General features: G+C 60.7%; 204 protein-coding genes and 3 pseudogenes (2 of these 207 cut by a window edge). 114 read left to right on the forward strand and 93 right to left on the reverse strand.

What is annotated here, in order from left to right; genetic code table 11:
* The 7 genes from KKQ10_RS08780 to KKQ10_RS08810 form a co-directional block, all read left to right on the forward strand.
* Window positions 1-282 carry the 3' portion of a tautomerase family protein gene (locus tag KKQ10_RS08780; RefSeq protein WP_215500847.1) on the forward strand. Its footprint begins 102 nt before the window's first position, so the window shows 282 of its 384 coding nt (coding positions 103-384); its start codon lies beyond the left edge, outside the window; its stop codon occupies window positions 280-282.
* 206 nt (window positions 283-488) lie between these two features.
* On the forward strand, window positions 489-1,013 hold the full coding sequence (locus KKQ10_RS08785) for a cysteine hydrolase family protein (RefSeq protein ID WP_215500848.1): 525 nt from the start codon (window positions 489-491) through the stop codon (window positions 1,011-1,013).
* A gap of 369 nt (window positions 1,014-1,382) precedes the next feature.
* Window positions 1,383-1,877 carry a DUF4822 domain-containing protein gene (locus KKQ10_RS08790; RefSeq protein ID WP_215500849.1) on the forward strand — a complete coding sequence of 165 codons (495 nt, stop codon included), beginning with the start codon at window positions 1,383-1,385 and terminating at the stop codon, window positions 1,875-1,877.
* Window positions 1,878-1,898: 21 nt separating this feature from the next.
* Window positions 1,899-2,327 (forward strand): hypothetical protein, encoded by a 429-nt coding sequence (locus KKQ10_RS08795; RefSeq protein ID WP_215500850.1) that lies wholly within the window; start codon window positions 1,899-1,901, stop codon window positions 2,325-2,327.
* A gap of 148 nt (window positions 2,328-2,475) precedes the next feature.
* On the forward strand, window positions 2,476-3,444 hold the full coding sequence (locus KKQ10_RS08800; protein WP_215500851.1) for a 2-hydroxyacid dehydrogenase: 969 nt from the start codon (window positions 2,476-2,478) through the stop codon (window positions 3,442-3,444).
* A 156-nt stretch (window positions 3,445-3,600) separates the two neighbouring features.
* Window positions 3,601-4,668 (forward strand): phosphotransferase family protein, encoded by a 1,068-nt coding sequence (locus tag KKQ10_RS08805; RefSeq protein WP_215500852.1) that lies wholly within the window; start codon window positions 3,601-3,603, stop codon window positions 4,666-4,668.
* A gap of 22 nt (window positions 4,669-4,690) precedes the next feature.
* Complete coding sequence (locus KKQ10_RS08810; protein WP_007965755.1) at window positions 4,691-5,458, forward strand: SDR family oxidoreductase; 768 nt, start codon at window positions 4,691-4,693, stop codon at window positions 5,456-5,458.
* A gap of 708 nt (window positions 5,459-6,166) precedes the next feature.
* Here KKQ10_RS08810 and KKQ10_RS08815 read toward each other — a convergent pair.
* Window positions 6,167-6,424: a DUF1652 domain-containing protein gene (locus tag KKQ10_RS08815; protein ID WP_127650905.1), complete on the reverse strand. Its 258-nt coding sequence runs from the start codon at window positions 6,422-6,424 to the stop codon at window positions 6,167-6,169.
* A 134-nt stretch (window positions 6,425-6,558) separates the two neighbouring features.
* On the reverse strand, window positions 6,559-8,055 hold the full coding sequence (locus KKQ10_RS08820; RefSeq protein WP_215500853.1) for a helix-turn-helix transcriptional regulator: 1,497 nt from the start codon (window positions 8,053-8,055) through the stop codon (window positions 6,559-6,561).
* Window positions 8,056-8,336: 281 nt separating this feature from the next.
* Between KKQ10_RS08820 and KKQ10_RS08825 the strand changes: the two genes are divergently transcribed.
* Window positions 8,337-8,546 carry a hypothetical protein gene (locus KKQ10_RS08825; RefSeq protein ID WP_102357207.1) on the forward strand — a complete coding sequence of 70 codons (210 nt, stop codon included), beginning with the start codon at window positions 8,337-8,339 and terminating at the stop codon, window positions 8,544-8,546.
* Window positions 8,547-8,554: 8 nt separating this feature from the next.
* Here the strand turns inward: KKQ10_RS08825 and KKQ10_RS08830 are convergent, their stop codons facing one another.
* The 3 genes from KKQ10_RS08830 to KKQ10_RS08840 form a co-directional block, all read right to left on the reverse strand.
* Window positions 8,555-9,472 (reverse strand): DHH family phosphoesterase, encoded by a 918-nt coding sequence (locus tag KKQ10_RS08830; protein WP_215500854.1) that lies wholly within the window; start codon window positions 9,470-9,472, stop codon window positions 8,555-8,557.
* Window positions 9,473-9,621: 149 nt separating this feature from the next.
* Window positions 9,622-10,905 carry a Zn-dependent hydrolase gene (locus KKQ10_RS08835; protein WP_215500855.1) on the reverse strand — a complete coding sequence of 428 codons (1,284 nt, stop codon included), beginning with the start codon at window positions 10,903-10,905 and terminating at the stop codon, window positions 9,622-9,624.
* Window positions 10,906-11,033: 128 nt separating this feature from the next.
* On the reverse strand, window positions 11,034-12,518 hold the full coding sequence (locus tag KKQ10_RS08840; protein WP_127650911.1) for an NCS1 family nucleobase:cation symporter-1: 1,485 nt from the start codon (window positions 12,516-12,518) through the stop codon (window positions 11,034-11,036).
* 624 nt (window positions 12,519-13,142) lie between these two features.
* Here KKQ10_RS08840 and hydA point away from each other — a divergent pair.
* The 3 genes from hydA to preA all read left to right on the forward strand — a co-directional run bounded on the left by hydA (window position 13,143) and on the right by preA (window position 17,423).
* The gene (gene hydA, locus KKQ10_RS08845; protein ID WP_127650912.1) at window positions 13,143-14,582 is read left to right on the forward strand and encodes a dihydropyrimidinase; all 1,440 of its coding nucleotides are present in this window, start codon (window positions 13,143-13,145) and stop codon (window positions 14,580-14,582) included.
* A gap of 198 nt (window positions 14,583-14,780) precedes the next feature.
* On the forward strand, window positions 14,781-16,148 hold the full coding sequence (locus tag KKQ10_RS08850; RefSeq protein ID WP_127650913.1) for an NAD(P)-dependent oxidoreductase: 1,368 nt from the start codon (window positions 14,781-14,783) through the stop codon (window positions 16,146-16,148).
* Window positions 16,149-17,423, forward strand: coding sequence for an NAD-dependent dihydropyrimidine dehydrogenase subunit PreA (gene preA, locus KKQ10_RS08855; protein ID WP_215500856.1), 1,275 nt, complete (start codon window positions 16,149-16,151; stop codon window positions 17,421-17,423).
* Window positions 17,424-17,505: 82 nt separating this feature from the next.
* Here the strand turns inward: preA and KKQ10_RS08860 are convergent, their stop codons facing one another.
* Entirely contained in the window at window positions 17,506-18,126 is a 621-nt protein-coding gene (locus KKQ10_RS08860; RefSeq protein ID WP_027613201.1) for a TetR/AcrR family transcriptional regulator, read from the reverse strand.
* 138 nt (window positions 18,127-18,264) lie between these two features.
* Between KKQ10_RS08860 and copC the strand changes: the two genes are divergently transcribed.
* Together copC and copD are read left to right on the forward strand one after the other, a co-directional pair.
* Window positions 18,265-18,627, forward strand: a complete 363-nt coding sequence (copC, locus tag KKQ10_RS08865) for a copper homeostasis periplasmic binding protein CopC (protein ID WP_215500857.1) — start codon at window positions 18,265-18,267, stop codon at window positions 18,625-18,627.
* A 3-nt stretch (window positions 18,628-18,630) separates the two neighbouring features.
* Complete coding sequence (gene copD, locus KKQ10_RS08870) at window positions 18,631-19,488, forward strand: copper homeostasis membrane protein CopD (RefSeq protein WP_215500858.1); 858 nt, start codon at window positions 18,631-18,633, stop codon at window positions 19,486-19,488.
* A gap of 85 nt (window positions 19,489-19,573) precedes the next feature.
* On the opposite strand, the gene KKQ10_RS08875 is transcribed toward copD, so the two are convergent.
* Together KKQ10_RS08875 and KKQ10_RS08880 are read right to left on the reverse strand one after the other, a co-directional pair.
* Window positions 19,574-20,716 (reverse strand): HlyD family secretion protein, encoded by a 1,143-nt coding sequence (locus KKQ10_RS08875; protein WP_215500859.1) that lies wholly within the window; start codon window positions 20,714-20,716, stop codon window positions 19,574-19,576.
* Window positions 20,713-22,368 (reverse strand): MFS transporter, encoded by a 1,656-nt coding sequence (locus KKQ10_RS08880; protein WP_215500860.1) that lies wholly within the window; start codon window positions 22,366-22,368, stop codon window positions 20,713-20,715. Before KKQ10_RS08880 ends, KKQ10_RS08875 begins: the two co-directional genes overlap by 4 nt.
* 311 nt (window positions 22,369-22,679) lie before the next feature.
* Here KKQ10_RS08880 and KKQ10_RS08885 point away from each other — a divergent pair, with 311 nt between their 5' ends.
* The 6 genes from KKQ10_RS08885 (at window position 22,680) to KKQ10_RS08910 (ending at window position 28,926) form a co-directional block, all read left to right on the forward strand.
* Window positions 22,680-23,975 (forward strand): OprD family porin, encoded by a 1,296-nt coding sequence (locus KKQ10_RS08885; protein ID WP_215500861.1) that lies wholly within the window; start codon window positions 22,680-22,682, stop codon window positions 23,973-23,975.
* A 279-nt stretch (window positions 23,976-24,254) separates the two neighbouring features.
* Window positions 24,255-25,079 carry an NAD-dependent epimerase/dehydratase family protein gene (locus tag KKQ10_RS08890; RefSeq protein WP_127650921.1) on the forward strand — a complete coding sequence of 275 codons (825 nt, stop codon included), beginning with the start codon at window positions 24,255-24,257 and terminating at the stop codon, window positions 25,077-25,079.
* A 30-nt stretch (window positions 25,080-25,109) separates the two neighbouring features.
* On the forward strand, window positions 25,110-26,003 hold the full coding sequence (locus KKQ10_RS08895) for an SMP-30/gluconolactonase/LRE family protein (protein ID WP_215500862.1): 894 nt from the start codon (window positions 25,110-25,112) through the stop codon (window positions 26,001-26,003).
* Between the two features lie 64 nt (window positions 26,004-26,067).
* Window positions 26,068-27,039 (forward strand): TRAP transporter substrate-binding protein, encoded by a 972-nt coding sequence (locus KKQ10_RS08900; protein ID WP_127650923.1) that lies wholly within the window; start codon window positions 26,068-26,070, stop codon window positions 27,037-27,039.
* A 79-nt stretch (window positions 27,040-27,118) separates the two neighbouring features.
* Window positions 27,119-27,646 (forward strand): TRAP transporter small permease, encoded by a 528-nt coding sequence (locus KKQ10_RS08905; RefSeq protein WP_127650924.1) that lies wholly within the window; start codon window positions 27,119-27,121, stop codon window positions 27,644-27,646.
* On the forward strand, window positions 27,646-28,926 hold the full coding sequence (locus KKQ10_RS08910; RefSeq protein ID WP_215500863.1) for a TRAP transporter large permease: 1,281 nt from the start codon (window positions 27,646-27,648) through the stop codon (window positions 28,924-28,926). Before KKQ10_RS08905 ends, KKQ10_RS08910 begins: the two co-directional genes overlap by 1 nt.
* Window positions 28,927-28,997: 71 nt before the next feature.
* On the opposite strand, the gene KKQ10_RS08915 is transcribed toward KKQ10_RS08910, so the two are convergent.
* From KKQ10_RS08915 to KKQ10_RS08925, 3 genes are all read right to left on the reverse strand, one after another.
* Window positions 28,998-29,798: a sulfite exporter TauE/SafE family protein gene (locus tag KKQ10_RS08915; RefSeq protein ID WP_215500864.1), complete on the reverse strand. Its 801-nt coding sequence runs from the start codon at window positions 29,796-29,798 to the stop codon at window positions 28,998-29,000.
* Window positions 29,799-29,807: 9 nt separating this feature from the next.
* On the reverse strand, window positions 29,808-31,052 hold the full coding sequence (locus tag KKQ10_RS08920; protein ID WP_215500865.1) for an NAD(P)/FAD-dependent oxidoreductase: 1,245 nt from the start codon (window positions 31,050-31,052) through the stop codon (window positions 29,808-29,810).
* A gap of 165 nt (window positions 31,053-31,217) precedes the next feature.
* Window positions 31,218-31,559 carry an ArsR/SmtB family transcription factor gene (locus tag KKQ10_RS08925; RefSeq protein ID WP_007965280.1) on the reverse strand — a complete coding sequence of 114 codons (342 nt, stop codon included), beginning with the start codon at window positions 31,557-31,559 and terminating at the stop codon, window positions 31,218-31,220.
* A 91-nt stretch (window positions 31,560-31,650) separates the two neighbouring features.
* On the opposite strand from KKQ10_RS08925, the gene KKQ10_RS08930 reads away from it, so the two are divergent.
* On the forward strand, window positions 31,651-32,514 hold the full coding sequence (locus KKQ10_RS08930) for an MBL fold metallo-hydrolase (RefSeq protein ID WP_127650928.1): 864 nt from the start codon (window positions 31,651-31,653) through the stop codon (window positions 32,512-32,514).
* A 108-nt stretch (window positions 32,515-32,622) separates the two neighbouring features.
* Here the strand turns inward: KKQ10_RS08930 and bkdR are convergent, their stop codons facing one another.
* On the reverse strand, window positions 32,623-33,111 hold the full coding sequence (gene bkdR / locus KKQ10_RS08935) for a Bkd operon transcriptional regulator BkdR (RefSeq protein WP_027613216.1): 489 nt from the start codon (window positions 33,109-33,111) through the stop codon (window positions 32,623-32,625).
* 185 nt (window positions 33,112-33,296) lie between these two features.
* On the opposite strand from bkdR, the gene KKQ10_RS08940 reads away from it, so the two are divergent.
* From KKQ10_RS08940 to KKQ10_RS08960, 5 genes are all read left to right on the forward strand, one after another.
* Entirely contained in the window at window positions 33,297-34,532 is a 1,236-nt protein-coding gene (locus KKQ10_RS08940) for a 3-methyl-2-oxobutanoate dehydrogenase (2-methylpropanoyl-transferring) subunit alpha (protein ID WP_003224001.1), read from the forward strand.
* 1 nt (window position 34,533) lies between these two features.
* Window positions 34,534-35,592: an alpha-ketoacid dehydrogenase subunit beta gene (locus KKQ10_RS08945; protein WP_123462612.1), complete on the forward strand. Its 1,059-nt coding sequence runs from the start codon at window positions 34,534-34,536 to the stop codon at window positions 35,590-35,592.
* On the forward strand, window positions 35,593-36,864 hold the full coding sequence (locus tag KKQ10_RS08950; protein ID WP_215500866.1) for a dihydrolipoamide acetyltransferase family protein: 1,272 nt from the start codon (window positions 35,593-35,595) through the stop codon (window positions 36,862-36,864).
* A gap of 4 nt (window positions 36,865-36,868) precedes the next feature.
* Window positions 36,869-38,242, forward strand: a complete 1,374-nt coding sequence (lpdA, locus tag KKQ10_RS08955) for a dihydrolipoyl dehydrogenase (protein ID WP_215500867.1) — start codon at window positions 36,869-36,871, stop codon at window positions 38,240-38,242.
* A gap of 242 nt (window positions 38,243-38,484) precedes the next feature.
* Window positions 38,485-39,504 (forward strand): branched-chain amino acid aminotransferase, encoded by a 1,020-nt coding sequence (locus KKQ10_RS08960; RefSeq protein WP_127650931.1) that lies wholly within the window; start codon window positions 38,485-38,487, stop codon window positions 39,502-39,504.
* 166 nt (window positions 39,505-39,670) lie between these two features.
* Here KKQ10_RS08960 and KKQ10_RS08965 read toward each other — a convergent pair whose 3' ends face one another.
* The 3 genes from KKQ10_RS08965 to KKQ10_RS08975 all read right to left on the reverse strand — a co-directional run bounded on the left by KKQ10_RS08965 (window position 39,671) and on the right by KKQ10_RS08975 (window position 42,591).
* Entirely contained in the window at window positions 39,671-40,492 is an 822-nt protein-coding gene (locus tag KKQ10_RS08965; RefSeq protein WP_215500868.1) for a TIGR03915 family putative DNA repair protein, read from the reverse strand.
* Window positions 40,489-41,709: a putative DNA modification/repair radical SAM protein gene (locus KKQ10_RS08970; RefSeq protein ID WP_127650933.1), complete on the reverse strand. Its 1,221-nt coding sequence runs from the start codon at window positions 41,707-41,709 to the stop codon at window positions 40,489-40,491. Before KKQ10_RS08970 ends, KKQ10_RS08965 begins: the two co-directional genes overlap by 4 nt.
* 126 nt (window positions 41,710-41,835) lie before the next feature.
* Window positions 41,836-42,591: an ArsR/SmtB family transcription factor gene (locus KKQ10_RS08975; RefSeq protein ID WP_215500869.1), complete on the reverse strand. Its 756-nt coding sequence runs from the start codon at window positions 42,589-42,591 to the stop codon at window positions 41,836-41,838.
* 78 nt (window positions 42,592-42,669) lie between these two features.
* Between KKQ10_RS08975 and KKQ10_RS08980 the strand changes: the two genes are divergently transcribed.
* Window positions 42,670-43,773, forward strand: coding sequence for a cytochrome P450 (locus tag KKQ10_RS08980; protein WP_215500870.1), 1,104 nt, complete (start codon window positions 42,670-42,672; stop codon window positions 43,771-43,773).
* Here KKQ10_RS08980 and dmeF read toward each other — a convergent pair.
* Window positions 43,770-44,705, reverse strand: a complete 936-nt coding sequence (gene dmeF, locus KKQ10_RS08985) for a CDF family Co(II)/Ni(II) efflux transporter DmeF (protein ID WP_215500871.1) — start codon at window positions 44,703-44,705, stop codon at window positions 43,770-43,772. The two genes, KKQ10_RS08980 and dmeF, sit on opposite strands and share 4 nt — an antisense overlap.
* Before the next feature lie 12 nt (window positions 44,706-44,717).
* Window positions 44,718-44,993 carry a metal/formaldehyde-sensitive transcriptional repressor gene (locus tag KKQ10_RS08990; protein ID WP_102357456.1) on the reverse strand — a complete coding sequence of 92 codons (276 nt, stop codon included), beginning with the start codon at window positions 44,991-44,993 and terminating at the stop codon, window positions 44,718-44,720.
* A 521-nt stretch (window positions 44,994-45,514) separates the two neighbouring features.
* Here KKQ10_RS08990 and KKQ10_RS08995 point away from each other — a divergent pair.
* On the forward strand, window positions 45,515-45,784 hold the full coding sequence (locus KKQ10_RS08995) for a hypothetical protein (protein ID WP_215500872.1): 270 nt from the start codon (window positions 45,515-45,517) through the stop codon (window positions 45,782-45,784).
* A gap of 126 nt (window positions 45,785-45,910) precedes the next feature.
* On the opposite strand, the gene KKQ10_RS09000 is transcribed toward KKQ10_RS08995, so the two are convergent.
* Window positions 45,911-46,249 (reverse strand): FKBP-type peptidyl-prolyl cis-trans isomerase, encoded by a 339-nt coding sequence (locus KKQ10_RS09000; protein WP_215500873.1) that lies wholly within the window; start codon window positions 46,247-46,249, stop codon window positions 45,911-45,913.
* Between the two features lie 163 nt (window positions 46,250-46,412).
* Between KKQ10_RS09000 and KKQ10_RS09005 the strand changes: the two genes are divergently transcribed.
* On the forward strand, window positions 46,413-47,525 hold the full coding sequence (locus tag KKQ10_RS09005; RefSeq protein ID WP_127650939.1) for a sensor domain-containing diguanylate cyclase: 1,113 nt from the start codon (window positions 46,413-46,415) through the stop codon (window positions 47,523-47,525).
* Here the strand turns inward: KKQ10_RS09005 and KKQ10_RS09010 are convergent.
* Both KKQ10_RS09010 and KKQ10_RS09015 read right to left on the reverse strand, forming a co-directional pair.
* Window positions 47,491-47,955, reverse strand: a complete 465-nt coding sequence (locus tag KKQ10_RS09010; protein WP_215500874.1) for a hypothetical protein — start codon at window positions 47,953-47,955, stop codon at window positions 47,491-47,493. The two genes, KKQ10_RS09005 and KKQ10_RS09010, sit on opposite strands and share 35 nt — an antisense overlap.
* A 102-nt stretch (window positions 47,956-48,057) precedes the next feature.
* Window positions 48,058-48,366, reverse strand: coding sequence for an RcnB family protein (locus tag KKQ10_RS09015; RefSeq protein ID WP_127650941.1), 309 nt, complete (start codon window positions 48,364-48,366; stop codon window positions 48,058-48,060).
* 209 nt (window positions 48,367-48,575) lie between these two features.
* Between KKQ10_RS09015 and KKQ10_RS09020 the strand changes: the two genes are divergently transcribed.
* From KKQ10_RS09020 to KKQ10_RS09040, 5 genes are all read left to right on the forward strand, one after another.
* A complete protein-coding gene (locus KKQ10_RS09020; protein ID WP_425518793.1) occupies window positions 48,576-49,172 on the forward strand; it encodes a LemA family protein in 597 nt (198 codons plus the stop codon).
* Window positions 49,173-49,196: 24 nt separating this feature from the next.
* A complete protein-coding gene (locus KKQ10_RS09025; protein WP_215500875.1) occupies window positions 49,197-50,198 on the forward strand; it encodes a M48 family metalloprotease in 1,002 nt (333 codons plus the stop codon).
* A gap of 58 nt (window positions 50,199-50,256) precedes the next feature.
* Complete coding sequence (locus KKQ10_RS09030; protein ID WP_215500876.1) at window positions 50,257-52,197, forward strand: M48 family metallopeptidase; 1,941 nt, start codon at window positions 50,257-50,259, stop codon at window positions 52,195-52,197.
* 222 nt (window positions 52,198-52,419) lie between these two features.
* A complete protein-coding gene (locus KKQ10_RS09035) occupies window positions 52,420-53,712 on the forward strand; it encodes an MFS transporter (protein WP_215500877.1) in 1,293 nt (430 codons plus the stop codon).
* A 12-nt stretch (window positions 53,713-53,724) separates the two neighbouring features.
* The gene (locus tag KKQ10_RS09040) at window positions 53,725-54,492 is read left to right on the forward strand and encodes a substrate-binding domain-containing protein (protein ID WP_215500878.1); all 768 of its coding nucleotides are present in this window, start codon (window positions 53,725-53,727) and stop codon (window positions 54,490-54,492) included.
* Here the strand turns inward: KKQ10_RS09040 and KKQ10_RS09045 are convergent.
* From KKQ10_RS09045 to KKQ10_RS09095, 11 genes are all read right to left on the reverse strand, one after another.
* A complete protein-coding gene (locus KKQ10_RS09045; protein ID WP_215500879.1) occupies window positions 54,482-55,396 on the reverse strand; it encodes a LysR family transcriptional regulator in 915 nt (304 codons plus the stop codon). The two genes, KKQ10_RS09040 and KKQ10_RS09045, sit on opposite strands and share 11 nt — an antisense overlap.
* 60 nt (window positions 55,397-55,456) lie before the next feature.
* On the reverse strand, window positions 55,457-56,080 hold the full coding sequence (locus KKQ10_RS09050) for a hypothetical protein (protein WP_215500880.1): 624 nt from the start codon (window positions 56,078-56,080) through the stop codon (window positions 55,457-55,459).
* Window positions 56,081-56,187: 107 nt separating this feature from the next.
* On the reverse strand, window positions 56,188-57,261 hold the full coding sequence (locus tag KKQ10_RS09055) for a 3-oxoacyl-ACP synthase III family protein (protein ID WP_215500881.1): 1,074 nt from the start codon (window positions 57,259-57,261) through the stop codon (window positions 56,188-56,190).
* Window positions 57,258-57,500, reverse strand: a complete 243-nt coding sequence (locus KKQ10_RS09060; RefSeq protein WP_215500882.1) for an acyl carrier protein — start codon at window positions 57,498-57,500, stop codon at window positions 57,258-57,260. The genes KKQ10_RS09055 and KKQ10_RS09060 overlap by 4 nt, the downstream gene beginning before the upstream one ends.
* Before the next feature lie 36 nt (window positions 57,501-57,536).
* The gene (locus KKQ10_RS09065) at window positions 57,537-58,874 is read right to left on the reverse strand and encodes a class I adenylate-forming enzyme family protein (RefSeq protein WP_252191549.1); all 1,338 of its coding nucleotides are present in this window, start codon (window positions 58,872-58,874) and stop codon (window positions 57,537-57,539) included.
* A 38-nt stretch (window positions 58,875-58,912) separates the two neighbouring features.
* Window positions 58,913-59,227: a hypothetical protein gene (locus tag KKQ10_RS09070; RefSeq protein WP_215500884.1), complete on the reverse strand. Its 315-nt coding sequence runs from the start codon at window positions 59,225-59,227 to the stop codon at window positions 58,913-58,915.
* Between the two features lie 41 nt (window positions 59,228-59,268).
* Window positions 59,269-60,087: an SDR family oxidoreductase gene (locus KKQ10_RS09075; RefSeq protein ID WP_127650952.1), complete on the reverse strand. Its 819-nt coding sequence runs from the start codon at window positions 60,085-60,087 to the stop codon at window positions 59,269-59,271.
* Window positions 60,087-60,860 carry an SDR family NAD(P)-dependent oxidoreductase gene (locus KKQ10_RS09080; protein WP_215500885.1) on the reverse strand — a complete coding sequence of 258 codons (774 nt, stop codon included), beginning with the start codon at window positions 60,858-60,860 and terminating at the stop codon, window positions 60,087-60,089. The genes KKQ10_RS09075 and KKQ10_RS09080 overlap by 1 nt, the downstream gene beginning before the upstream one ends.
* Window positions 60,857-62,038 (reverse strand): oxidoreductase, encoded by a 1,182-nt coding sequence (locus KKQ10_RS09085; protein WP_215500886.1) that lies wholly within the window; start codon window positions 62,036-62,038, stop codon window positions 60,857-60,859. The genes KKQ10_RS09080 and KKQ10_RS09085 overlap by 4 nt, the downstream gene beginning before the upstream one ends.
* On the reverse strand, window positions 62,035-63,108 hold the full coding sequence (locus KKQ10_RS09090) for an AfsA-related hotdog domain-containing protein (RefSeq protein WP_215500887.1): 1,074 nt from the start codon (window positions 63,106-63,108) through the stop codon (window positions 62,035-62,037). Before KKQ10_RS09090 ends, KKQ10_RS09085 begins: the two co-directional genes overlap by 4 nt.
* 64 nt (window positions 63,109-63,172) lie before the next feature.
* The gene (locus KKQ10_RS09095) at window positions 63,173-66,817 is read right to left on the reverse strand and encodes an indolepyruvate ferredoxin oxidoreductase family protein (protein WP_215500888.1); all 3,645 of its coding nucleotides are present in this window, start codon (window positions 66,815-66,817) and stop codon (window positions 63,173-63,175) included.
* A 1,129-nt stretch (window positions 66,818-67,946) separates the two neighbouring features.
* Between KKQ10_RS09095 and KKQ10_RS09100 the strand changes: the two genes are divergently transcribed.
* Window positions 67,947-69,755, forward strand: a complete 1,809-nt coding sequence (locus tag KKQ10_RS09100) for a monovalent cation:proton antiporter-2 (CPA2) family protein (RefSeq protein WP_127650957.1) — start codon at window positions 67,947-67,949, stop codon at window positions 69,753-69,755.
* Between the two features lie 909 nt (window positions 69,756-70,664).
* On the opposite strand, the gene hcnC is transcribed toward KKQ10_RS09100, so the two are convergent.
* The 5 genes from hcnC to KKQ10_RS09125 form a co-directional block, all read right to left on the reverse strand.
* Window positions 70,665-71,924, reverse strand: coding sequence for a cyanide-forming glycine dehydrogenase subunit HcnC (hcnC, locus tag KKQ10_RS09105; RefSeq protein WP_215500889.1), 1,260 nt, complete (start codon window positions 71,922-71,924; stop codon window positions 70,665-70,667).
* Window positions 71,917-73,326 (reverse strand): cyanide-forming glycine dehydrogenase subunit HcnB, encoded by a 1,410-nt coding sequence (gene hcnB, locus KKQ10_RS09110; RefSeq protein WP_127650959.1) that lies wholly within the window; start codon window positions 73,324-73,326, stop codon window positions 71,917-71,919. Before hcnB ends, hcnC begins: the two co-directional genes overlap by 8 nt.
* Complete coding sequence (gene hcnA / locus KKQ10_RS09115) at window positions 73,323-73,637, reverse strand: cyanide-forming glycine dehydrogenase subunit HcnA (RefSeq protein ID WP_215500890.1); 315 nt, start codon at window positions 73,635-73,637, stop codon at window positions 73,323-73,325. The genes hcnB and hcnA overlap by 4 nt, the downstream gene beginning before the upstream one ends.
* 242 nt (window positions 73,638-73,879) lie before the next feature.
* Entirely contained in the window at window positions 73,880-74,419 is a 540-nt protein-coding gene (locus KKQ10_RS09120) for a hypothetical protein (RefSeq protein ID WP_215500891.1), read from the reverse strand.
* A gap of 259 nt (window positions 74,420-74,678) precedes the next feature.
* Window positions 74,679-75,611, reverse strand: a complete 933-nt coding sequence (locus KKQ10_RS09125; RefSeq protein ID WP_215500892.1) for a hypothetical protein — start codon at window positions 75,609-75,611, stop codon at window positions 74,679-74,681.
* Between the two features lie 307 nt (window positions 75,612-75,918).
* Here KKQ10_RS09125 and KKQ10_RS09130 point away from each other — a divergent pair, with 307 nt between their 5' ends.
* Together KKQ10_RS09130 and KKQ10_RS09135 are read left to right on the forward strand one after the other, a co-directional pair.
* Entirely contained in the window at window positions 75,919-76,602 is a 684-nt protein-coding gene (locus KKQ10_RS09130) for a response regulator transcription factor (protein WP_127650964.1), read from the forward strand.
* A complete protein-coding gene (locus tag KKQ10_RS09135) occupies window positions 76,580-77,974 on the forward strand; it encodes a sensor histidine kinase (RefSeq protein WP_127650965.1) in 1,395 nt (464 codons plus the stop codon). The genes KKQ10_RS09130 and KKQ10_RS09135 overlap by 23 nt, the downstream gene beginning before the upstream one ends.
* Window positions 77,975-78,097: 123 nt before the next feature.
* Here KKQ10_RS09135 and KKQ10_RS09140 read toward each other — a convergent pair whose 3' ends face one another.
* Together KKQ10_RS09140 and KKQ10_RS09145 are read right to left on the reverse strand one after the other, a co-directional pair.
* Complete coding sequence (locus tag KKQ10_RS09140; RefSeq protein WP_127650966.1) at window positions 78,098-78,508, reverse strand: SRPBCC family protein; 411 nt, start codon at window positions 78,506-78,508, stop codon at window positions 78,098-78,100.
* A gap of 30 nt (window positions 78,509-78,538) precedes the next feature.
* Window positions 78,539-79,336: an SDR family NAD(P)-dependent oxidoreductase gene (locus tag KKQ10_RS09145; RefSeq protein ID WP_127650967.1), complete on the reverse strand. Its 798-nt coding sequence runs from the start codon at window positions 79,334-79,336 to the stop codon at window positions 78,539-78,541.
* A 331-nt stretch (window positions 79,337-79,667) separates the two neighbouring features.
* On the opposite strand from KKQ10_RS09145, the gene KKQ10_RS09150 reads away from it, so the two are divergent.
* On the forward strand, window positions 79,668-80,327 hold the full coding sequence (locus KKQ10_RS09150; RefSeq protein WP_215500893.1) for a methyltransferase family protein: 660 nt from the start codon (window positions 79,668-79,670) through the stop codon (window positions 80,325-80,327).
* Window positions 80,328-80,419: 92 nt separating this feature from the next.
* On the opposite strand, the gene KKQ10_RS09155 is transcribed toward KKQ10_RS09150, so the two are convergent.
* Window positions 80,420-81,088: an HAD-IA family hydrolase gene (locus KKQ10_RS09155; protein WP_215500894.1), complete on the reverse strand. Its 669-nt coding sequence runs from the start codon at window positions 81,086-81,088 to the stop codon at window positions 80,420-80,422.
* 78 nt (window positions 81,089-81,166) lie between these two features.
* Complete coding sequence (locus KKQ10_RS09160) at window positions 81,167-81,580, reverse strand: response regulator (RefSeq protein WP_127650970.1); 414 nt, start codon at window positions 81,578-81,580, stop codon at window positions 81,167-81,169.
* Between the two features lie 199 nt (window positions 81,581-81,779).
* On the opposite strand from KKQ10_RS09160, the gene KKQ10_RS09165 reads away from it, so the two are divergent.
* A complete protein-coding gene (locus tag KKQ10_RS09165; RefSeq protein ID WP_215500895.1) occupies window positions 81,780-82,721 on the forward strand; it encodes a class I SAM-dependent methyltransferase in 942 nt (313 codons plus the stop codon).
* 123 nt (window positions 82,722-82,844) lie between these two features.
* Here KKQ10_RS09165 and KKQ10_RS09170 read toward each other — a convergent pair whose 3' ends face one another.
* Complete coding sequence (locus KKQ10_RS09170) at window positions 82,845-83,624, reverse strand: helix-turn-helix transcriptional regulator (protein WP_127650972.1); 780 nt, start codon at window positions 83,622-83,624, stop codon at window positions 82,845-82,847.
* Between the two features lie 111 nt (window positions 83,625-83,735).
* On the opposite strand from KKQ10_RS09170, the gene KKQ10_RS09175 reads away from it, so the two are divergent.
* Together KKQ10_RS09175 and KKQ10_RS09180 are read left to right on the forward strand one after the other, a co-directional pair.
* Complete coding sequence (locus KKQ10_RS09175; protein WP_215500896.1) at window positions 83,736-84,848, forward strand: polyamine ABC transporter substrate-binding protein; 1,113 nt, start codon at window positions 83,736-83,738, stop codon at window positions 84,846-84,848.
* Between the two features lie 144 nt (window positions 84,849-84,992).
* Window positions 84,993-86,111, forward strand: coding sequence for a DmpA family aminopeptidase (locus KKQ10_RS09180; protein WP_215500897.1), 1,119 nt, complete (start codon window positions 84,993-84,995; stop codon window positions 86,109-86,111).
* 97 nt (window positions 86,112-86,208) lie between these two features.
* On the opposite strand, the gene KKQ10_RS09185 is transcribed toward KKQ10_RS09180, so the two are convergent.
* Window positions 86,209-86,796 carry an NAD(P)H-dependent oxidoreductase gene (locus KKQ10_RS09185; RefSeq protein ID WP_215500898.1) on the reverse strand — a complete coding sequence of 196 codons (588 nt, stop codon included), beginning with the start codon at window positions 86,794-86,796 and terminating at the stop codon, window positions 86,209-86,211.
* An 85-nt stretch (window positions 86,797-86,881) separates the two neighbouring features.
* Between KKQ10_RS09185 and KKQ10_RS09190 the strand changes: the two genes are divergently transcribed.
* Window positions 86,882-87,520: a TetR/AcrR family transcriptional regulator gene (locus KKQ10_RS09190; RefSeq protein ID WP_215500899.1), complete on the forward strand. Its 639-nt coding sequence runs from the start codon at window positions 86,882-86,884 to the stop codon at window positions 87,518-87,520.
* Window positions 87,521-87,702: 182 nt separating this feature from the next.
* Here KKQ10_RS09190 and KKQ10_RS09195 read toward each other — a convergent pair whose 3' ends face one another.
* Entirely contained in the window at window positions 87,703-88,335 is a 633-nt protein-coding gene (locus KKQ10_RS09195) for a TetR/AcrR family transcriptional regulator (RefSeq protein WP_127650977.1), read from the reverse strand.
* A gap of 159 nt (window positions 88,336-88,494) precedes the next feature.
* Here KKQ10_RS09195 and KKQ10_RS09200 point away from each other — a divergent pair, with 159 nt between their 5' ends.
* On the forward strand, window positions 88,495-88,935 hold the full coding sequence (locus tag KKQ10_RS09200; RefSeq protein WP_127650978.1) for a hotdog fold domain-containing protein: 441 nt from the start codon (window positions 88,495-88,497) through the stop codon (window positions 88,933-88,935).
* A 66-nt stretch (window positions 88,936-89,001) separates the two neighbouring features.
* Here KKQ10_RS09200 and KKQ10_RS09205 read toward each other — a convergent pair whose 3' ends face one another.
* Window positions 89,002-89,688, reverse strand: a complete 687-nt coding sequence (locus KKQ10_RS09205; RefSeq protein ID WP_215500900.1) for a GNAT family N-acetyltransferase — start codon at window positions 89,686-89,688, stop codon at window positions 89,002-89,004.
* Window positions 89,689-89,844: 156 nt separating this feature from the next.
* Here KKQ10_RS09205 and KKQ10_RS09210 point away from each other — a divergent pair, with 156 nt between their 5' ends.
* The 4 genes from KKQ10_RS09210 (at window position 89,845) to KKQ10_RS09225 (ending at window position 92,047) form a co-directional block, all read left to right on the forward strand.
* Entirely contained in the window at window positions 89,845-90,330 is a 486-nt protein-coding gene (locus KKQ10_RS09210) for a DUF3592 domain-containing protein (RefSeq protein ID WP_127650980.1), read from the forward strand.
* A gap of 130 nt (window positions 90,331-90,460) precedes the next feature.
* Entirely contained in the window at window positions 90,461-91,336 is an 876-nt protein-coding gene (locus tag KKQ10_RS09215; RefSeq protein ID WP_215500901.1) for a hypothetical protein, read from the forward strand.
* A 133-nt stretch (window positions 91,337-91,469) separates the two neighbouring features.
* Entirely contained in the window at window positions 91,470-91,793 is a 324-nt protein-coding gene (locus KKQ10_RS09220; RefSeq protein WP_215500902.1) for a YXWGXW repeat-containing protein, read from the forward strand.
* Window positions 91,794-91,834: 41 nt separating this feature from the next.
* Window positions 91,835-92,047, forward strand: a complete 213-nt coding sequence (locus tag KKQ10_RS09225; protein ID WP_127650983.1) for a YXWGXW repeat-containing protein — start codon at window positions 91,835-91,837, stop codon at window positions 92,045-92,047.
* Between the two features lie 29 nt (window positions 92,048-92,076).
* Here the strand turns inward: KKQ10_RS09225 and KKQ10_RS09230 are convergent, their stop codons facing one another.
* Both KKQ10_RS09230 and KKQ10_RS09235 read right to left on the reverse strand, forming a co-directional pair.
* Window positions 92,077-92,643, reverse strand: coding sequence for a YceI family protein (locus KKQ10_RS09230; RefSeq protein ID WP_215500903.1), 567 nt, complete (start codon window positions 92,641-92,643; stop codon window positions 92,077-92,079).
* 116 nt (window positions 92,644-92,759) lie between these two features.
* Window positions 92,760-94,118, reverse strand: coding sequence for an MATE family efflux transporter (locus tag KKQ10_RS09235; RefSeq protein WP_215500904.1), 1,359 nt, complete (start codon window positions 94,116-94,118; stop codon window positions 92,760-92,762).
* Window positions 94,119-94,244: 126 nt separating this feature from the next.
* Here KKQ10_RS09235 and KKQ10_RS09240 point away from each other — a divergent pair, with 126 nt between their 5' ends.
* Window positions 94,245-94,814, forward strand: coding sequence for a chorismate mutase (locus KKQ10_RS09240; protein ID WP_215500905.1), 570 nt, complete (start codon window positions 94,245-94,247; stop codon window positions 94,812-94,814).
* Window positions 94,815-94,938: 124 nt separating this feature from the next.
* On the forward strand, window positions 94,939-95,301 hold the full coding sequence (locus KKQ10_RS09245; protein WP_215500906.1) for a hypothetical protein: 363 nt from the start codon (window positions 94,939-94,941) through the stop codon (window positions 95,299-95,301).
* Window positions 95,302-95,372: 71 nt separating this feature from the next.
* Here KKQ10_RS09245 and KKQ10_RS09250 read toward each other — a convergent pair whose 3' ends face one another.
* From KKQ10_RS09250 to KKQ10_RS09260, 3 genes are all read right to left on the reverse strand, one after another.
* Window positions 95,373-95,708: a hypothetical protein gene (locus KKQ10_RS09250; RefSeq protein ID WP_127650988.1), complete on the reverse strand. Its 336-nt coding sequence runs from the start codon at window positions 95,706-95,708 to the stop codon at window positions 95,373-95,375.
* 130 nt (window positions 95,709-95,838) lie between these two features.
* Window positions 95,839-96,225, reverse strand: coding sequence for a c-type cytochrome (locus KKQ10_RS09255; protein ID WP_215500907.1), 387 nt, complete (start codon window positions 96,223-96,225; stop codon window positions 95,839-95,841).
* A gap of 145 nt (window positions 96,226-96,370) precedes the next feature.
* Window positions 96,371-97,702, reverse strand: a complete 1,332-nt coding sequence (locus KKQ10_RS09260; RefSeq protein ID WP_215500908.1) for an aminotransferase-like domain-containing protein — start codon at window positions 97,700-97,702, stop codon at window positions 96,371-96,373.
* A 91-nt stretch (window positions 97,703-97,793) separates the two neighbouring features.
* Between KKQ10_RS09260 and KKQ10_RS09265 the strand changes: the two genes are divergently transcribed.
* Window positions 97,794-98,687 carry a DMT family transporter gene (locus tag KKQ10_RS09265; RefSeq protein WP_215500909.1) on the forward strand — a complete coding sequence of 298 codons (894 nt, stop codon included), beginning with the start codon at window positions 97,794-97,796 and terminating at the stop codon, window positions 98,685-98,687.
* A 3-nt stretch (window positions 98,688-98,690) separates the two neighbouring features.
* Here KKQ10_RS09265 and KKQ10_RS09270 read toward each other — a convergent pair whose 3' ends face one another.
* The gene (locus tag KKQ10_RS09270; RefSeq protein WP_215500910.1) at window positions 98,691-99,506 is read right to left on the reverse strand and encodes an AraC family transcriptional regulator; all 816 of its coding nucleotides are present in this window, start codon (window positions 99,504-99,506) and stop codon (window positions 98,691-98,693) included.
* A 131-nt stretch (window positions 99,507-99,637) separates the two neighbouring features.
* Between KKQ10_RS09270 and KKQ10_RS09275 the strand changes: the two genes are divergently transcribed.
* Entirely contained in the window at window positions 99,638-100,153 is a 516-nt protein-coding gene (locus KKQ10_RS09275; RefSeq protein ID WP_215500911.1) for a carboxymuconolactone decarboxylase family protein, read from the forward strand.
* A gap of 106 nt (window positions 100,154-100,259) precedes the next feature.
* Here the strand turns inward: KKQ10_RS09275 and KKQ10_RS09280 are convergent, their stop codons facing one another.
* Entirely contained in the window at window positions 100,260-101,705 is a 1,446-nt protein-coding gene (locus KKQ10_RS09280) for a SulP family inorganic anion transporter (RefSeq protein WP_215500912.1), read from the reverse strand.
* A 162-nt stretch (window positions 101,706-101,867) separates the two neighbouring features.
* Between KKQ10_RS09280 and KKQ10_RS09285 the strand changes: the two genes are divergently transcribed.
* Entirely contained in the window at window positions 101,868-102,185 is a 318-nt protein-coding gene (locus tag KKQ10_RS09285; protein ID WP_215501096.1) for a DUF7693 family protein, read from the forward strand.
* 14 nt (window positions 102,186-102,199) lie between these two features.
* Here the strand turns inward: KKQ10_RS09285 and KKQ10_RS09290 are convergent, their stop codons facing one another.
* The 3 genes from KKQ10_RS09290 to ggt form a co-directional block, all read right to left on the reverse strand.
* A complete protein-coding gene (locus KKQ10_RS09290; RefSeq protein ID WP_215500913.1) occupies window positions 102,200-103,219 on the reverse strand; it encodes a lysozyme inhibitor LprI family protein in 1,020 nt (339 codons plus the stop codon).
* Window positions 103,220-103,439: 220 nt separating this feature from the next.
* Window positions 103,440-103,973 carry a cysteine hydrolase family protein gene (locus KKQ10_RS09295; protein WP_215500914.1) on the reverse strand — a complete coding sequence of 178 codons (534 nt, stop codon included), beginning with the start codon at window positions 103,971-103,973 and terminating at the stop codon, window positions 103,440-103,442.
* Window positions 103,974-104,040: 67 nt separating this feature from the next.
* Complete coding sequence (gene ggt / locus KKQ10_RS09300) at window positions 104,041-105,768, reverse strand: gamma-glutamyltransferase (RefSeq protein WP_215500915.1); 1,728 nt, start codon at window positions 105,766-105,768, stop codon at window positions 104,041-104,043.
* A gap of 153 nt (window positions 105,769-105,921) precedes the next feature.
* Between ggt and KKQ10_RS09305 the strand changes: the two genes are divergently transcribed.
* The gene (locus KKQ10_RS09305) at window positions 105,922-106,437 is read left to right on the forward strand and encodes a methylated-DNA--[protein]-cysteine S-methyltransferase (protein ID WP_215500916.1); all 516 of its coding nucleotides are present in this window, start codon (window positions 105,922-105,924) and stop codon (window positions 106,435-106,437) included.
* Between the two features lie 83 nt (window positions 106,438-106,520).
* On the opposite strand, the gene KKQ10_RS09310 is transcribed toward KKQ10_RS09305, so the two are convergent.
* The 4 genes and pseudogenes from KKQ10_RS09310 to KKQ10_RS09325 form a co-directional block, all read right to left on the reverse strand.
* A complete protein-coding gene (locus KKQ10_RS09310; protein WP_127651000.1) occupies window positions 106,521-107,111 on the reverse strand; it encodes an NUDIX domain-containing protein in 591 nt (196 codons plus the stop codon).
* Window positions 107,112-107,264: 153 nt separating this feature from the next.
* Window positions 107,265-108,266 (reverse strand): annotated as a pseudogene (locus KKQ10_RS09315) (chitinase); the annotation flags it as partial.
* 40 nt (window positions 108,267-108,306) lie between these two features.
* Window positions 108,307-108,942: a lytic polysaccharide monooxygenase auxiliary activity family 9 protein gene (locus tag KKQ10_RS09320; protein WP_127651002.1), complete on the reverse strand. Its 636-nt coding sequence runs from the start codon at window positions 108,940-108,942 to the stop codon at window positions 108,307-108,309.
* Window positions 108,943-109,164: 222 nt separating this feature from the next.
* Window positions 109,165-109,602, reverse strand: coding sequence for a hemerythrin domain-containing protein (locus KKQ10_RS09325; protein WP_215500918.1), 438 nt, complete (start codon window positions 109,600-109,602; stop codon window positions 109,165-109,167).
* A gap of 146 nt (window positions 109,603-109,748) precedes the next feature.
* Between KKQ10_RS09325 and KKQ10_RS09330 the strand changes: the two genes are divergently transcribed.
* Complete coding sequence (locus KKQ10_RS09330) at window positions 109,749-110,174, forward strand: GNAT family N-acetyltransferase (protein WP_127651004.1); 426 nt, start codon at window positions 109,749-109,751, stop codon at window positions 110,172-110,174.
* Window positions 110,175-110,284: 110 nt separating this feature from the next.
* On the opposite strand, the gene KKQ10_RS09335 is transcribed toward KKQ10_RS09330, so the two are convergent.
* On the reverse strand, window positions 110,285-110,635 hold the full coding sequence (locus KKQ10_RS09335; protein ID WP_127651005.1) for a hypothetical protein: 351 nt from the start codon (window positions 110,633-110,635) through the stop codon (window positions 110,285-110,287).
* A gap of 135 nt (window positions 110,636-110,770) precedes the next feature.
* Between KKQ10_RS09335 and KKQ10_RS09340 the strand changes: the two genes are divergently transcribed.
* The 8 genes from KKQ10_RS09340 to KKQ10_RS09375 all read left to right on the forward strand — a co-directional run bounded on the left by KKQ10_RS09340 (window position 110,771) and on the right by KKQ10_RS09375 (window position 115,489).
* Window positions 110,771-111,100, forward strand: a complete 330-nt coding sequence (locus KKQ10_RS09340) for a DUF6388 family protein (protein WP_215500919.1) — start codon at window positions 110,771-110,773, stop codon at window positions 111,098-111,100.
* A 25-nt stretch (window positions 111,101-111,125) separates the two neighbouring features.
* On the forward strand, window positions 111,126-111,830 hold the full coding sequence (locus tag KKQ10_RS09345; RefSeq protein ID WP_127651007.1) for a YoaK family protein: 705 nt from the start codon (window positions 111,126-111,128) through the stop codon (window positions 111,828-111,830).
* 192 nt (window positions 111,831-112,022) lie between these two features.
* Window positions 112,023-112,415 (forward strand): sulfurtransferase complex subunit TusD, encoded by a 393-nt coding sequence (gene tusD, locus KKQ10_RS09350; protein ID WP_215501097.1) that lies wholly within the window; start codon window positions 112,023-112,025, stop codon window positions 112,413-112,415.
* A 1-nt stretch (window position 112,416) separates the two neighbouring features.
* On the forward strand, window positions 112,417-112,773 hold the full coding sequence (gene tusC / locus KKQ10_RS09355; RefSeq protein WP_215500920.1) for a sulfurtransferase complex subunit TusC: 357 nt from the start codon (window positions 112,417-112,419) through the stop codon (window positions 112,771-112,773).
* On the forward strand, window positions 112,773-113,066 hold the full coding sequence (tusB, locus tag KKQ10_RS09360; protein ID WP_215500921.1) for a sulfurtransferase complex subunit TusB: 294 nt from the start codon (window positions 112,773-112,775) through the stop codon (window positions 113,064-113,066). Before tusC ends, tusB begins: the two co-directional genes overlap by 1 nt.
* On the forward strand, window positions 113,063-113,398 hold the full coding sequence (locus KKQ10_RS09365) for a TusE/DsrC/DsvC family sulfur relay protein (protein WP_127651010.1): 336 nt from the start codon (window positions 113,063-113,065) through the stop codon (window positions 113,396-113,398). Before tusB ends, KKQ10_RS09365 begins: the two co-directional genes overlap by 4 nt.
* On the forward strand, window positions 113,395-114,396 hold the full coding sequence (locus tag KKQ10_RS09370; RefSeq protein ID WP_215500922.1) for a glycosyl transferase family protein: 1,002 nt from the start codon (window positions 113,395-113,397) through the stop codon (window positions 114,394-114,396). The genes KKQ10_RS09365 and KKQ10_RS09370 overlap by 4 nt, the downstream gene beginning before the upstream one ends.
* Before the next feature lie 91 nt (window positions 114,397-114,487).
* Window positions 114,488-115,489 (forward strand): glutathione S-transferase family protein, encoded by a 1,002-nt coding sequence (locus tag KKQ10_RS09375; protein ID WP_215500923.1) that lies wholly within the window; start codon window positions 114,488-114,490, stop codon window positions 115,487-115,489.
* A 94-nt stretch (window positions 115,490-115,583) separates the two neighbouring features.
* Here the strand turns inward: KKQ10_RS09375 and cysG are convergent, their stop codons facing one another.
* The 6 genes from cysG to KKQ10_RS09405 form a co-directional block, all read right to left on the reverse strand.
* On the reverse strand, window positions 115,584-116,978 hold the full coding sequence (cysG, locus tag KKQ10_RS09380; protein WP_215500924.1) for a siroheme synthase CysG: 1,395 nt from the start codon (window positions 116,976-116,978) through the stop codon (window positions 115,584-115,586).
* Window positions 116,979-118,259 carry a serine--tRNA ligase gene (serS, locus tag KKQ10_RS09385; RefSeq protein ID WP_215500925.1) on the reverse strand — a complete coding sequence of 427 codons (1,281 nt, stop codon included), beginning with the start codon at window positions 118,257-118,259 and terminating at the stop codon, window positions 116,979-116,981. It abuts the gene before it with no gap.
* Between the two features lie 15 nt (window positions 118,260-118,274).
* A complete protein-coding gene (crcB, locus tag KKQ10_RS09390) occupies window positions 118,275-118,649 on the reverse strand; it encodes a fluoride efflux transporter CrcB (RefSeq protein ID WP_127651015.1) in 375 nt (124 codons plus the stop codon).
* Window positions 118,649-119,971 (reverse strand): replication-associated recombination protein A, encoded by a 1,323-nt coding sequence (locus KKQ10_RS09395; protein WP_064587012.1) that lies wholly within the window; start codon window positions 119,969-119,971, stop codon window positions 118,649-118,651. Before KKQ10_RS09395 ends, crcB begins: the two co-directional genes overlap by 1 nt.
* A gap of 190 nt (window positions 119,972-120,161) precedes the next feature.
* The gene (gene lolA / locus KKQ10_RS09400) at window positions 120,162-120,782 is read right to left on the reverse strand and encodes an outer membrane lipoprotein periplasmic chaperone LolA (protein WP_127651016.1); all 621 of its coding nucleotides are present in this window, start codon (window positions 120,780-120,782) and stop codon (window positions 120,162-120,164) included.
* Window positions 120,783-120,849: 67 nt separating this feature from the next.
* Complete coding sequence (locus KKQ10_RS09405) at window positions 120,850-123,258, reverse strand: DNA translocase FtsK (protein ID WP_127651017.1); 2,409 nt, start codon at window positions 123,256-123,258, stop codon at window positions 120,850-120,852.
* Between the two features lie 309 nt (window positions 123,259-123,567).
* Between KKQ10_RS09405 and trxB the strand changes: the two genes are divergently transcribed.
* From trxB to infA, 4 genes are all read left to right on the forward strand, one after another.
* A complete protein-coding gene (trxB, locus tag KKQ10_RS09410) occupies window positions 123,568-124,527 on the forward strand; it encodes a thioredoxin-disulfide reductase (protein ID WP_215500926.1) in 960 nt (319 codons plus the stop codon).
* A 64-nt stretch (window positions 124,528-124,591) separates the two neighbouring features.
* A complete protein-coding gene (gene aat / locus KKQ10_RS09415; protein ID WP_215500927.1) occupies window positions 124,592-125,272 on the forward strand; it encodes a leucyl/phenylalanyl-tRNA--protein transferase in 681 nt (226 codons plus the stop codon).
* 57 nt (window positions 125,273-125,329) lie between these two features.
* Window positions 125,330-126,037, forward strand: a complete 708-nt coding sequence (locus KKQ10_RS09420) for an arginyltransferase (RefSeq protein ID WP_025109006.1) — start codon at window positions 125,330-125,332, stop codon at window positions 126,035-126,037.
* 112 nt (window positions 126,038-126,149) lie between these two features.
* Window positions 126,150-126,368: a translation initiation factor IF-1 gene (gene infA / locus KKQ10_RS09425; protein ID WP_002553999.1), complete on the forward strand. Its 219-nt coding sequence runs from the start codon at window positions 126,150-126,152 to the stop codon at window positions 126,366-126,368.
* A gap of 896 nt (window positions 126,369-127,264) precedes the next feature.
* Here infA and clpA read toward each other — a convergent pair.
* Both clpA and clpS read right to left on the reverse strand, forming a co-directional pair.
* Window positions 127,265-129,535: an ATP-dependent Clp protease ATP-binding subunit ClpA gene (clpA, locus tag KKQ10_RS09430; protein ID WP_127651020.1), complete on the reverse strand. Its 2,271-nt coding sequence runs from the start codon at window positions 129,533-129,535 to the stop codon at window positions 127,265-127,267.
* A 30-nt stretch (window positions 129,536-129,565) separates the two neighbouring features.
* Window positions 129,566-129,949, reverse strand: coding sequence for an ATP-dependent Clp protease adapter ClpS (clpS, locus tag KKQ10_RS09435; protein ID WP_011334948.1), 384 nt, complete (start codon window positions 129,947-129,949; stop codon window positions 129,566-129,568).
* Window positions 129,950-130,174: 225 nt separating this feature from the next.
* Between clpS and KKQ10_RS09440 the strand changes: the two genes are divergently transcribed.
* Window positions 130,175-130,456: a cold shock domain-containing protein gene (locus KKQ10_RS09440; protein ID WP_215500928.1), complete on the forward strand. Its 282-nt coding sequence runs from the start codon at window positions 130,175-130,177 to the stop codon at window positions 130,454-130,456.
* A 62-nt stretch (window positions 130,457-130,518) separates the two neighbouring features.
* Here KKQ10_RS09440 and icd read toward each other — a convergent pair whose 3' ends face one another.
* Entirely contained in the window at window positions 130,519-131,775 is a 1,257-nt protein-coding gene (gene icd / locus KKQ10_RS09445) for an NADP-dependent isocitrate dehydrogenase (protein ID WP_127651022.1), read from the reverse strand.
* Between the two features lie 481 nt (window positions 131,776-132,256).
* Here icd and KKQ10_RS09450 point away from each other — a divergent pair, with 481 nt between their 5' ends.
* From KKQ10_RS09450 to nuoN, 22 genes are all read left to right on the forward strand, one after another.
* Window positions 132,257-134,482 (forward strand): NADP-dependent isocitrate dehydrogenase, encoded by a 2,226-nt coding sequence (locus tag KKQ10_RS09450; protein ID WP_127651023.1) that lies wholly within the window; start codon window positions 132,257-132,259, stop codon window positions 134,480-134,482.
* A gap of 199 nt (window positions 134,483-134,681) precedes the next feature.
* Window positions 134,682-135,128: an NUDIX hydrolase gene (locus tag KKQ10_RS09455; protein WP_127651024.1), complete on the forward strand. Its 447-nt coding sequence runs from the start codon at window positions 134,682-134,684 to the stop codon at window positions 135,126-135,128.
* Window positions 135,129-135,187: 59 nt separating this feature from the next.
* Window positions 135,188-136,312, forward strand: a complete 1,125-nt coding sequence (gene mnmA, locus KKQ10_RS09460; protein ID WP_127651025.1) for a tRNA 2-thiouridine(34) synthase MnmA — start codon at window positions 135,188-135,190, stop codon at window positions 136,310-136,312.
* Window positions 136,309-136,932 (forward strand): high frequency lysogenization protein HflD, encoded by a 624-nt coding sequence (gene hflD / locus KKQ10_RS09465; RefSeq protein WP_127651026.1) that lies wholly within the window; start codon window positions 136,309-136,311, stop codon window positions 136,930-136,932. Before mnmA ends, hflD begins: the two co-directional genes overlap by 4 nt.
* Window positions 136,933-137,059: 127 nt before the next feature.
* Window positions 137,060-138,430, forward strand: coding sequence for an adenylosuccinate lyase (gene purB / locus KKQ10_RS09470; RefSeq protein ID WP_003223822.1), 1,371 nt, complete (start codon window positions 137,060-137,062; stop codon window positions 138,428-138,430).
* Window positions 138,431-138,516: 86 nt separating this feature from the next.
* Window positions 138,517-139,686, forward strand: coding sequence for a ribosomal protein uL16 3-hydroxylase (locus tag KKQ10_RS09475; protein WP_127651027.1), 1,170 nt, complete (start codon window positions 138,517-138,519; stop codon window positions 139,684-139,686).
* Window positions 139,679-140,104, forward strand: a complete 426-nt coding sequence (locus KKQ10_RS09480; RefSeq protein ID WP_003223818.1) for a GNAT family N-acetyltransferase — start codon at window positions 139,679-139,681, stop codon at window positions 140,102-140,104. The genes KKQ10_RS09475 and KKQ10_RS09480 overlap by 8 nt, the downstream gene beginning before the upstream one ends.
* Before the next feature lie 264 nt (window positions 140,105-140,368).
* On the forward strand, window positions 140,369-141,130 hold the full coding sequence (locus KKQ10_RS09485) for a secretin N-terminal domain-containing protein (RefSeq protein ID WP_215500929.1): 762 nt from the start codon (window positions 140,369-140,371) through the stop codon (window positions 141,128-141,130).
* 474 nt (window positions 141,131-141,604) lie between these two features.
* Window positions 141,605-142,930: an isocitrate lyase gene (aceA, locus tag KKQ10_RS09490; RefSeq protein WP_127651030.1), complete on the forward strand. Its 1,326-nt coding sequence runs from the start codon at window positions 141,605-141,607 to the stop codon at window positions 142,928-142,930.
* Between the two features lie 764 nt (window positions 142,931-143,694).
* Complete coding sequence (locus tag KKQ10_RS09495) at window positions 143,695-144,108, forward strand: NADH-quinone oxidoreductase subunit A (RefSeq protein WP_003223812.1); 414 nt, start codon at window positions 143,695-143,697, stop codon at window positions 144,106-144,108.
* A 10-nt stretch (window positions 144,109-144,118) separates the two neighbouring features.
* Window positions 144,119-144,793 (forward strand): NuoB/complex I 20 kDa subunit family protein, encoded by a 675-nt coding sequence (locus KKQ10_RS09500; RefSeq protein WP_003223809.1) that lies wholly within the window; start codon window positions 144,119-144,121, stop codon window positions 144,791-144,793.
* Between the two features lie 74 nt (window positions 144,794-144,867).
* On the forward strand, window positions 144,868-146,652 hold the full coding sequence (nuoC, locus tag KKQ10_RS09505) for an NADH-quinone oxidoreductase subunit C/D (protein WP_127651031.1): 1,785 nt from the start codon (window positions 144,868-144,870) through the stop codon (window positions 146,650-146,652).
* Window positions 146,653-146,654: 2 nt separating this feature from the next.
* On the forward strand, window positions 146,655-147,152 hold the full coding sequence (gene nuoE, locus KKQ10_RS09510) for an NADH-quinone oxidoreductase subunit NuoE (RefSeq protein ID WP_003223804.1): 498 nt from the start codon (window positions 146,655-146,657) through the stop codon (window positions 147,150-147,152).
* Window positions 147,149-148,504, forward strand: a complete 1,356-nt coding sequence (gene nuoF / locus KKQ10_RS09515; protein ID WP_027614663.1) for an NADH-quinone oxidoreductase subunit NuoF — start codon at window positions 147,149-147,151, stop codon at window positions 148,502-148,504. Before nuoE ends, nuoF begins: the two co-directional genes overlap by 4 nt.
* A 136-nt stretch (window positions 148,505-148,640) precedes the next feature.
* On the forward strand, window positions 148,641-151,355 hold the full coding sequence (nuoG, locus tag KKQ10_RS09520; protein WP_215500930.1) for an NADH-quinone oxidoreductase subunit NuoG: 2,715 nt from the start codon (window positions 148,641-148,643) through the stop codon (window positions 151,353-151,355).
* The gene (gene nuoH / locus KKQ10_RS09525) at window positions 151,352-152,359 is read left to right on the forward strand and encodes an NADH-quinone oxidoreductase subunit NuoH (RefSeq protein ID WP_007964859.1); all 1,008 of its coding nucleotides are present in this window, start codon (window positions 151,352-151,354) and stop codon (window positions 152,357-152,359) included. Before nuoG ends, nuoH begins: the two co-directional genes overlap by 4 nt.
* 11 nt (window positions 152,360-152,370) lie before the next feature.
* Window positions 152,371-152,919 (forward strand): NADH-quinone oxidoreductase subunit NuoI, encoded by a 549-nt coding sequence (gene nuoI / locus KKQ10_RS09530; protein WP_003223795.1) that lies wholly within the window; start codon window positions 152,371-152,373, stop codon window positions 152,917-152,919.
* A 9-nt stretch (window positions 152,920-152,928) separates the two neighbouring features.
* The gene (nuoJ, locus tag KKQ10_RS09535) at window positions 152,929-153,429 is read left to right on the forward strand and encodes an NADH-quinone oxidoreductase subunit J (RefSeq protein WP_003223793.1); all 501 of its coding nucleotides are present in this window, start codon (window positions 152,929-152,931) and stop codon (window positions 153,427-153,429) included.
* 3 nt (window positions 153,430-153,432) lie between these two features.
* Entirely contained in the window at window positions 153,433-153,741 is a 309-nt protein-coding gene (nuoK, locus tag KKQ10_RS09540) for an NADH-quinone oxidoreductase subunit NuoK (RefSeq protein WP_003180046.1), read from the forward strand.
* Complete coding sequence (gene nuoL, locus KKQ10_RS09545; protein WP_127651034.1) at window positions 153,738-155,591, forward strand: NADH-quinone oxidoreductase subunit L; 1,854 nt, start codon at window positions 153,738-153,740, stop codon at window positions 155,589-155,591. Before nuoK ends, nuoL begins: the two co-directional genes overlap by 4 nt.
* Window positions 155,592-155,630: 39 nt before the next feature.
* Complete coding sequence (nuoM, locus tag KKQ10_RS09550) at window positions 155,631-157,163, forward strand: NADH-quinone oxidoreductase subunit M (protein WP_003223785.1); 1,533 nt, start codon at window positions 155,631-155,633, stop codon at window positions 157,161-157,163.
* A gap of 7 nt (window positions 157,164-157,170) precedes the next feature.
* The gene (gene nuoN / locus KKQ10_RS09555) at window positions 157,171-158,634 is read left to right on the forward strand and encodes an NADH-quinone oxidoreductase subunit NuoN (RefSeq protein ID WP_127651035.1); all 1,464 of its coding nucleotides are present in this window, start codon (window positions 157,171-157,173) and stop codon (window positions 158,632-158,634) included.
* 193 nt (window positions 158,635-158,827) lie between these two features.
* Here the strand turns inward: nuoN and KKQ10_RS09560 are convergent, their stop codons facing one another.
* A complete protein-coding gene (locus tag KKQ10_RS09560; protein ID WP_215500931.1) occupies window positions 158,828-159,292 on the reverse strand; it encodes a GNAT family N-acetyltransferase in 465 nt (154 codons plus the stop codon).
* 325 nt (window positions 159,293-159,617) lie between these two features.
* On the opposite strand from KKQ10_RS09560, the pseudogene KKQ10_RS28375 reads away from it, so the two are divergent.
* Together KKQ10_RS28375 and KKQ10_RS09565 are read left to right on the forward strand one after the other, a co-directional pair.
* Window positions 159,618-159,722, forward strand: a pseudogene (locus KKQ10_RS28375) (transcriptional regulator); the annotation flags it as partial.
* A 213-nt stretch (window positions 159,723-159,935) separates the two neighbouring features.
* Window positions 159,936-161,261 carry an OprD family porin gene (locus tag KKQ10_RS09565; protein ID WP_215500932.1) on the forward strand — a complete coding sequence of 442 codons (1,326 nt, stop codon included), beginning with the start codon at window positions 159,936-159,938 and terminating at the stop codon, window positions 161,259-161,261.
* Between the two features lie 119 nt (window positions 161,262-161,380).
* Here KKQ10_RS09565 and KKQ10_RS28380 read toward each other — a convergent pair.
* From KKQ10_RS28380 to KKQ10_RS09590, 6 genes and pseudogenes are all read right to left on the reverse strand, one after another.
* A pseudogene (locus KKQ10_RS28380) lies at window positions 161,381-161,641 on the reverse strand (DUF6124 family protein); the annotation flags it as partial.
* Window positions 161,642-162,122: 481 nt separating this feature from the next.
* Entirely contained in the window at window positions 162,123-162,455 is a 333-nt protein-coding gene (locus KKQ10_RS09570; RefSeq protein ID WP_215500933.1) for a DUF2790 domain-containing protein, read from the reverse strand.
* Between the two features lie 66 nt (window positions 162,456-162,521).
* Window positions 162,522-162,722, reverse strand: coding sequence for a co-regulatory protein PtrA N-terminal domain-containing protein (locus KKQ10_RS09575; protein ID WP_215500934.1), 201 nt, complete (start codon window positions 162,720-162,722; stop codon window positions 162,522-162,524).
* Window positions 162,723-162,936: 214 nt separating this feature from the next.
* Entirely contained in the window at window positions 162,937-166,092 is a 3,156-nt protein-coding gene (locus KKQ10_RS09580; protein WP_215500935.1) for a CusA/CzcA family heavy metal efflux RND transporter, read from the reverse strand.
* A gap of 15 nt (window positions 166,093-166,107) precedes the next feature.
* Window positions 166,108-167,301, reverse strand: a complete 1,194-nt coding sequence (locus tag KKQ10_RS09585; RefSeq protein ID WP_215500936.1) for an efflux RND transporter periplasmic adaptor subunit — start codon at window positions 167,299-167,301, stop codon at window positions 166,108-166,110.
* 49 nt (window positions 167,302-167,350) lie between these two features.
* Entirely contained in the window at window positions 167,351-168,598 is a 1,248-nt protein-coding gene (locus KKQ10_RS09590; RefSeq protein WP_215500937.1) for a TolC family protein, read from the reverse strand.
* A gap of 409 nt (window positions 168,599-169,007) precedes the next feature.
* On the opposite strand from KKQ10_RS09590, the gene KKQ10_RS09595 reads away from it, so the two are divergent.
* Window positions 169,008-169,682, forward strand: a complete 675-nt coding sequence (locus tag KKQ10_RS09595) for a heavy metal response regulator transcription factor (RefSeq protein WP_127651043.1) — start codon at window positions 169,008-169,010, stop codon at window positions 169,680-169,682.
* The gene (locus tag KKQ10_RS09600; RefSeq protein WP_215500938.1) at window positions 169,679-171,136 is read left to right on the forward strand and encodes a heavy metal sensor histidine kinase; all 1,458 of its coding nucleotides are present in this window, start codon (window positions 169,679-169,681) and stop codon (window positions 171,134-171,136) included. The genes KKQ10_RS09595 and KKQ10_RS09600 overlap by 4 nt, the downstream gene beginning before the upstream one ends.
* A gap of 212 nt (window positions 171,137-171,348) precedes the next feature.
* On the opposite strand, the gene KKQ10_RS09605 is transcribed toward KKQ10_RS09600, so the two are convergent.
* Genes KKQ10_RS09605 through KKQ10_RS09630 form a run of 6 tightly spaced genes read right to left on the reverse strand, consistent with a single transcriptional unit; the run spans window position 171,349 to window position 177,305 of the window.
* A complete protein-coding gene (locus tag KKQ10_RS09605; protein WP_127651045.1) occupies window positions 171,349-173,091 on the reverse strand; it encodes an ABC transporter substrate-binding protein in 1,743 nt (580 codons plus the stop codon).
* A 47-nt stretch (window positions 173,092-173,138) separates the two neighbouring features.
* Window positions 173,139-173,411, reverse strand: a complete 273-nt coding sequence (locus tag KKQ10_RS09610) for a DUF2160 domain-containing protein (RefSeq protein WP_027614647.1) — start codon at window positions 173,409-173,411, stop codon at window positions 173,139-173,141.
* 10 nt (window positions 173,412-173,421) lie between these two features.
* Window positions 173,422-174,222, reverse strand: a complete 801-nt coding sequence (locus KKQ10_RS09615; RefSeq protein WP_127651046.1) for a carbohydrate ABC transporter permease — start codon at window positions 174,220-174,222, stop codon at window positions 173,422-173,424.
* A gap of 10 nt (window positions 174,223-174,232) precedes the next feature.
* Window positions 174,233-175,099 (reverse strand): carbohydrate ABC transporter permease, encoded by an 867-nt coding sequence (locus KKQ10_RS09620; RefSeq protein WP_102357787.1) that lies wholly within the window; start codon window positions 175,097-175,099, stop codon window positions 174,233-174,235.
* Window positions 175,096-176,211 carry an ABC transporter ATP-binding protein gene (locus tag KKQ10_RS09625; RefSeq protein WP_215500939.1) on the reverse strand — a complete coding sequence of 372 codons (1,116 nt, stop codon included), beginning with the start codon at window positions 176,209-176,211 and terminating at the stop codon, window positions 175,096-175,098. Before KKQ10_RS09625 ends, KKQ10_RS09620 begins: the two co-directional genes overlap by 4 nt.
* A complete protein-coding gene (locus KKQ10_RS09630; RefSeq protein WP_127651048.1) occupies window positions 176,211-177,305 on the reverse strand; it encodes an ABC transporter ATP-binding protein in 1,095 nt (364 codons plus the stop codon). The genes KKQ10_RS09625 and KKQ10_RS09630 overlap by 1 nt, the downstream gene beginning before the upstream one ends.
* Before the next feature lie 338 nt (window positions 177,306-177,643).
* On the opposite strand from KKQ10_RS09630, the gene KKQ10_RS09635 reads away from it, so the two are divergent.
* Window positions 177,644-179,491, forward strand: coding sequence for a sigma-54-dependent Fis family transcriptional regulator (locus KKQ10_RS09635; RefSeq protein WP_215500940.1), 1,848 nt, complete (start codon window positions 177,644-177,646; stop codon window positions 179,489-179,491).
* A 202-nt stretch (window positions 179,492-179,693) separates the two neighbouring features.
* Here the strand turns inward: KKQ10_RS09635 and cysS are convergent, their stop codons facing one another.
* Window positions 179,694-181,076: a cysteine--tRNA ligase gene (cysS, locus tag KKQ10_RS09640; RefSeq protein ID WP_047291685.1), complete on the reverse strand. Its 1,383-nt coding sequence runs from the start codon at window positions 181,074-181,076 to the stop codon at window positions 179,694-179,696.
* Between the two features lie 21 nt (window positions 181,077-181,097).
* Window positions 181,098-182,795 carry a glutamine--tRNA ligase/YqeY domain fusion protein gene (locus KKQ10_RS09645; RefSeq protein ID WP_215500941.1) on the reverse strand — a complete coding sequence of 566 codons (1,698 nt, stop codon included), beginning with the start codon at window positions 182,793-182,795 and terminating at the stop codon, window positions 181,098-181,100.
* A gap of 250 nt (window positions 182,796-183,045) precedes the next feature.
* On the opposite strand from KKQ10_RS09645, the gene KKQ10_RS09650 reads away from it, so the two are divergent.
* Together KKQ10_RS09650 and lpxH are read left to right on the forward strand one after the other, a co-directional pair.
* Complete coding sequence (locus KKQ10_RS09650) at window positions 183,046-183,552, forward strand: peptidylprolyl isomerase (RefSeq protein WP_127651051.1); 507 nt, start codon at window positions 183,046-183,048, stop codon at window positions 183,550-183,552.
* A complete protein-coding gene (lpxH, locus tag KKQ10_RS09655; RefSeq protein ID WP_215500942.1) occupies window positions 183,549-184,301 on the forward strand; it encodes a UDP-2,3-diacylglucosamine diphosphatase in 753 nt (250 codons plus the stop codon). The genes KKQ10_RS09650 and lpxH overlap by 4 nt, the downstream gene beginning before the upstream one ends.
* Before the next feature lie 189 nt (window positions 184,302-184,490).
* Here lpxH and KKQ10_RS09660 read toward each other — a convergent pair whose 3' ends face one another.
* The 4 genes from KKQ10_RS09660 to KKQ10_RS09675 form a co-directional block, all read right to left on the reverse strand.
* A complete protein-coding gene (locus tag KKQ10_RS09660) occupies window positions 184,491-186,020 on the reverse strand; it encodes a DHA2 family efflux MFS transporter permease subunit (protein WP_127651053.1) in 1,530 nt (509 codons plus the stop codon).
* 163 nt (window positions 186,021-186,183) lie between these two features.
* Window positions 186,184-187,386, reverse strand: a complete 1,203-nt coding sequence (locus KKQ10_RS09665) for an HlyD family secretion protein (protein WP_215500943.1) — start codon at window positions 187,384-187,386, stop codon at window positions 186,184-186,186.
* A gap of 14 nt (window positions 187,387-187,400) precedes the next feature.
* Window positions 187,401-188,870, reverse strand: a complete 1,470-nt coding sequence (locus KKQ10_RS09670) for an efflux transporter outer membrane subunit (protein WP_215500944.1) — start codon at window positions 188,868-188,870, stop codon at window positions 187,401-187,403.
* Window positions 188,860-189,342, reverse strand: coding sequence for a MarR family winged helix-turn-helix transcriptional regulator (locus tag KKQ10_RS09675; RefSeq protein ID WP_127651056.1), 483 nt, complete (start codon window positions 189,340-189,342; stop codon window positions 188,860-188,862). The genes KKQ10_RS09670 and KKQ10_RS09675 overlap by 11 nt, the downstream gene beginning before the upstream one ends.
* Window positions 189,343-189,659: 317 nt before the next feature.
* On the opposite strand from KKQ10_RS09675, the gene KKQ10_RS09680 reads away from it, so the two are divergent.
* The 8 genes from KKQ10_RS09680 to KKQ10_RS09715 all read left to right on the forward strand — a co-directional run bounded on the left by KKQ10_RS09680 (window position 189,660) and on the right by KKQ10_RS09715 (window position 202,775).
* The gene (locus KKQ10_RS09680) at window positions 189,660-190,664 is read left to right on the forward strand and encodes a fimbrial protein (protein WP_215500945.1); all 1,005 of its coding nucleotides are present in this window, start codon (window positions 189,660-189,662) and stop codon (window positions 190,662-190,664) included.
* Between the two features lie 94 nt (window positions 190,665-190,758).
* Complete coding sequence (locus KKQ10_RS09685; protein WP_215500946.1) at window positions 190,759-193,572, forward strand: ATP-binding protein; 2,814 nt, start codon at window positions 190,759-190,761, stop codon at window positions 193,570-193,572.
* The gene (pvrR, locus tag KKQ10_RS09690) at window positions 193,559-194,746 is read left to right on the forward strand and encodes a response regulator cyclic di-GMP phosphodiesterase PvrR (protein ID WP_215500947.1); all 1,188 of its coding nucleotides are present in this window, start codon (window positions 193,559-193,561) and stop codon (window positions 194,744-194,746) included. Before KKQ10_RS09685 ends, pvrR begins: the two co-directional genes overlap by 14 nt.
* An 84-nt stretch (window positions 194,747-194,830) precedes the next feature.
* Window positions 194,831-197,992, forward strand: a complete 3,162-nt coding sequence (locus KKQ10_RS09695) for a hybrid sensor histidine kinase/response regulator (RefSeq protein WP_215500948.1) — start codon at window positions 194,831-194,833, stop codon at window positions 197,990-197,992.
* 22 nt (window positions 197,993-198,014) lie between these two features.
* Window positions 198,015-198,662 (forward strand): response regulator, encoded by a 648-nt coding sequence (locus KKQ10_RS09700; protein ID WP_127652064.1) that lies wholly within the window; start codon window positions 198,015-198,017, stop codon window positions 198,660-198,662.
* A 110-nt stretch (window positions 198,663-198,772) separates the two neighbouring features.
* Window positions 198,773-199,369 carry a fimbrial protein gene (locus tag KKQ10_RS09705; RefSeq protein ID WP_099756666.1) on the forward strand — a complete coding sequence of 199 codons (597 nt, stop codon included), beginning with the start codon at window positions 198,773-198,775 and terminating at the stop codon, window positions 199,367-199,369.
* A 72-nt stretch (window positions 199,370-199,441) separates the two neighbouring features.
* On the forward strand, window positions 199,442-200,191 hold the full coding sequence (locus KKQ10_RS09710; protein WP_127652065.1) for a fimbrial biogenesis chaperone: 750 nt from the start codon (window positions 199,442-199,444) through the stop codon (window positions 200,189-200,191).
* Between the two features lie 85 nt (window positions 200,192-200,276).
* Complete coding sequence (locus tag KKQ10_RS09715) at window positions 200,277-202,775, forward strand: fimbria/pilus outer membrane usher protein (protein WP_215500949.1); 2,499 nt, start codon at window positions 200,277-200,279, stop codon at window positions 202,773-202,775.
* Window positions 202,776-202,966: 191 nt separating this feature from the next.
* Here KKQ10_RS09715 and KKQ10_RS09720 read toward each other — a convergent pair whose 3' ends face one another.
* From KKQ10_RS09720 to KKQ10_RS09730, 3 genes are all read right to left on the reverse strand, one after another.
* Window positions 202,967-206,641, reverse strand: a complete 3,675-nt coding sequence (locus KKQ10_RS09720; RefSeq protein WP_215500950.1) for a translocation/assembly module TamB domain-containing protein — start codon at window positions 206,639-206,641, stop codon at window positions 202,967-202,969.
* Window positions 206,638-208,365 (reverse strand): autotransporter assembly complex protein TamA, encoded by a 1,728-nt coding sequence (locus tag KKQ10_RS09725; protein ID WP_215500951.1) that lies wholly within the window; start codon window positions 208,363-208,365, stop codon window positions 206,638-206,640. The genes KKQ10_RS09720 and KKQ10_RS09725 overlap by 4 nt, the downstream gene beginning before the upstream one ends.
* Window positions 208,366-208,431: 66 nt before the next feature.
* Window positions 208,432-209,082: a GNAT family N-acetyltransferase gene (locus KKQ10_RS09730; protein ID WP_215500952.1), complete on the reverse strand. Its 651-nt coding sequence runs from the start codon at window positions 209,080-209,082 to the stop codon at window positions 208,432-208,434.
* Between the two features lie 302 nt (window positions 209,083-209,384).
* Here KKQ10_RS09730 and xthA point away from each other — a divergent pair, with 302 nt between their 5' ends.
* The gene (xthA, locus tag KKQ10_RS09735; RefSeq protein ID WP_127652070.1) at window positions 209,385-210,197 is read left to right on the forward strand and encodes an exodeoxyribonuclease III; all 813 of its coding nucleotides are present in this window, start codon (window positions 209,385-209,387) and stop codon (window positions 210,195-210,197) included.
* Between the two features lie 162 nt (window positions 210,198-210,359).
* Window positions 210,360-211,694, forward strand: a complete 1,335-nt coding sequence (locus KKQ10_RS09740) for a phosphate ABC transporter substrate-binding/OmpA family protein (RefSeq protein WP_215500953.1) — start codon at window positions 210,360-210,362, stop codon at window positions 211,692-211,694.
* A gap of 126 nt (window positions 211,695-211,820) precedes the next feature.
* Here KKQ10_RS09740 and KKQ10_RS09745 read toward each other — a convergent pair whose 3' ends face one another.
* Complete coding sequence (locus tag KKQ10_RS09745) at window positions 211,821-213,050, reverse strand: acyl-CoA dehydrogenase (RefSeq protein ID WP_003223710.1); 1,230 nt, start codon at window positions 213,048-213,050, stop codon at window positions 211,821-211,823.
* Window positions 213,051-213,221: 171 nt separating this feature from the next.
* Between KKQ10_RS09745 and KKQ10_RS09750 the strand changes: the two genes are divergently transcribed.
* From KKQ10_RS09750 to KKQ10_RS09760, 3 genes are all read left to right on the forward strand, one after another.
* Window positions 213,222-214,157 (forward strand): LysR family transcriptional regulator, encoded by a 936-nt coding sequence (locus tag KKQ10_RS09750; RefSeq protein WP_127652072.1) that lies wholly within the window; start codon window positions 213,222-213,224, stop codon window positions 214,155-214,157.
* Window positions 214,158-214,307: 150 nt separating this feature from the next.
* Window positions 214,308-214,709 (forward strand): MerR family transcriptional regulator, encoded by a 402-nt coding sequence (locus KKQ10_RS09755; protein WP_127652073.1) that lies wholly within the window; start codon window positions 214,308-214,310, stop codon window positions 214,707-214,709.
* A 143-nt stretch (window positions 214,710-214,852) separates the two neighbouring features.
* Complete coding sequence (locus KKQ10_RS09760; protein WP_215500954.1) at window positions 214,853-215,752, forward strand: hydroxymethylglutaryl-CoA lyase; 900 nt, start codon at window positions 214,853-214,855, stop codon at window positions 215,750-215,752.
* Between the two features lie 628 nt (window positions 215,753-216,380).
* Here KKQ10_RS09760 and KKQ10_RS09765 read toward each other — a convergent pair.
* Entirely contained in the window at window positions 216,381-218,075 is a 1,695-nt protein-coding gene (locus tag KKQ10_RS09765) for an AMP-binding protein (RefSeq protein ID WP_215500955.1), read from the reverse strand.
* A gap of 330 nt (window positions 218,076-218,405) precedes the next feature.
* Between KKQ10_RS09765 and KKQ10_RS09770 the strand changes: the two genes are divergently transcribed.
* The 4 genes from KKQ10_RS09770 (at window position 218,406) to KKQ10_RS09785 (ending at window position 224,056) form a co-directional block, all read left to right on the forward strand.
* Window positions 218,406-219,569 (forward strand): isovaleryl-CoA dehydrogenase, encoded by a 1,164-nt coding sequence (locus KKQ10_RS09770; RefSeq protein ID WP_127652077.1) that lies wholly within the window; start codon window positions 218,406-218,408, stop codon window positions 219,567-219,569.
* Window positions 219,570-219,673: 104 nt separating this feature from the next.
* A complete protein-coding gene (locus tag KKQ10_RS09775) occupies window positions 219,674-221,278 on the forward strand; it encodes a carboxyl transferase domain-containing protein (protein WP_127652078.1) in 1,605 nt (534 codons plus the stop codon).
* Window positions 221,279-221,291: 13 nt separating this feature from the next.
* A complete protein-coding gene (locus KKQ10_RS09780) occupies window positions 221,292-222,107 on the forward strand; it encodes a gamma-carboxygeranoyl-CoA hydratase (protein WP_215500956.1) in 816 nt (271 codons plus the stop codon).
* Window positions 222,107-224,056, forward strand: coding sequence for an acetyl/propionyl/methylcrotonyl-CoA carboxylase subunit alpha (locus tag KKQ10_RS09785; RefSeq protein WP_215500957.1), 1,950 nt, complete (start codon window positions 222,107-222,109; stop codon window positions 224,054-224,056). Before KKQ10_RS09780 ends, KKQ10_RS09785 begins: the two co-directional genes overlap by 1 nt.
* A gap of 40 nt (window positions 224,057-224,096) precedes the next feature.
* On the opposite strand, the gene KKQ10_RS09790 is transcribed toward KKQ10_RS09785, so the two are convergent.
* Window positions 224,097-224,756 (reverse strand): LexA family protein, encoded by a 660-nt coding sequence (locus KKQ10_RS09790; RefSeq protein ID WP_215500958.1) that lies wholly within the window; start codon window positions 224,754-224,756, stop codon window positions 224,097-224,099.
* Window positions 224,757-224,886: 130 nt separating this feature from the next.
* On the opposite strand from KKQ10_RS09790, the gene KKQ10_RS09795 reads away from it, so the two are divergent.
* Together KKQ10_RS09795 and KKQ10_RS09800 are read left to right on the forward strand one after the other, a co-directional pair.
* Window positions 224,887-225,225, forward strand: coding sequence for a DUF6124 family protein (locus KKQ10_RS09795; RefSeq protein ID WP_127652082.1), 339 nt, complete (start codon window positions 224,887-224,889; stop codon window positions 225,223-225,225).
* Between the two features lie 481 nt (window positions 225,226-225,706).
* Window positions 225,707-226,459, forward strand: the 5' portion of a protein-coding gene (locus KKQ10_RS09800) for a M14 family metallopeptidase (RefSeq protein ID WP_215500959.1). It continues 399 nt past the right edge of the window; only the first 753 of its 1,152 coding nucleotides appear in the window; the start codon lies at window positions 225,707-225,709; its stop codon lies beyond the right edge, outside the window.

The following is a 226,459-nucleotide window of genomic DNA, read 5'->3' on the forward strand; positions in this document are numbered from 1 at the left end:
CCGGAGCACGACAATTTCCAGATCCTCAACGAGCGCGACGGCGAGCATTTCATCTTCGACCCGCAGTATCTGGGCATCCAGCGCAGCGATCAGTTGGTGATCATCCAGATCACCCTCAATGAAGGCCGGACGTTGGAGCAGAAAAAAGTCCTGTATCAGACCATCGCGCAGAACCTGAACGCACAACTGGGCATTCGCCTGGAAGACGTGTTCATCAATCTGGTGGAAGTCAAAAAGGAGAACTGGTCGTTCGGTAACGGCATCGCTCAATACGCCAGTTGACAGCCCTTCGCTGCCGCCAGCATGATCGGCGCATGAACCTTCGCCCGCTGCACCTCACCCGTACCACCACGACCGCCACCGGCGGGTCGTGGTGTTGCTGCCTGAGGTGAATCCAGCGCAGTGAACCCAAGGCCCCGCCAGCAATGGACGGGGCCTTGTTGTTTCTCCCGTCCGTGCGGCACTTGCAGCCCCCAAGGAGAAACACCATGTCCGCAGCACTGTTGATCATCGATATGCAGGTCGGTCTGTTCCATGGCCCGGAAAAACCCCACGACGGCGAACGTGTGCTTGCCAACATCCAGCACCTCATCAACCAGGCACACCAGCAACACGTGCCGATCTACGCCGTGCGCCACACCGGCCCCGCAGGCTCGCCAATTGCAGCTGGAAGCCCCTTCTGGCAATTGTTGCCGGAACTCGAACTGGACGCTGACACCGACCACCTGTTTGACAAATCCAGACCCAACGCCTTCCACGGCACGGACCTGGCGCAGCAGCTCGAAGCGGCAAAGATTGAAGACTTGTACCTCGTCGGCATGAAGACTCAGTTCTGCATCGACGCCACCTGCCGCGCCGCTGCCGATCTGGGCTTCAAACCGTGGCTGGTGGCCGACGCGCACACTTGCATGGACACCCCGACGCTATCCGCCCAAGCCATCATCGAGCACCACAACGCCACCCTCGGCGGCGCCTTCGCGCGGCGGATCAACAGTGCCGATGTGACTTTCTGAATCGAATCTACGCCGTCGCACCAAAGTGCGGCGGCGTCAATGCGCAATCTGCAACTGCATTTGTTTTCCTACAAGGTTGTTTAAATCTTTACTGTTACCAATGATGTTTATCAACAGCAACAACCGACTCTTCGTGCAGACAACCACTCTTAACACCTAAAACAACCCGACACTTCAGATTAATCCTACGAATCAAAGCAACTTAAAAAACAGCAACAAAACATTACCCAATGACAAATACAGCCAATGTGTTACAAGCAACTACCTCGCCATTGAAAACCGCTGTAAGTCGGGCCTATATTTTTCACGCTTGAAGTTAGCGCACTTGATCCGTGCATAACCTGAAAATTCTGATAACGAGGATGGCGTATGCAAAAGAGTATTCTGACCTGCCTGTTGCTGGCAGGAGCGCTGCTTCCTTTCGCCGCTGTGGCGCAACAAGCCCCGGCGAGTACCGACGTTCGCGAACTAGCCTCCTCAGCCCGCTGGCTGACTACCCGGGTTTATATCGAAGGCGCTGCCGAAACCGATGTGAAAGCCAATTATCCCGGCGTCGTTGGCATATCGACCTGGGATCCCGAACGCAATCGATATGAGTTCTTTCATGTCGATACTGGAAATTCAAAATACAACAATGGCGGCGGTGGTTATTTCTTTGTCACCGGCGACCACAAGCAACATGTTCTTGTACCGGATATCGGCACCACCAAAACCATTGTCCGACGCATGGAAACACTGAGTAAAAACGAATTCACTTACTCCCGGGAAGTGCCACGCGACATGGTGGAAGGTAACCCGCCTGTGCGCATCTACGTGGTTCACGCACCTTACACCGGAACAGTCGAAACGAAATCAGCCCTCTGACAATAAAACAGGAAGTTCACCATGCAAAAAACACTTAAAACATTACTGATGTCGTCACTGCTGATCTCTGCGGCCTGCTGCACGGCAGCCCACGCGCAATCCGCCACTCCACCGGCGAAAATTGCCGTCGCCACCCCGGACAACGCGATGATGCTCACCGTGTTCCTGAAACATGACCAGTCGCGCCCGTTGAGTGAAATAAAAGCCCAGCTCGCGCGGCAAGGCTTCTATAAAACCTTTCCACCGGCCGGCGTCGAAGTGGTGAGCTGGAACATCATGATGGGCATCGGCCAGGTGGTCACCGTGCGTTTTCCGGCTTCGCGCCTGGCGGAAGTCAACCTTGCCCTGGAAAACACCGCGTGGGGCAGTTACCGGACCGAGTTCTATCCAACCTATGATTTCAAAACAATTGCCCTGGCCGAGCAGACCAAAGCCCAGGCAGCCCAATGATCGAGCCGGCGCCCTTGCTTCTTGCGCGAAGGCGTCCAGAATCAAGTCAGCGCCGCACGAATGACGACGATTGCCAGGCCGCTGCGCAATCAGCACTCTGCAACGACTTTCGCGAACCAACCCCGCCGACGATCACAGGAGCCGTGCAATGCCCGCCACCGTTCTGGTACTGGTTGAAACCATCAATGACTATCTACCGATTCTCGAGCATCAGGGCTTTCATCTGATCCTCGCGCCGACTCCTGCCGAACGGGCGCAAGCCATCGCCACCCATGGTTCGCGGATCGACGCCGTGCTGACCCGTGGCCCGCTGGGCCTGACCGCGGACGAAATCGACGCCTTGCCGGCCCTTAAAATCATCACCGTGATCGGCGCCGGTTACGAACACGTCGACCTGCAGGCCGCCAGCGACCGCGGGATTACCGTAACCAACGGCGCCGGGGTCAACGCCTCGTCGGTGGCCGACCATGCCATGGCCATGCTGCTGGCACTGGTGCGCGACATTCCGCGCTGCGACGCGGCGGTGCGCCGGGGTGAATGGCCGAAGATCATGCGCCCGTCGCTGGCCAACAAACATCTGGGCATTCTCGGCCTGGGCGCGGTGGGCATGGCGATCGCCAAGCGCGCCCACCTCGGTTTTGACATGCACATTCATTACCACAATCGGCAGGTGCGCAGCGATGTGCCGTACGCGTTCTGCTCGACACCCACTGAACTGGCGCGGGCCTCGGATTACCTGATCGTTGCGACGCCTGGCGGTATCGGCACCCAGCATCTGGTGACCCGCCCGGTGCTCGATGCGCTGGGCCCGAAAGGCTTCATCGTCAATATCGCCAGGGCCAGCGTGATCGCCACCGCCGACCTGGTCACCGCCCTTGAGCAACGGCGGATTGCCGGTGCTGCGCTGGATGTGTTCGATCACGAACCGCAGGTGCCGGATGCGCTGAAAACCTTGAGCAACGTGATTCTCACGCCGCACGTCGCCGGCCTGTCACCGGAAGCCACCCAAGGCACAGTTGAGCTGGTCGGCAAAAACCTCGTAGCGTTTTTCTCCGGGCAACCGGTGCTGACGCCGATCACCCTGCCCCCAAGGCTCAACAACCAGCGCGTGCATTGAAAAGAGCCGGCAGCGCCCTGCTGTCGGGCCTATTCGAAACGTTGATTATCCTGCAACACGCTAACCTATAAGACCGTTGCGCGCTTGTAGCTGTCTTGGCGCGCCATTAGATTAGCCAATGATGTCTGGCCTCCAAAATAAGCAGAAGGGATAAGCATGGCGCTTACTGACCAGTCCACCCGTATCCGCTCTGGCGAAGAACTCGATGCCAGCCTGATCGATCCGTACCTCAAGGCACACATTCCGGGCCTGACCGGCACGCCGCAGATCAGCCAGTTTCCCGGTGGTGCGTCGAACCTGACTTACCTTCTGGAATACCCGCAGCAGGAGTTCGTACTGCGCCGGCCGCCGTTCGGCCACAAGGCCAAGTCCGCCCACGACATGGGCCGCGAATTTCGCATCCTCAATCAGCTGCGTGACGGTTTTCCGTACTGCCCCAAGGCCTACGTGCACTGCACCGATGAGTCGGTGATCGGCGCCGAGTTCTACGTGATGGAACGGGTCAAGGGCATCATCCTGCGCTCCGACCTGCCACCGGAACTGGGCCTCGATGCAGCTAAAACCGAAGCGCTGTGCAAGAGCTTCATCGACCGCTTCGTCGAGCTGCACCAGGTCGACTACAACGCTTGCGGCCTCGGCGATCTGGGCAAACCGGAAGGCTACGTCGCCCGCCAGATCAAAGGCTGGAGCGAACGCTACGAAAAAGCCCTGACCCCGGATGCGCCGCACTGGGAGAAGGTCAAAGCCTGGCTCAACGACAAGATGCCGGCCGACCACCCGACCTCGAGCATCGTGCACAACGACTACCGCTTCGACAACGTGATCCTCGACCCGGACAACCCGATGCAAATCATCGGCGTGCTCGACTGGGAACTGACCACTCTCGGCGATCCGCTGATGGATCTGGGCAACACCCTCGCGTATTGGATTGAGGCTGATGACCCGGCGCCGGTGCAACTGATGCGCCGCCAGCCGAGCCACGCCCCGGGCATGCTGACCCGCCGCGAGTTCGTCGATTACTACGCCGAGCGTTCGGGCATCCGGATCGACAATTTCGACTTCTACTATACCTACGGCCTGTTCCGCCTGGCCGGCATCGTGCAGCAGATCTACTACCGCTTCTACCACGGCCAGACCCAGGACAAACGCTTCGCGCAGTTCATTCACATGAACAAACTGCTGGAGCAGATGAGCCTGCAGGTCATTGCGAAATCGAGCCTCTGACGGCCCACACCAAGGAACCCTTATGTCCAAGACTCAGTTGTTCGACCTCGACGGCAAAATCGCATTCGTCTCCGGCGCCAGCCGTGGCATCGGTGAAGCCATCGCCAAACTGCTGGCCCAGCAAGGCGCCCACGTGATCGTTTCGAGCCGCAAGCTCGAAGGCTGCCAGCACGTGGCAGACGCGATCATTGCCGCCGGCGGCAAAGCCACCGCCGTGGCTTGCCACATCGGTGAAATGGAACAGATCAGCCAGGTGTTCGCCGGGATCAAGGAGCAGTTCGGCCGTCTGGATATTCTGGTCAACAACGCCGCGACCAATCCGCAGTTCTGCAACGTACTGGACACCGATCTGGGCGCGTTCCAGAAGACCGTCGACGTGAACATTCGCGGCTACTTCTTCATGTCGGTGGAAGCCGGCAAGCTGATGCGTGAAAACGGTGGCGGCAGCATCATCAACGTCGCGTCGATCAACGGTATTTCACCGGGCGTGTTCCAAGGCATCTATTCGGTGACCAAAGCCGCCGTGATCAACATGACCAAGGTCTTCGCCAAGGAATGCGCGCAGTTCGGCATTCGCTGCAACGCCCTGCTGCCGGGCCTGACCGACACCAAGTTCGCTTCGGCACTGGTGAAAAATGACGCGATCCTCAAGCAGGCGCTGACGCAGATTCCGCTCAAGCGCGTGGCCGATCCGAGTGAAATGGCCGGCGCGGTGTTGTATCTGGCGAGCGATGCGTCGAGCTACACCACCGGGGTTTCGCTGAATGTGGACGGTGGGTTCCTGTCCTGATACTGATCATCGGGTAACCGCAATCCCTGTAGGAGCGAGCCTGCTCGCGATAGCGCCAGTACAGTCAATATTTGCACCGACTGACCGACCGCTTTCGCGAGCAGGCTCACTCCTACAGTTTTCGAACAGGCGCCCATCACCGTCGGCATCAGCCAACCACAGTGCACCGACAACCATCGCAACACCAGGCAAGCAGCCCGCGCCGACCAGATCGGCCACAACCCAATCCGCTCGACCCGAGCCCTCGACTCAAACGCCGCCCACGCTACTGCGTGACACAACGAGTGGTGGTGGTATGCCGAGTGACCTGCTCGTCAACGTACATATCGCCAGACACCTGAGTGTTTTCCAGGGTCTGACAAGTGCGAACCGGCGGTGGTGGTGGAGCAGCAGGAGGCGGTGGCGGAGGACTGGCGCAGCCGCTGAGCAGCGCGACAGAGAATGCCAGCGACAAGGGTAGAAACACGCGTTTCCCAGGATTATTCATAGGACGACCCGCGATGAATGGAAGAGCCACTTCCACCATCGCGCACTACTGCAGCGGATGACAGAAGACCTGACCACTCATTCTTTATAGCCGACCACCCTGTAAGCGCCAGTGAAATGGAGGCGGATGGGGGAATGAGCTGTCGATTTTGTGGGAGATGGATAGCGCCATCGCCAGCAGGCTGGTGCCCACGGGGCAGATGAAGGGATCAACCCCTGCCCCTAAACCAAATCCGGATCCCGCGAGGACCGCAACGAATTACTCTCCAACTCATACCGCAACTCTTCAATCAACGCCTCGACCGCCTCAGCCGTACGCAACGCATTGAGCTTCAACCCACTGATCACCAGATCCACCTGCCCGGACCCCGGGTGATACAGCTTCACCGTCAGCGAATGATCCCCATCCACTGAACACTCACACGCCAGCGGCGAAAAACTCTGCTCAAGGCGGGCGCGCAACTGCGCAAGATTCATCATGGAGCCTGTTCCTTTAGCTGTTTCGAAGGGAGACGATCCCAAGCCAACAGGCTCGTATCGCACTCCACCAGACTAAGAACTGCCCCACCGCACCAGAACCTGCATTTGCACCGCATCGACTAGTGCATTTGCACCTATCGCTGCCCCTTCGTGCCGCGCTCGCCAGAAAACAAACCACGCTCCCGCGCCCAGACAATCGCCTCGCTGCGACTGTGCACATCGAGCTTGGAATACACCGTCGCCACATGATTGCGCACAGTATTGGGCGCCAGTTTCAGCCGCGCGGCGATCTCCTTGTCGGCCAGACCTTCACAGATCAACCCCAGCACATCACGCTCACGCGCCGTCAGGTCGGTGAACGACACGCTGGGCAGTTGCGGCGAGTTGACCTTCTTCACGTTGGCCAGTTTTTCGATCAGCGTCCGGCTGAACCACGAAGCGTCTTTCATCACCTCTTCAATCGCCGCCACCAATTCCAGCTCGGTGCGTTTGCGCTCGGTGATGTCCATCAGCACCAGCAGATAGCACGGCGTGTCCTGAATATTCACGGTGTCGGCGGACACCGCGCACTCCAGCAGATCCGCGTCCTTCTTGCGCACCCGCACATCGACCCGGTCCACCCGCCCGCTTTTCGCCAGTGCGCTCAGCAGCCGCGCCCGGGCGCCATCGTCGTCGATGAAATTCAGCTGCGTCACGGTATTGCCGACTACGTCGTCGCTGTCGTACGCCAGGGTATCGAGGAACGCCTGATTGACATCGATCACCTGCTGCTCATCGGCGCTGCAGATCAGAATCGGCACCGGGGTCAGACGGAAGGCCTTGGCAAAGCGCTCCTCGCTCTGACGCAGCGCCACTTCGGCCTTGTGTCGCAGTTCCATGTCGACGAAGGAAAACAGCATGCAATCCTCATCGTTGAGCAGCAACGGCTGCCCGGCGACGATCACTTGTTTGCTGCCGCCATCGGGCAGGCGCAGTTCGGCCTGCATCTGCGGAATGGTCGCCACGTCGCGCAGGCGCTGGATCGCCAGGTCCTTGCGTTCGGCCTGTTCGAAGATGTCGATTTCATAGGCCGAAGTGCCGATTACCTGATCGCGGGTGTAGCCGGTCATCTCCAGAAACCCGGGATTGACCTTGATGTAACGCAAATCGCTGAGGCGGCAGATCACCGCCGGCGCCGGGTTGGCATTGAAGGTTTTTTCGAAGCGCTGCTCGGCGTTGGCCCAGTCGGTGACGTCGCTCATGATCAGCACCAGTGACTCCGGCTGCCCCTCGCGATCCGTCAGCACCATGCTGCGCACGTTGTGCACCCAGACGCGTTCCGGATCGTCCACCGCGAACATTTCGATCAGCACGTCGCTGAACACTTCACAGCGGGCGACGCGACTGATCGGGTAGCTCTCCGGCGGCAACAGGTGATTATTGCGATATCGCAAGCTGAAGCGCTTGGCGTACTCATCGGCGTTGGTGCCCAGCTCACCGATCCGGCTGACGCCGTGCATGGCCAGCGCTGCCTCGTTGGCCCAGAGGATGCTCTGATCGAGCTCAAGCAGAATCACCCCGTCGGACAGCCCGGCGATGATCTGCTGCAACTGCCGACGATTGGTTTCGCGGGTCAGGACTTCCTGGCTCATTGGACCTCCACAGGGAATGCGCGTGTGAAGATTACGACCGCAGGCGCCCGTGATCGTGCCGACCCGTTCGACAACACCACAAATCCCTGCAAGAGTGAGCCTGCTCGCGATAGCGGTCTGTCAGCCACATCAACTCTGACTGATACACCGCCATCGCGAGCGGGCTCACTCCTACAGCGCTTGCGCTGCATTCGCGACTTCAGGGATTGTCGACTAACGTTAACTCCTCATCGGATTGAGCCCCTGCCAGTCACACCGGGCTCTTGATCAAGGAGAGACTGATGACGTCGCGTCGCAACATCGAACAGACTTATCGCACCTGGTCCAGCCCCATTCTGCTGGAGCTGAAAAAGCGCGAACACCAAATGGCGCCGGTTGAGCGTCAGGCACTGGAGAATGTTTTGGTCGAACGACGGTTGCTGGATGTGGGCAACCCGGACGGCCCTGACCGACGCCAGGGCACTGCGAGCAAAAATGACCGCCCGGGTTGATCAGCGCATCAGACGGGGGTGAAATTCAGCCCCAGCTTCAGCAGTTGTGTGCGCAGCATCGAAGGTTTCACAACAGCCATTGCCGCCTGCCATTGCAGCGCCAGCAAACGATTCAGTTTCTGCTGGCTGACTACCGGCTCAGCCAGTAAACAACTCTGGCCGTCACGGATGCCGATGACGTTCAGCAACCAGTCATCGCCCTGCCCGGCCATCCAGCCGCAGATCTCGTTGCGATGTTTGTGAAGCAACCCATCGGCGTCCCACACCGTCATCTGTGCGAAAACCTGTGGCAGGTTACTCTCCGCCTTGAAGCGTTTCAGATCCGCCGCCAACGCGCTCTGCAGGTCTGCTTCGATGGCGGCCTGACATTCGAGGAAGTACCGCTCGGGCCAGTTCGCAGCCAGTTTCGCCCGCTGAGCCAATACTGCGTAAGCCTCAATATCCAGCTCCGTGGTCATCTGCCCGGTGAGGTTGAGCGTGTTGTCGAGGATCGCCGTGGCCAGCAATGCCGCACTCTGCTCGCTGATTCGCGGTAGCAGACCGGCGGCTTGCCAGCGCCGAAAAACCAGCGTCGCCGCTGCGCCGATCGGGCGGATGTCGGCGGCCGAACCCAGTCGCTCAGCCCAGTACGGCTCATGACCGGGATGATGGTCAATGACCTCCACCACCTGATCGAGCACCACCAGCGGGTCGAAGTGGTGATAGTCGGAGACATCGACCAGCACAAATTCGTCGTTTGCTTGCGGCGTGTAACGGTGAAAAGCCGCCTCCCAACTCAGAACGGTCGGCGACACGCTGCTATTGGGTTTCGCACTACTGACGGCACGGGCGGGAACGCCTTGCAGGTTGAGCAATTCGGCGTAGGCGATGCAGCAGGCGTAGGCGTCGATGTCCAGATAGGATGCGCCGGAGGTGATGATTTTCATGGGGCGCAACCGTCGCACATTTCTATGACATCGGGGTGACATAAAAAGATCGCAGCCTCGTTTCACTCGACAGCTCCTACAGAGACGAACACAAATCCCATGCAGGAGCTGCCGCAGGCTCGGGCCGCGATCGGACGATCTTTTGATCTTCAGGCCGCGCGCTGCCCCGCTGCCACCGCCGCCGAAGCCGCGAGCATCGCCCGCAACAACACCGCACACCCGGCCGCCAGATCGTCCGGCGCCGCGTTTTCGATTTCGTTGTGGCTGATGCCGCCCTCGCACGGCACGAAGATCATCCCGGCCGGGCCGAGTTCGGCGAGGAAGATCGCATCGTGGCCGGCGCCGCTGACGATGTCCATGTGCGACAGGCCCAGACCTTTCGCCGCGCCACGCACGGCTTCGACGCAGCCTTTTTCGAAGTACAGCGGCGGGAAGTCGGCGGTCGGGGTCAGTTCATAGGTCAGGCCGTGTTCTTCGCAGGTGGCGTCGATGATCTGTTTCACTTCGGCGATCATCGAATCCAGGCGCGCCGGTTGCAGATGACGGAAGTCGAGGGTCATGCGCACTTCGCCGGGGATGACGTTGCGCGAGCCGGGATAGGCTTGCAGGCAACCGACGGTGCCGCAAGCGTGCGGTTGATGGCCGAGGGCGGCGCGGTTGACCGCACCGACGATCACCGAGGCGCCAACCAGGGCGTCCTTGCGCAGGTGCATCGGCGTCGGGCCGGCGTGGGCTTCTACACCGCGCAGTTTCAGGTCGAACCACTTCTGCCCCAGCGCGCCGAGCACCACGCCGATGGTTTTCTGTTCGTCTTCGAGGATCGGGCCTTGTTCGATGTGCGCTTCGAAATAAGCGCCGACCTTGTGCCCGCTGACTTTGCGCGACCCGGCATAGCCGATGGCGTTCAGCGCTTCACCGACGGTGACGCCCTCGGCGTCGACCTTGGCCAGGGTTTCTTCGAGAGTGAATTTCTCGGCGAACACCCCGGAGCCCATCATGCACGGGGCAAAGCGCGAGCCTTCTTCGTTGGTCCAGACCACCACTTCCAGCGGCGCTTCGGTTTCCACGCCGAGGTCATTGAGGGTGCGCAACACTTCGACGCCGGCGAGCACGCCAAAGCAGCCGTCGAACTTGCCACCAGTGGGCTGAGTGTCGATGTGGCTGCCGGTCATCACCGGCGGCAAGTCAGGATTGCGCCCCGGGCGGCGGGCGAAGATGTTGCCGACTTCATCCACCGTGACGCTGCACCCGGCGTCCTTGCACCATTGCACGAACAGGTCGCGGGCCTGGCGATCGAGGTCGGTGAGAGCCAGACGACAGACCCCGCCCTTGACCGTCGCACCAAGCTTGGCGAGTTCCATGAGCGAGGCCCAGAGGCGGTCGCGGTTGATGTGCTGATGGGTGGATTGCAGAACGTCTACGGCTGCGTTCATGTTGATCTCCTCAGGCAGTTTGAGATGTTGCTGTGGTGTCTGGTGGACCGCTATCGCGAGCAGGCTCACTCCTACAAGGGAACGCATTTCATCTGTAGGAGCGAGCCTGCTCGCGATGAGGGCCTCCCTTACACCGCTGTTTTCATGATCGAAGGCTGCGCCCGCATCACGCACAACCCGTAATAAATCACCCCACCCAGCGCCGAGCCGGTGAACCAGCCGTAGCTGTAGAACCAGCTGAACGCATCGCTACCGAGCGACAGCAGGGTCAGCACCACCGGCACGCCGAACGCGACAAACCCGGCCCAATTCCACGCCGGATACACGTCGTCGCGATACAACCCGGCCAGGTCCAGTTGCTGTTTCTTGATCAGGAAATAGTCCACCACCATGATCCCGGCGATCGGCCCGAGCAGGCTCGAATAGCCCAGCAGCCAGTTGGAATACACGGTTTCCAGGCTGACGTCGGAGACGATCAGCCCGAGCTTTTTCAGCAGCTCGTGAGCCATCAGCGCCAGCCCGACAAACCCGGTGAGCAACACCGCTTTGGTGCGGTTGATCACCTTGGGCGCGATGTTCTGGAAGTCGTTGGTCGGCGAAACGATGTTCGCCGCGGTGTTGGTCGACAGCGTGGCGATGATGATCAGTGCCATGGCCACCGCGACCCACACCGGGCTCTGAATATGGCCGATCAGGCTGACCGGATCGGACACGGTGACACCGACCAGTTTCACCGACGCGGCGGTCATCACCACCCCCAGCGAAGCGAACAAGAACATGGTCAGCGGCAGGCCGAAAATCTGCCCGAGGATCTGGTCCTTCTGGCTTTTGGCGTAACGGCTGAAGTCGGGAATGTTCAGCGACAGCGTGGCCCAGAAGCCAACCATCGCCGTCAGCCCGGCAGCAAAATAACTGACCACGCTGGCGCCCTCAGGGCGTTTCGGTGGAATCGCCAGCAACTCGGTCATCGACACATTGGGCATCGCCCACATCAGCAAGCCGATGCCCACCGCCACCAGCAACGGTGCGGACAGGGTTTCCAGCCACTTGATCGACTCGGCGCCCCGGATCACCACCCACAGGTTCAGCGACCAGAAGATCATGAAGCCGATCACCTCGCCGGTGCCGCCAAGGGATTTCCAGCCCTCGAACACCGAGCCGAGAAACAGGTGAATCGCCAGTCCGCCAAACATCGTTTGAATACCGAACCAGCCGCACGCCACCAGCGCACGAATCAGGCACGGCACGTTGGAGCCGAGCACGCCGAACGACGAGCGCAGCAACACCGGAAATGGAATGCCGTACTTGGTGCCGGGAAAGGCGTTGAGCGTGAGCGGGATCAGCACGATGACGTTGGCCAGCAGAATCGCCATCAGCGCTTCGCCCACGCTCAGGCCGAAATACGCGGTGAGCACACCGCCGAGGGTGTAGGTCGGCACGCACACCGCCATGCCGACCCACAGCGCGGTGATGTGCCATTTGTTCCAGGTTCGTTCGCGCACCTTGGTCGGTGCCATGTCGTGGTTGTAACGGGGACTGTCGAGGACGTCGCTGCCGGCTTCGAGTTCGAACAAGCCGTCGCGCTCGGTCACTTGCGATCTGTTCTGTTGCATGGCCGCTCCACTGTTCTTCTGATTATTTTTTTGCTCATCAGGCGGCTGCGCACGAGGGTGCGAGCCGGACGATGGCCGGAGGAACTGACAACTTTGTTGCACCGGCCATGGTGTCAGCGGCGGCATCAATAAACGTGCCGGGTGCCCCGCTTGTGCATCGGGCCGTGTTTCAAACGCATTGCAACTTTCTGATATTGCTCGGTTTTAATTATTTACCGAAGGCGTCCGCGAAAACTTGTCTGCACGCTCAGGCCAAACGTTTGCCAAGTTGTTCGAACTGTCAGGACTCAATCTGGTGCAATGCAGTTTTTTTCATCCGGGGCGATCAACCGCAGCTCAACTTCAAGCAGCTGATTTCACATAGGAAATCTTGCTCATATTTCCATCCTGTCAAGTGCGTCAAAATGGTGAACAGCCTCACCATTTTGGTGATTTACAGTTTTTATCTTTATTTTTCATATACTTAAAACAGTCATAAGCTTATAAAAAATAATCTTGATCAATTGCATAACTGCGACTAGCTTCTATTCCTGACAGCGATGACAGGAATACGCCGATCATCGCTGTACATCAATAAAACATTTAGAACCGGCATAAGTCGGTCATGCCTGCGAGGAACTCGGAATGTCTCTGTTGATCCGTGGCGCCACCGTTGTTACCCATGATGAAAGTTACCGCGCCGACGTCTATTGCGCCGACGGCGTGATCAAAGCCATCGGTGAAAACCTTGATATTCCCGCCGGCGCCGAAGTGCTCGACGGCAGCGGCCAATACCTGATGCCCGGCGGCATCGACCCACACACCCACATGCAACTGCCCTTCATGGGCACCGTGGCCAGTGAAGACTTCTACAGCGGCACGGCAGCCGGTCTGGCCGGCGGCACCACGTCGATCATCGACTTCGTGATTCCCAATCCGCAGCAGTCACTGCTCGAAGCGTTTCATCAGTGGCGAGGCTGGGCCGAGAAGTCGGCGTCCGACTACGGTTTCCACGTCGCGATCACCTGGTGGAGCGAGCAAGTGCGTGAGGAAATGGCCGAGCTGGTCAGCCATCACGGGATCAACAGCTTCAAGCATTTCATGGCCTACAAGAACGCGATCATGGCCGCCGATGACACGCTGGTGGCGAGCTTCGAGCGCTGCCTGGAACTCGGCGCCGTGCCGACCGTGCACGCGGAAAACGGCGAGTTGGTCTATCACCTGCAACGCAAGTTGATGGCTCAGGGCATCACCGGGCCGGAAGCGCATCCGCTGTCGCGGCCCTCGCAGGTGGAAGGCGAAGCGGCGAGCCGGGCGATTCGCATTGCCGAAACCATCGGCACGCCGTTGTACCTGGTGCACGTTTCGACCAAGGAAGCCCTCGACGAAATTACCTACGCCCGCAGCAAGGGCCAACCGGTGTACGGCGAAGTGCTGGCCGGGCATCTGCTGCTCGACGACAGTGTCTATCAGCACCCGGACTGGCAGACCGCCGCCGGTTACGTGATGAGCCCGCCGTTCCGTCCGCGCGGGCATCAGGAAGCGCTGTGGCATGGCCTGCAAAGCGGCAATCTGCACACCACCGCCACCGATCACTGCTGCTTCTGCGCCGAGCAGAAAGCTGCCGGGCGCGACGATTTCAGCAAGATCCCCAACGGCACCGCCGGCATCGAAGACCGCATGGCGGTGCTGTGGGATGAAGGAGTCAACACCGGGCGTTTGTCGATGCAGGACTTCGTCGGCCTCACCTCCACCCACACCGCGAAAATCTTCAATCTCTACCCGCGCAAAGGCGCGATTCGCGTCGGCGCCGATGCCGACCTGGTGCTGTGGGACCCGCAAGGCACCCGCACCATCTCCGCCAAGACCCACCATCAGCAGGTGGACTTCAACATCTTCGAAGGCAAGACCGTGCGCGGCGTGCCGAGCCATACCGTCAGCCAGGGCAAAGTGGTCTGGGCCGACGGCGACCTGCGCGCCGAGCGCGGGGCCGGACGCTATATCGAACGGCCGGCGTATCCGGCGGTGTTTGATTTGCTGAGCAAGCGGGCTGAATTACACAAGCCCACAGCGGTTAAACGCTGATCCGATCCCCTGTGGCGAGGGAGCTTGCTCCCGCTGGACTGCGCAGCAGGCCCAAAACCATTCACTCCTGAGTATCAGGATGAGCGCATTGCCTGGTTTTGGGGCGGCTTCGCCACCCAGCGGGAGCAAGCTCCCTCGCCACAGGGTATGACGAAAACCAATGCCCGTCAGAGGCAGAAAACCGTGAGGCACAAAACCGTGATCGAGACCCTGAACCATCTCCCGCACCCGCACGAAAGCGCGGCCGCCCTCGCCGGCCATTTCACTGATCTGGCGCCGCCGCTCAACGCCCGGCAGGCGCATCTGGAGGCGTCGCGCTGCCTGTATTGCTACGACGCGCCGTGCGTCAATGCGTGCCCGAGCGAGATCGACATTCCTTCGTTCATCCGTAACATCCACCAGGACAACGTGCCCGGTGCGGCGCAGAAAATCCTTTCGGCGAACATCCTCGGCGGCAGTTGTGCGCGGGTCTGTCCGACCGAGATCCTCTGCCAGCAAGCTTGCGTGCGCAACAACGCGCAGGAATGCGCGCCGGTGCTGATCGGCCTGCTGCAACGCTACGCCGTGGACAACGCGCACTTCACCGAGCACCCGTTCCAGCGTGCGGCCAGCACCGGCAAGCGCATCGCCGTGGTCGGCGCCGGGCCGGCGGGGTTGTCCTGCGCCCACCGTAGCGCCATGCACGGGCATGACGTGGTGATTTTCGAAGCACGGGAGAAGGCTGGCGGCCTCAACGAATATGGTATCGCCAAGTACAAACTGGTCGACGACTACGCGCAGAAGGAACTGGATTTCCTCTTGCAAATCGGTGGCATCGAGATCCGCCACGGACAGAAACTCGGCGACAACCTGACCCTCAGCGAATTGCATCAGCAGTTCGACGCGGTGTTCCTTGGCCTTGGCCTCAATGCCAGCAAGCAGCTCGGCCTGCCTCACGAGGACGCCCCCGGCCTGCTCGCCGCCACCGACTACATCCGCGAACTGCGCCAGGCCGATGACCTGACGCAACTGCCGCTGGCCGAACGCTGCATCGTCCTCGGCGCCGGCAACACGGCGATCGACATGGCCGTGCAAATGGCCCGCCTCGGTGCCCGCGACGTCAATCTGGTGTATCGCCGTGGCGCGGCGGACATGGGCGCCACCGGTCACGAACAAGACATCGCCAAGGCCAATCAGGTGCGCCTGCTGACCTGGGCGCAACCGGATGAAGTGCTGCTCGATGCGCAAGGCCAGGTGCGCGGCATGCGTTTCGCCCGCACGACTCTGGTCGAGGGTCGCCTGCAAACCACCGGCGAAACCTTCGAACTGGCGGCCGACGCGATCTTCAAAGCCATCGGCCAGGCCTTCGACAGCAGCGCCCTCGCCGACCCGCTGGCCCGCGAACTCAAGCGTCAGGGCGAACGGATTCAGGTCGATGACAACCTGCGCACCAGCATCCCCGGCGTGTACGCCGGTGGCGACTGCACCAGCCTCGATCAGGACCTCACCGTGCAGGCTGTACAGCACGGCAAACGCGCCGCCGAGGCGATCAACGCGCAACTGATGCTCAACGTGGAGGCAGCGTAAATGGCCGATCTCTCGATAGTCTTCGCCGGTATCAAGGCCCCCAACCCGTTCTGGCTGGCCTCCGCGCCGCCGACCGACAAGGCCTACAACGTGGTGCGTGCCTTCGAGGCCGGTTGGGGCGGCGTGGTCTGGAAAACCCTCGGTGAGGACCCGGCAGCAGTCAACGTCTCGTCGCGCTACTCGGCGCACTACGGCAACAACCGCGAAGTGCTGGGCATCAACAACATCGAACTGATCACCGACCGCTCGCTGGAGATCAACCTGCGCGAGATCACCCAGGTGAAGAAAGACTGGCCGGACCGCGCACTGATCGTCTCGCTGATGGTGCCGTGCGTGGAGGAATCGTGGAAACACATCCTGCCACTGGTCGAAGCCACCGGTGCCGACGGCATCGAGCTGAATTTCGGTTGCCCGCACGGCATGCCTGAACGGGGCATGGGCGCGGCGGTCGGTCAGGTGCCGGAGTACGTCGAGCAAGTCACCCGCTGGTGCAAAACTTATTGTTCACTGCCGGTGATCGTCAAACTCACGCCGAACATCACCGACATCCGCGTCGCTGCCCGCGCGGCACATCGCGGTGGCGCCGATGCGGTGTCGCTGATCAACACCATCAATTCGATCACCAGCGTCGATCTGGAACACATGGTTGCCCTGCCCACCGTCGGCAGCAAAAGCACCCACGGTGGTTATTGCGGTTCGGCAGTCAAGCCGATCGCACTGAACATGGTCGCCGAGATTGCCCGCGACCCGCAGACCCAGGGCCTGCCGATCTGTGGCATTGGTGGCATCGGCAGTTGGCGCGATGCGGCGGAATTCATTGCGTTGGGCAGCGGCGCGGTGCAGGTGTGCACGGCGGCGATGCTGCACGGTTTCCGGATTGTCGAGGAGATGAAGGACGGGCTGTCGCGCTGGATGGACAGTCAGGGCTACGCCAACATCGGCGAGTTTTCCGGGCGCGCGGTGGGCAACACCACCGACTGGAAATACCTCGATATCAACTATCAGGTGATCGCGAAGATTGATCAGGATGCGTGCATCGGTTGCGGGCGTTGCCACATTGCCTGCGAAGACACGTCACACCAGGCGATCAGCAGCCTGAAGCAGGCCGACGGCACGCATAAATACGAAGTGATCGATGATGAGTGTGTGGGCTGCAACCTGTGCCAGATCACCTGTCCGGTGGCGGATTGCATCGAGATGGTGCCGATGGAAACCGGGAAACCATTTCTGGACTGGAACCATGATCCGAGGAATCCCTACCATGTCGCGGTCTGATTCTTAAGATCAAAAGATCGCAGCCTTCGGCAGCTCCTACAGAGATCGGTGTAGGAGCTGCCGAAGGCCGCGATCTTTTGACTTAGGGCTCCAACCCGATCCCGCGCAAAATCACACTGGTCACCGTCTGCACCGCCCGTTCGAACTGCATGTCCGACAGCGGCTGGTGCTCGTTGAGAATATTCACCTGATGATCGAAGTCGGCGTAATGCTGGGTCGAGGCCCAGATCATGTACAGCAGGCTCGATGGTTCCACCGGCAGAATCCGCTTGTCTTCAACCCACTGGCGGATCTTCGCTTCCTTCATTTTCGCCCAGTCGTAGAGGCTGAGATCCAGCGCCTCACCGAGGGTCGGTGCGCCGTGGATGATCTCGTTGGCCCAGACTTTCGAACCGTACGGCCGGCTGCGCGAGTGGTTCATCTTGGCGCGGATGTAGCTGCTGAGCACCACCCGCGGGTCATCGAACATCTCGAAGCACAGCGCGTCCTGTTTCCATACTTCCAGCAGGTCGAACAGCACCGCGCTGTACAGCTCGCTCTTGGTTGAAAAGTAGTAATGCAGGTTGGAACGCGGCAATTGCACTTCGGCGGCGATGTCGGCCATGGCGGTGCCGCCGAAGCCTTTTTCGGCGAAGACTTTTTCCGCCGCCAGAAGGATTTTCTCGACGTTACTGCGACGAATCTCGATCTTGTGATTGCCCATGTGGGCTCCCTGACAACAGCGTTGCCCAAGACTAGCACCCGCTCTGGTACGCGGGCGACCGTTGCAAACAAAACTTCGTGCGAAGGTCGGTGCATGGCTAAACTGACGCCTCTTTGTCCTGCCTCAAAGGTATTCGCGATGCTGTTCAAGAACGTCCTGACCACCACTGCCCTGCTCGCTTCGCTGTTCGCCGCCTCCTCCGTATTCGCCCACGCCCACCTGAAAAGCCAGACCCCGGCCGCCGACAGCACCGTCGCCGCACCGGCAGACCTGCGCCTGACCTTCTCCGAAGGCGTCGAGGCCAGTTTCACCAAAGTCACCGTGACCCACGATGGCACCCCGGTCGCGCTCAAACCTTTGAGCACCGAAGGCGACAAGAAAACCCTGATCGTCACCCCTGCTGCAGCGCTCAGCGCCGGTGAATACAAGGTCGAATGGCACGCAGTGTCGGTCGACACGCACAAGAGCGAAGGCGCCTACCAGTTCAAGGTTGGCCAGTAACTCATGAGTGAAGCGCTGGTGCTGTGCCGTTTTGTGCATTTCAGCGTGGTGTTGATACTGTTCGGGGCCTGGCTGTTGCGGCCACGGTTGCTCAAAGCGCCAGCGCCGGCGCTGGATCGGCAACTGGCGTGCCTCGCGCGCTGGCTGACGGCGATTGCGCTGGTCAGCGGCGTGGCCTGGGCGCTGTTGATTACCGCGAGCATGGCCGGTTCGGCGACAGCCGCGTTCGATGCGGACACCCTCGGCGTGGTGCTGGGCAATACGTTTTTCGGTCAGGTCTGGCGTTGGCATCTGCTGATCAACGCACTGTTGTTGGCGCTGCTGTTCACGCCGTGGCGTTCGAACGTGCCGTTGCGCCTGGGTTTGAGCGCGCTGTTGCTGGCGACCCTGGCGCCAGTCGGTCATGGCGCGATGCTCGATGGCCTCAGCGGGCAATTGCTGATCCTCAACCAGATCATTCACCTGACGTGTGTGGCCGCTTGGCTCGGCGGCTTGTTGCTGCTGGTGCTGATCCTGCGTCAACCAGACGAACCGATGAGCCGGATCCTGCAACGCTTCAGTGGGGTCGGTTACGCGTTGGTGGCGGGCCTGCTGATCACCGGGCTGATCAACGTGCGCGTGCTGACCGGCCAGTGGTGGCCGACGCCGCTGTTCAACGGCTTTGCCCTGATTCTGCTGATCAAGGCAGCGCTGGTGATGGGCATGCTCGCACTGGCGTTGTTCAACCGCTTGCGGATTGATGATTGCGAGCAGCGGATGGGCGCGCTCAAGCGCAGTGTGATGCTGGAGTGGTTGCTGGGGATTGGTGCGGTGGCGGCGGTTTCGCTGCTGGGCACCCTGCCGCCGATGATCGCGGCCTGAAAAGCAAAAGATCGCAGCCTTCGGCAGCTCCTACAGGGAATCGCATTCCAATGTAGGAGCTGCCGAAGGCTGCGATCTTTTGCTCTTAATGAGGTTGTGTGTCACCCGCCGCGGTGTCGATGCTGACCACCACCGACATCCCCGGGCGCAAGCGCTCTTCTTCCTGCTGATCCGGGTCGATGGTGATCCGTACCGGCACCCGCTGGGCGATTTTCACGAAGTTGCCGGTGGCGTTATCCGCCTGCAACAGGGCGAATTCCGAACCGGTGCCCGGCGAGATGTGCTGCACATGGCCGGTGAATCTGCGGTGGTTCAGGGCATCGACGGTGAAACGCACCGGTTGCCCGACACGCACGTTGTCCATCTGGGTTTCCTTCATGTTGGCGATCACCCATTTCTGACTCGGCACCAGCGCCATCAACTGCGCGCCGGAGTTGACGTAAGCGCCGAGACGCACGCCGATCTGCCCGAGCTGGCCGTCACGCGGGGCGACGATGCGGGTGTTCGACAAATCGATCCGCGCCAGTTGCACCGCTGCTTCGGCGCTGGCCACCGCCGCTTCCAGCGAGCCGCGATTGACGATCACCGTTTGCAGGTCCTGACGGGCGATCTCCAGATTGGCCTTGGCCTGCGCCACCGCTGCAACACCTTGTGCGTTGGCCGCGAGCGCCACGTCCATTTCGCGCTTGGACACCGAACCGTCACTCACCAGCTCCTTGTTGCGCCGCAGATCCGCTTCGCTTTTACGCAACTGCGCTTCGCTGTCGGCGACCACCGCCTGACGCAGCTTGATCGTCGCTTCGGCGCTGTTGCGCTGCTGCACCACGTTGGCCAGCGCGGCCTTCTGCACCGCCAGTTGCGCCAACGCCTGGTCGAGGCGCTGCTGATAAATCCGGTCGTCCAGACGCACCAGCAAATCGCCGGCCTTCACGTACTGGAAGTCCTGCACCGGCACCTCGAACACATAACCGCTGAGCTGCGGCCCGATGATCGTCACCTGTCCGCGCACCAGGGCGTTTTCGGTGGTCTCGACCGCGCTGCTGAACGGCGGCAGTTGCCAGGCGTACAGCACGACCAGCACACCGACGATGGCAATCGCGGCAAAGCCCAGCGACGAGATGATCCGCACCCCCAGCGAGCGCGGCTCGGTGTTCGGCGATGACGGCGGCGCCACGCCTTCGGGGGTGGCAGCGATGGCGTTGGTGGTTGTGGTGGTCGGTTCGGTCATGAAGTAGAGGCACCGCTAGGAGGTACGGAAGGCGCTGGGTCGACGGCTTTGGTGGTACTCATCAGCCACAGCGCACGAATGGAAAGCCAGATCATGGTCAGCACCGCAATCACGGCGATCAGCATGAACACATCGTTATAGGCCAGCACGTTGGCCTCGCGGGTCGCCGCATTCGACAGGCTGCGAATGCCCTGCAGGTTGCGCAGGCTCGGGTCGGCCAATACCGAGCCGACTGCCGACCCGCCGCTCTGTACCCGTGCAGCCACCAGCGGATCGGACAACGTCAGGTGCTCGACGAGGTGGCTGGAATGGAATTTCTCGCGCACGATCTGGAACGTGCCCAACAGCGCCGCGCCGAGCAGGCCGCCGAGGTTGTTGCAGATCCCGAACAACACCGAAAAACTCACCAGATTGCGCGGATTGGTCAGCACGTTGCGGGTGCCGAAGACCATGGTCGGGCCGAGGAAAAACGTGCTGCCGAAAGCCAGCAGGAACTGGCTGAAATACAGGTTCGCCGGGCGGGTCAGGTTGTTGGAAAAACTGTCCATCACGGAACCTGTGGCCATCAACGCCAGCGAGATGATCAGCGGCATCAGCAAGTGCTTGGGGTCGATGGTCAGCGCGCTGGTCAACAGCCCGGCGACACTGCCAATCAACATCACCACGTACAGGCTGTGCAACTGCTCGTAGCCCATGTTCAGGTTCTGCATGAAACCGACGGCGCCGGTGGACTGCTCCGAGGTGACCATGCGGATCAGGGTCACCGCCAGCGCCAGACGGATCATCACCCCGCTGCCGAGCCAGCGGGTCATCAGCATCGGGTTGCTGCGATTGTGCTCGATGGCCAGCCCGGCGAGGATCAAGGCAATCGAGGCGGCCAGCGCATAGCCGATCCAGTTCGCCTCCAGCCACCAGTCGATACGCCCCAGCGACAGCACCGCGCAGAGCAACGCCACGCCGCTGGCAAGGATGGCGAAAGTGAGAAAATCCAGCGGCTCGAAGGTTTTGAAGCGGTCACCCGGCGGCAACTTGAGCATCAACACACAGCCCAGCGACAGCAACGCCATGCCCAATTCGAACAGGTACAAGCCGCGCCATTCGGCGATCTGCAACAGGTCTTCGGAGAACAGTCGCGCCAGCGGCAGGGCCAGTTGTGAAGCGCCCAGCCCCAGCACCAGCGCCTTGAGCCGCCACTTGGCCGGAAACGCCTGGATCATGTAATACAGACCCAACGAACTCAACGCCGCACCGACCATGCCGTGGGCCGCCCGCACCGCGATGGCCGAACTCAGGTCGTTGACGAACAGGTGACCGAAGGTCACCAGCGCATACAGCACCAGAAACACCTCGGTGAACGCGCGCAGGCCGAACTGCTGGCGAAACTTCACCAGCAGCAGGTTCATCGAGACGTTGGTCATCACATACGCGGCCGGCAGCCAGGCCATCTCCGCCGTGGTCGCGCCCAACGCGCCTTGCAGATAAGGCAGGTTGGCGACCACCAGCGAGTTACCCAGACCACCGGTCACCGCCACCAGCAGCCCGACCAGCGCATAGGCCAGGCGCTTGGGGTTGGAGTGCAGCGGCGTCGAGGGAGAACCGGGCAGACTGGGCTTCTCATGAGGCTGCCAGTCGCGCGGGGCGTATTGATCCATTGAAAAGCCTTGTGCGGGAGGTGGGTGAAGTTTGCCGCAAATTCACTGGCAACACACATCCCACGGACACACAAATCCCTGTAGGAGCTGTCGAGTGAAACGAGGCTGCGATCTTTTGATCTGGATTTTCAAGAAGCAAGATCAAAAGATCGCAGCGTGCCGCAGCGCCTACAAGTTCATCAGCGTCGATGCCGAGTCATCGTATAACTTGCTGTTGACATTCCCTTAAAACGTAGGAAATATCCGCATCCATGTTGTACGACGACGTATAACAAATAATAAAAACAACAAACGAAACAGGGAGCGTCACAGTGAGCACACTCGTCTGCAATTCCGTCCGCCCTTCGCGCTTTTCCGTCACTCGCCCTTGCACGACCTTAAGCCTGATCGGCTGCAGCAGCCTCGCTCTCGCCTTACCGATGAGTGCCAATGCCGAAGGCTTTCTTGAAGACAGCAAAGCCACGCTGAACCTGCGCAACGCCTACTTCAACCGCAACTTCGTCAACCCGGCCTACCCGCAAGGCAAGGCCGAAGAGTGGACGCAGAACTTCATCCTCGACGCCAAATCCGGCTTCACCCAAGGCACCGTCGGTTTCGGCCTCGACGTGCTCGGGCTGTATTCGCAAAAGCTCGATGGCGGCAAAGGCACCGGTGGCACGCAATTGCTGCCGATCCACGATGACGGACGTCCGGCCGACAACTTCGGCCGCCTCGGCGTGGCGCTGAAGGCCAAAGTGTCGAAGACCGAATTGAAGGTCGGCGAATGGATGCCGGTGCTGCCGATCCTGCGCTCGGACGATGGCCGCTCGTTGCCGCAGACCTTTCGCGGCGGACAGATCACCTCCACCGAGATCAATGGCCTGACCGTCTACGGCGGCCAGTTTCGTGGCAACAGTCCGCGCAACGACGCGAGCATGGAAGACATGTCGATGAACGGCCGCGGCGCGTTCACCTCGGATCGCTTCAACTTCGGCGGCGGCGAATACACCTTCAACGACAAGCGCACCCTGGTCGGCGTGTGGTACGCCGAACTCAGCGACATCTACCAGCAGCAATACTTCAACCTCAGCCACAGTCAGCCGCTGGGCGACTGGACACTGGGCGCCAACCTCGGTTTCTTCACCGGCAAGGAAGACGGCAGCGCACTGGCCGGCGACCTCGACAACAAGACCGCATTTGCCATGCTGTCGGCCCGATACGGTGGCAGCACCTTTTACGTCGGCCTGCAAAAACTCTCCGGCGACGACGCGTGGATGCGGGTCAACGGCACCAGCGGCGGCACCCTGGCCAATGACAGCTACAACGCCAGTTATGACAATGCCAAAGAGCGCTCCTGGCAGTTGCGCCATGACTACAACTTCGTTGCCCTCGGCATTCCCGGCCTGACCCTGATGAACCGCTACATCAGCGGCGATAACGTGCACACCGGGACGATTACCGACGGCAAGGAATGGGGCCGCGAGTCAGAGCTGGCCTACACCGTGCAGAGCGGGCCGCTGAAGAACCTCAACGTGAAATGGCGCAACGCGAGCATACGCCGGGACTTCAGCACCAACGAGTTCGATGAGAACCGGGTCTTTATCAGTTATCCGATTTCGTTGTTGTAAGCCCCCGGGCCACCATCGTTCCCTGTAGGAGTGAGCCTGCTCGCGATAGCGGCGTATCAGTCAATGACAATGGCGTCTGACGGATTGCTATCGCGAGCAGGCTCACTCCTACAAGGGGATTGCGTTGCCAACTGGACATTGTGGTGATCGAAAGGTGAATCAGCCCTTCCGTCATTTACACCAAAAGTCGCGTTGACAAGATCCGGAAACCCTACCGATACTTCGGCGCAGTCATACGACAACCTACAACAATCAAAACAAAACATGTAAGGGCTTGCCATGACGTCTACTTCCGCACCCCGCGCTCCATTCAATCGCCTGTTGCTGACCGGCGCTGCCGGAGGCCTGGGCACCGTTCTGCGCGAGCGCCTGCGCCCCTACGCCAATGTGTTGCGCCTGTCCGACATCGCCGCCCTCGCCCCGGCCGTCGATGATCGTGAAGAAGTCGTGCTCTGCGACCTCGCCGACAAACAGGCTGTGCATCAACTGGTCGAAGGCGTCGACGCGATCCTGCATTTCGGCGGTGTCTCGGTGGAGCGGCCGTTCGAAGAAATCCTCGGCCCCAACATCTGCGGTGTCTTCCATATCTATGAAGCCGCGCGCCGGCATGGCGTGAAGCGGGTGATCTTCGCCAGCTCCAATCACGTCATCGGCTTCTACAAACAGGACGAACCACTCGACGCCGGCTCCGCGCGCCGGCCCGATGGCTATTACGGTCTGTCGAAGTCCTACGGTGAAGACATGGCCAGTTTCTACTTCGATCGCTACGGCATCGAGACCGTCAGCATCCGCATCGGCTCCTCGTTTCCCGAGCCGCAAAACCGCCGGATGATGCACACCTGGTTGAGCTTCGACGACCTCACGCAACTGCTCGAACGCGCGTTGTATACGCCGAACGTCGGCCACACCGTGGTCTACGGCATGTCCGACAACAAGGACGTGTGGTGGGACAACCGCTTCGCCAGTCACCTTGGTTTCGCGGCGAAAGACAGCTCTGAAGTGTTCCGCGAGAAGGTCGAGGCGCAACCGATGCCGGCGGCCGATGACCCGGCGCGGATCTATCAGGGCGGCGCGTTTGTCGCGGCAGGTCCGTTCGGCGACTGATCACTCTGACAACGACGCAAAGGAATGAGTATGCAAGCCGAATTGATCGTCGATGCCCGCAACGCGGTGGGCGAAAGCCCGGTCTGGGTGCCGCAGGACAACGCCCTGTACTGGGTGGACATCCCCAATGGCGGACTGCAACGCTGGAGCGCCGACACCGGCCACGTCCATGCGTGGAAAACCCCGGAAATGCTCGCCTGCATCGCCCGCCACAGCCGTGGCGGCTGGGTCGCTGGCATGGAAAGCGGATTCTTTCACCTGCACCCGCACAGCGACGGCAGCCTCGACAGCGAGCTGCTTGCCAGCGTCGGACATCGCCGCGAGGACATGCGCCTCAACGACGGCCGCTGCGACCGTCAGGGCCGTTTCTGGGCCGGCAGCATGGTGCTGAACATGGGCCTGAACGCCCCCGAAGGCCGGCTCTATCGCTACGGCGCCGGGCAGTCGGGGGGGATCGAAGCGCAGCTCGACGGTTTCATCGTCCCCAACGGCCTCGGTTTCAGCCCCGACGGCAAAACGATGTACCTGTCCGATTCGCACCCCGAGGTGCAACTGATCTGGGCCTTCGATTACGACACCGAGACCGGCACGCCATCGAACCGCCGCGTGTTCGTCGACATGAATCATTTCCCCGGACGCCCCGACGGTGCTGCCGTGGACGCCGAGGGTTTCTACTGGATCTGCGCCAACGACGCCGGGCTCATTCACCGCTTTGCGCCGGACGGACGCCTCGATTTCTCACTGGAAGTGCCGGTGAAAAAACCAACCATGTGCGCCTTCGGCGGCAGCCGGATGGACACCTTGTTCGTGACCTCGATTCGTCCCGGCGACGACCACGATCCGCAATCGCTGGCCGGTGGCGTGTTCGCCCTGAACCCCAACGTCAAAGGCCTGCCGGAACCAATGTTCGACGATTTGCTGTAACACCCGCCTCTGCTGCACCGCTGCGCCTTGAACACAAAAATAACAAGACTGGAGACTCACCCCCATGTACTTCAAACGCACCTTGCTCGCCGTCGCTTTACCGTTTGCCTTCACCCTCGCCAGCACTGCCCAGGCGCTGGAAATAAAATTCGCCGACATTCATCCCGCCGGCTACCCGACCGTGGTCGCGGAAGAAAGCATGGGCAAAACCCTGACCCAGGAAACCAACGGCGAGCTCACCTTCAAGTACTTCCCGGGTGGCGTGCTCGGTTCCGAGAAAGAAGTCATCGAGCAGGCGCAGGTCGGCGCCATCCAGATGACCCGCGTCAGCCTCGGCATCGTCGGGCCGGTGGTGCCGGATGTGAACGTGTTCAACATGCCGTTCATCTTCCGTGACCAGGCGCACATGCGTGCGGTGATCGATGGCGAAGTCGGCGACGCGATTCTCGACAAGATCACCCACTCCGAATTCGGTCTGGTCGCTCTGGCCTGGATGGACGGCGGCACGCGCAACCTCTACACCAAGAAACCGGTGCGCAAACTCGAAGACCTCAAGGGCATGAAAATCCGTGTGCAGGGCAACCCGATGTTCATCGAGACCATCAACGCCATGGGCGGCAACGGCATCGCCATGGACACCGGGGAAATCTTCAGCGCCCTGCAAACCGGGGTGATCGACGGCGCGGAAAACAACCCGCCGACCCTGCTCGAACACAACCACTTCCAGAACGCCAAGTTCTACAGCCTGACCGGGCACCTGATCCTGCCCGAGCCGATCGTGATGTCGAAAATCACCTGGGAGAAACTCACCCCCGACCAGCAGACCCTGGTGAAAAAAGCCGCCAAGGCCGCTCAGGCTGAAGAGCGCGTGCTGTGGGACAAGAAATCCGCCAGCAGTGAAGAAAAACTCAAGGCCGCCGGCGTCGAGTTCATCACCGTCGACAAGAAACCCTTCTACGAGGCCACTGCCTCGGTTCGCGAGAAATACGGCGCACCTTACGCCGACCTGATCAAGCGCATCGAAGCGGTGCAGTAACCCTCCCAGCCCTCAACGAAAGGCCCGGCAGCGCTGGCGTCGCTCGACGTGCGCGCCTGCCCGGTTACGGTGGAACCCGATGAAGAATTCGCTGCTGCGCCTCAACGACATGCTGTACATGACCTGCATCTGGGTCGCCGGCCTGTCCGTGCTGGCCATCGCCCTGATCATTCCCTGGGGCGTGTTCGCCCGTTACGCCCTCGGCACCGGTTCGAGTTGGCCGGAGCCCACCGCGATTCTGCTGATGATGGTCTTCACTTTCATCGGCGCCGCTGCCAGTTACCGCGCCGGCGCGCACATGGCCGTCGCCATGGTCACCGACCGCTTACCGCCGAACCTGCGCAAGACCCTGAGCATCGTCTCGCAGTTATTGATGGGCACCATCTGCCTGTTCATGACGATCTGGGGCGCCAAGCTGTGCGCCTCGACCTGGAACCAGTTCATGAGCGCCCTGCCCACCCTGCGCGTGGGCATCACCTACATGCCGATCCCGATCGGCGGCGCGCTGACGCTGATCTTTGTCGTGGAAAAACTGCTGTTCGGTGACCAAAGCAATCGCCGCGTGGTGCGTTTCGACCTGGTTGAAGAAAACGAAGGGGCTGCCTGATGGACGCATTGATTCTGTTGGGCAGTTTTATCGTGTTGATCCTGATCGGCATGCCGGTCGCCTACGCCCTCGGGCTGTCGGCACTGATCGGCGCATGGTGGATCGACATCCCGTTTCAGGCGCTGATGATTCAGGTCGCGGGCGGGGTCAATAAATTCTCGCTGCTGGCGATTCCGTTCTTCGTGCTGGCCGGGGCGATCATGGCCGAGGGCGGAATGTCGCGGCGGCTGGTTGCGTTCGCCGGGGTGCTGGTCGGGTTTGTCCGGGGCGGCCTGTCGCTGGTCAACATCATGGCCTCGACCTTCTTTGGCGCGATCTCGGGATCGTCGGTGGCCGACACGGCGTCGGTGGGCTCGGTGCTGATTCCGGAGATGGAACGCAAAGGCTATCCACGCGACTTCTCCACGGCAGTAACGGTCAGTGGATCGGTACAGGCGCTGTTGACGCCGCCAAGCCATAACTCGGTGCTTTACTCGCTGGCGGCCGGCGGCACCGTTTCCATCGCTTCGCTGTTCATGGCCGGCGTCGTCCCGGGCCTGTTGATGAGCGCGTGCCTGATGATGCTGTGCCTGATCTTCGCGAAGAAACGCGATTACCCGAAAGGTGAAGTCATCCCGCTGCGCGAAGCCTTGAAGATCTGCGGCGAAGCGCTCTGGGGCATGATGGCGATGGTGATCATTCTGGGCGGCATTCTGTCCGGGATCTTCACCGCCACCGAATCGGCAGCCATCGCCGTGCTCTGGGCGTTCTTCGTCACCATGTTCATTTACCGCGACTACAAGTGGAGCGAATTGCCGAAGCTGATGCACCGCACGGTGCGCACGATTTCCATCGTGATGATCCTGATCGGCTTTGCCGCAAGCTTCGGCTACATCATGACCCTGATGCAGATTCCTGCGAAGATCACCACGCTGTTCCTGACCCTGTCGGACAACCGCTACGTGATCCTGATGTGCATCAACGTCATGCTGCTGTTGCTCGGCACCGTGATGGACATGGCACCGCTGATCCTGATCCTCACGCCGATTCTGATGCCGGTGATTCTCGGCATCGGCGTCGACCCGGTGCAGTTCGGCATGATCATGCTGGTCAACCTGGGAATCGGGCTGATCACGCCGCCAGTGGGCGCGGTGCTGTTTGTCGGTTCGGCGGTGGGCAAGGTCAGTATCGAGAGCACCGTGAAGGCGCTGATGCCGTTCTACGCCGTGTTGTTCCTGGTGTTGATGCTGGTGACCTACATTCCGGCGATTTCGCTGTGGTTGCCACATCTGGTGTTGTAACCCAATAAAAAGATCGCAGCCTGGCCCTGTAGGAGCTGCCGAAGGCTGCGATCTTTTGATCTTCCATACACTCAAGCCCGGAACAACATATACCCCGCCACCACCAGACACACGCTGGCAAACCCCACCTGCAACGCCCGCGCCGGCACCCGTGCGCACAGCCTGCGACCGATGATCATGCCGACGATGCTGGCAACGATGAACGCCGCACCGAGGCTGTTGATCCGTACCCCGGCGTGGAACGCGCCGATCACGCCAATCGCCGAAATCAGACTGATGACCATCAGCGACGTAGCGACAATGCCGCGCATCTGCACATCGGTCAGTTGCTTGAACGCCGGCACAATCAGGAACCCGCCGCCGACGCCAAGCAACCCCGAGACCACGCCAGTCACCGCCCCCAGCGCCGCGAGGGTAGCGGTGCATTTGGCGGTCCAGTCGAAACGCCCGGTCTCTTCATTGAGCATGCAGTTCTTCTGCCCCCAGCTCGCGTGACCATGATCACTCGGCCCTTCCTGCTGGCGCTCACGGCGCAACATGCGCCAGGCAACCATGACCATCAGCAGGCTGAAGAGGATCATCAGGATCTTCTCCGGCAACTGGTGCGCAAAGTAGATGCCCAGCGGCGAAAACACCGCACCGAGCGCGGCAATCAGCAGCGCCGCGCGGTAGCGCACCAGACCATGACGCAAACCGTCGATAGCACCGACCGCCGCCGCACTGCCCACGGCGAACAGTGCCACGGGCGCGGCTTGGGTCATGCTCCAGCCGAGGCCGAGCACCAGCGCCGGCACCGCGAGAATCCCGCCGCCCGCGCCGGTCAGCCCGAGAATCAAGCCCATCACTACGCCAAACAGACTTGCCAGCAACATAGGGAGTTCTCAGTCGACTTTGGACAAACCGGTCAGCCATTCGCGGCCCTTGAGCATGCCGTTCCAGTAGAACCACGGCAGCAGGGTCGCCTTGAGGAACCACGCCGAGCGGCGCGGCACGGTCGCATCGAGGGCAAACGTCGGCAGCAGTTTGCCGCCGTAACCGAACTCGGCGAGGATCACCTTGCCCTTCTCCACCGTCAGCGGGCAGGAACCGTAGCCGTCGTACTTCAGTGGCAATGGTTGGTGCTTGCGCAGCGCCAAGAGGTTTTCGGCGACGACAACGACCTGCTTGCGCACGGCGGCAGCGGTTTTCGCGTTAGTGGTGCCGCAGATGTCGCCGAGGCCGAACACCTCGGGGTAACGCGGATGCTGCAGGCTGTGCGGATTGACCTCGCACCAGCCGGCGGCGTCGGCCAGCGGGCTCTGGGCGATGAAATCCGGCGAGACTTGCGGCGGCACGACGTGCAGCAGATCGAAGGTTTTCGCTTCACGGGTGACATTGCCGTCGGCGTCCTTGACCTCGAACCACGCGGTTTTCGCAGGGCCATCAACCTTGACCAGATTGCTGTTGAACGCCAGTTGCGCGTTGTATTTCTCGATGTACTTCATCAGCGGTGGCACGAACGTCGCGACGCCGAACAGCGCGGCACCGGCCAGGTTGAACTCGACGTTGATGTTGTTCAGCACAGCGTTTTTGCGCCAGTGATCGCACGACAAATACAACGCCTTTTGCGGTGCGCCGGCGCATTTGATCGGCATCGCCGGCTGGGTGAACAGCGCCTTGCCGCCGTGCAGTTTCTGCACCTGATCCCAGGTGTACTGCGCGTGTTGATAGCTGTAGTTGGAGGTCACGCCGTGCTGGCCAAGGCTTTCCTGCAAACCTTCGATCTTTTCCCAGGCCAGACGCAGGCCCGGGCAGACGATCAGGTTCTGGTAAGTGACGGTGCGTTGATCGTTGAGGGTCAACTGACGCGTGTCGGGGTCGATGCCAGTCACCGCCGCTTGAATCCAGGTGGCCTGACGCGGCATCACCTTGCTCATCGGCCGGACGGTGTCCTTGACGTCGTAGGCACCACCGCCGACCAGCGTCCACGCCGGCTGGTAGTAGTGCTGGGCGCTTGGCTCGATCACGGTGATGTGGAGCGAGGGATCGCGCTTGAGCAGACTGGCGACGAAGCCGATGCCGGCGGTGCCGCCGCCGATGACCACGATATCGGCACTGATGGATGGGCCCCAGTGTTGATCGTTCATTGCTTGTTCCTTATTGCTGCACGCAAGGATTTCTCAGCCTTCACACAAATCTATTGTAGGAGTGAGCCTGCTCGCGATAGCGGGGTGTCAGCCACAAATTCATTGACTGACACCCCGCTATCGCGAGCAGGCTCACTCCTACAGGGGTTGTGTGTTGGCTGGCATTTATTGATGGCCCAGGCTTTTCAGCACGGCCCCGCAATACAACCCCGACAGGGTCTTCATGACCTGGATGACTTCAGGACTGGCCAGGCCATAAAAAATGTATTTGCCTTCGCGCCGGGTCGCGACCAGGCCCTCATCCCGCAGAATGCCCAGTTGCTGGGACAGGGTTGGCTGGCGCACGCCGGTCATTTTTTCCAGCTCGCCGACGTTGCGTTCGCCCTGGGTCAACTGGCACAGGATCAACAGACGATCCTCGTTGGCCAGCGCCTTGAGCAGCGCGCAGGCCTTGGAGGCGGACGCCCGCAATTGGGCGACTTCACATTCGGTCAGACTGGATTGCATTTGCACGAAGCCTTCAACGTCACTTAAGCTGCGAACATTATGTTTTTACATAAAGTGTTGCAACCCATTTCCCTTGTTCAGGTTCGTGTCCATGCCCGCGCAGATTGAAGCTTTCCTCGACCCCGCCTCCTCGACCTACAGCTACGTGGTCTATGAAGCCGATGGCGGGCAGTGTGCAATCGTCGATCCGGTACTCGATTACGACGGCGCTGCGGGTCGCACCTGCACTGTGCAGGCCGACAGAATCATCGCCTTCGTGCGTGAACACCGTTTGCAGGTGCAATGGCTGCTGGAAACCCACGCCCACGCCGACCACCTGTCCGCCGCGCCGTATCTGCGCCGCGAACTGGGCGGCAAGATCGCCATCGGCGAGTCGATCAGCAAAGTGCAGAACGTGTTCAAGGCGTTGTTCAATCTGGAGCCGGAATTCTGCGTCGACGGCTCGCAGTTCGATCATCTGTTCGCACCGAACGAGTCGTTCAAGATCGGCAACCTCAAGGCCACCGCCCTGCACGTCCCCGGCCATACCCCGGCGGACATGGCCTACTTGATCGATGGCGAACAGATTCTGGTCGGCGACACGCTGTTCCTGCCCGACGTCGGCACCGCCCGTTGCGACTTCCCCGGCGGCAACGCGCATCAACTGTTCAACTCGATCCACAAACTGCTGGCCTTCCCCGCCAGCGTGAAACTCTATGTCTGCCACGATTACCCGCCCGAAGACCGCGCCGCGCAGTGCCAGACCACCGTCGGCGAGCAGCGCAAAAGCAATATTCATGTGCACGACGGGATCGACGAGGCGGCATTCGTCGAGATGCGCACCAAACGCGATGCCGGGCTCGGCATGCCGACGCTGTTGCTGCCGGCGATTCAGGTGAATGTGCGGGCGGGGAATTTTCCGGCGCCTGAAGCCAATGGCGTCGTGTATCTGAAAGTGCCGATCAACAAGCTTTAAAAGCAAAGATCGCAGCCTGCGGCAGCTCCTACACGGGAACGCATTCCCATTTTGATGGGGCACGCGTTCTCCCTGTAGGAGCTGCCGCAGGCCGCGATCTTTTGATCGTCAAGAACCCAGCGTCAACCCATTCGCCGGCAACGGCAACGCCGTCTTGTACCGCACCTGCTTGAGCGCAAAGCTCGAGCGAATGTTCGCCACCCCCGGCACCTTGGTCAGAAAGTCCATCATGAAGCGCTCCAGCGCCTGAATCGTCGGCACCAGCACCCGGATCAGGTAGTCCGGGTCGCCGGCCATCAGGTAGCACTCCATCACCTCGGGGCGATCGGAAATCGCCTCTTCGAAATGCTGCAACGCCTCCTCGACCTGCTTCTCCAGGCTGACGTGAATGAACACGTTCACATGCAGCCCCAGCAGATCGGCGTCCAGCAGCGTCACCTGCTCGCGAATCAGCCCCAATTCCTCCATCGCCTTGACCCGGTTGAAGCACGGTGTCGGCGACAGATTCACCGAGCGTGCGAGGTCGGCGTTGGTGATGCGCGCATTCTCCTGAAGGCTGTTGAGAATGCCGATGTCGGTACGGTCCAGTTTGCGCATGAGACAAAACCACCTGTTTTTTATGCTTATGCAGAATTTCTATCTGCAAATCATCTCCAGCGCAACGAAACAGAGAGAAATATTCTTCTTGGCCGGGCCTATGATTGTTGTAGGACAAGATTTCTTTCACCCAAGAATGATTGCCAGCTCACTACAAGAAATTCACAAGATCGAGCGTAGAAGCCATGACTCAAGCGTATGAACCGCTGCGTCTGCACGTCCCTGAACCTTCGGGCCGCCCAGGCTGCAAAACCGACTTCTCCTACCTGCATCTGACCGATGCCGGCACGGTGCGCAAACCTTCCATTGACGTCGAACCCGCCGACACCGCCGACCTGGCTCGTGGCCTGATCCGTGTGCTCGACGATCAGGGCAACGCCCTCGGCCCCTGGGCTGAAAACGTGCCGGTCGAGATCCTGCGCAAGGGCATGCGCGCCATGCTCAAGACGCGGATCTACGACAACCGCATGGTGGTCGCCCAGCGGCAGAAAAAAATGTCGTTCTACATGCAAAGCCTTGGCGAAGAAGCCATCGGCAGCGCCCAGGCCCTGGCTTTGAACATCGACGACATGTGCTTTCCGACCTACCGCCAGCAAAGCATTCTGATGGCCCGCGAAGTGCCACTGGTCGACCTGATCTGCCAACTGCTGTCCAACGAGCGCGATCCGCTCAAGGGCCGCCAGTTGCCGATCATGTACTCGGTCAAGGACGCCGGTTTCTTCACCATCTCCGGCAACCTCGCCACCCAGTTCATTCAGGCCGTGGGCTGGGGCATGGCCTCGGCGATCAAGGGCGACACCAAAATCGCCTCGGCGTGGATCGGTGACGGCGCCACCGCCGAATCGGACTTCCACACCGCCCTCACCTTCGCTCACGTTTACCGCGCGCCGGTGATCCTCAACGTGGTCAACAACCAGTGGGCGATCTCGACCTTCCAGGCCATCGCCGGGGGTGAAGCCACCACCTTCGCCGGACGCGGCGTCGGTTGCGGCATCGCCTCGCTGCGGGTCGACGGCAACGATTTCTACGCGGTCTACGCCGCTTCCGCCTGGGCTGCCGAACGCGCCCGGCGCAACCTCGGCCCGACCATGATCGAATGGGTCACCTACCGCGCCGGCCCGCACTCGACCTCCGACGATCCGTCCAAATACCGTCCGGCCGATGACTGGAGCCACTTCCCGCTGGGTGACCCGATTGCCCGCCTGAAGCAGCACCTGATCAAGGTCGGCCACTGGTCGGAAGAAGAGCACGCCGCCGTCAGCGCCGAGCTCGAAGCCGAAGTGATTGCCGCGCAGAAACAGGCTGAACAGTACGGCACCCTCGCCGGCGGCCAGATTCCAAGCGCCGCGACCATGTTCGAAGACGTCTACAAAGAGATGCCTGAGCACTTGAAGCGCCAGCGTCAGCAGTTGGGGATCTGACATGAACGATCACAACAACAATATTCAGCTGGAAACCGCCATGACCACGACCACCATGACCATGATCCAGGCCCTGCGCTCGGCCATGGATGTGATGCTTGAGCGTGACGACAACGTGGTGGTGTTTGGTCAGGACGTCGGCTACTTCGGCGGCGTATTCCGTTGCACCGAAGGCCTGCAGACCAAGTACGGCACCTCCCGCGTATTCGACGCGCCGATTTCCGAGAGCGGCATCGTCGGCGTCGCCGTGGGCATGGGCGCTTACGGCCTGCGCCCGGTCGCCGAGATCCAGTTCGCCGATTACGTCTACCCGGCGTCCGACCAGATCATTTCCGAAGCGGCGCGCCTGCGTTATCGCTCGGCCGGTGAGTTCACCGCGCCGATGACCCTGCGCATGCCGTGCGGCGGCGGTATCTACGGCGGGCAGACCCACAGCCAGAGCATCGAAGCGATGTTCACCCAGGTCTGCGGTCTGCGCACCGTCATGCCGTCCAACCCGTATGACGCCAAAGGCCTGTTGATCGCCTCCATCGAAAACGATGACCCGGTGATCTTCCTCGAGCCGAAACGCCTGTACAACGGCCCGTTCGACGGTCACCACGACCGCCCGGTAACCCCGTGGTCGAAACACCCGCAAGCCCAGGTGCCGGACGGTTACTACACCGTGCCGCTGGACGTCGCCGCGATCACCCGTCCGGGCAAGGACGTGACCGTGCTGACCTACGGCACCACCGTCTACGTCTCGCAAGTTGCCGCTGAAGAATCCGGCGTTGATGCCGAAGTCATCGACCTGCGCAGCCTGTGGCCGCTGGACCTGGAAACCATCGTCAAGTCGGTGAAGAAAACCGGTCGTTGCGTGGTGGTGCACGAAGCCACCCGCACCTGCGGTTTCGGCGCCGAGTTGGTGGCGCTGGTGCAAGAGCATTGCTTCCATCACCTGGAAGCGCCGATCGAACGCGTCACCGGTTGGGACACCCCCTACCCGCACGCGCAAGAGTGGGCGTATTTCCCAGGGCCGTCCCGAGTGGGCGCGGCGTTGAAACGGGTCATGGAGGTCTGAATGGGCACGCACGTTATCAAGATGCCGGACATCGGCGAAGGCATCGCAGAAGTCGAACTGTCGCAGTGGCACGTCAAGGTCGGCGACCTGGTGGTTGAAGACCAGGTGCTGGCGGACGTGATGACCGACAAGGCGATGGTGGATATTCCGTCGCCGGTACACGGCAAGGTGATTGCGCTCGGCGGTCAGCCGGGTGAAGTGATGGCGGTCGGCAGTGTGCTGATCAGCATCGAGGTGGAAGGCGCCGGTAACTTGAAAGAGTCCGCCGCACCCGCACCGGCTAAAGAAGCGCCGGTTGCGCCGAAAGTTGAAGCGGTGGTCGAGAGCAAACCTGCCGCTGCTGCACCGCGCCCGGCGGCTGTCTGCCAGGGCCCGATGGTTGCCCGTGAAGCCGATGAGCGTCCGCTGGCGTCGCCGGCCGTGCGCAAACATGCGCTGGATCTGGGCATTCAACTGCGTCTGGTCCGCGGCACTGGCCCGGCCGGTCGTGTGCTGCACGAAGACCTCGACGCCTATCTGGCGCAAGGTCAATCAAACGCAAGCGCACCTGTCGCCGCCGCTTACGCCCAGCGTAACGATGAAGAACAAATCCAGGTGATCGGCATGCGCCGCAAGATCGCCCAGCGCATGCAGGACGCCACGCAGCGCGCCGCACACTTCAGCTACGTTGAGGAAATCGACGTCACCGCGATTGAAGAACTGCGCGCCCATCTGAATGAAAAACACGGTGCCAGCCGTGGCAAGCTGACCTTGCTGCCATTCCTGGTCCGCGCGCTGGTCGTTGCCTTGCGCGACTTCCCGCAGATGAACGCCCGTTACGACGACGAAGCCCAGGTCATCACCCGCCTCGGCGCGGTGCATGTCGGCGTTGCCACGCAAAGCGACGTTGGCCTGATGGTGCCGGTGGTGCGTCACGCCGAAGCGCGCAGCCTGTGGGACTGCGCTGCAGAAATCTCGCGCCTGGCGACTGCCGCACGCAATGGCAAGGCGAGCCGCGACGAACTGTCCGGCTCGACCATCACCCTGACCAGCCTCGGTGCGCTGGGCGGTATCGTCAGTACACCGGTGCTGAACCTGCCGGAAGTGGCGATCGTCGGCGTGAACAAAATCGTCGAACGGCCGATGGTCGTCAAAGGCCAAGTGGTGATCCGCAAGATGATGAACCTCTCCAGCTCCTTCGATCACCGCGTGGTCGACGGCATGGACGCGGCGCTCTTCATCCAGGCCATCCGTGGTCTGCTCGAACAACCCGCGACTCTGTTTGTGGAGTGATGCCATGCAGACTTTGAACACCACGCTGCTGATCATTGGCGGCGGCCCCGGCGGTTACGTCACGGCGATTCGCGCCGGGCAACTGGGCATTTCGACGATCCTGGTCGAAGGCCAATCGCTGGGTGGCACATGCCTGAACATCGGCTGCATCCCGTCGAAAGCGCTGATTCACGTCGCCGAGCAGTTCCACCAGACCCGGCATCACAGCGAGCACTCGGCGCTGGGCATCAGCGTTTCAGCGCCGACCCTCGACATCAACAAAAGCGTGGAATGGAAGGACGGCATCGTCGATCGCCTGACCACCGGCGTTGCGGCGCTGCTGAAAAAGAACAAGGTCCAGGTGATCAATGGCTGGGCCAAGGTCATCGACGGCAAAACCGTTGAAGTCGGCGACACGCGGATCCAGTGCGATCACCTGGTGCTGGCCACCGGCTCCACCAGCGTCAACCTGCCGATCCTGCCGATTGGCGGGCCGATCATCTCTTCCACCGAAGCGCTGGCGCCGAAGTCTGTGCCAAAACGTCTCGTCGTCGTAGGCGGCGGTTACATCGGTCTGGAGCTGGGCATTGCTTACCGCAAGCTCGGCGCCGAGGTCAGTGTGGTCGAGGCACAGGATCGTATCCTGCCGGCCTACGATGCCGAGCTGACGCAACCGGTACACGAAGCCCTGAAGCAACTGGGCGTGAAACTCTATCTCAAGCACAGCGTGCTGGGCTTCGACGGCACCTTGCAGGTGCGTGACCCGAACGGCGACACCCTGAATCTGGAAACCGATCAGGTGCTGGTGGCCGTCGGTCGCAAACCGAACACGCAGGGCTGGAACCTCGAAGCGTTGAATCTGGAGATGAACGGCTCGGCGATCAAGATCGACAACCGCTGCCAGACCAGCATGCGCAACGTCTACGCCATCGGCGACCTGAGCGGTGAACCAATGCTCGCGCACCGCGCCATGGCTCAGGGTGAAATGGTTGCCGAGCTGATCAGCGGCAAACACCGCGAATTCAACCCGACCGCCATCGCCGCCGTGTGCTTCACCGACCCGGAACTGGTGGTGGTCGGCCGGACCCCGGACGAGGCCAAGGCTGCCGGGCTGGACTGCATCGTGTCGAGCTTCCCGTTCGCTGCCAATGGCCGGGCGATGACGCTGGAATCGAAAAGCGGCTTCGTGCGGGTGGTCGCCCGTCGCGACAATCATGTGATTGTGGGTTGGCAGGCGGTGGGGGTCGGCGTTTCAGAGTTGTCGACCGCGTTCGCGCAAAGCCTGGAAATGGGTGCGCGGCTGGAAGACATCGGCGGCACCATCCATGCGCACCCGACCTTGGGTGAAGCGGTGCAGGAAGCGGCGTTGCGTGCTTTGGGGCACGCGTTGCACCTTTGAAGATCAAAAGATCGCGGCCTTCGGCAGCTCCTACAGGGGGTTGCCGATTCTGTAGGAGCTGCCGCAGGCTGCGATCTTTTCAGCGATGGACGGCGATTTTTCATAAGCAGGCTAATAAATCTGCTTATCCCCCTATCGTCCGGGCTGCGAAACCGCTCAAGAATGAAGTATTGTTGTGCCCATCCAAAAAAACGTCAGAAGCCTTGAACCGTTTCGACGGTTGTTCAGTGATAGAGGGTGTCATGGGTAACGAAAGCATCAATTGGGACAAGCTGGGTTTTGACTACATCAAGACCGACAAACGCTATCTGTCGTACTTTCGCAATGGCGAGTGGGACAAAGGCACCCTGACCGAAGATAACGTGCTGCACATCAGCGAAGGCTCGACTGCCCTTCACTATGGCCAGCAGTGCTTCGAAGGCATGAAGGCCTATCGTTGCAAGGACGGCTCGATCAACCTGTTCCGCCCGGACCAGAACGCCCTGCGTATGCAACGCAGCTGCGCGCGTCTGCTGATGCCGACCGTCGACACCGAGCAGTTCATCGAAGCGTGCAAGCAAGTGGTTCGTGCCAACGAGCGCTTCATTCCGCCGTACGGCACTGGCGGCGCGCTGTACCTGCGCCCGTTCGTAATCGGCGTCGGTGACAACATCGGTGTGCGTACTGCACCCGAGTTCATCTTCTCGATTTTCTGCATTCCGGTTGGTGCTTACTTCAAGGGTGGCCTGACCCCGCACAACTTCCAGATCTCCAGCTACGACCGTGCTGCCCCGCAAGGCACCGGCGCGGCCAAGGTCGGTGGCAACTATGCCGCCAGCCTGATGCCAGGCTCGAAAGCGAAGAAAGCCAACTTCGCCGACGCGATCTACCTGGATCCGATGACCCACACCAAGATCGAGGAAGTCGGTTCGGCCAACTTCTTCGGGATCACCCACGACAACAAGTTCGTCACCCCGAACTCGCCGTCGGTCCTGCCAGGTATCACCCGCCTGTCGCTGATCGAACTGGCCAAGACCCGTCTGGGCCTGGAAGTGGTTGAAGGCGACGTGCTGATCGACAAGCTGTCGGACTTCAAGGAAGCCGGTGCTTGCGGTACTGCTGCGGTGATCACCCCGATCGGCGGCATCAGCTACAACGACCACCTGCACGTGTTCCACAGCGAAACCGAAGTCGGCCCGGTCACCCAGAAGCTCTATAAAGAGCTGACCGGCGTGCAGACCGGCGACATCGAAGCGCCAGCGGGCTGGATCGTCAAGGTTTGATCTGACGACTGCTGATGCACAAAAGCCCCCATCGAGTGATCGATGGGGGCTTTTTATTTGTTGGACAGCAAGATCAAAAGATCGCAGCCTGCGGCAGCTCCTACAAGTGGAACGCGATACCCATGTAGGAGCTGCCGCAGGCTGCGATCTTTTGATCTTTTGATTTCTACTTCAACGCTATCCGCTTGCCGGCTCGCGCGGCAATCCCGCTGGCCTGCCCGTTCTGCTGCTTGCCCATCCGCGCCTGAGTGATCAACCCGGGAATCAGCTCGCCTTCCGGCAGGTTTTTCCAGAACCGCGCCGGCAGATGCCCCTGCATGACCTTTTCGTTCAACCGAGCCGGGTTGAAGATGTGGCTGTAATAAGTCAGCCAGAGATCGCCATGGGGGTCATCGATGTTCTGTGCCAGTTGCTGCCATTCCATCGGGCATTGGCGTTGATGAATCAATTGCTCGCCATCGTAATAAACCCCGTCGCGGGGCGTTGCGATCAACCAGCGCTGCCGGCCCATACGCCTGACGAAGTGTTCGCTGGCGCTGTGCAGGATGTCGTGAGCCGGTTCGTACCACGCCACGTATTGCGGGCCTGGCTGATTCTGCGGGCGCTCGATGAAACGCACGAAGGCATGCAAATGGTGCGCTTCGCGCTGCACCTGCTTGATCCGCCGCTGCAACTCACTGCCGAGTTTGTCGCCAGCCATCATCGCCGTGCGGTCGCCGTGGCTGACTCGCCACAGTACTTCGTACAGCAGACTCCAGCGCTGCTCGCCACGGTAGCGGGCGGCCTGTTCCAGGGTATCGAGCAATGCACGGGGAATGCGCGCTTGAAAAGGCCCCTGGCCATCGGGCACCTGCACGTCACTGGCAAACAGGTCACCCCCCCCTTCCGACGCCCAGCTCACCAGACTCGGGTCGATTTCATGACTGAGCAACCAGCGCGCCTGTTGCCGCCAGGTGTCGAACAGGTCATCGCAATCGAGATTGATCATCCCCACAACCCCATCTGCTGCGGCATCGGCCGGTCGCGAAGTTGCTGATAAAGCATCTGGCTGGTGACTTCCGCCTGTTGCGGGTGGTAGTCGCTGGTGATGATGAACGGCTTGGCCTTGGCCAGCACGCAGCGCATGCGCGCCACATCTTCGTAGCGGATGCGCCGTTGCTGGCGCAATTGCACCAGACGTTCGGTGGTGCGCAGGCCAATGCCCGGGATGCGCGCGATCAGCGACGGTTCGGCGCGATTCAGGTCCAGCGGAAACACTTCGCGATTCTGCAGCGCCCAGGCCAGCTTCGGGTCGATGTCCAAGGCCAGATTTCCCGGGCCCTTGAGCAACTCACCGGCACTGTAGCCATAGCTGCGCAAGAGGAAGTCGGCCTGATACAAGCGGTGTTCGCGCATCAATGGCGGCGCGGCCAACGGTACGCTTTTCGGGCTGTCGGGGATCGGGCTGAAAGCCGAATAGTAGACACGCCGCAAGCGGTAGTTGCCATACAGCGACTGAGCGCTGTGCAAAATCGTGCTGTCGTCGGTGTCATCGGCGCCGACGATCATTTGCGTACTCTGCCCGGCCGGGGCGAACTTCGCCGAACGCGGTTCGTTGAGCACCGTTTGCACGCCGGTATAGATGGTGTTCATCGCCTGCTTGATCGAACCGATCTGTTTCTCCGGCGCCAGGGTTTGCAGGCTGGCGTCGGTGGGCAATTCGATGTTCACGCTGAGGCGATCGGCGTAGCGCCCGGCCTCCTCGATCAGCGCCGGATCCGCCTCGGGAATGGTCTTGAGGTGGATGTAGCCGCGAAACTCGTGCTCTTCACGCAACAGTTTCGCCACCCGCACCAGTTGCTCCATGGTGTAGTCCGCCGAGCGGATGATCCCCGAGCTGAGAAACAGCCCGCTGACACAGTTGCGCCGGTAGAAATCCAGGGTCAGCGTGACCACTTCCTCGGGGGTGAAGCGGGCGCGCGGCACATCGCTGGAGCGGCGGTTGACGCAGTACTGGCAGTCGTAAAGGCAGAAATTGGTCAGTAGCACCTTGAGCAACGAAACGCAGCGCCCGTCTGGCGTGTAGCTGTGGCAAATGCCCATGCCATCGGTCGAACCCAGCCCGCTCTTGCCCTCGGAACTGCGCTTGGGCGCACCGCTGCTGGCGCAGGAGGCGTCGTACTTGGCGGCGTCGGCGAGGATGCTGAGCTTGTCGATGAGTTGCATGGCGAAGACTCGATACTGGTTATGCATACAGTATCGAGTCTATTGGATTGGCACAAGGTGCAAAACCGGATCAAAAGATCGCAGCCTTCGGCAGCTCCTACATTAATCCGCTACAGCCGACGTTTATCAGATGTGCATATTCCCTGTAGGAGCTGCCGCAGGCTGCGATCTTTTGCTCTTCGCGTCTAAAGGCAACTCAACCCCGAACCGCACCCCGATCTCCCTGCGCCCCAACGCCGTCAACGCCAGCGCCCGACTGTCCAGATCCTGCGTCACCCACTTGCGCTTCAATGCCGTTTGTAACAACGCCGCCCCCAGCGAGCCCCCCAGATGCGGGCGGCGCATGCTCCAGTCCAGGCACGGGCAGGCAAACTTGCGGCGCAAGGTACTCAAGTCCTGCACCTCGATGCCCAAGCCCTCGAACAATGCCGCGCCGCTGTCGCTCAAGCGATAGGCCTGCTCATCGGTTGCCACCAGCCACCCCGCCGCCAGCAAGCGGTCATGTAGCAATACCGCCAGCGTCCCGGCCATGTGGTCGTAGCAGGTGCGGGCGAATTGCAGGCGATCCGGGGTGTGCGGTTTGAAGCTCGGCGCAGCGTTCTGGCCGATCACCATCAACGCTTCCAGCGCCTGGGACACGCGCTGATCGGCAAGGCTGTAATAACGATGGCGACCCTGCACGTGCAGACGCACCAAGGCCAGATCCTTGAGTTTGCTCAGGTGCGCGCTGGCGGTCGAGGCGCTGACTTCAGCGACGGCCGCCAGCTCGGTGCTGGTACGGGCGTGGCCGTCCATCAGCGAGCAGAGGATTTTGGTGCGCGCCGGTTCGGCGATGGCGGCGGCCACTTGCGAGACGCCGATGTCTTGATGTTCTGCGTGCATATTTCGCTCCCCGACGAATCGTCGTCGCTGCGAACTGAAGATACTCGCTTCACTTTCCCGACGACAAGGCTGTGAACCATGGACCCGATCATCGCTGCGACACAGGCCGATCCCTACCCTTACTACGCCGAATTGCGTGCTCAGGGCGGATTGACCTTTCATCACGAATTGAAACTGTGGGTCGCCAGCAGCGCCCGGGCGGTGTGTGCGGTGTTGGCGCACGCCGATTGCCGGGTGCGGCCGGCGCAGGAGCCAGTGCCGAAAGCGATAGCCGGCGGCATGGCTGGCAAAGTGTTCGGCCAACTGATGCGGATGAACGATGGCGAGCGTCAGCGCTGTCCACGCGCTGCGGTCGAACCCGCGCTGCAGGTGTTCGATGACAGCCAGGTCCGTGCGCTGGTGGCGGCGCGATTGATCACAGCGGATGCCGACGGCTTATATAAGGCGATGTTTCGCGGCCCGGTGTGCGTGATCGCGGCGCTGCTGGGTTTCAGCCCGGCGCAGGGTCGGGCGATCAGTGAGCTGACGGCAGATTTCGTTGCTTGCCTGTCACCGCTGAGCAATGACCTGCAACTGGCGTCGGCCCATGCTGCCGCTGAGCAATTGCGCGGTTATTTCATCGAGTTGCTGGCGGAGCCACCGAGCGATTTGCTCAAAGCCATCGGCCAGCGATTTGCAAGCGATGAAGAAACCCTGATCGCCAACCTGATCGGCCTCTGTTCGCAGACGTTTGAAGCAACTGCCGGGCTGATCGGCAATGCCTTGGTGGCGCTGCGGCGCCTGCCTGAGTTGCGCGACGCCTCGATGGACGCGCTGCTGGCCGAGGTTCAGCGCTTTGATCCGTCGGTGCAGAACACCCGGCGTTTTGTCGCGCAGTCCTGTGAGATCGATGGCGTGCGGGTCGAGGCTGGCGAGGTGATTCTGGTGCTGCTCGCTTCCGCCAACCGCGACCCGTTATTGAATGAGCAGCCTGAGCGATTTCTGCTTGATCGCCCGAATCGGCGCAGCTTCAGTTTTGGCAGCGGGCGGCATCAGTGTCCGGGGCAAGCGCTGGCGCTGAGCATTACCGCCGCGACTGTCAGAGAAATCCTTGATCAGGGTATGAATCTGCAACAACTGGCCTGGCATTACCGCCCATCGCTGAATGGGCGGATTCCGCTGTTCAGCGCAGTACAGCCTTAAGCGTTGTGCAGTTCGATGGTCAAGTGCGACAGCTCATGCACCGGCGCCAGCCGCTGGCGGATCGCCTCGGCCGTCACACCCGCCGCTGCCACCACACTGACAATCGCCGCCCGCGCCTGCGGGCCGACCTGCCAGACGTGCAGGTCGCTGATACGCACATCGTCCGAGGTTTCCAGCAGCTCGCGGATCTCCGCCGCCACCGGTTCGTCGGTGGTGTCGAGCAACACCGCCGCGCTGTCGCGCATCAAGTTGTAGGCCCACTTGGCGATAACGATCGCGCCGACAATGCCCATCGCCGGGTCCAGCCATACCCAGCCGAGATAACGCCCGGCCAGCAACGCGGCAATCGCCAGCACTGAGGTCAGAGCATCAGCCAGCACGTGGACGTAGGCCGAGCGCAGGTTGTTGTCATGATGGTGATGATGGTCGTGATCGTGCGTGTGATCATGATGATGACCATGGTCGTGGCCGTGATGGCCCATCAGCAGAAAGGCGCTGAGGATATTCACGCCCAGTCCGACAATCGCAATCAGCGTCGCTTCGCCAAACGCCACGGTGGTGGGTTCGAACAAACGAAAAATCGATTCGCCGGCAATGCCCAGCGACACCAGCCCCAGCACCATCGCCGAGGCGAAACCGGCCAGATCGCCGACCTTGCCAGTGCCGAAACTGTAGCGGCGGTTGTTGGCATTGCGCCGGGCGAAACCGTAGGCCGCTGCGGCAATGCTCAACGCGCCGGCATGGGTCGCCATGTGGAAACCGTCGGCCAGCAGGGCCATGGAACCGGTGATGTAACCGGCGGCGATCTCGCCGATCATCATCACGAATGTCAGCACCACCACCCACAACGTGCGGCGGGCGTTTTCATCGTGAGACGCACCGAGAAACTGGTGATCGTGGCTGAAACGTTCAGCGCTTGGGGTCAGGCTCATGATGCTCATGCTCTATTTGGAATAACGGCGGATGGCTTGCAGCAGATCTTCAGCGCCCTGGGCGCGCTGTTCGTCGCTGAGGTCGGGATGAGCCACGTGCTCGCGGGTGTGAGCCTCAATGAACTGTTCCATCAAACCATTGACCGCCCCGCGAATCGCCGCCACCAGGTGCAAGGTCTTGGCACAATCGGCATCGCCCTCAAGTGCTTTCTCAACGGCCTGCACTTGCCCGGCAATGCGCCGGACGCGGTTGAGCAACTCGTCTTTGTGTTCGTGAATGTGCGACATACCTATACCCCCTCCCCCTATATGGCGCGCATGGTCGCCGATGGCTTCGGCAATCGCAAGCTCGGCTTGGTCTTTAAGGGATGAACGGGATTCTGCAAGCGACTTCAATCCCCTTGCAGGAGTGAGCCTGCTCGCGATAGCGGTGTGGCTGATGACATAGATGCTGGAGGTGCCGACCCCATCGCGAGCAGGCTCACTCCTACAGGTGTTCGGCGGTGTTGCCAGGTTCCGCGCCCGACACAAATCCCCTGCGGGAGCCAACCTGCTGGCGATGTCGGGCTGAAAAACGCAGCATCATTTCGGCATCATCCAGCAGGCTACATCAACCGCGCCCTCGACAACCTCGAACCCTCCACCAGAAATTAAAACGCTCACCTGTGGCGAGGGAGCTTGCTCCCGCTCGGCTGCACGGCAGTCGAAAATCCGGATCCGAATCGGATCGATGGGGCTTGGGTCGCTTCGCAACCCCGCGGGAGCAAGCTCCCTCGCCACAAGGCAAGCGGCGCAAAGGAGAATTTCACATGGCCAATAAACCAGATACCCGCGTCGTCGCCGCATTAGTCGCCATGGGCCTCAACGAACGAGATCGCCGCTGGGCGCAGAACGCATGCCTGGTGTTGTTTGAAAGCGAGCGAGAAACAATTGTGGCCTCGGCGTTGGCCGCTCTCGGGAAACTCGATGAGCTTGAGATGGAGGCTGTGCTGCCCGCGCTGCACCGAGTAAAACGGCGGTTTCCGTCACTTGAAAGGACTGTGGCTGACACGCTGGACGAGATTGCTATGGTTGCCTGAGTAAAAATGGCGAGGGGTTGATGGATCGCGGCGCGATGCCCCAAAAAGGCCTGCTGCGCAGTCTATCGGGGATAAATCCCCTCGCCACAGGTTACATGGAAATTGATTGATCGGTGTTTACCCCCCTCAATCCTCCCGCGTCAAAACCTCCAGCAACTCAATCTCGAACACCAGATTCGAATTCGGCGGAATCTTGCCCATCGTCCGCTCGCCATACCCCAGATGCGCCGGCACCCGCAGTTTGCGCTTGCCGCCCACTTGCATGCCCATCAGCCCCTGATCCCAGCCCTTGATTACCCGACCGGTGCCGATCACGCACTGAAAAGGTTTGCCACGGCTGTGGGAAGAATCGAACTCTGTGCCGTCTTCCAGCCAACCGGTGTAATGGGTGGTGATCAGCGCGCCTTTGACGGCAGCCTTGCCCTCGCCCGTCTGGAGATCGATTACCTGCAGTTCATCATTCATGACATTCACTCAATTGTTCAGCTGGCGGCCGTTTTCCCAGAATTGTTCGTGATTGGCAACCCGCAGACGCAGATCAATGCTGTATCCGAAGTGAGTGACGAAGAATTAACATAGCCAACCGCCATTACTTCACGGATCGACTCGTCATGCTGGCAACGCCCCAATGATTCAACTGTGGATCGGCCTTGCCGTTGGTGTGGTCATGCTTGCGGTGATTGTCGTGCTGGTTTTGCGCGAGCGTGATTTGCGCCGTCAGTTGGCGGAATACCGTGAGCTGCTGGCGCGCGCCGCCGAAGGCCGGAGCATCCATCAGGACAACGACGCCGAGCGTTTCAAGCGCAGTCAGTACTTTGCGCGCATCGGCACCTGGGATTGGGAAGTCGACACCGATCGGCTGTACTGGTCGGACGCGATCTACGGCATGTTCGGGTTCAAGATCGGCGAGATCACCCCCTCCTATGCGCTGTTCTGCTCCTGCGTGCATCCGGACGACCGCATACGCGTACGTGAAGGTGAACTGCGTTGCCTGGAGACCGGCGAAAACCACGATGAGGAATACCGCGTGGTCTGGCCCGACGGCACGATTCGCTGGTTGCGCGAGACCGGCAACGTGGTGCGTAACGACCACGACGCGGTGATCAAGATGATGGGCGTGGTACGCGACATCACCGAAGAAAAGGCCTCGGCCAGTTACCTCCAACACCTCGCCCACTACGACCCGTTGACCGGTCTGCCCAATCGTTTGGTGCTGGAGGAGCGCTTGTCCGAAGCCCTGGATCAGGCGCGACAAACCAATACCCGGGTGGCGCTGGTGTTCGTCGACCTCAACGGCTTCAAAAACATCAACGACCACTACGGCCACGCCGCCGGCGACCGCGTGTTGATCACCACCGCCACCCGCCTCAAACGCATCCTGCGCGCCACCGACACTGTCGCGCGCATCGGCGGCGATGAGTTCGTGGTGATCCTGCAAGGCCTGGCCCCGAGCCTCAACCTGCAGGATGAAGCGCGCAGCATCTGCCAGAAGATTTTCATCGAACTGTCCCCGCCGATCAGCATCGGTAACGACCAGCGCCACATCGGCACCAGTCTGGGGGTGGCGGTGTTTCCCGATCATGCGCCGACCATGGACCGGCTGCTGCACATTGCCGATCTGGCGATGTACGAGGCCAAGCGCAGTGGGAATAATCAGTATCGGCTGGGGGGTGGGCAGGTGTTAAGTCACGGTCGAGTGGAGTCACTCAGTCAGGAGGCAAGCCAAATACAACGCCATTGAAGGTATGGGTGCAACACTGGCAATGGGGTTTCATCTCCTGCGCCTTCAAATTCGGATTGACGATTTGCAGGCGCTTTTGCTCATCGACGTACAGGCCATTGAAGTAGCTCGATTCACCCAGTCGCACAATCTCCTGGCGATCGTCTTCATGGATGGACACCATCCAGAACACTGGTTCTGGACGATCCAGGCGCGCCACCGCCTCGCTGAAAATCTCATCCCAGTTGCCTCCGACACGAGAAAGCAGAAAGCGAAATAATGGGGTGTAGTCGTAGCCATGATGCTTGATTCCATGCATCGAACCCCGCGTCGCCTCGCTACGCCTCTCGGCTTTGGTATTACGCTCATACCGGTAGTGGCTGCCCGGATTGTTGCGCCAGACGTTGTGGGCAGTGGTGTTTTCTTTGCGATAAAGCGGTTTCTTTTCCAACGATTGCTCCAGACATCCAGTCACTCGAAACGCCCTTCGCGTTTTACCCGAATGGCGCCCGAATGCAAATCGACCGTCCATGGCCAATTGTTGCCGAAGTGCTTAACGCTCGACAGGTTGCATCTCGACGATGGTGCCGTTGGTGATCATGACCATCACGTACTTGTCGTTGATTTGCACCCACTGCGCCTGTTCGATCGGTGCTTTCAAGCCTTTCTGTTTCCAGTTTTTCAAGGCTTTGTCGCTGCGCTGATAAATGTCTGGCGCCCGGTCGTTGACCTTCAATTCACGGTCGCTGGTCGGGGACTGGACGGCAGGTTCGCTTGAGGTTTGCGCCGCTTGAACAAGTGGGCTGAGCCCGGCGATGCCGGCAACGAGGGCCAGGCTGGCGATTAGGGTTTTGCTGTTCATCGGTGAACCTCCTTCAAATGGGTGATACCTGAACTCCGACTGCGACGTCACGCAATCATTCCTTGTTTTTTGCCTGGGCTGCCCGGGGATTGTCGTTGGTAGGCAGGCCGCCTTCGCGAGCAGGCTCACTCCTACAGGATTCGGGCTCAACGCGTGCTTTTGCGCTAATATGCCGCGCAAAATCCCGCCGAGTGAACAAGGACATCACCGTGAATACCTATCTTGTCGTCAATCTGGTTTTGCTCGGTCTTTGCGCCCTCTACGCGGTGCGCGTATTCAACTCGCTGGTCGCACGCCGCAACGAAATCAAGAACGCCTTCGCGCAAGTCGAAGTCCAGCTCAAGCGCCGCTACGACCTGATCCCCAATCTGGTTGCCATTGCCAAGGGCGCTCTGGCCCACGAACGCGAAACCCTTGAAGCCGTGATCGCGGCACGCAATGCCGCGGTGGCCGTACTTGAGGCCGCGCAGGCACAACCGGGTAACGCGCAAAACATCGAACATCTGGGTCAGGCCGACAGCGCGCTCAATACCGCCGTGGATCGTCTGAATGTCACGCTGGAGGCTTATCCCGATCTCAAGGCCTCGCAGAACATGCTGCAGTTGAGTGAAGAGTTGAGCAGTACTGAAAACAGAGTGAGTTTTGCCCGCCAGGCTTACAACGATGCGGTGATGACCTACAACACCCTCAAGCAGAGTTTTCCGACCGTGTTGTTAGCCCCCAGCTTCGGCCATCGCGATGATGCTGCACCGCTCAAATTTGCCGACACTCTGGCGATCAAGACGGCTCCCAACGTTTCTTTCTAACCCCCCTTGCCCACGGAAGGCCCGATGAACTTCTTCGAACAACAACGCCAGGCGAAAAACCAGACCGCGCGCCTGATCAACATGATGATCCTGTCCATTGTCATGTTGATCGGTCTGACGAGCCTGCCTTTCGTCTTCAGTGGTTTTGAGGATTATCTGAGCGGTACCGGGAGCCTGCTGGATGCCTTTATGGCGCTGGGGGTTATCGCAACAATCGTCGGCGGCATCGTGGTGATCGGCGGCCTCCTGAAATACCGGGAGTTACGGGCGGGCGGCAAAGTGGTGGCCGAGAAGCTTGGCGGACGTTGGCTCAACGGATTTGCGATGACGCCGGGCGAGAAACGGCTGATGAACGTTGTCGAGGAAATGGCTATTGCCTCTGGCAGCGTAATGCCAGCGGTGTACCTGTTACCGGATCAAAGTATCAACGCCTTCGCCGCAGGGTTTACGCCTGAGGACGCGGTCATCGGCGTGACCCAGGGGGCAGTCACCCAGCTGACTCGCGAAGAGCTGCAAGGGGTGATTGCCCATGAGTTCAGCCACATCTTCAATGGCGATATGCGCCTGAACACGCAACTCGTGGCAGTGGTACACGGCCTTCTGGTGCTAGGGCTTTCCGGCGGCCTGTTGATGGCAAGCCTGCTCAAGGGTGGAAAGCGCGACGTGCGCTTGATGCTGCTGGCGTTGTTCGCTGGCTTTTTGCTGTGTCTGGCCGGTTTCATCGGCAATCTTTTTGGCAATCTGGTCAAGGCTGGCGTGAGTCGCCAGCGCGAGTTCCTGGCCGATGCCAGTGCGGTGCAATTCACACGCAACCCTCAGGCGCTCATCGGCGCCCTGAAAAAAATCGGCGCTCAAGGTTCGTCAATCAGCGCTGCCCGGGCCGGTGAGTACAGTCATTTGTACTTCAGCACAGGCGTCTCGACCACGCTGAGTCGCATGTTCGCTACCCATCCCGATCTGAGCGTACGTATCCGGCGGATCGATCCGCAATGGGACGGCCAGTTTACTGTGCCGTCCGCGCAGTAACCGCCAGCACGCCTGAACGCGATGCGACAGGCGCACCCGACATCTTCCGGACATTACGATGAATTTCTTCCAGCAACAGCGCCAGGCCAAGCGCCGCTCGGTGCTGCTCGTTTTTTTGATGGGCCTCGCCGTGCTCAGCCTGATCCTCATGTCGTGCTTGCTGATGACGCTGCCGGTTTCCGACGGCGACGGCAATACGATCATGGACCTTGAGTTGAACTGGCAAATGTTCGCCACCGTTTCGCTGGTGGTGACGAGCATTGTGCTGGTCGGCGGCCTGGTGAAATACGGCGAATTATCAGCCGGCGGCAAAGTGGTCGCACGCCGTCTGGGCGGTCGGTTGATCAATCACAGCGCGCAGACCCTCGAAGAGCAGCGCCTGGTGAATGTGGTGGAGGAAATGGCTCTGGCGTCCGGCACCGTCGTGCCTTCGGTCTATCTGCTGCCCGACTTGGGCATCAACGCATTCGCCGCAGGTTTTACCGCGCAAGACGCGGTCATCGGTGTGACGCAGGGCGCCATCACCCTGCTGTCGCGTGATGAACTGCAAGGCGTAATCGCCCACGAGTTCAGTCACATCTACAACGGTGACATGCGCTTGAACACCCGCCTGGTCGCCGTCGTCCACGGCATTCTGGTGATCGGCCTCACAGGCAGCTTCATTTTGCGTGGCATGGATGAGGTGCGTCGTTCCCCTGCCAATCGCACTCAACCTGCCATCCTCACCGTGATGTTTGGAACCGTGCTGTGCATCGTCGGGTATGGCGGGACAGTGTTCGGCAATCTGATCAAAGCGGCGGTCAGCCGGCAACGCGAATTCCTCGCCGATGCAACGGCGGTGCAGTACACCCGTGATCCACAAAGCATTGCCGGGGCGCTGAAGAAGATCGGCGGCTACGCGTTGGGCGCGAAGATCAACGCCGCGCGCGCCGCCGAGTTCAGCCATCTGTATTTCGGTTCGGGCACTTCAAGCTTTGACTTGATGTCCAGCCATCCGGATCTGAGCGAGCGAATCCGGCGTATCGACGCCGGCTGGGATGGCACGTTCGTGAAAATTGCCGCTGCGCCACAAGACTCGATGGTGGCCAGAACCGTGCTGCCGGTGTCGGATGCCTTCAGCGGCGTGCCGGACACCGCGATGTCCGTGGTGTACGACATGAACGCCGTGCAGGCATCCGTGGCCGCTATCGGTGCGCCACGCGCCGAACATCTGATCGAAGCGCGCCGGGTGCTGGAGCATATTCCACAAAAGCTCAAACTTGCGGCACGCAGTACCGACAGCGCTCAAGCGTTGGTATACGGCCTGTTGTTGTCGCGCTCCGACTCGCTGCGGGCGCTGCAATTATCTCTGCTGGAGTCGAGCCTCGACCGTACGCTGTTCAACACCCTCAACACCCTGTGCGAGCCGTTGTCACGACTCAATCCGGGCCTGCGCCTGCCGTTGCTGGATCTGCTGATTCCCAGCCTGAAACGCCTGGGCAAAAAGCCTTTTGCGAAAATGAAGCAGACCATGAACCTGCTGATTGACGCCGACAACGAAACCGAGCTGCTGGAGTGGACACTGCTGCGCATCGTCGAACGCAATGTCGAGGGCGCGCCAGCGGTTCAGTTCAAGTTCGGTTTGTTCCAGTGCGCCGAACAACTGCTGGTGCTGCTGAATGCGATGGCGCGCGCCGGTCAGCAGAATCAGCCAGTGGCGTTGCAGGCGCTGCACTTTGCCTGGGAGGGATTGCCGTTCGAGCGACCGCTGGAGTTACCGGTCGAACTTGAGGATCTGCAAGGGCTCGAAGCCGCCATCAAACGCCTGCGCCACTTGATGCCCGAAGAGCGCCCCGCCCTGCTCAATGCCATGACCCGCTGTGTGATGCATGACGGGGTGATCACTGTGGCGGAAGCCGAGTTGTTTCGTGCGGTGGCGGATCTGCTCGATTGCCCGCTGCCACCCTTTCTGGTCACAGAGCCCGACACGGGAACGAGCCTGAATGAGAGTGCAGGCTAAAGGGCCGGCACTTCCAGCATGGCTTTATCTGACACAACGCCTTCGCGAGCAGGCTCGCTCACACAGGTTAGGCGGTGTTTTCAGGATTGATCCGCTTTACACATCAATGCATGCCAATAATGCAATTAACATCCAGTTACACCTGCGCCACCATCCACCGCAATAACAACCGTGCGCCGCTTCCACGTCGCGCACGTCATAAAAGCGGTGGAGTTCTTTTCTATGACAGCCTCAATCCCACATGGCGGCTCGCGGGCCGGCGCTATCTTCCGGGTCACCTCGGGCAACTTCCTCGAACAGTTCGACTTCTTTCTGTTCGGCTTCTACGCCACGCAGATCGCGGCGGTGTTCTTCCCGGCGAGCAGTGAGTTCGCCTCCCTGATGATGACGTTTGCCGTGTTCGGCGCAGGCTTTCTGATGCGTCCGCTGGGGGCGATCGTGCTCGGTGCGTACATCGATGATGTCGGTCGGCGCAAAGGGTTGATCGTCACCCTGTCGATCATGGCCAGCGGCACGATCCTGATTGTGCTGGTGCCCGGATACGAAACCATTGGTCTGTTTGCACCCGCGCTGGTGTTGGTCGGGCGGCTGTTGCAGGGCTTCTCTGCCGGTGCGGAGCTGGGCGGGGTTTCGGTGTATTTGTCCGAGATCGCCACCCCGGGCCGCAAGGGTTTCTTCACCGCCTGGCAGTCGGCCAGTCAGCAAGTGGCGATCATCGTCGCCGCTGCTTTGGGCTACGCGCTGAACGCATGGATGGCGCCGAGCGTAGTGGCCGATTGGGGCTGGCGGATTCCGTTTTTCGTCGGCTGCCTGATCGTGCCGTTCATCTTTGTGCTGCGCCGTAACCTGGCGGAAACCGAAGAATTCGCCGCACGCAAACACCGTCCGAGCATGCGCGAAGTGTTCCGCACCCTCGGCCAGAACTGGGGCGTGGTACTCGGCGGGATGCTGATGGTCGCGCTGACCACCACTGCGTTTTACCTGATCACCGTGTACGCGCCGACCTTCGGCAAAACCGTGCTGCACCTGAGCACCTCCGATGCGCTGCTGGTGACCTTGCTGGTGGGTGTGTCGAACTTCTTCTGGCTGCCGATTGGCGGTGCGTTGTCCGACCGCATCGGTCGTCGCCCGGTGCTGATTGCCATGTCGCTACTGGCCCTGGCCACCACGTATCCGGCGCTGTCGTACCTGGTGCAGGCGCCCAGCTTCAGCCACATGTTGCTGTCGCTGCTGTGGCTGTCATTCATCTACGGCATGTACAACGGCGCGATGATTCCGGCGCTGACCGAGATCATGCCGGTGGAAGTGCGGGTGGCCGGATTCTCCCTCGCGTACAGCCTGGCGACCGCGGTTTTCGGCGGTTTCACCCCGGCGATGTCGACCTTCCTGATCCAGTACACCAGTGACAAAGCCGCGCCCGGTTACTGGATGAGCGTCGGCGCGCTGTGTGCGTTGTGCGCCACGTTGTACCTGTATCGCCGCGCAGGCGGACGTCTGCAACCGGTTGCCGCATAAGGAGCAATCATCTTGAAAAAACTGATCAATCTCAGCGCCGTCGCCCTCTTCGCTTTCAGCGCCCTGGCCCACGCGGAACAACTGAACGTGATGACCTCAGGCGGCTTCACCGCCGCCTATAAAATCCTCGGTCCGAAATTCGCCGCGGCCACCGGCAACACCCTCGACACCCAACTCGGGCCGTCGATGGGCAAGGCGCCGGAGGCGATCCCCAACCGCCTGGCACGCGGCGAGCACGCCGACGTGGTGATCATGGTCGGTTACGCCCTCGATGACCTGATCAAGCAAGGCAAGGTCGACCCGGCCTCGCGGGTCGAACTGGCGGATTCACGGATCGGCCTGGTGGTGCGTGAAGGCGCGCCGAAACCGGACATCAGCAGCGTCGACGGCCTGAAGAAAACCCTGCTCGACGCCCAGTCGGTGGCCTACTCCGACAGCGCCAGCGGCGTGTACATCGAGCAGCAGTTGTTCAAGAAACTCGGTGTCGAAGATCAGCTGAAACCTAAGGCGAAGATGGTCCCGAAAGTCCCGGTCGGTTCGGTGGTTGCCACGGGTGACTATCAACTGGGCTTCCAGCAGGTCAGCGAATTGCTGCCAGTGCCGGGAGTGAGTTTTGTCGGGAAGATTCCGGAATCGGTGCAGTCGGTGACGCGCTTCGCCGCCGGCATTCCAGTCGGCGCGCAGCATCCAAAAGAAGCCAAGGCCCTGCTCGACTACCTCGCTGCACCCGCCGCCCAGGCGGACGTGCAGGCCACCGGTCTGGACTCGATCAAGCGCTGATCGTTGGCGGCTGGACTTTCATTTCCACCACCAGTCGCTCCAGTTCCAATGCCGCCGGGGTCAAGGTGCGACCCCGGCGCTTGATGATGCCGACACTGCGCATCACTTGCGGATCGGTCAGCGGCACCCGCGTCAGGATCGGATGATCCGGCCCCGGCATCGCCATCAGCGGCACGGCCGCCACCCCCAACCCCGCCTCCACCAGACCAATCATCGTCGTCACATGCCGCGTCTCGCAGATGCTCGAGCGCTGCGGCACCACACTGCTCAAGGCCTGATCCAACAGAAAACGATTGCCCGAGGTCTTGTCCAGCGAGATGTAATCCTGCTGATAGAACTCGTCCCAGGTCACGCTGCTGCGTCCGGCCAACGGATGATCGCGACGGCAGGCGACCACATAGCTTTCCTGCACCAGCGGTTCGAATTCGACTTTGACCTCTTGGGTGCCCATGAAACTCAAACCGAAATCCGCCTCGCCATTGACCACTGCGCTGAGCACATCGTGGGCGCTGGAATCGAGGACTTTGACTTTGATTCGCGGGAATTGCTGGTGATAACGGGCGACCACCCGCGGCATGAAGTAGTACGCCGCCGACGGCACGCAGGCCACGGTGACGTGACCCATCCGGGTCGAAGCGACTTCGCTGATGCCCAGCAGCGCCACGTCCAGATCATCGAGCAAACGCTCGACGCTGGGCATGAAACCGCGCCCGGCCTGGGTCAGGCTGACCTTGCGCGTGGTGCGTTCGAACAGCTTCACGCCGAGGGCGTCTTCGAGCTTTTCGATGCGTCGGCTCAGGGCCGGTTGCGACAGGCGCACGGTGTCGGCGGCCTTGCGGAAACTGCCCTGCTCGACCACAGCGCGAAAGGCTTGCAGGTCGTTGAGGTCGAAGTTGATGGCCATGGCGGAACTCGCAGAGACTGATTCGCAAAGGTTATCAATGTAACCAATTGATGCGAGTTTTTACACCGTGCGTCCCGTAGAGAGTTGCCGCTGGATGGAGGCAAGGTTGCGCCGCCGGATCCAGCCGCTGGCCAGGCGGATCAGCAGCCAGTACGGGGTAAACAGCATTTTCGTCCGCGTGGTGGCGCAATAGACGAAGGTTTCGGTGCGCAACGTGCGGACGTTCCGGGGATGTTCGATAACCTGAAAACGCAGCACCAGTTTCGCCGCGCTGGGGTCTTCCAGTGCCTTGAACGCTTGCGCGTCAGCGATGTGGCCAGTCTTCAGGTCCGGGCGCCAGAAGCGTCCGGTCAGGCCCAGGGACACCTCGGACGACGTGCGTTCAAGTAAGGTGAAAGCGTCAAACCCGAAAGGCGCGGTGTCCTGCTGCGGCGCGCCGCTGCCGATCTTGCGCAGTAGTTTTCCCGGCAGTTCGCGCAGCGATAGCAGCGCATCGACCACGCGGTCCTCGCGCATGTCCAGCGCGCAAACGGCGGCGATGATGTCTTCGGGCTGCGCACGGATCGCACCGGATTCGTGGCACTCGTGAAACTGGAACAGCGGCAGAAATGGCGAAGGATATTCCCACAGCCGATGATCCCTGCGCCCGATGATGCCAATGGCTTTGCAGAATGTGCGGTTCATGAAGCAGCGGTTCCGTGTGATCAGACGATTTGCACCAGGGCGCGGCACCTTTGCGGGTCGATGCGGGCATCGCCGCAAAGGTGCCGTGTAACGCCGTTCAGTCGCGGTCAGGCCTGCAAACGCTCACCGGCAATCGATGCCGGAGTGTCCGCCAGCGCGGTTTTCTCAGGTACTTCGCAGCGTGCCACAGCGGTCGTCTGGCGCAGATCAACCTTCAACGCGCCCCACGACAACCCGGCGCCGAACCCGCACAACACAACGTGCTCGGCCTGCGGCGTGCCGATTGTGGCATGGCGCGACAACACGATCGGAATCGAGGTGGAACTGGTGTTGCCGACGCCATCAATGTCCACCGGCATTTTTTCCGCCGCCACACCAATCATCCGTCGCAGGTAATTGAGCATGAACTCATTCGCCTGGTGCAGCACCAGCAAGTCCAGCGTAGCAGCACTCGAGCCTGTGGCGTCGAGCAAGGCCTTGACGGTCTGCGGGACCCGGTTCAGGGCAAAGTTCATCACCGCCGTGCCGTCCATCTGCAAGCGCTGGATGGTCGCGCAGACGTGGCTGCCCTCCTCCCGGGCGTAGGCGATGTCGGACTGCAGCGCCGCACCGCCGCTGCCATCGGCGCCGCAGATGAACTCGAACTTGCCCGCACCCGGCTCCAGCAAGGTTGCCGAAGCGGCGTCGCCAAAGAGCATTTTCACGTGGCGGTCGCGCTCGTCGAGGATTCGCGTGGTGACGTCGCCGGTGCACAGCAGGATCTTCTTGCAGGCCCCGGATGAAATCAGCGCGCCCGCTTGCACCAGCGCACTGATGTAGCCGGAGCAGCCAGCCGCCACATTCAGCACCAGGCAATGCTGCGGCAGGCCGAGGGCCTGCTGCACCATGAACCCGACGCCCGGCACCCACGAATCCGGAGTCTGGGTCACCACGATCAGGCCATCGATATCCGCTGCCGCAGCATGCCCTTGATCGAGCAGGTTGCGGCACGCGGCGATGATCAGGTCGGAGGTGTGCAGGGTTTTGGTTTCGCGGATCGACTGGATACCGGTGCTTTTGGCGATACGCGCGACTTCCTTGGCGCCGAACAGTTCGGCGAAGTCCTCTTCGGTCACCCGGCGCTCAGGCAACGCCGCCGTGACCGCACGGATGGCGACGCCTTCAATGGTCAGCAGGCTCATGCGGCGTCCTTGATTTTGCGGTCGATCAGATCGAACAGATCCTGCACCGTGACCACGCGCTCGATCTCTTCGCCCGACACGCTCACGCCGGATTGTTCGAAGACCAGGGCGACGATCCCGATTCGCGCCATCGAGTCCCAGTTGTCACTGTTTTCCAGCACGGTTTCACCGCGCAGCTCGGCCAGTGGAATGAACAGGATTTCAGCGATGCTTGCGCGCATTTTTACCAGATCAACCATTTGTCATTTCCTTATAACGTGATGAGTAAACCGGTCTCACGACTGGGCGAGAACGCCGGGGTGACGCATTTTCTTGAAGCGGCTGGTGTACAGCGGGGTCTCGGCAATGGAGATCACCCGTGGCAGTTGCTCCTGCGTCAGTACGCCGCGAACGTGTTGATACAAGCGGACCTTGAACGCCTCCAGCGTTTCCGGCTCGAACAGCGTGAACCGCGCCGCAACGATCTGCCCGAGCAACGGGTTGGGCTGCGCGTAGACCACCACGTCAGAGACGTTGTCCAGGCCCATCAGCACGCTTTCCACGTGCGACGGAAACACCTTCTTGCCGCCGACATTGATCAGGTCGACTGCCCGCCCCGTGACCCGGAAGTAGCCCCCGTGTTCTTCGGCCAGGTCATGGGTGATCAGGTAGCCGTCGCTCGACAGGTCACCGTCGTTGCCCAGATAGCCGAGCATGTTGGTCGCCCCGCGCACCTGCAAAATGCCGTCGACCACCCGCAGGCTGTACTTCGGATCGTCGACCTTCATCCACGCGCTGTCGCCGTCCTTGCTGCGGCACGGCAGCACGCCGATCTCCGACATCCCGTACAGCTGCTGCAATTGCACGTGCGGCATGAGGTTGGCGATACGTTGGATGGCCTCAGGCGAACTCGGTTCGGAGCCGAAGTAGATGCGCTGCAGGCTGGTGGTGTTCCACTTCTGGAAGACCCCGGTGATCGTCGCCAGATTCAGCAGCGTCGGCGACACATGCAGGGTTTGCACGTTGAACGCCTCGATACAGCGACCGACCTCTTGCGGCGAACGCTCTTGGGGCAGGATCAACGTGCCATGGGTCGCCAGCGCTTGCAGCACCGTGACCAGCCCACCGATGTGATCGAACAACAGAAACGCCAGAATCGCGCCGCAACGCTCGGCACCCAGGTAGCGCTCGAAGAACGGCGCGATGCTGTGTACCACGCCTTTGGCCGGGCCGGTCGAGCCTGAAGAAAACACAATGAAGCCGGCCTGATGCTGCGACAACAGGCCGTCTACGGTCGGCGGCACGAAACTGTTGGCGTGCTGGATAACCGCAAACTCCGGCATCCCGCCGATAACGGAAAACCGCGCGCCCGCCGCACCCGACAATTGCGCCAGCTGCTCCTCGCCCTTGGGCACCGACAGCGCCACCACGTTGTTGTGCAGCCACAACGCGAACAACATGCAGACGCTGTTGAAGCTGTAGTTGTCGACCAGCAGCACGCACGAATCGCGGACGGACTTTGCCGCCAGCTCCGCGCCGTACGCGGTTATTTGCGCGTGCAACTGGTCATAGGTAAAACGCCCCTCATCGCTGACGATCGCCAGTTGGTTGCCGGCGCTTTTCAGATGAGCCATAAATGCTGCTACTTGCATATCCAACCCCCGTCGTTCGATCAAACGGCTTGCGCCTGAGCTTGCGCTGCAGACAACCGGTCCATGATGTAGGCGATCAGCGTGCCCAGCGTGGCAAACGGCGTGGCTGATTCGGGCAGGTCGGTGGTGTCGGCCAGGCGCACGTCGACGCCCAACTGACTGCGCAGCTTTTCCTCGACATCGACGATGATCGATACCAGGGTCAGGGAGTCGATGCTGCCGTCCACGCCGTAGAGGCGGCTGTCTTCGCCACGGGACAGATCGATCGGGGTGTTCAACAACAGATCCTGTTGCCGAACGGCTGACTCGGTCAGCGCTTTGACTAGATTGAACATTCCAACATTCCTTTATTGGCTGATGCAGGTCCCTGCGTTCACTACGCTTGAGACAATGGCTGATTGGCTTTCTGGTGATCGGCCAGCGCCGTGCGCATGTCGACGAATATCCCGCTCTTGATCCCGTAGGCATCCGGCGCGTCAATCACCGCCAGAATGTCTTTTGCACGTTGCGCCGGCGAGACCATGTAGCCGGGCGCCAGGGCCCGTTGCTGCAGCGACTTGAGGTCGGCGAAGTCGGCGGTGCGCTGGCTGAAACTCACCTGCCGCGACAGACCGGTGTCGACATTGCACAGGCCGAGCACGGCGAAGAAGACTTCCGGATTCTCCTCGGCATAAACGCCGGCCAATGCCGCCAACGCGGCTTTCGACAGGCTGTACGGCAACGTGCCCGCACGAAAGCGCACGCCGGCCATCGAGGCCGACAGCACGCAGGTCGCCGGCCGCTGTGCTGCCGACAGCATCAAGTCAAGAATGGCTTTGTTGGCCAGCACGTTGACGTTGAGCACATGCTGCAATTCGTCCAGCGAAAACTCCCCGCCACGCCCCGGCACGTTTCCGCTGACTCCGGCATTCAAGAAAACTCTGTCGACGCCCTGCTCCAGAACGCTGGCCAGGTTGTCCTTGAACAGCTCGCCCATCTCGCTCGGCCGGGAGAGGTCGAACGGCCGAAAATGGAAATTCGGATGGTCCATCAGGCCATAGGGCTGACGCCGCGAAGTACCGAAAACCGTGTGGCCGTTGTGCAGATGCAGTTGCGCCAGCGCCTCGCCGATGCCGCTGCTCACGCCGGTGATGAACACCCGCTGCCTGCCCTTCTCGCGGGATCCCGTGCCTGGATTGCGCTTGACCGTGTGCATCAGAATTTACCGGCGGAAAAACCGCCGTCGACCGGCATCACGGTGCCGGTGACAAACGAAGACGCATCGCTCAACAGCCACAGGATCGCAGCGGAAATCTCGCCCGGATTGGCGAAACGCTTCATCGCCGTCACCTGCAACTTGTGCTTGGTCGATTCCGGGTTGGCCTTCAGCCGTTCTTCGGAGTTCATGCCGCCCAGCGTCGGGCCGGGGCACACGGCGTTGACCCGAATCGAATGCCGTTCAGGCAAGGCTTCTTCGGCGCATTCAATCGCGCAGACCTGGGTCAGCATGTTCAGCGCCGCCTTGCTGGTGGAGTAAGCGCTTTGCCTGGCAACCCCGAGCAGACCGGCGCAGGACGAGACGTTCACAATCGAGCCGCCGGCGTGTCTGGAGATCAGGTTGGTCTCGTGCTTGAGCAACAGCAGCGGGCCCAGCAGGTTGATCTCCAGCACGCGCTTCCAGTCAGGGAAATCCATGTCGCGGATCGGCGCATGCCTGGATGTAACGCCGGCATTGTTGACGGCCAGATCAAGGCGACCGTGCTTGTCATTGATGACGCGGAACAGCTCGATCACCGAGGCCTCATCGGTGACGTCGCTTTTGATGAATGTGCAGTTTTCGCCGAGACGACTTTGCGCGGTCAAGCCATCGTCTTCGTTGCGGCCGGTGATGTAGCAGATGCAGCCGGCGTCGATCAGCTTCTGGCTGACATCGAAACCGATCCCGCGTGTGCCGCCGACAACGAGGGCGATCTTGGCGTTGAAGTTCATTTCAGGGTTTCCTCATAGTGCTGTTGTAGTTGTTCGGGCCGTCGATACTCAGGATTGACGCAGCAGTACACGCGCTCGGCCATGGGGTCTTTTTTGTCGCGGAAGCAAAAGGCATCGCCTCGGCAGCGGTGGACCTGATCCGCTCGGCCCGCCAGTTGCTTGGCAACAAAGTGGTTGTCGGCGAGCATGGCGCGGCCGAACCCGACGAAATCGGCATCGCCGCTGGCGATGATTTCATCGGCTTGCGCCACGTCCGCGACCGAGCCGGTGAACCCCAGCGGAATTCGCACGAAACGCTTCAGATAGCGACAGCCGTTGCGCGACATGGCCAGGGCCTGTTCGGTGTTTTTGAAAAAGAAGCGGAAGGTCTCGCTGATGCCCAGCGAACAGGTAATCGCCGCCACCCCGCTGGCCTCCAGCGCGGCGACGACATCACCCAGCAACGCGGCGTGCTGCCCTTGCGCGCCGAGGCCGTCGTCCATGCCCAGGCGCACGGTGACCGCGACCTTGTGGTCGGTGGCCTGGCGAATGCCGTCGACAATCGCCAGCAACAGCCTGGCGCGCTTGAGCGGCGTGCCGCCCCAGTCGTCCTCGCGCTGGTTGGTCTTGGGCGACAGGAAGCTGCTGATCAAATAGCCGTTGGACGCCTGCAACTGGATCAATGTGGCGCCGGCCTGCTGCGCGTAGCGGGCGGCGACACAGAACTGTTCGATGCAGCGCTGGATCTGCGCGTCCGTCATCGCCACCGCCCGTGCCTCGGGATAGGAGCTGAGGATGGTCGGGGACGCGATGGCGCTGGGGGTCAGAATAATCCCCTGCTTCGACGGTAGGGACTGCGGCCCGTAATGCTGCAGTTGCACCCCCAACGGGAAACCCCGCGCCCGCGCCGCTTCAAACAACGGACGCAGGGCCTGCGCGTGGGCTGCCGAGGTCAGACGCAGACCTCGGCTGTTGTAGCGCGCATCGGCGTCGACGCTGGCATTGCCGAGAAAACCAAAACCGGCACCGCCGTCCATCAAGGCTTGATAGACCGAGAAAAACGCCGGCAGCGGGAAGCCGTGTTCGTCACACAGGTCCATGCCGAGCGAGGAAAAATACAGCCGATTCTTCGCCACCGCCTGCGCGCCGAAATGCAGCGCCTGCGTGGCCGCCGGGAAGCTGTGGTTGTCCACGATCATTGTTTCAGCGCCGCGAGGGCCGGCTCATCGAGGTGGACGAAGCCGCGCTTGATCATGTCGCTGATCACCTGCAGGCCATTGAAATCCACCTCGGCAAAGTCCCACGCCGCCTGTGTGCCCTGCCCGGCGCGGCGCACGTGGGTGATGAAACTCAATTTGCCTTCGTAGACGATATTCAGGGTCACCGGGTCGGGTAGATCCGCCGTGGTCGTCACGCAACCGCTCTTGCCCAGACCCAACAGCTGCACCGGCACCTTGTGCCCCTTGGCGTCGCTGATCGTGCAGGCCAGCTTCGATGGCTGCAGCGGTGCAAACCAGTCGTTGGAGTAGATGAAGATATTGCGGGTCTTTTCGAACAGCGGCATATCGATCACGGTGGCTTTGGTGTCGACCGTGGCGAACAGCGTCTGGCGTTGATAGAACGCGACCCGCAGATGGATTTTCTTCGGCGACGTGGCATCGCTCGGGGTCATGTTGTCGACCACCAGTTCGACCGGGTACATCAGCTCGGCGTAAGCGAAGAAGCTCGCGTTCAGCTCATTGACGCTGACGGTGACGGCGCCGCGCGCATGCTCGGTGTGGTGGTACAAGTGGTGATAGACCGCCTGGCGCGCCGCTTCGATGAACATCGTCCCCGGCACATGTTCATGCGCCTTGCGGTAGAAAAAGTAGTTGTCAGCGTTATTGATGAAGCGGAACGAACTGGCGCGGCGAATCGGCGGAATCGATTCGCACAGGGCGGCGACGGCAAACTCCAGGTTGTCGATCCCGGCGTCAGCCGACTGCAATTGCGCGGCAACGCTCTGGTAAGGCAGCGCCCTCACCCGGTTCCATTCATCGTCGGCGCCCACGCCGTCCATCCGGCTCTTCTTCTGCAGGTCGGGCGCAATCTCGAAGCGGCGCTGCGGGTTGGCGCAGGAGACATAGTTGCGCACCAACGGGTTATGCCCGTTGGCCTCGATCAGGGCTTCGTTCACATACAGCGGTAGCGCGTCTCTGGGTGCGCCAATCAAAACGTCGTCAGCCGAACCCTTGTGCAGGAGGTCGGGGGAAATGCTGTCGTTATTCATCGTGGTCAGCTCATCTCGGTAGTTGTTGTATTTCTTGTTGTGCGGGACTGGCGATCGCCTCCGGTCAGGAGGCTTCCATCACGTCGCGTTCCTCTGCGCTCCGTTGCCTGGCGATGACGGTGGATGGATGCCATGACTCGACACCGTGAATGACCGGTTTGTCTGCCAGAATCTGCTCGATAAGGTCTTTCTCGCGCAGACGGGCCGCCGCGATCGAACGATCCTTGACGTGGCCGTAACCGCGAATCGAATCCGGCAGGCTCGCCCAGGCAACGAACGCCGGCAGACTCTCCGAGTTCAATTTCGGCAGCAGGCGTTGCAAGGTTTGTTCGTAATCACTGAGCAAGCGGCGCTCTTCGCGACGCTCGGCGGAATAACCCAGCGGATCGAACCGGGTGTGGCGCAACACGCGGCCCTTGGCCAGGACCTTCAACAGCGGCAGGATCCAGCCGGAGAAGGCGATCTTTTTCGGCTCGCCAGTGCTTTCCTGATTCTTGCGCAGCAGCGGCAGAGCAAAGTGGAATTTCAGGCGAATGCCGCCGTCGAACCGGGCTTTCAGCGAGTCGGTGAAACGGCGAGTGGTGAGCAGCCGTGCAACTTCGTACTCGTCCTTGTAGGCCATCAGCTTGAACAGGTTGCGTGCCACCGCGTGGGTCAGCGCGCTGTCATCACCGGCCGCCGGCAGCGTGCGCAGTTGCTCGATGACCTTGCGATAACGCGCCGCATACGCTGCGTTCTGGTAGCCGATGAGGAACTCGCTACGGTTGTTGATCAGTTGTTCGAGGCTTTCGCGGCGGCCGCGCATGTCGCTGATGTCGCGGATCGCAATCGTCGACACGGCATCCACTGGCTGATCCAGATAAGGCGCAACGAAGGCTGAGTCCTGCGCCCACAACCGGCCCCAGGCGAAGGCCAGATGGTTGGCGGCGGCGCTGCCGGCCAGGTCGATGGCCTTTTTCAGCGCGGGCAGCGACACCGGCACCGTGCCCTTCTGCCAGGCGTAACCGAGCAACAGCATGTTGGCTTGCATCGGGCTGACCAAGGTGTTCGCCAACTCAGCGGCATCGAGGCTGTGGAAGTGCCCGGCGCCGACCTTTTGTTTCAGGAACGCTTGAATCGCGTCGGTTTCAACACCCAGTTGGGTATTGCGCAGCATCGCGCCGGTCTGGGTCAGGGCGCTGTTGGCGATGACCACGGTTTTGTTCGGTCGCAGCGTTGCCAGCGCATCGTCTTCGCTGGCCACCACCAGATCGGCAGCGAGCAGCAGGTCGGCACCACCGATGTCGATGCGGTGTTGGTGCAACGCATCGGCATCGCCGGCCAGACGCACGTGGCTCAACACCGCGCCGCCCTTTTGCGCGAAACCGGTGAAGTCGAGCACGCTGACCGCACGCCCATCCAGGTGGGCAGCCATGGCAATTGCCCGCGCCACGGTCACCACACCGGTGCCGCCAACCCCCACCAGCAGCATTTCATACGGCACGTCGAGCGAACGCTGTACGGACGGCAGCGCCAGCGCTTCGGCCCGCGCCAGCACCTGGGCGCTGTCGGCCAGTTTGCGCGGAAGTCGCCGTGGTTTGCCGGTCACTGTCACGAAGCTTGGGCAGAACCCCTTGATGCACGACAGATCGGTGTTGCACGAGTGTGGATCGATCCGGCGTTTGGCGCCGAACGGCGTCTCCACCGGGATCACCGACAGGCAATTGGATTTGACCTGGCAGTCGCCGCAGCCTTCACAGACCGCCTCGTTGATCACCACTTCAGTCTTCACCACGGGTGCTGGCAGTTGCTTCTTGCGCCGACGCCCTTCGACGGCGCAGACCTGATCGAAAATCAGCACGCTGACGCCACGGGTGTCGCGCAGTTGCAACTGCACGTCTTCCAGCTTTTCACGGTGAAACACTTCGATGCCCTGGGGCAGGCTGTCATGCGCCTGATAGCGCTGCAGGTCGTCGGCCACCACCACAATCCGCTGCGCGCCTTCGGCTTTGAGCAGCTCAACAGCCTTCTTCACCGTGAGCTTGCCGTCGATTGGTTGGCCGCCGGTCATGGCCACCGCGTCGTTGTAGAGCAGCTTGTAGGTGAGGGTCGCACCGGCCGCGATGGCCTGACGCACGGCGAGGAATCCGGAGTGGAAAAAGGTCCCGTCGCCGATGTTCTGGAAGATGTGCGGGGTCTGCACGAACGGTGCCTGGCCCAGCCAGTCGACCCCTTCCCCGCCCATCTGCACGCTGCCGGTGGTCGAGCGTTCCGGCATGCGCGCGGCCATCGCGTGGCAGCCGATGCCGAGCCGCGCTTCACTGCCCTTGGGCACCTGAGTCGAGGTGTTGTGCGGGCAACCGGAGCATAGATAGGGCGTGCGCCGGATCCAGTCTTCGACCCGCGAGACGCTGGGCACGCACCAGAAATCCGGCAGGCTCAGGTCGATGCCCAAACCTTGCAGGCGCTGCTGGAGCAATGCGGCGATACGCGACGGGCGCAGCTCCTCATGATCCGAGATCAGCGGTTGGCCGTGTTCGTCGGTCTTGCCGATGATCACCGCACGCTGATCATGCGCTGCGTTGTAGTACCTCTGTTTGAGCTGTTCTTCGACGATCGCCTGCTTCTCTTCGATGATCAGCACCTTGCCGGCGCGCTGGGTCCAGGCCTCCAGCACCGGTGACAGCGGATAGACCAGGTTGATCTTCAGCAGCGCAACGCCGGCGTTTTCCAGTTGTTCAAGGGAGATGCCGCATTGCTGCAAGGCCTGGCGCACATCGCCATAAGCCTTGCCGACTGCTGCGATGACCAGCGCCGGTTGCGCAGGCGCAGTGACGGCGGTGTCGATCGGGTTGGCCAGGGCAAACACCCGGGCGGCGTCGAACTTGAACGCGGTCCGGCGCTCGATCTGCATGCCCGGCAGGTCCGGCCAGCGCCAATGCAGGCCGTCCGGGCCCGGATCGATCTGCGGGGTGACGAACTCGGGAAGCGGGATCGACTCGACAGAACTGGTGGCCTCGACGGTCTCGGTGATCGCCTTGAAACCCACCCATAACCCGGAGGCCCGGGATAACGCCCAGCCCCACAGGCCGCAGCGTTCATAATCGGCCAGCCCCGCCGGGTGAATCACCGGCAAGCCCCAGGCAATCAGCGTGCGGTCGGACTGATGCGACATCGATGACGATACACACCCGTGATCGTCGCCGGTGACCACCAGCACGCCGCCGTTGGGCGACGAACCATAGGAACTGCCGTGTTTGATCGCGTCACCGGAACGGTCGACCCCCGGCCCCTTGCCGTACCACATGCCGAACACGCCGTCATACAAACGCTGCGGATCGCTTTCCACACGCTGGGTGCCGATCAGGGCTGTGGCCGCCAGGTCTTCGTTGATCGCCGGCAGAAAGCGAATGTTCGCGTTCTCCAGGACGGCCTTGGCCTTGACCAGCTCGCGGTCCACGCCGCCCAGCGGCGAGCCGCGATAACCACTGACGAATCCCGCCGTGCGAACGCCGTTGGATCGATCAAGTTCAGCCTGCGACAGCAGCAATCTCACCAGCGCCTGCTGACCGCTCAAAAAGATCCGTTCGTTGGGCTGCGCGTGTTCCCGGCAATACATCGAGCGACTGTCATATTGCTCGATTCGCGCCAATACCGCGTGAGCTTCATCAGTCGCCAATTTGTCGGGTTGCAGGCGTTGATGTTCTGAATCAATGGTATCCAAGTACACAGTTTCAAATCCTTATGAAAACTTCACATTAAATATGCTTATTTGCGCACTACAGCAGAGGTTGCATCAAAATTTTCGACCGCTGAACGACGGAAACTCGGGGGAAACAAGTACCTGCGGGCCACCTGGCAAGACACACTCATACGGCTCCGCGATTTCTCGGGAGCACATCAAGTTAATTCAGTCTTTTTAAACAGACAGCAAGAAATCCAGGTACAAATTTTCAATCCCTTATGAAAACTTTACTTTAAATAGATGTACTTTCTCGCCTCGGCGAACATAACTTCAGACTGGCGAATTCGCTCAGGCGAGAGTGACGCTTTTATAAGCGTGCGACGGCTCGCGGCGATCCGGTTTAACTGAAGTTGCTGAGGTTATGAACCGTTCAAGAAGGCATCACCTGCGGCTTGAAGGGCAAGCTGCTGCACAGGGACCTTTCGGTTTTTTGAAATGATGAACCCGGCTGAATCCGCGCTTCTCCGGGACTCTGCCAAGTGATTGTCATGAATTTGGCGACGTGACAATGACGCCACGATGTCAGTCTGTGCACGATCATGTGCCACACCCTGGAAAAAACAGGAAATGAGCTGATCGAGCTGAAATCGCAGGGGTTCCGATCCAATGGAATCCAGATACAAGTTTCAATTCCTTATGAAAACTTCGCGCGGCCATCCTGGTCGCTTTCATTACGGCCGTTATAAACAGCCAGCATCTTGGGTGAAAAATAGTAGGTTCGGAGCCCTTGCCTTGTCAATCCTTGTAACAAACATTTAATGGTAAATCGCATGCCATGAACTATCTGGTACACGCAACCCTCCATCGAACTCTCACATTGGGAACTTCGTCCATCGCCAGCGATTATCGAGTTATCAGGCAATTGCTCGGCAATATCACCGCCACATCACCCAAGACAAAAGTATAACTTCACATCGCCCGTGAACTGTCAAAGCATCCGTAATTCGATGATGGCAATGCGACAACTTTTAAGTTGCCTAACGTTATTGGCATAAAACATTCACCGATCTGAAAAGGTCCTGGTGGAAAATCGCTGCCCCGAGCGCCTGTGGTGTGACAGGGAATCAGCCTTTATCCTTGACGCCCCCGCCGTACCGCTGTCAGGAGTAAACCCATGCCCCATGAAGGCAACCTGTTACAAGCCGCTGTCGTGTTTCTGTTCGCCGCGGTGCTCACCGTGCCCTTGGCCAAACGTCTGCAATTGGGCGCCGTGCTCGGTTATCTGCTGGCGGGGGTGATCATCGGCCCGTCGGTGCTTGGCCTGATCGGCAATCCGCAAAGCGTTGCGCACATCTCGGAACTGGGTGTGGTGTTGCTGCTGTTCATCATCGGCCTTGAACTGTCGCCACGTCGGTTGTGGGTGATGCGCAAATCGGTGTTCGGTGTCGGGCTGGCGCAGGTGCTGCTGACCGCTGCGGTGATCGGCGTGCTGGCGTTGTACGTGTTCGGTCAGCCGCTCAACAGTGCCATTGTGCTCGGCCTGGGCCTGGCGCTGTCGTCCACCGCATTCGGCCTGCAAAGCCTGGCCGAACGCAAGGAACTGACCAGCCCTCATGGGCGACTGGCGTTTGCGATTCTGCTGTTTCAGGACATCGCGGCGATCCCGTTGATCGCGCTGGTGCCGATGCTCGCCGGTGGCGCTCACGACACCAGCAGCGCGGGCAGCCTGAATCATGGTTTGCAGGTACTCGGCGGGATCGCCGTGGTGGTGGTCGGCGGGCGTTATCTGTTGCGTCCGGTGTTTCGCGTGGTGGCAAAAACCGGTCTGCCGGAGGTGTCCACCGCCACCGCATTGCTGGTGGTGATCGGCACCGCGTGGCTGATGGATCTGGTCGGGGTGTCGATGGCACTCGGGGCGTTTCTCGCCGGCCTGCTGCTGGCGGATTCGGAATATCGCCATGAACTGGAAGCGCAGATCGAACCGTTCAAAGGCCTGCTGCTGGGGCTGTTTTTCATCAGCGTCGGCATGGGCGCGAACCTGAGCCTGCTGCTGAGTGCACCGATCACCGTGCTGGGCCTGACGCTGTTGCTGATCGGTCTGAAGTTGCCGCTGCTGTTTGTGGTCGGGCGTCTGGCCGGCGGGCTGAATAAAGTCAGTGCGATTCGCCTGGGCATCGTGCTCGCGGCCGGTGGTGAATTTGCCTTTGTGGTGTTCAAGATCGGTCGCGATCAGGGCCTGTTCGAACCGCGTCTGTATGACCTGCTGGTGCTGACCATCACCCTGTCGATGGCGTTGACGCCGTTGCTGCTGTTGATCTGTGCGCGACTGGTCAGCCCGAAAGTGCAGCCGGTGGAGGTCCCGGAGAAATTCCGCGAAATCGACACCGAGGCGCCGCGAGTGGTGATCGCCGGCATGGGCCGGATGGGCCAGATCGTGGCGCGGATTCTGCGGGCGCAGAACATCAAGTTCGTGGCGCTGGACACCTCGGTGGAAACCATCGAACTGTCGCGCAGCTTCGGCGGTGTGCCGGTGTTTTACGGCGACCCGATGCGCCCGGAAATTCTCAATGCGGCCAAGGTCGGCGAGGCGGAATATTTTGTGATTGCCACGGACGATCCGGAGACCAACATCAAGACCGCCGAGATCGTGCGCAAGCTGTATCCGCACATGAAAATCATCGCCCGGGCGCGTAACCGTCAGCACGTACACCGTTTGGTCGATGTCGGCGCCGATCCGATTCGAGAGACCTATTACTCCAGTCTGGAAATGAGCCGCCGCACGCTGGTCGGCCTCGGTCTGACCCAGGCCCAGGCCGATGCGCGGATCAAGCGCTTCAAACACCACGACGAACAGGTACTGGAAGCCCAGCACGCGGTTTACGACGACGCGGCCAAAGTCCTGCAGACCGCCCAGGAAGCCCGGGCGGAACTGGCGCGGTTGTTCGAATCGGATCAACTGGAAGAGGAATCGCGCCAGTCCTGACTTCAGCACAATTCCAATTGCAGGAGTGAGCCTGCTCGCGATTGCAATCTATCAGCAGATACCTCTTTCTCTGAAAGACCGCCATCGCGAGCAGGCTCACTCCCACAAGGTTCGGCGTAGTGCGCAAATGACCGGTACGACTTGACTACTGTAGGAGTGAGCCTGCTCGCGATTGCAATCTATCAGTAGATATCTCTTTCTCTGAAAGACCGCCATCGCGAGCAGGCTCACTCCTACAAGGTTCGGTGTAGTGCGCAAATGACCGGTACGACTCGACTACTGTAGGAGTGAGCCTGCTCGCGATTGCAATCTATCAGCAGATACCTCTTTCTCTGAAAGACCGCCATCGCGAGCAGGCTCACTCCTACAAGGTTCGGCGTAGTGCGCAAATGACCGGTACGACTCGACTACTGTAGGAGTGAGCCTGCTCGCGATTGCAATCTATTAGTAGATCTCTCTTTCACTGAAAGACCGCCATCGCGAGCAGGCTCACTCCCACAAGGTTCGGTGTAGTGCGCAAATGACCGGTACGACTCGACTACTGTAGGAGTGAGCCTGCTCGCGATTGCAATCTATAAGCAGATATCTCTTTCTCTGAAAGACCGCCATCGCGAGCAGGCTCACTCCTACAAGGTTCGGTGTAGTGCGCAAATGACCGGTACGACTCGACTACTGTAGGAGTGAGCCTGCTCGCGATGGCAATCTATCAGCAGATACCTCTTTCTCTGAAAGACCGCCATCGCGAGCAGGCTCACTCCCACAAGGTTCGGCGTAGTGCGCAAATGACCGGTACGACTCGACTACTGTAGGAGTGAGCCTGCTCGCGTTTGCAATCTATCAGCAGATACCTCTTTCTCTGAAAGACCGCCATCGCGAGCAGGCTCACTCCTACAGGGATTGTGGGTGAGATTAAGCCAGTTCCAGCTCGCGCTCTTGCTTGACCGAAGCAGTCTCAAACCGGTCCGCCAGGAACGGTGTGATATCCAGTGGCAGCGGCTCATCATTGACCAGTTTGTCCAGCAGCACCCCGGTGATCGCCGAGGTCAGGATGCCGGTGCGGAAGTGTCCGCAGGCATTCAGGTAACCCTCCACCCCACGCATCGGCCCGAGGATCGGCAGCTCATCCGGCGAGCCCGGGCGCAGGCCGGCCCAGGTGCGTTTGAGGTTGACATCCTTGAGCTCCGGCAGACAGCGCACCGCGCCCTGCACCAGCCCGGCGATTTCCGGGTAGGTGGTGGTAACGTCGAAGCCTTTGTCTTCGGTGGTGCTACCGATCAGGATCTCGCCGTTGTCCTTCTGCGCCACATAGCAATCGCTGGTGGTCAGACAGCCGTTGAGGATCTTCGGCATGCGTTCGGTCAGCAGGATCTGGCCCTTGACCGGTTTCACCGGGATACGAATACCCGTCGCCCACTCGCTCAAGTCCGCCGCCCAGGCACCACCGGCGTTGATCAGCGTCTTGCAGTGGAACACGCCCTGCTCGGCCGTTTGCACACCGGTCACACGGCTGCCGTGATGCAACACACCCGTGACATTGGTGTTGACGAAGATGTCCACGCCATTTTGCCGCGCGCCTTCCATGTAGGCATCGGCGAGGCGGAACGGGCTGACCTGGTGATCGCAGAGAAACTCCAGCGCCCCGCGTGCTTCGTGGCTGACACTCGGCTCTGACTCACGCAATGCGGCCTGATCGAGCCAGCGCACTTGATCGGCCAGGTGCGGAATGCAGCCAACAATGTGCTCGGCGTAGAGCCGGTCTTCGTCGTCATAAATGACGAATTTCAACCCGGTCTTTTCGAACTTGAAATCCATCCCGTGATTGTCTTTCAGCTCACGGTGCAGCGCCGGGTACAGCGCGTTGGACTGCAAGGCGAAATCGAAGAACGACTCCGGCAGGATGTGCGGCGTGCTAGCGTCCACCGCCACCGCCGCACCCTGGGTTTCGCGCTTGCGGTTGGCCGACATCATGCGGAAGAAAATCACCCCGCAACCCAGTCCCACCGACTCGCCGATGGCCCACAAGCCGCCAGCCGAGGCGCGCGTTGCGTTGCCCGGACGCTTGGCATCGATCAGCGCGACCTTGAGGCCCTGGCGCTTGGACAATTGATAGGCGCAGGACGCCCCGATCACGCCGCCACCGGCAATGATCACGTCGTAGAACTTACTCATGGGAAGCGGCCTCCGTGCCGACGGACTGGAACGCAGAAAAAGGAATCGGATCGATCGGGAAGCGCGGACGCAGCCAGCCGACGTCCTTGCGGCCGGTGGCCTGACGCAGGCGGTCGCTGCAGTAGCCGACGCACATCCGCCCCTGACAATCGCCCATGCTCACCCGGGTGCGCATCTTCAGGCTGGCGATGTCTTGCACGCCCTGCTCCAGCGCCCGATCGATGTCGGCGCGGGTGGCGTGTTCGCAGCGGCAGATCACTGTGTCCGCGGCCGGCAGCGCGGTCTGGCCGACGCCGCGTTCGGTGTAGCGGTCCACCGCTGCACGAAAGCGCACGATGGTTTTCAGTTTGCTCAGGAAGCGGTCGCGACGCACCCGCGCCAGATCTTCTTCGATAATCCCGCGTTGCAGCAGGATCGAGGTCGCGGCGATCTTGCCGGCGAGCATCGCCGCCTCACCACCGCGAATCCCGCCCATGTCGCCGGCCAGGTGCACGTGCGGCTCGTTGCTTTGCTGCCAGGTGTTCGAGTTGGCGCGCAGGTAGCCGTCGTCACTGAAACCGTGATCCAGGCCCATCTGCTGACTGAGCTGGGTGCGCGGAATGAAGCCGTAGCCAACGGCCAGGGTCTGGGCTTCGAAGCGCTCGATGCGTGTCAGGTCCGGCTCCCAGGTGGCCGAGTACGGTGCCACCGTGACGCTTTTCAGCTCGCCGTCGCCGTGCGCTTCGACCACGCCCCAGCCGTAGTTCATCGGGATGCCGTGCAGTTTCAGGTAGGCGAGCATGCTCAAACCGTCGAGGAACAGCTGCGGTTTGTTCAGCAGCGCCAGACTTTCGCGGGCGATCTTGCCGAATGCGCAGGCTTCATAAACGCCCGCGACTTTGACGCCGGACGCGTGCAGCTGGGTCGCCACCAGCGGCAGCAACGGCCCGGTGCCGGCGATGATCACCGGCCCCTGCGGCTTGACCACGCCACTTTTGATTTGCAGTTGCAGACCGCCCAGCATGATCACCCCCGGCAACGTCCAGCCCGGGAACGGCACGCTGCGCTCGTGGCATCCGGCGGCCAACAGCAATTGCGGGTAATGGATTTCGTGCAGTTGCTCGTCGCCATCCAGCACTACCAGTGCGCGAGTGCCTTCGGCGCCGACCACGCGGTGGTTCAGGCGCACGTCGATCAACCCGGCCTGTTCCTGGAAGTCACCGTGCAGTTTGCCCAGCGCCTCGGAATAACGAGGCCCCAGATAATCCAGCTGCACGCCATCACGCAGCGGCCCGCGATAGACCACCCCGCCGAGGCGCGAAGCTTCTTCGAGCACGGTGCAACGCACCCCGTGGCGCGCCAGTTCGATGGCCGCTGCCATCCCCGCCGGACCGCCGCCGACGATCACCGGTTGCTGGCTCATACGACCTCCTGCTCGTTGATGCGATTGACCCGGGTTTCAATCTGCATGCCGTCGCGCACCACGGTCTGGCAGGCGCGGCGCTTGTGGCGGCCGTTGATTTTCACCAGGCAGCACTGGCACACGCCCATGCCGCAGTAGGCTCCGCTGATCTGGTCATGATCATTGCGTGCGACCTGGCGCACGCCGAGGGACTGGATAACGCTGAGCACGGTTTCGCCAATAGCAGCGGTGACCGGCTGGCCGTTGATGTGGACAGTCATATCCGCCTGGGTCAGGGGCTGGATATCGAAGGTTCTTTCTAGGCAGTGCATTGCAATGTTCATCCGTGAAGGTTCGGTTGAGGTGGTGTCAGCTCCTTGCTGCACTACACCGTGTCGACGCTGTTATTGCTTTGATTGGAGACGTCGGCGCGGATACTTCGTCAGCGCAACAAGATGCGCGAGAAGCACTGTAGTTCATACCTCAGCAAAGGCCTGGATCATTTACGTTAGGCGAAGTCGCCCGACGAAATATTGATCCAGGCCAGTGAAAGCGGTCGGGTTGTTCAACGATCTCAGTTGGAGAAGACGAACTGCCCTTTGATCTTTTTCGAACCCATGAAACCGAGGTCGGGAAACAGCAGGTTTTTCACCCACGCCACGAAAAACACCATCGCCAGCGTCGTCACCACACCGATGATCACCGACACCGGGTCTTCGGCGTAATCCTTGAACAGCCGTGGCATCTGGCTGATCGAAAGCAGCATGTACACGGTGTAGGTCTGCGCCGAGTGGCGATGGAAACCCCAGGCGAACAACAACGGCACACTACCGGCCAGCAACCCGAGGACGAACGCAAGACCGTCGCTGATCGTCAGCCCCAGTAAATAACCGCCCACCAGCCCGATCAATGCCTGCACGTAGATCAGCCCGAGCAATACCTTGATCTTGCCGGCATGCCGCTCAAGCAATTGCGGATCCGGGCGCGAGCCGATCCAGTAGGCCAGGACCTTGTCCTTGACCGCACCACCGGACAACGCCTTGAAGGTCTCGGTTTTCGAGCGCCCGGCCTCCAGCATCTGCATTGCCTGACGTTTGATTTCCTTCTTGTCCAACGTGCTTTTCCTTAAGTAGAGAGATCCGGGGATGGAGCGTTGCGCTCCAGCCGCCGATTCTCGCCTTGTTGAACCCCGGAAAGCAAAAAGCCGCTTGCACCGTGAAGTGAAAGCGGCCGAGGCATGGGCCTCAATAGAGCATTTGGATCATAGAGCATTTGGATCAGTGTACGAACAGCGCAATCAGGATGATGATCGGGATCGGGACACCGAGGAAAAACAGCAGTAGTGAGCGCATGGCGATTCTCCTTATTGAGCGTTAACGAACAGTGGTCGTAGTGGCATAGGTTTGGACTTCAACGTACTCGACCGCATCCCGGCGACGACCGCCGAAAGTAGCGGCGAGGCTGGCGAAGAACGCACCGGCCAGCAGCGCGATGAACATCCACAGCGAGGTCCAGGCAGCGACTTTGGCGGCGGTATCAGTCGCCTGCCGGGCTTTCACTTTGGCGTCGGCAATGGCTTTCTGAGTGCGGGCGTAGACCTCATCGACACGACGTTCGGCATCGGCCTGACTCAGGTTGGTGCGCTGGGCGACCAGTTGCGCAAGGTAGGTACGGTCTTCAGGGCTGAGTTGGCCGTTGGCCAGGCTCTGGGCGAAGATCCGGGTCACCGCGCCATGGGCAGCGTCATCGCTGACCGATGCTGGACGGTCATCGCGGAACAGGCTGTCGACGAAGTAGCCGTACTGGTCACTGTTGGTGTTCGCGGCGGCAGTACCGGCCGCCTGTGTCGCGGCAGCCGCTGCACCACCAGCGACACTGGCACCGGCCTGCACACCGCCACTGATCACACTGCTGACCGAGCCCACCACCAGCACCGCAGTCACCAACGTGGCCACGCACCAGGCGAGGAAGCCATGGGCGGTATCACGGAAATACACTTCATCACCGTGCATGTTGGCCCACTTCACCCGCAGGCGGCCGGCGATGTATCCCCCAAGACCCGAAGCGATGATTTGCGTCAACGCCAGCCAGACAATCGTGGAAATCCCCAGGCTCTTGGCGCTGACGCCCTCGCCGGCCCAAGGTGAAACGGCAGAGAATCCCAAACCGAAGCCGAGCAGCACCAAAATCATCGACAATGCTGCGGCCGCCGCTGCGCCCGCGAAAATCGCGCCCCAGGACACGCCTGACACGTTGCTCGACTCTCCTTCGAAGGCAGGATAAAACCCATCTGAGGATCTATTCATTGTTGTAGTGCTCCAGGCATGAAAAATGGTGTTACAACTCGTCAGCAGAGGAATTGCAGCGACCGTGCCATTCGACAACACTAAATAATTCGTTAAATTTCAACAGGTTAAAAAGACTGAACTTCTCCACTCATTGCAATTTGCAACAATGGACTGAAAGCAGCGGGTTTTCTGCATTGACGGAAAATCGGCAGCGCTACCCGAATTTGCGTGGGTGACAGGCTATACATGAAAGTTAATTTAAAGCGCGCCGGAAAATACTTGGCAAAATGCTGCCATTCCGTTTGAACCGATCAAGGCCTGCTCTATGACTCGTATTTTGACCATCGAAGACGATGCCGTGACCGCCCGTGAAATCGTCGCCGAACTCAGCAGCCACGGCCTGGAAGTGGATTGGGTCGACAATGGCCGTGAGGGCCTGGACCGCGCCGTCAGCGGCAACTACGACCTGATCACCCTCGACCGCATGCTGCCGGAGCTCGATGGCCTGGCCATCGTCACTACCCTGCGTACCATGGGCGTGGCCACGCCGATTCTGATGATCAGCGCCCTCTCCGATGTCGATGAGCGCGTGCGCGGCCTGCGTGCCGGGGGTGATGACTACCTGACCAAGCCGTTCGCCACCGACGAGATGGCCGCGCGCGTGGAAGTGCTGCTGCGCCGCCAGAACAGCGTCGCCACTCAGGCCACCACGTTGCAGGTGGCCGACCTCGAACTGGATTTGATCAGCCACGAAGCACGCCGCGCCGAGCAGGTGCTGACGCTGCTGCCGACCGAATACAAGCTGCTGGAATTTCTCATGCGCAACAGTGGGCAGATCCTGTCGCGGATGATGATTTTCGAAGAGGTCTGGGGTTATCACTTCGACCCGGGCACCAACCTGATCGACGTACACATCGGTCGTCTGCGCAAGAAGATCGACGCCGCGGGCCATGTTCCGCTGATTCGCACGGTACGGGGCTCGGGTTATGTCATTGCCGAACCCGTCTGACGGCTGGCGCTCTTCCAGCAGTCGTCTGCTGGCGCTGTACAGTTCGCTGTTCGTGGCGTGGAGCGCGATCCTCATGGGGGTCATGTATTTCGAGGTCTCCAGTTATCTCGACAACCTCGCCAAGCATTCGCTGATGCAACGTCAGCATCTGTTTTCGCATTTTCGCGGTGAGCAACTGGAAGAAGCCCTCGCCGCCAGCATGACCTTCGACATCCGCGGCATCGACGCCTATGGCCTGTTCGACGCCCGGGGCGTGTACCTCGGTGGCGCCTTGCAGCAACTGCCCGAAGGCCTGCCGCTGGACGGCAAGATCCACACGCTGGATGACTGCGCCGACTCCGACGACCCGACCCTGCCCGCCGACAGCTGTGACGCCGTGGCGACCCAGACCCGCGACGGTCGCTGGCTGGTGTTGTTGCGCGACAACGGCTCGCTGTTCGCGGTGACGCGGATCATTCTGCATGCGTTGTTCTGGGGCGTGTCGCTGACGATTCTGCCGGGGATTGCCGGTTGGCATTTGCTGCGTCGCCGACCGATGCGCCGCATCCGCGCGATTCAGGACAGCGCCCAGGCGATTGTCGCCGGCGACCTGACCCACCGCTTGCCGCTGTCCAACCGCCGCGATGAACTGGACATGCTGGCCGCCATCGTCAACGCCATGCTCGACCGCATCGAACGGCTGATGCATGAAGTCAAAGGCGTGTGCGACAACATCGCCCACGACCTGCGCACGCCGCTGACGCGTTTGCGCGCGCAGTTGTATCGCATGCAGCAGCAGGCCGGCGAAGGTTCGCAGGAAGCGGCGCAACTGGACCTGGTGCTGGCCGAAGCGGATACGCTGATGGCGCGGTTTCGCGGGTTGCTGCGGATTTCCGAGCTGGAAGACCGCCAGCGCCGCTCAGGGTTTGTCGAACTCGATCCAGTGAAATTGCTCGAAGAACTGCATGAGTTTTACCTGCCGCTGGCCGAGGAAGGCGAACTGCTCTTCGTGCTGAACATGCCGGAAACCCTGCCACCCTTGAATGGTGACCGGGCGCTGCTGTTCGAGGCGCTGGCGAATCTGTTGAGCAACTCGATCAAGTTCACCCCGGCGGGCGGGACGGTGATCCTGCGCGGTGTGAACGACGGTGGGCACACGCGGATCGAGGTTCACGATTCCGGGCCGGGGATTCCCGAGACCGAGCGCGAGGCGGTGTTCCAGCGTTTCTATCGGGCCGAGGGCGGGCAGCCGCAAAGCGGATTTGGCCTGGGCTTGTCGATTGTCGCGGCGATTGTCAGCCTGCATGGCTTCAATCTTGAGGTGGGCAGCAGTGAGCTGGGGGGCGCGAAACTGGTGCTGGATTGTCGGCAACGTTTGATCGCCAATTCCTGATATGACATGGATCCCCCTGTGGAAACGGGCTTGCTCGCGAATGCGGTGTGTCAGGCGGCGAAGAGGCTGATTGATCGAACGCTTCGCGAGCAAGCTCGCTCCCACATTTAGGTCCTTGTCAAATCAGGTTGGGTAGTTGGCCCGCAACGCTTCAAGCCCTCCCTGATAGATGCCACTGAACAACGCCACCACTTCCTCATCGCTCACACCTTTGGCGCTAAAGCGGCCCGACCACGTCACCCGGGCGCCCTGCCCGTGGGCTTCGACCTTGATCGTCGCCAGGTAATCGGTGGCCGGAAACGGCGCCTGTTCGATCGAATAGCTATAAGTCCTGGCAGCGTTGTCGAACGCTTGCAGACGCTCGATCACCACACCGCCATCGGCGGTTTGCAGGGTGCGCACGCGCCCGCCTTCGCTCAGCTCACTCTTGGCAATCAACGGCAGCCAGTCCGGCAGCGTGTTGAAGCCGCCGATCAATTGCCAGACCTGATCGGCCGAGGCCGGGATGTCGATCGTTGCTGATGCAGTTGCCATAAATTAACGTTTCTCCAGAAGAATTCGGGTTCAGATCGCCATGCTGTCGACAACGCCACCATCGACCCGCAGGGCTGCGCCGGTGGTGGCCGAGGACAGCGGCGAAGCGATGTACGTGACCAGATGCGCGACTTCTTCGACATCGGCCACGCGCTGGATGATCGAGGTCGGGCGCGCCCTGCGTACAAAGGCGTCGGCCTCTTCGCGCAGGTTACGACCGGACTCGGCCGCGGCGTCCTTGAGCATGTGTTCCACGCCACCGGTAAAGGTCGGCCCTGGCAGGATCGCATTGACCGTCACCCCGGTGCCAGCCAGACGTTTGGCCAGGCCATGGGACACCGCGAGGTTGGCGCTTTTGGTCACGCCATAGTTGAGCATGTCGGCCGGCGTCGCCACACCGGATTCCGAAGACAGGAAAATCACCCGGCCCCAGCCCTGCTCGACCATCGCCGGCACGTAATGGCGCGACAGGCGCACGCCGGAAATCACGTTGACCTCGTAGAATCGCGTCCACTCGCTGTCTGGCGTGTCGAAGAAATCCACCGCGTCGAAGATTCCGAGGTTGTTCACCAGAATGTCCGCGCGCGGTTCGGCGGCGAACAGTTTTTCCGCGCCTTCGGCGGTCCCGAGATCCGCCGTCAGACCACGTAACTGCGCATCCGGCACCTTCTGCCGAATGCTCGCCAGCGCCTGTTCGACCTTGGCCGTTTCCCGGCCGATCACGACGACCGTGGCGCCGGCTTCGGCCAGCGACTGGCTGATGCCCAGACCGATGCCACCCGTGCTGCCGCTGACGATGGCCAGTTTTCCACTCAAGTCGATTTTCATGGGTTCACCTCTTCGATTGGCAATGCACGGAACAACCACCCGTCTCGGGCAATTGGAAGGAATGGATCAGCGTAGACCCGATATTGGCCGGTTGAAGGTCTTGCCGACCGACGACCGGCGTTACCGAAGGCCCTTGGCAACAGATCCGACGCCTTCGCGAGCAAGCCCGCTTGTATGCTGGTACTTGAAGGGAGGAGGGAGAGCTTGGCGCTGGCCGTGATCAAGGGTGGGAGTGAGCTTGCTCACGAAGTGGCCGGTACATCCATGGACGCCTTCACGGGTTCAGCGACGTCCTACACTGAAAATGTCAGCCACCTGTTAAGAGATCACCATGAAAATGTCTGCGCAAATGATCGTGGTTGCGGTGCTCACCACCCTCGCCTACCTGGGCCTTGCGGTGTGGGGCATTGGCGGGCCGGCGGTGTTCTTTGCCCATGGGGCACTGGTGGTGATTGCGCTGGCCACCGTGCTGATGGTGGTGGCGTCGCTGTTCACCGACGTGAACATGAGTTCCGGCGAGCGCGAGGACCGGGCCAATCGCTGGGTGATTCCGGCGTTCGGGGTGATCGGGCTGGTCAGCGGTTTTCTGCCGGCCTATTGCGACCGCATCGACTTCTGGACCTTCGGCGGTGAAGGCGTGCGCTGGCTCGGCGCGTTGCTGTTTATCGTCGGCGGCGCGCTGCGGCTGTGGCCGGTGTTTGTGCTGGGCCGGCGGTTCAGCGGGTTGGTGGCGATTCAACCGGGGCATCGCCTGGTCACTGACGGCATTTACACGCGCCTGCGCAATCCGAGCTATCTGGGGCTGGTGGTCAACGCGATGGGGTGGGCGCTGGCGTTTCGTTCCAGCGTCGGGTTGATTCTGGCGGCGTTGACTCTGATCCCGCTGATCGCCCGCATCCATTCGGAAGAGGCGCTGCTGCGCGGGCAGTTTGGCGCTGAGTACGATGCTTATTGCGCGCGCAGCTGGCGACTCCTGCCCGGCATCTATTAACCACTGTAGGAGCTGCCGCAGGCTGCGATCTTTTGATCTTGTTTTTCACAATCAAAGTCAAAAAATCGCAGCCAGCGGCAGCTCCTACAGGTTTATTTGGGTTGCAGATGCAACTGGCCGTTGCTGTTGACGGTGACGCTGAGCGCTTCGTAACTGTCGATGGTTGCGTGGGTGGTTTCGAGGGGATGTTGGTGCGTCGTGGTGATGATCATCAACGCTGCGCCCGCCGCTTCAGCGGCCTGGATGCCGACAGCGGCATCCTCGAAAATCAGGCAGTCACGAGGTTCAAGCCCAAGGCGTTTCGCCGCCAGACGATAACCGGCCGGATCCGGTTTACCCGCCGTCACATCTTCGGCCGTGATCAACACTGCAGGCTCGGCAATCCCCGCTGCTGCCATGCGCCGCAACGCCAGATCCCGCGGCGCTGACGTCACCATCGCCCAGCGTTCGGCAGGCAGGTTGTCGAGAAACACCGCAGCGCCCGGAATCTGCACGATCCCTTCCACGTCTTCGATCTCCGCCTGCGCGATGAACGCCGCTTGCGCCTCGGCGTCCACCCCCGGCAGGTTCAGGCGCCGGATGGTGTCGATGGCGCGGGCGCCGTGAATGGTCGGCAGGAACGTCTCGACATCGACGCCGTGGCGTTCAGCCCACGCGGCCCAGACCCGCTCGGCAGCGGCGATGGAGTTGAGGACGGTACCGTCCATATCGAACAGGAACGCGCCGAACGCGCGGTCGAAGACGTTATCGTGAGCAGACAAAAGGTCGCATCCTTTGACAAGACTGGGCGGGTTGGCCGGGCAATGTAGCATTTTTGCCCGGCGATTCGACCCGGTACTTCAATGCAGGCGCGGGGCCTTGGACTTGAACGCGCTGTCGACGCAGTCGAGCAACTGGCCGATGGCCCAGGGCTTCTTGATGAACGCCACCGGGCGCTTGACCCCGGAGGTCTCCGGGGTTTCATAACCGGACATGACCATCACCGGTTTGTCCGGCCAGCGCTCGCCGACCAGGTTGGCCAGATCGGCTCCATTGAGGATGCCCGGCATAGTGATGTCGGTGAGCAGCAGCGCGACTTCCGGCGCGTTTTTTTCCAAATACAGCGACGCCGCATCAGCACTGGTCTGCGGCTCGACCTTGAACCCTTCCTCCTGAAGAATTTCGCAAAGAAACTCCAGAATCAACGGATCGTCCTCAACCACCAGAATCAACCCGCCAGGAAGGTGCGCGCTCGCCGTCGATGTTGGACTCATGAACTGGCACTCCCTGAATTGCATTAACAATGTAGCGGCTCGAATCCGCTGCTTATCTGGTATGAGCAGCGCGCCCTGCATAAATTCATTTTTGATACGGGTCTTTTCTTAACAGTCGTCAATGGCCCTTGGCGACAGGCGTTCACCGGGTAGATTTTGTGGTTAAAATGCCGGCCCTTTTGCTTGCCGACCGTGACTGATGAACCCAGAAGCCCTCGCCACCCTCCGCGCCCATCTGCTGCCTGCACTCGCCGCGGCACCGAGCGAAACCCGTCGCCTGTTCCATGGCCGTGGGCGGTGCTGGCCGGGACTGGAACAACTGACGGTGGACTGGCTGCAAGGCGTGGTGCTGGTCTCGCTGTTCAAGGAGCCGGTGCCGGAACAGCTCGACGCGCTCAAGCACTTGCTGCTCGACATCAGCACCTCGGCCGAATGGCAACAGTCCGGGGCGCACACCTTGCTGGTGCAACACCGTTACCTGCCGCAAAGCACTGCGCAATGGCTGCTGGGCAACGAGATTGACGAGATGAGCATCGTTGAGGGCGGTTTGCAGTACCGCGTCGATCTGGGCCGCAAGCAGAACGCCGGGCTGTTTCTCGACATGCGTTACGGGCGCAACTGGGTGCGCGAGCAGGCTGCCGGCAAACGGGTGCTGAACCTGTTCGCCTACACCTGCGGGTTTTCCGTGGCGGCCATCGAAGGCGGCGCCAGCCATGTGGTCAACCTCGACATGTCCCGCGCCGCCCTGAGCCGTGGCCGCGACAATCACCGGTTGAACGGGCATGACCTGAGCAAGGTGAGTTTTCTCGGCCACGACCTGTTCAAGTCCTGGGGCAAGGTGATCAACAGCGGCCCGTACGACCTGGTGATCATCGACCCGCCGTCGTTCCAGAAAGGCAGCTTTCTGCTGACCAAGGATTACCAGCGCGTGCTGCGCCGCTTGCCGGAGCTGCTGACAGCGCAAGGCACGGTGCTGGCGTGCATGAATGATCCGTCGTTTGGCCCGGACTTCCTGATTGATGGCGTGACCCAAGAGGCACCGAGCTTGCGCTTTGAACAGCGGCTGGAGAATCCGCCGGAGTTTCCGGATGTTGATCCGCAGAGCGGCCTGAAAGCCCTGGTCTTCAAACGCCTCGATTGATCTGACACACGCCCCTCCCTGTAGGAGTGAGCCTGCTCGCGATAGCAGTGTGTCAGCGCCCCCTGTGCTGGATGAACCGGCGCTATCGCGAGCAGGCTCACGCCTACAGGGGATTTTGGTGGTTCAGGTGTTGGATGGGCGCAGCACCAGCGCAAATAACTCGCCATGCCCGTTCACATTGAGCTTGTGATAAAGATTGCGCCGATGGACCTTCACCGTCTCCGGCGAAATACCCATCTGCTGGGCGATGGCCTTGCTGGAAAAGCCCTGCAGAATCAGCCGCGCAGTGTCGACTTCACGCGCGGTCAGGCGGGCGTCGAAGCGGTCGAGCAGCGTTGCCAGATCGCCCACGACCGGTTCAGCGCCCGCGCCCTGCGGCGGCAACAGCTGCACATGGCGACGCATCGCCGCCAGCACCCAGTCGCGCACACACAGCAAGCGGCCCTGCTCGGCCAGATCGAACGCCGTCGAGCGCCCGAGTGACAGGCCCAGTACGCCGCCCTCGATGTTGATCATGAACTGCAACTCGTCCTCACCGACCACCGAGCGAAAATAGCTCTGGTAGTACTCGCTGTGCAGAAACTGGTCCGGCGCCACCGAGGCCAGGCTGTGCAAGCCATCGGCGATGCCGGTCGAGGCGGTTTGATAAAACGGGTCGAGCAAGTACATGCCGGCGCTGTAGCCGGCCAGTTCTTCCTGCTCATCGGCCCGGCCCTTGCTGTCGAAATCGATCAGCAATTGCGGCGCCTGCCCCGCCTGCATCAGCGCCACCAGCGCGTTGTCCAGCGGCACCAGCAGACGCAGCGTGTCCACCAGCGCCCGCCAGAACCCGTCCTGCCCGACCGCCGCGAATACCCGCGCCAGACTTTGATGCACCGGCAATTCCTGCAACAACGCGTCCACGCACTACCCCTTTTGAGTAACCCATGATGGGAATGGGTCGGACGTGACCGGGCCGATAGGCTGAGCACTCCCGTTCATCACCGGCCTGCTGCAGGCCAGGAGTGCCGCATCATGCGTTGTCACCGTGGCTATATCAACCTGGGCCTGCTCGCCTGTTTCGGCGTCGTATCCGCCGCCAGTGCCGCCAGTGCCGCCGACGCGCCGAGCGTGCACGTCTACAACTGGTACGACTACATCGGCCCCACTACCCTGGCTGACTTCAAGCGCGACAGCGGCATTCAACCGGTTTACGACACCTTCGACAGTGCCGAAGTGCTCGAAGGCAAGCTGATGACCAGCCGCAGCGGTTACGACGTGGTGGTGGCGAGCAACTACAGCCTGCCGACGCTGATCAAGGCCGGCGCCCTCGCCCCGCTGCCGCGCGATCAACTGCCGGGCTGGAAGAATCTGGACAACGACCTGCTGACCAAACTGGCCAACAACGATCCCGCTAATCAATACGCCGTACCGTACCTGTGGGGCACCAACGGCATCGGCTACAACGTCGACAAGGTTCGCGCCGTGCTGGGCGACAAGGCGCCGGTGGATTCGTGGGACCTGGTGTTCAAGGAAGAGAACCTCGCCAAGCTCGGCCAGTGCGGGGTGGCGATGCTCGATTCGCCGTCGGAAATGCTCCCGGTGGCCCTGCACTACCTCGGGCTGCCGCCCAACAGCACCCACCCCGAGGACTACCAGAAAGCCGAAGCGCTGCTGCTCAAACTGCGCCCACACATTGCCTACTTCAACTCGTCGAAATTCATCAGTGACCTGTCCAACGGCAACATCTGCGTGGCCGTGGGCTGGTCCGGCGCGATGCTCGAAGCCAAGACCAATGCCGAGCAGGCCCACAACGGCGTGAAGATCGCCTACAGCCTGCCCAAGGAAGGCGCGCCGGTGTGGTTCGACACGCTGGTGCTGCTCAAGGACGCGCCGAACCCCGCCCAGGGCCTGGCGTTCATCGACTATCTGCTGCGCCCGGAAGTGATCGCCCCGGTCAGTGATCACCTGTCGTATCCAAACGGCAATCGCGCCGCGACGCCGCTGGTGGCCGAGGCCACGCGCGACAACCCGGCGGTGTATCCGTCGGCTGTGGCGATGGCCACGTTGTACACCCTTGAACCGCTGCCCAAAGCCGTCGAACGGGTGCGCACGCGGGTGTGGAGCAAGGTCAAGAACGGCCAGTAAACCCAGCACATTCCCCTGTAGGAGTGAGCCTGCTCGCGACGCGGCAAGTCAGTCCTCGCGATGTTGAATCCAGAGACGCTATCGCGAGCAGGCTCACTCCTACAGAGGGCGTGAACCCTTCAGATCCTTATAGAGAGACAATCGATGAAACCCCGTGCCCGTGACCTCAATATCCGCATCGGCCAGCTGCAACCCGGTCCGCTCAACGCCATCACCGACGTCCCCGGCGTGCGCGTCGGCCACAGTAATGTGCGCGGGCGCAGCGCGGGCGGGCGCGACATCTGCACCGGCGTCACCGTGATCGAACCGCGTCGCGGCTCGACCAACCAGCAACCGTGTTTCGCCGGGGTGCATGTGCTCAATGGCAATGGCGATGCCACCGGCCTTGAGTGGATTCGCGAGGCCGGGCTGCTGACCAGTCCGATCGCCTTCACCAACACCCACAGCCTCGGCGTGGTGCGCGATGCGTTGATCGCTCTGGATCGTCAGCAGCAACCGGACGACGGGCGCCTCTACTGGAACATGCCGGTGGTGCTGGAGACGTTCGATGGTCTGCTCAACGACATCAATGGTTTTCACGTCAAGCCCGAGCATGTCGCCGAGGCGCTGGATTCCGCACAGGACGGTGCCGTCGAAGAAGGCGCAGTAGGCGGTGGCAGCGGCATGATCTGCCATGAGTTCAAGGGCGGGATCGGCAGCGCTTCGCGCCGGTTGAACAGCGCACAGGGGGGCTGGACGGTGGGCGCGATTGTTCAGGCCAACCACGGGATTCGCAGCGAGTTGCGGGTCGACGGTTATCCGGTGGGGCGTTACATGGAACAGGTGGATTCGCCGTTCCTGCGTGCGGCGCTGCCGCACCCGGGGATGGGCTCGATCGTGGTCTGCCTGGCCACCGACGCGCCGTTGCTGCCGCACCAGTGCACGCGTCTGGCGCAACGGGCCAGCCTCGGCCTGGCGCGCAGCGGCGGCGGCAACGAAGACCACAGCGGTGACATCTTCATCGCCTTCGCCACCGGTAACGATCACGTCCCGCCGGCCGCATACGAAGGCAAAGGGGCGCCCACCTGCGACGGTTTGCGCATGGTCAACAACGACCACATCAGCGAACTGTTCCTCGCTGCCACCGAAGCGGTAGAAGAAGCGATCATCAACGCCCTGCTCGCCAGCGACAGCACCGCAGGCAACGGCCACTCGGTACCGGGACTGGACAAGGACACCTTGCTCGCGGCCCTCGCCAAGGCCGGCAGGCCCGGCGCCCGCTGACACCACAAAACCCTGTAGGAGCTGCGGCACGCTGCGATCTTTTGATCTTGCTTCTAAAAATCAAAAGATCGCAGCGCGCCGCAGCTCCTGCAATGTTTCAGCTGAACATCTGGCTGCCGAGGTGATACGCCGTCTGCAAATGCTCCTGCGGATCACGCATCTCCGATTCCACCATCAGCGTCGAACTCACCACCGTCGCCCCGCTGTAATCGAAAATCCCGTGCTCGATCTGCGCCTTCATCGCCGGGCCATAACCGTGGCGCTCGTAGGCGCGTTCTTCAGCACCGGCTAGGCCAACCAGATGCACGCGCATGCGCTGCAGTTTCTTCACATGCTTGAGATCGCCAGCGAAATCAAATGCCCAGCCATTGCTGAATACCCGGTCGATCCAGCCCTTGAGCAGCGCCGGCATCGACCACCAGTACACCGGAAACACCAGCACCAGCGCGTCGGCCCGGTCGATCCGCGCGTGCTCGGCCTGCACATCGGCGGGCGGTAGCGCTTCCCGGTGATGCACGGCGAAATCTGCCGCGGCGAAAACCGGCTGGAAACCTTCCGCGTACAAATCAGCGATTTCCCAGGTATTGGCGGGATCAGCCCGGGTCAGCCCCTCGGCAATCTGCGCCGCCACGCTGTGCGTCAGCGAACGAGGCTCGTGATGCGCCACAACTATCAATGCATGCATGGGAATTCTCCTGTAAGTTTGCCTGACCAAGGGCTATATACTCTTGGTAAGTTACGAACAGTAAGTTACGTTTGGTATATTAACGATGTCAACCACTGAAATGACCGAAGCCGATTCCCCTGCCCAACCGCGCCGTCGCCTGTCGCGCGAAGACCGCAACCGTCAGTTGCTCGACGTCGCCTGGCAGATCATCCGCGCCGAAGGCACCGATGCCCTGACCCTCGGCTATCTCGCAGAACAGGCTGGCGTGACCAAACCGGTGGTCTATGACCACTTCGTCACCCGCTCGGGCCTGCTCGCAGCGCTGTACCGGGATTTCGATACTCGCCAGACGGCGGTGATGGACGCGGCCATCAGCAATGCCGAGGCGACATTGACCGGTACCGCGCGGGTGATTGCCTCGGCGTATGTCGATTGCGTGTTACTGCAGGGCAACGAGATTCCGGGGGTGATTGCCGCGCTGGCAAGCAGCCCGGAGCTGGAGAGGATCAAGCGTGACTATGAGGCGATCTTCCTCGAAAAATGCCGCAGTGACCTGGCGCCCTATGCCAACGGCGGGCAGATCACCCAGGCCGGATTGCGCGCCATGCTCGGTTCGGCCGAAGCGCTGTCGCATGCCGCCGCCAATGGCGAAATCAGCGCTGCAGAGGCCAGCGACGAGTTGTTCGCAACCATCGTTGCAATGGTCGAACGCGCCGCCGCCCGTGCGACTGACGGTACTTGAGCCCACCCCGGCGCACTCCTAGGATGGAGTTACGCAGCGACTTGGCTTTTCCAGCGTTGCGTAGGCGCGGGTGTTCTGAACCCCAATCAAGCCCACGCCTTGTTTCACGCGCACCTTGAGCCTCACGGGCTCTACTTCCTCCCCATCAAAGAGCTTTGAGGCTCTTTTTTTGTCTGCACGAATCAGCTGTCCGGGCCGTCATCGCCACGGATCGAGCGCCATGCCGCCTGCGCCAGCAACTCGCGATAGGCCATCGGGCTCCCCTTCACGCGCCCGGCCAACCACGCCCGGCAATAACTGTCGGCCTGGCCGATGATCAGCGACGGCAGCAGTTCGGCGGGCAATGCCTTGAGTTCGGCAGCCCGTCCGGATTCCGCCAGCCAGTCGCGCAAACGCAGATTACGTGTCTTGTTGCGCTCGGCCAGCTCGTCCTTGAACGGCCCCTTGGTCACGGCAAACCGGGCGTGGTACTGGAACCGCGCCCACTCCGGCTGACGCTCGACCCAGTCGACATAACTGAACACCAGCGCCTGCACGCCCTCCTCGGTGGTCTGCGCCGCGTCCAGATAGGCGTCACGCAAGCGCGCCTGATCTTCCAGGGCGGTGAAAAACAATGCCGCCACCAACCCTTCCTTGTTACCGAAATGGTGATAGATCGCGCCGACGCTGGTGTCGCACTCGGCGCGGATCATGTCGATGGTGGTGGCTTCGATCCCCTGTTCGTTGAACAGGCTCAGGGCCTTGCGAAAGATATCGCGCTTGAGTTCGGCGCGGCGGCCGGGGTAGCTGCGTTCCAGTAGATCGGCGGTGTCCATGCTGCTCACAGGCTGAAATGGGATGGGAAAAGGCACCTCGTGCCCTTGATCAAAACAGACACAGGTTGACAGATTTCCCGCAGACAGAATACCGTTCCGTTACAGAATATTATTCTGTAACGGAACATCATTCTGCAAACCACCCGATGAGGCTTCGCCATGAGTCAGTTTCTCAGCATGTTCAACAGCGCCGGTCCCCAGGCATTCAGCCAGATGGCGTGCCAGGTTGCGCCGTACTTCAGCACCATAAACCCGCTGGTATCCGAACTGCGCGCCAATACCGCAACGGTGCAAGTGCCGTTCTGTCGCGAAATCACCAACCACCTCGGCACGGTGCATGCGATTGCCCTGTGCAATGCCGCTGAACTCGCAGGCGGGATGATGACCGACGTGTCGATCCCGACCGGTGCACGCTGGATCCCCAAAGGCATGACCGTGCAATACCTGGCCAAGGCCAAGAGCGACGTGACGGCCGTTGCCAGCGGCGAAGGTGTGGATTGGCAAACCGAGGGCGACAAGATCGTCACCGTGGATATTCACGATACCGAAGGCAAACACGTGTTCACGGCACAGATCACCATGAACGTGAAACTGGCTTGAATTCATAGCCACAAAAAAGCCCTTGCTGCGGAACTCGCAACAAGGGCTTTGGCGGCAGACGAACGATCAGTGCAGCGTCAGGCGCTGGCGGACAAATGCCTCGACGTGACGGGTGGTCTGATCCAGATGCCGGTCACGCTGTTTCTCGGCATCGAGCATCGCGCGCTTGCCGTTTTTCTGCAGCAGGTAGGTATGAATCTGCTGCACCTCCAGCGAGCGGTAGATCGGCGTGGTGTCGATAAAGCCGCGCAAGCCGTTGCTGCGGTAATGCCGGGTGCTCATCAGCACCTGAGTCTCGCGCGCGCCGATCACCTCAAAGCCCAGCGCCTCGAAGTACGGCACCTTGCCGACACTGCAGGTCAGTTCGGCATGCGGATAACGTGTGACCATCTCGTCAATCATCGCCCGCGCCACGCCTTGTCGCCGATACCCCTCACGCACGGCCATGTAGGCGACGCTGCACGCCTCCCAATCGCCCTGCACCGGCAGGTACAAAAGGAAACCGATGACTCGCTCCGGATCATCTTCGGCCGTCGCAACCAGCAATTCCACCTCAGTGCCCTTCTCGCCGTTCAGCGCTTCCAGATACAGATGCACCTCATAGCCGACCGCGTACTGATAGACGTTGTACAGCAGGTTGCTCGGACCGAGGCCGACCGCGCTGATGTCGGTCAGGTAATCGACCACCAGTTGCAGAATCTGGCTGTTGACGCTTTCAGGGCATGGGGATGTGTAGTGGGTGATGCGTGGCATGGCGGGTGAACTCCGGCGGTAAAGACATGTTGCCGACGGTCGGGCTGCCGGCGAACCGCGACATCATACCGTGCCCGGCCCGACCGGGGCCTAAAGTTCCCGGTTCCAGCGCCGATGCAGCGGCGTCCGGCGTCTGCCATTACCAAGGATCAGGTCATGTTCTATCCCCGCGAAGCTGCAAGAGATCACCTCTACAACCGTATCGTCATGATGACCGTCGCCTGCTGCGTCGTGTTGCTGCTGGCCGGCATGGCGCGACAGCAGGGCATTCTGTATGGCGCACTGAGTTTCAACGGCGTAGAAACCAGCGGCATCGTCACGGAGCTGGAAGAAATCATGATGAACGACAACGGCATGATCATTCATTATCGCTACAGCGACACTCAAGGCCAGATTCACCAAGGCCAGTACCAGGACGAGCGTTACGCCGAGCACACCCAATACGACATCGGCGGCCCGGTGCCGCTGCTGGTATCGCGCTGGCTACCGGACAAGAGCACCCTGGCCAGCGAGCTTCACACCTATCGTCCCGGTTTCTACATCATGACCGGCGGCTTCCTGCTCGGGCTGCTGTGCCTGCTGATCTCCGGCCGCACGTTCTGGCAGATTCAGGCCATGAAAGAGCAAGACCGGTTTTATTGATGCTCTGTGCGTCCTTTGATGCCGTATCGCGTTGGCGTGTTTGCAGATTGCGAACTACAAACATGATGAGAGGGATACGGCCGCTCCCGCTATCACAGGGTGGCGCCAATCAGGATGCTCGGAGCATGAAGTGAAAACACGACCTCGATTTTCGTTGGCAGCCTTGCTGTTCCTTGTCGCGCCTATCTGCTCCGCTGCCGACAGCCCTACGTTTAATGCGCCACACATGGATGTCCCAACAGCAGAGATTCTGCGGAAGCACTTCGCGGTTCCTGCTCATCTGATCCCGCTTTATCAAATGGGCGGACACTTCTACACCGTTTCTTATATCGCCGAACTGGCCGGTGTCGAACGCAGCAGAGCCGACAGACTGACTTGTTTTTCTCAGGCGCCGGACGCGATAAACACTTACAACGCGATTCCGGTCTCGATCAAAAATACCTTCTACGACCGAACCTGGCGGCACCAGATCGTCAATTCGCTGCATTCGTTGCATGGCGGCGACAGCCAGGCCGTCGCTGCCAGACGATCCAGCCTGCAAAGACTGGTAGCTGCCTCGTATGCGACCGGCACCACGTCGGACTGGAAAACCGGCTTCCTGATCCATGCGCTGGGCGATAGCTATGCACATGTCTACGGACCGCTTGAAGCGCCTCATGCCTACCCCGAAGCCTATGGGCATCTCTTCGCTTTATTCCAGAGCCCTGATGACGTCTATGCCGGCGAGAATTACCGAACGTTCGATGTTTACATCCATGCCCTGTTCGACACGCTCAAAGATGCGCAGCACGCCGCAGAGCGGAGCAAAGTCGACGATCTCGCCTCGATCATCAAGAACCATGCCGGACTGGGTAACAAGCAAGACTACCGACTCATTTCTCTGATGATCAGGCTGACACACGCACCGATTTCGGAAAGTGATTGCACACGCATCAATGCCGAACTCAACGAAGCGGATGTCCGCACATTCCTGGCCGAACTGACCCGTGAACTGAAAGCGCCCTAGCGCTCGGCGAGCCCGCCAGACACCTGGTCATCCCTGAAGAAAATTTCATCCTCCGCAGACCGGATCTTTTGCCGATTTGGCGTCCAATTCTTCAACTGCGCTGTCTTTTGCACGCAGACCTTGAGGAGTTGTCATGAACGTTTTGCGTTCACTGTTCAAATGGCGCAAAAGCCTGTTGCTGGTGCCGATGGCGCTGGCGGCGCTGGCCAGTGCGCCGGTGTTCGCCCAGCAGGTGGTGATCATTCAGCAAGCTCCACCGCCAATGCGCATGGAAGTGATGCCCGGGCCGCGTCCCGGTTATGCCTGGGATCAGGGCCACTGGCGCTGGGAAGGACGCGGTTACGTGTGGCTGCCCGGCCACTGGCAACCGGTGCGCTACGGTGCGCATTGGCGGCCGGGGCACTGGCAGGCGCGCGGGCCGAACTGGTTCTGGGTTGAAGGGCACTGGGTGCGCTGAATTCCCTTCAACCTGTACACCTCATCTATCAGGAACAGCCCATGTCCAGAAGCATTAAAACCTTGCTCGCCGCCTCATTGGTGGCCATCACCCTGTCCGGCTGCATCGTCGAGCCGGTCCGGCCGCATCGGCCACCGCCACCGGTGGAAGTCGTACCGGTCATGCCTGCGCCGGGCTATCACTGGGTCGCCGGGCATTACCGCTGGGGCGGCCATGAATGGCGCTGGGTGCCGGGACACTGGCGGGCCTACTGACCCACCCCTACTGACCCACCCGACTGGCGTCACTGCTGTGGCGCCACCACCTTGAACTTGATCGCGATGTCATTCGACACCACGGTGTCCGCCCACTCCCCCGCACCGAGTCCGAACTGATCACGCTTGAGCACCAGTTCGCCGTCGAAAATGCCGATCGCGCTGCCCGGTTTCAGCTCGACCGGCACCTGCACCTGCACCTCGCGGGTAATGCCTTTGAGGGTGAGCTGGCCGGCGATCAGATAGTGATTGTCGATCACCCGGGTAAACCGGCTGGACTCGAACACCGCCACGGGAAAGCGCTGGGTGTCGAACCACGCCGGTTTCACCAGCTCGGTGTTGGCGTCGGTGCTGCCGGCATCGATGCTGTTGAGGTCGATGTGCAACGTAGTGTGGGCGCCGGCGAGGTTATCGCTGTCGAACTGCAACGTCGCGTCGAACTTGCCGAAGGTGCCGTACATCAGCGCGCCCATCTGGTTGTAGGTGAAACTGATCTGGCTGGCAGTGGTGTTGACGCGGGTGTATTCAGCGGCCTGCGCGGCACTCATGACGCACAGGCAGGCAAACAGTGCCGCAGCGGTGAATCGGGCACGCATGGGATCCTCCGGACAGGGCAAACCTTCGAGGCCTCGACTGACTTAAGCAAACAACCCGCGGTTACGCCATGTCATTTTACCGTCGACGTGCATCAGGCCGCCCTGCTTCGCCCTCTTCAAACCAGACGCTCGATCTTCTGATGCTGCCAGACCAGTTTGTAATACAGGGTCTGCAGCACCAGCATGCCCAGATACGCCACCGGAAACGCCATCCACACGCCTTGCAAACCGTACTGCCCATCCAGCCAGTAAGCCGCCGGCAGTTGCACGCCAACCACACAGATAATCGCGATCGCCACCGGCACCAGCACCGTGCCGCTGGCGCGCATGATGCCGCCGATGATTGCCTGGAAGCCGAACACCAACAGACTCCAGAGCATGATGTGCAACAAGTGCTCCGCCATCGCCCGGGTCGAATCTTCGGTCAGGAACAGGCCCAGCAGCCAGTGCGACAACAGATAACCGAGCACAATCAAACCGCCGGTGAGGCAGACGTTGATCAACAGCCCGGTGCGCAGGATCGGCGCCAGGCGTTCCAGGCGCCCGGCACCGATGGCCTGGGCGCCAAGGATCGACGCGGTGATCGCAATCGACAGCGCCGGGAACTGCACGTAGTTGACGATCTGCGTCACCGCGCCATACGCCGCCGTGGCCTGCGAGCCGTGCCGGTTGACCAGCGCCAGAATCACCAGTTCCGAGAGTGACAACACGATCATCTGCACCCCGGTCGGCAGGCCGATGCGCAGCACCTTGCCGAGAATCGCACCGTCCAGCCGCAGCGCGGCGAAGAACTCGCGATCCGGCGCCAGCGGATGCTGCTTGCGAATCAGCCGCCACGCCAGCCACGCCATCGCCGACAGGTTGCCCGCCAGCCCGGCGAACGCCGCACTCTGAATCCCCAACTGCGGCAAACCGAACCAGCCGCGAATCAACGCCGGCGTCAGCGCCAGCCCGACGCACGTCGACACCATCAACGCCAACAGTGGCGACACGGTGTCGCTGACCCCGCGCAGCAATTGCGTGAACAACACAAACACCAGCATCGACGGCAGAATCCACATCATCACATGCGCATACGCCACCGCATCGTCCAGCACATCCGCCGGCGTCCCCAAGCCCTGCAACGCCTGGCGCGCAAACACGCTGCCGAGCACCGCCGCCGCCAGGCCGATCAACACGCCCAACAGCAAGGTCGCTCCGGCAATCGCCTTGACCATGTGCGCCTCGCGCGCCCCCCACGCCTGACCGATCAACACCCCCGCGCCCGCCCCCAACCCGATCACCAGCGCGATAAAGAAAAAGATCACCGGAAACATCCCCGACACCGCCGCCAACGCCTGCGTACCGAGCATCTGCCCGATGTAGATGCTGTTGACCGTGCCGGACATCGATTGCAGAAAGTTGGACAGCACCATCGGCGCGAGGAACAGCAGGTAGGTTTGCCACAGCGGTTTGGTGGCGGTGGGGGTTTGCATTGAGGATCCGTCTCGGGGTGGGAGATGCGAGGGATATTACGCTAGATAGCCGGGTTAAAGTCGGTCGACATCGAGTCCACTCAAGGCTTAAATGGCGACACTCTTATCCGTGGATCGCGCCTGCCCATGACCCCTTTGCGAAATACTCTGACTTGTTCCCTGCTGGTTCTTTTCAGCCACATGGCTCACGCCGCCGAGGCTCCTGCGCCCGCCGAAACGTTGCGTCCTTTGCTGACCACCCTGAACGAACGCCTGAACATCGGCGACCTCGTGGCCCTGACCAAATGGGACAGCGGCAAGCCGATTCAGGACAGCCCGCGCGAGGCGCAAGTCATCGCCAATGCCCGGACGCTGGCCAGCGAGCGCAAGCTCGATCCCGAAGACGTGGCCCAGTTGATCGCCGCGCAAATGGAGGCCAACAAACTGGTGCAGTACGGACTGCTGGCGCAATGGCAGGCGGCAGGTCGTGCACCGGACACGCCGCGACCGGATCTGGCGAAACAGATTCGCCCGCAGCTGGACGAGTTGCAAAGCCGCCTGCTGCAGCAGTACGCCGACTTCGTGCCCTATCGGCGCGACCCCGACTGTCCGGCCTGGCTGGCCAAGGCGCGCCAGGGTCTGACCCACGATGCCCTGCACGATCTGGCCCTGACCCGTGCCACCGGAGAGCTGTGTATTCGGGCTGCAGGCGCCTGAACCAAGGGTTGCGGCACACATTGCTGGCGTCGATAGTCACCATCACGCCAATGAAGTTCTCATAAAAAATCCGCGGCGTAACATCGGCTCCAGACAAACCCACTACACCCCGGAGCACACGATCATGAAACGCCAAACCATCCTCGGCATCGCTTTCTCGGTTCTTGCAGTTAACGCTTTTGCAGCAACACCCGCTCACACCCTGGTCGCTGAAGGCGGCTCGGACAAGTTGATTGAAAGCCGTTTGGCTGAAGGTGGTTCTGATCGTTTGCTGGAGCGCCGTGTGGCCGAAGGTGGCTCGGATCGTTTGCTGGAGCGCCGTGTGGCTGAAGGTGGCTCTGATCGTCTGATGGAACGCCGAGTGGCTGAAGGCGGTTCGGATCGTCTGATGGAACGCCGCGTTGCTGAAGGTGGCTCTGATCGTCTGATGGAACGCCGAGTGGCCGAAGGTGGTGCGGATCGTCTGATCGAGCGTCGCGTCGCCTGAATCGACTCCCCCAGTGCAGTCCAATAAAAAAGCCCGGCCTGATCAGCCGGGCTTTTGCGTTCAACCACTGCTTACTGAGCGGTTTTCAGCTTGATCACATCACCGGAAATCTTGGTGGTGTAGCCGCTCAGAACCCATGCCCAGAACCAGTTTTCCTGAACTTGAGTGTTGATCATGGCATCGCCGCCCTTGGCGTTGATGGCCGCGGTCTGGGCACGCACGAAGCGGCTGTTCTGCCGGATCGGGATCACGCCGAACAGCATCAGGCCGGTGGCGGTCGCTTCGCTGTGGCCAAGCACGGTGTATTGGCTGCTGTCATATTGTTTGGTGTTCATCGGGGTGCCGGTGCAACCTGCCAGAACCACACCGAACAGTGCGGCGGCGACTACTTTGCTCAGATATTTCACTACAAACTCCATAGGTAGTAGCCCGGGATCCATCTCTCGGGCGGCGCACACTCTACCGGAGATGGTGGCTCATTAGTATCAGCTCGATACGTTTCATGCCGTGGTCCGTCGTCCAGGCCGAGCCAAAACTTTAATGGGAATACTGCTGCAGATACGCCAGCAAATTATCAATTTTCTCCTCATCGCTCAGCCCCCAGAAAATCATCCGCGTGCCCGGCACCACGCCTTTGGGGTCTTTCAGATACGCGGTCAGCGTGGAGCGATCCCAGGTCACGCCAGAGTTTTTCATCGCATCGGAATACACATAATTGGCCGAGGTCCCGGCCGCCCGGCCGATGATGCCGTTGAGTGGCGGGCCGAACCCCGGGCGCGCGTCCGGGCCTACCTGGTGGCAACCGCCGCACAGGCGCGGGAAGATCTTTTCGCCAGCAGCGGGGTCGCCGGCGGCGCGGGTGGTTGAGCTGAACAGCATGGCGGTGGCGGTCAGGGCAAGAAGAAATGAAACGGTGTTATTCATCGGGCGATCCAGAACGGTGTGGTGCAGTTGAGCCAAGGCTAACATTTTGTGGCGAGAGCGCTTGCCCCCGCTGGCCTGCGCAGCGAGCTCACCGCAGAGGGGGCAAGCGCCCTCGCCGCAGGCGTGTTTTCACAGGAGGTGTCTTTTACAGGTAAGCGCCGATAACCTTCCTGACGGTGATCAACGCCTGCCGCAACACCTCCATTTGCACTGACCCCAACGCCAGCCGGATGGCATGCGGCACATGCGCCGACACCGCAAACGGTTCGGCGGTGGTGACCGAAATCTGCTCATGCATCAACTCGACCACAATCTGATCCGCGCGCACGTCTTCCGGCAGCGGCAACCACAGGAAATATGAGGACGGATGGCCGATGCAGGTCAGCCCCTGCAGCAACTCGGCGGCCAGCGCTTGGCGGGCCCTGGCGTCGTAGCGCTTTTGTTGTTCCAGCAGGGTGACGGTGCCATCGTCGAGCCAACCGCAAGCCATCGCGGTCATTACGCCGGGGGTGTTCCAGGTGGTGGCGCGGATGATTCGCTCCAACGCGGGCACCGTGTGCAGTGGCGCCGCAATGAAACCAACGCGCAGGCCAGTGGCGATGTTCTTCGAGAGTCCCGACACATACACCGTGCGCTCCGGCGCCAGGTCGACCAGGGTACGTGGTGGGTTTTCCACCAGAAAGGCGTAGGCCGCGTCTTCGATGATCGTCAGATCATGCCGCCGGGCGAGTGCGACCAATTGCTCGCGCTGTTCAATCGGCGTCACCCAACCCAACGGATTGTGCAGCGTCGGCATGCTGTACACGGCACGCACCGAACGGCTGCGGCAAAGTTTGTCCAGCGCCACAAGATCCGGCCCGTGATCACCAAGCGGGATCGCCACCACTTCCAGATGCAGGGCTTCGGCCAGCACCTTGAAGCCGGAATAGGTCAGCGCATCCGCCGCAATCACATCGCCGGGTTTGAGCAAGGCCATCAGCGTCACCGCCAACCCTTGCTGGGCACCATTGACGATCAGTATTTGCCCGGCATCCACCTGCACTCCGCGGTCGTGCAAATGCCGCGCAATCGAGGCGCGCTCATGCTGGCGCCCGGCGTGGGGTTGATAACGCAGCAAGGCTTCCAGATCCCCCGACAGCGCCAGTTGGCGCAATGCGCTGCGTAACAGATCGGCCTGACCGGGCAGCGACGGGTAATTGAAATTGAGGTCGATCATGCCCACCGCGACGTCTTTCTGATCGATGCCCTGCCCCGGCGACAATGAGGTTTCGCGCACAAACGTCCCGCGCCCGGTTTCACCGCTGACCAGCCCCATCGCCTCGAGCTCGGCGTACACCCGCGACGCGGTGACCAGCGCCAATCCTTCCCGGGCCGCCAGTTCACGGTGGGTTGGCAGGCGCGTTCCGGGCGCCAGGCGCCCCGAGCGAATGTCCGCGGCATAGGCGTCAACGAGGGTCTTGTAGCGGGAGCGCGGCATGCCGGATGTATCCATGACAATTATTTGATTGTCCTGATTCTCGGCCCCAGGATTGCTCGAAAGCAACCCCACCTTTTGAGCGCGACCTTGTATGGAACAGACTTCGAACCGGATGAACCCGGCTCTGGAAAAAACCAGCGGCTGGATCAATGGTTTTATCGGCGTGGTGATCTTCAGCGGCTCACTGCCGGCCACGCGGCTGGCGGTGCTGGAGTTCGATCCGGTGTTTCTCACGGTGTTGCGCGCAGCCATCGCCGGGCTGTGTGCGGTGTGCCTGTTGTGGCTGTTTCGCGAACGACGTCCGGCGCGCAATCAGTGGCTGTCGCTGGTGATCGTCGCACTGGGCGTGGTGCTGGGCTTTCCGTTGCTGACGGCGTTGGCACTGCAACACGTGACGTCAGCGCATTCGATTGTGTTTGTAGGATTACTGCCGCTGGCCACGGCGATTTTCGCTGTCTTGCGCGGCGGCGAAAGACCGCGCCCGGTATTCTGGATCTTCTCGATGCTGGGCAGCGCGCTGGTGGTTGGCTTCGCCCTGTCCCAGGGGCTGACCGCCTCGCCTACCGGTGACTTGCTGATGCTGGGGGCAATTCTGGCCTGCGGCCTGGGGTATGCCGAAGGCGCGAAACTGTCGCGCACCCTCGGTGGCTGGCAGGTGATCTGCTGGGCGCTGGTACTGTCCTTGCCGCTGATGGCGCTGACCAGTCTCTGGCTGGCGCCCGCGTCATTGCGCACCATCAGCGTTTCGGCCTGGATATGCCTGGGCTACGTGTCGTTGTTCAGCATGCTGATCGGCTTCGTGTTCTGGTACCGCGGCCTGGCTCAGGGCGGGATTGCCGCCGTCGGACAGCTGCAATTGCTGCAACCGTTTTTCGGCCTGGCGCTGGCCGCGACGTTGCTGCACGAACAGGTCAGTGTCGGCATGCTGGCGGTGACGCTGGGGGTGATTCTCTGTGTGGCCGGCGCAAAGAAATTCGCCCGCTGACGTTCAGACACCGCCCTTCCATTCCCGAGGGCTGAGTCCGGTCTTGCGACGAAAAGCCCGGGCCAGTGCCGAAGGACTTTCATAACCGACCTCTTCAGCGATCAGCGCGATCGGCCGGCCCTCACGCAGACGCTTCTGCGCCAGACTGATGCGCCAGCTCACCAGATAATCGGCCGGCGACTGCCCGACAACGCGGCGAAACTGCTCGGCGAATCCCGCGCGAGACTGGTTGGCGGCAGTCGCCAGATCCGCCACGCGCCAGGGTTTGGCCGGTTGCTCATGCATCAGGGTCAAGGCGCGGGACAAGCGCGGGTCGGCCAGCCCGGCCATCATGCCCGGTTGCTGAACACGGCTGCTGATCAGGTGCCGCAACAGCAGGATCACCAGCAGTTCGAACAGACGATCCATCACCGCCACGCGTCCGCAATGACCGTCAAAGGCCTCTCTGAACAGCCACTCCAGGGTGTTGCCCAACTCCGGCACATCCGTGAGTTTGAGCACCAGATAATCCGGCAACGCGGCCGCCAGGGCATTGCCCGAACCACCGTCAAACGTCAGCGTGGCGCAGACCAGTTGCGCGCCCATGGCCTCGTCGGCTGCCATACGGTGTGTGAAGGGTCTGGGGAAGAAAATCAGTGAGGGTTCATTGACGCGGATCTCGCGTTCAGTGCCCGGTTTGAGCAGCAACTCGCCGGCCTGCAACAGATGCACATGCCCGACCGGTTCGTCCTCGTGCATACCGACGCCGCAAAACGTGCCGCTGTGAAAGGTACCGGCGTTCACGCCGAAATGGCTGAGCAACGTGGAGAGGCGATCCATGGAAGACTCCATCAACAGATTTGGACGATCTGTCGCATATCCTCGACGATTTGCCGCCAAAGCACCAGTCGCGCTCAATAACATGGCCTCCATCCCCGGCGCACTTCGCACCGGACTTCTGGAGAGTCATCATGAGCCGCATTCACGCTACCCACCTTGAACACGCCACTGATACCACCCGCCCGATTCTCGAAGGGGTCAAGAAGAAAATCGGCTTCCTGCCCAATCTCTTCACCACCCTGGCCAAAGCTCCGGTGGCCCTGGAAACCTACGTGCAGGCCTCGACGATCCTGGGCAAGACGTCGCTGAGCGCCAAGGAAAAAGAAGCGGTGTATCTCGCCACGTCACAGGTCAACGGCTGCGATTATTGCCTGGCGGCGCACAGCCTGTTTGCCAGCAAGGCGGGACTCTCGGCGCAGGACATCGGCGCGGCGCGTCAAGGTGAACTCAACGCCTACGCCGCCCTCGCCCAGCAGTTGACGCAAAGCCGCGGCCACCTGAGCGACGAGCAGATCGCCGCCGCCCGTGCTGCCGGTATTGATGACAGCAAGCTCATTGAAGTGATTGCTCTGGTGGCGGTGCAGACGCTGACCAACTACCTGAACAACGCGGCGCTGACCGATATCGACTTCCCGCCTGCTGCCTGAAACCAGAAAGAATGTGGAGCGAGCCCGCTCGCGAAAGTGTTGGTTCAGTCAACTTCAGGGTTGAATGACAGAACGCCTTCGCGAGCGGGCTCGCTCCCACTATTGATCAGTGATGTTCCACGCCGGCGCGTTTCAACAGCTTCTTGCAGCGCTCGGACAGATGAAACACCTGCAACTCCTTCCCGGCTTTCTCGTAACGCTCGCGCAAAGTCTTCAACGCGGCAATCGCCGAGTAATCGACAAAGCTCAGATGCCGGCAATCCAGCGTCACCTTGGTCGGGTCATTGGCCGGGTCGAACTGGTTGAGGAACGGCGTGGTCGAGGCGAAAAACAGCGTGCCGTGCAGGCGGTAGAGTTTGCTGCCGTCGGCTTCCAGATGCTCATCGGCGTACAACTCGCGAGCCTGCTGCCAGGCGAAGTTCAGCGCGGCGATGATGATCCCGCACAGTACGGCGGTGGCCAGATCGGTGAACACGGTGATGGTGGTCACCGCGATGATCACCAGCACATCGTTGAGCGGCACTTTGTTCAATACCCGCAACGAGGCCCAGGCGAAGGTCTGCTGCGAGACCACGAACATCACGCCCACCAGCGCCGCCAGCGGAATCCGCTCGATCAGCGGTGACAGGAACAGGATGAACAACAGAATCAGCACGCCCGCCACCACCCCGGACCAGCGCCCACGCCCGCCAGAGCTGAGGTTGATCACGGTCTGGCCGATCATCGCGCAACCGCCCATGCCCCCGAACGCACCGGAGACCATGTTCGCCGCGCCCAGCGCTACGCATTCGCGATCCGGGTAGCCACGGGTTTCAGTGATTTCGTCGGTGAGGTTGAGGGTCAGCAGGGTTTCCAGCAGACCGACCAGCGCCATCAGAATCGCGTAGGGGGCGATGATGCGCAGGGTTTCCAGATTCCACGGGATGTCCGGCAGCGCGAAGCTCGGTAGACCGCCAGCGATGTGCGCCATGTCGCCAAGGGTGCGGGTCGGCAGGCCGAACAGGTAGACCAGCAGCCCCACGCCGAGGATCGCTACCAGGGCCGGCGGCACCGCGCGGGTCAGGCGCGGCAGGATGTAGACGATGGCCATGGTCAGCAACACCAGCCCGGTCATCAGGTACAACGGCGTGCCGCTGAGCCAGTGTTCGCCGCTCTTGAAGTGCTCCAGTTGCGCCAGTGCAATGATGATCGCCAGGCCGTTGACGAAGCCGAGCATCACCGGATGCGGCACCATGCGCACCAGTTTGCCCAGGCGCAACAAGCCGAACGCCATCATGATCAAGCCGCCCAGCAACACCGTCGCCAGCAGGTATTGCACGCCGTGCTGCACCACCAGCGCGACGATCACCACCGCCATCGAACCCGCCGCCCCGGAGACCATGCCCGGCCGGCCGCCGAACAACGCGGTCAACGTGCAAATGATGAAGGCGCCGTACAGGCCCATCAGCGGATTGAGGTGGGCCACCAGCGCAAACGCAATGCATTCGGGCAACAGGGCAAACGAGGTGGTGAGTCCGGCCAGGACATCGGCGCGCAGACGTTGTGGTTTCATGGCTTACCTGACTAAACGGCCTGAGAGCATGGCCGAGGGTGTTCGCGGGAGGAAAAGAGGGTTGCGGATGTTACGGAATAGTTAGGAATCGGGCCAGTGTCGCTGACAGCGCGGCGCCTGCGCTCTATGCTGGCACGCTGTGTTCTGTCACTTGAGTTGAAAATGTCCTGCGTGCTCACCGCCCGTGAAGTTTGCCAGTGCCTGCGCGATGCGGCGCTGGGCGTGCTGTCCCTGCGACCTGTCGAGGAACCGGGCGATACAGGCCTGGTTTCGGTCGAGGTCGAAGGCTGGCGGTTGCGGCTGGACTTCGAGGGCGGACGCCTGCACCACTGTGAACGCGCCCGAGCCCCGGATGGCCGCGAAGGTAACCTGGAGACATGGCAACGTTACGGCACCAATCCGGTCAACCTGCTGAGTACCTGGGAGCTGGCGCAGATCGAGCGGTTGCTGGCGCAGCCCCGTCGATGCCTCGCCGAGTAATTCGCCGCAAAGAGTCAGGGCATGAAGTCCAGCGGCAAAGTCTCGCCGTCCGCTATTCGCTTGTGCCAGGCAAGTAATGCTTCGGGCACACGCTTTTTCCATTTCGGTACGTTGGTGTAATAGCGGGCACGCAATTTGCGCTGCTCATCGAACACCAACAATACGAGCCATACCCGCGCGTCCGGCGCTCGCATCAGAACGCCCGCATTGGTGTTGGCCAGCCCGCGTAACCAGAACTCATCGACCTGAGCCTCCGGCACATCACGGGACGCCTCGCCGGTCACCATCGCTCCACTGTTTTGCAATAACGTCTGATAATCGTCTTTGAGCAGAGCGTGCAACAGTTGGTTTTCCTGCTCGGTCCGCGCCACCCCCAGACTGAGCAGGTCGTAATCAATCGACAGTGACTGTTCCGACGCCACGTAGCGCCCACCGTAATAAATCCCCATACCCCCACCGCAAGTAGGGTCTGCACCCTCTTGTGCAATGTCCAACAGTCCGTTGAATGCGCTGAATTTCAACGAACAGTTGTCTTGGGCGTAGTGTGCTTCGCTGCCCTCGATGGTGGCGACACCCTCCATGTCGCCGGAGTTGGCGCCAGCCACTCCTGAAATATCAAAAGCGATATGAGTGGCGTCGATGCGCCTGGTTTTAACCTCAACCGCCGATGAAACGCCCCACGGAATGAGCTGCCAGGTCGCGTCCCAATTGAAGGGGCTGGTCATGAACTCAAGTGCCTTGAGGCGCATCAGGTATTGCCGGCGTAGACAAGCAACATCCGCAGCACATTGATTGCGTTGCTTTAGCCAGCCTCGTTGATCGACCTTCAAGGCTTTCGAATCCACAACTTTTGGCAACGTAGCACGCCACTGCGAGCCCAGTTTTTCATCAAGGTTCGAGATATAGGGATCAGAGCAAATGGTTTTTTCCGCCGGACTGGCAGCGCTGGCGCAATCGAAACTGCTGGCGTGTACAGCTGGCATAAACATCAGGGACGCCAGCAGAACAGCGTGGCGGAGTTTGAAAGACAACATCGACAGATTCCATTCTTCGGGGCGGCGGCATTATGCCAGTGAAGTGTTGTCTGTGCTGCCGCCTTCGCGAGCAGGCTCGCGCCTGCAGAGGCCAGGCTGGATGCATCGAGCCACTGTGGGAGCGAGCTTGCTCGCGAAGACGTCGTGTCAGCCAACACTTGGGTTACAGACAGACCGCCTTCGCGAGCAGGCTCGCGCCTACAGGGGTATTCCGCTGACTTTAGAAAATGATCTCGGCGGCGGGTTCGACGTCAACCCGGGCTGTAGCGCCAGTCAGGTGCGCCAGGTCCTTGTTATGTTCGGCGATGATGTCTTCGGCGCTGATGTTGCCGTTGTCGACGGTGGAATGGGCGTCAGCAGCGAGCACCACGTCGTAACCCAGTTCATGGGCCTTGCGTACGGTGGCGTTGACGCAGTAGTCGGTTTGCAGACCGCAGATGATCAGGCGCTCGAAGTCTTCGCTGGGCAGCAGTTTGCTCAGGTCGGTCTGGTAGAACGAATCCGGGGTGGTTTTGCGTACACGCAGATCTTTTGCTTCAGTCAGCAGGCCTTCGGCCAGTTGCCAGCCTTCGGCACCATGGGCCAGCGGGCTGTCCTTTTCTTCATGCTGAATCAGCACCACCGGCACGCCGGCCTTGCGCGCGCGCGTGCTGAGTTGGTTGATGGAGTCGATGACACGATGGATGTCGAAGCACTGGTATTGGCCCGAGCAGAGAGCCTGTTGGACGTCGATGATCAGTAATGCGCTAGACATGATGGGCCTTCCTTGATCGATCCTTGAGACAGGGGCGGAGCTGAGCCCGCCCCCTTTTTTACGCCTCTCAGTAGCCCAGTGACAACCCGGTATTGCGCCGTGGATCGTTGGCACCGTAGAAGCGGTTTTTGCCTACCGGCTTACCGCCCAGCGACGGCGCGCCGACCAGGATCGCCGCGATGTGGTTGGCGTCCTGCGGCCCGGCAAACTTGTGGCCCCAGCTCTCGAGGATCTTCTTCGTATCGGGGCTGGCGGCGAAGTCTTCGAGGTTGGTTTCTTCCGGCATCCATTGCTGGTGGAAGCGCGGCGCGTCGACCGCTTCCTGCAGGCCCATGCCGTAGTCGATGACGTTGAGCATGGTCAGCAAGGTGGCGGTGATGATCCGGCTGCCACCTGGCGTGCCGACCACCATCACCACTTTACCGTCCTTGGTGACGATGGTCGGGCTCATCGATGACAGCGGCGCTTTGCCTGGAGCGATGGCGTTGGCCTCGCCCTGCACCAGACCGTACATGTTCGGCACGCCGACCTTGGAGGTGAAGTCGTCCATCTCGTCGTTGAGGATCACCCCGGTCTTGCTCGCCATCACGCCGGCACCGAACCAGTCGTTGAGGGTGTAGGTCACCGACACCGCGTTGCCCCACTTGTCGACGATCGAATAGTGCGTGGTGTTGTTGCCTTCATGCGGCGCGACGCCAGGTTTCAGCTCGGCGGAGATGCCGGCCTTCTGCGGCTGGATCGCGTTGCGCAGTTTGGTCGCGTAGTTCTTGTCCAGCAGGTGTTCGATCGGATTCTTGACGAAATCCGGGTCGCCCAGATAGCTGTTGCGGTCGACATAGGCGTGGCGCATCGCTTCGATCTGGTAGTGCATGCCCTGGGCCGAATGGAAGCCCAGATCCTTCATCGGATAACCTTCGAGGATGTTCATGATCTGACAGATCACCACGCCACCGGAACTCGGTGGTGGCGCCGAGACCACGTGGTAGCCACGGTAATCGCACTCCACCGGGGCCAGTTCGCGGGTCTTGTATTTGTCGAGGTCGGCCTGGGTGATGATGCCCTTGTTGGCCTGGCTGGAGGTGACGATGGCGTCGGCCACCCAGCCTTTATAAAAACCGTCGGCGCCTTTTTCGGAAATGGTGCGCAGGGTTTTCGCCAGATCCTTCTGCACCAGTTTCTGCCCGACCTGCATCGGCTCGCCGTTGTGCAGGAAGATCGACCCAGAATCGCGCATGTCTTTCTTGAACACATCGGTGGCGTAATCCAGCAGATCGACGTCGCCCTGCTCCAGTTCGAAACCGTCTTCAGCCAGTTTGATCGCTGGCGCGATCATGTCCTTGCGCGGCTTGGTACCGTACTTGCTCAGCGCCAGCTCCATACCCGACACGGTGCCCGGCACGGCCACGGCGAGATGACCACGGGTGCTGAGGTCCGGGACGACGTTGCCGTCCTTGTCCAGGTACATGTTGGCGGTGGCCGCCAGCGGGGCCTTTTCGCGGAAATCGAGGAACGTCTTGCGCCCGTCCGCCAGTTGAATGGTCATGAAACCGCCACCACCGAGGTTGCCCGCCGCGGGGTACACCACCGCCAGCGCATACCCCACGGCAACCGCGGCATCCACCGCGTTGCCGCCATTTTTCAACACATCGACGCCGACGTGGGAAGCCAGGTGTTGGGCGGTGACCACCATGCCGTTTTCGGCGGCAACCGGTGCCACCGAGGCGGCGTGGGCCATGAGGCAGCTCAGTGCCAGTGACGTCGCAATCAGCGTTTTGGTCAAAGGTTCGTACTTCATGAGTCGATCTCTTTTTTTTGTTTTGAGGGGCTGTGCAAAACAGAGGGGAACGCTTCAAAAGCAACAAGCAGTATGGTCGCTATTGTGATTTGCGCCTCCCGGATCAGGCAGTATGCTGGGCGCTCTCGCCGTGCCGATCCGGAGTTCTGCCCCATGCCTTACACGTTCATTACCCTGCCTTCACCGGTCGGCGAATTGAAGCTGGTGGCGAACGGCGCACGACTGGCGGCCATCCTCTGGGAAAACGATAAACCGGGCCGGGTGCGCCTCGGGCCGATGACTGAAGCGCCAGACAATCCGTTCTTGCAGAAAGCCGCGCGACAGTTGCAAGAATATTTTGCTGGCCGCCGGGATCGCTTCGACCTGGAGCTGGATTTTGTCGGCACCGATTTTCAGAAGAAGGTCTGGGCGGCGCTGCTGACCATCCCCTTTGGCGAGACCCGCACCTACAGCCAGATCGCCGAACAGATTGGCAATCCGACCGCGGTGCGTGCGGTGGGCGCTGCGAACGGGCGCAACCCGATTTCGATTGTGGCGCCGTGTCATCGGGTGATTGGCGCCTCGGGAAAACTGACCGGGTTTGCCGGAGGGCTCGAGGCCAAGGAGCGGTTGCTGACGCTGGAGGGGGGTGGCTGGTCGGCGGTCGGCAAAACGGGAGAGTTGTTTTAAAAGATCTAAAGATCGCAGCCTGCGGCAGCTCCTACAGGGGGAATGTTTCAATGTAGGAGCTGCCGCAGGCTGCGATCGTTGCTTTATCGGGCGAACAGGTTATTCATCGCCGCATACTGCAACAGCATGATGGTCTTGGCGTCGCAGATCTCGCCGCGATGAAACGCCGCCAAGGCTTCATCAAAACCCCACTCCAGCACTTCCAGTTCCTCGGTTTCCTCTTCCAGGCCTCCACCCTCACTGACCTTCGACTTCGCGTCGTACTCGGCAATGAAGAAGTGCAGCTTCTCGGTTACCGAGCCGGGGCTCATGTAGGCCTCGAATACTTTCTTCACGTCGTGCACGCGGTAGCCGGTTTCCTCTTCGGCCTCGTCGCGGATCCGCTGCTCCGGTGCCGCGCCTTCGAGCAGCCCCGCCGCCACTTCGATCAACAAGCCGTCATGGCCGTTGACGAACACCGGCAAACGGAATTGGCGAGTCAGCACCACCGTGCGTTTCTCACGGTTGAACAGCAGGATCGCGGCACCATTGCCACGGTCGTAGACCTCGCGCGTCTGACGCTGCCAGTCGCCGTTGTTGCGCAGGTAGTCAAAGGTGATTTTCTTCAGCAGGTACCAGTCGTGGGACAACACCTGAGCGTCGACAATGTTGACCCGCTGGGCAGTTTTGATCATGACGCCTGAACCTTGTGTCATCGGAAAACGCCCATATTCGAATAATCGCGCCCACAAAAAAAGCCCGGCAGCGCTACCGAGCTTTTTTATTTGCGTCTAACGGGCGAGACGCGACAATGCCTCATCCGTTTCCTGCGCCGCTGTAAGTACGCCGTGAATCAGCGGCCCATAACGCCGACTGAACTCCCGGTTGTACGGCACACGGTCCTTGCTGACACCGTTGTCCCAGTTCACCGACCAGGTCATCAACCCCTTGATCGGCAACCCCTTGATCGCCAGACGCTTGAGCACGTTGCCCACTGCGGTGCTGTCGATCACATAACCGGTGGCTGCGGCGTCAACGTTAGCTGGCAGGCCAATGACGAATTTGTCCGCCGGGATTCTGGTGAAGCCCCGGGTGCCAGTCACCAGACTTTCGGTCAGGTAATAGAGGAAGTCTTCTTTCAGCGCATCGTTGTTTTGCGCGATCCACGCACCATTACCGTTATTGGCTTCCGGCACCCAGACCCCATCGCCGCCCTGGTTATAGAACTGCGGGGCGATGAAGTCGTAATAGCCTTCCAGTGCCTGCAGGTAACCGACGTATTTGCCGTTGGTGGTCAGGTAGGGAAATTCCGGGGCCATGCTGATGATGAAGTGCTTGCCCTGGCCTGCGTAGTGATCCTTGACCAGTTTCAGCGCGGCTGGCAGCACGGTCTTGTTGGCAGCGAAATCAATCGCGCTCTGCTCAAGATCGATGTCCAGTCCATCGAAGCCGTAGGTTTCCACCAGACGGATGATTTCATTGGCCAGTGGTTGTTCCTGTCCAGCCCGCAACTCGATGTGCGCATCGGCGCCACCCAGGGACAGCAGCACCGCCCGCCCCTGGCTGTTGAGCACGCCGACCTGGCGACGGAACTCGGCGTCGGAGACGTTGAACGGCTTGAAGGTCGGAATCCCGCTGCCCTTCATGAACGCCACCGCGACCACGTTGTACTCTTTGGGCACCGCCTCCAGCGCGATTTCGGCGAACCGGCCCTGACGGTAACCGTCATTCGGGCCCGCCGGCCAGTTGTGCCAGAAGCCCATGAGGATCTTCTTGCCGGCGATGCTTGGCATCAGCGAGGCCGCGTCGGCCGCCTGGTTTTGCACGAGTGTGAAGTCGATTTTTGACATGTTCTAATCCTTCAGAACCTGTGGGTTTGGCGTTGCGCCGTTATTTGAAGTCGACGTCGAACGCCTGATAGAAAGCGTTGCCGGTGTTGGCGACGATCCACATCAACACGATCACGTGATGACCCTTCTTGTTGGCCGGCAGTTTCACTTCGTGATCGACCTTGGCCTTCATCTCACCCGCATGGCTGTAGTACGGCACCTGGGTGTAGAAATCCTCGAAGAACGGCTGTGCTTCCAGTTGCGCACGGCTGATGCGTTGCTGCGGATCCCAGCCATCCTTGGTGATCAGCCAGCGATAACCACGGGTGGTGTGCGGCGCGGTGTACACCCAGTTGACCTTGAGGGTCTGGCCCGGCGTGACATTGAGCAGCGGCCACTCGAATGGACGATTGAGTTTTTTGCTCATCTCGGTGCTGGTGAAGTTCACACAATCGCGGGCATCCGTCTTGCCGCCACTGAGAACGTAGCCGTCAGCAGGCGGCGTGACGCTGTCACTGTCGGAGCCATACGGCGCCGGGAACGGCCCGGCCACCAGCGCCGGGAAGTTCTTGCCGCCTTCCATTTCGTTGACTTGCCAGCCGGCCAGCAGGCCCAGGTCGATGGCGACCGAGCCACGGCTGGCTGGAGAGGTGACGCGACCGTGTCGCAGTTGGGTTTGAGCTTGTGGTTGATTCATGTTGTTCACTCCGTTGATTTAAGAACTCTCCTTCCCGAGGAGAGGCCTTCAAGCTAACGGAGGTGGTTTTTTTGTCCATCGGCGGTTTTGTCGCAGGCCTCCACCTTCGGCGGCAGTAAACATTGAAAATACTGGATGTATATACAGCTTATTGCGACAAAACCCACCTGACGTATGGCTAAAGGCCTACACGCCGACACTGCAAAAACCGCCATTCAGCGCTCACGGCAGTTGTGCCTGGTACTCCTTTTCGTATTGGCCGGCGAGCTGTTCCTTTTGCTTGTCATCGAGCAACTTGCCGGCCATCTGGAAGAACTTCTGCTCTTCTTCCTTGAGATGGTGATGGACCTTGTCCGCGAGCTTCTTCGCCGTTACCAGCCACGCCGGGCTGGACATCTCGGTTTCGTCCAGCTCTTCCATCATCTCGTCCATCTCGTGATGCTCGGAGATCGCGTGGCGGCTAAGGTCGACGCCGTTGTCGAACTCCATCAGCGGAATATAGAAATGGCGCTCTTCGGCGGTTTCGTGGGCCTGCAGTTCGGCTTTAAGCTGCTTGTAGGCTTCAACCCGCTCCGGGGTATCGCCGCTGGTTTCGACCAGGGCTTTGGCGTAATTACGCTGGCGGTTGTGGCTTTCGCGAAGGGCTTCGAAAATATTCATGGGGGGTCCTCATCAACCGCGTTCGGAATGACGCTGTAAACGCTAGACCCCGGCGCGACAACGGCGGTTCCAAAGGGATGAGGCAGGACTAGGAAGACGCCCCCGGGCAGGATAGGCTGGCAGTTCACCTCACAAGGAAGTTGCGCATGACGTTGCGAATCGAGTTGTCGAAGAACCCCACGGAAGACCAACGCAAGGCCATTCTCGAACCACTGATTGCCTATAACGATGCCAAGACCGGTGGTTCCATGTCGGAACCTTTCGCGCTCATGGTGCGGGATGAGCACGACGCGATTCTCGGCGGCTTGTATGGCCGGGTGATATTCCAGTGGATGTATATCGAGTTGCTTTCAGTGCCGGAGAAAGCTCGTGGCCGAGGCATTGGCTCAAGACTGATGGCCATGGCCGAAGAGCTGGCTAACGAGAAGAGTTGCCTGGGCATCTGGCTGGACACCTTCGATTTTCAGGCGCCGGAATTCTACAAGAAGCTGGGGTTCAGCCAGTTTGGCGAGATTGTCGATTATCCGCCGGGGCATCGTCGGCATTATTTCCAGAAGCGTTTGAACGGCTGAATTCACGGGTCCCATCGCGAGCAGGCTCACTCCTACAGGAATGGTGGCAAACACAAGTCCAGTACCGGAGTGAGCCTGCTCGCGATGACGGCAGTCGTCTCAATACATGATCAAAGGCAGGTTGCCAACGCCGCCAACCGCCGCTTGGCTACAAAATCATCCTTCTGCGCGTAATAATTGAGCACGGTGCCCGAAGCATCACTAGTCACGTCGACAAACGATTCCGCCGAACGCGTGTACACCGTCGACCCGCCCTTCTTGCCCGGTTGCAGATACGCCCCGGCATCCACGCCAAACACCGCTTCGTCCTGCCAGCCGAACTGCACGCACTGGGCCACAACCTTCTCGGGTTTGTCCGAGGTCAGGACTTTGTACGGGGCTCTGGTGCGAGAATCGTCCATCACCGAACCCGCGCAACCGGCCAGCACCGTCGCGGCCAGCGCTACCATCAGAATTCGCATTGCATTCGCTCATTCAGAAAAAAGCGGACTGTATCACCGCAACAGGCAAAAACGTTCTGCTTTACTGCATTTATAGCGCGACACGCACGGGCTGCTGCGGCACCCTAAGGTCACCAGCCTCACAAAGGATCGCACATGGCGCCCACCGACCAGCGACATGAACAAGCCCTGAAACTGTTCCTCGACGCGCGTCCCGAACTGCGCAACACCCTTGATCACCTCAACCCGCTGCTGGCTCAGGTCAAGGGCGAAACCGCGGCGCAGTATCGTGAAGAACGCCTGCACGAGGCGTTCGAAGCCGAGGCTGAAGATCGGGGACTGTTCGCCTGGGAACTGACTTTACTGTTGACGGCTGCAACGCCCGAGGAGTATCTGGAGCAGCAAATGGAGGTGCATCGCGAGGTCGCGGAAATGGCGCACATGAGCTGGCTGGATTACTGTGACCTGTACGGGCTGGAATCATAACCACTGCTCAAGGATATCGTCGCCGATGTTGCCTTCCACTTCGACTCACCGCGCCACCTCCGGTCATTTGCATCGGCAGAAATGGCGTGGCCGCATCGGTCTGGCGCTGGTGGCCGCCCTGTCGGTACTGGCGGGCATGACCGACGCCATCGGCTTCATGGCCAGCGGCGACTTCGTCTCGTTCATGAGCGGCAACACCACGCGGCTGGCGGTGGCGATCAGTGTCGGCGATCTGGGACTGACGTTGCGCCTGGTGATCCTGGTCGTCACGTTTGTGCTCGGCAATGCCCTGGGGATTGTGATCGGGCGCATCAGCGGGCGGCGCACGCTGCCCTTGTTGCTGTGCATCGCCACCCTGCTCTGCGCGGCGGCCGCCTGGCCGTCTGACACGCAACTGCCGGCGCTGCTGGCGGCGATCATCGCCATGGGCATGCTCAACGCGGCAGTCGAGGAAGTGAACGGTCTGCCCGTGGGCCTGACCTACGTGACCGGGGCGCTGTCGCGGTTCGGCCGTGGACTGGGCCGCTGGATGCTCGGCGAACGCCGTAACGGCTGGCGAGTGCAACTGGTGCCGTGGACCGGCATGTTCATCGGCGCGATTCTGGGCGCGGTGCTGGAACATCACCTGGGACTGCGGGCATTGTTCGTCAGCGGTCTGCTGGCCGCGGCGCTGGGCGTGCTCTCCCTGACCATTCCGCGCCGTTGGCAACTGGGCTATATGCCCCGCTGAAAACGCCTTTCATACTGTAGGAGCTGCGGCACGCTGCGATCTTTTGATGTTGATTTCAAAGATCAGAATCAAAAGATCGCAGCCTCGTTTCACTCGACAGCGCCTACAGGGGCATGCACTCAGGCAACTTGGGTTTCGCCGCTACACCGATAAAGCTTTATCATGACCGCAGTTTTGCTGATCGAGTTCGTCATGAAGTTCGCCATTGCGCTGTTTTCCGCCGCCCATGCGCCCTCCTCGCGCCGTGCCCTGCTGTTTGCCCAGGCGGCGCTGGCCGGTGGGCATGAGATTGTCCGGCTGTTTTTCTATCAGGACGGCGTCTACAACGCCTCCGACGCGGTCGTCACCCCGCAGGACGAACTGGATCTGCCCAAACAATGGCGCACGTTCATCACCGAGCAGCAACTGGACGGCGTGGTGTGCATCGCCGCTGCGTTGCGCCGTGGCGCATTGAACGGCGAAGAAGCCAAGCGCTACCAGCGTGATGCGGTCTCGGTCAGCGCGCCGTGGGAGTTGTCCGGCCTCGGCCAATTGCACGATGCCGTGCAGGACGCCGATCGACTGATTTGTTTCGGAGGCGCGTGACATGGCCAAATCCCTGTTGATCATCAGCCGTCAATCACCGTGGTCCGGCCCCGGCGCGCGCGAAGCGCTGGACATCGTGCTGGCCGGCGGCGCCTTCGATCTGCCGATCGGCCTGCTGTTTCTCGATGACGGCGTGCTGCAACTGGCCGCCGGGCAAAACGCCAAGGCCCTGCAACAGAAAGACCTGAGCGCCAATCTGCAGGCACTGCCGATGTTCGGCGTTGAAGAGCTGTTCTACTGCGCCGACAGCGCCAGCGTACGCGGCCTGAGCAATCGGTCGCTGGAGGAAGCGCAGCCGCTCGCCGCCGAACAAATCACTGCCCTTATTGACCGTTACGACCAGGTGATCACCCTCTGATGTCGACTTTGCATGTGTTGTCTCATTCCCCGTTCGGCGACGAGCGCCTGACCAGTTGCCTGCGCGTGATCGGCGCTGCCGACGCCTTGCTGTTATCCGGCGACGCCGTCTATGCCCTGCAACCCGGCACCGCCCCCTTCACCGCGCTGCACAGCCGTCAGTTGAAACTGTTCGTATTGGCTGAAGATGCACAGGCACGCGCCGTGCAGTTGCCGGACTGGGCCGAAGCCATCGATTACCCGGCCTTCGTCGAATTGTCGATCCACCACGACAAGGTCAACAGCTGGCTATGAATTCCCTGACCGTCGGCGCCCGCGCCATCGCCCTGGACAAGGACGGCTTTCTGGTCGACCTCGACGACTGGTCCCACGACGTCGCCGGCGCCCTCGCCGCCGCTGAAGACATCGAGTTGAGCGCCGAACACTGGGAAGTCCTCGAACTGCTGCGCAGCTTCTACGCTGAATTCCAGCTGTCGCCGGCCACCCGTCCGTTGATCAAATACACCGCACTGAAACTCGGCCCGGACAAAGGCAACAGCCTGCACCTGAACCGACTGTTCAAAGGCACCCCTGCCAAACTCGCCGCGAAACTGGCGGGCCTGCCCAAACCGACGAATTGCTTATGACCGACTTTCCAGCGCTGACCCTCGAAACGCCCGCCGAACACCCGTTCGCTCAATTCGTGCGAATCCTTGGCAAGGGCAAGCGCGGCGCCCGCGACCTGACCCGTGAGGAGGCCCGGGAGGCGATGGGCATGGTGCTCGACGACAAAGTCGAAGACACCCAGCTCGGCGCGTTCCTGATGCTGCTGCGGCACAAGGAAGAAAGCGCCGAGGAAATGGCCGGTTTCACCGAAGCCTTGCGCGAGCGCTTGCAGGCGCCGGCATTGAACGTCGATCTGGACTGGCCGACCTATGCCGGCAAGAAACGCCATTTGCCGTGGTACCTGCTGGCAGCCAAGTGCCTGGCGCAAAACGGCGTACGGATTTTCATGCACGGCGGCGGCGCACACACCGCCGGACGCTTGTACACCGAACAACTGCTCGGCGAGCTGCACATCCCGCTGTGCCGCACCTGGCAGCAGGTCGGCAGCGCGCTGGACGACGGTGGCCTGGCGTTCATGCCGCTGATGGACTGGGCGCCGCAATTGCAGAAGATGATCGACCTGCGCAACACCATGGGCCTGCGCTCGCCGATCCATTCACTCGCGCGGATTCTCAATCCGCTGGGCGCCCGGTGTGGCCTGCAAAGTATCTTCCACCCGGGTTACCAAGCGGTGCACCGCGACGCCAGCGGCCTGCTCGGCGACACGGCGATCGTGGTCAAGGGCGACGGCGGCGAAATCGAGATCAACCCGGATGCCGACAGCCACCTGTACGGCACCACTGGCGGCCAGAGCTGGGACGAGGAATGGCCGCAACTGTCAAGCCAGCGCCACGTCAAACCGGCCACACTGGACGTTGAACATCTCAAAGCGGTGTGGCGCGGCGATGTGGTCGACAGCTATCCGCAAATGGCCCTGATCTCGACCATGGCGTTGGCCCTGCGCGGCCTCGGTCAAAGTCGCGAGCAAGCGTTCGCAACCGCCGAGCAGTACTGGGCGGCGCGGGACAAATCGATTTAACCGATCATAGACGCCCGATCTTTGCGCTTTTTGTTCGAACTCATCGGAATAGACTCGGCTCCAACGCTTATTGGATTCAGGAGTCTTGATCATGGGTTTACTCGTCGATGGCCACTGGCAGGACAAGTGGTACGAAAGCAGCAAGGACGGTGCGTTCCAGCGCGAACAGGCACAGCGCCGTCACTGGGTCACCGCTGACGGCCAGCCCGGGCCGAGCGGTGAAGGCGGTTTTGCCGCCGAAGCCGGGCGCTATCACCTTTATGTATCGCTCGCCTGCCCTTGGGCCCACCGCACGCTGATCCTGCGCAAGCTCAAAGGCCTGGAAAGCCTGATCGACGTGTCCGTGGTCAGCTGGCTGATGCTGGAAAACGGCTGGACCTTCGACACGGCGCTCGGTTCGACCGGCGACAAGCTCGATCACTTCGACTTCATGCACCAACGCTATACCGCCGACACCCCGGACTACACCGGGCGCGTTACGGTGCCGGTGCTGTGGGACAAGAAACTCAAGCGCATCGTCAGCAATGAATCGGCGGAGATCATCCGCATGTTCAACAGCGCCTTCGATGACCTGACCGGCAACGATCTGGACTTCTACCCAGCGCCCTTGCGTGGCGAGATCGATGCGCTGAACGAGCGGATCTATCCGGCGGTGAACAACGGCGTGTATCGCGCAGGCTTCGCCACCTCGCAAACGGCTTATGAAGAAGCGTTCGACGAGGTGTTTGCCGAACTCGATCATCTGGAGCGGCTGCTGGGCGCCAATCGTTACCTGAGCGGTGAATACCTGACCGAAGCCGACGTGCGTTTATTCACCACGATGATTCGCTTCGACGCGGTGTATCACGGGCACTTCAAGTGTAATTTGCGTCGGATTGCCGATTACCCGAACCTGTCGAACTGGCTGCGTGAGCTGTACCAGTGGCCGGGGATTGCCGAGACGGTGGATTTTCAGCACATCAAAAATCATTACTACGGCAGTCACAAGACGATCAACCCGACCGGCGTTGTGCCGAAGGGGCCGGCGCAGGATTTCAGCGTGGCGCATGATCGGGCACGGCTGGATGGGAAAGGGGTTTGGCTTAAGGGCTAACAACAAAAGCAAAAGATCGCAGCCTTCGGCAGCTCCTACAGGGAACGCATTCTCATGTAGGAGCTGCCGAAGGCTGCGATCTTTTTGCTTTGACTCAGACTTGCGTCTGAGCGCCCTCGAACCACGCCAGTTTCTCGCGCAGCTGCACCACTTCACCGACGATCACCAGGGTCGGCGCATGCACTTCATGCTCCGCCACCAGGCGCGGCAGGTCGGCCAGCGTGCCGGTGAAGACCCGCTGATTGACCGTGGTGCCCTGCTGGATCAACGCCGCCGGGGTATCCGCCGAGCGACCGTGCTTGATCAACTGCTCGCAAATCACCGGCAAACCCACCAGGCCCATGTAGAACACCAGCGTCTGCGCCGGGGCGACGAGGTCAGCCCAAGGCAGATCGGTGGAACCGTCCTTCAGGTGGCCAGTGACGAACCGCACCGACTGCGCGTAATCACGATGGGTCAGCGGAATCCCGGCATACGCCGCGCAACCGCTGGCCGCCGTGATTCCCGGCACCACCTGAAACGGGATGCCATGGGCCGCCAGTTCTTCAATCTCTTCACCGCCGCGACCGAAGATGAACGGATCGCCGCCCTTCAACCGCACCACGCGCTTGCCGGCCTTGGCCAGATCGACCAGTTGCTGGTTGATCTGATCCTGCGGCACCGCGTGATCGGCGCGACGCTTGCCGACGTAGACACGCTCGGCATCGCGACGGCACAGTTCAAGAATCGCCGGGGCGACCAAGCGGTCGTACAGCACCACGTCGGCTTGCTGCATCAGGCGCAAGGCGCGGAAGGTCAGCAGGTCCGGATCACCCGGCCCGGCGCCCACCAGATACACCTCACCGGTGGTTACCGTGGCTTCGCCATCGATCTTGGCTTGCAACAGACGTTCGGCTTCGGCGCCCTGCCCGGCCAGTTGCCGGTCGGCAATCGGACCTTGAAACACGTCTTCCCAGAAACCGCGACGTTGCTGCACATCTGGAAACAGGTTTTTCACCTGATTGCGGAAACGCGCAGCCAGTCCGGCCAGGTGACCATAAGTCGAAGGAATCCAGGTTTCGATCTTGGCGCGAATCAGCCGCGCCAGCACCGGCGCATCGCCGCCGCTGGACACCGCAATGATCAGCGGCGAACGATCGACAATCGCCGGGAAAATCACGCTGCATAACTGCGGCGCATCCACCACGTTGACCGGCACGCAGCGCCGATGCGCATCACTGGAGACTTGCGCATTCAGCGCTTCATCGTCGGTGGCGGCGATGATCAACCCGCAACCGTCCAGGTCCGCTTCCACGTAACCGCGCAGCAGGCACTGGCCACCGCTGGCGGTGACCAGTTCACGCAGTTGGCTTTCGATCTCAGGTGCGACCACCCGCAGCAGCGCACCGGCATCGGCCAGCAGGCGGGATTTGCGCAAGGCAATCTCCCCCCCACCGACAACCAACACACGACTGCCGCGCAGGTTGTGAAACAGCGGCAGATATTTCATTTAGCCGATGACCTCAAGGCCACCCATGTACGGCTTCAGCACGTCCGGCACGCGGATCGAACCGTCGGCCTGCTGGTAGTTTTCCAGCACGGCAACCAGGGTGCGACCGACGGCCAGACCCGAACCGTTGAGGGTGTGCACCAGCTCAGGCTTGCCGGTTTCCGGGTTGCGGAAACGCGCCTGCATACGGCGGGCCTGGAAATCGCCGCAGTTGGAGCACGACGAGATTTCGCGGTACTTGTCCTGGCTCGGAATCCACACTTCCAGGTCGTAGGTCTTCACGGCGCTGAAGCCCATGTCGCCGGTGCACAGCGCCAGGGTGCGGTAAGGCAGACCCAGCAGTTGCAGGACTTTCTCGGCGTTGGCGGTCAGGCTTTCCAGCGCTTCCATCGAAGTCGACGGCTCAACGATCTGGACCATCTCGACTTTGTCGAACTGGTGCTGACGGATCATGCCGCGAGTGTCGCGACCCGACGCGCCGGCTTCACTGCGGAAGCACGGGGTGTGGGCAACGAACTTGATCGGCAGCAGTTTCGAGTCGACGATTTCACCGGCCACGATGTTGGTCAGCGACACTTCGGCGGTCGGAATCAGGTACAGATCGGCTTCACCTTCGCGAGCGATCTTGAACAGGTCTTCTTCGAACTTCGGCAGTTGACCGGTGCCTTGCAGCGCCGGAGCCTGAACCAGATAAGGCGTGTAGGCCTCTTCGTAGCCGTGCTCGTTGACGTGCAGGTTGATCATGAACTGCGCCAGCGCGCGGTGCAGACGGGCGATCGGACCGCGCAGCAATGCAAAACGTGCGCCGGACAGCTTGGCGGCAGTTTCAAAATCCAGCCAGCCGAACTTCTCGCCCAGCGCGACGTGGTCTTTGACCTCGAAGTCGAACGCGGTCGGCGTGCCCCAGCGGCGCACTTCAACGTTGTCGTCTTCGTCTTTACCGACCGGAACGGATTCGTGTGGCAGGTTAGGGATACCCAGCAGGATCGAGTCCAGCTCGGTCTGGATCGCGTCCAGTTCGACTTTACCGGCACTCAGCTCGCCCGCCATGCGTTCGACGTCCGCCATCAGCGGCGCGATGTCTTCGCCGCGCTGCTTGGCCTGACCGATGGATTTGGAACGCGCGTTACGCTCAGCCTGCAGTGCTTCGGTGCGGGTCTGGACGGTCTTGCGCTGTTCTTCCAGCGCTTCGATGCGCGCGGTATCCAGGGCAAAGCCACGGGAAGCCAAGCGGTCCGCTACGTCCTGAAGGTTGCTACGTAACAGTTTGGAATCGAGCATGTCGGTTTCTCGTTATCAAAGTTTGGTCAAAGACAGGCCAGCCCACGTCGCGAGCAGCCCGCCGAATACGCTGAGTGCCGCATAGCCCAGGGCCAGCGGCACTTGCCCGCTTTCCAGCAGGCGCACCGTATCCAGTGAAAAGGATGAAAAAGTCGTCAGCCCTCCGAGGAAGCCGACGATCAACCCGGCACGCACCTCGATCGGCACCTCCGGGCGTATCAAAAACAGGCCGTACAACACGCCAATCAACAGACAGCCCACGATATTAACGGCCAGCGTCGCGGTATAGAAGTGCCGCGGCCAATTGGCACTGACCCAATTGGCCGTGGCGAAGCGCAACAGCGTACCGGCAATCCCGCCGGCGGAGACTGCAACAATCAATGGAAGCACTATTTTCTCCGCTGTCTTGGGCTTAAACGGTCGAGTTGAGCGAGGTGATTGAGCTTCTCGCCGATCTTCAATTCCAGACCGCGGGGCACTGGCTGATAGAACGGGATCGGCTCAAGCTCTTCCGGAAAATAATCTTCGCCGGCGGCATAGGCGTCCGGCTCGTCATGGGCGTAACGGTATTCGTCGCCATAACCCAATTGCTTCATCAGCTTGGTCGGCGCGTTGCGCAGGTGCAGGGGCACTTCCAGCGAGCCGTTTTCAGCGGCGGCGCGCAGTGCGGTCTTGAAGCCCATGTACACCGCATTGCTTTTCGGTGCACAGGCCAGATACGTGATGGCCTGGGCCACCGCCAGCTCGCCCTCAGGGCTGCCAAGGCGCTCCTGCACTTCCCACGCGGCGAGGCACAGGCTCAGGGCTCGCGGGTCGGCGTTGCCAATGTCTTCGCTGGCCATGCGCACCACGCGCCGGGCCAGGTAAAGGGGGTCGCAACCACCGTCGATCATCCGCGCGAACCAGTACAGCGCGCCGTCGGGATTGGAGCCGCGCACCGATTTGTGCAGCGCCGAGATCTGGTCATAGAACGCTTCGCCGCCCTTGTCGAAGCGCCGACGGGTATCGCCGAGCAGACTTTGCAGCAGTTCGGTGCCGATTTCACTGTTGTCTTCAGCCAGGTCCGAGGCGTTTTCCAGCAGATTGAGCAGACGCCGGCCATCGCCATCGGCGGCCGACAGCAGCATCTGAAAGCCTTCGTCATTCAGCGTCAGGTTACGCTTGCCCAGCCCGCGCTCTTCAGTGAGTGCGCGGTGCACCAGTTTGCGCAGCGCCGCCTCGTCGAGGCTTTTCAGCACATACACACGAGCCCGCGACAACAAGGCGTTGTTGAGTTCGAACGAAGGGTTTTCGGTGGTGGCACCGATGAAAATCAGCGTGCCGTCCTCAACGTACGGCAGGAACGCATCCTGCTGCGACTTGTTGAAACGGTGCACTTCATCGACGAACAGAATCGTGCGCTTGCCGTACTGGCCGGCCTGCTGCTTGGCGATTTCAACCGCCTGACGGATCTCCTTGACCCCGGCGAGCACCGCCGAGACCGTTTCGAAGTGCGCATCAGAGACTTCCGCGAGCAACCGCGCCAGGGTGGTCTTGCCCACACCCGGCGGTCCCCAGAAGATCATCGAATGCAGGGCACCCTGCTCCAGCGCCTCACGCAGAGGCTTGCCGCGAGCGAGTACGTGCTCCTGACCGACATACTCATCCAGATTGGTCGCGCGCAAACGCGCGGCCAGTGGCTGGGCAATCGGTGCACTGCGAAACAGATCCATCACGTAGCGTTGAAACCTCTGATTGTCTGAAACCTGTTGGAAACCCTGTGGCGAGGGAGCTTGCTCCCGCTGGACTGCGGAGCAGTCGCCGCTTTTGATTCAAGAGCAGGGCCGCTTCGCGCCCCAGCGGGAGCAAGCTCCCTCGCCACAAAAGCTCCAAGCCACAAGAGCCCAACCCGGGAGCCGGGATTTATTCCTGGATGACGTCAGCGCCCTTCGGGATATCGAACTTGAACTTCGACGCCGGTACCGCTTCGTTGGCCTTGACCCCGGTGAACAGGATATTGGTGCGCTGGCCGACGCTGTCGATCAGTTGCATGTCATTGACCAGACCATTGCGGAACGACAGACGCAGGTTGTCGAACAGGGTGTCCTTGGTCTTCGGCTTGAGGGTGAAGTCGATCACGCCGCCCGCCTCTTTCGCGGTGATGTCGAAGCTCTGACTGATCTTCGACACGTCACCGGACAGCAGCAGCGCCGGGGTCTGGGTCAGACGTTCATCGAGTTTCTTGATGGTCGCCTGCTCCAGATCCGGGTCCCACAGGGTGACCTTCTTGCCGTCGGAAACCATGGTCTGCTCATTCGGCGCATTGGTGTGCCAGTAGAACAGACCCGGACGCTGCAGGGTCATCTCACCGGTGGTTTCCTGCAACTGGGTGCCGCCGCCATCGAGGGTCAGTTGGGAAAAGTTCGCGGTCAGGGTTTTCGATGTTTCCAGCAGTTGGGTCAGACGCGCCACGTCCTTGTCGTCGGCGTGGGCCGTGAGCGTGGTCAGCGCCAGTACTGGCAACAGCATGCGGATAAGACGCATGGGAGTCCTCTTGAATACTCGTTGGGAGAGCGGCGGCACATCATTGTCCCGCCTCTTGCGTTTGCAATCAGTCGCGAACCGGGCCCGGAGCCAGGACTTCACGTGAGCCGTTGGTGTTCATTGAGGTGACGACCCCGGCCATTTCCATGGCTTCGATCATGCGCGCAGCACGGTTGTAACCGATCTTCAGCTTGCGCTGTACTGCAGAAATCGACGCCCGGCGGCTTTCCAGAACGAACTGCACGGCTTCGTCATACAGCGCGTCGGTCTCCGGATCATCACCGTCGCCGCCACCGCTGCTGCCTTCAAAACCGCTGCCCGCCTCTTCGACACCGTTGAGGATGTCGTCGTTGTATTCCGGTGCGCCACGCAGTTTCCACGCTTCCACCACACGGTGTACTTCATCGTCGGAAACGAACGCACCGTGAACCCGGATCGGCAGGCTGGTGCCCGGCGGCATGTAGAGCATGTCACCGTGGCCCAGCAGTTGCTCGGCGCCGCCCTGGTCGATGATGGTCCGCGAGTCGATCTTGCTCGACACCTGGAACGCCATACGGGTCGGAATGTTGGCCTTGATCAGACCGGTGATCACGTCCACCGACGGCCGCTGGGTCGCGAGGATCAAGTGGATACCGGCGGCACGCGCCTTTTGCGCGATACGGGCAATCAGTTCTTCGACCTTCTTGCCGACGATCATCATCATGTCGGCGAATTCGTCCACGACCACGACGATGGTCGGCAGCTTCTGCAGCAGCGGCGCTTCGTCGTGAATGCTTTCGCGCTTGTACAGCGGATCGCTCAACGGCTCGCCGGCGTCCTGGGCTTCCTTGACCTTGGCGTTGAAGCCTGAAAGGTTACGCACGCCCATCTTCGCCATCAGCTTGTAGCGGCGTTCCATCTCGGCAACGCTCCAACGCAAAGCGTTGGCGGCGTCCTTCATGTCGGTCACGACCGGGCACAGCAGGTGCGGAATGCCTTCGTAGATCGACAGCTCCAACATTTTCGGGTCGATCATGATCAGCTTGGCGTCTTCCGGGCCGGACTTGAACAGGATCGACAGGATCATCGCGTTCACCCCCACCGACTTACCGGAACCGGTGGTACCGGCCACCAGCAGGTGCGGCATCTTCGCCAGGTCGGTGATGACCGGTTTGCCGCCGATGTCGTGGCCCAGGGCCAAGGTGACCGGCGACTTGAAGTTATCGTACTCGGGGGTCGACAGCACTTCGGAGAACCGCACGATCTGCCGGTCTTCGTTGGGGATCTCGATACCAACCGTGGTCTTGCCCGGAATCACCTCGACCACGCGCACACTGGTCACGGCCAGCGAACGTGCAAGGTCTTTCGCCAGGTTGGCAATGCGGCTGACTTTGACGCCGGCGGCAGGCTGAATTTCGTAACGGGTAATCACCGGGCCCGGGTGGATCGAGTCCACAGTGACCTCGACGCCGAATTCCTTGAGCTTGATCTCCAGCAAGTGGCCGACCGCCGCCAGGGATTCAGGCGAATAATTGAGCTGTTTCTTTTCCGCAGGATCAAGGATCGAGATCGGCGGCAAGGTGCCTTCCACGGCGCTGTCGACGAACAACGGCACCTGCTTCTCTTTCTGCACACGCTTGCTTGGCTCGGGCGCCTTGGCCGGCGCCGGGGCGATCACCGGCGGCACCTGCTTCTCGCGATCGGACATGTGCTTGCTCAGGGCCTGCTCGCGCTCGATCAGACGTTCCTTGACCTTGGCCTGTTCACGCTTGTCGGTGACGGTCGGGGCCACCACATCATGGACGCGGTCATCGACTTCACGCAGTTGCGCAACCAGTTGCTTGCGCTCGGTACGGGCCGACCACCAGCGGTTGATCGCGCCCTGGAACAGCTCGAACAGGTCGAGGGTGATTTTGCCGGTGACATCCATCACCTTGAACCACGACAGGTCGGTGAACACCGTCAGGCCGAACAGGAACAGGGCAATGAACAGCAGCGTGCTGCCCTGGATATTCAGGGCATTGCGCGCCAGATCGCCAAGGCTTTCGCCCAGCGCCCCGCCCGCGCCGGCCGGCAGACCGGTGGCAGCGTGGAAATGGATATGCGCCAGCGCCGCGCCGGACAGCACCAGGAACACCAGGCCGATCAGACGCCAGGAGAACAGCCAGCCGCTCCACTGCCATGGTTCGTGGCGCTGGCGGAAGATCTGATACGCCTTGATCGCCAGCAGCAGCGGGAAAATGTATGCGAAGTAACCCAGCACCATGAACAGGATATCGGCGCTGTAGGAACCGGCCGGGCCGCCAAAGTTCTGCACGTCGTCGATCTTGCTGTTGTGGCTCCAGCCCGGATCGTCCTTGCCGTAGGTCAGCAAGGCCATCATCAGGAACAGGCACAAGGCACCGATGGCGATCAATGCACCTTCCTTGAGCCGGTAGTGCAATTGCTGGCGCCAGAGCGGAACGACTGTTTTTGGTGCTTCGGTGGATTTCTTCAAAACGCTTCTTTTCCTGCGCCCGGGGCGCGTCCATCTATTGAATGACGATAAAAAACTGCCCAATCCAGGCAGGTAAAAAAGTGAACCGGCGCAACTGAGACTACTTTTAACACTGTGCCGCAGCTTTTATAAACACAGCCATAAACACAGCGCTCGGCAAATATCCTGTAACAGCCCGGCATTGTACGGGTTTGTGCGGCTGATGCCATGCTTCAAACCCCATAGCTGAGCATAGCCAACCGCACAAATCCTGCGGTTCAATTTGAGCATGCATTGTCTTTTGTGACAAAGGCTTATGAGGTGTATTTGATGAACGCAGCGAAGCATTCACGCCTGATCATTCTCGGCTCCGGCCCTGCTGGTTACAGCGCCGCCGTGTACGCCGCGCGCGCCAACCTCAAACCGGTGGTCATTACCGGGCTGCAGGCCGGTGGCCAGCTCACCACCACCGTCGAAGTCGACAACTGGCCCGGGGACGTCGAAGGTCTGACCGGTCCGGTGCTGATGGAGCGCATGCAGAAACACGCCGAACGCTTTGCCACAGAGATCGTTTACGACCACATCCACACCGCCAAGTTGCAGCAGCGCCCGTTCGAACTCATCGGCGACAGCGGCACTTACACCTGCGACGCGCTGATCATCGCCACTGGCGCCTCGGCGCAGTATCTGGGTCTGCCTTCTGAAGAAGCCTTCGCCGGCAAAGGCGTTTCAGCCTGCGCGACCTGTGACGGTTTTTTCTACCGCAATCAGGTGGTCGCGGTGGTCGGCGGCGGCAACACCGCTGTCGAGGAAGCGCTGTACCTGTCGAACATCGCCAAAGAAGTGCATCTGATCCACCGGCGCGACAAGTTGCGTTCGGAGAAAATCCTCCAGGACAAACTGTTCGAAAAAGCCGCCAATGGCAACGTTCGCCTGCACTGGAACCAGAATCTGGACGAAGTACTGGGCGACGCCAGCGGCGTGACTGGCGCCCGTCTGCGGGACAGTCGTACCGGCGAAACCCGTGATCTGGAGCTGGCCGGCGTATTCATCGCCATTGGTCACAAACCCAACACCGATCTGTTTCAGGGCCAGCTGCCGATGCGCGACGGCTACCTGCGGGTCAAGGGCGGCAGTGACGGCGACGCCACGTCCACCGAGATCCCCGGCGTCTTCGCTGCCGGCGATGTGGCCGACCACGTTTACCGCCAGGCCGTGACCTCGGCCGGGGCCGGTTGCATGGCGGCACTGGACGCGGAGAAGTATCTGGACGACATTCCTGTCATTTAACGGCACACTTTATCGCGGGCCCATACAGCCCGCACCGCCCTCCCCTTCTGCAAGCCTGAATGCCATGCTGACTTGGTTACAACGTAACTCCCTGACTTTTCCGCCGCTGGAAAAGGCCATGCGCGACCCCAACGGATTGCTCGCCGCCGGTGGCGATCTGTCGGCCGATCGGCTGATTCAGGCATATCGCCACGGCTGCTTTCCGTGGTTTTCCGAGGGCCAACCGATTCTCTGGTGGTCGCCGGATCCTCGTACCGTGTTGTTTCCCGACGAACTGCATGTCTCGCGCAGCCTTGGCAAACTGCTGCGCAAGGAACGCTATCAGGTGACCTTCGATCAGGATTTCGACGCGGTGATTCGCGCCTGCGCTGCACCGCGGGATTACGCCGACGGCACCTGGATCACCGAAGCCATGCAGGACGCCTATCTGGAACTGCACCGACGCGGCTTCGCCCACTCGGTCGAGGTCTGGGATCAGGACCAACTGGTCGGCGGTCTGTATGGCCTGGCGATGGGACAGCTGTTTTTCGGCGAATCGATGTTCAGCCGCGCCGACAACGCCTCCAAATACGGCTTTGCCACTCTCGTGCGACACCTGAAAGACGCTGGATTCGTCCTGATTGACTGCCAGATGCCGACCGATCATCTGCACAGCCTCGGCGCCCGGGCGATCCCCCGCCACGAATTCGCCGACTATCTGGCCCGCCACCTGGATCAACCCAGTCGCGCCACCTGGGTTTGCTGAGCGACTTTTGCGCGCGTGGCTTACACTTAATTCACCAGCTTATCCCGAGGGTTGATCATGACCGAGTTGGCGCGCTTGAAGTTCTATGCCACTCAGCCGCATTCCTGCAGTTATCTGCCCGAGGAGCAGGCGACGACGCTGTTTCTCGACCCGAGCCAGCCCATGGATGTGCACGTCTACGCAGATCTGTCGGAAATGGGCTTTCGTCGCAGCGGCGATCATCTGTATCGGCCCCATTGCCAGAATTGCAATGCGTGCGTGCCTGCGCGCATCCCGGTGGCGCAGTTCAACCCCAACCGCCAGCAGAAACGCATTTTCAAACGCAATGCCGATCTGCAGGTACGCCCGATAAAACCGCACTTCAGCGAAGAATATTTCGATCTGTACCAGCGCTATATCGAACAGCGGCATGCCGACGGCGACATGTACCCACCGAGCCGCGATCAGTTCTCGACCTTTCTGGTGCGCGACCTGCCCTTCTCGCGCTTCTATGAATTTCGTCTCGACGGACGGTTACTCGCCGTCGCGGTGACCGATCTGCTGCCCAACGGCCTGTCGGCGGTCTACACCTTTTACGAACCCGACGAAGAGCGTCGCAGCCTGGGTCGTTTCGCGATCCTGTGGCAAATCGCCGAAAGTCAGCGACTGGGGCTGGAGGCGGTGTATCTCGGTTATTGGATCAAGAACTGCAAAAAGATGAACTACAAAACCCAATATCGCCCCATCGAATTGCTGATTAATCAGCGCTGGGTGATCCTGAACTAATCGCAAGCCCTAAACCCCTTGGCTTAAACCCCCTTTTTCGGGCACAATGCACGCCGCTTTTGCCTGGCGCAGTTGCACCGGGCCATTCATTGGATACCGAGGGCTTTACTGCATGTCGAAAGAAGACAGCTTCGAAATGGAAGGCACTGTCGTCGACACCCTGCCCAACACCATGTTTCGTGTGGAGTTGGAAAATGGGCACGTCGTAACCGCGCATATTTCCGGCAAGATGCGCAAGAACTACATTCGTATTCTTACCGGTGACAAAGTGCGCGTCGAGCTGACGCCCTATGACTTGAGCAAAGGGCGCATCACTTACCGCGCTCGCTAATCAAGTCAATACAGAACGCCCGGTTTATGCCGGGCGTTTTTGTGTCTGCGCTTTGGGGTTGGGGATTGGGGATTGGGGGCATATCCGTTGCTGCGGGTGTTGCCGCTGGCGGTTTCGCTCTTACAGCGAGTCACCTTTTCCAAACGCCGAAAAGGTAACCCAAAAGGCTTGGCCCCGGCGTACGGCACTTCGCTGAGGCTCAGTGCTCCCTCGCTACGGTGTCCATCCGGGGGCATCGCCTACGGTTTGCTTCGCTGCACCTCCTCTCGATGTATGCGGCTTCGCCGCATGGCGCTGCGCGCCCAACCCCCGGATGAACACCTTCGCTCGGCCTGCCGAAGGGGCTGGAGATCAAAAGCCACATCAAAAGCCAGAGCCAGATCAAAAGATCGCAGCCTTCGGCAGCTCCTACATGGGATTGGGTGTATTCAATTAGAGGTTGGTCGGCTGTCAGGCCGCCATCGCTGAAAAGACAGCTCCACAGAAATCAACAGCAGACCGCACCCGCCTCTCACCACTCAACAGGATGAGCGTTAGCTCGGCTGCAGCTCTTGATCTTGATCCACGGGCGACGTCGGAAGGCTGAGTGGAGGGATTGATCCGGGCGTGGGAGCGCAGCGACCGTTTGGCGCAGCCAAACACAGCGAGAGGAGGTGCAGCGAAGCAAACCGTAGACGCTGCGCCCGGATCGATCCCGCAGCGAAGGTACCCCGAGCCCCAGCGAGCGGGCCGCACGTAGGAGCAAGCGTTTTTTGCTTACTTTTTTTGGCGTTTGAAAAAAAGTGAGTCGCCGTAAGGGCGAAACCGTAATAAGCCATCACCGCAGCAACGGATATACACACAAAAACACCAGACAACAAAAAGGCGCCCGAAGGCGCCCTCTTGATCCAAGGCCGTCAGGCCATTTCTGCGGTAGTTTCGAAGTCAAACGTCAACTCACCATCCTTGATGTCGATGTGAACCACACCGCCATGCTCGGCCAGCTCGCCAAACAGAATTTCCTCCGCCAACGGACGCTTGATCTTGTCCTGGATCAGGCGCGCCATCGGACGTGCGCCCATGGCCGAATCGTAACCACCGGCCGCCAGCCAGCTGCGCGCCGCATCGGTAACCTCCAGCAACACACGCTTGTCTTCCAGCTGCGCCTGCAGTTCGGTGAGGAACTTGTCCACCACACTTTTGATGACCTCATGACTGAGGCGACCAAACTGGATAATGGTGTCCAGACGGTTACGGAATTCAGGCGTAAAGCTCTTCTTGATCACTTCCATTGCATCGGACGAGTGATCCTGATGAGTGAAACCGATCGAAGCACGCGCTGCAGTCTCGGCACCGGCGTTGGTGGTCATGATGATGATCACGTTGCGGAAGTCCGCCTTGCGCCCGTTGTTGTCGGTGAGCGTACCGTGGTCCATCACCTGCAGCAGCAGGTTGAAGACTTCCGGATGCGCCTTCTCGATTTCATCGAGCAGCAATACGCAGTGCGGCTGCTTGGTGATCGCTTCGGTCAACAGACCGCCCTGATCGAACCCGACATAGCCTGGAGGTGCACCGATCAGACGCGATACGGTGTGACGCTCCATGTATTCGGACATGTCGAAGCGCACCAGTTCGATCCCCAACGCCTTGGCCAGCTGCCGCGCGGCCTCGGTTTTACCGACACCGGTAGGACCTGCGAACAGGAACGAACCGACAGGCTTGTCAGGCGACTTGAGGCCGGCACGTGACAGCTTGATCGCAGTCGACAGCGAATCGATCGCGGCGTCCTGACCAAACACCGTCAGCTTCAGGTCACGCTCCAGGTTGCGCAGCAGTTCCTTGTCGGAACTGGTGACGTGTTTCGGCGGAATCCGCGCGATCTTCGCCACGATGTCTTCAACCTGCGGCACCTCAATGCGTTTCACACGTTTTTCGACTGGTTGCAGACGCTGGTAGGCGCCCGCTTCGTCGATCACGTCGATGGCCTTGTCCGGCATGTGCCGGTCATTGATGTAGCGCGATGCCAGTTCAGCGGCTGCGCGCAACGACTCATCGCTGTATTCGATGTTGTGGTGCTGCTCGAAACGCCCTTTCAGGCCGCGCAGGATGCCGATGGTATCTTCCACCGACGGCTCGACGACATCGACTTTCTGGAAGCGCCGCGCCAGGGCACGGTCCTTCTCGAAGATGCCGCGAAATTCCTGGAACGTGGTCGAGCCGATACAGCGAATGTCGCCAGACGAGAGCAATGGCTTGAGCAGGTTCGAGGCATCCATCACCCCACCGGACGCAGCCCCCGCACCGATAATGGTGTGGATCTCGTCGATGAACAGGATCGCCTGCGGACGTTTTTTCAGTTCATTGAGCAGCGCCTTGAAGCGCTTCTCGAAATCGCCGCGATACTTGGTGCCCGCGAGCAGAGCACCGAGATCGAGCGAGTAGACGACGCTGTTGGCCAGCAGGTCCGGCACCTGGTTGTCGACAATGCGCTTGGCCAGGCCTTCGGCAATCGCGGTTTTACCCACGCCCGCCTCGCCCACCAACAGCGGATTGTTCTTGCGCCGACGCGCGAGAATCTGCGCGACACGCTCGACTTCCATTTCGCGGCCGACCAGCGGATCGATACGACCCTGGCGCGCAAGTTCGTTCAGGTTACTGGCATAAGCATCCAGAGGATTGCCTGAGGAAGAAGACTCACCGCCCTCGTCGTCCTGCATATCTTGTTCACCTTCAGAGTGATCGCCATGCCCCGGCACTTTGGAAATGCCATGGGCGATGTAATTGACGACATCAATACGCGCAACGCTCTGCTGTTTCAGCAGAAACACGGCCTGACTCTCTTGCTCACTGAAGATTGCAACCAGCACGTTGGCGCCAGTCACTTCGCGTTTGCCCGAGCTCTGTACGTGAAAAACAGCACGCTGCAGTACACGCTGGAAGCCCAGAGTTGGCTGGGTTTCACGATCTTCGTCATGGACGGGGATCAATGGCGTGGTGGAGTCGATGAACTCCTGCAGGTCGTGCTTGAGTTTGTCGAGGTTTGCGCCGCAGGCACGCAATACGGTGGCGGCAGCCTCATTGTCCAATAGGGCCAGCAGCAGGTGTTCGACGGTCATGAATTCATGACGCTTCGAACGAGCCTCCTTGAAGGCAAGATTGAGGGTGACTTCGAGCTCGCGGTTTAACATAGCTTCACCTCATACCCAAGTGGTCGGCGATTAACCGTCCTTCTCGATTTCACAGAGTAGCGGATGCTGGCTTTCCCTGGCGTACTGGTTGACCTGCATGGCCTTTGTCTCGGCGATGTCGCGGGTAAACACTCCACATACTGCCCGTCCTTCTGTGTGGACGGCCAGCATGACCTTGGTCGCCAGCTCGCGATTCAGGTTAAAAAACACCTCGAGCACTTCGACGACGAAATCCATCGGTGTGTAGTCATCGTTGAACAAAACCACCTTGTACATCGGCGGCGCCTGTAACGCAGGCTTTGCTTCCTGAACAGCAACGCCTGCCGAATCGTCGTCGTGCTCCTGTGGAAGATCCTTTTGGAGAAGCGGGCGATCCTGATTGAATGTTAGTCGAATCTGGCTGATTGCATGCATGGAAAGAAAGGTTCGTCAGTTGTGCAAATACAGTGGTGGGGGCGGCTGTGCACCTTTTCAACTCCGACTGCCCGGTCACCTTGACTATCGGGAAAACGGTGTTACAACCAATAGAGCCCACAGTGGGTAAAAAAGATCCGCGGAGTCAATTCATTTAAACGAATTCGATTGCGGATGTCCTGGATGATACTCCAGCGATGGAGTCTGTTGCAGAGGGATTTGAGCATGGCTGTCGGCAAGGTCAAGTGGTTCAACAATGCCAAGGGATTCGGCTTCATCAACACCGATGCCCGCGAAGGACGAGACGAGGATGGCAAAGAAATCGATTTCTTTGCACACTACTCCGCCATTGAGATGGACGGGTATAAAACCCTCAAGGCCGGACAACTCGTCAGCTTCGAGATCGTCCAGGGGCCCAAAGGCCTGCATGCCGTGAAAATCAAAGGCGCGACAGTTGCCAGCGAGACGGCTGCGCATGCCTCTCGTGCCGAAAAGGTGTCGAGCTGACCTGAACAGTTTTCCCGCCATGAAAAAACCGCCCGAAGGCGGTTTTTTTGTACCTGTATCGCTTACATGTGCGAAATCAGCGCATCACCGAAGCCCGAAGACGAGACCAGCTTGGCGCCGTCCATCAGACGTTCGAAGTCGTAGGTCACGGTTTTCGCACCAATGGCGCCGTTGGTGCCCTTGATGATCAGATCCGCCGCTTCGGTCCAGCCCATGTGGCGCAGCATCATCTCGGCCGAGAGAATCAGCGAACCCGGGTTGACCTGGTCCTTGCCGGCGTACTTCGGCGCGGTGCCGTGGGTGGCTTCGAACATCGCCACGGTGTCGGACAGGTTGGCACCCGGCGCAATACCGATACCGCCCACTTCCGCCGCCAGGGCGTCGGAGAGGTAGTCGCCGTTGAGGTTGAGGGTCGCGATCACATCGTATTCCGCCGGGCGCAGCAGGATCTGCTGAAGCATGGCGTCGGCGATGGCATCTTTGACGATGACGTTCTTGCCGGTTTTCGGGTTCTTGAACTGCATCCAAGGACCGCCATCGAGCAGGGTCGCGCCGAATTCTTCGGCTGCCACTTCATAGGCCCATTCCTTGAAGGCACCTTCGGTGAACTTCATGATGTTGCCTTTGTGCACGATGGTCAGCGAGTCGCGGTCGTTGTCGACCACATATTGCAGGGCCTTGCGCGCCAGACGCTTGGTGCCTTCGAGGGACACCGGCTTGACGCCGATACCGCAGTTTTCGTCGAAACGGATCTTGGTGACGCCCATTTCTTCTTTAAGGAATTTGATGATCTTGGTGGCTTCCGGGGAACCGGCCTTCCACTCGATACCGGCGTAGATGTCCTCGGAGTTCTCGCGGAAAATGGTCATGTCGACGTCGCCGGGCTTTTTCACCGGGCTCGGTACGCCTTCGAACCAGCGCACCGGGCGCAGGCAGACGTACAGGTCGAGTTGCTGGCGCAGGGCCACGTTCAGCGAACGGATACCGCCACCGACCGGCGTGGTCAGTGGGCCTTTGATGGAAACCACGTAATCCTTGACCGCGTCCAGGGTTTCCTGGGGCAGCCAGGTGTCCTGGTCGTAAACCTGAGTGGCTTTTTCGCCGGCATAGACTTCCATCCAGGAAATCTTGCGCTTGCCGCCGTAGGCCTTCTGAACAGCAGCATCGACAACCTTGATCATCACCGGGCTGATGTCGACACCAATGCCGTCACCTTCGATGAAGGGGATGATCGGGTTATCAGGAACATTGAGAGAATGGTCTGCATTGACGGTGATTTTGTCGCCGACGGCTGGAACCTGAATCTTCTTGTAACCCATGCTGAACTCCATTGTTTGGATTGAACATCTGGCTTGGTTCGAGCGTAACCCAGTTAAATCAACACGCAAACCCTCTGTTCACGGCGCAGGCACATCTGGCTTCGTACAAGCCTGAAAGCAAAGGGAAAAGCGCCAAACTCAAGCATTCCCGGCGACTCTACGCCCCACTCCGCCCTGCGACCTTTAGACCAATGGACGAGGCGGGTTGCATATGAACCATCGGCAGATTGCCAGCTACCTATGTATAATGCCGCCCGCTGACCAAAGGGTCACGACGGCTGGCCTCTCTAGCACGAGACTTTCCGCCTGATTGGTCGGGTTGTTACCGCAGTCCGACTGCTTGACGCTCTACTGATGCACCCAACATCACCGCGAAGAATCTCGACATTCGGTTCATGGATGACTTTGAACGAACGCGCTTACCCGGCGCCCCTCGAGTTTCTGCGCACGCTTTAGCAAAGAAGAGAGAGTTAATCCGAATATGCCCACCCGCTCGAAGATCATCTATACCTTCACCGACGAAGCTCCAGCCCTCGCCACCTATTCCCTGCTGCCGATCATCGAGGCTTACACCGCCTCGGCCGATATCGCCGTGGAAACCCGCGATATCTCTCTTGCAGCACGCATCCTGGCCAGCTTCCCCGAGCAACTGGGCGACAAAGCCGTAGCCGACCACCTCGCCGAACTGGGCGACCTGGCCGTTACGCCTGAAGCCAACATCATCAAGCTGCCGAACATCAGCGCTTCGGTGCCTCAGCTGCAAGCGGCAATCAAAGAACTGCAAGCCCAGGGTTACAACCTGCCGGACTATCCGGAAACCGTGACCACCGACGCCGAAAAAGAAGCCAAGGCGCGTTACGACAAGATCAAGGGCAGCGCCGTGAACCCGGTTCTGCGTGAAGGCAACTCCGACCGCCGCGCTCCGCTGTCGGTCAAGAACTATGCGCGCAAGCACCCGCACAAAATGGGCGCCTGGGCCAAAGACTCCAAGTCCCACGTTGCTCACATGAGCACCGGCGATTTCTACGGCAGCGAAAAAGCTGCCCTGATCGACGCCGCTGACGTTGTGAAAATCGAGCTGATCGCCAAAGACGGTACCGCTACCGTCCTGAAAGAAAAAACCAGCGTTCAGGCTGGCGAGATCCTCGACTGCGCCGTGTTGAGCAAAAACGCCCTGCGTGCGTTCATCGCTGCTGAAATCGAAAGCGCCAAAGCGCAAGGCGTGCTGCTGTCGGTACACCTGAAAGCGACCATGATGAAGGTCTCCGACCCGATCATGTTCGGCCAGATCGTTGCCGAGTTCTATAAAGACGCCCTGACCAAGCACGCTGACGTGCTGGCCGAGATCGGCTTCAACCTGAACAACGGCATCGGCGATCTGTACGCTCGCATCAAGGCCCTGCCGGCCGAGCAGCAAGCGCAGATCGAAGCTGACATGGCAGCGGTCTACGCCGCGCGTCCATCGCTGGCGATGGTCAACTCCGACAAGGGCATCACCAACCTGCACGTGCCGAGCGACGTCATCGTCGACGCCTCGATGCCAGCGATGATCCGTGACTCCGGCAAGATGTGGGGCACCGACGGCCAGCTGCACGACACCAAGGCTGTGATCCCGGATCGTTGCTACGCAACCATCTACCAGGCCGTGATCGAAGACTGCAAAGCCAATGGCGCGTTCGATCCGACCACCATGGGCAGCGTGCCAAACGTCGGCCTGATGGCGAAGAAAGCCGAAGAGTACGGCTCGCACGACAAGACGTTCCAGACCAAGGCTGACGGCGTGGTTCGCGTCACCGACAGCAAGGGCAACCTGCTGATGGAACAAGCTGTTGAAGCTGGCGATATCTTCCGCATGTGCCAGACCAAAGACGCGCCGATCCAGGACTGGGTCAAACTGGCCGTCAACCGTGCTCGCGCCAGCAGCACCCCGGCAATCTTCTGGCTGGACCCGATGCGCGCCCACGACGGCGTAGTGATCGAGAAGGTTCAGGCTTACCTGAAGGATCACGACACCAGCGGCCTGGACATCCAGATCATGGCGCCGGTCGATGCCATGAAGTACACCCTGCAGCGCACTCGCTCCGGCCTCGACACCATCTCGGTGACCGGCAACGTACTGCGCGACTACCTGACCGACCTGTTCCCGATCATGGAACTGGGCACCAGCGCCAAGATGCTGTCGATCGTGCCGCTGATGAACGGCGGTGGCCTGTTCGAAACCGGCGCCGGCGGTTCAGCTCCGAAGCACGTGCAGCAACTGGTTGAAGAGAACTTCCTGCGCTGGGATTCGCTGGGCGAGTTCCTCGCGCTGGCAGCCTCCCTCGAGCACCTGGGTGTGAACTACAACAACCCGAAAGCGCTGGTTCTGTCCAAGACCCTGGACCAGGCCACCGGCCAGTTCCTGGACAACAACAAGTCGCCATCGCGCAAAGTCGGCAACATCGACAACCGCGGCAGCCACTTCTACCTGGCGATGTACTGGGCTCAGGCCCTGGCTGCCCAGACCGAAGACGCTGCACTGCAAGCGCAGTTCGCGCCCCTGGCCAAGACCCTGACCGAGAACGAGGCGACCATCGTTGCCGAGCTCAACGCCGTTCAGGGCAAGCCAGTGGACATCGGTGGTTACTACCACGCCGACGCCGAGCTGATCAGCAAGGCCATGCGCCCAAGCGCGACCTTCAACGCGGCGGTTGCTGCGCTGGTTTAAGGTTGTAAAGGGAACATCACAAACCCCGGCCCTGTGCCGGGGTTTGTGTTTCTGAATACAACACAAATCCCCTGTAGGAGTGAGCCTGCTCGCGATAGCGTAATTTCAGGCACCATAGTTGTTGAATGGTATACCGCTATCGCGAGCAGGCTCACTCCTACAAGGGATCGGGTTTCAATTCAATATTTGAGGACAACTCATGGAATGGCTCCCCCACATCACCGTCGCCACCATCGTCGAAGACAACGGCCGCTTCCTGATGGTCGAAGAGCACAAGGCCGGGCGTAACGTGCTCAACCAGCCCGCCGGCCATCTCGACCCAGACGAAACCCTGACCGAAGCCGCCGTGCGCGAAACCCTCGAGGAAACCGGCTGGGACGTCGAACCCACCGGCGTGATCGGCATTTACCTGTACACCGCGCCGAGCAACGGCGTGACGTACCAGCGTGTGTGTTTCAGCGCCAAAGCGGTGAAACACCACCCGGACTATCAACTGGACGACGGCATCGTCGGCGCCAAGTGGTTGACCCGCAGCGAATTAATCGCCCAGCGCGAGCACTGGCGCAGCGAGCTGATCATCCGCTGCATCGACGATTATCTGGCCGGCCACCACTTCAGTCTCGAACTGATCCGCCCTTCTCTTTAGCCTTGAGGCCGTGAGCCTGATAGAATCGCGTCCTTTTTCAAGACACTCATTGAATCCCTATGCGTGATCCAGCCCCTTCTGACACATCCAAGAAGCGCGTCATTGTCGGCATGTCCGGCGGCGTGGACTCTTCCGTTTCCGCTCTCCTGCTGATCGAGCAGGGTTATGAGGTGGAAGGCCTGTTCATGAAGAACTGGGAAGAAGACGACGGAACGGAATACTGCACCGCCATGGACGACCTGGCGGATGCCCAGGCTGTGTGCGACAAGATCGGCATCAAGCTGCACACCGCCAACTTCGCCGCCGAGTACTGGGATAACGTGTTCGAGCACTTCCTGGCTGAATACAAGGCCGGTCGCACGCCGAACCCGGACATCCTGTGTAACCGCGAGATCAAGTTCAAGGCGTTCCTCGACTACGCCATGATGCTCGGTGCCGACCTGATCGCCACCGGCCACTACGTGCGCCGCCGCGACATCGATGGCCGCACCGAACTGCTCAAGGGCCTTGATCCGAACAAGGATCAGAGCTACTTCCTGCACGCCGTTGGCGGCGAACAGATCGCCAAGACCCTGTTCCCGGTCGGCGAGCTGGAGAAGCCTGAAGTACGCGCGATTGCCGAGAAATATGAGCTGGCGACCGCCAAGAAAAAGGATTCCACCGGGATCTGCTTCATCGGCGAGCGCCGCTTCAGCGACTTCCTCAAGCAATACCTGCCGGCGCAACCGGGCGAGATCAAGACCACTGAAGGCGAAGTCATCGGCCGTCACCACGGTTTGATGTACCACACCATCGGTCAGCGTCAGGGCCTGGGCATTGGCGGCCTGAAGGACGCCGGTGATGAGCCGTGGTACGTGCTGCGCAAGGATCTGGACAACAACGAACTGATCGTCGGCCAGGGCAACAACCATCCATGGCTGTTCTCCAGCGCCCTGCTCGCTTCGGAAATCTATTGGGTCAACCCGATCGACCTGAGCCAGCCGCTGCGCCTGACCGCCAAAGTGCGTTATCGCCAGAGCGATCAGGCCTGCACCCTGGAAAAAACCACCACCGGCTACCGCGCCGTGTTCGACGAACCGCAACGCGCGGTGACCCCGGGCCAGTCCGTGGTGTTCTACGACGGTGAAATCTGCCTCGGTGGCGGCGTGATTGAAGTCGCCGAACCGTGGAGCGGCCAGGCATGAGCCCGACTCAGGAGCAACTGACGGCGCTGGGCGGCGTGTTTCTCGCCGCCGTGCTGGTCGACCGGATCGCCAAGACCGGCCAGACCAGCGAAGCCGGCCTGAGCTGCATGCTCGGCAGCCTGCTGGTACGCGACCCGAAAGACACACTGGACGTGTATGGCGGCGACGATATCAACCTGCGCGAGGGCTATCGTGCCTTGATCGGCGCACTGGAGCGCGACCCGAGCACCTTGCAACGCGAGCCTTTACGCTACGCGCTGTCGATGCTCGGCCTTGAACGGCAACTGGCCAAGCGTGGCGACATGCTCGACACCATTGGCAAGCGCCTGCCGCAGATCCAGTCGCAGGTCGAACACTTCGGCCCGGCCCACGAAAACGTGATCGCCGCCTGCGGCGCGCTGTATCAGGACACCCTGAGCACCCTGCGCCAACGCATTCAGGTGCATGGCGACATGCGCAACCTGCAGCAACCGAGCAACGCCTCGAAGATCCGTGCGCTGCTGCTGGCCGGCATCCGCTCGGCACGCCTGTGGCGACAGCTCGGCGGGCACCGCTGGCAGTTGGTGATCAGCCGGCGCAAGCTGCTCAAAGAGCTGTATCCATTGATGCGCAGCGAGTAAATCGTCGCGCAATAAAAGTTTTGTAGTCTGTAACGCGTAATACGCCGGTCAGTTGGCAACGGACCGGCGGATTTTTTCATGTATGATACGCGCCCCATTTCGTTGCCCGACTGTCCGAGAACACCCCATGCAGCTCTCTTCGCTCACTGCGGTTTCCCCTGTTGACGGCCGCTACGCCGGCAAAACCCAGGCCCTGCGCCCGATTTTCAGCGAGTACGGCCTGATCCGTGCCCGCGTCCTGGTTGAAGTGCGCTGGCTCCAGCGCCTGGCCGCCCACGCCGGTATCCCGGAAGTGCCAGCCTTCTCCGCCGAGGCCAACGCCGTTCTCAATGAACTGGCTGAAAACTTCTCGCTGGAGCACGCCGAGCGCGTCAAAGAGATCGAGCGCACCACCAACCACGACGTCAAGGCGATCGAATACCTGCTCAAGGAGCAGGCGGCCAAGTTGCCGGAGCTGGCCAAGGTCAGCGAGTTCATCCACTTTGCCTGCACCAGTGAAGACATCAACAACCTGTCCCACGCCCTGATGCTGCGCGAAGGCCGTGACGACGTGATGCTGCCGCTGATGCGCCAGACCGCCAACGCCATCCGCGAACTGGCCATCCGTTTCGCCGACGTGCCGATGCTGTCGCGCACCCACGGTCAGCCGGCTTCGCCGACCACTCTGGGCAAAGAGCTGGCCAACGTGGTTTACCGCCTCGAGCGTCAGATCGCGCAGGTCGCTGCCGTGCCGCTGCTGGGCAAGATCAACGGCGCGGTAGGCAACTACAACGCCCACCTGTCGGCCTACCCGCAGATCGACTGGGAAGCCAACGCCCGCGCCTTCATCGAAGACGAGCTGGGCCTGGGCTTCAACCCGTACACCACGCAGATCGAGCCGCACGACTACATCGCCGAGCTGTTCGACGCGATTGCACGCTTCAACACCATCCTGATCGACTTCGACCGTGACATCTGGGGCTACATCTCCCTGGGTTACTTCAAGCAGCGCACCATCGCTGGCGAAATCGGTTCGTCGACCATGCCGCACAAGGTCAACCCGATCGACTTCGAAAACTCCGAAGGCAACCTGGGCATCGCCAACGCACTGTTCCAGCACCTGGCGAGCAAACTGCCGATCTCCCGCTGGCAGCGCGACCTGACCGACTCCACCGTGCTGCGTAACCTCGGTGTCGGCTTCGCCCACAGCGTGATCGCGTACGAAGCCAGCCTCAAAGGCATCAGCAAGCTGGAGCTCAACGAGCAGAAGATTGCTGCTGACCTCGACGCATGCTGGGAAGTATTGGCCGAGCCGATCCAGACCGTGATGCGCCGCTACAACATCGAAAACCCGTACGAAAAACTGAAAGAACTGACCCGCGGCAAGGGCATCAGCCCCGAAGCGCTGCAGACTTTCATCGACGGCCTGGACATGCCGGCCGAAGCGAAAGCCGAGCTGAAACAGCTGACCCCGGCCAACTACATCGGCAACGCTGTAGCGCAAGCCAAACGCATCTGATTCACCGCTTGACCCGTTTGAGACGCCCGGCCGCGCCGGGCGTTTTTATTCCCGTCTGAAAAATGCTTTTTTTCAATAGGTTACACATGAATCCTGACACTCCTCTTCAACTCCTGGGCGGTCTCACAGCGCGCGAATTCATGCGCGATTACTGGCAGAAAAAGCCGCTGCTGATCCGTCAGGCCATTCCTGACTTCGAAAGCCCGATCGACGCCGACGAACTGGCGGGCCTGGCCCTGGAAGAAGAGGTCGAGTCGCGCCTGGTGATCGAGCACGGCGAGCGTCCGTGGGAGCTGCGTCGCGGCCCGTTCGCCGAAGACGAATTCAGCAAATTGCCGGAAAAAGAGTGGACCTTGCTCGTTCAGGCCGTTGATCAATTCGTGCCGGAAGTCAGCGAGCTGCTGGAAAACTTCCGCTTCCTGCCGAGCTGGCGCGTCGATGACGTGATGATCAGCTTCGCAGCGCCAGGTGGCAGCGTCGGTCCGCACTTCGACAACTACGACGTGTTCCTGCTGCAAGGCCACGGCAAGCGCAACTGGAAAATCGGCCAGATGTGCGACACCGACAGCCCGCTGCTGCAGCACGCGGACCTGCGCATCCTCGCCGAATTCGAACAGACCGAAGAGTGGGTCCTGGAACCGGGCGACATGCTTTACTTGCCGCCGCGCCTGGCTCACTGCGGGATCGCCGTTGACAACTGCATGACCTACTCGGTCGGCTTCCGCGCCCCGAGCGCCTCTGAAGTGCTGACCCACTTCACTGACTTCCTCAGCCAGTTCCTGTCGGACGAAGAGCGCTACACCGACGCCGACGCGCAGCCAGCGGCCGATCCGCACCAGATTCAGCACGATGCGCTGGACCGCCTGAAAAGCCTGCTCGCCGAACACATGAGCGATGAACGCCTGCTGCTGACCTGGTTCGGCCAGTACATGACCGAGCCGCGCTACCCGGAACTGGTGGTCGGCCCTGAAGACGTCGAAGAAGACGACTTCCTCGCCGCCCTGCAGGATGGCGCCGTACTGATCCGCAACCCGAGCGCGCGTCTGGCGTGGTCGGAAGTCGATGACGACCTGCTGCTGTTCGCCAGCGGCCAGAGCCGTTACCTGCCAGGCAAGCTGCGCGAGCTGTTGAAGCTGATCTGCGCCGCCGACGCGCTGCACGCCGACAACCTCGGCGAATGGCTGGACGACGAAGACGGTCGCGGCCTGCTGTGCGAGCTGGTCAAACAGGGCAGCCTGGGATTCGCCGATGAATAAGATTCGCGTACGTGTCGCAGACTGGCAAAAGGACAACGCCGAGATCCGGCGCATTCGTGAAACGGTGTTCATCGCCGAACAATCGGTACCACCTGAGCTGGAATGGGACGCCGATGACGCGACCGCCGTGCATTTTCTGGCATTCGAAGGCGACTTTCCGATCGGCACCGCCCGCCTGTTGCCCGACGGGCACATTGGCCGGGTTTCAGTCCTGAAGGACTGGCGCGGGATGAAGGTTGGCGATGCGCTGATGCAAGCGGTCATCGCCGAAGCCGAAGCGCGCGGCCTGCAGCAGCAGATGCTCAGCGCGCAGGTGCAGGCCACGGCGTTCTATGAGCGCCTGGGTTTCAGCCTGGTCAGCGAGGAATTCCTCGAAGCCGGGATTCCGCATGTCGATATGGTTCGCCATTCGGCCTGATCAGCAGAGATCCTCTGATCGCTGGAGATTCTGTGGCGAGGGAGCTTGCTCCCGCTGGGGCGCGAAGCGGCCCTAAACATTAGAGGTCTGCTGCGCAGCCCTGCGGGAGCAAGCTCCCTCGCCACAAAAAACGGTATGTGAACACCCTCAAAACGCCCCGTCATTTTCGGATGCCGGGGCGTTTTGCTGTCTACGATTCAACTTGCACCACCGCAGGCCGACAAACTGGCAATATCAAGCCTTTCGAAAGCGGAGATAACGGACATGTCCCTACGCACCCTGCTCACCACCCTGCTGCTCGGTTGCAGCCTTTCGGTGATGGCAGCCACAGAAATCGTGCCTCTCAATTACCGCACCAGCGCCGATATGCTGCCGATGGCGCAGGACTTCCTCGGCAAGGACGGTCAGGTCAGCGCCTACGGCAACCAACTGATCATCAAGGCCGAGCCGGACAAGATCCAGGAACTCAAGGCGCTGATCACTCAACTGGACACTGCCCCCAAACGCCTGCTGATCACTGTCGATACCAATGAAAACAACGGTCGCGGCGATGAAGGCTACTCGGTCAACGGCGCGCAGCCGAACCAGACCCGCATCATCAGCCGCAGCACCGCCAGCCGTGACGGCGGCGTGCAGCAAGTGCAGGCTACCGACGGTATGCCGGCACTGATCCAGGTCGGCCAGAGCGTGCCGATCACCAGCAGCCAGACCAACTCGTACGGCGATTACAGCAGCCAGACGCAATACCGCAACGTCACCCAGGGCTTTTATGTCACGGCCAGCGTCACCGGCGACATCGTTCACCTGTCGATCAGTACCAACCGTGACCGCATGAGCCAGGAACGTCCCGATGTAGTGAACGTGCAAAGCACCGACACAACCGTCAGCGGACGCCTGGGCGAATGGATCACCCTCGCCGGCGTGAATCGCCAGACTCAGGCCGACAAACAGGGCCTGACCCGCAGCTACTCGACTCAAGGCCGGGATGACATGACCTTGAAGGTAAAAGTCGACGCCCTGGACTAAAGCACCGAAAACTGACTGATTAGTCGTATTAGACGAAAGATGTAGTGCCTGTAAAAAAGCACTACAAAACGTTTGACGAGGCAAAAAAGCGAAGGCATGATGGCCTCGCTCCCGCTAATCAGAGGCCCTGGCAAGGGCCTTCGAAGCGACGTTCGCACCTACCCCGCGAACCGCTTCGTGTCTGTACCGCCCACAAGGTGTGTTTGACGAGGTTGCCGACTGGAACGAAGTTGTCCCGAGGGACGGAAGCGTAATTAGGTAACCCGGCTTCACGCTGTAGTTCGTATAAAGGCCCACGACGCCCGAATACGCCCCGCAGTCCGCCACTACCTGCTCACTTCCCCTCGAGCCCATCGTTCATCCCGTCGCCTACCCCGCCGAATCCGACTTGACCACCTAAGCTTCTGGTCAGCGAGCGCAGGAATTTTCCACCGCAGAACTACTTTTCATAAAGACGCGACGAGGTTTATCTCCATGGCACTGACACGCGAACAGCAAATTGCAGCCCTTGAAAAAGACTGGGCTGAAAACCCGCGCTGGAAAGGCGTGACTCGCACTTACTCCGCTGCTGACGTCGTCCGTCTGCGTGGCTCGGTTCAACCTGAGCACACCCTTGCGAAAATGGGCGCCGAGAAGCTGTGGAACCTGGTGACCCAGGGTGCCAAGCCATCCTTCCGCCCTGAGAAAGATTTCGTCAACTGCATGGGCGCCCTGACCGGCGGCCAGGCTGTTCAGCAGGTCAAGGCCGGTATCCAGGCGATCTACCTGTCGGGCTGGCAAGTGGCTGCGGACAACAACTCCGCAGAATCCATGTACCCGGACCAGTCGCTGTACCCGGTGGACTCCGTGCCAACCGTGGTCAAGCGCATCAACAACTCGTTCCGTCGTGCCGACCAGATCCAGTGGAAAGCCGGCAAGAACCCGGGCGACGAAGGTTACATCGACTACTTCGCGCCAATCGTGGCTGACGCCGAAGCCGGTTTCGGCGGCGTACTGAACGCCTACGAGCTGATGAAGAGCATGATCGAAGCAGGCGCCGCCGGTGTTCACTTCGAAGACCAACTGGCTTCCGTGAAAAAATGCGGTCACATGGGCGGTAAAGTACTGGTTCCGACTCAGGAAGCCGTGCAGAAGCTGGTGGCTGCACGTCTGGCTGCCGACGTTGCCGGTACCCCGACCATCATTCTGGCCCGTACCGACGCTAACGCTGCTGACCTGCTGACCTCGGATTGCGACCCGTACGACCAGCCGTTCGTGACTGGCGAACGTACTCAGGAAGGCTTCTACAAGGTGCGTGCAGGCCTGGATCAGGCGATCGCTCGTGGCCTGGCCTACGCGCCGTACGCCGACCTGATCTGGTGCGAAACCGCCAAGCCGGATCTGGAAGAAGCCCGTCGCTTCGCTGAAGCGATCAAGAAGGAATACCCGGACCAACTGCTGTCGTACAACTGCTCGCCTTCCTTCAACTGGAAGAAAAACCTGGACGACGCGACCATCGCCAAGTTCCAGCGCGAACTGTCCGCCATGGGCTACAAGCACCAGTTCATCACCCTGGCCGGCATTCACAACATGTGGCACAGCATGTTCAACCTGGCGCACGACTACGCCCGCAACGACATGACTGCCTACGTGAAGCTGCAGGAGCAGGAATTCGCTGACGCCGCCAAGGGTTACACCTTCGTGGCTCACCAGCAGGAAGTGGGCACCGGCTACTTCGACGACATGACCACCGTGATCCAGGGTGGCTCGTCCTCGGTCACCGCACTGACCGGTTCGACCGAAGAAGAACAGTTCCACTGATTCGGCTTCGCTGAGCAAACGGCCTTTGCGGATCGTATAGAAAGCTAACCGCAAAGCCGCAAGACTGACGCCCCGACTGGTTCGGGGCGTTTTTTTGCGCCCCGAAAACACACCCTCCCCATGTAGGAGCTGCCGAAGGCTGCGATCTTTTGATTTTGCTTTTAAAAGACAAGATCAAAAGATCGCAGCCTTCGGCAGCTCCTACATGGGGCATGTGTTGAGCTCAAGACCTCCCAAGCGCCACGAAACCTTGCGGGAGTGAGTCTGCTCGCGATGGCGGTGTGTCCGTCACCTTATGTCTTGGCAGGCACACCGCCATCGCGAGCAGGCTCACTCCTGCAATGACCGGCGGCGCTCGGACAAAACATTGATCCAGACCAGTACCCGCGTCACAAAAATCGGGTAAAACGAGCGCCACCGCTACTTGCAGTAACAGGCATATAAGACAACTTTCCGGTTACTGCGCCGCTAAACAGTTACAAAACCACTCCAAACGATATCAATTATCATTTAGCAGCAACTATGTTCGTTACATTTCTTACAAAACATAATTGGCAGAAACCCGGCTAATGCCCGCAACGCATGGGCTGCAGGGCATTGGAGGTGCGCTATGTCCTTATTCCAATAAATAATTTCGCTATAGGAATTTTACTTGCAGGGTGTTTAGCCATAAAATCAGCGCGATTGATTGCTGCGACATATCGTCACTGCCTTATTTCTTTATCAAGCTCAGAGACCTTTGCTCTCTGTTAAGGATTACCAGCATGCCCGAAGCGACAGGACTCATGGCCCACAACTGGGGCTTTGCCATTTTCCTTCTGGGTGTAGTCGGCCTGTGTGCCTTCATGCTCGGCGTCTCCAGCCTCCTCGGGTCAAAAGCCTGGGGCCGCAGCAAAAACGAACCGTTCGAGTCCGGCATGCTACCTACCGGTGGCGCCCGCTTGCGGCTCTCAGCCAAATTCTATCTGGTCGCGATGCTGTTCGTGATCTTCGATATCGAAGCCCTCTTTCTCTTTGCATGGTCTGTGTCCGTCCGCGAAAGCGGCTGGACCGGATTCGTCGAAGCTCTCGTTTTCATAGCAATTCTGTTGGCAGGTCTTGTCTACCTGTTCCGAGTGGGCGCCCTTGACTGGGCTCCGGAAGCTCGTCGCAAGCGGCAGGCGAAGCTGAAACAATGAGGCTTTGGCAATGCAATACAATCTCACCAGAATCGACCCCGATGCTCCTAACGAGCAGTATCCGATTGGCGAACGGGAAACCGTTTCCGATCCGTTAGAGGATCAAGTCCACAAAAACATTTTCATGGGCAAGCTCGAAGACGTGCTGAGTGGTGCGGTCAACTGGGGGCGTAAAAACTCCCTGTGGCCGTACAACTTCGGCCTTTCGTGCTGCTATGTGGAAATGACCACCGCCTTCACGGCGCCCCACGACATCGCGCGCTTTGGCGCCGAAGTTATCCGGGCATCACCGCGTCAGGCCGACTTCATGGTTATCGCCGGTACCTGCTTCATCAAGATGGCGCCGATCATTCAGCGTCTCTACGAGCAAATGCTCGAGCCGAAGTGGGTGATCTCCATGGGTTCGTGCGCCAACTCCGGTGGCATGTACGACATCTACTCCGTGGTTCAAGGGGTGGACAAGTTCCTGCCCGTGGACGTCTACGTACCTGGCTGCCCGCCCCGTCCAGAAGCATTTCTGCAAGGCTTGATGCTGTTGCAGGAATCGATTGGCCAGGAGCGTCGCCCACTGTCCTGGGTCGTTGGTGATCAAGGCGTTTATCGCGCCGACATGCCTTCGCAGAAGGAACAGCGCCGCGAACAGCGAATCGCAGTGACCAACCTGCGCAGCCCTGACGAAGTCTGATCCAGATCTGTTCTTACAAAAGAAACGAGAAGCTGGCTTCATTCTTTACGTTGACCGAAAGCGAAAAAATAACCATGACTACAGGCAGCGCTCTGTACATCCCGCCTTATAAGGCAGACGACCAGGATGTGGTCGTCGAATTGAACAACCGTTTTGGCGCCGAAGCGTTCACCGCTCAGTCGACCCGCACCGGCATGCCGGTGCTGTGGGTGGCGCGCGCCAAACTCGTCGAAGTCCTGACTTTCCTGCGCAACCTGCCCAAGCCGTACGTCATGCTCTATGACCTGCACGGCGTGGACGAGCGTCTGCGCACCAAGCGTCAAGGGCTGCCATCGGGCGCCGACTTCACCGTGTTCTATCACCTCATGTCGCTTGAGCGTAATAGTGACGTGATGATCAAAGTCGCCTTGTCCGAAAGCGACCTGAGCTTGCCGACCGTCACCAGCATCTGGCCGAACGCCAACTGGTACGAGCGTGAAGTCTGGGACATGTACGGCATCGACTTCAAAGGCCACCCGCACCTGTCGCGCATCATGATGCCGCCGACCTGGGAAGGTCACCCGCTGCGCAAGGACTTCCCGGCGCGCGCCACCGAATTCGATCCGTTCAGCCTCAACCTCGCCAAGCAACAGCTTGAGGAAGAAGCCGCGCGCTTCCGTCCTGAAGACTGGGGCATGAAGCGTTCCGGTGCCAACGAGGACTACATGTTCCTCAACCTGGGCCCGAACCACCCTTCCGCGCACGGTGCCTTCCGCATCATCCTGCAGCTGGACGGTGAAGAGATCGTCGACTGCGTACCGGACATCGGTTACCACCACCGTGGTGCCGAGAAGATGGCCGAGCGTCAGTCCTGGCACAGTTTCATTCCGTACACCGACCGTATCGACTACCTCGGCGGTGTGATGAACAACCTGCCGTACGTGCTCTCGGTCGAGAAGCTGGCCGGCATCAAGGTGCCCGAGAAGGTCGACGTCATCCGCATCATGATGGCCGAGTTCTTCCGGATCACCAGCCACCTGTTGTTCCTGGGGACCTACATCCAGGACGTCGGCGCCATGACCCCGGTGTTCTTCACTTTCACCGACCGCCAGAAGGCGTACACGGTGATCGAAGCCATTACCGGTTTCCGTCTGCACCCGGCCTGGTACCGCATCGGTGGCGTCGCCCACGACCTGCCACGCGGTTGGGACAAACTGGTGAAAGACTTCGTCGAATGGCTGCCGAAGCGCCTCGACGAATACACCAAGGCTGCCCTGCAGAACAGCATCCTCAAGGGTCGGACCATCGGCGTTGCCCAGTACAACACCAAAGAGGCCCTGGAATGGGGCGTCACCGGTGCCGGCCTGCGTTCCACCGGTTGCGACTTCGACCTGCGTAAAGCGCGCCCATACTCCGGCTACGAGAACTTCGAGTTCGAAGTACCGCTGGCCGCCAACGGCGATGCCTACGACCGCTGCATGGTTCGCGTCGAAGAGATGCGCCAGAGCATCAAGATCATCGATCAGTGCATGCGCAACATGCCGGAAGGCCCGTACAAGGCGGATCACCCGCTGACCACGCCGCCGCCGAAAGAGCGCACGCTGCAGCACATCGAAACCCTGATCACGCACTTCCTGCAGGTTTCGTGGGGCCCGGTCATGCCGGCCAACGAATCCTTCCAGATGATCGAAGCGACCAAGGGCATCAACAGTTATTACCTGACGAGCGACGGCGGCACCATGAGCTACCGTACCCGGATCCGTACTCCGAGCTTCCCGCATCTGCAACAGATCCCTTCGGTGATCAAAGGCAGCATGGTCGCGGACTTGATTGCGTACCTGGGTAGTATCGACTTCGTTATGGCCGACGTGGACCGCTAAGCATGAACAGCACGCTTATCCAGACAGACCGTTTCACCTTGAGTGAAACCGAGCGCTCGGCCATCGAGCACGAGCTGCATCACTACGAAGACCCGCGCGCGGCGTCGATCGAAGCCCTGAAGATCGTTCAGAAAGAACGCGGCTGGGTGCCGGATGGCGCCCTGTATGCGATCGGCGAGATCCTCGGCATCCCGGCCAGCGACGTAGAAGGCGTGGCGACGTTCTATAGCCAGATCTTCCGTCAACCGGTTGGCCGTCACATCATTCGCGTCTGCGACAGCATGGTCTGCTACATCGGCGGCCACGAGTCGGTGGTCAGCGAAATCCAGAACAATCTGGGCATCGGCCTGGGTCAGACCACCGCCGACGGTCGTTTCACCCTGCTGCCTGTCTGCTGCCTCGGCAACTGCGACAAGGCACCGGCGCTGATGATCGACGACGACACCTTTGGCGACGTGCAGCCTGCTGGCGTGGCCAAACTGCTCGAGGGCTACGTATGACCCTGACATCTTTCGGTCCCGCCAACCGCATCAAGCGTTCGGCCGAGACTCACCCGCTGACCTGGCGTCTGCGTGACGACGGCGAAGCCGTGTGGCTCGACGAATACCAGGCCAAGAACGGTTACGCCGCTGCGCGCAAAGCCTTCGCCGACATGGCTCAGGACGACATCGTCCAGACCGTGAAAGACGCCGGCTTGAAAGGTCGCGGTGGTGCAGGCTTCCCCACTGGCGTGAAGTGGGGCCTGATGCCTAAAGACGAATCCATCAACATCCGCTACCTGCTGTGCAACGCGGATGAAATGGAGCCGAACACCTGGAAAGACCGCATGCTGATGGAGCAACTGCCCCATCTGCTGATCGAAGGCATGCTGATCAGTGCCCGCGCACTGAAAACCTACCGTGGCTACATCTTCCTGCGTGGCGAGTACACCACCGCCGCCAAGCACCTGAACCGTGCCGTGGAAGAAGCCAAGGCTGCGGGCCTTTTGGGTAAAAACATTCTGGGCAGCGGCTTCGATTTCGAACTGTTCGTCCACACCGGCGCCGGGCGTTACATCTGCGGTGAAGAAACCGCACTGATCAACTCCCTCGAAGGCCGCCGCGCCAACCCGCGCTCCAAGCCGCCCTTCCCTGCCGCCGTCGGCGTATGGGGCAAGCCGACCTGCGTGAACAACGTCGAAACCCTGTGCAACGTGCCGGCGATCATTGCCGACGGCGTTGACTGGTACAAATCGTTGGCTCGCGAAGGCAGCGAAGACATGGGCACCAAGCTCATGGGCTTCTCCGGCAAGGTCAAGAACCCGGGTCTGTGGGAACTGCCATTCGGCGTGACCGGTCGCGAGCTGTTCGAAGACTACGCCGGCGGCATGCGCGACGGTTACAAGCTCAAGGCCTGGCAGCCAGGTGGCGCCGGTACCGGTTTCCTGTTGCCGGAACACCTCGACGCACAAATGTACGCCGGCGGCATCGCCAAAGTGGGCACCCGTATGGGTACCGGCCTGGCCATGGCGGTGGACGACAGCGTCAACATGGTGTCGTTGCTGCGCAACATGGAGCAGTTCTTCGCTCGCGAATCCTGCGGCTTCTGCACCCCGTGCCGTGATGGCTTGCCATGGAGCGTCAAGCTCCTGATGGCCATCGAAGAAGGCCGCGGTCAGCCGGGCGACATCGAGACCCTGCTGGGTCTGGTCGGCTTCCTCGGCCCGGGCAAGACCTTCTGTGCTCACGCACCGGGTGCCGTGGAGCCGTTGGGCAGTGCCATCAAATACTTCCGTCCAGAGTTCGAAGCCGGTATCGCGCCTGCAAGCGCCGCCGTCCCGCCTCTGGCAAGGCCGATCGTAGTCGGCGCGTAAACGCTTAAAAAGGCGAAGGGTCCGTGCCCTTCGCCTTTCGTCCGATGACGCCTTTCGGGGCTGACTGGATTCGGACGGATAACAAGATTCCATTAGCCACGCCCGCTGACACCGGGCCAACGAAGACCTTTGAACCATGGCCACTATCCACGTAGACGGCAAAGCGCTCGAAGTCGACGGGGCAGACAACCTGTTACAGGCATGTCTGTCGCTGGGCCTCGACATCCCTTATTTCTGCTGGCACCCCGCGCTTGGTAGCGTCGGGGCCTGCCGCCAATGCGCGGTCAAGCAGTACACCGACGAGAACGACACCCGTGGTCGCATCGTCATGTCCTGCATGACCCCTGCCACCGACAACACCTGGATCTCCATCGACGATGAAGAATCCAAGGCGTTCCGCGCCAGTGTTGTCGAATGGCTGATGACCAACCACCCGCACGACTGCCCTGTGTGCGAAGAAGGCGGTCACTGCCACCTGCAAGACATGACCGTGATGACTGGCCACAACGAGCGCCGTTATCGCTTCACCAAACGCACCCACCAGAACCAGCAACTGGGCCCGTTCATTTCCCACGAAATGAACCGCTGCATCGCTTGCTATCGCTGCGTGCGTTTCTATAAGGACTACGCTGGCGGCACCGACCTCGGTGTATTCGGCGCCCACGACAACGTGTACTTCGGTCGCGTTGAAGACGGCACCCTCGAAAGCGAGTTCTCCGGCAACCTCACAGAGGTCTGCCCGACCGGTGTGTTCACCGACAAGACTCACTCCGAGCGCTACAACCGCAAATGGGACATGCAATTCTCGCCGAGCATCTGCCATGGCTGCTCCAGCGGTTGCAACATCTCCCCGGGCGAGCGTTACGGCGAACTGCGTCGCATCGAAAACCGTTTCAACGGTTCGGTGAACCAGTACTTCCTGTGCGACCGTGGCCGTTTCGGTTATGGCTACGTCAACCGCACCGATCGCCCACGTCAGCCGATGCTGGCCGACGGCACCAAGCTTGGACTGGATCAGGCGCTGGACAAGGCTGCCGATCTGCTGCGCGGTCGCAACATCGTCGGTATCGGTTCGCCGCGTGCCAGCCTCGAAAGCAACTACGCGCTGCGTGAGCTGGTGGGCGCCGAGCACTTCTACTCCGGTATCGAAGCCTGCGAACTGGAGCGCATCCGTCTGGCCCTGCAAGTGCTCAAAGACAGCCCGCTGCCAGTGCCGAACATGCGCGACATCGAAGACCACGACGCGATCTTCGTCCTCGGTGAAGACCTGACCCAGACGGCTGCACGTATGGCGCTGTCCCTGCGTCAGTCGGTCAAGGGCAAGGCCGAAGACATGGCCGAAGCCATGCGCGTTCAGCCTTGGCTCGACGCCGCCGTGAAGAACATCGGTCAGCACGCGCTGAACCCGCTGTTCATCGCCAGCCTGGCCGAAACCAAGCTCGACGACATCGCCGAAGAATGCGTACACGCCGCTCCAGACGATCTGGCGCGCATCGGTTTCGCCGTGGCCCACGCCCTGGACGCCAGCGCACCGGCCGTTGAAGGTCTGGACGCAGAAGCCCTGGAACTGGCCAAGCGCATCGCCGACGCCCTGCTCGCGGCCAAGCGCCCGCTGATCATCGCCGGTACTTCGCTGGGCTCCAAAGCGCTGATCGAGGCTGCGGCAAACATTGCGAAGGCCCTGAAGCTGCGCGAGAAGAACGGTTCGATCAGCCTGATCGTGCCGGAAGCCAACAGCCTCGGCCTGGCCATGCTCGGTGGCGAATCAGTCGACGCCGCGCTGCAAGCCGTGATCGACGGCAAGGCCGACGCCATCGTCGTGCTGGAAAACGATCTGTACACCCGCACCTCGAAAGCCAAGGTCGATGCGGCCCTGAACGCTGCGAAAGTGGTGATCGTTGCCGACCACCAGAAGACCGCCACCACCGACCGCGCGCAACTGGTTCTGCCAGCGGCGAGCTTCGCGGAAGGCGACGGTACTTTGGTCAGCCAGGAAGGTCGCGCCCAGCGCTTCTTCCAGGTTTTCGATCCGCAATACATGGATGCGAGCATCCTGGTTCACGAAGGCTGGCGCTGGCTGCATGCCCTGCGCTCGACCCTGCTGAACCAGCCGATCGACTGGACGCAACTCGACCACGTCACCGCTGCCGTGGCTTCAAGCACCGAGCAACTGGCGCGTATCGTCGATGCCGCGCCGTCTGCCGCGTTCCGCATCAAGGGTCTGAAACTGGCGCGAGAGCCGCTGCGTTATTCCGGTCGCACCGCGATGCGCGCCGACATCAGCGTTCACGAACCACGCACCCCGCAAGACCAAGACACCGCGTTCGCCTTCTCCATGGAAGGTTACTCGGGTTCGGCTGAACCCCGTCAGCAAGTGCCATTCGCCTGGTCGCCGGGCTGGAACTCGCCGCAAGCCTGGAACAAGTTCCAGGACGAAGTCGGTGGTCACCTGCGCGCTGGCGACCCGGGCACCCGCCTGATCGAAAGCACCGGCGATTCGCTGAACTGGTTCGCTGCCGCACCGCGTGCGTTCAGCCCGGCGCCGGGCACCTGGCAGGCCGTGCCGTTCTACCACCTGTTCGGCAGCGACGAGAACTCGTCGAAAGCCGCACCGGTTCAAGAACGCATTCCAGCTCCGTACGTGGCTCTGGCGAAATCCGAAGCGGATCGTCTGGGCGTCAACGACGGTGCTCTGCTGAGCCTGAACGTGGCCGGCCAGACCCTGCGTCTGCCGCTGCGCATCAATGAAGAACTGGGCGCTGGTCTGGTGGCCTTGCCTGCGGGCATCGCCGGCATTCCACCGGCATTCGCCGGCGTGTCCGTCGACGGTCTGCAGGAGGCAGCGCAATGACCTGGTTCACCCCTGAAGTGATCGATGTGATCCTGACGGTCATCAAAGCCATCGTGATCCTGCTGGCCGTTGTGGTCGCAGGCGCGTTGCTCAGCTTTGTCGAACGTCGCCTGCTGGGCTGGTGGCAGGACCGTTACGGTCCGAACCGCGTTGGCCCGTTCGGCATGTTCCAGATCGCCGCCGACATGCTGAAGATGTTCTTCAAGGAAGACTGGACCCCACCGTTTGCCGACAAGGTGATCTTCACCCTGGCACCGGTGGTCGCCATGTCGGCCCTGCTGATCGCGTTTGCGATCATCCCGATCACCCCGACCTGGGGCGTGGCGGATCTGAACATCGGCCTGCTGTTCTTCTTCGCCATGGCCGGTCTGTCGGTCTACGCGGTGCTGTTCGCCGGCTGGTCGAGTAACAACAAGTTCGCCCTGCTCGGCAGCTTGCGTGCCTCGGCGCAGACCGTGTCCTACGAAGTGTTCATGGGCCTGGCCCTGATGGGCATCGTGGTGCAGGTCGGCTCGTTCAACATGCGCGACATCGTCGAGTACCAGGCGCAGAACCTGTGGTTCATCATTCCGCAGTTCTTCGGCTTCTGTACTTTCTTCATCGCTGGCGTCGCCGTGACTCACCGTCACCCGTTCGACCAGCCGGAAGCGGAACAGGAACTGGCCGACGGTTACCACATTGAATACGCCGGTATGAAATGGGGCATGTTCTTCGTCGGTGAATACATCGGCATCATCCTGATCTCGGCGCTGCTGGTCACCCTGTTCTTCGGTGGCTGGCACGGTCCGTTCGGCATCCTGCCGCAACTGTCCTTCGTCTGGTTCGCACTGAAGACCGCGTTCTTCATCATGCTGTTCATCCTGCTGCGCGCTTCCATCCCGCGTCCGCGTTATGACCAGGTGATGGATTTCAGCTGGAAATTCTGCCTGCCACTGACCCTGATCAATTTGCTGATAACCGCTGCGGTTGTGTTGTGGAACACACCTGCGGTTGCGGTTCAGTGAGGATTTGACCCATGTTCAAATATATTGGCGACATCGTTAAGGGTACCGGTACCCAGTTGCGCAGCCTGGTCATGGTCTTCGGCCATGGCTTTCGCAAGCGCGACACCCTGCAATACCCGGAAGAGCCGGTCTACCTGCCGCCACGCTACCGTGGTCGCATCGTCCTGACCCGTGACCCCGATGGTGAAGAACGTTGCGTAGCCTGCAACCTGTGCGCCGTGGCGTGCCCGGTGGGTTGCATCTCGCTGCAGAAAGCTGAAACCGAAGACGGTCGCTGGTACCCGGACTTCTTCCGTATCAACTTCTCGCGCTGCATTTTCTGCGGTCTCTGCGAGGAAGCCTGTCCGACCACCGCAATCCAGCTGACCCCGGATTTCGAGATGGCCGAGTTCAAACGTCAGGACCTGGTGTACGAGAAAGAAGATCTGTTGATCTCCGGCCCCGGCAAAAACCCTGATTACAACTTCTATCGTGTTGCAGGTATGGCAATCGCTGGCAAGCCGAAAGGCTCTGCGCAGAACGAAGCCGAACCGATCAACGTGAAGAGCTTGCTGCCTTAAGGAAGAACGATGGAATTCGCTTTCTATTTCGCATCGGGTATCGCGGTTGTGTCCACGCTACGTGTGGTCACCAACACCAACCCTGTGCACGCCCTGCTCTACCTGATCATCTCGTTGATCGCCGTGGCCATGACCTTCTTCGCACTCGGCGCACCGTTCGCCGGCGTGCTGGAAGTGATCGCCTACGCCGGCGCCATCATGGTGCTGTTCGTGTTCGTGGTGATGATGCTGAACCTGGGGCCCGCCTCGGTTCAGCAGGAACGCACCTGGCTCAAGCCCGGTATCTGGGCGGGGCCGGTGATTCTCGCCGCCCTGCTGCTGGCCGAACTGCTGTATGTGCTGTTCGCTCACCAGAGCGGTCAGGCCATCGGCCACACCACCGTCGATGCAAAAGCCGTGGGCGTCAGCCTGTTCGGCCCGTATCTGCTGGTGGTCGAACTCGCCTCGATGCTGCTGCTCGCCGCAGCCGTCACGGCGTTCCATTTGGGCCGTAACGAGGCGAAGGAGTAAGACATGCCTGCTATCCCTCTCGAGCATGGACTGGCCGTTGCCGGCATCCTGTTCTGCCTTGGTCTGGTCGGCCTGATGGTCCGCCGCAACATTTTGTTCGTGTTGATGAGTCTGGAAGTGATGATGAACGCCTCTGCACTGGCCTTCATCGTTGCGGGCGCCCGCTGGGCGCAACCGGATGGACAGATCATGTTCATCCTGGTGATCAGCCTGGCAGCCGCCGAAGCCAGTATTGGCCTGGCGATCCTGCTGCAACTGTATCGCCGCTTCCACACGCTCGATATCGACGCTGCCAGTGAGATGCGCGGATGAACCTAATCTTTCTGACTTTTGTATTCCCTCTGATCGGTTTCCTGCTGCTGTCGTTCTCCCGTGGACGCTGGTCGGAAAACCTCTCGGCGCTGGTCGGCGTGGGCTCCATTGGCTTGTCGGCGATTGTCGCCGCCTACGTTATCTGGCAATTCAACGTCGCACCTCCCGAAGGCGGTCACTACACCCTGGTGCTGTGGAAGTGGATGGCGGTCGAAGGCTTCAAGCCTGACTTCGCCCTCTACGTCGACGGCCTGTCGATCACCATGCTCGGCGTGGTGGTGGGTGTAGGTTTCCTGATCCATCTGTTCGCGTCCTGGTACATGCGCGGCGAAGCGGGTTACTCGCGCTTCTTCTCGTACACCAACCTGTTTATCGCCAGCATGCTGTTCCTGGTGCTCGGCGATAACCTGTTGTTCCTGTACTTCGGCTGGGAAGGCGTGGGCCTGTGCTCGTACCTGTTGATCGGTTTCTACTACAGCAACCGCAACAACGGTAACGCCGCACTCAAGGCCTTCATCGTGACCCGGATCGGCGACGTGTTCATGGCCATCGGCCTGTTCATCCTGTTCCAGCAAGTGGGCACGTTGAACATCCAGGAACTGCTGGTGCTGGCACCGCAGAAATTCCAGGTCGGCGACTTCTGGATCACCCTGGCGACCCTGATGCTGCTGGGTGGTGCGGTCGGTAAATCGGCGCAACTGCCGCTGCAAACCTGGCTCGCGGATGCGATGGCCGGCCCGACCCCGGTTTCGGCACTGATCCACGCCGCGACCATGGTGACCGCCGGTGTCTACCTGATCGCCCGTACCCACGGTCTGTTCACCCTGGCGCCGGACATCCTGCACCTGGTCGGCATCGTCGGTGGTGTGACCCTGGTTCTGGCTGGTTTCGCCGCGCTGGTACAAACCGACATCAAACGTATCCTCGCCTACTCGACCATGAGCCAGATTGGCTACATGTTCCTGGCGCTGGGCGTTGGCGCATGGGATGGCGCGATTTTCCACCTGATGACCCACGCCTTCTTCAAGGCCCTGCTGTTCCTTGCGTCCGGTGCGGTGATCGTTGCCTGCCACCACGAGCAGAACATCTTCAAGATGGGCGGTCTGTGGAAGAAACTGCCACTGGCCTACGCCAGCTTCATCGTCGGTGGTGCCGCCCTGGCTGCCCTGCCACTGGTGACCGCAGGCTTCTACTCCAAGGACGAAATCCTCTGGGAAGCGTTCGCCAGCGGCAACCACGGTCTGCTCTACGCAGGTCTGGTCGGCGCGTTCATGACTTCGCTGTACACCTTCCGCCTGATCTTCATCACGTTCCACGGTGAAGCCAAGACCGAAGCCCACGCCGGTCACGGCATCTCTCACTGGCTGCCACTGTCGGTGCTGATCGTACTGTCGACCTTCGTCGGCGCCATGATCGTTCCACCGCTGCACGGCGTACTGCCGGAAAGCGTCGGGCATGCCGGTGGCGAAGCCAAGCACAGTCTGGAAATCGCTTCGGGCGCTATCGCCCTGGCCGGTATCCTGCTGGCGGCCGTGCTGTTCCTCGGCAAGCGTCGCTTCGTGACCGCGATCGCCAACAGCGGCATCGGCCGTTTCCTTTCGGCCTGGTGGTTCGCTGCCTGGGGCTTCGACTGGATCTACGACAAACTGTTCGTCAAGCCGTACCTTGCGATCAGCCATGTACTGCGCAGAGACCCGCTCGACCAGACCATCGGTCTGATCCCGCGTATGGCCAAGGGGGGTCACACCGCCCTGAGCCGCACCGAGACCGGTCAACTGCGTTGGTATGCCGCCTCGATGGCTGCTGGTGCCGTGCTGGTAATCGGCGCCATCGTGCTGGTAGCGGTCTGATATGAACCTTGCGAATTTGCGAAAGGAAACGAGCCCGTCATGATTCTGCCTTGGCTAATCCTGATCCCCTTCATCGGCGGCCTGCTGTGCTGGATGGGTGAGCGCTTCGGCGCTACCCTCCCCCGCTGGATTGCGCTGTTGACCATGACCCTGGAACTCGCCCTCGGCCTCTGGCTGTGGGCCCACGGTGACTATTCATTTGCTCCGGCGCCTGGCGCCGATCCGACCTGGGCGCTTGAGTTCAAGCACGTCTGGATCCAGCGCTTCGGCATCAATGTGCACCTGGCCCTCGACGGCCTGTCGCTGTTGATGATCCTGCTGACCGGCCTGCTGGGTATCCTCTCGGTACTCTGCTCGTGGAAAGAGATCCAGCGTCACGTTGGTTTCTTCCACCTGAACCTGATGTGGATCCTGGGCGGCGTTGTCGGCGTGTTCCTCGCCCTCGACCTGTTCATGTTCTTCTTCTTTTGGGAAATGATGCTGGTGCCGATGTACTTCCTCATCGCGCTCTGGGGTCACAGTTCGTCGGACGGCAAGAAAACCCGGATCTACGCCGCGACCAAATTCTTCATCTTCACTCAGGCGTCCGGCCTGATCATGCTGGTGGCGATCCTCGGTCTGGTGCTGGTCAACTTCAACAACACTGGCGTGATTACCTTCAACTACGCCGATCTGTTGAAGACCAAGATGTCGATGACCACCGAGTACATCCTGATGCTCGGCTTCTTCATCGCCTTCGCGGTCAAGCTGCCTGTCGTACCGTTCCACTCGTGGCTGCCGGATGCGCACGCCCAGGCGCCGACTGCCGGTTCCGTCGACCTCGCCGGTATCCTGCTGAAAACCGCCGCCTACGGTCTGCTGCGTTTCGCCCTGCCGCTGTTCCCGAACGCTTCGGCCGAGTTCGCGCCGATCGCCATGACCCTCGGTCTGATCGGGATCTTCTACGGTGCGTTCCTGGCGTTCGCACAAACCGACATCAAGCGTCTGATCGCCTTCTCTTCCGTGTCCCACATGGGCTTCGTGTTGATCGGCATCTACTCCGGCAGCCAACTGGCACTGCAAGGTGCAGTGATCCAGATGCTGGCGCACGGTTTGTCGGCGGCGGCACTGTTTATCCTCAGCGGTCAGCTGTACGAGCGTCTGCACACTCGGGACATGCGAGAGATGGGCGGTCTGTGGTCGCGTATCGCTTACCTGCCGGCAATCAGCCTGTTCTTCGCCGCCGCGTCGCTGGGCCTGCCGGGTACCGGTAACTTCGTCGGCGAGTTCCTGATCCTGATCGGTACGTTCGCCAGCGCTCCATGGATCACCGCGATTGCCACCTCCGGCCTGGTGTTCGGTTCGGTCTACTCGCTGATCATGATCCACCGTGCCTACTTCGGTCCGTCGAAATCGGATTCGATCCTGCATGGCATGGACGGTCGCGAACTGATCATGGTGCTGGGCCTTGCGGTGCTGCTGATTTACCTCGGCGTGTACCCGCAACCGTTCCTCGACACTTCCGCCGCCACGATGCATGGCGTGCAGCAGTGGCTCGGCACCGCCTTCACTCAACTCGCTTCGGCCCGGTAAGAGCGCTATGGAATTCACGATTCAACACTTTATTGCGCTTGCGCCACTGTTGATCACCAGCCTCACCATTATCGTGGTGATGCTGGCAATCGCCTGGCGCCGCAACCACTCGCAGACCTTCCTGATCTCGGTCGCCGGTCTGAACCTGGCTCTGCTGTCGATCCTGCCAGCCTTGAAAGTCGCGCCTCTGGCCGTGACCCCATTGCTGCAGATCGACACCTTCGCCTGCCTGTACATGGCGCTGATCCTGGTCGCCACCCTCGCTTGTGTGACCCTCGCCCACGCCTATTTGGGTGATGGCGGTTCGGGTTACCCGGGCAACCGTGAAGAACTGTACCTGCTGATCCTGATGGCCGCCGCCGGTGGCCTGGTTCTGGTCAGCGCGCAGCACCTGGCCGGTTTGTTCATCGGTCTGGAACTGCTGTCGGTGCCGGTCTACGGTCTGGTGGCTTACGCCTTCTTCAACAAGCGTTCGCTGGAAGCCGGCATCAAGTACATGGTGCTGTCGGCCGCCGGTTCCGCGTTCCTGTTGTTCGGTATGGCGCTGCTGTACGCAGACTCCGGTTCGCTGAGCTTCGTGGGTATCGGTCAGGCACTGGCTGCAACCGGTCTGCCAAGCTCGCTGGCGCAACTGGGCCTGGGCATGATGCTGATCGGTCTGGCGTTCAAGCTGTCGCTGGTACCGTTCCACCTGTGGACCCCGGACGTGTACGAAGGTGCTCCGGCACCGGTGGCCGCGTTCCTCGCTACCGCTTCGAAGGTTGCCGTGTTCGCGGTGATGGTGCGTCTGTTCCAGATCTCCCCTGCTGCCAGCAGCGGCGTGCTGAGCGACGTACTGAGCGTGATCGCCATCGCCTCGATCCTGTTCGGTAACCTGCTGGCCCTGACCCAGAGCAACCTCAAGCGTCTGCTCGGTTACTCGTCCATCGCGCACTTCGGCTACCTGCTGATCGCGCTGGTGGCGAGCAAGGGTCTGGCGGTGGAAGCCATCGGCGTCTACCTGGTCACCTACGTGATCACCAGCCTCGGCGCCTTCGGCGTGATCACCCTGATGTCCTCGCCGTACAAGGGCCGTGATGCCGACGCGCTGTACGAGTACCGCGGCCTGTTCTGGCGCCGTCCGTACCTGACCGCCGTACTGACCGTGATGATGCTGTCCCTCGCTGGTATCCCGCTGACTGCGGGCTTCATCGGCAAGTTCTACATCATCGCCACCGGTGTCGAGTCGCACCAATGGTGGCTGGTCGGTTCCCTGGTACTGGGCAGCGCCATCGGCGTGTTCTACTACCTGCGCGTGATGGTCACCCTGTACCTGATCGAGCCGAACCTGCGCCGCCACGACGCCCAGCTGCACTGGGAACAGAAGGCAGGCGGCGTGATGCTGCTGGCCATCGCCGTGGTTGCGTTCTTCCTCGGCGTCTACCCGCAGCCATTGCTGACCCTGGTTCAGCAGGCGGGACTGGCGGGCTGATTGCTCGGCTGGCTACAAACGGAAACGGCACCTTCGGGTGCCGTTTTTTGTTTTACGGATTTTATGTAGCAACAAATAACCTGTGGCGAGGGAGCTTGCTCCCGCTGGACTGCGTAGCAGTCCCATTCGTTTGAAACAAAGAGCGGGGTCGCTTCGCGCCCCAGCGGGAGCAAGCTCCCTCGCCACAATGGCATCACAGCGTCTTCACCATCGGCACGCAGGCCAGTTGCAGACCCGAAGGCGATTGATAAATCGCACTCCCCTCCCCGACGTAACCACAGCGCCGATAAAAGTCGGCAGCATTCAACGTTGCGTCCAGACACACCTCGGCCAGCCCCAGATCCCGCGCTAAATCTTCGAGAAAGAACAGAACACGCTTGCCCAGCCCACGCTGCATGAAATCCGGGTGAATGAAGATCGCGCCGATTTCACGCTGCTCCAGATCAAGCATTCCAGTTGCCACGGGTTCACCCTCAATGCAGACCAGATAGAAGTGCTTTGCCATGAGCGTGTCGTAGCCGTCTTCGGCCGCTCCTTTGGTCCAATCGAGCATTTGCTGCTGGCTGTAGGCACCGATGCATTGGTGCCGAATCGCTAGTCGCCGGATATCGAAGGCAATCTGGGCTTCGTCCGGGGTCGCTCTTCTGATGTCGAACATTTCTCTCTCCATGAGCCATGTACGGACGGGCAATGAAAAAGCCCCGTCCATTTCTGGCGGGGCTTTGGGTACACGTCAAATGACAAACACGTATGACCTTATGGCCCGCCGGAAGCGGTCATAGAGGAGCACATCATGTTCATTCGGTGTTGGGCAGTCATGGTCGGATAGTGCTGTGGATTGTTCCGACACGTCAATCGCGAAGTCTCTTTGTTGCTCTATCGAAAGCTCTTGCAAGAAGGTCAGGTTCGTCATACAGCCAGAATTGAGGCACTTCTCTATCCTCAGTAATTGCCGAAAAGATCAATCGAGGCACGGAGGAACAATGAAACGAGACATTTTTTCCGAACTACTGGACGGCTTGAAATCCTTGGCAGATGAGCGCGAAGGCAAAGTCAAACTACGGACCACCAAGCTTCATCTGGTAAAGGATTCCGATAAAAGCGAGGAAACAAACAATCCCACACACCGATTGAGCTCAAACCAAACGCACATGACGAAATTGTAATTCCCTCATCACCTTGGCGTTATCCGCAGCTTGCAACGATGTCACCCGGCGACCAATGCCGGCGGGCCCTTGCCCGTCGAACAATAAAACCACGCCGACGCACGTTCCCGTTCTGCCGAACCCAAGGAGTGTTTGATGGTTAACCATACGAAAATGTCGATGGCCGCTTTAGCAGTGGTGGTCGGCTCCGGGCCGTCCATGGTGTTTGCAGAAGACAAGCCCGAGGGTTTTGTCGAAGGCAGCAGCCTGACGGTGCTCAACCGCAACTTCTACTTCAATCGTGATCACCGCAACGGCCAGTCCAGCCCTACCGGCAACGGCTATTCCGAAGCCTGGGCGCATGCGGTCATCAGCAAGTTCGAATCCGGCTTCACCCAAGGCACCTTTGGGGTCGGTGTCGATGCATTTACGATGATTGGTCTGAAACTCGACACCGGTGACGGCCGTAATGGCGGGCGCAGTTCGTTCGATGTGTTGCCGGTCAACCGTGACGGCCAGGCGCGGGACGAATACACCAAGGTCGGCGGCGCCGCGAAAGTGCGGGCATTCGATACGGTGGTCAAGGTCGGTGATGTGTTCCCGGCCAACCCGATGGTGGCGGCCGGTGACTCGCGTTTGCTGCCGGAAAGCTTTCGCGGCGTGACGGCGACCAACACCAGCATCGAAGGTCTGTCGATTCAGGGCGGACGCCTGCATGCGATGAGCCAACCAGTGTCCAGCGACATGCGCGAGAACTTCGTGACCTTCTACGCAGGCCCGGTCAATTCGCCATGGATCGCTTACGGCGGCGGCGATTATGCGTTGAACAAGAACCTCAGTTTCAGCCTGTACTCCAGTCGCCTGAAGGATGCCTGGAATCAGTACTACGCCGGTACCGCATGGACCTATCCACTGTCGGATGACCTGTCGCTGTTCGGCGGCTTGAACTATTACAGGGCGGTCGACGAAGGCAAACAGCTGCTCGGCCAGTTCGACAACAACATCTGGAGCGGCCGCGTCGGGGTGAAACTCGGCGCGCACTCCGTCGCCCTCTCCCACCAGCGCAACAACGGCAACGACGACTTCGACTACCTGCGCCAGTCCGACTCGATCCTCCTCGACAACTCGATCCAGTACAGCGACTTCAACTCGCCGAAAGAACGTTCGTGGATGGTGCGCTACGACCTCGACATGACCGCTTATGGCGTACCGGGCTTGTCGTTCATGACCCGTTACGCGCGCGGCACCGACGCCGACTATTCCAATGCCAACGCCGTGTACATGCGCCGCGATGCCGAAGGCAACCCGCTGACCGACCAGAAGCGCTGGGAGCGTGATGTGGAGGTCAAATACGTGGTGCAGAGCGGTTCGATGAAAGACCTGTCGCTGCGCTTGCGCCAGGCCACCACCCGCGCCACGGCGTTCGAGTCCGACCTGGATGAAGTGCGGGTGATCGTCGAATACCCGCTGGCGATTCTCTGAGTTTCCCGAGCAATACCATTCACCTTTAGAAGCTCCTTGCTCCTTTGGTCAGAGGTGAATTTTTGGCGCCCTTCGGGGCGCTTTTTTTTGCCGTCCCGAAACACAATCCTGTAGGCGCTGCCGAGCATCACCGTGGCCGAGGCCAGGGATTCGCAGGCGTTGGCCAGCAGGGATTCGGTGTCGGCGTCGGGATTGACCAGGAACAGTGCGTTGGTGGTGTACGGGGCGGCCATGATTGAAGGTGTGGGGTTGAGGTAGTAGTCGAGGGCGCGCTCGGCGGCTTCGTGGAGTTTGTGGGTGTCGATGGCGGCGTAGGGGGATGTTGGGTCGGGATCTACAAACGTGGTTTCTTCGGGGGGATTGGGGGTTGGCTTTTTCATCATGTTTTTACTCAGCTTGACGGTGGAGCTGGCCCTTTCGGTTCCACGCGAAAGGGTGGCAGCTGTACGCAGGTTGGAACCCGGGCAACTGAGCAAAACCCGACAGACTCGAAGTCTCCCGCGCACAGCCGCCATAACGGAGTGCACACATGAAAGTGCGCAAGCATACGTCATGAACGGTGCGTTTTGCGTCAGTTAAGCCGCGGGGTTCCAATCCCGATCGCTGATTTGGCAGCGACCCACACAGGCTAGAGAGCGGACGTCCGACGGACAACCTGAAAACATTGTGGGAAGGTTCTGCTTTTCCCACACAACCTTTAAACATTCCGAATCTAAATACAGATCGTGATTTGGCAAAAATACCCCTGTAGGAGCTGCCGAAGGCTGCGATCTTTTGACTTTGACTTTAAAGATCAAGATCAAAAGATCGCAGCCTTCGGCAGCTCCTACAGGGGGTGTCGACCGTGACGACTCAGGCGGGCTAGCCACCGCTGTTACGGCACACACCCGCCACGCTGTACTTGAGGGTATTAAGCTGCCCTTGCGAATCCTCGTAAGTCATGGCGGTCGGGACCACCGAGCAACCTGGCTGCGGTTTCACCACGCTGACGATTTTCACCACGTCCAGCTTCATTCCGTATTCGTATTCCTTGACCATCGGCGCCGCTTTGCCGCGCTCGGCTGCGTATTGCTCCATGGCTTTGGCGTTGGCGCTGAAGGCACGCTCGAAAGTGCGATCGCCACCGCCTTCAGCCAGTGCGTTCACCGACATCGCCATGACAGCAGCGAAGGTCATCCATTTGCTCAACTGCATGTTTACTCCTCCGTAAAAAAGCCCGGCATCGGCACACGACAACGGGCTTGTTCCAGTGCGCCGGGCTTACAGGTCTTTGGTCTTGTCGTCTTTCTTGTCATTGACGACGACCGGGTCGCGGGCCTGTTCCTTGGCCACGAACAGCTCCATGGAGCGGTCATTGGCAGTCATCATGCGGTCGAAGGTGCGGTCACCGCCGCCTTCGGCCATGGCCAGGGACGACAGCATCAGGGCGGCTGCGAAGGTGCTGAGTTGGGCGAATTTCATCGTTGATTCCTCGTTTAAGTAGCTGACGGGATCAAGGTAACAAGGCGCACCTTTCGTGACGGTGGCGGGGGAATTACAGATTCGTAATGTGCGTACAGCCTGGTAGCACGACGCAAAACCTGTAGGAGTGAGCCTGCTCGCGATAGCGGTGGGTCAGCCGATGTAAATCTGGCTGATAGACCGATATCGCAAGCAGGCTCACTCCTACAAGGGATCACGGCTCAATCGAGATTGGGTCCTCATCCCGGCGATGGGCGATCTGGTACAGCGCCGGCAAGATCAGCAACGTGAGGATCGTCGAAGACAGAATCCCGCCAATCACCACCGTCGCCAGCGGCCGCTGCACTTCGGCCCCGGTGCCTGTCGCCAGGGCCATCGGAATAAACCCCAGCGACGCCACCAACGCGGTCATCAACACCGGCCGCAAGCGCGTCAGCGCGCCGACGTTGATCGCATCCATCAGCGAGCGCCCTTCCTCACGCAAATTGCGAATGAACGCGATCATCACCAGCCCGTTGAGTACCGCCACCCCGGACAGCGCGATAAACCCGACACCCGCCGAAATCGACAACGGAATATCCCGCAGCCACAACGCCATTACCCCACCGGTCAGCGCAAACGGAATCCCGGTAAACACCAGCAAGCCGTCCTTCAAATTGTTGAACATCATGAACAACAACCCGAACACCAGCAGCAGCGCCACCGGCACCACAATCTGCAAACGCTTGGCCGCCGATTGCAGCTGCTCGAACTGCCCGCCCCAACGGGTCCAGTAACCCGCCGGGATCTGCACATCACGTTCGATTACCTCGCCGGCCTCGCTGACAAACGAGCCGATATCACGCCCGCGCACGTTGGCGCTGACGATTACCAGACGCTTGCCGTCCTCGCGGCTGACCTGATTAGGTCCGAGCACCAAGTCGAGGCTGGCGACGTCTTGCAGCGCGATGAAGCCGATCTGATTCGCCGCTCCATTCAAAGGTGCGGGCACCGGAATCAACAGCGCCGACAGGCCGTCGATGTCCTTGCGCATGGCATCGGACAAACGCACCACCATGTCGAAACGCCGATCGCCCTCATACAATGTGCCGGCCTGACGCCCGCCCACCGCCACCGCAATGGTGTCCTGCACATCGCCGACGTTGAGCCCGTAACGCGCCGCTTTGTCGCGGTCAATGTTGATGGTCAGCACCGGCAGGCCGGTGGTCTGCTCGACCTTCACTTCAGAGGCGCCGTTGACCTTCTGCAGCGCCGCCGCGATCTTCGCCGCCGTGGCGTTGAGCACGTCCATGTCATCACCGAACACCTTCACCGCCACATCGCTGCGAACACCGGAGATCAATTCGTTGAAACGCAACTGAATCGGCTGCGACAGCTCATAATTGCTGCCCGGCAACATCGCGGCCGCAGCTTGCAGTTCGGCCATCAGGGTTTCGCGGGACTTGCCCGGATCCGGCCACTGCTCTTTCGGCTTGAGCATCACGTAGCTGTCAGAGATGTTCGGCGGCATCGGGTCGGAGGCGATTTCGGCGGTGCCGGTGCGGGCAAAAACACGTTCGACTTCTGGCACCTTCGCCAGTATCAACGTCTCCAGGCGCTGCTGCATGTCCACCGATTGCGTCAGGCTGGTGCCCGGCACGCGCAAGGCTTGCAGGGCAAAATCGCCTTCGCTGAGGCTCGGCACAAACTCGCTGCCCATGCGGCTGGTGAGCACGCCGCTGAGCACAATCACACCCAAAGCAGCGCCCACGGCCACTGTGCGATGCGCCATGACCCAGGCCAGCGCCGGTGCATAAACGCGACGTGCGCCGCGCATCACCGCGCCCTCTTCTTCCTTGACCTTGCCGCTGACGAACAGCGCGATGGCCGCCGGGACGAAGGTCACGGAAAGCAACATGGCCCCGAGCAAAGCGATGACCACGGTGAATGCCATCGGGTGGAACATTTTCCCTTCGACGCCGCTCAGGGCGAAGATCGGCAGGTACACCACCATGATGATCAACTGGCCAAAAATCAGCGGTCGCCGCGCCTCTTTCGCCGCCGCGAACACTTCCCTGAAACGCTCGGCACGAGTCAACAAGCGCCCGTGATGTTGCTGCGCATGGGCCAACCGGCGCAGGGTGTTTTCGACGATCACCACCGCACCGTCGACGATGATGCCGAAGTCCAGCGCGCCGAGGCTCATCAGGTTGGCGCTGACCTTGTTGCTGAACATGCCGGTGAAGGTGAACAGCATCGACAGCGGAATCACCATCGCGGTAATCAGCGCGGCGCGGATGTTGCCAAGGAACAGAAACAGAATCGCGATCACCAGAATCGCGCCTTCAACCAGGTTCTTTTTCACCGTGGCGATAGCCTTGTCGACCAGGTGCGTGCGGTCGTACACCGGCACGGCGATCACGCCTTGGGGCAAGGATTTATTGATCTGTTCGAGCTTGCTCGCGACTGCTTGCGAAACGGTTCGACTGTTTTCGCCGATCAGCATGAACACCGTGCCGAGCACCACTTCACGGCCGTTTTCGGTGGCCGCACCGCTGCGCAGTTCGCGGCCGATTTCCACCGTGGCGACGTTCTTCACCCGGATCGGCGTGCCGTCGACGTTGGCCATGACGATGTTGGCGATGTCCTCGGTGCTCGCCACTTGCCCCGGTGCGCGGATCAGCAACTGCTCGCCGCTGCGCTCGATGTAACCGGCGCCGACGTTGGCGTTGTTGCGCTCCAGCGCGGTGACCAGATCAGTGAGGGTCAGCTTGTACGCGGCCAAGCGTTTCGGGTCCGGCGCAATCTGATATTCCTTGGCAAAACCACCGATGGTGTTGATCTCGGCGACACCCGGCACGTTGCGCAATTGCGGCTTGATGATCCAGTCCTGAATCACCCGCAAATCGGTCGGTGTGTAGGGCGTGCCGTCGTCCTTCAGCGCGCCCTCCCGGGCTTCCACCGTCCACAAAAAGATCTCGCCGAGGCCGGTGGAAATCGGCCCCATCAGCGCTTCCGCGCCTTCGGGCAATTGCTCCCTGGCGATCTGCAAACGCTCGTTGACCAGTTGCCGGGCGAAGAACAGGTCGGTGCCGTCCTTGAAGATCACCGTGACCTGCGACAGCCCCGAACGCGACAGCGAACGGGTCTGCTCCAGCGCCGGCAGACCGGCCATCGCAGTTTCAATCGGGAAGGTGATGCGCTGCTCGGTTTCCAGCGGCGAGAACCCGGCGGCGCCGGTGTTGATCTGCACCTGGACGTTGGTGATGTCGGGCACGGCGTCGATCGGCAGTTTCTGATAACTGGCGATGCCGAGGCCGGCCATGAGCAGAACGGCGAGCAGCACGATGATGCGCTGCTCGATGGCAAACTGGATCAGGCGTTCGAACATGAGGACCTTCCAGGATTAATGGCTGTGCTCGGCTGAGGCTTTGCCCAGCTCCGACTTGAGGACGAAGCTGCCGACGCTGGCGACTTGCACGCCCGCTTCCAGCCCTTGGGTGACTTCCACGTGGCCGGCTGCGCGGCTGCCCAGCTCCACCGCTTGCGCCTTGAAGCCGTCGTCGGTGCGCACGAACACCGTGGGTTTGTCCTCGACGGTCTGGATCGCGGTTTCCGGCACAGCAACCTTGACCTCGCGGCTGTCGGTAGCCACCCGCGCGCTGACGAACAGCCCGGGGCGCCATGAGCCCTGCGGGTTTTCCAGCGTCACGCGGACGGTCGCGGTGCGCGTTTGTTCGCCGAGCAGGCTGCCGACGTAAGCCACGCTGCCGGTCACTTGCGCTTTCAGTTCAGGTGCGCTGACGGTCACCGGTTTGCCCACCTGCACCTTGGTCAGATCCTTGGGCGAGACGCCGAACGTGACCCACACGCGAGACAAATCCGAAAGGGTGAAAGCGGCCGTGGTTTCATCGACCACCTCCCCCGGCGTCAGGTGTTTTTCCACCACCACACCGTCGAACGGTGCGCGCAGTTCGTAGCGATTGCCGCCGGTGGCGACCACGCTGCCGCTGAGCACGCTGATTTTCTGCCGGGCGTTGTTCATGGCGATTTCCGCCTCCTCCAGCGCCTGCTTCGCCTGCAGGAAATCCTGCTCGGCGGAGATCTTGTCCTGCCACAGCTTTTTCTCGCGCTCGTAGGTGGTGCGCGCCAACGCCAGACGCCGTTGCGCGGCGGCCTGTTCGCTGCGCTGCTCAGAGATCTGCTGACTGGCGATCACCGCCAGCAACTGGCCCTTTTTCACCGGTTGCCCGAGGTTGACTGCCACCGACTCGACCACCCCCGGCACTCGCGGTACGACGTGGGCGGTGCGGTCCTCGTCGAAGCGCACTTCACCGGGGAACGACAGGCCAAGACTGATGCTCTGCGCTCGCGCCTCGGCCAGTTGAATACCCGCCGCCGCGATCTGCTCGGCGCTCAGTTCGATGTGCCCTTCTTCGTCATGTTCACCGTCGGCCGCAGCGCCCTCCTCGGCGTGATCGGCGTGTTCGGAGGCCTCATCGGCGTGCGCTTCGAGCGTGCTCGTGGTCGGCCACATCGCGCCGATGCCAATACCCAGCACCAAGGTCGCCACCGCGACCACCATCAGTTTTTTATCCATGGAAACTCCTCTGCGCCGTGCCTTCGCGCAGTTGTCTGAAAAGTTAAATTCAAGGGAGGACGCTGAGGTCGCCGAAGATCCGTTCAAGGCGCACGCGGGCGTCGGTCGCCTCGCTCACGGCCTGGATGTATTGGCTGCGCGCGGCGATCAGCGTGCGCTGGGCGTCGAGCACGTCGAGGAAGCCGAACTTGCCCATTTCGAAACCGCGGGTGGCGCTGTCGACTGCACTTTGCGCGGCGGGCAGGATGGTCTGATTGAAGGCTTTGACTTCGCCATTGGCGGTCTGCCATTGCTCAAGGCTGATCTGGACTTCGGTGCGCAAACGCAGCTCGGTGGCGTTGCGCAGATCCCGCGCCTGATCGCTGCGCCGCGCCGCCGCCAACACGTTGCCCTGATTGCGGTTGAACAGCGGAATCGGCATCGACAGCCCGACCACGTTGACCCGCTCGCGCTCGGTCTCGCTGTACTGGCTGCCGATGCTCACGGTCAGGTCGGGAATGCGCTGAGACTTTTCCAGGCCCAACGACGCTTCGCGCTGATCGATCTGCAACTTGGCCAGACGCAGTTCAGCGCTCTGGTTCAGACGCTCGAGCAAACGGCTCGGCGGCGGCACCGTGGCGAGGTTTTGCGTGGCGGCTTGCACGTTGGTCGACGTGGGCAACGGTGCGCCCATGACCTGCGCCAACTGCTGATATGCATTGGCCTGATCACGTTCGGCGCGGCTCAGCTCCAGGCGCACTTCCGAGAGCTGCACTTGCGCCCGCGTGCCCTCGACCGGCGACGATTTACCCGCTTCGATGCGCCCCTGCGCCACGCGTAAACCGTGCTCGGCCAGTTGCAGCGACTGGCGCGACAGCTGCAAACGTTGCTGCGCGGTTTGCGCGCTGTTGAACGCCTGAATCACATCGGCACGCAAGGCATTGCGCTTGCGCTCCAGTTCGATGCCAGCAGCGTCCTGCGCACGGCTGGCGACGTCGATGCGCGCACCGCGTTTGCCGCCCAGTTCAATCGGCTGGCTGAGCATCACCGTGGTGGTGCGCGAATTGCGTCGAGTGTCTTCGGCCTCCCACGACACTTCGGGGTTGGGGATCAGCCCAGCCTGTTGGCGATCGCCCTCGGCAATGCCGATTTCCCACTGCGCAGCGGCCAGGTCCGGGTTGCCGGCAAAGGCGCTTTGCAGCGCCTGATCGAGGGTCAGGGTCGAGGCACTGGCAAGGCTGCTGCACGCCAGCAACAAGAGGCCGCTGGCGGTTTTATTCAGGCGTGATCGCGCCGTCAGTTCGGTTAAACCGGGCAATTGGAAGACTTCCTTTATTCAAGAATCTTTGATGCCGCCACGGTAGGGTTTTGAACTTATCGACAAGGTGACTGGAACATTACAAATCCGTTATCCACGGTTGGCGGAAGTTGTTTTGCTCTAGGATGCGAAGTGCAAAGGGTTTTGTCGCAATACATCGAAACAAATACGCACTAGTTATCTGCCGAACAGCACTTGCCGAAATCGAACTCATGAAAATCTGCCTTCCCTGTTGCGACAGGCTGTCGCAGATGGCCGATTTAAAGGCTTCGCTGGTTGACCCTGTAGCCACTTCAGCCTTTACCGTGCCCGTCATCGAGTTATTGAACCGTCCGGAAGCCCTACAAAAACAACAACTTTCCCCGGCCACCTTAATTAAATCTCCATTAAATAAAAGTGGTGAAAGATCATGCGAATCCTTGTCGTCGAGGACGAGCTTAAAGCTGCCGAATACTTGCATCAGGGTTTGACCGAAAGTGGTTATATCGTTGACCACGCCGTCAATGGCGCCGATGGATTACATCTGGCGCAACAACAGGTGTATGACCTGATCATTCTCGACGTGAACCTGCCGGAACTGGACGGCTGGGGCGTGCTGGAGCAACTGCGCCGCACCCACTCAACCCGAGTGATGATGCTCACCGCGCGCGGACGGCTGGCGGACAAGATCCGTGGTCTGGATCTGGGCGCCGATGATTATCTGGTCAAGCCGTTCGAGTTTCCCGAACTGCTGGCGCGGGTGCGCACCTTGATGCGTCGCAGCGAAAACATCCCGGTGCCACAGGTGTTGAAAGTGGCCGATCTGGAACTCGATCCGGGCCGCCATCGGGCGTTTCGTGGCGCGCAGCGTATCGACCTGACCACCAAGGAATTCGCCCTGCTGCACCTGCTGATGCGCCAGTCCGGCGAGGTGCTGACCCGCACGCAAATCATCTCGCTGGTGTGGGACATGAATTTCGACTGCGACACCAACGTGGTCGAAGTGTCGATCCGCCGTTTGCGGGCGAAAATCGACGACCCGTTCGACAACAAACTCATCCACACCCTGCGCGGTGTCGGTTACGTGCTGGAGGCGCGGGAATGAAGCCGGCAAGCCTGTCGATGCGCCTCGGTCTGACGGTGAGTATTCTCGGCGCGCTGTTGGTGGTGTTTCTGGCGATCCTCGCGTATTTCGCCCTGACCCATGAGCTGAATGCGCTGTCGCGCGACAGCCTGCAAAAGAAGATGGCGCAGGTCGAGCACAGCCTGTCGCTGTATGTCGATGCCAATGAAGTCAGCGGCAAGCCGCACATTCTGCTCGATCAGGTCATGGGCCATGACAACCTGACGCTGACGATTTACGACCGCTTGAATCTGCGTTCACCGCTGCTCAAATCCGGCTCCGGGTTGAAGGATCCGCGCGCGGAATGGCGGGCCGTGCAGGTGACCACCGATCAGTTGACCTACAGCGACAGCAGCGATGCCGAAGGCGCGAAGTTCCTCACGGCGTCGAAGCTGATTCGCCTCAAGGATGGCAGCAGCGTGCCGGTGCTGCTGTCGATGGACAACGCGCATGATCAGGCCCTGCTCAGTGCTTATCTGCGCTCGACATTGATCGCCTTGCCGCTGTTGCTGGTGTTCATCGGCCTCACAGCGTGGGGCGCGGTGCAGCGCGGACTGGCGCCGATGCGCGAGTTTCGCAAAGTGGCGGCGATGGTCTCGACCCAGGACCTGGACCATCGGCTGTCGATGGTGAACATGCCGCAGGAGCTGAGCGAACTGGCGCAGGGCATCAACTTCATGCTGCATCGGCTGGATGCCGGAGTGCAGCAGTTGTCGCAGTTCTCCGATGACCTGGCGCATGAGCTGCGTACGCCGATCAACAACCTGATGGGCAAGGCGCAGGTGACCTTGTCCCGCGAGCGCACGACCGAGGAATACAAGGACGTGTTGGTGTCGTGCACCGAGGAGCTGGAACGCGTGGCGCGGATTGTCTCGGACATGCTGTTTCTGGCGCAGGTCAGTCATCCGTCGGCGCTGGCTCCGTTCGAGTCGGTGGCGCTGGAGGCTGAAGCGGCGAAAGTGGCGGAGATGTTTTCGCTGTCGGCGCAGGACAAGCAGATTCATTTGAATGTCATTGGCAGCGCACAGGTGATGGGGGATCGGTTGATGATTCAGCGGGCGATTTCCAATCTCTTGTCCAATGCCTTGCGCCACTGCCCGAACGGGAAAACCGTGACGCTGCTGATCGAGCAAGGGGCGACGCAGAGCTCGCTGCTGGTGAGCAATCCCGGGGCCGGAATCGAAGCGCAGCATCTGCCGCATCTGTTCGACCGCTTCTACCGCGTCGACAGCGCCCGCGCGCGCTCGCAGGGCAGCACCGGGTTGGGGCTGGCGATCGTGCGTTCGATCATGAGCCTGCATCAGGGGGGCGCGGAGGTGAAGAGCTTGCCGGGGGCCATGACCGTGTTCCGCCTCGGTTTTCCTGCGCTGACACCAATGGCCCCATCGCTTGCAGGCAATTCAAGCATGAAGCTGGCATTGACCGATGTCCTGTAGGAGCTGCCGCAGGCTGCGATCTTTTGCCTTGGCCTTTGAAGATCAGGATCAAAAGATCGCAGCCTGCGGCAGCTCCTACAGGGATCGGGGTGTTTTTGAGTTTTGTGAACACCACAGAAACTTGTAGGAGTGAGCCTGCTCGCGATGGCGGTCGATCAAGCACAAAAGAAAACGGCACCTTTCGGTGCCGTTCGCCTTTCACATTTCAGCTGTTACTTGCGCGCATCCGCCCACGATTTCAGCAGTTGGTTGTAGTTCACGGTCTCGCCCTTCGGCTTCTCGTTGGCCAGTTTCGGTTTCGGTGCACCCGGTTGATCGAACCAGTACTGGGCATCGCGTTCCGGGTTCATTTTCGGGGCGCACACCGCTTGGGCCTTGGAGCGTTCCAGACGCGTCATGATCGCGTCCTGATCCTTGGCCAAACCATCCAGCGCCTGTTGCGGGGTCTTCTCGCCGCTGGCCGCTTCGGCGATGTGGCTCCACCACAACTGAGCGAGACGCGGGTAGTCCGGCACGTTGGTCCCGGTCGGGGTCCATTGCACGCGGGCCGGGCTGCGGTAGAACTCGACCAGGCCGCCGAGCTTCGGCGCCAGATCGGTCATCGCTTGCGAGTTGATGTCCGACTCGCGAATCGGCGTCAGGCCGACGATGGTTTTCTTCAGCGACACGGTTTTCGAGGTGACGAACTGCGCGTACAGCCACGCCGCGAGTTTCTGCTTCTCAGGCGTGGATTTCATGAACGTCCACGAACCCACGTCCTGATACCCGAGCTTCATGCCCTCTTCCCAATACGGCCCGCGCGGCGACGGCGCCATGCGCCATTTCGGCGTACCGTCGGCGTTGACCACCGGCAGGCCCGGTTTGGTCATGTCGGCGGTGAACGCGGTGTACCAGAAGATCTGCTGGGCAATGTTGCCCTGGGACGGCACCGGGCCGGACTCGGAGAAGGTCATGCCCGCCGCTTCCGGTGGCGCGTAGGCCTTGAGCCAGTCGACGTATTTCTGCGTGGCGAACACCGCCGCCGGGCCGTTGGTGTCGCCGCCGCGGGTCACGCTGGAACCCACCGGATGGCAGTCCTCGACGCGAATCCCCCACTCGTCCACCGGCAAGCCGTTGGGCAGGCCCTTGTCGCCACCACCGGCCATGGAGAACCAGGCATCGGTGAAACGCCAGCCCAGCGACGGGTCTTTCTTGCCGTAGTCCATGTGCCCGTAGACGCGCTTGCCGTCGATTTCCTTGACGTCTTCGCTGAAGAATTTGGCGATGTCTTCATAGGCCGACCAGTTCACCGGCACACCGAGTTCGTAGCCGTACTTTTCCTTGAACTTGGCTTTCAGGTCGGCGCGTTCGAACCAGTCGGCGCGGAACCAGTACAGGTTGGCGAACTGCTGGTCGGGCAGTTGATAGATCTTGCCGTCCGGCGCGGTGGTGAACGAGATGCCGATGAAGTCCTTGATGTCGAGGGTCGGCGAGGTGAAGTTCTTGCCTTCGTTGGCCATCAGGTCGGTGATCGACTCGGTCTTGCCATAGCGAAAGTGCGTGCCGATCAGGTCCGAGTCGTTGACCCAACCGTCGTAGATGTTCTTGTCGGACTGCATCACCGTCTGCATTTTTTCCACCACGTCGCCTTCTTGCAGCAGGTCGTGGGTGAGCTTGATCCCGGTGATTTCGGTGAAGGCCTTGGCCAGCACCTTGGACTCGTATTCGTGGGTGGTCAGGGTCTCGGAAACCACTTTGATTTCCATGCCGCGAAACGGCTCGGCGGCCTTGATGAACCACTTCAGTTCTTCGAGCTGCTGATCCGCCGTCAGGGTCGACGGTTTGAATTCGCTGCCGATCCATTTTTTCGCGGCGTCTTCGTAGGCATCGGCCCAGGCAGATGCGCTCAAACCACTGAGTGCCAGCATGGCTGCCAATGAAATGCTATGTCGCAGCTTATTGTTTTTGTCGAACATAGAGACCTCCAGTTTGAGTTACGGAGCACGATTGCCGAGCGACTCGACTAGCCCCAGCGCATCACAACCAACAGCCACACCAGAGACAGCGCGGACGCTACCCAGATGCTCCAGTCGGTGACGCCGATTACCAGCAGATGCAGGTAGGCGCTGCCGAGAAGACCGATGAACAAGCGATCGCCACGGGTGGTGGCAATCGGCAGAAAACCTCGCCGCAGGATGCTCGGCGAGCGCAATTCCCAGGTGGTCATGCCCACCAGCAGCAGGCCGATGGCGATAAAGAACCCCGCCGTGGGGGTGGTCCAGCTCATCCATTCCATCATGCGTTCCTCAGACCCGACCCAGGGCAAAGCCCTTGGCCACGTGGTTGCGAACAAACCAGATCACCAGCATCCCCGGCAGGATGGTCAATACCCCCGCCGCCGCCAGCACGCCCCAGTCGATGCCCGAAGCGGAAACCGTGCGCGTCATCACCGCGGCAATCGGCTTGGCATTCACCGAGGTCAGCGTGCGCGCCAGCAGCAGTTCGACCCAGGAAAACATGAAGCAGAAAAACGCCGTGACGCCGATGCCGGAGCCGATCAGCGGGATGAAAATCTTCACGAAGAACTTGGGGAAGCTGTAGCCGTCGATGTAAGCGGTTTCGTCGATTTCCTTCGGTACACCGGACATGAAACCTTCAAGAATCCACACCGCCAGCGGCACGTTGAACAGGCAGTGCGCCAACGCCACGGCAATGTGCGTGTCGAACAGCCCGATCGACGAATACAACTGGAAGAACGGCAACAGAAACACCGCCGGCGGCGCCATGCGGTTGGTCAGCAACCAGAAGAACAAGTGCTTGTCGCCAAGGAAGCGATACCGCGAAAACGCGTACGCCGCCGGCAACGCCACGCTCAGCGAGATCACTGTGTTCAGGCTGACGTAGTACAGCGAGTTGATGTAGCCGCTGTACCAGCTCGGATCGGTGAAGATCACCTTGTAGTTGTGCCAGGTGAAATCCTGGGGGAACAGCGTCAGGCCGCCGAGGATCTCGGTGTTGCTCTTGAACGACATGTTCAGCAGCCAGTAGATCGGCACCAGCACGAACAGGATGTAGACCAGCAGCGGGATAAGCTTTCTTTTGCTCATGGCCGGGCCCTCAGCGATTGGCGTCGGAATGGGTCATGGCGGTGTAGAACAGCCACGAAACCAACAGGATGATCAGGAAGTACACCAGCGAAAACGCCGCTGCCGGCCCCAGATCGAATTGGCCGACGGCCATCTGCGTCAACGTCTGACTGAGGAAGGTCGTGGCATTGCCCGGCCCGCCGCCGGTGAGCACGAACGGCTCGGTGTAGATCATGAAACTGTCCATGAAGCGCAGCATCACCGCGATCAGCAGCACGCTTTTCAGCTTCGGCAACTGGATGTGGCGGAACACTGCCCACGCCGACGCGCGGTCAATCCGCGCCGCCTGGTAATACACGTCGGGAATCGCCCGCAGCCCGGAGAAACACAGCAACGCCACCAGCGAGGTCCAGTGCCAGACGTCCATCACCAGCACCGTGACCCAGGCGTCCATGGTGTTGGCCGCGTAGTTGTAGCTGATACCCAGCGCATTCAGGCTCGAGCCGAGCAGGCCGATGTCGGCGCGGCCGAAGATCTGCCAGATGGTGCCGACCACGTTCCACGGAATCAGCAACGGAATCGCCAGAATGATCAACACCACTGACGACCAGCGGCCCTTGGTCGGCATGGTCAGGGCGATGCCGATGCCCAGAGGGATTTCGATCAGCAGCACGCACGCCGAGTAGATGAACTGGCGCAGCAGCGAGTCATGCAGACGCGGATCGAGCAGCACCTGCTTGTACCAGTCGGCACCGACGAAGTAGCGACTGGACTGGTCGAAGATGTCCTGCACCGAGTAGTTGACCACGGTCATCATCGGGATCACCGCGCTGAACGCCACCAGCAGAAACACCGGTAACACCAGCCACCAGGCCTTGTTGTTCTGCACCTTGTTCATGGCTGCACCTCGGTAGTGTCGGTGTCTTCCAGCAGGAATTCGTCGGCATAGACCATCAGCCACTGCGCCGGAAAACTGATGTACGCCGTGCCCTGCGGCACCGGTTTGTCTTCGGCCAGGCGCACCTTCAGCGGCGCGCCATCGAGGTCGAGGGTGAGGATCTTGTAGGTGCCGAGGTCTTCGACGTGTACGACCCGCGCCTGCAGCGCCTCGTCAAACGGCTCGTCCCACACATGAATGAACTCGGGACGGATGCCGACCTTCAGATTTTTCCACTGACCGTGTTCGATATGCCGCTGCAAGGCGTCGGAAAGTGGCAAATGTGTCGAGGCGAAACCGACCCCGCCCGGTTGCGGCTGCACGTCGATCAGGTTCATCCCGGGGCTGCCGATGAAGTAGCCGACAAAGGTGTGACTCGGCCGCTCGAACAATTCCCGGGGCGTACCGAACTGCACGATCTGCCCGCCGTACATCACCGCGATCTTGTCGGCGAAGGTCGAAGCCTCCAGTTGATCGTGGGTGACGTAGACCATGGTGATGTTGAACTGCTCGTGGATCTGCTTGAGCTTGCGCCGCAGTTTCCACTTCAAGTGCGGGTCGATCACCGTCAGCGGTTCGTCGAAGAGGATCGCCGAGACGTCGTCACGCACCAGGCCACGGCCCATGGAGACTTTTTGTTTTTCGTCGGCGGTGAGGTTGCGCGCCTTCTTGCTCAGCAGGTTTTGCAGGTCGAGGACTTCGGCGATTTCCTGCACCTTGCTGTGTACTTTCGCCTCGGCCATGCCCTGGTTTCTCAGGGGGAATGCGAGGTTGTCGAACACGGTCATGGTGTCGTAGACCACCGGGAACTGGAACACCTGGGCGATGTTGCGCTTCTCCGGGGTCAGGTCGTTGACCGCTTTGCCATCGAACAACACGTGCCCTTGCGAGGGGCTGAGCAGGCCGGAAATGATGTTTAGCAGGGTGGATTTGCCGCACCCCGATGGGCCGAGCAAGGCGTAGGCGCCACCCTGCTCCCAGATGTGGTCCATCTCGCGGATCGCGTAATCATCAGGCCCGCTCGGCTGCTTGCTGTAGCTGTGGGCGAGGTGCTGCAAACGGATTTCGGCCATCAGGCAACCCTCGCGACACGTTGGCCCGGTGCCTGCACCAGACGGCCCTGCGCATCGAACACGAACAGTTTATGGGTCGGGATGTAGATGCGGATCGGCGCATCGACGTCGTACTCGTGAACCCCGGGCAGGTGCAGCACCAGCAGGAAATGCTCGTTGCGCACGTGCAGAAAGGTTTCCGAACCGCTGATCTCCGCCACTTCGACGGTGACCGCCAGTTCCAGATCGTCATCGTTGCTCGGCACCAGCGAGATATGGCTGGGGCGCACGCCAAAACGGAACTCGCCCTCACCCACCGGGCGCAGATCGACGTTCAACGGGAAGTGCACGAAGTTGGCGAAGCTGACTTCGTTACCGGCAATACGCCCGGGCATCAGGTTGATCGGCGGTTCGGAGAACAACTCCGCCGCCAGCACCGTTTGCGGCTGGTGGTAGACCGCCGTCGAAGGGCCGCTCTGGATCACCCGGCCCTCGTGCAGAATCGTCGTGGTGCCGCCCAGTGCCAACGCTTCGTTGGGCTCAGTGGTGGCGTAGATCGCGATGGTGTGGCGCAGTTTGAACAACTCGCGCATTTCCTGGCGCAGCTCTTCGCGCAGCTTGTAGTCGAGGTTGACCAGCGGCTCGTCGAACAGGATCAGCTCGGCATCCTTGACCAGCGCCCGGGCCATCGCCGTGCGCTGCTGCTGACCGCCGGAAAGCTCCAGCGGATAGCGCTGCAAGAACTTCTCGATGCGCAGCATGCGCGCGGTTTCCTCGACCTTGCTGTGGATGAGCTCCTTGGTGACACCGGCCTGGCGCAACGGCGAGGCGATGTTCTCGAACACGGTCATGGTCGGGTAATTGATGAACTGCTGATAGACCATCGACACGTTGCGCAGGCGCACCGGGCGCTGGGTGACGTCAACGCCGTTCATCAGGATGCGACCGCTGTCGGGCTTGTCCAGACCGGCCATCAGACGCATGAGGCTGGTCTTGCCGGACAGCGTGCGACCGAGCAGAACATTGAAGGATCCGGGTTCGAATTTCAGGCAGGCATCGTCGATCCAGGTCTGGCCTTCGACGGTACGGCTGACGTGCTCCAGGGTGAGTGACATGGCTCGGCCTTTTTATTATTGGAGTCAAGCGACCTGTGCAGCAGAGCGACATTCGTGCCAGAAATGGCAACTGGTTGATTTGTCGTGAAAAGTGCCGAAAACGCGGGGAACGGGCGTTCATTGCTGAACACATTTGAACAGTTGGGCGATTGACAATGAACAATAGTGAACAACACTCTAAGGACTGTTCACGCTCCCTGTAGGAGCTGCCGAAGGCTGCGATCTTTTGACTTTTGTTATTAAAAAAGATCAAAAGATCGCAGCCTTCGGCAGCTCCTACACGGTGTTTGTGTCATCCATAACAATAATAAAAACGCTGCATCAGAGGCTGACCTGCCATGGCCGCACCTGCCCCGCCGCTGTCCCACGACGCGATCGTCCAGACCTCCTGGCAACGTTGCCGCGCCTTCGGTCTCAACCATCAAAGCGCCCCGGCGTTCGATCAACTGCCCGCCGCCGGCATCGCGCAGTTGCTCGACAGTCACCATTCGCTGGTGCAGACCACCCATCAGGAAGTGCTGCCGTACTACGAGAACATCCTGAGTAATTCCAATTGCCTGATCATGCTCGCCGACCATCAGGGCCAGGTGCTGACATCGTGGGGCACCCAGCGCTTTATCGAGCCGAACCTGGCCCGGGGCTTTCGCGCCGGCGCGAGCTGGATGGAACGCTCCAGCGGCACCAATGCGATTGGCACCGCGCTGGCCTGCGAGCAAGCGGTGCACATCGAACATGACGAGCACTTTCTCAAGGCCAACCGTTTCATGACCGGTTCCGCCGCGCCGATTTTCGACGCCGAGCGCAAAGTCATCGCGGTGCTCGACGTGTCCAGCGACAGTTACCTGCCGCCCTCGCACACCCTGGGCATGGTCAAGATGATGAGCCAGACCGTAGAGAACCGGCTGATCCTCAACCTGTTCCACGGCCAGCACTTTCAACTGACCTTCAACACCGGGTTGAACAACCTCGACAGTCAGTGGGCGGGTCTGTTGATTTTCGATGAGGGCGGTCAGGTGCTGTCGGCCAATCGGCGGGCGGACAATCTGCTCGGTGTGCGTTTATCGCGGGTCAGCGTCGAAAGTCTGTTCAAGGTGTCGTTGCTGGAGTTGATCAATCAGCCGGATGGCTTGCCGTTTGCCTTGCAGACCTCGGGGCGAAACCGCTTTCAGTGTTTATTGAAGCGACCGAAACAGGCACCGGTTCAGGCACGAGTGTTTACCGAGCCGAAAAGCGCGGAACCGCCTGTTAAAGCGTCGAACGCGATCAGCCTCAACACCCTGCACTTCGGCGACAGCCGCGTGGAAAAAGCCGTGCGCCAGGCCGAACGCCTGCTGGAAAAGGACATTCCGCTACTGATCCACGGTGAAACCGGAGTCGGCAAAGAGGTATTCGTCAAAGCCCTGCACCAGGCCAGCTCGCGCAGCAAACAGGCATTCATCGCCGTCAACTGTGCGGCGATCCCCGCCGAACTGGTGGAGTCGGAACTGTTCGGCTACGAGAAAGGCGCGTTCACTGGCGCCAACCAGAAAGGCAGCATCGGCCTGATCCGCAAGGCCGACAAAGGCACGCTGTTCCTCGACGAAATCGGCGATATGCCATTGCCGACCCAGGCGCGCCTGTTGCGGGTGCTACAGGAGCGCTGCGTACAACCGGTGGGCAGCAGTGAGCTGTTCCCGGTGGATCTGCGAATTATCTCGGCGACCAACCGTTCGCTGCGCGAACAGGTGCAATTGGGGCGGTTTCGCGAGGATTTGTATTACCGCATCGGCGGCCTGACCCTTGAGCTGCCACCGCTGAGGGAACGCAGTGATAAAGAGGCGTTGTTCAAACGCCTGTGGGAGCAGCATCGCGAGCCGACGCAATGGGCTGGGTTGAGCCGTGAGGTGCTGGAACTGTTCGAGCGCCATCCGTGGCCGGGCAATCTGCGCCAGGTCAGCAGCGTGATGCAGGTGGCGCTGGCGATGGCCGAGGAACAGCCAGTGCGATCGGAGCATTTGCCGGATGATTTTTTTGTCGATCTGGAAATGGAGCCAGTCGAGAGCGCGCCGCCACTGGGGGTTGATCTGAATGATATTGAAGCCTTGAACCGGGAGTTGAAGGCGGCTGGGGGGAATATTTCGCATTTGGCGCGGCGGCTGGGTGTGAGCCGCAACACCCTGTACAAGCGGTTGCGCCAAGCCGAATGACAAGCCGGCCGGTCTGGCCTCTTCACGAGCAAGCCCGCTCCCACAGGATTGGCGTCGTACCTATAACTCAAACCCACCAGAGATCAATTGTGGGAGCGGGCTTGCTCGCGAAGGCGCCAGTCCCGTCACCACACAAACCACAGCCCACCCCAAAAACAAAAACCCGCACAAGGCGGGTTTTGTTTTAAAGCAGATCAGGCTGTCAGTCAGCCAGACGCCAGGTCGTGCCGCCCTTGCCGTCTTCCAGCACCACGCCCATGGCGGTGAGCTGGTCGCGGATGCGGTCGGATTCGGCCCAGTCCTTGCCGGCCCGTGCCGCCAGGCGCGCAGCGATCAGCGCATCCACTTCAGCCGCATCGACACGCCCTTCGGCGCCCGCCTGCAGGAAGTCATCGGCCTCCAGCTGCAACACGCCCAGCACGCTCGCCAGCTCTTTCAGACGCGCCGCTAAACCGGCCGCTGCATCGAGATCGCTCTCGCGCAGACGATTGATCTCACGGACCATCTCGAACAGCACCGCGCAGGCTTCCGGCGTGCCGAAGTCGTCGTTCATCACCGTGGTGAAACGCTCGACGAACGCTTCGCCGCCGGCCGGAGCGACGCTCGGCAGACCTTTCAACGCATGGTAGAACCGCTCGAGTGCGCCCTTGGCGTCCTTGAGGTTGTCTTCCGAGTAGTTGATCGCGCTGCGGTAGTGGCTCGACACCAGCAGGTAACGCACGACTTCCGGGTGGTACTTGTCGAGCACGTCGCGAATGGTGAAGAAGTTGTTCAAGGACTTGGACATCTTCTCGCCATTGATGCGGATCATGCCGCAATGCATCCACGCGTTGGCGTAGGTCTTGCCGGTGGCCGCTTCGCTCTGGGCGATTTCGTTTTCGTGGTGCGGGAACTCAAGGTCGCTGCCGCCGCCATGAATGTCGAAGGTCTCACCGAGGCAGCAGGTGGACATCACCGAGCACTCGATGTGCCAGCCCGGACGCCCGGCGCCCCACGGCGACTCCCAGCTCGGCTCGCCCGGTTTGGCGGCTTTCCACAGGACGAAGTCCAGCGGATCTTCCTTCGACTCGTCGACTTCGATGCGCGCACCGATGCGCAGGTCTTCGATCTTCTTGCGCGACAGCTTGCCGTAGCCCATGAATTTGGCAACGCGGTAGTACACGTCACCGTTGCCCGGGGCGTAAGCGAAGCCTTTGTCGATCAGGGTCTGGATCATCGCGTGCATGCCCGGAATGTGATCCGTGGCGCGCGGTTCCATGTCCGGCTTCTTGATGTTCAGGCGCGCTTCGTCTTCGTGCATCGCGGCGATCATGCGCTCGGTCAACGCTTCGAACGACTCACCGTTCTCGCGGGCCCGGTTGATGATCTTGTCGTCGATGTCGGTGATGTTGCGCACGTAGGTCAGGTCGTAACCGCTGAACCGCAACCAGCGGGTCACCAGGTCGAACGCGACCATGCTGCGGCCGTGGCCGAGGTGGCAGTAGTCGTACACGGTCATGCCGCACACGTACATGCGCACCTTGTTGCCATCCAGCGGTTTGAAGACTTCTTTGCTCTTGGTGAGCGTGTTGTAGATCGTCAGCACGTTAGTTTCCTTGACGCTAAATCACTGGCCCCACGAATCACGCAGGGTCACTGTACGGTTGAATACCGGCTGACCTGGTTTCGAGTCCTTGATATCCGCGACGAAGTAGCCTTCGCGCTCGAACTGGAAACGGTCTTCCGGCTGTGCATTGCCCAGCGAGGGTTCAGCACGACAACCGGTCAGCACTTGCAGTGAGTCAGGGTTGATGTTGTCCAGGAAACTCGCGCTGTCTTCGGCCTTCTCCGGGTTCGGAGAGCGGAACAGGCGATCATACAGACGCACTTCGCACTCGACGCTGGCAGCGGCCGGCACCCAGTGGATCACGCCTTTGACCTTGCGGCCTTCAGGGTTCTTGCCCAGGGTGTCCGGGTCGTACGAGCAACGCAGCTCGACGATGTTGCCGTCGGCATCCTTGATCGCTTCGTCGGCACGGATCACGTAGCTGCCGCGCAGACGCACTTCGCCGCCCGCTTCCAGACGTTTGTAACCCTTCGGCGGCTCTTCCATGAAATCTTCACGGTCGATGTAGATTTCCCGGGCGAACGGCAGCGCACGCACGCCCATGTCTTCTTTCGGGTGGCGCGGCAGTTCGAGGTTCTCGACCTGGCCTTCCGGGTAGTTGGTGATCACGACTTTCAGCGGACGCAGCACGCACATGGCGCGCGGGGCGCTGTGGTCCAGATCGTCACGGATGCTGAATTCGAGCATACCGAAGTCGACCACGCCGTCGGAACGGTTGGTGCCGACCATTTCGCAGAAGTTGCGGATCGATTTCGGCGTGTAGCCACGGCGGCGGAAGCCCGACAGCGTGGACATGCGCGGATCGTCCCAGCCATTGACGTGCTTTTCATCGACCAGTTGCTTGAGCTTGCGCTTGCTGGTGATGGTGTAGTTCAGGTTCAGGCGGCTGAACTCGTACTGGCGCGGGTTGGCCGGCACCGGCAGGTTTTCCAGGAACCACTCGTACAGCGGACGATGGCTTTCGAACTCCAGGGTGCAGATCGAGTGGGTGATGCCTTCGATGGCGTCCGACTGACCGTGGGTGAAGTCGTAGTTCGGGTAGATGCACCACTTGTCGCCCGTCTGGTGGTGATGGGCGTGGCGGATGCGGTACATGATCGGGTCGCGCAGGTTCATGTTCGGCGAGGCCATGTCGATCTTCGCGCGCAGCACACGGGCGCCATCCGGGAACTCGCCGGCACGCATGCGGGCGAACCAGTCGAGGTTCTCTTCAACCGAACGGTCGCGGAACGGGCTGTTCTTGCCCGGCTCGGTCAGGCTGCCGCGGTATTCCTTGGCCTGCTCAGGGGTCAGGTCGTCGACGTAAGCCTTGCCGGCCTTGATCAGCTCCACCGCCCAGTCGTGCAACTGGTCGAAATACTGCGAGGCATAGCGCACTTCGCCGGACCACTCGAAGCCCAGCCATTTGACGTCAGCTTCGATCGCGTCGATGTATTCCTGGTCTTCCTTGGCCGGGTTGGTGTCGTCGAAACGCAGGTGCGTGACGCCGCCGAACTCCTGGGCCAGGCCGAAGTTCACGCAGATCGACTTGGCGTGGCCGATATGCAGGTAGCCGTTGGGCTCAGGCGGGAAACGGGTGACGATCTGGGTGTGCTTGCCCGAGTCCAGGTCTGCCTGGATGATCGGCCGCAGGAAATTGACCGGCACGGCAGGGCCGGACTTGGCATTCGAGGTAGGGTCGACAGTGGGCTTGCTCATAGGATCCTTGACTTACATGTGCGCGGCCGCAAAGGGGGCCAGACAAAACAAAGCCGCTATCATAGCCGATGCTGTCAAGGGGCTGACAGAGCACGGCCTATAAAGGAGCGCATTTAATCGCCGGGATTTGAAAAACAGCCTCGAAATTCGCGCCTGTCACGCTAAACTGCGCTCCTTGGCCGAAGCAGGCTGAACCGGTTGTGGGGCTGAATGTCCCAGAACCACGGATTCCTTATAAAGAGTAATGACCATGACTCAAGTCAAACTGACCACCAACCATGGCGACATCGTCATCGAACTGAACGCTGAAAAGGCCCCGATCACCGTGGCCAACTTCATCGAGTACGTCAAAGCCGGTCACTACGAAAACACCGTTTTCCACCGTGTAATCGGTAACTTCATGATCCAGGGCGGCGGTTTCGAGCCAGGCATGAAGGAAAAGAAAGACAAGCGTCCAAGCATCCAGAACGAAGCCGACAACGGTCTTTCCAACGACAAGTACACCATCGCCATGGCCCGTACCATGGAGCCGCATTCGGCGTCGGCGCAGTTCTTCATCAACGTCGCCGACAACAGCTTCCTGAACCACAGCGGCAAGAACGTACAAGGCTGGGGCTACGCCGTGTTCGGTAAAGTCACCGCAGGCACCGACGTTGTCGACAGCATCAAGAAAGTCGCGACCGGCTCCAAAGCTGGCCACCAGGACGTACCAAGCGACGACGTGATCATCGAGAAAGCCGAGATCATCGAAGCGTGATATTGCTGATTTCAGACTTGCATCTGGAAGAGGAGCGCCCGGACATTACCCGGGCGTTTCTGGATTTGCTCGCCGGACGCGCCCGCTCGGCGAGTGCGCTGTACATTCTGGGCGACTTTTTCGAGGCGTGGATTGGCGACGATGCCATGACGCCCTTCCAGCGTTCCATCTGCCAGGCCCTGCGCGCATTGAGCGACAGCGGCACGGCGATCTTTCTGATGCACGGCAATCGCGACTTCCTGCTCGGCAAGGCTTTCTGCAAAGAAGCCGGCTGCACGCTGTTGAAGGACCCGAGCGTCGTGCAGTTTTACGGTGAGCCGGTGTTGCTGATGCACGGCGACAGCCTGTGCACCCGCGACGAAGCCTACATGAAGCTGCGTCGCTACCTGCGCAACCCGATCACCCTGTTCATCCTGCGCCATCTGCCCCTGAGCACCCGCCATAAACTGGCGCGCAAGCTGCGCAGCGAAAGCCGGGAGCAGACGCGCATGAAGGCCAACGACATTGTCGATGTCACCCCGGAAGAAATTCCGCGAATCATGCAGCAATACGGGGTGAAAACCCTGATTCACGGCCACACCCATCGTCCGGCGATCCACAAGCTGCAGCTCGGCGAGCAGGCGGCGAAGCGGATTGTGCTGGGGGATTGGGATCGTCAGGGATGGGCGTTGCAGGTGGATGAGAACGGGTTTGCCTTGGCGCCGTTCGACTTCGCCCCGCCTCCGGCCCTGCCCGCCCCCGCAATCTAAAAGCCAAGATCAAAAGATCGCAGCCTTCGGCAGCTCCTACAGGGAAACGCATTCCAATGTAGGAGCTAAGACACAAAACCCTGTAGGAGTGAGCCTGCTCGCGATAGCGGTGTATCAGTCAACACAGATGTTGAATGTGATATCGCTATCGCGAGCAGGCTCACTCCTACAGTTTGATCGCATTGCAGATCAGTGACCGCTGGCCGCAGGCCCTGCCTTGGCAGCAAACGGCGGCTTCGCCAGCCAGACAATCAGAATCAGCCCCATGAAGCCCCAGCCCAGCAGCGTGAAGTAATCCACGGTGGAGAGCATGTATGCCTGGCTGGTCAGCACGTGATCCAGCTGCGCATACGCCGGATTACCCGCCCCGCCCAGTTGATTCAGCGCCTCGCGGGTCGCCGGCTCATAGGTGCTGATGCTTTCGCTCATGTACGCATGGTGCTGATCGGCGCGGCGGATCCAGATCCACGTGGTCAGTGACGCCGCGAAGCTGCCGCCCAGGGTCCGCAGGAAAGTCGCAAGACCGGCGCCGTCGGCAATCTGGCTTGGCGGCAGATCCGACATGAGGATGCTCAGGGTCGGCATGAAGAACAACGCCACGCCGATGCCCATGAACAGCTGCACCAGGGCGATGTGCTGGAAGTCCACCTCGTTGGTGAACCCGGCGCGCATGAAGCAGCTCAGGCCGATCGCCAGGAACGCCAGCCCGGCCAGCAGACGCAGGTCGAACTTGTTCGCGTACTTGCCGACAAACGGCGACAGCAACACCGGCAGAATGCCGATCGGCGCCACGGCCAGACCGGCCCAGGTCGCGGTGTAGCCCATCTGTGTCTGCAGCCACTGCGGCAGGATCAGGTTGATGCCGAAGAACCCGGCATAACCCAGCACCAACACCAGCGTGCCGATGCGGAAGTTGCGGTGGGCGAACAAGCGCAGATTGACCACCGGATGCTGGTCGGTCATTTCCCAGATAATGAACACCGCCAGCGCAATCACCGAAATCGCCGCGCCGATGATGATGAAGTTCGATTCGAACCAGTCCAGGTCATTGCCCTTGTCGAGGATCACCTGCAACGCGCCAACCCCGATGATCAGCGAGATCAGCCCGACGTAGTCCATCGGCTGCCGACTGGTCTCGACCGGACGCTTGGCCAGTTGCGAGCGCACCACCATCACCGCAAAGATGCCGATCGGCACGTTGATGAAAAAGATCCACGGCCAGCTGTAGCTGTCAGTAATCCAGCCACCGAGAATGGGACCGGCAATCGGCGCCACCACCGTAACCATCGCCAATAGCGCCAACGCCATCCCGCGCTTCGCCGGCGGATACACCGCGATCAACAGGGTTTGCGTCATCGGGTACAGCGGCCCGGCCACCAGGCCTTGCAGCACACGGAAGCCGATCAGTTCCGGCATCGAGGTGGAGATACCGCAGAGAAACGAGGCCAGCACAAACAGGATGGTGGCCCAGAGAAACAGCTTCACCTCGCCGAAACGGCGGCTGAGCCAACCGGTCAGCGGCAACGCAATGGCGTTGCTCACGGCAAACGAGGTGATCACCCAGGTGCCCTGCTCCGAACTCACCCCCAGGTTGCCGGAAATCGTCGGCAGGGCCACGTTGGCGATGGTGGTGTCGAGCACTTGCATGAACGTCGCCAGCGACAGGCCGATGGTGCTGAGCAACAGGCTGGGCGGGGTGAAAGAGGCGTTATTGCTCATCGTGAATCCTATGAAACCAGGTTGACGCTATGGAGCGGGTCTTTGTGGCGAGGGAGCTTGCTCCCGCTCGGCTGCGAAGCAGTCGCAAGCTTTTGGGGCCGCTGCGCGCCCCAGCGGGAGCAAGCTCCCTCGCCACAAAGGCCCGCACCTGAGGAGTGTGATCTCAGCGTTGCGCGGTTTTGCTGACCACAGCGCTGTTGTCGTGGATCAGCTGCGCAATCATCGCGTCGGCTTCGGCCAGTTGGCGGTCGTAGACATTGGTGCTGAACGAGGCCTTTTGCGGCGGCTGCTGGGCCAGCACCGGACCGCTCTGGTCGTGCAGGTTGACCTCGACGTTGGTCGACAGACCGACCCGCAGCGGATGCTTGGCCAGCTCTTCGGCGTTGACGTGAATCCGCACCGGCACACGCTGCACGATCTTGATCCAGTTACCGGTGGCGTTCTGCGCCGGCAGCAGGGCAAACGCGCTGCCGGTACCGGCGCCGAGGCTGTCGACGGTGCCGCTGTACTTCACGCTGCTGCCGTAGATGTCGGACTCGATGTCCACCGGCTGGCCGATGCGCATGTCACGCAGCTGGGTTTCCTTGAAGTTGGCGTCGATCCACAGCTGATCCAGCGGAATCACCGCCATCAGCGCGGTGCCCGGCTGGACCCGTTGACCGAGTTGCACGGTGCGCTTGGCGACATAACCGGTGACCGGCGCGATCAAGGTGCTGCGGGCGTTGGTCAGGTAGGCCTGACGCAATTCGGCGGCGGCCTGCATCACGTCCGGGTGCGACGAGACCACGGTGTCATCGACCAGTGCGCTGGTGGTTTTCAGTTGCTGTTTGGCGTTGGCCAGGGCGTTTTGCGCCGAGGTCAGGTCGTCGCGGGCGTGGGACAGTTCTTCCTGGGAAATCGCCCCGCCTGCGGCGAGGTTTTTCCGGCGGTTGTAGTTGTCCTGCGCCTTCTGCACTTCAGCCTGTTGCGCGTTGACCTGGGCTTTCATGCCATCGACGTTGCTGTACAGACCACGCACCTGACGCACGGTGCGCGCCAGTTTCGCCTGGGCGCTTTGCAGGCCGACTTCGGCGTCGTTGGGGTCGAAGTTGATCAGCACCTGGCCTTCGTGGACCAGATCACCATCGTCAGCGCCAATGCTGACCACGGTGCCGGTCACCAGCGGCGTGATTTCGACGACGTTGCCGTTGACGTAGGCGTCGTCGGTGCTTTCGTTAAAGCGTCCGATGAATTCGTGATACGCCCAGACGCCGGCACAGGCGAGGACGACGACAGCGGTCAGCACCAGCAGCATTACTTTGCGTTTGCGCGGATTGCCGGTGTCCGGGGTGTTGGCTTGAGCTTGAGTGTTTTCGGCAGTGGCCATGACAAATACCTGAATTAGTTGTGCGGCGTGGCTGGGGTGGCGTTGGCTGCGGTCAGGGTTTCACCCTGGAAGCCGCCGCCCAGCGCTTGCATCAGTTGAATCGACAGGTCGATCTGCTCGGCATTGAGGTTGGCCAGTTGACGCTGGGCCTGCAGCAGTTGCTGCTCGATGCTGAGCACGTCCAGGTAGTTGCCGATGCCGGAACCGTAACGCTGGACGACGGTGTTGTAAGAATCCTGAGCAATGTCGGTGGCGTGTTGTTGCGCGCCGATCTGCCGGCCGATGTCACGCAGCTGGTTGATCGTGTCGCTGACATCACCCAGTGCTTTCACCAGGCTTTTGTTGTACTGCGCCACGGCCAGGTCGTAATCGGCGTCGCGCGCATCGAGGTTGGCGCGCAGGCGCCCGCCGTCGAAGATCGGCACCGAAATGGTCGGGGCGATGTTGAAGAAACGACTGGCCGACCCGAAAATCGCGTCACCCAACAAGGATTCGGCACCGGCGGACGCCGTAAGGTTCAGGTTGGGATAGAAGCGGGTCTTCGCCGAGTCGATGTCTTTACTTGCGGCTTCGACGCGCCAGCGCGCAGCGACCAGATCCGGGCGACGACCGAGCAGTTCCGCCGGCAGCACCGACGGCACCGCCACGGCGCTGGCCTGCAGGACTTTCGGCCGGGCGATTTCGTTGCCGCGATCCGGGCCTTTGCCAAGCAGCACGGCCAGGGCGATTTTGGCGCTGTTCAAGCGTTTTTCCGCATCGATCAGGCTGGCTTCGGAGCTGGCCTCAAGGCTTTGGGTTTGCTGGAACTGGTACTGGCTGTCGATCCCGGCACTCAAACGTCGCTGGCTCAGGTCGAGCATCTGTCTGGTGCGCTTGAGGTCGTCGTTGGCCAGGTCGTAAACGATGTGCGCCTGGCCCAGATCGCTGTAGGCCCGGGCCACGTCGGCGGCGAGGGTCAATTGCGCAGCCTGACGGTCGACTTCAGCGGCGCGGGCCTGACCGAGTGCGGCTTCCCAGGCATCACGCTGGCCGCCCCACAGGTCGAAGTTGTAATTGAAGCCGGCGCTGACATTACGCACGGTGGCGTAGGCATCGCCCTGCCCTCGCGGGTCCTGATCCTTGGCCAGGCGCGAACGGCTGATACCGGCGCTGGCGTCGAGGGTCGGATAGCGTTCGGCATCGGCGGCATACGCGGCGGCGCTGGCCTGATGCGCGCGGGCCTCGGCGATCTGCATGTCCGGGCTGTCGTGCAGGGCTTCGCGGATCAGACCGTCGAGTTGCGAATCGCCAAGGCTGGTCCACCAGTCGCTCTTCGGCCATGCGGCCGGCGACAGGGTCACGCCGTTGAGGGACTGGCTGACATTGAGGCTTTTCGCATCAAGGCTTTTGCCTTGAGTGTCGAGGCCGCTGTAGTTGGCGCAGCCGGCGAGGATCATCGCCGACAGCACCAGGGTCAGGCTGCTGCGCAAGGTGTTACCGCTCATTGTGTTCACCTAACCGCTGGATAGTGATCGGATCACCGGCTGCCAGCAGGATTTTCTTGAGGATGTATTCCAGGGTCTTCAACTCGTCCGGAGTGACGGCGCCGGCCAGTTCATTCATCGCATCGGCGCCGATGTACGGCAGGCGATCGGCCAGTTGCTGGCCCTGTTCGGTGAGCTTGAGCTGCACCTGACGGCGATCGCCTTCGCTGCGTTGGCGAGCCAGAAAGCCCTTCTGCTCCAGACGATCGAGCATGCGCGTCATCGAACCGCTGTCCAGCGACAGGTGCCGGCACAGTTCGGCCGGGGTGTCGACGCCGAACTGGGCCATGATGATCAACACCTTGAACTGCGCGGCGGTGATGCCGTGGGGTTCCATGTGGGTGTCGATGATCCGGTCCTTGAGCAGCGCGGCACGACCCAGCAACAGGCCGAGATGACAGTGTTTGAATTCGTCCGGGGTGAAATGCTTCATTTGCTCACCTAATAACTGCCTAGGCAGTGAATGTATGTCGAGATGTTACTGCCTAGGCAGCGAATGTCAACGTAATAGTTAGGTTGCTTTGTAATTAGTTGACCAGTGGGCTGGGTTTTTGTGGCGCATAGAAGAAGGCCATCGCGAGCAGGCTCACTCCTACAGGGGGAACGCATTCCACATGTAGGAGTGAGCCTGCTCGCGAAGGCGGCAACACGGTGCAAGGGATGATTGCTTTCTAAGAATCGCCTGATGTGCGGGCTTGAATACCTTGGCTAACGTACGCCGCTCACTGGCCGATACGTAAAGCCCTCTTCATGAAGCGTTTCAAACTCCAGCGCCCGCTCCAGCTAACGAAATTGATTCCCACGCTATGTCTGTCGTTACTTTTCGCGCCCTGCTACGCGGGCGCGGCTAATTGCTCGTTCTACCCGGGGCATCATCAAACAACTATCACTATGCAAGTACCCGCTACACTTTCGATTCCTCGTGATACACCTAACGGCACCGTAATATATGAAAGCCCTCCGCTCACAATGGGACCTACGCCCAGCTCGTATAAATGTACTAACGAGTTTTCATATGGTATTCAGAACAACGTCGGTGTGTCTAAATCGGGTGACCTTGTTTACGCAATCGGAAACACCGGGCTCGCCTGGCAGTGGTCCTACAAAGACAATGTAACCCTACCCATTTATCCGGGTATTCGCCGAGAGGCGGGCGGATACGGATGGGACACCACAAGACACGTGCTACGGCTATTCAAAATAGCGGATGTAATCGATGTACAGAAAATCCCGGCAGGAACACTTGGGATTTTCCATGCAGATGGAGTGTCACCACTCGCAATGGCGACCAATGGCACAACGATTGTGCCTCAATCCTGTGAAACGCCGGACATCAAAGTAGACATGGGGTCGCATGACATGAGTAGCTTTGCCCATAACGGCGCATATTCTGAGCCGGTCAAATTTGACATCAGCCTTAACAACTGTCCGCCAGGCATAAAAAAAGTAACTTATACACTCAAGCCTACCCTAACTTCTCCCTCGCAAAATTCCACGAGGGGTATCGTAAAGCTGAGTGCAGATTCGACTGCTCAGGGTGTGGCTTTGCAAGTACTCAATAGCGATGGAAACCCCTTAGTCTTACATCAAAGCTATGTATTCGCGGACTATTCCTCTGCGGGAGGCAACTTGAAGATCCCCCTGAGCGCTCGTTACTTTCGCGTCGCTGAAACCGGTGGCAATGGTGGGTTTGACAAGGGTATGCGCGCCGGAACAGCTAACGCAACGATTGCATTTGTCATGAGTTACCTTTGAATCCATTGATGGGTTGCTATAGCCAATTGTTCGCGCAGCCCTCTTTAAGAATCGTCTGATTTTCATCATGCCCGGCCGCCCCTACTGTGCCGGGATGCGATTGAAGAACTACCTCCACCAGATTAGCCCGGTCTTGTCCACGCCCCACGCTGCGCGACGTTTGTTGCGCATTTTTGCGTGGGTGCTGCTGGTGGGCATCCTCGGCGGCGTGTACAGCTTTCTGCTGTTCACCTTCAACAACGAAATTTCTCAGCGGCGCAGTTACATGAGCAGCGCCATCGCCGAGGCGCACACCTTTTTCACCACCCGCGAGGCGCTGCTGGAAAGCCTGAGTTTGTCGGCGACTCGCCAGACCGCTCTGAGCGCGCCGCTGTCCGAGGAAGAAATCCGGCTGCTGCTGGGACAAACCCCCGGCAAGCAATGGAGCATCTGGCTGACCCAGCGCATGCGTGACTATCTGCAAGCGCGCAAATTGAATCTGCTCTACGTCAGCAGCGGCACCGAGGCGCAGGTGTGGCGCCTGTACAACTCGACGCCCATGGCTGGCGATTTTCCGCGTGCGATGCTTGATCGCCTGGAAACCTTCAAACGCGACAACACCAGCGCCCTCAAAGAAATCTGGCTGACCCACAACTTGCCAGGGCACTCGCAGCTGTACATCTTCATTCGCCTGGATGATCGCGACCCCGATTCCGGCTGGCTCGGTCTGGAAATGGACGACCGTGAAGTCTCCAACGCCTTGAGTGACCACAGCGCCGGCGAGTTCACCATGTTCAACTCGCAAGGGATGCCGCTCTTCAGCAACAGCCACAAGCCGCCAGCGGGGCAGCATCTGCCACTGCTGCGCCAGCAGGATTTCTTCGGATTCGTCGGCAACGGCTGGCTGCCCGAGCAACTGGTGTTGCGCAAACAACTGAAGTCGTCGGACTGGCAACTCACCTACTCCATCGACTTGCTGGCGGTGCTTTGGGCCTTGTGGCCGCAGATGCTTGGCGCACTGGTGTTCTGTCTGGCGAGCATCAACCTGGTGTGTCTGCTGACCCGGCGCCTGGAACATCGCTTCATCACGCCCACACTGCACCGGATTCAGGCGCTGGTGGAAAGCGAGCTGTTCAGCCGCGACGTGATCCAGACCGCACCCGTGGCACTCTGCGTGTTGCGCCGCAGCGATGGCCAGGTGGTACTGGAAAATACCCTTGCCCAACAATGGCTGGGCACGTGCAGCCAGCAACTGGGTCCCGGCTGGATTCGCGCTGCGTTTGACGACAATGCGCCCTGCCTGACCGACTATTTCGACACCGCTGATGGCCGGCACCTGTACCTGAGCTGCGCGCCGACCCGCTACAAAGGTGAAGACGTATTGCTTTGCGCCTTCAGCGATATCAGCGCGCGCCGGCAAATCGAAGCGGCGCTGGAGCAGGCGCGCCAGTCGGCCGATGCCGCCAACGAAGCGAAAACCCTGTTTCTCGCGACCATGAGCCACGAAATTCGCACGCCGCTGTATGGCGTGCTCGGCACCCTCGAACTGCTCGCCCGCACCCGGCTCGACAACCAGCAGAAAAGCTATTTGCGCGCGATCGAAGGCTCGTCCGCGACCCTGCTGCAATTGATCTGCGATGTGCTTGATGTGTCGAAAATCGAGGCCGGGCAACTGGCGCTGGAGCTGAGCGATTTTTCCATCGTTGCGCTGGCGCAGGAGGTGGTGCAGGGATACGCGGCGGCGGCGCAGAGCAAAGGTTTGCAGCTGTACGCATGCTTTGATCCGCAACTGCCCGACAGCCTGGTGGGCGATGTCAGCCGGGTGCGGCAGATTCTCAATAACCTGTTGAGCAACGCGGTCAAATTCACCGACTCCGGACGCGTGGTGTTGCGGGTCAGAGCGCTGTCCCGTGAAGGCGAACGCGTGTGCGTGCAATGGCAGGTGTCGGACACCGGGCGCGGCATTGCCCATGCTGATCAGGCATTTATCTTCGATCCGTTCTATCAGACTCAGGGCAATAGCCATGCGGTCGCGGGCACCGGGTTGGGCCTGCCGATCTGCCAGCGGCTGACAAATTTGATGAACGGCACGCTACACATGGTCAGCGAACCGGGGCTGGGCAGTAGTTTTTCCCTGACCTTGCCACTGGAGCAGCGCGCGGGCAGCGGATTGCCCGCAGCAGCGCCGAATCTGGCGGGTGAAACCGTTTACGTGGTGTCGCCGGTACGCGAACTGGCCGAAAGCCTCGCTGGCTGGCTGCGCCGTTGGGGCGCCCGACCGCACCTCGGCGCGCCGGACAACCACGAATCTGCCGACGCTGGCGTGTTGCTGGAACTGTACCCGGCACCGATGGAGCCGCGCGGCGAACTGCAATGGTCAGGGCCGCGGGTACTGGCCAGCGGCGATGCTGCCTGTGAACCGCAATGCACGGGTAAAGGTTGGGTGGCGAATCTGAGTGATCTGGCCGCGATCCGCCGAGCCGTGCGTCAGGCTCAGGGCGGCCAGACCATTGAGCATTCGCAACAGGCAGAAAGCCAGGCGCTGGCGCCGCTGCACCTGCACATCCTCGTGGCCGAAGACAATGCAATCAACCAGTTGATCCTGCGCGACCAGTTGCAAGAGCTGGGCTGCACGGTAGCGTTGGCCAGCGATGGCGAAGAGGCCTTGTCACTGTGGCAGGACGACACCTTCGATGTCGTGCTCAGCGACGTCAACATGCCACGACTCAACGGTTATGAATTGGCCAAAGCCTTGCGTCGCCTGGGCTGCACCACGCCGATCATCGGCGCCACCGCCAACGCCCTGCGCGGTGAAGAGGCCCTGTGCCTGGCGGCCGGCATGAACCACTGCCTGGTCAAACCTTTTACGCTAAGAGCCTTGTCGATCGTCCTGGCTCCCTACGAACGAGTCACCCATGAAGTCCTCTAGCCTGCTGATCGTCGAAGATCATCCGTTCCAGCACCTGTACTTGCAGAACCTGTTCAACGAGCTGGGCGTGTTCGATCTGGAGTTTGCCCGGGACGGCGGAGAAGCCTTGCGGCGTCTGAAAAACCGCGAGTTCGATCTGGTCCTCACCGATCTGCTGATGCCGGGCATGGACGGCGTGCAGTTCATCCAGGGCCTGGCCGCGCAGCCCTCGCGCCCGGCACTGGCGATCATGAGCGCTGCCTCGCGGCGCATGTTGATGGGCGCGAGCCTGGTGGCGAGCAACCTGCAGGTCAAAGTCATCGGGCTGATTTCCAAACCGGTCAACAGCGCTGCCCTGCGTTGTCTGATCGAGCAGTTACAGACGCTGCGCCAGGCCGGCCCGGTCGCGACGCAGCCCGGCATTGATCGGCAAAGTATTCTGCATGCCTTGGACAAGGGTGAATTACAGGCCTGGTTCCAACCCAAAAAGGCACTGGACAATGGCCGCATCGTCGCCGCCGAAACATTGGTGCGCTGGATGCATCCCGAACATGGCACGCTGTTGCCAGGGGCATTTCTACCGGCGCTGATTGCTTATGACCTCGAAGAACGGCTGCTCTGGCGAATGCTGGAACAGGCGATTGCCGCGCAAACCGTATGGCGCCAGCAGGGCTATGACATTCCGGTGTCGATCAATCTGCCCACGCACCTGCTTAACAGCCATGACCTGCCCGACCGCATCCTCGCTTTTGTGCTGCAACATGAAGGCCTGCCGGCGCGGATCTGTTTCGAGCTGATGGAATGCTCGGTGCCCGATGACATCAGTAATTTCTACGCCGGCGCCTGCCGCTTGCGGATCAAGGGTTTCGGTTTGTCTCAGGATGATTTCGGCAAAGGCTACAGTTCTTACATGAATCTGGTGTCGGCGCCTTTCACCGAGCTTAAAATCGACCGCGCGCTGGTGCAGGGTTGCAACAGTAACGCCGAGCTGGCCCAGGCGCTGACCAGCATTGTCACCCTGGGTCGGCAACTGGGCCTGACGGTGGTCGCCGAAGGCGTGGAAACCGCGCAAGAACTTGCTCTGTTGCGTAAGATCGACTGCACTCAGGTTCAGGGTTTCCTGATCTCCCACGCCGTGTCTGCGGAGCAGTTCCAGCAGTTGCTGACCCATGATGGACCGGCCAATGCATGGTGAACCCCAGACGCTGTTGACGACGCCGTTTGCTACCGAGGTCTTTGTGTCCAGACACTTTTCCACTTTGACTGATCAGGCGCTGTAATGCCGCAGCCCAACGCATTTCTGGAAAGACTCGCCAGCAGTTCGCTACGCCTGAACAAGAGCTTGCTGGTGCTCGGTGCGCTGGCCCTGTTGTTGCTGGGCATCAGTTATCTGGGCGTGCAGCGTATGGTGGAAGAACAGCGCGATACCCTGCAGTTCCACTTCGCCCGACTGATGGAAAACATTCACGAGCAGGAAGCCTTTCTCGACGCTATCTCAAGGGCCAGCGCCAAGGGTGTGTACCTTTCCGAGGCTGTGACGCCACCTGTTGTCCAAAAGCTTTTGCCCGAAGAAGGGCCGAACATTTACGAAGGCCGTGGGCTGCCGTTTTCGCTGCCGTTCAGCGTAAAGATCGATCCGGAGCGAATCGCCCCCAGCCAACACCCCAAGGTGTTTGCCCTCGGCAGCTATCTGGCAGCTTATTACAGCGCCTTCTGGGCAGCCTCGCATTACCAGTCGCCGCAGGTGATCCTGCTCAACGGGCCGGACAATTTCGATATCGCCGTGCCCGCCGCCGGCCGTTTGCGTGGTGCAGGGCCGACGCAGATAAGCACCTTCGTCGAGCTAATGACCCGGATGAACATGCAACGGCGCACGCAGACTTCAGCGCAGGTTCACTGGGTGCCCTACGCGTTCGCCGAGGAGGACAACGTTACCCCGACTCTGCTGGCCTACGTGCGGATCAATCTGAGCAAACCGACGCAGGCCATCGAAGGCGCCAACTCCTGGGCGGTGGTCGGCGCGCTGCTGAAACTGTCCCAGGTCAACAACATCGAGCGTTTGATGGCGTGGTCGATTTACGACGACTTCACCCTGCTCACGCCCGACGGTACGGTGTTGATCGGTGCGCTGAAGCCCGATCAAGTGCTCAATGAAGGCACGAATCTGACCGCAGATGGCCTGGTGTTCAAGCTGACCAGCCCCGACGAACGTCCGTGGACGGCGATTTACGTTATCAGTGTGCAGAGCTTTCTCGATTACGCGCTGTGGCCATTGCTGTGCCTTTTGGTTCTCGTGCTCGCCCTGCTCGGCAGTGGCCGGGCACTCAATCGCTGGTACACCCAGCGCGTCATTCTTCCCGCGCAAAGTGCCCACGCGAGCATCGCCGAAAGCGAAGCGTTCAGCCGCGCGGTCATCGACACCGCGCCCACCGGCCTGTGCGTGATCAGTCGCCGCAATCATCAGGTGTTGCTGGAGAACCAGCGCGCCCAGCAATGGCACGACACCCGCGAACTGATCAACCTGCTCGACCGGCAGGCAGCGACCGGCCAAGGCCATGCCGAACTGGAGATTGACGGTCGGCATTTGCATGTCGCCTTCGTCGCCACCCGTTATCAGGGCCAGGACGCCTGGCTGTGTGCACTGCATGATGTGACCCGCCATGTCGAAGACGCGGCGGCGCTTGAGGTCGCGCGCCAGGCCGCTGATTCGGCCAATCGGGCCAAGAGCCGGTTTCTGGCGACGATGAGCCATGAAATCCGCACGCCGCTGTATGGCGTGCTCGGCACTCTGGAACTGCTCGGTCTGACCTCGCTGAACCCGCGTCAACAGGCTTATCTGGACACCATCCAGCGCTCGTCGGCCAGTCTGTTCAAGCTGATCAGCGACGTGCTGGATGTGTCGAAGATCGAGGCCGGGCAAATGAATCTCGAGCTTCAGCCGTTTTGTCCGCTGGAGCTGACCGAAGACGTCGTGCGCAGCTTCGGCGCGTTTGCCCGTGGCAAAGGTTTGCAACTGTATGCCTGCATCGATGCGGCGCTACCGGATCAATTGCTCGGTGATGCGCAGCGCATTCGCCAGATCCTCAATAACTTGCTGAGCAACGCAATCAAGTTCACTGACAATGGCCGAGTGGTCATGCGCGTTCATGTGCTGCAAAACACTGGCGGGCGCGCCGAGGTGCAGTGGCAGGTCAGCGATTCGGGCGTGGGCATTTCCCAGGCGCAGCAACAGCAGTTGTTCGACCCGTTCTATCAAGTCAACGAAGCCGACAGTCATGCCGGTGCCGGGTTGGGTCTGGCCATTTGCAAGTGGCTGTGTGAGTTGATGCAGGGTCAGTTGAACGTGGTCAGCGAGCCGGGACTGGGCAGCCGCTTCAACTTGCAACTGACCCTGGATTGCGCACCTGGCAGCCTCGCCGATTGCCCATCGTTCGTGGCCGGCGGCGCCGCCGTTTATGTACGGGCACCGGTGGCCGAACTGGCGCAGCATCTGAGCGCCTGGCTTGACCGCTTTGGTCTTGATTGCCGCCTGGTGACGAACGAGCTGCCGCCCTCCTCGGCGCTGCTGGTGGACCTTGCGCCGCTGGCCAACGCCAGCGTATTCGATGGCCCGCGAATCATCGCCATGGCGGGCGGCCCCAATCCGGCGCAGGTGAGCGGCAGCGACTGGCTGGTTGATGCCGACGATGTACGTGCAATTGGCTGGGCAATTGCGCTGGCCCGACACGGCGCCAGTCACCCGCGTGCGCCTTCGCAGCAGAAAAACAGCCGAACGCTGAACCTGCGCGTACTGGTGGCCGAGGACAATACGATCAACGCGGCGATCATCAAGGAACAACTGGAGGCGCTGGGCTGTTCGGTAGTGGTCGCCGCCAATGGCGAACAGGCGCTGGTGCAATGGGCACCCGGACGCTTCGATCTGCTGCTGACCGACGTCAACATGCCGATCATGAACGGTTACCAGTTGGCCGCCGCACTGCGCCAGCAGGATGCGACGCTGCCGATCATCGGCGTCACCGCCAATGCCCTGCGCGAAGAAGGCGAACGTTGCGCCGCCGTCGGCATGAACGCATGGATGGTCAAGCCGCTGAACCTGGCAACACTGCGCACGCAGCTGCAAAGCCACTGCCAGACAGCGATCGCGCCGGTGGCAGACGCCGCGCCGCCCCTCTCACCCAAAATGCGCGAGCTGTTTGTCGCGACCCTGCGCCGCGACGTTCAGACCACACTGACCGCGCTGGACGCGGCCAACGCCAGCAGCGTCGCACAGCAACTGCACAGCATGGCCGGGGCACTCGGCGCCGTGCGGGTCGAGGCCCTGGCCAGCACGTTTGTCGAGCTGGAATGTCGCTTGACCGGCATGGCGATCACCCCGGCGCTGGCCCTGCAAGTGCGCCAACAACTGGCGCGTCTGACTGACCTGCTCGACACCCTCGAATAATTTCACTCTGGATAAAGCACCCATGGAAACCTTCAACGTTGTCATCGCCGATGATCATCCCATCGTCCTTCTGGGAGTACGGGAACTGGTCGAGCGTGACCGACGCTTCAACGTGGTGGGCGAGGCAGTGTGTCCCGATGGCTTGATCGAGTTGCTGAAGTCTCAGGCGGTGGATCTGTTGATCACCGATTTCAACATGCCCGGTGACTCGCCCTACGGTGACGGCCTGAAGCTGGTGGAGTTCGTGACCCGGCATTTTCCTGAAGTGAAGGTGCTGGTCCTGACCATGATTTCCAATCCTCTGATCCTGACCCGCCTGCAGGAACTCGGTGTACTGGCGGTGATTCAGAAAAGCCAGCTGCACGTTGAAATAGAGGTGGCGCTCAAAGCCATTGCCAAAGGCAATCGGGTACGTAGCAAAGGACCAGCGCCAACGTCGGTGCTCAACGATGGCGCCGATCTGGATGAACGCTTTTCCCGACTGTCGCCCAAGGAACATGAAATTCTGCGGCTGTTCGTTCAAGGCCAGGGCGTTAACGAAATTGCCAGGGGATTGAACAGAAGTGCCAAAACCATCAGTACGCAGAAAATCTCAGCCATGCGCAAACTTGAAGTAAATAGCGATCAAGAGTTACTGGCTTATTGCATCGAACGCAACTTGTTCAAATAAACGACTCTGTACTTCGACGTAACATCCCCCGCATCTAGGAATCGTCTGATGTTCCACCGGGAACCCAGGTTTTATTGTGTTGCTTTAACCCCAACCAATGGAAAAGCAACATGAAAAAGCTGACTCGCGCACTTCTCGCCCTTTCGATCATTGCCGCTGCCGGCAACGCTCTGGCAGAAGATCCACCGGCCCCAACCCCGACCAAGGCTGGTAGCGGCACCATCAACTTCACCGGCACCATCAACAACGATGCCTGCTCGGTTGAAGGCGCCGGAAGCAACAAAACCATTTCGGTCAACATGGGCGAAGTGTCGATCAAGGACATGGGCACCGCCACTGCACCTAAAGGCAACGGCACCCTGAGCGCCGAAAACTTCGACATGAAGATCAACTGCAACGCCGGCACAAAAGTGGCGATGATTTTCGAACCGACCAAGGGCGCAGGCTCGGGCATCGTTGCCGGGACCAAAGTGCTGAAGCTGATCGACGGCCTGGGCGCTGCGAAGAACATCGGTATCGCCTTGCTCGACTCCAACGGCGCGTTGATCGACCTGAGCTCGCCGTCCACCGCGAAGATCGAAAACACCCTGCAAGACAGCAACACCACGCTGAAATTCTCGGCTGCCTACGTCACCACCGCCGACGTGGCAACTGCCGTTGCCGGTCGCGGCGATGCCACCCTGCCGTTCACGCTGCAATACGAATAACCCGCGCGAATACTCGAGCCCGGTGCGGGGCCACACGGCCCCGCGCTTTCAATCACTTGCGCGGTAACCATCATGTTTTATCGTCACTCATTGTCCTTTTGTGCGGGCCTTTTGGGTCTGCTCGTGGCCAATCAGGCCATGGCCGGCATTTCCTTGAGCAGTACCCGTCTGGTCTTCGACGGCCAACACAAGGAAGCCGGGATCACCGTGCGTAACAGCGGTGCAGATGTACTGATTCAGTCGTGGATCGACACCGACTCCAGTGAAACTGCCGCGGTACCGTTTGCCGTCACTCCGCCACTGGTGCGCGTCAGCGGCGACGAACAGCAGATCTTGCGGGTGATCTACGAAGGCGCGGGCATGCCGACCGACCGCGAGTCGGTGGTCTGGCTCAATGTGCAGGAAATTCCCCAGTCGGCGAAATCGGCCAACACTTTGCAACTGGCCGTGCGCCAGCGCATCAAGGTGTTCTTCCGCCCCTCGGGACTGAAAAACAATGCCTACCTGGCACCGAGCGAACTGACCTGGCGCCTGGCCGAACGCGCCGGCAAACAAGTACTGCTGGTGAACAACCCGGGCCAGTATCACGTGTCGATTGCCGACATAACACTGCAATCGGGCACACTCAGCGAACATCCCTTTGATTCGATGATGATTGCCCCCGGCGAACAAAAAGAGTTCAGCCTCAAACAACTTCATCACACCAATACCGCACGCCTGTTATTCAGCAGCATTAATGACTATGGCGCACAAGACCGTTACAGCGCGCAACTTTCCAACAGTGCCGATATTCGAGCCAGCTTGAATAAAGAAGCGCCATAACTTACGTGTCGCTGTCACAGCCGCACTTTCACTGTATTTCTCTTCGCTCCGTTAGTTCGTATCGGAGGTGATATAGGGTTCCTGCATGTTTTTACTCAAGCGCGACGGATTGGCGCCTTTTTCAATGGCCCTGGTGTTCAGTTGCACCTGCCTGGCCGATGACGAAGAACAATTCAATACATCGTTTCTGCAAGGCGCCCCCTCCTCTGTTGACCTGCAATCACTGCTCGCCACCAGTCGCGTACTGCCCGGTATTTACCGGGTGGATCTCTACGGCAACGAGACCCTGGTCGGCCGTCGCGATATCGACTTCCGTCGCCACCCCGGCACGGGCAAGGTCCAGGCCTGCCTGACCCTGGAGATGGTGCAGCAATTGGGGGTCGACATCGGCAAACTGCAAGCCGCTGGCAAACTCGTCGGCGATGACCCCGACGCCTGCCTCGACCTGCCCGCGTTGATCGACCACGCCACCGTGCGCTACGACGTGCCGCGCCTGCGCCTGATGGTCAGCGTGCCGCAAAACGCCATGGAGCGTGGCCGGCGTGGCTATGTCGACCCGGCCTTGTGGGACGCAGGCGTGCCCGCCGCGTTCATCAACTATCAGTTGAGCAGCAGCCGCAACAGCACTCAGGGTGTAAACACGCTGAGCAATAACGTTGGCTTGCGCAATGGCATCAACCTCGGCGCCTGGCGTTTGCGTAACGAATCGAACTTCAACAGCAGCACCGGCCAGCCCAGCACGTTCAAGAGCAACCGCAGCTATCTGCAACATGACGTGACCGCGCTCAAAGGCCAGTTCAGTGCCGGGGATATTTTCTCCGACGCCGACCTGTTCGACAGCGTGCGCTATCGTGGCCTGAAACTGGCGTCCGACGACGGCATGCGTGCCGACAGCGAGCGCGGTTATGCACCCGTGATTCGCGGCATTGCGCAATCCAGCGCGACCGTGGAGATTCGCCAGAACAACTACATCCTCTACACCGCCAACGTGCCGCCGGGGCCGTTCGAGATCAGCGACATCTACCCCAGCGGTTCCAATGGCGACCTGGAAGTGACGATTATCGAAGCCGATGGTCGACGCCGGGTGACGGTGCAAGCATTTTCCAGCCTGCCGATCATGGTCCGTCAGGGCCAGTTGAAGTACAGCGTCTCGGCCGGCCAGTACAACAGCAACAGCGAGGATCAGAAGACCCCGCAGTTTGTCAGCAGCACACTGGCGTATGGCATCAGCAGCAACTTGTCCGGGATCGTCGGTGTGCAGGCGACGGACAATTTCAAGGCGTTGTCTGTCGGAGCCGGTCGCAATACCGCCATCGGTGCGATCTCCCTGGACTTGACCCACTCGATGAGCAACACCTTCGGCGAAACGGTCACCGGTAACAGCCTGCGCGCGCTGTATGCGAAAACGTTCACCGGCACCGACACCAACTTCACCCTCGCCGCCTACCGTTACTCGACAGAGGGCTATCGCACCCTCACCGAGCACGTCGAGGAGTTGAGCCGCGATGGCCAGCAACGCACCGGCAACTCGAAAACCCGCACCGACCTGACCGTCAACCAGAGCCTGGGGCGCAACCAGGAATATGGCAGCGTCTACGTGAACGCCAGCGACCAGCGTTACTGGGGGCGCGGCGGTTCGCAAAGCCTGTCGGCCGGGTACAGCAACTATTGGGGGGATGTGAGTTACAACATCGGCGCCACCTACTCCAAAGATGTCGGCAATTACGGGCCGGCGAACAACGACACGCTGGTCAACCTGTCTGTGTCGTTCCCGCTGGGTTCCAAGCCCCGTGCACCGCGGGCCTTTGTCTCGGCCAGCACGCAGAAATCCAGCGATACCACGCAGATGGGCATCAACGGCTATCTGTCGGAAGACAGCGACACCTATTACTCGGTACAAGCCGGCAACAGCAGCACCGGCGGCAGCTCTGGGTCGGTCAACCTCAACACCCGCACCTCGGTGATGGATATCAGTGCCGGCTACAGTCAGGGACGCGGCTACAACTCGCAGAACCTTAACCTGGCGGGTTCGATCGTCGGCCATGCCGGCGGCGTCAACCTGGGACAAACTGTGGGCGAGACGTTCGCACTGGCGCAGGTCGAAGGCGTGGAAGGGGTGAAAATCGGCAGCTTCTCCGGGGCCAAAACCGGCAGTAACGGCTTCGCCGTGGTGCCCAACGCGCAGCCTTATCGGGTGAACTGGATCAACCTCGACACCCGTGACCTGGGCGGCGATGTCGAGATCGAGAACGCCACCCGGCAAGTGGTGCCACGACGCGGTGCCGTGGTGTTGGCACGTTACGCCAGCAAGACCGGACGGCGCGTGCAGTTCGCCTTGTTCGACGCGCAGCATCAACCGATCCCGTTTGGCGCATCGCTCGAAGACAGCGCCGGCAAGCAACTGGCGATTTCCGATCCGGGCGGCAAGGCACTGGCGCTGGTGGAAGCCGACGCCGGCACCCTGACCATCAACTGGCAGGGCCAGCGGTGTGAGGCGTCGTATGCACTGCCCGAGCGGGACAAGGCGCTGAACTACGAGCGGGCCTCGCTGGTGTGCCGCCCGCCCACCGTTAATCTGCCGTAAGAAAAAATCCTTGCCCACCACAGATCAGTGTAGGAGCGAGCCTGCTCGCGATCAGGCCATCAGCCGCACCATTGATATCGGCTGAAAAAACGCCATCGCGAGCAGGCGAAGGCCTACAAGGGGAACGCATTCCAAATGTAGGCCTTCGCCTGCTCGCGATTGAAGCGACTCGGTTCAGGAGAAAGCGCGATCTAGAAATCGCGCTTGTAGAAGATATCCAGCGAACTGGCGACACCGCTGGCCGCTTCCAGATAAACCTTCTTGCTCAGCTTGTAACGCAGCGCGATGGTGTTGGCCGGTTCAAACACGCCGACGCCATAGCGCAGACTGAGCTTCTCGGAAATGTTGCCGCTGGCGACCACGCTGGTGGTGTTGCCGCTGCCTTGGGTGTCGAGCTGGAAGTCCTGAATCCCCAGGTCCTTGGCCAGGCTGCTGGTGACCCCGGAACTGCCCATCAGGCCCAGACCCAACGCCGCTTGCGCAAGCATGTTGTTGTCTTCGCCGTTGGTGCTCAGCGGACGCCCCAGCACCAGATACGACAACGCCTGCTCCTGGCTCATGGCCGGCTCGGAGAAGATCTGCGTGGTCGGCTGCTCGGCACTGCCGCTCAGGCGAATACCGGCGATCACGTCGTCAGTCTTGCGAATCGCTTCGATGTCCAGATAAGGCTGATCGAGGGGGCCGGCGAACAACAGACGCGCACGACGCACGGTCAGACGCTGGCCGTAGGCACTGTAGCGGCCGTCGTTGAGCCACAGCTCACCACGGGTGTCCATGTTGTCGCCGATGTGCACATGACCTTGCACGTTGGCGGTCAAACCAAAACCGGCGAAGGCGAGTTTGTCTTCGCCGACCACCACGTCGATGTCCATCTTCATGGCCATCGGTGGTTTGCCCTCTTCGGTCTGCGCGCCGACGATGATCGTGTCGTCGGAAACTTTTACCGTCGAGGGCGGCAGTTCACGCACGGTGATTTCACCTCTGGGCACCTGCACCTTGCCGGCAATCTTCAGCTCATCGCCGGCCATGGAGATCTTCAGGTCCGGCGCCACTTCGAGTTTGGCGTACGGCTCGACAGTGACCGGCAGTTGCGTGCCCTTGAGCGCCACGTCGACCATCAGCGCCTGCCCCCAGGCGACGTTGCCGTTGAGGCTGCCCTGGCCGGTCTTGCCGCTTTTCCAGCCGCCGTCCAGACGTATCGATTCGCCGGCAATCACCGCTTGCAGTTGCAAGTCCTTGAGTTCCATCGGCAACTCGGCGCCGGACACTTCGCCGTCGCTGAGCTTGACCGTGCCGTTGACCAGCGGCGCCAGCAGCCCGCCGGAAATCGTGCCGCTGCCGTTCAGGTGTCCGGTGAGTTTCTCGACCATCGGCACAAACGGCCGCGCCACCGACAAATCCAGCCCGCTGAGGCGGAACGAGCCGCTCAACGGTTTGTTTTTCGGCAGCGGATTGAGTTGCGCCTGCACCATCAGTTCACCGAGTTTGCCGCCCACGAAGTTGAGGTCGGTGTCGATGCGCTTCGGTGTGAGTTTGCTGGTGAGTTTCAGGGTCTGGTACGGGAAGTCCAGCCACTGATCCTTTTCCTTCATGCGCAAGGTGCCGCCGCTGGCGTCGATGCTGACCACGCCGTTCGGGCCGCTGGCCGGCAGGTCCAATTGCAGATCGGCGTTGAGCTTGCCTTGCCAGGCGAAGTCTTTCGGCAGCCATTGCGCCAGGCTTTCGATCGGGAACTGCTTGAGGTGGTAGCGCAGTTTCGGCTCAGGCATCAGCCGCTGGTCTTCGCCGCACAGGCTGGCATTGCCGGACATCCAGCAATGCGCGCCGAAGTTGATTTTGCCGTCGGCGAGGCGTTCGAGCCTGGCCGGATTCTGCAGTTTCCAGTCCTGACCACCAGCCTGAATGTCACCACTGGCCAGACGTCCGCGCCAATTACCCTGGTCCAGCTTACCGTCGAGGCCGAGGGCCAGTTTCAGTTTCGGCCCGAGCAGGTCGAGGTTGAGTTTCTGGCTCTTGATGTCGCCTTGGGCGCTGGCGGTCAACACGCCGAGATTGGTGTCGCCGGCCTGAATCCCGCTGCCCTTCAGATCGATCTTCGCCCGCTGCGCACTGTCGAGGCTGGCATCGAGGTTGAGGCTTTGCAGGCGATTGTCCTGGAACGCCAGTTGCGAACCTTGCAAATCGAGCTTGCCTTGCGGCGCCTTCAGCGTACCGGCGACGTTGACCTGCCCAGTGACCTGTCCGCGCAGTTGCGGCCAGAGTTGAGCCAGCCGCGCCAGCTTGATGTCGATCTGCCCGGTGAGTTTCTGTTGCAGGCTGCCCTTGCCGTTGATGCTGTTGTCGCCTAAGCGGATTTGCAGGGCGTTGAGGTTCCACTGTTCGCCGGAACCATCAGCCTTGGCTTGCAGGATCGCCGGTTGACCACGCAACTTGCCCTTGAGGTCGAGGTCGGCGCTGAGGCTCAGGCGCTCGTTCTTCATCTCGCCCTGGCTTTTCAGCAGCCCGGCCAAGGTGCCCGGCAACTCCGCGACCCAGTACGCCGGGTTCAGCGCCGACAGCTCCAGCGCGGTGTCCCAGGCGATGCCGTCGGCGAACTGCACGTTCACATGACCTTCGGCCTTGCCCTGCCCGGCTTCCATTTTCAGTTGCGGCAAGGCGATCTGTTTCAGGCTGCCGCTGAACGGACTGCTCAGGCTGAACGCCCCCGCCGGACCGTCCAGTGCGGCGGCAAAGTTACCGATGTACTGACCGTCGGTGTAGGAAACTTCGCCGGTGAAGGTGCGCAACGCGACTTGCGGCTCGTCGATTTCGTTATAGAGCCGATGCCACGGGAAATCCTGCCAGTTGATGTTGGCTTGCGCGGTAAGGCCTTTGCTCCAGTCGACACTGCCAGTAAGTTTGAGACTCTGCTTGTCGTTGGCCGTCAGGTCGAGGCCGGCGATCTGCGCGCCGCTGGCGTCCACCTTGCCGTTGAGCAGCAGCGCCACCGGGCCTTTGTCGGCGGGCAGCGTGGCATTGCCGCTTAACTGATAACCGTTTTTCAGATCGCCTTCGCCGGTCAACACCAATTGATTGAGTTGCAACGTGTCCGGCAGATCGGCGCTCGGTTTGAAGGCCTCCGAGGTGATGCGCACCTTGGCCGGCAGGTTTTCCGCCAGCGGTTGTAGCTCGCCGCTCAACTGGCCGTCGAGGTAACCGTGGCTGTCGGCGTGCAGGTTGAGGGTTTTCAGCAGATCGCCGTCAACCTTCAGCGCCAGTGTCCAGGGGCCGGTGCCCGGCGACGGCAGGGTCAGGTCGCCGGCAATGTTCAGCGGCCAGTTGCCGGTCGGTTGCAGCAGGCCGGAGAGGTTCAGGCTCAGATCGTCGCGTTGCAGTTTGACGCTGTCGATCTGCAGGCCCTGGGCAGTCCAGTGCGCCGCCAATTGCAGGCCCTTGAGCTGCTCGCTGCCATTGAACAACAGGCTGCCGACCTGCACGTCACCCAGTTCGATGGCCACCGGCAATTGCAGATCCGGCAGTTTGATCGGGCCGCTGTCGGTGGTTTCTTCACTCGGCGGGAATTGCAGAATGACCTGATCCGCCTTGAGCTGTTCGATGCACAGGGTCATGCGGGTCAGGCACAGCGGCGACCAGGCGAAGATCGGCTTGTTCAGCTCGACCCGGCTGCTGTCCTGCTGCCACAGCAGATGATCGGCGCTCCACTGCCCGCCGAGGCGACCCTGGAAATTCTCCACGCTCAGGCCGGGCACCAGGCCCAGCGCCCAACGACTGCCCGCCTGCGTTCCGAGTACCGCGCTGATGCTCAATACAATCAACAACAGCAACGCCAGCAGCGTCAGTGCCGCTATTTTCAAACCACGCTTCACAGCTCAGGCCCCATGGAAAAGTGCAGCCGGATGCCGCCATCGTCGTCCAGCGCGTGGGCCAGGTCGAGGCGGATCGGCCCCACCGGCGAGACCCAGCGCACACCGATACCGACCCCGGTCTTGAGGTTCGGCAGTTCGAGTTTGTTGAAAGAGTTGCCCTGGTCGACGAAGGTCGCGATACGCCACTTCTCGGCAATCGAATATTGATACTCGACGCTGCCGGCCACCATGTAGCGCCCGCCGATGCGGTCGCCCTTGGAGTTCTCCGGGGACAAGCTCTGGTAGTCGTAACCACGCACGCTCTGATCACCACCGGCAAAGAAGCGCAGCGATGGCGGTACCGAGTTGTAGCCGTTGGTGGCGCTGCCGCCGACCTGCACCCGCCCGAGGAAGCGGTGGTTGTCGAATACGGTGGTCAGGCCTTTGATCAACGCCGTGCCATAGAGCAGGTTGTTGTCCGAGCCGAGGCCTTCCTTCGCCACTTTGCTTTCAAAGGTCAGGCGATAGCCGTGGTGCGGGTCGATGCGATTGTCGCTTTTGAGGTACGAATAGCTGATGCCGGGCATCAACAAGGTACTGAGGCCCGAGTCGTCGCCGAGCTGGTATTCCTCGCGCTGCCATTTCAACGAGATGACCCGCTGCCAGCCGCTGGGCAGCTTGCTGTGCCATTCCGGGCCGAACGTCAGCAGCTTGCTCAGGGTGTCGGAGCCGTCGATGTCTTCATATTGATAGCCGCCGGCCCAACGCAGTTTGTCGGTCAGAGGCGGGTCGAGCGGGATGTCATAGAACAGCCCGACGTTCTGCCGCGGCGCCGACAATTCGGCCTCCCAGCCATAGCTGTCGCCCTGCGGATTGACCCAGTGGCGGGTCCAGTTGGCCTTGATCCGTGGGCCGACGTCGGTGGAATAACCGAGGCCCAGGCCCATGGTGCGCGGCTTGCGCGTGTCGAGTTTGACGTCCACCGGAATCACGTCGTTCTTGGCTGCCGTCGGTGCGGCATCGACGCGCACGCCTTCAAAATAGCCACTCGATTGCAGGTCGCGGTTGAGTTCGGCGATCAGCTCGGAGTCGTACGGATCGCCCGCCTTGAACGGCACCATGCGCTGCAACAGGTCTTCGTCGAACGGTGTGTCGCCCTCGAAACTGACGCTGCCCAGCGCATAACGCGGGCCGCTTTCGTAGATCAGTTCGACATCGGCCACCCCGGCGCGAGGATCGACCATGAGTTTCTGGCTGGTGAAGTGGCCGCTGAAAAAACCGAAGCGCGAGGCCTGGTTCTGGATCAGGCGTTTGGCGTCTTCATAACGCCCATGATTGAGCACGGCGCCGGACTTGAGCATGTCGCTGCTCGGCACACGAAAGGATTTGAGGGCGGCGGCAGGCCCGCCGACGCGGATGGTGACATTGCGCAGACGAATCGGTTCGCCGGGATCGATGTTCAGCACCAGGCGCGGCTTTTCGCCGCCCTTCACATCACTGTCGATCTGCGGCTGGTAATAACCCAAGGCCTGCGCGGCTTTGCGCGCCTGCTCCTCGGCCCCGCGACTGAAGCGCAGCAAGGCTTCTTCATCACGATCGCCGAGGCTGCCGATATAGCCTTCTATATTGGCCTTCAGTTCATCGTTGGACGGTTTGATCCGCACGTCCAATTCACTTTGCGCCAGCGCCGCACAGCTGGTTAACAGCATGAGCACGCCACTGGTAAATCTTCCTGGAAACTTCATAGGCGCGGATGCTATCACGGGCTTGGGAGCGTGATAGAACAGGAAATGTCCGAAAAAGTTCGACGACTAAGCCGTTGCAGTTTGTAACACCTGCGGATTGGCGTGGAAAAACACGTGCTCGCGCACCGGGCCGACGGCCACTTCACCGATCTCTTCGTAGCCTTGGCGTTTATAGAATTCCAGGTAGCGCGGATTACCGGTGTCGAGCACCACGCCTTGCGAACTTTCGTCCACCGCGCACCAGTTGTGCACCGCCGTCAGCAACTGCTCGCCGAAGTGTTTGCCCTGAAACTGCGGATGAACGCCCAACAGCGGCAACATGTGCACCGAATCGCTGGGCACGCACGCGGCCACCGCATCGTGATATTCCAGATAGCGCCGGGTGCAGCGAAAACCGGTGCTGAGCACCATGCGCAGGCGCCACGCCCAACTCTCGGTGATGCCCAACCGGCGCTGCGGCGGCGCGATCAGGGCGATGCCGATCAACCGATCGTTGACCAACAGGCCGATGGCCGGCAGATCCTGCAGAAAATGCTGTTTGACCAGTTCGCGCACGGTGGCCCGCACACGCTGCTCATAGCCCGGCCGCTCGGCCTCGAACAGGTAACCGAAGGTCGGCTCGTGCCGGTAGGCCTGATACAGCAGTGATCGGGCTTCACGCGAGTAACCGCGGTCGAGCATGTGGATGTCGGCAATGGCAGTCTGGGTTTCAGGCATGACGATGATGCTCCCCGGGGCGCGTGCAAAGGGCGGCGCTCTTGTTGGTACGAACCTTTTGATGGTGGCGCAGTTCCCCACAGGTATAGACCAACCCGGGATCTTCATCGATTTTGCCGGCCTCTTCGCGAGCAAGCTCGCTCCCACATTTGGAATGCGCTCACCCTGTGGGAGCGAGCTTGCTCGCGAAGGCGCCAGGCCTGACAACATAAATCTCACAGAGTCAGGTGAATCTGCCTACCCCACACTGGCCCATCTCCCCCATGTCAGCTAGCATCGCCCTTTTGCCAGGACTGCCGACCATGAAGATCGTTTCCTTCAACATCAACGGACTGCGCGCCCGTCCGCATCAGTTGGCAGCGCTGATCGAAAAGCATCAGCCGGACGTGATCGGCCTGCAGGAAACCAAGGTCCACGACGACCAGTTCCCGCTGGAAGAAGTGCGGGCGCTGGGCTATCACGTTTATTTCCACGGCCAGAAAGGCCATTACGGCGTCGCCCTGCTCTCGCGCAACGAGCCGATCGCCGTTCACAAAGGCTTCGCCACCGATGAAGAAGACGCCCAGCGCCGCTTCATCTGGGGCACCTTCGCCGACGCCAATGGCGTGCCGGTGACCATCATGAACGGCTACTTCCCACAGGGAGAAAGCCGCGACCATCCGACCAAGTTCCCGGCCAAGCAACGCTTTTACAGCGACCTGCAAACCCTGCTGGAAAGCCAGTTCCACAACGAACAGCCGCTGGTAGTGATGGGCGATGTGAACATTTCCCCGGAAGACCGCGACATCGGCATCGGCCCCGACAACATGAAGCGCTGGCTGAAAACCGGTAAATGCAGCTTCCTGCCAGAGGAGCGCGAGTGGATGGCCCGCCTGAAGAACTGGGGCCTGACCGACAGCTTCCGCCACCTGAACCCGGACGTGAGCGACATGTTCAGCTGGTTCGACTACCGCAGCCGTGGCTTTGAAGATGAGCCGAAACGTGGGCTGCGGATCGACGTGATCCTCGCCTCCCATGGCCTGTTGCCGCGAGTGAAGGATGCGGGCGTGGACTATGAACTGCGCGGGATGGAAAAGCCGTCGGATCACGCGCCGATCTGGCTGGAACTGGCCTGATATCCACCAAGATCAAAAGATCGCAGCCTTCGGCAGCTCCTACAGGGGATCGCATTCCAATGTAGGAGCTGCCGAAGGCTGCGATCTTTTGATCTGTCATGTTTTGGTCATGCGTCTGACTTAATCTCCCCGGCAATCCCCTTGGCTTGATTCGGTGCCGGCATGACCCTGCGTGTTCTGTTCGTCTTTGTGTTGAGTGCATGGCTGACGGTCAGCGCCGCAATCCTGCCAATCCCCGAAAACGGCCCGGCACTGCGTATTCAGGGTTCCAATACCATTGGCGCCGATCTCGGCCCCGCGCTGGTCGAAGGTTTTTTGCAGGAACAGGGCCTGCTGAAGATCCACCGCGAAAACCCCGACACCGCCAACGAACAACACATTGTTGGCCAGACCGCACAAGGCAAACGGGTCGTGATTGAAGTCGCCGCCCACGGCTCCAGCACTGGTTTCACCGCACTGAAAAGCGCCGCTGCCGACCTCGCCGCCGCCTCCCGTCCGATCAAGGACAGCGAACTGCTCAGCCTGCAAGCGCTGGGCGACATGAAGAGCCCTGAGGCCGAGCAAGTCATCGCCATCGACGGCCTGGCGATCATCCTGCATCCCGACAATCCGCTGCAGCAACTGGACACCGGGCAACTGGCGCGGATCTTCGCCGGTGAGGTGAAAACCTGGGAAGACCTCGGCGGGCGCGGCGGTGCGATCCATCTATATGCGCGGGATGATCAGTCCGGCACCTACGACACGTTCAAGGAACTGGTGCTGAGTCGTCGCGGGAAAAGTCTGAGTGCCACGGCGAAACGCTTCGAGTCCAGCGAGCAATTGTCCGACGCGGTGAGCAGCGATGCGCAAGGCATCGGTTTCATCGGCCTGCCTTATGTGCGTCAGGCCAAAGCCGTGGCAATCGCCGACGGTGCATCGCAATCGATGTTGCCGCTCAACAGCCTGATCGCGACGGAAGACTATCCACTGTCCCGACGGCTGTTCTTTTATCTGCCACCCACCAGCCAGAATCCGTGGGCATCAGCGCTGGTGGCGTTTGCGCAAAGCCCACAGGGGCAGAAGATTGTCGCGGCCAACGGTTTCATCAGCCAGACCATCCATGCGATGACCGTCACGCCGAATGCGCTGATGCCCGAGGGGTATCAATCCCTCAGCCGGCATGCCCAACGTCTGACAGTGAATTTCCGCTTTGAAGAAGGCAGCGCCAGCCTCGACAACAAGGCGCGGCAGGATCTGGCGCGGGTGCTCGACTATATAAAGCGCCACGACAAGACCGAGCGTGCGGTGACGCTGGTGGGCTTTGGTGACGAGAAAGACGACCCGGCCCGGGCCGACCTGCTGTCGAAACTGCGGGCCATGGCGGTGCGCCGCGAGTTGGTGAAGAACGGCGTGGTGTTGCGCGAGGTGCGCGGGTTTGGCGCGTTGATGCCGGTGGCGGCGAACAGTGCGGATGAGGGGCGGATCAAGAATCGGCGGGTTGAGGTTTGGGTGTATTGAGCCTGATGTTGATGGACTGAATGGGCAGGCCCTTTCGCGAGCAAGCTCGCTCCCACAGGGATCGCATTCTTCCATTTGGAATGCGGTTTAATGTGGGAGCTTGCTCGCGAAGCAGGCGACGCGGTCTTAATGACCGCTGCGCAGCATCTCTTTCGGCACATACTTGCCGATCTCGAACTTGCCGATCGCCGCGCGGTGCACTTCGTCCGGGCCGTCGGCCAGGCGCAGGGTGCGTTGCATGGCGTACATGTAGGCCAGCGGGAAATCGTTCGACACCCCGGCCCCGCCATGGATCTGGATCGCCCGGTCAATCACCCGCAGCGCGACGTTCGGCGCGACGACCTTGATCTGTGCGATCTCGCTCTTCGCCACTTTGTTGCCCACGGTGTCCATCATGTACGCCGCCTTCAGAGTCAGCAGGCGCGCCATGTCGATTTCCATCCGCGAGTCGGCGATCTTGTCGACGTTACCGCCCAGACGCGCCAGCGGTTTGCCGAATGCGGTGCGGCTCACCGAGCGTTTGCACATCAATTCCAGTGCACGCTCGGCCATGCCGATCGAACGCATGCAGTGGTGAATCCGCCCCGGGCCAAGGCGACCTTGGGCGATTTCGAAGCCGCGGCCTTCACCGAGCAGGACGTTTTCGTACGGCACCCGCACGTTATCGAACAGCACTTCGGCGTGGCCGTGCGGTGCGTCGTCGTAACCGAACACCGGCAGCGGACGGACGATTTTCACCCCGGGGGTGTCGACCGGCACCAGGATCATCGAGTGCTGGGCGTGGCGCGGTGCGTCGGGGTTGCTTAGACCCATGAAGATCAGGATCTTGCAGCGCGGATCGCAAGCGCCGGAGGTCCACCATTTTTTGCCGTTGATCACCCACTCGTCGCCGTCACGCACGGCGCGGGCGGCCATGTTGGTCGCGTCGGACGAAGCCACGTCCGGTTCGGTCATGGCGAACGCCGAGCGGATTTCGCCGCGCAACAGTGGTTCGAGCCAGCGCTGTTTCTGTTCTTCGTTGGCGTAGCGCACCAGCACTTCCATGTTGCCGGTGTCCGGCGCCGAGCAGTTGAACGGCTCCGGCCCGAGCAACGAGCGACCCATGATTTCCGCCAGCGGTGCGTATTCGAGGTTGGTCAGCCCGGCGCCGAGCTCCGATTCCGGCAGGAACAGATTCCACAGGCCTTCGGCTTTGGCCTTGGCTTTGAGTTCTTCCATGATCGCGGTCGGCTGCCAGCGATCACCCTCGGCAACCTGGCGTTCGAACACGGCTTCGGCCGGGTAAACGTAAGTGTCCATGAACGCGGTCACGCGCTCACGCAGTTCTTGCACCTTGGGCGAATAAGCGAAATCCATGAGCAATTACCTTCTTTAGGCAGAGGTTGTTCAGATCATGCAATCGATGCTAGAACAGCGCTGATAATTTACCTAGCCTATTCTCGGCGTGTATAAACATTCATCACCGATATATGATCCGCTGATCGTCAGGCCTTAAAACATCAGCCCTAAAACAAGAGAAGCCGCGTTATGAACCTGAGCAAGGTCGACCTCAACCTTTTCATTGTCTTCGACGCGATCTACACCGAAGCCAACCTGACCCGCGCCGGGCAGATTGTCGGCATCACCCAGCCGGCGGTGTCCAACGCGTTGGCGCGGTTGCGTGAGACCTTCAACGATCCGCTGTTCGTGCGCACCGCCCAGGGCATGGTGCCGACGCCGATGGCGCAGAACATCATCGGCCCGGTGCGCAATGCGTTGTCGCTGCTGCGGGTGTCGGTGCAGGAAAGCCGGATTTTCAACCCGGCCCAGGCGGTCAAGACCTACCGCATCAGCATGACCGACCTCACTGAAGCGGTGATTCTGCCGCCGCTGTTCCAGCGTTTGCGACGTCTGGCGCCGACGGTGATCATCGAGAGCTTCCTGTCCAAACGCCGCGAAACCACCAAGGAACTCGCCGCCGGACGCCTGGATTTCGCCGTTGATGCGCCGCTCAACACCGACCCGCAGGTGCGCCACGTCAAGCTGATGGAAGACCGTTACGTCTGCGCGATGCGCAAGGGCCATCCGCTGGCGGGCAAGGAAAAACTCAGCCTCGACGATTACCTGTCGCTGACCCACATTCATATCTCCAGCCGCCGCAGCGGCCTGGGTTATGTCGATCTGGCCCTCGGCAAAATGGGCATTCAGCGCAAGATCGCCCTGCGCTCACAGCATTACCTGATGGCGTCTCAGGTCATGCAGCAGACCGACATGGTGATGACGGTGCCCGAGCGCTTTGCCCGGCGTAACGACTTGCATGCGTTCAACCTGCCGGTCAACGACGTGCCGCCGCTGGAGACTCATCTGTACTGGCACGAAAGCACCGATCAGGACCCGGCCAACCGCTGGATGCGCGAGCAGATCATCGAGTTGTGCCAGCAGGTGGCGGCGCAGGAGAAGAAACTCGATAAGCAGGTGGTTTGAGGAAAGATCAAAAGATCGCAGCCTTCGGCAGCTCCTACAATTGGAATGCATTTTCCTGTAGGAGCTGCCGAAGGCTGCGATCTTTTTCTTGCTTGACGTAAACGTCAACTCGCCATTAGCTTAGCGCCAAGACCTTTTTCGAGCGCTTTCATGAGCAGCCAGACCTACAGCATTTCCGACCTCGCCCGCGAGCTGGACATCACCACCCGGGCGATCCGTTTTTATGAAGAACAAGGCCTGCTCAGCCCTGAGCGCCGTGGCCAGGAACGCATCTACTCACCGCGCGACAAGGTCAGCCTGAAGCTGATCCTGCGCGGCAAGCGCATCGGTTTCTCGCTGGCCGAATGCCGCGAGTTGATCGAACTCTACGACCCGTCCAGCGGTAACACCAAACAGCTCAACAGCATGCTGGCGAAAATCAGCGAGCGCCGCGAACAGCTGGAGCAACAGTTGCTCGACATCGAACAGATGAAACTGGAACTCGATACCGCTGAAGAACGCTGCGTGCAGGCACTGGAGCAGACGCTCAAGAGCCAGCAGCCGGTTCAGTAACCAACACAAATCCCCTTGTAGGAGTGAGCCTGCTCGCGATAGCGGTGGGTCAGTCAACATCACTGTTGAATGTGAAATGGCTATCGCGAGCAGGCTCGCTCCTCAAGGGTTCTCAACGATTTCAAAAGAGCAGGTCAACCGCCATGTCCCTCCCCTCCCATGTTCGCCTGATCGAAGTCGGCCCGCGCGATGGCCTGCAGAACGAAGCCCAGCCGATCAGCGTGGCTGACAAGGTGCAACTGGTCGACGCGCTGAGCGCCGCTGGTTTGAGTTACATCGAAGTCGGCAGTTTCGTCTCACCTAAATGGGTGCCGCAGATGGCCGGTTCGGCCGAGGTGTTCGCGCAGATCCAGCGCAAGCCCGGCGTGACCTACGGCGCCCTGGCGCCGAACCTGCGCGGGTTTGAAGATGCGCTGGCCGCCGGCGTGAAAGAAGTCGCCGTGTTCGCCGCCGCGTCCGAGGCGTTCTCGCAGCGCAACATCAATTGCTCGATCAGCGAAAGCCTGGCGCGCTTCGCACCGATCATGGAAGCCGCGAAACAGCACGGCGTTACCGTGCGCGGTTACGTGTCCTGCGTGCTCGGCTGCCCGTACGAAGGCACGGTCGCCCCGGAGCAAGTGGCGATGGTCGCCCGTGAGCTGTATGCGATGGGCTGCTATGAAGTGTCCCTCGGTGACACCATCGGCACCGGCACCGCTGGCGCGACCCGGCGGCTGTTCGAAGTGGTGTCGGCGCAGGTGCCTCGGGAAAAACTCGCCGGGCACTTCCACGACACCTACGGCCAGGCCATGGCCAACATCTATGCCAGCTTGCTGGAAGGCATCGCGGTGTTCGACAGCTCTATCGCCGGCCTCGGCGGCTGCCCGTACGCCAAGGGCGCGAGCGGTAACGTTGCGACCGAGGACGTGGTGTACCTGCTCAACGGCCTGGGCATCGAGACCGGTATCGACCTGGACGCCTTGATTGCCGCGGGTCAGCAGATCAGCGCGGTGCTCGGTCGCCCGAGCGGTTCGCGTGTGGCCAAGGCCCGTAACGCACAGTGAGGTCGAAGGTGTTACCGCTGTGTCCGAAACGTGGGCATAGACGAGTAACACGGAAACAAATTGTCTGGTTTGCCCTGAAGGAAAAATCCTTCAAAAAACTCAAGCCATTGATTTACAAGGCTTTTAAAAAGTTGGCACGGCTTCTGCTATCTCTATGGCATAACAAGAATAAAAAGCTGCAAACCAATAAAAATAAGACGTACCGACTCTGACATAACAAAAACAACACGGCAGAGACGCAGCTAACAGATTTTTTTGGAGAAGGTGTGCTTTTCAGGGTGCTCTCAGGAGTGACCCGCAACCGGGCAGAGAACAATAAAACTACCTTCAGGTAGCTCCCGAATCGGTTGGATCGCTTGGCGAGAAAGCAGATCAGCGCTCAAAAAAATACGTTTGCTCTTGACCCCGGATGGGGGTCGCCAAAAACAGCGGTAAAGGGCCACGGTTGCCAAAAACAACAACAGACCGCCCCTCAATAATAAGAAAGAGCACGCGACGACAAAATTAAAGGGGAGCTTCGGCTCCCCTTTGTGCTTTCTGTGATTTGTGTTTTTAAAAGATCGCAGCCTTCGGCAGCTCCTACACCGATCCCCTGTAGGAGCTGCCGAAGGCTGCGATCTTTTGATCTTCAATGTAGCGCCTTAAGCTCTTCGATACTGATCTCGCGCATCCGGAACTTCTGAATCTTGCCCGTCACCGTCATCGGAAACTCTTCGACGAACTTGAAGTAACGCGGCGTCTTGAAGTGCGCGATGCGCTCCTTGCACCAGGTTTGCAGTTCCAGCTCGGAGGCATTGTGGCCGGGGTGGAATTTGATCCAGGCGACAATCTCCTCGCCGTAACGCGAGCACGGAATGCCGATCACCTGCACGTCCGCCACGGCCGGGTGAGTGAAGAAGAACTCTTCCAGCTCACGCGGGTAAACATTCTCGCCGCCGCGAATGATCATGTCCTTGTTGCGCCCGGCGATGTTCACGTAACCCTCATCGTTCATGCTCGCCAGGTCGCCGGTGTGCATCCAGCCCGCCTCATCGATGGCTTCGGCGGTGGCCTGCGGGTTGTTCCAGTAACCGAGCATCACGCTGTAACCGCGGGTGCACAACTCGCCGATGGTGCCACGCGGCACCAGATCGCCGGCCTCGTCGATGATCTTGCTTTCCAGTTGCGGCTGAGTGCGGCCGACGGTGGTCACGCGCAGTTCCAGTTCGTCGTTTGGCCCGGTCTGTAGCGACACCGGGCTGGTTTCGGTCATGCCGTAGGCGATCTGTACTTCACTCATGTGCATCTCGCTGATGACCCGGCGCATCACCTCGATCGGGCACGTGGCGCCGGCCATGATCCCGGTACGCAGGCTCGACAGATCGAAGTCCGCACGTAGCGGTTGATCGAGCATGGCGATGAACATGGTCGGTACGCCATAGAGGCCGGTGGCCTGTTCTTCGGCGACGGTTTGCAGGGTCAGCAGCGGGTCGAAGGCGTCGCTGGGGTAGATCATGGTGCTGGCGTGGGTGATGCAGCCGAGGTTGCCCATGACCATGCCGAAGCAGTGGTACAGCGGCACCGGGATCACCAGCCGGTCGCTCGGGGTCAGGCCGATGCTTTCACCGACCATATAACCGTTGTTGAGAATGTTGTAGTGACTGAGGGTCGCGCCCTTGGGGAAACCGGTGGTGCCGGAGGTGTATTGAATGTTCACCGGTTGATCGAAATGCAGGCTGTCGCTGCGTTCGTGCAACTGTTGGGGTGAGACACCCGCAGCCAGATCGGCCAGTTGCGACCACGGCAGGAAGCCGGACGGTGGCTGTGCATCGAGGCTGATTACCCCGCGCAACTCCGGCAGACGCTCACAGCGCAACTGGCCGATGGATTGCTCGGCCAGTTCCGGTACCAGCCCCTGCAGCATGGCGTGGTAGTTGGAGGACTTGAATGCCCCGGCGCACACCAGCCACTGACAGCCGGACTGTTTGAGCACGTATTCCAGTTCAGAGCTGCGGTAGGCCGGGTTGATGTTGACCAGAATCACGCCGATTTTCGCCGTGGCGATTTGCGTGATGCACCACTGCGCACAGTTCGGCGCCCAGATACCGAGCCGATCCCCCGCCTGCAAACCCAGCGCCAACAGGGCTCTGGCATGCAGATCCACCGCGTCGGCCAGTTGCCGCCAGGAATAGCGCAACTGCTGATGACGCACCACCAGCGCCTCACCGTCCGGGTACTGCGCAACTGTCTGGTCGAACTTCTGCCCGATGGTCATCGCCAGTAAGGCTTTGTCCTGGGCGCCACGGGTGTAGCTGCGTGGCGGGTTTGCACTGGGTTGATCCATGACGACCCCTATTGTCTTTATTGTAGGAGCGAGGCTTTTGTGGCGAGGGAGCTTGCTCCCGCTCGGCTGCGCAGCAGTCGTGAAATCAGCGATCCGGTGCAGACTGACACACCGCGAACACCCATTTTGCGACCGCTTCGCGCTCGAGCTGGAGCAAGCTCCCTCGCCACAGAGAGCGCCGCTGGTCTTTCAGAACTGCCCTTACTCTCGCTCAAGTTGACGTTAACGTAAAGGGTGATTGACAGCCTTCCGTCTCAGGCTTACGTTAACGTAAAGGTGAGAGCTGTTCGACCGCCCTCCCCACCCTACAAAAAAGCTAAAAGGTGCCCCATGAGCTATCCATCCTTGAACTTCGCCCTCGGTGAAACCATCGACATGCTGCGCGATCAGGTTCAGTCCTTTGTCGCCGATCAGATCGCCCCACGCGCCGCGCAGATCGACCACGACAACCTGTTCCCTGCCGACATGTGGCGCAAATTCGGCGACATGGGCCTGCTCGGCATCACCGTGCCGGAAGAGTACGGCGGCGCCGGCCTGGGTTACCTGGCGCACGTGGTGGCGATGGAAGAAATCAGCCGCGGTTCGGCCTCGGTGGCGCTGTCCTACGGCGCGCATTCCAACCTCTGCGTCAATCAGATCAACCGCAATGGCAACCACGAGCAGAAAAGCCAATACCTGCCGAAGCTGATCAGCGGCGAACACGTCGGCGCCCTCGCGATGAGCGAGCCGAACGCCGGTTCCGACGTGGTCTCGATGAAGCTGCGCGCCGACAAACGCGGCGACCGTTTCGTGCTCAACGGCAGCAAAACCTGGATCACCAACGGCCCCGACGCCAACACCTACGTGATCTACGCCAAGACCGATCTGGAAAAGGGCCCGCACGGCATCACCGCCTTCATTGTCGAGCGCGACTGGAAAGGCTTCAGCCGCAGCAACAAGTTCGACAAGCTCGGCATGCGCGGTTCCAACACCTGCGAGCTGTTTTTCGATGACGTCGAAGTGCCGGAAGAAAACATCCTCGGCGTGCTCAACGGCGGCGTCAAAGTGCTGATGAGCGGCCTCGATTACGAACGTGTCGTGCTGTCCGGCGGCCCGACCGGGATCATGCAGTCGTGCATGGACCTGATCGTGCCGTACATCCACGACCGCAAGCAGTTCGGCCAGAGCATCGGCGAGTTCCAGCTGATCCAGGGCAAAGTCGCCGACATGTACACCCAGCTCAACGCCAGCCGCGCCTACCTGTACGCGGTGGCCCAGGCGTGCGAGCGCGGCGAAACCACGCGCAAGGACGCTGCCGGGGTGATCCTCTACACCGCCGAACGCGCCACACAAATGGCCCTCGACGCGATCCAGATTCTCGGCGGCAACGGTTACATCAACGAATTCCCGGCCGGGCGTCTGCTGCGTGACGCCAAGCTGTACGAAATCGGCGCTGGCACCAGTGAGATCCGACGCATGCTGATCGGCCGCGAACTGTTCAACGAAACGAAATGAATTTCGTCAGCGGCAAGCTGCGAGCCTCAAGCGGCAAGAGACATGCGCTCTTGCCTCAACTTGCAGCTTGTAGCTTGAAACTTCAAGCTGCTACGGAGTAGCCCATGATCCTGCATACCCAGCTCAATCCCCGTTCAGCGGAGTTCGCCGCCAACAGCGCGGCGATGCTCGAACAAGTCGACGCCCTGCACACTCTGCTCGCCCAAGTGGCGCAGGGTGGCGGCGCGAAAGCCCAGGAACGGCACACCTCACGGGGCAAACTGCTACCGCGTGAGCGGATCAATCGTCTGCTAGACCCCGGCTCGCCCTTTCTGGAAATCAGCCAGCTCGCTGCGCACGCCGTGTATGGCGAAGACGTACCGGCGGCGGGCGTGATCGCCGGGATCGGCCGGGTCGAAGGCGTCGAGTGCATGATCGTCGCCAACGACGCGACGGTGAAGGGCGGCTCGTACTACCCGCTGACCGTGAAAAAGCACCTGCGCGCGCAGACCATCGCCCAGCAGAACCGCCTGCCGTGCATCTATCTGGTGGACTCGGGCGGCGCCAACCTGCCGCGTCAGGACGAGGTGTTCCCGGATCGCGAACACTTCGGCCGGATCTTTTTCAACCAGGCCAACATGAGCGCCATGGGCATTCCGCAGATCGCCGTGGTCATGGGTTCCTGCACTGCCGGTGGTGCTTATGTACCAGCGATGGCCGACGAAGCGATCATGGTGCGCAATCAGGCGACGATCTTCCTCGCCGGCCCGCCGCTGGTGAAAGCCGCAACCGGTGAAGTGGTCAGCGCTGAAGACCTCGGCGGTGCCGATGTGCACTGCAAGATTTCCGGCGTGGCCGACCATTACGCCGAGAGCGACGAACACGCCCTCGCCCTCGCCCGCCGCAGCGTTGCCAACCTCAACTGGCGCAAGCTCGGCGAGGTGCAACAACGCGCGCCGATTGCACCGCTGTACGCCAGCGATGAGCTGTATGGCGTGGTCTCGGCCGACGCCAAGCAGCCGTTCGACGTGCGCGAGGTGATTGCGCGGCTGGTCGACGGTTCGGTGTTCGATGAGTTCAAGGCGCTGTTCGGCACCACGCTGGTGTGTGGTTTTGCGCACCTGCACGGCTACCCGATCGCGATCCTCGCCAACAACGGCATCCTCTTCGCCGAAGCCGCGCAGAAAGGCGCGCACTTCATCGAACTGGCCTGCCAGCGCGGTATCCCGCTGCTGTTCCTGCAGAACATCACCGGCTTCATGGTCGGGCAGAAATACGAGGCCGGCGGCATCGCCAAGCACGGTGCGAAACTGGTGACGGCGGTGGCCTGCGCCAAGGTGCCGAAATTCACCGTGATCATCGGCGGCAGCTTTGGCGCCGGTAACTACGGCATGTGCGGACGGGCTTACGATCCGCGCTTCCTGTGGATGTGGCCGAATGCGCGCATCGGTGTGATGGGCGCCGAGCAGGCTGCCGGCGTGCTGGTGCAGGTCAAGCGCGAACAGGCCGAGCGCAGCGGCCAGGGCTTCACGGCCGAGCAGGAAACCGAGATCAAGCAACCGATCCTCGACCAGTACGAAGAGCAGGGTCACCCCTACTACTCCAGCGCACGCCTGTGGGACGACGGCGTCATCGACCCGGCGCAGACCCGCGATGTGCTGGCCCTGGCCTTGTCCGCGTCGTTGAACGCGCCTATCGAACCGAGCCGCTTCGGCGTGTTCCGGATGTGATCGGGAGAATCTCATGAGCGACTTCAACACCCTCGAACTGCAGAGCGACCCACGGGGTTTCGCCACGCTGTGGCTCAACCGTGCAGAAAAGAACAACGCGTTCAACGCCGAGATGATCCGCGAGCTGATTCTGGCGCTGGACAAGGTTGCCAGCGACGCCAGCCTGCGTTTTCTGTTGGTGCGCGGACGTGGCAAACACTTCAGCGCCGGCGCCGATCTGGCGTGGATGCAGCAATCGGCCGAACTCGATTACCACACCAATCTGGACGACGCCCGCGAACTGGCGGAGCTGATGTACAACCTCGCCAAGCTGAAAATCCCGACCCTGGCCGTGGTGCAAGGTGCGGCGTTCGGCGGCGCGCTTGGGCTGATCAGTTGCTGCGACATGGCGATTGGCACCGATGATGCGCAGTTCTGCTTGTCGGAGGTACGCATCGGCCTGGCGCCAGCGGTGATCAGTCCGTTCGTGGTGCAGGCCATCGGCGAACGCGCCGCCCGTCGTTACGCGCTGACCGCCGAACGTTTCGGTGGCCAGCGGGCGCGGGAAATCGGCTTGTTGTCCGAGAGCTATCCGGCCGTCGAGCTTGATCAAGCCGTCGAGCAATGGATCGACAACCTGCTGCTCAACAGCCCCGCCGCGATGCGCGCCAGTAAAGATCTGCTGCGCGAAGTCGGCAACGGCGCGCTGACCCCGGCCTTGCGCCGCTACACCGAAAACGCCATCGCGCGCATCCGCGTCAGCCCTGAAGGCCAGGAAGGCTTGCGCGCGTTCCTGCAAAAACGTGCGCCGAGCTGGCAAGCCGCAACCACCCCCAAGGAGCCGCGTTGATGAGCGCACCTGTTCTCACCACCCTGCTGGTGGCCAACCGTGGCGAAATCGCTTGCCGGGTCATGCGCACCGCCAAGGCGCTGGGCCTGACCACCGTCGCCGTACACAGCGCCACCGACCGCGAAGCGCGCCACAGCCGCGAAGCCGACATCCGCGTCGACCTGGGTGGCAGCAAAGCCGCCGACAGCTATCTGCAGATCGACAAACTGATCGCGGCGGCCAAGGCCAGCGGCGCACAGGCAATTCACCCGGGTTATGGCTTTCTGTCGGAGAACGCCGGATTCGCTCGCGCCATTGAACAAGCCGGGTTGATCTTCCTCGGCCCACCCGCTTCGGCCATCGACGCCATGGGCAGCAAGTCTGCGGCCAAGGCCTTGATGGAAACCGCTGGCGTGCCGCTGGTGCCGGGCTATCACGGCGAGGCGCAGGATCTGGACACCTTCCGCGATGCCTGTGAACGCATTGGCTACCCGGTGCTGCTCAAGGCCACGGCGGGTGGCGGCGGCAAAGGCATGAAAGTGGTCGAGGACGTCAGCCAACTGGCCGAAGCCCTGGCCTCGGCCCAGCGCGAAGCGCAGTCGTCGTTCGGCGATTCGCGGATGCTGGTGGAGAAATACCTGCTCAAGCCGCGTCACGTGGAAATCCAGGTGTTCGCCGACCAGCACGGCAACTGCCTGTACCTGAACGAACGGGATTGCTCGATCCAGCGTCGCCACCAGAAAGTCGTCGAAGAAGCCCCGGCGCCAGGCCTGCCCCCGGAACTGCGCCGCGCCATGGGTGAAGCGGCGGTGCGTTCGGCGCAGGCGATCGGTTACGTCGGCGCCGGCACCGTGGAGTTTCTGCTGGATGCGCGCGGCGAATTCTTCTTCATGGAAATGAACACCCGTTTGCAGGTCGAGCACCCGGTCACCGAAGCAATCACCGGCCTCGATCTGGTCGCGTGGCAGATTCGTGTGGCGCGCGGTGAAGCGTTGCCCATCACACAGGATCAGGTGCCGCTCAACGGGCACGCGATCGAAGTTCGGCTGTATGCCGAAGACCCGTCGAATGACTTCCTGCCCGCGACCGGGCGTCTGCAGCTGTATCGTGAATCGGCTGCCGGTCCGGGGCGCCGGGTGGATAGCGGGGTTGAGGAAGGCGACGAGATTTCGCCGTTCTACGACCCGATGCTCGGCAAGCTGATTGCCTGGGGCGAGGACCGCGAGCAGGCACGTCTGCGACTGTTGAGCATGCTCGATGAGTTCGCCATTGGCGGTTTGAAGACCAACATCAACTTCCTGCGGCGGATCATTGCGCATCCCGCCTTTGCCGCTGCGGAACTGGATACCGGGTTTATTCCGCGCTATCAGGAACAACTGCTGCCGGCTCCGGGTGAGCTGGGCGATGGGTTCTGGCATGCAGCAGCGCAGGCTTTCGCGCAGAGTTTGCCGGGCGCGGTGCGGGCGGATGATTTGAGCTCGCCGTGGGCGTTGAACAGTGGTTTGCGCGCAGGTTTGCCGGCGGAAATCACCTTGCATCTGAGCTGCGAAGGCCAGGATCGCGCGTTGACCTTGAGTGCCGCCAGCAACACCAGGCTGTCGGGCGAAGCACTGTGGGTCGAGCACGACGGCGTGCGTCGTACCTTGCGCGCCATTCGCCAGGGCGATTCGTTGTACCTGCAATGGGACGGCGAGTTGCGCCGCATCGAGACCTACGACCCAATCAACGCCGTCGAAGCCAGCCACAGTCATCAGGGCGGTCTGACGGCACCCATGAACGGCAGTATCGTGCGGGTGTTGGTGGAGGCCGGGCAATCGGTCGAGGCCGGCGCGCAACTGGTGGTGCTGGAGGCGATGAAGATGGAACACAGCATCCGTGCGCCCCATGCGGGAGTGATCAAAGCGCTGTATTGCCAGGAAGGCGAAATGGTTGGCGAAGGCAGCGCTTTGGTTGAACTGGAAGCCGTGTAAATGAGGAGATCGATCCTACGCCTGACGAGGATCGATCTGACTAGAAACGCGCCGTTGCCTGAACCACGACGCCGATGATTCGACACTCGTCGGTGAACAGGGCTTTCGGCCAGGTCGGATTGAGCGGTACCAGGTAACGCTGGCCGCCCTCTTCGTCCAGTTTGCGGAAGATCGCTTCTTCGCTGTCCTGCCACTGGGCGATCACCAGTTTGCCGGGCACCGCTTCCACCTCCGGATCCACCAGGATCAGCATGCCTTCGGCAATGCTCTGACCGGTGGGTGCGGTCATCGAATCCCCCGTCACCGTCAGCCAGAACGCCGCACCACGGGCGTGATAATCCGTCAGTTCGAAGCGCTGCTTGCCATGCGCCGGGGCATAGGCTGTGGTTGCACTTTCGCGAATTTCACACGAGGTGCGCCAGTCGCTGACCGGGTAGCGGAAGTACGGGTTGTACTTCTGTGCCAGTGGCATCTCGTCATCCGCCGCTTCCTGCGGCTCGCGGATCACCAGTACCACTTCGAGGAAGTCCATGCCCAGCGCGTGCAACACGCGGTTCATTTGGGTGATGCCCGGTTCGCGACGTTTGTTCAGCCAATGGCCGATGCCGCCCTGGGACATGCCGACGCGCTCTCCGAGCTCTGTTTGAGTGATTTTGAGTTCACTCATCTTGGCCTTGACCAACTCAATCCATTTATCCATGTGGGGCACCTTACGTCGACGCCTTCGGCCGGCAAAACACATATTGTAGTATTTAAATTCTGGTCACAACTACGCATCGTACTATCCTGAAAGCACGGACTTTCAATCGAACAAGGAGTGACCTTTCACCATGAATATCAGCAGCGAAGACTTGCCCGATCTGCAAATGGACACCACGTTCACCTCCCCTCAAGGCAACGCGGCAGCGCAGCGGGCGCTGGATTATTACTTGAAACCAGCTGTGTCAGAACCCGAGGTCGAAGAGCGTTTTTTCGATGTGAAACGCCATCTCAGCGGCGAAGAAGCCCTGGTGCATGCCTCGGATCTGTTGCGTTGTGCAGCGGCCACCGCCTTCAAGGCAGCAGAAAACCTGCAAGGCGCGAGCCGCGACCTGGCCTTTTCGGTGGTGCATATGGTGGATATGGCGCGGGCGATGGTCGACCATTCGATCGATGGCGAACAGCTCTGACGAACACGGCAAACGGACGGACAGGAAAGAATTTTCCCATCGCGCAGATAAAAACATTTGACTTGCAAATGATAATGATTATTATTGCAAGCAGCTGGTCGCGAGATCAGTCGATGGACCAGAGACCTTAGGTCGGTCTTCTGGACTATCTCCTCATCAGGCTAATCACGGTTTTTGACCCGGCTTTTTGCCGGGTCTTTTTTTGCCCGTTTTTCGGGCTTATGGCTTCAGGCTAATGAAGTCTTTGGGTGCTGCAAATTCGATGGCGCGGATAATATCAAAAGAATATCGCTTGGCAAGCGAAGCCCGGCCACATTGGGGCAAACTTACGGCAATTAGCACTTGAGAATCAATCGCACAGTCTCTAAGCTGCTTGCGCGTCATGGAGGACGCCCCCGCCGCAACCCCGCAATTTCCCTCGGTTTCACCCCTGTCTTGCGTGTAAAGTAGCCGCTATAAAAATCATATTCAGGAACCGATTATGACCGTGGCCAAATCTTCGTTCGACATCAGCGCCAACTTCGACAGCGGCAACATTCAAGTCATCGACCTCTCCAATCCGCTCAACCCGGTTCTGGCCATTCGCCCGGATACCCGCAGTGCTCACTTTCAGTGGTTCCACTTCAAAGCCAGCGGCCTGCATGTGCATCAGGAGCACTGGTTTCGCCTGGTCAACGCCAGCCAATCCTCCTATAACAAGGCCTGGACCGGCTATCAGGCCGTCGCTTCCTACGACCACGTCAACTGGTTCCGCATTCCTACCAGTTTCGAAGGCGACAGCCTGCGCTTTTGCCTCGAAGCCGAGCAGACCCACGCCTGGTTCGCCTACTTCGAACCCTATAGCCGCGGCCGTCATGACTGGCTGATCGAGCAGGCGCTGACCAAGGCCGGCACCGAGCTGCTGGCCACCGGCAAGAGCGTCGAGGGTCGAGATATCCAACTGCTGCGCAAGGGCAGCGGCGCCGAAGGCCGGCGCAAAGTCTGGATCATCGCTCAGCAGCACCCGGGTGAGCACATGGCCGAATGGTTCATGGAAGGCGTGATCGAGCGCCTGGAACGCCACGAAGACCCGGTGTTGAACAAACTGCTGGCCAGCGCCGATCTGTATCTGGTGCCGAACATGAACCCGGACGGTGCCTTCCACGGCCACCTGCGCACCAACGCCATGGGTCAGGACTTGAACCGTGCCTGGCAGAACGCCAGTCAGGAAGTCAGCCCTGAAGTACTTTTCGTA

It is taken from the genome of Pseudomonas sp. MG-9 (assembly GCF_018729515.1).
In the GTDB taxonomy this organism is placed as follows: Bacteria; Pseudomonadota; Gammaproteobacteria; order Pseudomonadales; family Pseudomonadaceae; genus Aquipseudomonas; species Aquipseudomonas serboccidentalis.

What these genes read in the sequence shown, in the direction of transcription:
- dmeF (WP_215500871.1), bottom strand. Translation starts at nt 44,705, where the DNA reads ATGAGCCTGACCCCAAGCGCTGAACGTTTCAGCCACGATCACCAGTTT.
- lpdA (WP_215500867.1), top strand. Translation starts at nt 36,869, where the DNA reads ATGCAGACTTTGAACACCACGCTGCTGATCATTGGCGGCGGCCCCGGC.
- KKQ10_RS09055 (WP_215500881.1), bottom strand. Translation starts at nt 57,261, where the DNA reads ATGAGCCTGCTGACCATTGAAGGCGTCGCCATCCGTGCGGTCACGGCG.
- KKQ10_RS09630 (WP_127651048.1), bottom strand. Translation starts at nt 177,305, where the DNA reads ATGTCACTCACCCTGGAGCACGTCAGCCGTACCGTCGAAGGCCAGACC.
- trxB (WP_215500926.1), top strand. Translation starts at nt 123,568, where the DNA reads ATGAACGCAGCGAAGCATTCACGCCTGATCATTCTCGGCTCCGGCCCT.
- hcnC (WP_215500889.1), bottom strand. Translation starts at nt 71,924, where the DNA reads ATGAGTAAGTTCTACGACGTGATCATTGCCGGTGGCGGCGTGATCGGG.
- KKQ10_RS09745 (WP_003223710.1), bottom strand. Translation starts at nt 213,050, where the DNA reads ATGGATTTCGCTTATTCGCCCAAGGTGCAAGAACTGCGTGAGCGCGTG.
- KKQ10_RS09310 (WP_127651000.1), bottom strand. Translation starts at nt 107,111, where the DNA reads ATGATCAAAACTGCCCAGCGGGTCAACATTGTCGACGCTCAGGTGTTG.
- KKQ10_RS09730 (WP_215500952.1), bottom strand. Translation starts at nt 209,082, where the DNA reads ATGCCTGAAACCCAGACTGCCATTGCCGACATCCACATGCTCGACCGC.
- KKQ10_RS09145 (WP_127650967.1), bottom strand. Translation starts at nt 79,336, where the DNA reads ATGAAAATCGACTTGAGTGGAAAACTGGCCATCGTCAGCGGCAGCACG.
- KKQ10_RS09705 (WP_099756666.1), top strand. Translation starts at nt 198,773, where the DNA reads ATGAAAAAGCTGACTCGCGCACTTCTCGCCCTTTCGATCATTGCCGCT.
- tusC (WP_215500920.1), top strand. Translation starts at nt 112,417, where the DNA reads ATGGCCAAATCCCTGTTGATCATCAGCCGTCAATCACCGTGGTCCGGC.
- nuoC (WP_127651031.1), top strand. Translation starts at nt 144,868, where the DNA reads ATGACTACAGGCAGCGCTCTGTACATCCCGCCTTATAAGGCAGACGAC.
- KKQ10_RS08815 (WP_127650905.1), bottom strand. Translation starts at nt 6,424, where the DNA reads ATGATGAATCTTGCGCAGTTGCGCGCCCGCCTTGAGCAGAGTTTTTCG.
- tusB (WP_215500921.1), top strand. Translation starts at nt 112,773, where the DNA reads ATGTCGACTTTGCATGTGTTGTCTCATTCCCCGTTCGGCGACGAGCGC.
- KKQ10_RS09165 (WP_215500895.1), top strand. Translation starts at nt 81,780, where the DNA reads ATGAACCCAGAAGCCCTCGCCACCCTCCGCGCCCATCTGCTGCCTGCA.
- nuoL (WP_127651034.1), top strand. Translation starts at nt 153,738, where the DNA reads ATGAACCTAATCTTTCTGACTTTTGTATTCCCTCTGATCGGTTTCCTG.
- KKQ10_RS08990 (WP_102357456.1), bottom strand. Translation starts at nt 44,993, where the DNA reads ATGTCGCACATTCACGAACACAAAGACGAGTTGCTCAACCGCGTCCGG.
- KKQ10_RS08825 (WP_102357207.1), top strand. Translation starts at nt 8,337, where the DNA reads ATGACGTCGCGTCGCAACATCGAACAGACTTATCGCACCTGGTCCAGC.
- KKQ10_RS09185 (WP_215500898.1), bottom strand. Translation starts at nt 86,796, where the DNA reads ATGCATGCATTGATAGTTGTGGCGCATCACGAGCCTCGTTCGCTGACG.
- KKQ10_RS09035 (WP_215500877.1), top strand. Translation starts at nt 52,420, where the DNA reads ATGACAGCCTCAATCCCACATGGCGGCTCGCGGGCCGGCGCTATCTTC.
- KKQ10_RS09765 (WP_215500955.1), bottom strand. Translation starts at nt 218,075, where the DNA reads ATGGATCAACCCAGTGCAAACCCGCCACGCAGCTACACCCGTGGCGCC.
- KKQ10_RS09220 (WP_215500902.1), top strand. Translation starts at nt 91,470, where the DNA reads ATGAACGTTTTGCGTTCACTGTTCAAATGGCGCAAAAGCCTGTTGCTG.
- KKQ10_RS09710 (WP_127652065.1), top strand. Translation starts at nt 199,442, where the DNA reads ATGTTTTATCGTCACTCATTGTCCTTTTGTGCGGGCCTTTTGGGTCTG.
- KKQ10_RS09085 (WP_215500886.1), bottom strand. Translation starts at nt 62,038, where the DNA reads ATGATCGTGGACAACCACAGCTTCCCGGCGGCCACGCAGGCGCTGCAT.
- KKQ10_RS08930 (WP_127650928.1), top strand. Translation starts at nt 31,651, where the DNA reads ATGCCCGCGCAGATTGAAGCTTTCCTCGACCCCGCCTCCTCGACCTAC.
- KKQ10_RS09190 (WP_215500899.1), top strand. Translation starts at nt 86,882, where the DNA reads ATGTCAACCACTGAAATGACCGAAGCCGATTCCCCTGCCCAACCGCGC.
- KKQ10_RS09580 (WP_215500935.1), bottom strand. Translation starts at nt 166,092, where the DNA reads ATGTTCGAACGCCTGATCCAGTTTGCCATCGAGCAGCGCATCATCGTG.
- KKQ10_RS09210 (WP_127650980.1), top strand. Translation starts at nt 89,845, where the DNA reads ATGTTCTATCCCCGCGAAGCTGCAAGAGATCACCTCTACAACCGTATC.
- KKQ10_RS09785 (WP_215500957.1), top strand. Translation starts at nt 222,107, where the DNA reads ATGAGCGCACCTGTTCTCACCACCCTGCTGGTGGCCAACCGTGGCGAA.
- nuoJ (WP_003223793.1), top strand. Translation starts at nt 152,929, where the DNA reads ATGGAATTCGCTTTCTATTTCGCATCGGGTATCGCGGTTGTGTCCACG.
- KKQ10_RS09440 (WP_215500928.1), top strand. Translation starts at nt 130,175, where the DNA reads ATGGCTGTCGGCAAGGTCAAGTGGTTCAACAATGCCAAGGGATTCGGC.
- KKQ10_RS09280 (WP_215500912.1), bottom strand. Translation starts at nt 101,705, where the DNA reads ATGAAACCACAACGTCTGCGCGCCGATGTCCTGGCCGGACTCACCACC.
- nuoH (WP_007964859.1), top strand. Translation starts at nt 151,352, where the DNA reads ATGACCTGGTTCACCCCTGAAGTGATCGATGTGATCCTGACGGTCATC.
- pvrR (WP_215500947.1), top strand. Translation starts at nt 193,559, where the DNA reads ATGAAGTCCTCTAGCCTGCTGATCGTCGAAGATCATCCGTTCCAGCAC.
- KKQ10_RS09195 (WP_127650977.1), bottom strand. Translation starts at nt 88,335, where the DNA reads ATGGACACCGCCGATCTACTGGAACGCAGCTACCCCGGCCGCCGCGCC.
- icd (WP_127651022.1), bottom strand. Translation starts at nt 131,775, where the DNA reads ATGGGTTACAAGAAGATTCAGGTTCCAGCCGTCGGCGACAAAATCACC.
- KKQ10_RS09670 (WP_215500944.1), bottom strand. Translation starts at nt 188,870, where the DNA reads ATGAGCGGTAACACCTTGCGCAGCAGCCTGACCCTGGTGCTGTCGGCG.
- KKQ10_RS09625 (WP_215500939.1), bottom strand. Translation starts at nt 176,211, where the DNA reads ATGGCCGAAATCCGTTTGCAGCACCTCGCCCACAGCTACAGCAAGCAG.
- KKQ10_RS09775 (WP_127652078.1), top strand. Translation starts at nt 219,674, where the DNA reads ATGATCCTGCATACCCAGCTCAATCCCCGTTCAGCGGAGTTCGCCGCC.
- preA (WP_215500856.1), top strand. Translation starts at nt 16,149, where the DNA reads ATGGCCGATCTCTCGATAGTCTTCGCCGGTATCAAGGCCCCCAACCCG.
- aat (WP_215500927.1), top strand. Translation starts at nt 124,592, where the DNA reads ATGCTGACTTGGTTACAACGTAACTCCCTGACTTTTCCGCCGCTGGAA.
- KKQ10_RS09570 (WP_215500933.1), bottom strand. Translation starts at nt 162,455, where the DNA reads ATGCAGTTGAGCAAATGGATGACCTTCGCTGCTGTCATGGCGATGTCG.
- KKQ10_RS09245 (WP_215500906.1), top strand. Translation starts at nt 94,939, where the DNA reads ATGAAACGCCAAACCATCCTCGGCATCGCTTTCTCGGTTCTTGCAGTT.
- KKQ10_RS09665 (WP_215500943.1), bottom strand. Translation starts at nt 187,386, where the DNA reads ATGGCCACTGCCGAAAACACTCAAGCTCAAGCCAACACCCCGGACACC.
- ggt (WP_215500915.1), bottom strand. Translation starts at nt 105,768, where the DNA reads ATGAAGTACGAACCTTTGACCAAAACGCTGATTGCGACGTCACTGGCA.
- KKQ10_RS08995 (WP_215500872.1), top strand. Translation starts at nt 45,515, where the DNA reads ATGGCCAATAAACCAGATACCCGCGTCGTCGCCGCATTAGTCGCCATG.
- KKQ10_RS09050 (WP_215500880.1), bottom strand. Translation starts at nt 56,080, where the DNA reads ATGAACCGCACATTCTGCAAAGCCATTGGCATCATCGGGCGCAGGGAT.
- KKQ10_RS08840 (WP_127650911.1), bottom strand. Translation starts at nt 12,518, where the DNA reads ATGCAACAGAACAGATCGCAAGTGACCGAGCGCGACGGCTTGTTCGAA.
- KKQ10_RS08940 (WP_003224001.1), top strand. Translation starts at nt 33,297, where the DNA reads ATGACTCAAGCGTATGAACCGCTGCGTCTGCACGTCCCTGAACCTTCG.
- KKQ10_RS08875 (WP_215500859.1), bottom strand. Translation starts at nt 20,716, where the DNA reads ATGACCGAACCGACCACCACAACCACCAACGCCATCGCTGCCACCCCC.
- KKQ10_RS09100 (WP_127650957.1), top strand. Translation starts at nt 67,947, where the DNA reads ATGCCCCATGAAGGCAACCTGTTACAAGCCGCTGTCGTGTTTCTGTTC.
- KKQ10_RS09305 (WP_215500916.1), top strand. Translation starts at nt 105,922, where the DNA reads ATGCCTTACACGTTCATTACCCTGCCTTCACCGGTCGGCGAATTGAAG.
- KKQ10_RS09345 (WP_127651007.1), top strand. Translation starts at nt 111,126, where the DNA reads ATGTTGCCTTCCACTTCGACTCACCGCGCCACCTCCGGTCATTTGCAT.
- KKQ10_RS08960 (WP_127650931.1), top strand. Translation starts at nt 38,485, where the DNA reads ATGGGTAACGAAAGCATCAATTGGGACAAGCTGGGTTTTGACTACATC.
- KKQ10_RS09075 (WP_127650952.1), bottom strand. Translation starts at nt 60,087, where the DNA reads ATGCACACGGTCAAGCGCAATCCAGGCACGGGATCCCGCGAGAAGGGC.
- KKQ10_RS08820 (WP_215500853.1), bottom strand. Translation starts at nt 8,055, where the DNA reads ATGAGCCAGGAAGTCCTGACCCGCGAAACCAATCGTCGGCAGTTGCAG.
- KKQ10_RS08860 (WP_027613201.1), bottom strand. Translation starts at nt 18,126, where the DNA reads ATGGGCAATCACAAGATCGAGATTCGTCGCAGTAACGTCGAGAAAATC.
- KKQ10_RS08925 (WP_007965280.1), bottom strand. Translation starts at nt 31,559, where the DNA reads ATGCAATCCAGTCTGACCGAATGTGAAGTCGCCCAATTGCGGGCGTCC.
- tusD (WP_215501097.1), top strand. Translation starts at nt 112,023, where the DNA reads ATGAAGTTCGCCATTGCGCTGTTTTCCGCCGCCCATGCGCCCTCCTCG.
- KKQ10_RS09790 (WP_215500958.1), bottom strand. Translation starts at nt 224,756, where the DNA reads ATGGATAAATGGATTGAGTTGGTCAAGGCCAAGATGAGTGAACTCAAA.
- KKQ10_RS09600 (WP_215500938.1), top strand. Translation starts at nt 169,679, where the DNA reads ATGAAGCCGGCAAGCCTGTCGATGCGCCTCGGTCTGACGGTGAGTATT.
- KKQ10_RS09285 (WP_215501096.1), top strand. Translation starts at nt 101,868, where the DNA reads ATGTCCTGCGTGCTCACCGCCCGTGAAGTTTGCCAGTGCCTGCGCGAT.
- KKQ10_RS08835 (WP_215500855.1), bottom strand. Translation starts at nt 10,905, where the DNA reads ATGAACGCAGCCGTAGACGTTCTGCAATCCACCCATCAGCACATCAAC.
- KKQ10_RS09045 (WP_215500879.1), bottom strand. Translation starts at nt 55,396, where the DNA reads ATGGCCATCAACTTCGACCTCAACGACCTGCAAGCCTTTCGCGCTGTG.
- KKQ10_RS09065 (WP_252191549.1), bottom strand. Translation starts at nt 58,874, where the DNA reads ATGGCTCATCTGAAAAGCGCCGGCAACCAACTGGCGATCGTCAGCGAT.
- KKQ10_RS09005 (WP_127650939.1), top strand. Translation starts at nt 46,413, where the DNA reads ATGATTCAACTGTGGATCGGCCTTGCCGTTGGTGTGGTCATGCTTGCG.
- KKQ10_RS09610 (WP_027614647.1), bottom strand. Translation starts at nt 173,411, where the DNA reads ATGGAATGGATGAGCTGGACCACCCCCACGGCGGGGTTCTTTATCGCC.
- bkdR (WP_027613216.1), bottom strand. Translation starts at nt 33,111, where the DNA reads ATGCGCAAACTGGACCGTACCGACATCGGCATTCTCAACAGCCTTCAG.
- KKQ10_RS09205 (WP_215500900.1), bottom strand. Translation starts at nt 89,688, where the DNA reads ATGCCACGCATCACCCACTACACATCCCCATGCCCTGAAAGCGTCAAC.
- infA (WP_002553999.1), top strand. Translation starts at nt 126,150, where the DNA reads ATGTCGAAAGAAGACAGCTTCGAAATGGAAGGCACTGTCGTCGACACC.
- KKQ10_RS08905 (WP_127650924.1), top strand. Translation starts at nt 27,119, where the DNA reads ATGAAGAATTCGCTGCTGCGCCTCAACGACATGCTGTACATGACCTGC.
- KKQ10_RS09750 (WP_127652072.1), top strand. Translation starts at nt 213,222, where the DNA reads ATGAACCTGAGCAAGGTCGACCTCAACCTTTTCATTGTCTTCGACGCG.
- KKQ10_RS09150 (WP_215500893.1), top strand. Translation starts at nt 79,668, where the DNA reads ATGAAAATGTCTGCGCAAATGATCGTGGTTGCGGTGCTCACCACCCTC.
- KKQ10_RS08890 (WP_127650921.1), top strand. Translation starts at nt 24,255, where the DNA reads ATGACGTCTACTTCCGCACCCCGCGCTCCATTCAATCGCCTGTTGCTG.
- hflD (WP_127651026.1), top strand. Translation starts at nt 136,309, where the DNA reads ATGAGCCCGACTCAGGAGCAACTGACGGCGCTGGGCGGCGTGTTTCTC.
- KKQ10_RS09295 (WP_215500914.1), bottom strand. Translation starts at nt 103,973, where the DNA reads ATGTCTAGCGCATTACTGATCATCGACGTCCAACAGGCTCTCTGCTCG.
- KKQ10_RS09275 (WP_215500911.1), top strand. Translation starts at nt 99,638, where the DNA reads ATGAGCCGCATTCACGCTACCCACCTTGAACACGCCACTGATACCACC.
- KKQ10_RS09605 (WP_127651045.1), bottom strand. Translation starts at nt 173,091, where the DNA reads ATGTTCGACAAAAACAATAAGCTGCGACATAGCATTTCATTGGCAGCC.
- mnmA (WP_127651025.1), top strand. Translation starts at nt 135,188, where the DNA reads ATGCGTGATCCAGCCCCTTCTGACACATCCAAGAAGCGCGTCATTGTC.
- KKQ10_RS09615 (WP_127651046.1), bottom strand. Translation starts at nt 174,222, where the DNA reads ATGAGCAAAAGAAAGCTTATCCCGCTGCTGGTCTACATCCTGTTCGTG.
- hcnA (WP_215500890.1), bottom strand. Translation starts at nt 73,637, where the DNA reads ATGCACTGCCTAGAAAGAACCTTCGATATCCAGCCCCTGACCCAGGCG.
- KKQ10_RS09760 (WP_215500954.1), top strand. Translation starts at nt 214,853, where the DNA reads ATGTCCCTCCCCTCCCATGTTCGCCTGATCGAAGTCGGCCCGCGCGAT.
- KKQ10_RS09685 (WP_215500946.1), top strand. Translation starts at nt 190,759, where the DNA reads ATGCGATTGAAGAACTACCTCCACCAGATTAGCCCGGTCTTGTCCACG.
- KKQ10_RS08910 (WP_215500863.1), top strand. Translation starts at nt 27,646, where the DNA reads ATGGACGCATTGATTCTGTTGGGCAGTTTTATCGTGTTGATCCTGATC.
- KKQ10_RS09240 (WP_215500905.1), top strand. Translation starts at nt 94,245, where the DNA reads ATGACCCCTTTGCGAAATACTCTGACTTGTTCCCTGCTGGTTCTTTTC.
- KKQ10_RS09030 (WP_215500876.1), top strand. Translation starts at nt 50,257, where the DNA reads ATGAATTTCTTCCAGCAACAGCGCCAGGCCAAGCGCCGCTCGGTGCTG.
- KKQ10_RS09225 (WP_127650983.1), top strand. Translation starts at nt 91,835, where the DNA reads ATGTCCAGAAGCATTAAAACCTTGCTCGCCGCCTCATTGGTGGCCATC.
- KKQ10_RS09700 (WP_127652064.1), top strand. Translation starts at nt 198,015, where the DNA reads ATGGAAACCTTCAACGTTGTCATCGCCGATGATCATCCCATCGTCCTT.
- KKQ10_RS08965 (WP_215500868.1), bottom strand. Translation starts at nt 40,492, where the DNA reads ATGATCAATCTCGATTGCGATGACCTGTTCGACACCTGGCGGCAACAG.
- KKQ10_RS09090 (WP_215500887.1), bottom strand. Translation starts at nt 63,108, where the DNA reads ATGAATAACGACAGCATTTCCCCCGACCTCCTGCACAAGGGTTCGGCT.
- KKQ10_RS09000 (WP_215500873.1), bottom strand. Translation starts at nt 46,249, where the DNA reads ATGAATGATGAACTGCAGGTAATCGATCTCCAGACGGGCGAGGGCAAG.
- KKQ10_RS08975 (WP_215500869.1), bottom strand. Translation starts at nt 42,591, where the DNA reads ATGCACGCAGAACATCAAGACATCGGCGTCTCGCAAGTGGCCGCCGCC.
- KKQ10_RS09325 (WP_215500918.1), bottom strand. Translation starts at nt 109,602, where the DNA reads ATGAATATTTTCGAAGCCCTTCGCGAAAGCCACAACCGCCAGCGTAAT.
- KKQ10_RS08900 (WP_127650923.1), top strand. Translation starts at nt 26,068, where the DNA reads ATGTACTTCAAACGCACCTTGCTCGCCGTCGCTTTACCGTTTGCCTTC.
- nuoG (WP_215500930.1), top strand. Translation starts at nt 148,641, where the DNA reads ATGGCCACTATCCACGTAGACGGCAAAGCGCTCGAAGTCGACGGGGCA.
- KKQ10_RS09755 (WP_127652073.1), top strand. Translation starts at nt 214,308, where the DNA reads ATGAGCAGCCAGACCTACAGCATTTCCGACCTCGCCCGCGAGCTGGAC.
- KKQ10_RS08830 (WP_215500854.1), bottom strand. Translation starts at nt 9,472, where the DNA reads ATGAAAATCATCACCTCCGGCGCATCCTATCTGGACATCGACGCCTAC.
- KKQ10_RS08950 (WP_215500866.1), top strand. Translation starts at nt 35,593, where the DNA reads ATGGGCACGCACGTTATCAAGATGCCGGACATCGGCGAAGGCATCGCA.
- KKQ10_RS09140 (WP_127650966.1), bottom strand. Translation starts at nt 78,508, where the DNA reads ATGGCAACTGCATCAGCAACGATCGACATCCCGGCCTCGGCCGATCAG.
- KKQ10_RS09125 (WP_215500892.1), bottom strand. Translation starts at nt 75,611, where the DNA reads ATGAATAGATCCTCAGATGGGTTTTATCCTGCCTTCGAAGGAGAGTCG.
- KKQ10_RS08805 (WP_215500852.1), top strand. Translation starts at nt 3,601, where the DNA reads ATGGCGCTTACTGACCAGTCCACCCGTATCCGCTCTGGCGAAGAACTC.
- KKQ10_RS08920 (WP_215500865.1), bottom strand. Translation starts at nt 31,052, where the DNA reads ATGAACGATCAACACTGGGGCCCATCCATCAGTGCCGATATCGTGGTC.
- KKQ10_RS09260 (WP_215500908.1), bottom strand. Translation starts at nt 97,702, where the DNA reads ATGCCGCGCTCCCGCTACAAGACCCTCGTTGACGCCTATGCCGCGGAC.
- KKQ10_RS09715 (WP_215500949.1), top strand. Translation starts at nt 200,277, where the DNA reads ATGTTTTTACTCAAGCGCGACGGATTGGCGCCTTTTTCAATGGCCCTG.
- nuoM (WP_003223785.1), top strand. Translation starts at nt 155,631, where the DNA reads ATGATTCTGCCTTGGCTAATCCTGATCCCCTTCATCGGCGGCCTGCTG.
- KKQ10_RS08970 (WP_127650933.1), bottom strand. Translation starts at nt 41,709, where the DNA reads ATGCAACTCATCGACAAGCTCAGCATCCTCGCCGACGCCGCCAAGTAC.
- KKQ10_RS09495 (WP_003223812.1), top strand. Translation starts at nt 143,695, where the DNA reads ATGCCCGAAGCGACAGGACTCATGGCCCACAACTGGGGCTTTGCCATT.
- KKQ10_RS09795 (WP_127652082.1), top strand. Translation starts at nt 224,887, where the DNA reads ATGAATATCAGCAGCGAAGACTTGCCCGATCTGCAAATGGACACCACG.
- nuoK (WP_003180046.1), top strand. Translation starts at nt 153,433, where the DNA reads ATGCCTGCTATCCCTCTCGAGCATGGACTGGCCGTTGCCGGCATCCTG.
- KKQ10_RS09480 (WP_003223818.1), top strand. Translation starts at nt 139,679, where the DNA reads ATGAATAAGATTCGCGTACGTGTCGCAGACTGGCAAAAGGACAACGCC.
- KKQ10_RS09130 (WP_127650964.1), top strand. Translation starts at nt 75,919, where the DNA reads ATGACTCGTATTTTGACCATCGAAGACGATGCCGTGACCGCCCGTGAA.
- KKQ10_RS09420 (WP_025109006.1), top strand. Translation starts at nt 125,330, where the DNA reads ATGACCGAGTTGGCGCGCTTGAAGTTCTATGCCACTCAGCCGCATTCC.
- KKQ10_RS08785 (WP_215500848.1), top strand. Translation starts at nt 489, where the DNA reads ATGTCCGCAGCACTGTTGATCATCGATATGCAGGTCGGTCTGTTCCAT.
- KKQ10_RS09395 (WP_064587012.1), bottom strand. Translation starts at nt 119,971, where the DNA reads ATGGATCTGTTTCGCAGTGCACCGATTGCCCAGCCACTGGCCGCGCGT.
- KKQ10_RS09650 (WP_127651051.1), top strand. Translation starts at nt 183,046, where the DNA reads ATGACTCAAGTCAAACTGACCACCAACCATGGCGACATCGTCATCGAA.
- KKQ10_RS09080 (WP_215500885.1), bottom strand. Translation starts at nt 60,860, where the DNA reads ATGAACTTCAACGCCAAGATCGCCCTCGTTGTCGGCGGCACACGCGGG.
- KKQ10_RS09290 (WP_215500913.1), bottom strand. Translation starts at nt 103,219, where the DNA reads ATGTTGTCTTTCAAACTCCGCCACGCTGTTCTGCTGGCGTCCCTGATG.
- KKQ10_RS09200 (WP_127650978.1), top strand. Translation starts at nt 88,495, where the DNA reads ATGAGTCAGTTTCTCAGCATGTTCAACAGCGCCGGTCCCCAGGCATTC.
- KKQ10_RS09585 (WP_215500936.1), bottom strand. Translation starts at nt 167,301, where the DNA reads ATGGATAAAAAACTGATGGTGGTCGCGGTGGCGACCTTGGTGCTGGGT.
- KKQ10_RS09175 (WP_215500896.1), top strand. Translation starts at nt 83,736, where the DNA reads ATGCGTTGTCACCGTGGCTATATCAACCTGGGCCTGCTCGCCTGTTTC.
- KKQ10_RS09235 (WP_215500904.1), bottom strand. Translation starts at nt 94,118, where the DNA reads ATGCAAACCCCCACCGCCACCAAACCGCTGTGGCAAACCTACCTGCTG.
- hydA (WP_127650912.1), top strand. Translation starts at nt 13,143, where the DNA reads ATGTCTCTGTTGATCCGTGGCGCCACCGTTGTTACCCATGATGAAAGT.
- KKQ10_RS09680 (WP_215500945.1), top strand. Translation starts at nt 189,660, where the DNA reads ATGAAGCGTTTCAAACTCCAGCGCCCGCTCCAGCTAACGAAATTGATT.
- KKQ10_RS09475 (WP_127651027.1), top strand. Translation starts at nt 138,517, where the DNA reads ATGAATCCTGACACTCCTCTTCAACTCCTGGGCGGTCTCACAGCGCGC.
- KKQ10_RS09255 (WP_215500907.1), bottom strand. Translation starts at nt 96,225, where the DNA reads ATGAATAACACCGTTTCATTTCTTCTTGCCCTGACCGCCACCGCCATG.
- KKQ10_RS09365 (WP_127651010.1), top strand. Translation starts at nt 113,063, where the DNA reads ATGAATTCCCTGACCGTCGGCGCCCGCGCCATCGCCCTGGACAAGGAC.
- aceA (WP_127651030.1), top strand. Translation starts at nt 141,605, where the DNA reads ATGGCACTGACACGCGAACAGCAAATTGCAGCCCTTGAAAAAGACTGG.
- KKQ10_RS09620 (WP_102357787.1), bottom strand. Translation starts at nt 175,099, where the DNA reads ATGAACAAGGTGCAGAACAACAAGGCCTGGTGGCTGGTGTTACCGGTG.
- nuoF (WP_027614663.1), top strand. Translation starts at nt 147,149, where the DNA reads ATGACCCTGACATCTTTCGGTCCCGCCAACCGCATCAAGCGTTCGGCC.
- KKQ10_RS08800 (WP_215500851.1), top strand. Translation starts at nt 2,476, where the DNA reads ATGCCCGCCACCGTTCTGGTACTGGTTGAAACCATCAATGACTATCTA.
- KKQ10_RS09780 (WP_215500956.1), top strand. Translation starts at nt 221,292, where the DNA reads ATGAGCGACTTCAACACCCTCGAACTGCAGAGCGACCCACGGGGTTTC.
- KKQ10_RS09500 (WP_003223809.1), top strand. Translation starts at nt 144,119, where the DNA reads ATGCAATACAATCTCACCAGAATCGACCCCGATGCTCCTAACGAGCAG.
- nuoE (WP_003223804.1), top strand. Translation starts at nt 146,655, where the DNA reads ATGAACAGCACGCTTATCCAGACAGACCGTTTCACCTTGAGTGAAACC.
- KKQ10_RS08810 (WP_007965755.1), top strand. Translation starts at nt 4,691, where the DNA reads ATGTCCAAGACTCAGTTGTTCGACCTCGACGGCAAAATCGCATTCGTC.
- KKQ10_RS09015 (WP_127650941.1), bottom strand. Translation starts at nt 48,366, where the DNA reads ATGAACAGCAAAACCCTAATCGCCAGCCTGGCCCTCGTTGCCGGCATC.
- KKQ10_RS09265 (WP_215500909.1), top strand. Translation starts at nt 97,794, where the DNA reads ATGGAACAGACTTCGAACCGGATGAACCCGGCTCTGGAAAAAACCAGC.
- xthA (WP_127652070.1), top strand. Translation starts at nt 209,385, where the DNA reads ATGAAGATCGTTTCCTTCAACATCAACGGACTGCGCGCCCGTCCGCAT.
- KKQ10_RS09060 (WP_215500882.1), bottom strand. Translation starts at nt 57,500, where the DNA reads ATGGTTGATCTGGTAAAAATGCGCGCAAGCATCGCTGAAATCCTGTTC.
- clpS (WP_011334948.1), bottom strand. Translation starts at nt 129,949, where the DNA reads ATGCATGCAATCAGCCAGATTCGACTAACATTCAATCAGGATCGCCCG.
- KKQ10_RS08880 (WP_215500860.1), bottom strand. Translation starts at nt 22,368, where the DNA reads ATGGATCAATACGCCCCGCGCGACTGGCAGCCTCATGAGAAGCCCAGT.
- clpA (WP_127651020.1), bottom strand. Translation starts at nt 129,535, where the DNA reads ATGTTAAACCGCGAGCTCGAAGTCACCCTCAATCTTGCCTTCAAGGAG.
- KKQ10_RS09025 (WP_215500875.1), top strand. Translation starts at nt 49,197, where the DNA reads ATGAACTTCTTCGAACAACAACGCCAGGCGAAAAACCAGACCGCGCGC.
- purB (WP_003223822.1), top strand. Translation starts at nt 137,060, where the DNA reads ATGCAGCTCTCTTCGCTCACTGCGGTTTCCCCTGTTGACGGCCGCTAC.
- copD (WP_215500858.1), top strand. Translation starts at nt 18,631, where the DNA reads ATGAGTGAAGCGCTGGTGCTGTGCCGTTTTGTGCATTTCAGCGTGGTG.
- KKQ10_RS09335 (WP_127651005.1), bottom strand. Translation starts at nt 110,635, where the DNA reads ATGCGAATTCTGATGGTAGCGCTGGCCGCGACGGTGCTGGCCGGTTGC.
- KKQ10_RS09695 (WP_215500948.1), top strand. Translation starts at nt 194,831, where the DNA reads ATGCCGCAGCCCAACGCATTTCTGGAAAGACTCGCCAGCAGTTCGCTA.
- KKQ10_RS09660 (WP_127651053.1), bottom strand. Translation starts at nt 186,020, where the DNA reads ATGAGCAATAACGCCTCTTTCACCCCGCCCAGCCTGTTGCTCAGCACC.
- KKQ10_RS09340 (WP_215500919.1), top strand. Translation starts at nt 110,771, where the DNA reads ATGGCGCCCACCGACCAGCGACATGAACAAGCCCTGAAACTGTTCCTC.
- KKQ10_RS09645 (WP_215500941.1), bottom strand. Translation starts at nt 182,795, where the DNA reads ATGAGCAAGCCCACTGTCGACCCTACCTCGAATGCCAAGTCCGGCCCT.
- KKQ10_RS08915 (WP_215500864.1), bottom strand. Translation starts at nt 29,798, where the DNA reads ATGTTGCTGGCAAGTCTGTTTGGCGTAGTGATGGGCTTGATTCTCGGG.
- KKQ10_RS09270 (WP_215500910.1), bottom strand. Translation starts at nt 99,506, where the DNA reads ATGGATCGCCTCTCCACGTTGCTCAGCCATTTCGGCGTGAACGCCGGT.
- KKQ10_RS09375 (WP_215500923.1), top strand. Translation starts at nt 114,488, where the DNA reads ATGGGTTTACTCGTCGATGGCCACTGGCAGGACAAGTGGTACGAAAGC.
- nuoN (WP_127651035.1), top strand. Translation starts at nt 157,171, where the DNA reads ATGGAATTCACGATTCAACACTTTATTGCGCTTGCGCCACTGTTGATC.
- KKQ10_RS09370 (WP_215500922.1), top strand. Translation starts at nt 113,395, where the DNA reads ATGACCGACTTTCCAGCGCTGACCCTCGAAACGCCCGCCGAACACCCG.
- KKQ10_RS09595 (WP_127651043.1), top strand. Translation starts at nt 169,008, where the DNA reads ATGCGAATCCTTGTCGTCGAGGACGAGCTTAAAGCTGCCGAATACTTG.
- KKQ10_RS09560 (WP_215500931.1), bottom strand. Translation starts at nt 159,292, where the DNA reads ATGTTCGACATCAGAAGAGCGACCCCGGACGAAGCCCAGATTGCCTTC.
- KKQ10_RS09135 (WP_127650965.1), top strand. Translation starts at nt 76,580, where the DNA reads ATGTCATTGCCGAACCCGTCTGACGGCTGGCGCTCTTCCAGCAGTCGT.
- hcnB (WP_127650959.1), bottom strand. Translation starts at nt 73,326, where the DNA reads ATGAGCCAGCAACCGGTGATCGTCGGCGGCGGTCCGGCGGGGATGGCA.
- KKQ10_RS08945 (WP_123462612.1), top strand. Translation starts at nt 34,534, where the DNA reads ATGAACGATCACAACAACAATATTCAGCTGGAAACCGCCATGACCACG.
- KKQ10_RS09565 (WP_215500932.1), top strand. Translation starts at nt 159,936, where the DNA reads ATGGTTAACCATACGAAAATGTCGATGGCCGCTTTAGCAGTGGTGGTC.
- KKQ10_RS09740 (WP_215500953.1), top strand. Translation starts at nt 210,360, where the DNA reads ATGACCCTGCGTGTTCTGTTCGTCTTTGTGTTGAGTGCATGGCTGACG.
- lolA (WP_127651016.1), bottom strand. Translation starts at nt 120,782, where the DNA reads ATGCGTCTTATCCGCATGCTGTTGCCAGTACTGGCGCTGACCACGCTC.
- KKQ10_RS09230 (WP_215500903.1), bottom strand. Translation starts at nt 92,643, where the DNA reads ATGCGTGCCCGATTCACCGCTGCGGCACTGTTTGCCTGCCTGTGCGTC.
- cysG (WP_215500924.1), bottom strand. Translation starts at nt 116,978, where the DNA reads ATGAAATATCTGCCGCTGTTTCACAACCTGCGCGGCAGTCGTGTGTTG.
- KKQ10_RS09725 (WP_215500951.1), bottom strand. Translation starts at nt 208,365, where the DNA reads ATGAAGTTTCCAGGAAGATTTACCAGTGGCGTGCTCATGCTGTTAACC.
- KKQ10_RS09455 (WP_127651024.1), top strand. Translation starts at nt 134,682, where the DNA reads ATGGAATGGCTCCCCCACATCACCGTCGCCACCATCGTCGAAGACAAC.
- serS (WP_215500925.1), bottom strand. Translation starts at nt 118,259, where the DNA reads ATGCTCGATTCCAAACTGTTACGTAGCAACCTTCAGGACGTAGCGGAC.
- KKQ10_RS08795 (WP_215500850.1), top strand. Translation starts at nt 1,899, where the DNA reads ATGCAAAAAACACTTAAAACATTACTGATGTCGTCACTGCTGATCTCT.
- KKQ10_RS09635 (WP_215500940.1), top strand. Translation starts at nt 177,644, where the DNA reads ATGGCCGCACCTGCCCCGCCGCTGTCCCACGACGCGATCGTCCAGACC.
- KKQ10_RS09070 (WP_215500884.1), bottom strand. Translation starts at nt 59,227, where the DNA reads ATGTTCAATCTAGTCAAAGCGCTGACCGAGTCAGCCGTTCGGCAACAG.
- copC (WP_215500857.1), top strand. Translation starts at nt 18,265, where the DNA reads ATGCTGTTCAAGAACGTCCTGACCACCACTGCCCTGCTCGCTTCGCTG.
- nuoI (WP_003223795.1), top strand. Translation starts at nt 152,371, where the DNA reads ATGTTCAAATATATTGGCGACATCGTTAAGGGTACCGGTACCCAGTTG.
- KKQ10_RS09575 (WP_215500934.1), bottom strand. Translation starts at nt 162,722, where the DNA reads ATGAAATTCGCCCAACTCAGCACCTTCGCAGCCGCCCTGATGCTGTCG.
- KKQ10_RS09180 (WP_215500897.1), top strand. Translation starts at nt 84,993, where the DNA reads ATGAAACCCCGTGCCCGTGACCTCAATATCCGCATCGGCCAGCTGCAA.
- KKQ10_RS09770 (WP_127652077.1), top strand. Translation starts at nt 218,406, where the DNA reads ATGAGCTATCCATCCTTGAACTTCGCCCTCGGTGAAACCATCGACATG.
- KKQ10_RS09330 (WP_127651004.1), top strand. Translation starts at nt 109,749, where the DNA reads ATGACGTTGCGAATCGAGTTGTCGAAGAACCCCACGGAAGACCAACGC.
- KKQ10_RS08790 (WP_215500849.1), top strand. Translation starts at nt 1,383, where the DNA reads ATGCAAAAGAGTATTCTGACCTGCCTGTTGCTGGCAGGAGCGCTGCTT.
- KKQ10_RS09160 (WP_127650970.1), bottom strand. Translation starts at nt 81,580, where the DNA reads ATGAGTCCAACATCGACGGCGAGCGCGCACCTTCCTGGCGGGTTGATT.
- KKQ10_RS08980 (WP_215500870.1), top strand. Translation starts at nt 42,670, where the DNA reads ATGGACCCGATCATCGCTGCGACACAGGCCGATCCCTACCCTTACTAC.
- KKQ10_RS09675 (WP_127651056.1), bottom strand. Translation starts at nt 189,342, where the DNA reads ATGAAGCATTTCACCCCGGACGAATTCAAACACTGTCATCTCGGCCTG.
- KKQ10_RS09450 (WP_127651023.1), top strand. Translation starts at nt 132,257, where the DNA reads ATGCCCACCCGCTCGAAGATCATCTATACCTTCACCGACGAAGCTCCA.
- KKQ10_RS09485 (WP_215500929.1), top strand. Translation starts at nt 140,369, where the DNA reads ATGTCCCTACGCACCCTGCTCACCACCCTGCTGCTCGGTTGCAGCCTT.
- KKQ10_RS09320 (WP_127651002.1), bottom strand. Translation starts at nt 108,942, where the DNA reads ATGAATCAACCACAAGCTCAAACCCAACTGCGACACGGTCGCGTCACC.
- KKQ10_RS08895 (WP_215500862.1), top strand. Translation starts at nt 25,110, where the DNA reads ATGCAAGCCGAATTGATCGTCGATGCCCGCAACGCGGTGGGCGAAAGC.